Raw genomic sequence first — 230,686 nt, 5'->3', positions numbered from 1 at the left:
CACTGGCGAATCTGGCAGCGGTGCTGGAAGCGCAGCGGCGCAGCGAAGAAGCCTTCGTCACCTACGCGGCGCTGTTGCACACCTATCCGCAGTCCGCGCATGCGCATTACCTGCTCGGCCTGTTCCTGCGCAACAACGCGCAGGCCGCCGAGCATCTGCAGCAATCGGTGCAGTGCCTGCAGCAGGCCTGCACGCTGGCACCGGACCACCTGCACGCCCGCGAGGCGCTGGGCACCGGGCTCTACCTGTTGGGCGAGCATGCGCAGGCGCAAACGGTGTATCGCGACTGGCTCACGCTTGAGCCGGGCAACCCGGTGGCAACGCATATGCTGGCGGCCTGTGGCGGCGCCGAGCCGCCGCCGCGTGCCGGCGATACCTATGTGCGTGAACTGTTCGATGGCTTTGCCGACAGTTTCGACAAACAGTTGCTGCATCACCTGGAGTACCGCGCGCCGCAACGGCTGACCGAGGCACTGGCGGCCTGCCTTGCGCCACCGCATGCGGGCCTGCGCATGCTCGATGCCGGCTGCGGGACCGGGCTGTGTGCGCCGCTGTGGCGCCCGTATGCATGTCAACTGGTGGGCGTGGACCTGTCGCCTGGCATGGTCGCCAAGGCACGCCAACGCGGTGGCTACGATCGGCTCGACGTGGCCGAACTCACCGCATACCTGCACGCGCAGCACGCGCAGTGGGATGTGATCGGCTCGGCCGACACCTTGGTGTACTTCGGCGCGCTGCAGCCAGTGCTCGCTGCCGCTGCCGGCGCGCTCACGCCAGGGGGCGTGCTGGGGTTCACGGTCGAAGCGCTGGACGAGCCGGACGACCGGGTCGAACTCGATGCCAGCGGGCGCTATCGGCACAGCCATGCGCACGTGCGCGCCGCATTGCAAGGCGCCGGTTTGCAGCCGATCGCGTTGGAACTGGACGTGCTGCGCAGCGAACGTGGCCAGCCGGTGCACGGCTGGGTCGTGACCGCGCGCACGCCTGGGCCGGCCTGAGACGAAATGTCGGCTTTGCTGCACGCACGCATGTGAGCATGCGCGTGACAGTTGCCGTGCCTTTAGCCGTCTGCCGTTGCACGCGCGGGCGCAACGCGGCGCCGCCGGTCAGCGCAACGTGCGTTGCCCCATCACCTGTGGATGCTTCGATGCCGCGCACCATCACGCTGCACTCCGACCTTGGCGAGCGCCTGCTGCTGCATCGCATGCAGGCCAGCGAAGCGTTGGGGCAGCTGTTCGACTACCGCATCGATGCGTTGTGCACCGAACTGCAGCCCAACCTGCGTGATCTGCTTGGCACGCCAGTGGCGGTGCAACTGGCCGATGGCGAGGGCGAACAGCGCTGGTATCACGGCATGGTGGCCAGTTGCGCGCACAACGGCTACGCCGTGGTCGATACGCTCGATTACGCGGTGCTTGAACTGCAGGTGGTGCCCAAACCCTGGCTGCTGACCCAGCGCCGCGATTGCCGCATCTATCAGGACATGAGCGTGCCGGAGATCGTCACCAGCGTGCTGGGCGAGATCGGCTACGGCGATGTGCAGCAGCAGTTGAGCGCGCAGTACGCCAAGCGCACCTACTGCGTGCAATACCGCGAGGACGATTTCAGCTTCATCAGCCGGCTGCTGGAACGCGAAGGCATCTACTACTACTTCACCCATACCCGCAGTGCGCATACGTTGGTGCTGGCCGATGCACTGGGTGCGCATGCAACGAAAAACGGCGTGGACAGCCTGCCCTATGTGCCGCCGGGAACCGATGACCGGCGCCTGATGCGCTCGGTGGTGAGCCATTGGCGCAGTGCGCGCGGCGTACATTCCAGCCAGCATGGCAGCACCGACTACGACCCGCTGCAGCCGCGTGCATCGCTGGCCGCCGATGCCGATGCCGGCGGCGAACAGTTGCACACCGTCGATGGTCTGATCGCCTTCGACTACCCCGGCGCGCATACCGTTCAGGCCGACGGTCGTCGCTACATGCAGGTGCGCACCGAGGCGCACAACGTGCAGCGCGCCAGCCATGCAGCCACCACCAATGCCTGCGGCCTGATGGTCGGTGCCTTGTTTCGCTTGCGCGGGTTTCCGCGCGCCGAACTCAATCAGGAATATCTGGTGCTGTCGGCGCACACCACGCTGGCCGCGCCCGAACACAGCAGCGGCGAGCCGCCGTTTTCCAGCAGCGTGCAGGTGATGGAAAGCCGGCTGCCGTTCCGTAGCCTGCAACGCACCGCAACGCCGACCATTGCCGGCCTGCAGACGGCGGTGGTGACCGGCGACACCGACGAGGACATTGCGGTGGATGCGCATGGCCGCGTGCAGGTGACCTTTCACTGGGCCACTGCGGCACGCCCGCATGCCGCGCCGTCGTGCTGGGTGCGTGTGGCTTCGATGTGGGCGGGTAAGGGCTGGGGCGCAATGAGCCTGCCGCGCGTGGGGCAGGAAGTGGTGGTGAGCTTTCTGGAAGGCGACCCGGACCGCCCGTTGATCGTGGGCAGCGTCTACAACGGCGACCATGCGCCGCCGTTTGCCTTGCCCGATAACAAGACCCAAAGCGGCGTGCGCAGCCGCAGCCTGCTGGGCGGCGCTGCCGATTTCAACGAGTTGCGTTTCGACGACAAGGCCGGCGCGGAAGAACTCTACCTGCGCGCGCAGCGCGATTTGCGCGAAGAGGTGCAGCACGACCACACCAGTACCATCGACAACGATCGGGTACTGGCGGTCAAGCACGACCGTCGTGCGCGGATCGACAACAACGACAGCGTGGAGGTCGGCAAGAAGCTGCTGCTGAAAGCCGGCGAAGAGATCGAGTTGGTGACCGGCAGCGCGCGGCTGGTGATGAAACACAACGGCGAGATCGTGTTGAGCGGCATCAAGATCCTGGTCGATGCCAGCTCGGAAGCCAAGATCACCTCCACGGCCATCAAGCTGTTGGCCAATGCCCAGCTGCAGGCCAAATCGCCGGCCACCGAGGTGGCTGGCGATGCCACGCTCAAACTGACCTCCGGCGGCATGCTTAGCGCCGAAGCCGGTGCCTCGGCCACGCTCAAGGGCCCGTTGGTCAGCATCAAGGCCGACGCCTTGGTGCAGGTCGGCGGCGGCCTGATCATGATCGGATGAGCGCGCCCACGCTCTCGCTGGCGCAGGCCTGTCTGCAGATGCAGCTGTCTGCGCCGGCCTGCGCACAGCTTAGTACGCCGATCACGCCGCAGGCGGCGGTCAGCGCGCTGCTGGCCAGCGGTCATGGCGAAGATGCCATCAAGCTGCTCGCGCGCCTGCTGCCCAAGCGCTACGCGGTGGCTTGGCTGTGCCAATGCATGCGCGGCGAAACCCTGGACGAGGAAGACCGTGCCGGCGCGGCACTGGCCGAGAAGTGGGTGCGCGAGCCCAGCGAGGCGCATCGTCGCGCCGCGCAGGCATTTGCGCATGCCGGCGACTATGTCTCCCTGGGTGCGTGGCTGGCTGCGGCAGTGGCCTGGTCCGGCGGCAGCCTGGCGCCGCCGCAACAGACCACGCCGGTGCCGCCGGCCGACCATCTCACGGCGCGCGCGGTGGCCGCCGCCATCACCCTGCTGGCCGCGCGCGAGCCGGCGCAGCTGGAGGCGCGGCGCAGCGGCTATGCAGCGCATGCCATGGAGTTGCTGACCAGTGTGGGGGCGCCATGAAGTTGACTAATTGTCGAATTGGCGACCCGCGCGCGGTACATCGTGGGCACGGCATCGGCGCCAACTGCGCGAGACGCAGCTGGTGTTCCAAAGCATGGTTGGATGCGGCACACATGCCAAGCTGCAGCACCAGAAGAAGCCTCGGTGCCGAACCGACAGCGCGGGCGCGCACGGCGATCAGCATTTGCGACTGTGCTCCAGCGCAGGCGATATCCGTTTGCCGCATGCCCTCCACCGGCAATGACGCACGCAGCGGTTTCTGCCGACATACACGCATGCCAGTTGCACCTTCCGATCACCGTATGCAGGAGTCCATGGCGTGTCCAGTTCGCAGTTGATCCTCACCGTCAGCGGCGCGCAGGCCGCGCAGTTCGGTGCCAGCGCGCAGAAGCGCTTTGCCGGCACCGGCGGCAGCATCGGCCGCTCCGACGAAAGCGATTGGGTCCTGGCCGCGCCCGGTGTCTCGCGCACGCATGCGGTGGTGCGCTTCCTCAACGGGATGTATTTCATCGAAGACCGCAGCACCAACGGCATGTCGCTCAACGGCACTGCGCTGACGCGTGCGGACCCGTCCGCGCTCAGCGATGGCGACCGCCTGCAGCTGGACAGCTTCGAGATCCAGGTGCAGGTGCAGGCGTTGGCTGCAGCATCGCCGGCAACACCGGTGTTTGACCCGCTGCCAGATGCGATGGACGACCGCACCCAGGTTGCGCCACCGCCGTCGACGTTGCGTGCCCCCTCCGCCACAGCGGGCTTCGATCTGCTGGAGTTCGGCACGCCGCCTGCGGCGCGGCCTGCGGTGGACGCAGTGTTGGACGAATTGCTGCTGAGCGGCGCACCCCGCGAGCTGGATCCGTTGCGCCTGCTCGACCCGTTGCCTGCGCCGGCGCGCGATGCCAGCCCCAGCGCGTGGAATCAGAGCAACGCCCGCCACGACCATTTCCGTCCGCCGGCCAGTCCCGATGCACGTGCCACCTTGCCGGAAAACTGGGACATGACGCTTGGCGATTTTGCGCCACCCGCGCCATTGCCTGCGGTATCGCCCATGGCCGCGCCGGTGGCTTCGCCATTCACGCCGCCGGCGGCGCCGGTTGCAGCCGCAGCATCGGCGGCAACGACGGTGCCGCCGGAGCTGGATCGCATCTTCGCCATCGTGGTCGACGGCGTCATGGACGTGCTGCGTGCACGCGCAGAGATCAAGAACACTTTCCGGCTGCCGGTCACGGTGATCCAGCGCTCGGAGAACAATCCGCTCAAGTTCGCCGCCACCGCCGAAGATGCGCTGCAGAAGTTGCTCGCACCGCCAAGCGCGTCGTTTCTGTCCGGCGTGCCAGCGTTCGAAGATGCCTTCGACGATATCCGCTGCCATCAGATGGCGATGCTGGCCGGCATGCGCGCGGCCTTCGACGCCATGCTGTTCCACTTCAGCCCGGACCGCCTGGAGCAGGAAGCCGACGCCGGCGGCAAGCGCCTGAGTTTCGGTGGCAAGGGGCGTTACTGGGAGCGTTACCGCGACAACTTCGAGCAGCTACGCAGCGACCCGGACGAATGCTTCCGTCGCCTGTTCGGCGATGAGTTCGCGCGTGCCTACGAAGCGCAACTGGCGCGCCTGAAATCGGCACGGCGGCAGCCGGCGGGGCGCGGGACCTAGAACGCTTCATCCAATCGCATCCCGTCTGCACGGGCACACCGGCGGCGTTGCCAGCGCGCTAGTCAGGCAGAGTCTTGACGAACTCGATGAATGCGCGCAGCGCCGGCGGTGTGAGGGTGCGATTGGGGTAGTACAGGTACGGGCCCTGGAATGGCTGCCACCACGGGCGCAGGATGGGTTCAAGCGCACCTGCGTCGAACTGCGGCTGCAGCCATTGTTCGAACAGATGCAGGATGCCGCTTCCGGCGATCGCCGCCTGGATCGCCAGCTCGATCCCGCCGCCGATCTCCACCAGCAATTGCCCCTGTGGAACGATGGTGACCACTTCACCGTCGCGCTCGAACTCCCACTCTGCAATGACGCCGCTTGGGAAGCGCCCGCGGATGCAGTCGTGGGCAACGAGTTCCCGCGGGTGGGTGGGGCGTCCGCGCCGGTCCAGGTAGCCTGGCGCAGCCGCCGTTGCGATGCGTTGCACGCGCGGGCCGATCGGGATGGCCACCATGTCCTGCTGCAGCCGTTCGCCATAGCGGATACCGGCGTCGCAGCGTGCGGCGATCACGTCGACAAAACTTTCTTCGGTCAGGATCTCCAGCGTGATGTCCGGGTACGCCGCCATAAACGCCGGCAGGATCCTCGGCAGCACCAGGCGCGCGGCACTGACCGGCACGTTCAGCCGCAGCGTGCCGGTCGGCGTATCACGAAAGGCGCTGACCACCTCCCTGGCGTTCTCCAGTTCAAGCAAGGCGGGCGCGATGCGTGCCAACAACGCATTGCCTGCATCGGTGAGCACCACGCTGCGTGTGGTGCGGTTGAACAGCCGCACGCCGAGCGATGCCTCCATGCGCTTGATCGCATCGCTATAGGTCGATGCGCTCACACCCGCGCTCTTGGCGGCTTCTCGAAACCCTCCCGCGCGCGCCACGCGCACGAAAGCCTCCATGTCTGCCAGGTGACCGCTCATTGTTCGGCAATCCGTACGGCCCGTCCGCTTTGTACCGGATTGTCGCACAAGGGCGGCCTACGTACAGTTCCCTTGCGCCGCGGCAGCGGCCACGCAGTCGCCGCGGCGCACGTCCGGCGTTGCTTCTTGCTTCTTCAAGCCACGCGAAAGATCCCGTCGCAATCTCGGCGTGTCCCAACACACGCGGCGGTTTGGCACACACACCAAAAGGATTCCCATGAACAACGGCAAGCCCCTTGGCGGCACATTGACCCTGCCCGGCACCACCCTTGCCATCAAGCGGATGGGTTACGGAACCATGCAGTTGCCCGGACCGCATGTCTGGGGACCGCCGCGCGACAAGGCATCGGCCTTGTCGGTGTTGCGCGAAGCAATCGCCCTGGGCGCCAACCACATCGACACCGCGCAGTTCTACGGACCCGATGTGTCCAACGCACTCATCCGCGAAGCACTGCATCCCTATCGCAGCGATCTGGTCATCGTGACCAAGATCGGTTTCAGCCGCGGCCCCGATGCTTCGTGGAATATCGATGTGTCGCCTGCAAGTCTGAGGCGGCAGGTGCATGAAAACCTGCAGAGCCTCGGCCTGGAGACACTGGACGTGGTCAACGTGAGGCTGGGCACGGCAATGGACACCGACGAGCGTTCGATCGCCGAACCGGTCGCGTGCCTGGCCGAGCTGCAACGCGAGGGCCTCGTACGCCACATCGGCTTGAGCAACGTCACTGCGCGACAGTTCGAACAAGCGCAAACACTGGCCAGCATCGTTTGCGTTCAAAACCAGTACAACCTGGTCAAGCGCGACGACGACGCCTTCATCGAGATGCTCGCGCAACAGGGTGTGGCCTATGTTCCGTTCTTTCCGCTCGGCGGCTTTTCGCCCCTGCAGTCGGAGCTGCTGTCGGGCGTTGCCAGGCAGGTAGGCGCGACGCCGAAGCAGGTTGCACTTGCATGGCTGCTGCAGCGCTCGTCCAACATCCTGGTCATCGCGGGAACATCGTCGGTGCCGCACCTGCGCGAGAACTTCGCATCCGCCGAGCTAAGCCTGTCGGCCGAGCAGGTCGCAACGCTCGATGGCATCGCTGCCGAGGCCAGTGGCGCTCAATAGGAAGGTGAGCGGCAACATGCCGATGGTCGGCCAACCCGTCTCCGCGCAATCGCCAGGCCGGTGCCTACGCACCATCCAGGCCGACCAGACGACTCGCGAGGTCTTGTTGGCCGCTCCGCGATGCGCCTGCCGCATCGACACCGCAGGCCTGCTCTCACGGCCAGCGCCCCATAGCCCAACGTCTCGCCCAATGACCGCAACGTGACCGGCTGACGGCATCGGCGCAGGCGTTGGCGCCTGTCCGACAGGGCACGGTGCCTGAGACGTTTTGACGGGTGACCACCTTGGGTGCGCCGCAGAATCGCTCCACCGACACGCATCGGCGGTGCGGCGCTTGCGTCGGCAATGACCGCCGGGCGTGCCGCGTGCAACGCAGCTCAATGCACCCGACAACGCAGCGCGCAGGCGTTCCTGCAGGCATGCCTGGCAGTCGCATGCAACGCGGTGTGGACGCCTGTGCGCTGCATCGGTGGCCGACCTTTTCTCAGCGAGTGGATCATGCAGAACAACAAGGTCGTGTGGAGCGAAGGGCTGTTCCTGCGCCCGCAGCATCTGCAGCAGCAGGAACGCTACCTGGAGCGCTACGTCGACCTGCGTGCGGCGCGGTTGCGGCCGCATGCCTGGGGCGTGAGCGAGCTGGAATGGGAGACCGATCTGCTGGCGGTCGGCAAGCTGGGCCTGCGGCGTGCGCGTGGTGTCTTCGCCGATGGCACGCCCTTCGCCATGCCGGGCGACGACCCGCTGCCGGTGGCGCTGGAGGTCGAGCCCACTTGCCGCGACCAGATCGTCTATCTCACCGTGCCGCTGCGGGTGCCGGCGCAACCCGAACTGGGGCGCCCGGAATCGCCGGCCGATCAGCTGTTTCGCTACCGCGTGCGCGAGACCGAGAGCAACGACGCCTCCGGTAGCACCAGCGAAGCGGTGTTGATGGAAGTCGGCGGGTTGAGCACGCGGTTGTTGCCGCACTCGCAGCCGTTGGAAGGGCTGGACCGCATCGCGGTGGCGCGCATCATCGAGACGCGCGCCGACCGCCAGGTGGTGCTGGACCCGCATTTCATTCCCAGCGCGATGGTGTGCCAGGCGGCGCCGCGCTTGACCACGTTTCTCACCGAATTGCTCGGCCTGTTGCATCAGCGCGGGGAGGCGCTGGCATCGCGCGTGACGCTGACCGATCGCGGCGGTGCTGCCGATATCGCAGACTTTCTGTTGCTGCAGCTGGTCAACCGTTGGCAGCCGCAGATGGCGCATTGGGCCGCCGCGCCATTGGCGCATCCGGAAGAGCTGTTCCGTGCCCTGGTGGCGCTGGCCGGTGAATTGAGCACGTTCACCGCTGCCGGCAAGCGCCCCCCTGCATGGCCCGCCTATCGGCACGATTCGCAGCAGGACAGTTTCGAGCCGGTGATCGGCGCCCTGCGCAGCAGCCTGAGCGCAGTGCTGGAACAGACCGCCACGCCGCTGCCGATCCAGGCGCGCAAGTTCGGCGTGTGGGTGGCGATGGTGCCGGACCCGGGCCTGCTCGACAGCGCAGCGTTCGTGCTCGCGGCCAAGGCCGACATGCCCAGCGAAGAGTTGCGCCGGCAATTGCCCGCGCACGCCAAGATCGGGCCGGTGGAGCAGATTCGCGATCTGGTCAATCTGCAGTTGCCCGGCATCGTGGCCACGCCCATGCCGGTGGCGCCGCGACAGATTCCGTATCACGCCGGCTATCTGTATTTCGAATTCGACAAGAGCGCAGCGTTGTGGCGAACGCTGAAGACCTCCGGCGGTATCGCATTCCACTTCGGCAGCGAATTCGCCGGGCTGGACCTGCAACTGTGGGCGATCCGGAGCTGAGCATGAGCCGACCTGTTGCCGATCTGGCGCCTGCCTACGCCGCACCGCTGCCGGCCGCCGAGGGCAGCGGCGTGCCCAGCGAAGATACCGACATCAGCGAACTGCTGGGCCGCAGCGTCAACCCGTTGGTGCAGGCGGCCACGCCGCTGCTGCTGTTGGCGGTGCAGTTGCGCCACAGCGCGCAATCGCCCGATGTGGCCCGCCTGCGCGAGCAGGTGATGGCGCAGGTGCGCCGCTTCGAACAACGTGCACGCGATGGCGGCGCGCCGGTGGAGGCGGTCACCGCCGCGCGCTACGTGCTGTGCGCGCTGCTGGACGAAGCGGTGCTCAATGCGCCGTGGGGCGAGCGCAGCGGCTGGTCGCAGAAGACCTTGCTGGTGACTTTCCACAGCGAATCGTACGGCGGCGCCAAGTTCTTCCAGATCCTGGAGCGCTTGTGCGCCGATGTGCCACGGCATCTGGACTTGATCGAGCTGATGTACCTGTGCCTGGCGCTGGGGTTTGTCGGCCGCTACCAGATCGAGTCCGGCGGCATGGTGACGCTGGCGGCCATCCAGGACGATGTCTATCGCCGCATCCGTGCGGCGCGCGGCCCGGCGCCGGACAGCCTGGCCCCGCGTTGGCGCGGGGTGGAAGACCGCCGCCGGCTGGGCCGTTATCTGCCGGTGTGGGCGGCTGCGTTGCTGGGGGTGAGCGTGGTGGTGGTGACGTTCGTGTGGTTGCAGGCGCGTTTGAACAGCCTGTCCGCACCGATCAGTGCGCAGGCTGCCCAATGGGGCATTGCGCCGGCCACGCCGCCGGACGCTGCGCCCGTGCCGCCGCCGCCGGTGCGGCTCAAGCAGTTGCTCTCCGCGCAGGAACGCGCCGGCCTGCTGCGCGTGGACGAACAGGCCGACGGGCAGACGCGCGTGCGCCTGAGCAGCGCGGCGATGTTCGCCTCCGGCGGGGTGGAGGTGGAGCCGCAGCAGCGCGGCTTGATCGCGCAGATTGCAGCGGCCATCGAGCAATTGCCGGGGCGGGTGATCGTGGTCGGGCACACCGACGACGTGCCGGTGCGCTCGCTGCGCTTCCAGGACAACTACGCCTTGTCGGCCGCACGTGCGCAGGCGCTTGCGCAGGTGTTGCAGGCGCAGCTGAGTACGCCGGGGCGGGTGGACGCCATCGGCGCTGGCGATTCGCAACCGATCGCACGGCCAGTGCAATTGCCGGCCAACCGCGCGCGCAATCGCCGCGTGGAGATCCTGTTCCAGCCTGGGGAATGACGATGAAGACGCTGTTGTCCAAGCTGAGCGCAACGGTAGTGGTTGGCCTGCTGGCGCTGTGCCTGCTGTCGGTGCTGCTGTGGGTGGGTGGGCCGTATGTGGCGCTGGCCGGCTGGAGCCCGCTGAGCAGCGTGGCGGCGCGGCTGCTGGCGATCGTGTTGCTGGTGGTGGCGTGGGTGGGCGTGCTGGCGCTGCGCCGCTGGCGCACGCAGGCACGTGCGGCGAACTTGTCCAGCGCGCTGGCGGCGCCGGGCCGCGACGACGACCGCGAGCTGCGCAGCGGGCAGGAACGCGCGCAGCTGCAGGCGCGCTTCCAGCAGGCGATCCAGTTGCTACGCAAGCGGCGCGGCGGCGCCGATCTGTACACGCTGCCGTGGTATGCGCTGATCGGCCCGCCCGGTTCGGGCAAGAGCACCTTGCTGCAGCATTCGGGCCTGCAGTTTCCGCTGGCTGCGCGCATGGGCGATGCGGCGTTGCGCGGCGTCGGCGGCACCCGCGATTGCGAATGGTGGTTCACCGACGAAGCGGTGTTGCTGGACACCGCCGGGCGCTATACCACGCAGGATTCGGACCAGGCGGTGGATGCCGGCGCGTGGCGCGATTTCCTGCGCCTGCTGCGACGCTATCGCCCACGCCGCCCGCTCAACGGCGTGTTGGTGACGATGAGCATGTCGGACCTGTTGCTGCTCGACGATGCCGAGCGCGACACCCACATGCAGGCGATCCGCCGCCGCCTGGACGAACTGGCCGAGCAGTTGCAGGCCAGCGTGCCGGTGTATCTGATCTTCACCAAGTGCGATCTGATCGGCGGCTTTGGCGAGTTCTTCGACGATCTGACGCCGGCGCAGCGCAACCAGGTGTGGGGCATGACGTTTGCGCTGGCGCAGACCCTGGACGGGCAGGCGGCGCGCAGGTTCGCCGACGAGTTCGGCGTGCTGCAGCAGCAGCTGAGCGCGCGCCTGTTCGAACGCCTGCACCTGGAACGCGACCGTCTGCGGCGTGCGGCGATCCTGTCGTTTCCGCAACAGGTTGCCGCACTCGGCGAGCGTGCGCGGCAATTCGTCGAAGGCACCTTCGCCGGCAATGCGTATGGCCCGGCACCGTTGCTGCGCGGGGTGTATTTCACCTCTGGCACGCAGGACGGCACGCCGATCGACCGCATGATGGGCGCGGTGGCGCGCACCTTCGGCCTGGAAGAAGCACGCGTGCAGGCGCCGGGCGCGCAACGGCGCACCTTTTTCGTCGAGCGGCTGCTGCGCGAGGTGGTGCTGCGCGAATCCGGCCTGGCCAATACCCCGCCCACCCGGCAGCGCCGCAGGGCGTGGTTGCAGGCCGCCGCGTACGCGGGTGTGGCGCTGCTCACCGGCGCAGTGCTGGCCGGGCTGGGGCTCAGCTACGTGGGCAACCGTGCGTACCTGCATCAGGTACGCGCTGCACTGGACGCGCGGCCGGCAGTGCCCGATCCCAATGCCGCCACCGGCATGCCCGAGTACGTCGCGCGCACCCTGCAGCAAGCCGATGCCACGCAGGCGGTGGTGAAGGTGGCGCAGCAGTATCGCGCCGGCGCGCCGTGGTCGTTGCGCATGGGGTTGTTCCAGGGCCAGGCGGTGGGCGAGCAAGTGCAGGCCGGCTACCTGCGTCAGCTCAACGCCACCTTGTTGCCGGCCTTGGCGGTGCGCCTGCGCACCGGTCTGGTCGATAACGCACAGGCACCGCAGGCGCTGTACTACACGCTCAAGGGCTATCTGATGCTGGGCCAGCCGCAGCATCTGGACCCGGCGCAACTCAGCGCGCTGGCCGCCATCGAAGCGGCAAAATTGTTCCCGCGCGAGCCGGCATTGCAGCAGGCGCTGGGTGCGCATCTGCAGGCCGTGCTCGATTCGCCCACGCGCGTGCGTGCGCTGTCGCTGGACAATCAGCGCATCGCCCAGGCGCGCGCCAGCCTGCGCGCCGCCGACCTATCGACACTGATCTACGGCAACCTGTTGCTGACCCCGCCGGACGGCACGCCGTTGCGGCTGGATAAAGCGCTGGGCCTGCTGGCCGACACCTTCGTGCGCCGCAGTGGCACGGCGTTGTCCACCCCGGTGCCGGCGCTGTACACCCAGCCGGTATTCGCCGCGTTGCAACGCGATGGCATCGGCCAGGCGGTGGAACGCTTCGGCCGCGACGATTGGGTCTTCGGCGGTGCGGCGCTGGATGCGTCCGCCAAGGCCACGCTGGTGCGCGAAGTGGGGCAGCGCTACACGGCCGATTACATCCATTACTGGGATGCGTTGCTGGCCGATCTGCAACTGCGCCCGTCGGCCGATCTGGCCGGTGCCAGCGCCACGGCCGCCAAGCTGGCCGGGCCCAGTTCGCCACTGCGGCTGCTGCTGGGCGTGGTCGGCGAGCACACCCAGGCAATGGACCGCGCACCACCGGCAGACCCCGCGCAGCGCGCGCTGGCGGCTGCCGCCAACTCGGCAGGCACCAAGGTGACTGCCGCCGCGGCCAAACTCCCCGGCGGGGCGGCGATGAGCGCCGCGCTGGCCACGCCCGCCGAGGGTGGCGCAGCTGCAGTGCCAACACCGGGTGCGGCGATCAGCGAGCATTTTCTGGCGCTCAACGCCTTGGCCGCCGGCGCGCCTGGCAGCACCCCGCTGGACCATCTGCTGAGCGTGCTCGATCAGCTTGGCAGGCAATTGCTGGTGATTTCCCAGGGCGGCGGCGATGCCGCGGCGGCTAACGCGCAACTGGCATTGGCCCGGCAGGAAATGGCGCAACTGCCACCGCCGGTGACCGACTGGCTGCAGAGCCTGGCCGGCAGCAGCGCCACCTTGATGACCCAGGGCGCACGCGCCGCGCTGGATGCGCAGGTCAGGCAATCGGTGGGCGAGGTGTGCACGGATTTCGTGCGCGGCCGCTACCCGTTCGATCCGCAGGCGCAGGTGGAGATCCCGCTGCAGAATTTCGGCGAGTTGTTCGGTAGCGGCGGCCGTCTGGATGCGCTGTATACCGGCACCGTCAAACCGCTGCTGGACACCCAGTCCCCGCAATGGCGCTGGAAGGATGGCCCGGACGCGGTCACCGGCGCGCCCGGTCTGCCGGTGCAACTGCAACTGGCGCAGCGGATCCGGCAGAAATATTTTCGCGGCGGGCCCACGCCGCAGATCGGCTTTACCGTGCTGGCGCCCACGTTGGGCGAAGGCGTGACCCGGCTGACGCTGGATATCGAAGGCCAGCGCTACGACTACCAGCCCGGCGCGGCGCAAAGCATGCCGATGATCTGGCCCGGCCCGGTGCCGGGGCATGTGTCCATCGCCGCCTTCGGCGCCGATGGCGTGGCGCTGGGTACGCTGGACTACCAGGGCGATTGGGCGCTGTTCCGCGCGCTGCAGGCCGGGCACCTGGAAAACCCGTCGGACCTGCGCTTTGTCGCCCGCTTCGCGCTTGGCGGCCACGACGTGCAGGTGCCGCTGCGTGCCGGCAACCTGCGCCACCCGTTTCTGGACAGCGACGTCCAGCACTTCGCGTGCGGCCGATGAGCATGCCGGCGCACGAACCACTCGGTTTCCACGGCAAGTTGCCCGGCGTGGGCGACTTCGTGCAGCGGCGCCTGCCGGCCAGCTTCGTGCAGCCGTGGGACCTGCAGTTCGCCAACTGCCTGGACACGGCGCGCCAGCAACTCGGGCAGCACTGGCCTGGCGCGTATCGCAACAGCGGCCTGCGCGCGTTTGCGTTGGGGCCGGGCGTGTGCGGCGCGCAGGCCTGGGCCGGCCTGCTCGGCCCGGGCGAAGACCGCGTGGGGCGCTGTTTTCCGCTGACCGTGGCAATGCCGTTGCCGCACCTGTGCCTGCCGTCGGCGGCATGGTTCGGCGCGGTGGCTGCGTGCCTGGGCCGCAGCTTGCGCGCACGCACCGATGCGGCCGGATTCGATGCCGCGCTGCGCGCGCTCGGCGTGCCGGCCGCGCCTTCCAGCACGCATGTACCGGCGCCCGGCCAATCGCTGTGGTGGCGGTTGGGCGCGGCCGCGCAATCGATCGACGGGCTGCCCGCCGCCCAGATGTATCTGGAGTGGTTGCTGGCCGAGCAGGACATCACCGAGGTGACCCGATGAGCGCGCCCTACCAATCGGCCGGGCACACCGAGACCGGCAAGGTGCGCCGGCTCAACGAAGATGCCTTGCTGCTGCGCGAAGACGCCGGCCTCTGGGTGGTGGCCGATGGCCTGGGTGGCCACAGCGCCGGCGATTACGCCAGCCAGCTGCTGGTGCAGCGGCTGAGCGCATTGGTGCGCCCGGCCGACCTGTGCGATTTCCTGGATGCCATCGACGACACCCTGGCGCAGATCAATCGCGAGCTGCTGCAGGTTGCGCGCGAGCGCCGCGTGGACATGATCGCCACCACCGTGGTGGTGCTGGTGCACGACCCGGATTTCATGCTGTGCGGCTGGGTCGGCGACAGCCGCATCTACGCGCAGCATGGCGGCCCGCTGCGCCAGCTCACCCGCGACCACGTGCACGGCGTGCGCGACGATGTCACCCAGTTCGGCAGCGCACACGCCAGCGCCGCGGCGGCCGGCGTGCTCACGCGCGCGGTGGGTGCGCAAGAGCCGCTGTTCGTCGATTGGGTGCTGACGCCGAGCCTGCCGGGCACGCAGTTTCTGCTGTGCAGCGACGGCATCAACAAGGAAATCCCGGACCCGGAGCTGGATGCCGAATGCCATCGCTTCGGCGATCCACGCGCGCTGCTGGCGCGTCTGTTCGAATTGGCGATGGGGAGGGCGGCACGCGACAACGTCACCGCCGTCGTCGTCCGCCTGCAGGAGTAAGTGCATGCACGAAGACACCGCCACCCTGACCGAACTGGTCACCGCCATGCGCCGCGGCGCGCTCGACCTCAATGCCGTCCTGGCCGCGCTGGGCAAGCGCGCCGCGGTACCGGAGGCCGAATACCGTGCCGGGGTGGAAACGCTGTGGACGCTGCAACGCCAGCACCTGCTCGACGATGCCACCGTGACCACGCTGATGAGCCGGCTGGATGCGTTGCGCGATCGTGCGATTGCGCCTGCGCCTGCGCCAACGCAGCAGCCAACACCCACGCCAACGATGGTCGACGACGATGCCACCGTGGTGATGCCACGACCCGGCCCGGCGCGCGTGGTCGAAGACGACATCACCCGCGTGCAACCGGCGCAGCCCCTGCCCGGCGATGCGCCCAGCCTCACCAGCCTGGGGCTGGGCACGCCCACCCACCTCGGCACGCAGACCGGCACCGGCACCGGCACGGCCGGTACCGCCAGTCTGTCCAGCTGGCAGCACCTGGCCGAAGCCGCCGGTGGCGATCATGCCGGTGTCGGCAGCCTGCTCAAGGGCCGCTTCCAGCTCGAACGCGAACTCGGCCGCGGCGGCATGGGGGTGGTGTATCTGGCCCGCGACGAACGCAAGGTGGAAGCACGCGACCGCGACCCGTGGCTGGCGGTCAAGGTGCTCAGCGACGAATTCCGCCGCCATCCCGACGCACTGGTCGCCCTGCAGCGCGAAGCGCGCCGCTCGCAGAAGCTGGCCCACGACAACATCGTGCGCGTGTACGACTTCGACAAGGATCGCACCCTGGTCTTCATGACCATGGAATACATCGACGGCTGCGACCTGAAAACGCTGATCCGCGAACAGGCCTACAACGGCATGCCGCTCAAGCAGGCCTGGCCGCTGATCGAGGGCATGGGCCGGGCGCTGATGCGCGCGCACGCGGCCGGCATCGTGCATTCGGATTTCAAGCCCGGCAACGTCATGGTCACCCGCGATGGCGTGGCCAAGGTGTTCGATTTCGGCATCGCACGCGCCGGCAAGCATGCGGCCGATGTCGCCGGTGAACAGACCGTGTTCGATGCGGCCACGCTGGGTGCATTGACGCCGGCCTATGCCAGCCTGGAAATGATCCGCGGACAGGCGCCCACTCCGGCCGACGATCTGTACGCGCTGGGCTGCGTGTGTTTCGAATTGCTGACCGGCAAGCACCCATTCGACAAACTCAGTGCCGAAGTGGCGCTGCGCGAAGGCCGCCGCCCGCCGCCGGTGCCGGGCCTGACCCGTCGCCAGTACGCCACGTTGTGCGCGGCCGTGGCATTCCCTGCTGCGCAACGGCTCACGCGCGTGGACCAACTGCTCGACGGCCTGCGCCAGGTGCCGCTGCGCGAGCGCGCGCTGCCGTTGATCGGCTATGGCGCCACCGCGCTCGCGCTGGTCGGCGTGGGCGGGTGGGGCGCATCGCGTTATCTGCATCAGCGCCATCTGGATGAGGTCATCGCACGCTTCGGTGCGCAGGACCCGCAGCAGTACCGCGACGAAACCCAGGTCATGCAGGCGCTGTCCAGCCTGAGCGCAGACGACCGCCGGCGCGTGCTGATGGACCGCAGCGACCTCATCGAAGATTTCCTGCTGCGTCGCCTGGACGCGCTGTGGAATCCGGCCAACGGCCGCGACGATTACCGCGGCGCGTTGCAGGTGTTCGCCTTGCGCGACCGGTTGCGGCTGTATTCGCCCGCGCTGGATGCGCGTCGCCAGGCCATCGAGCGCGAAAAGAACCAACGCCTCAACGCGCTCGACACCACGCTCAATCGCCAGCTCGATGCCGGGCTGTTGTTCCGCACCCGGCCCGACAACGCACTGGCCACGCTCGACCAGGTGCGCCGCATCGATCCGGGCAGCAGCCTGCTGCGCCATTCCGCACTGGAAGTACGCCTGGACGCGGCCATCGCGCAGGCGGTGGCGGCCGGGCAACTCACCACCGCGCGGACCGAAGTAGAACAGGCGCGCGCAGCGTTTCCGGACTCGTTGCGCCTGCAATTGCGCAGCGCCGAGGTCGGCGTAGCCGAGCAGCAAGCCAAACGCACGCCGGTTGCCGCCGCGCCGCGCGATGCCGACAGCGCGCGCAAGGCACTGGCTGCCGATCTGGCCAACCCCAGCACCGACCCGGCCTGGCGCGCGCGTATCGACGCCGCACTGGCCGCACTGCCGGCGGCCGAGCGCAGCAGCCAGGGCAGCGCGCTGGCCGAGGCCATCAGCACGGCGGTTGCCGCACAAAGCGACCCCGCACAGCTGGCTGGCGCGCAGGCGCTGGTGGATGTCGGCCTGGGCGTGGCCCCGCAATCGGCCGGCCTGCTGGCCCAGCGCACACGCCTGCAGACGCTGGAGCACCAGCTCGAACAAGCGTTGGCACGCGAAAGCGCCGAGTCCGAACTGGCCGCGCGGATCGAGTCGCTGCGCCGCGCCGCCGCCGCCAACGATCTGGGCAAGACCCGCGATGCGCTGGCGCGCATCCGCACCCTGCAACCGGACCATCCGTTGTTGCGCAGCGAAGGCCCGCAACTGCTCTCGCAGGTGTATCGCAACACCGCCGGCGATGCGTTCGCACACGGGCGATACGCCCAGGCGGCCGACCTGCTGAGGCAAGGGCTGCAGACACTTGGCCAGCGCGACGAACTGCGCAGCGCGCAAACCCGTTATGCGGTGGCCGCCGCAGTGATGACCGCGGGCACGCTGGCGCCCGGCGAACGCCAGCAACTCGCCGGGCGCCTGCAAACGCTCTATCGCACCGACGCCACCGCGCTGGCGCAATTGGAAGCGCAGATGAAGGCGGCCGGCCAATTGCCGGAAGGCTCGTTGTCGGCCCGTCTGCAACGCGCGCCCGCCGCCGATGCGCCGGCCGACGCCAGCGTGCCGCCGGGCGGCGCCACCGAGACAGCTGCGCCGGCCGCCGGCGCAAGACCGGCGCGCGGCAAATCCGCTGCCAAGCCCGCCGCCACCCCAACGACTGCGCGCGACCCCGCCGCTGCGGCATTGCCCGCCAACGCGGACGATACCGACAGCCTGCCGCCGGTGCCCACCGGCCCGGATCCCTGCGCCGGCCTGGCCGGGCGTGCCGCGGCGTGCTTCGACACACTCGGGCAGACCCGCGGGCCGATGCTGGTGGTGATCCCGGCCATCGCTGGCGGCAAGCCGTACGCGTTGTCGCGCGGCGAAGTGGCGGTGGCCGATTTCAACCTGTTCTGCCAGGCCACCGGCCGCTGTACCGCCCAGGCCGCCGCCACCCCGGAGCTGGCGCGCGCGCCGGTGCGCAATATCAGCCTGACCCTGGCGCGCGCCTATCTGCGCTGGCTCACCATCGGCAGCGGCGGCTGGCGGTACCGGCTGCCCAGCGATGCCGAGTGGCTGCATGCCGCGCAGGCGGCCAGCAACTGGCGGCAGGCCGAAGACAGCAATTGCGTGCCGCCCAACGCCAGTGCCGGCGATGCCGCGCGCGCACCGGTGTCGGCACGCGGGCGCGATGCCAATCCCTGGGGCCTGATCAATCTCACCGGCAATGTCTGGGAATGGGTATCGACCGGAACAGGCGTGCAGGCGCGCGGCGGAAGTTTTTCCAGCTACTGGTCCGATTGCACGGTGCAGGCCAGCCGTGCCGACAACGGCTCGGCGCAACCGGACGTGGGCCTGCGCGTGCTGCGGGAGCTGCCGTGAGCGCCGCCCCGCCGTCGCCCACCGCTGCCGCTGCGCACCCGGCCAATGCGCAGCTGCAGGCGCTGGCGTTGGCGCATCAGCAGGGCCAACTCGACCGCGAGCAGTACCGCGCACGCCGTCGGCGCGTACTGGACGCCGCCCGCCAGACCCAGGGGGTGACCCTGCGCAACGCCTTGCCGAGTTCGCCTGATGCCCGGCCGGGCCCGCTGTCGGCGCATCCGGTCGCACGCAAACTGCGCAGTCAGGTGGCAGCGGTCTTCATAATCGTGATGCTCATCGCAATAATCTTGCTAACATTGCATAAATGTACGTCGGGGTTTGATCGACGTTCAGCAAGGGGCGAGGTCAGACACGCCGATCGCCGTGCAGTCGCCGCCGTGGCGCCTGCGTGTGCAGCGGGACACGTCGGCCATGCGCAACACCGGATGGTCTCAGGGGAAATGGACGTATGCGTATGACGTGTCTGGCCGCGGCGGTGTCCGCGTGCCTACTGCTGGCCGCACCTGGGTGGGCGCAGTCGCCGACCGATGCCACGGCTGCTGCGCAGTCGGCAGCGGCGGTGCCGGCCATGAGGGACCGGACCGAGGCGGTCACCGTGCAGGTGCGCGGCTTTCGCGTGCGCGATGTGGGCCACTACCCGGAAGCCGGCATCGACCCGGCCCGCATGCAGGCCGTGGCCGACGCTGCCTTCGCCGAGCTGGCCCAGGGCCAGCCGGTGGTGGCATTGCGCTTCGATCAACTGCAGGCGGTCGCCGATGCGGTCACCCGCGCTTACCGGCAGGCCGGCTTCATCGTCAGCACAGCCTATCTGCCGGCGCAGACGCCGGGCCCCGACCAACTGATCGAAATCCGCGTGCTGGAAGGGCGCATCGGCCAGATCAGCGTGCAGGGCGCCGCACGCTACCGCGGCAATGCGTTGTCGGCGCCGCTGCGCCAGCTGCAGGGCCGCCCGCTACGCAAGCAGGACGTGGACACCGCGCTGTTGTATGCGCGCGATCTGCCGGGCGTGTCGGTGTCGTCGGTGCTGCAGCCAGGCCAGAAGGAAGGCGAGACCGACGTGGTGCTGGTCGCCAGCGAGGCCGCCCGCCCGTACGTGATCACCCTGGGCGGCAACAACTACGGCACCGAGCTGACCGGCCGTTATCGCGCCCAGGCCGGCATCACCTGGAATAGCCCGCTTGGCCTGGGCGATGTGTTCGCCGCCAACTACGCCTATTCGCTGGCGCCGCGGCAGAGCCAGATCGGCGCGCTGTCCTATGGCCTGCCGATCGGCAGCGTGTCCGGCCTAAGCGCGGTGATCGGCGCCAGCCGCAGCGAACTGGAAGTGCGCAACGGCGTGTTCGCCCGGCTTGGCCTGAAGGGGCCGACCTCCATCGTCTACACCGGCGCCGACTGGAAATTCATCAACACCGAAACGCTGCAGCTGCAGGGCTCGGCGCGCTATCTGCGCGAGCAATCCAAGCTCAGCGCGCTGGGCATGCAGTTGTCCGACCAGCAGTTCGATGTCGCCGAACTGGGTCTGTCGTTGCGGCGCACCGACCTGCGCTGGCGCGGTGTGGATCTGCTGCAGGGGAGCGTGCGGCAATCCTTGCGCGACCGCTCGGCGCCGGTGGACCAGATCAGCCCCGGTCGCGACAGCTATTTCACCATCGCGCGGCTGGCCTACACGCGCCTGCAATACCTCACCCGCACGCAGCGGCTGTACTTCAAGTTCAACGGCCAATACAGCGACGACACGCTGACCCCGATGGAGCAGTTCGCTGTCGGTGGGCCCGACAGCGTGCGCGCCTATCCGGTCTCCGATGCATTGGGCGACCGCGGGTATTACACCGCGCTCGAATACCACATCGATGCCCACGGTTTTGCCGATGCCGCATCGCCGTTCAATGGCCGGCCCTGGCGCGAATTGCTGGAGCTGGATGTTTTCGCCGACCACGCCCGCGTGTTCGCCGCCAATGGCCGCCTGGCGCCGGCCAGTTTCGATGCCGCCGGCGTGGGCCTGACCTTCCGCTTGCCGCAGTACGCCAATTTCGAGTGGCGCATCAGCGCCGCGCTTCCGACCGGTGCGCGCGACGCCTCCGACGGACGCGACGACGCCCGCATCTACACGCGTTTCGGCTTCACTTTCTGAGGGATCTGCGCATGCACGCCACCATCCATACCGCGACCTCGCCGCGCACGCTCCCGTTGCGTCACTGCCCGCTGGCCGTTGCGCTGGCAGCTGCCCTGATGGCCATGCCGGTCAGCGGCCTGGCCCAGGTGGCGGCCAACCAGCTGCCGACCGGCGGCAGCATCGCCGGCGGCACCGGCACCATCAATGCCGTCAACGGCAGCAGCCGGACCGTCGACCAGACCTCCTCGCGCATGGCGCTGACCTGGTCGGCGTTCGACATCGGCTCGTCGGCGACGATGATCTTCAACCAGCCCAGCGCCAGTTCGGTGGTGCTCAACCTGGTGCAGAGCGGCAACCCGACGCAGATCTACGGCAACATCAACGCCAATGGGCAGGTGTTCCTGCTCAACAGCAACGGCGTATTGATCGGCAACACCGCCAACATCAATGTCGGCGGCCTGGTGGTCAGTACGCTGGGCACCACCGTGTCCAAGTTCATGAGCGGCGACTACAGCCTGGATGCCGGCGGCACGACCGTGGCGCAGGTCATCAACAGCGGCACCATCAACGCCGCTGCCGGGTCGGCCGTGTTGATCGGCGGCCGGGCGTCCAACAGCGGCACCATCACCGCCACCGCCGGCAACATCACGCTCGCCGGTGCCGACGCAGCCACGCTGACGTTCGAAAGCGGCGGCTTCGGCGTGCTGATCGACAAGCCGCTGCAGCTGAGTCTGGCGACCGAAGCGGTGGACAATTCCGGCACCCTGAGCGCGCCAGGCGGCGCGATCCAGCTGCAGGCGCGCGCGGCGCAAGGCATCTTCGATCGACTCATCAACAACAGCGGCACCATTCGTGCGGCGTCGCTGTCCAATGGCCCCGACGGCAGCGTGTCGCTCATCGCCTCCGGCGGTGGCAGCTTCGACGTCGCCGGCGGCGGCAGCATCGATGCCGGCACCGGGGCGATCACCCTGAGCACCGGTCGCGGCGTGCAACAGACCGGCATCTACACCGCCGGCAGCCTGGGTGGCTTTATCGGTGGCAGTGCCACCTTCAGCGGCGCCAACAAGATCAGCGGCCTCGGCAACCTGGATGTAGGCGGCAACCTCAGCCTGACCAACACGGTCGCGTTGTCCCAATCCGGTGCGCTGGCGGTGACGGGCACCAGCCAATTCCTGCAGTCCGGCAGTGCGCTTTCGCTGACCAACGGCGGCAACACCTTCGGTGGCCTGTTCAGCGCCAGCGGCAACGGCATTGCCGTGAACGCGGCAGGCAATCTCTCGATCGGCACGTTGAACCTCGACAGCAACAGTGCGCTGTCGTTGAGTGCCACCGGCGCATTGACCTTGCCGACAACGGCGATCAACACCGGCAGCGCCAACCTCACCCTGTCCAGCGGCGGCAGCCTCAGCACGCGCGCCACGCTGACCGGGACGAACGTGGACCTCACCGGTCGCGGCGGCATCGCGCTGGCGCATGACGTCACGGCAAGCGGCACGCTGAAGTTGACCGCCACCAACAACGCGGTCACCCAGACCGCCGGCAGCGTGGCCACCACCGGCACCAGCACCATCAATGCCGGAACCGGTGCCATCACGCTGGACGGCGCAGGCAACGACTTCCAGGGCGTGGTGGCGCTGACCGGCGGCAACACGCGCATCAGCGACAGCGGCGCGCTGACACTGGGTGCGGTGAACGTCAACGATCTCACCGCCATCAGCAACGGCGCGTTGAACCTGGGCAGCGGCCGGGTGGGCGGTGCCTTGCTCGCCACCAGCAACAACGGCGCGATCACCCAGTCGGCCGGTAACTTCCTGACCATCGTCGGCACCAGCAACCTCACTGCCGGCACCGGTGCGATCACCCTGAACAACAGCGGCAACGCCTTTGGCGATCTGGTCAGCGCCACCGGTCGCGGCATCTCGTTGAACGCTGCCGGCAATCTGGCCATCGGCACCCTGAATCTTGGCAACAACAGCGCGCTGTCGCTGCGTGCCAGCGGTGCATTGACCTTGCCGGCAACGGCGATCAACACCGGCAGCGCCAACCTCACCCTTTCCAGTGGCGGCAGCCTCACCACGCGCGCCGCGTTGGCCGGCACGAACGTGGACCTCACCGGCACTGCCGGCATGACTCTGGGGCATGACGTCACTGCAAGCGGCACGCTGGCATTGACCACCACCAACAGCGCGATCACCCAGGCCGCCGGCAGCGTGACCGCCACCGGCACCAGCACCGTCAATGCCGGAACCGGCGCCATCGAACTGGATGAAGCGACCAACGATTTCCAGGGCGTGGTGACGCTGACCGGCGGCGACACGCGCATCGCCGACACTGGCGCGCTGACGCTGGGTGCGCTGAATACCGGCAGCCTCACCGCCACCGGCAATGGTGCGTTGAACCTGGGCAGCGGCAGCGTCCGCGGCACCCTGAATGCAACCAGTGGCAATGGCGCCATCAGCCAGAGCGCCGGACTGATCGTCGATGGCAGCGCCACCCTCAACGCCGGCAACGGCGCCATCGCGCTGACCGACGGCAGCAACGATTTCCGCAGCAGCGTCAGCCTCACCGGCACCGGCATCAGCGTGGTCGATCGCGACGATCTAAGCGTCGCCTCGATCAGCAACGGCACCAATGGCGCCATCGCCCTGACAGCCGGCGGCGCGCTCACGCTGCCCACGCAGAATCTTTCCACCGGCACCGGCGCGCTCAGCCTGATCGCCAATGGCGGTGCCTTGAGTACGCTTGGCACCTTGAGCGGTGGCAACGTCAGCCTGAGCGCGCGCGATGGCGTGGCGCTCAATCACAACGTCACCGCCGGCGGCATCCTGGACCTGACTGCCACCAACGCCGCAATCACTCAGAACGCGGGCGTGCTCGACGTTGGCGGGCTGGCCACCGTCAATGCCGGCAACGGCGCCGTTTCGCTCACAGGCGATAACGACTTCAAGAACGGCATTGCATTGACCGGCCGCAATATCGCAGTGGCCGATGCGAACGATCTCAGCGTGGTCTCGCTCAACAACGGGGGCGCCGGCGCCATCGCACTCACCGCACGCAACTCGCTCACGCTGCCTGCCAGCGGATTGACCAGCACCGACAACCTGACGCTGCGCGCAGACAGCGGCACCCTCACATTGGGCGGCAATCTGGTCGGCAATGCGGTGTCACTGTTCAGCGCCAACGCACTGACGCTGGCGACCAGCATCGACAGCAGCACCTTGTCGGTGTCCACCAACAACGGCGCGATCAACCAGACCGCAGGCGCCTTGCGCATCGGTTCGACCTCCAGCTTCAACGCCGGCACCGGTGCGCTGGCACTGGGCAGCGCCGGCAATCACTTCGGCGGCGCAGTGAGCCTGACCGGCAACGGCGTGTCGATCAGCGACAGCGGTGCGCTGACGCTGGGCACGCTCAACACCGGCAACCTCACTGCCACCAGCAACGGCGGATTGAACCTGGGCAGCGGCCGCGTTGCCGGCACCCTGGCTGCGAGCAGCGGCAATGGCGCCATCGGCCAGGCTGGCGGACTGATCGTCGATGCCGCCACCACCCTCAATGCCGGCAGCGGCGCCATTGCGCTGACCGACGGCAGCAACGATTTCCGCAGCGGCGTCAGCCTCACCGGCACCGGCATCAGCGTGGTCGATCGTGACGATCTGCGCATCTCCTCGATCAGCAACGGCACCAATGGCGCCATCGCCCTGACAGCCGGCGGCGCGCTCACGCTGCCCACGCAAAACCTCAGCACCGGCACCGGCGCGCTCAGCCTGATCGCCAATGGCGGCGTAGTGAGCACGAACGGCAGCTTGAATGGCGGCAATGTGAGCCTGAGCGGCCGCGATGGCATCGTGCTCAATCACAACGTCACCGCCAGTGGCAGCCTGGGCCTGACTGCCACCACCAACGCGATCTTCCAGAATGCAGGGGTGCTCGACGTCGGCGGCCTTGCCACCGTCGATGCCGGCAACGGCGCCATTTCGCTCGCACGCAATAACGACTTCAGGAACGACCTTGCACTGACCGGACGCAATATCGCGGTGGTCGATGCGAACGATCTCAGCGTGGTGTCGCTCAACAACGGTGGCGCCGGCACCATCGCGCTCACCGCACGCAACTCGCTCACGCTGCCCGGCAGCGGATTGACCAGCAGCGATGACCTGACGCTGCGCGCAGAAAACGGCACGCTGACATTGGGCGGCGATCTCGCCGGCAATGCGGTCTCGCTGTTCAGCGCCAACGCACTGACGTTGGCGACCAGCATCGACAGCAGCACCTTGGTGGTGTCCACCAGCAACGGTGCGATCAATCAGACCGCAGGCGCCTTGCGCATCGGTTCGACCTCCAGCTTCAACACCGGCTCCGGCGCGATCGCGTTGGGCAGTGCCGGCAATCACTTCGGCGGTGCAGTGAGCCTGACCGGCAACGAGGTGTCGATCCGCGACAGCAGCACGTTGACGCTGGGAACGCTGAACATCGCCAACCTCACCGCCACCAGCAATGGCGCATTGAACCTGGGAAGCGGCCGCGTTGCCGGCACCCTTGCTGCGAGCAGCGGCAATGGCGCCATCGGCCAGGCCGGCGGGCTGATCGTCGATGGCAGCGCCACCCTCAACGCCGGCAGCGGCGCCATCGCGCTGATCGAGAGCAGCAACGATTTCCAGGGCAGCATGAGCCTGACCGGCGCCGGCATCGCGGTGCGCGACAGCAACGATCTCACGCTCTCGGCGTTGACCAGCAACAACGGCGGCACGATCGCGCTGACCGCCGGCGGCAATCTGATCCTGCCAGGCACGACGTTGAACAACGGCAGCGGCGATATCAACCTGATCGCCAACAGCCTGAGCCTGTCTGCCGCACTGCTTGGCGACGAAGTGAGCCTGCGCGCCAACAGCGGCTTGGCCTTGAGCCAGAACATCACCGCGCGCACGTTGTCGCTTGCCAGCAGCAATGCCGCCATTACGCAAAGCGGCGGCGCACTGCTGGTCAGCGGCGCCACCACGGTCGATGCGGGCACCGGTGCGATCTCGTTGCTGCAAGCCGGCAATAATTTGACCAGCGTCAGCCTGACCGGCAACGGCATTGGCGTGATCGATGGCGACAACCTCAGCCTCGCCGCATTGACCAGCACCGGCAACGGCAGTGTTGCAGTGACCGCCGGCGGTACCTTGAGCCTGCCGTCGCAGGCTATCGCGGTCGGCAACAGCAACCTGACCCTGGCATCGAACGGCGGCGCACTGAGCACGGCCGCAGCCCTGGGTGGCAACAACGTGACGCTGTTCGGACGCGACGGCCTGACTCTGGGCCACACCGTCACCGCCAACACGCTCGCCCTGCGCAGCACCAACGCCGCCATCGTGCAGAACGCCGGCGCACTCGACGTGGTGGGCACCAGCACCGTCGATGCCGGTAGCGCCAGCATCGCGCTCAACAACGGCAGCAACCGCTTTGGCGCCGGCATCCGTCTCACCGGCACCGGCATCACGGTGGCCGATCGCGGCAACCTCACCATCAATGCCTTGAACGCCGGTGCCAACGGCACCATCGCGTTGACCGCCGGCGGCGCACTGAACCTCTCCGCGCAGGACCTGGACACCGGCACCGCCGATCTTGCCCTGATCGCCAATGGCGGCAGCATGAGCACCGGCGGCGACTTGCGCGGCCGCAACGTCACCCTGTCCGCACGCGACGGTCTCACCATCGGCCACACCATCACCACCACAGGCGCGCTGTCGCTGAGCAGCAACAACACCGCGATCACGCAGACCGCCGCGGCACTCGACGTTGGCACCACCACCACCGTCAATGCAGGCAGTGGCAACGTCACGCTCAATACCGCGGGCAACACCTTCAACGGCGTGGTCAATCTCACGGCAGGCGACGTGCAGATCGCCGGCAACGCGCTCAGTTTCGGCACGCTGTCCACCAATGCACTCACCGCCAACAGCAGTGGCGCACTGCATCTCGGTAACGGGGTGGTGCGTGGCGCGTTGAACGGCACCAGCGGCAATGCAGCGATCACCCAGAGCGGCGGTTTGTCGGTCGGCGGTGCATCCAGCTTGAATGCCGGCAGCGGCGACATCGCCTTGACCGATGCCAACAACGACTTCGTCGGCGCGGTTGCGCTCACCGGCAATGCCATCGCCGTGCAGGATCGCAACGACCTCAGCATCGCTGCGGTGCGCAGCGGTGGCAACGCGGCGATCTCGCTGGTCGCCGGCGGTGACTTGAACCTGCCGGCCAGCCAGATCGATACCGGCACCGGCGCCCTGACGCTGACAGCCAACGGCGGTACCTTGCGCTCTGCCGGCGCCTTGCGCGGTGGCACGGTGCAACTGACCGGCGCCAATGGCATCGCGCTGAGCAACACGCTCACGGCAGGCAACGCGCTGCGCTTGAACAGCACCAACGCCGCCATCACCCAGACCGGTGGCGCGTTGCTCGTCGCAGGCGACACCACGGTCGATGCCGGCAGCGGCGCCATCACCCTGGAGGCGGCGGGCAACGACTTCCAGGGCCTGCTCACCCTGAGCGGCGGGGCCAGCAGCGTGCGCGATGCCAATGGCTTGACCCTGGGCACGCTCAACACCGGCAACCTGCAGGTCCGTAACAGCGGCGCGCTGAATCTGGGCGTTGGCCTGGTCAATGGCGATCTGGATGCGGCCAGCAATGGCGGCGCCGTCACCCAGAGCGGCGCGTTGACCGTGACCGGCAGTACCCGCATCAACAGCAGTGGCGCTGCCATTGCATTGACCGATGCCGACAACGATTTCCAGGCGGCGGTGAGCCTGAGCGGCGGCGCGGCCAGCGTGCGCGATCGCAATGCGCTGGTCTTGGGCAATCTGGAGGTCGATGCACTGGATGTCGCCAGCGGCGCCGGCCTGGATCTGGGCCAGGGGCGCGTCGGCGGTGCGCTGGTGGCACGCAGCGGGAGTGCAGCAACGGCCCAGGCCAACACGATCGTTGCCCAGGCGATCGCCGTGCCTGCGGCCACCGCTGCCGGCATTACCCAGCAAGGCGCGCTGACCGTGGCGGGCAACAGCGTGCTCGATGCCGGCACCGGTGCGATCGTGCTGGATGCGGCCGGTAACGATTTCCAGGGCACGGTGCAGGCGCGCGGCAGCAGCATCGCCATCGTCGATCGCAACGACCTGGCGGCGACTGCGCAAGCCAGCGATGCCCTGCGTCTGCAGGCCGGTGGCCAGCTCACCACCGCTGGCGCGCTCAGCGCCAACGCCATCGCCCTGCGCGGCGGCACCGGCGTGGCACTCGGTCACGACGTTGAAGGCGCCAGCGTGGCCTTGAGCAGCGGCGGGGCGATCACCCAGAACGCCGGCAACCTGCGCGCCGGTCAGCTCGGCGGCAATGCCGCCGGGGCGGTCACGCTCACCGGCAGTGGCAACGCCATCGACGCGCTCGGCGACTTCAGCGCGCAAGGCCTGAATCTGGTCAGCAATCGCTCGCTGCTGGTCAGCGGCCGCGTCGACGGCGGCCCCTCGCTGCGCCTGCGCAGCGGCGGCGAGCTGCAGCTGAGCGGCCAGCTCAGCGGCGCCACCAGCTGGTTGCAGGCCGCTGCCGGCATCCGCCAGCGCGCCGGCAGTTCGATCACCGCCGGCCTGCTCAGCGGTAGCGCAGGCGGCGCGGTGGTGCTGGGCGATGCGGCCGGTTTCGTCGACAACCGTGTCGTACGCCTGGGCGACTTCGTCGCCAGCAATGGGTTCAGCTTCACCAACGGCGGCGACCTGCTGCTGGTGCTGGCCAATGGCAGCAGCTACAGCGTGGATGCCGGCAACAGCGCGATGTTCCTGTCGGTCCGCGGCAATCTGTTCCAGGACGGCCGTGCGCCGCTGCGCAACGGCACCGGCACCTTTGCCGCCACCGGCCAGATCGGTACGCAGCAGAACCCGATCTATGTGATCGGCACCGGCACCCAGACCGTGGCGGCGATCGGCGCGCCGCCGGCGTATTTCAACGCCACGACGGTCGACGGCAGCCTGCTCGATCTGGCCGGCGGCTCCGGCTTCAATGTGCCGGCCTCGGCGTTTGCCGGCCGTGCGCAGAGTTCGGCCAGCCGCACCGTGGCCTTCGTGGACCTGTCGGCCAGCGGTACCCCGTACCGCGCCTTCGGCCTGGTCCGCCCCGGCCTGCGGTTGCCCGACGACCAGCAGCCGGCCTGCGACGCCGGCGACCCGGATGCCGTCTGCAATCCCGAGTGACCTGCCTGCCGCCGCTCACCGCGGCGGCTTCCCCGATGGAGGCCGTGCCATGCAAGACGACAGTTCCCTGGAGACCCTGCTGGCGCCGCTCGGCGACGACGCCCCGGCCGGACCGGATCTGGAATACGACCCGGAGTTCCTGCGCCTGGAGCGCGAATCGGCGGTCCGCGCCGAGCGCTCGCTGGGCGAGAGCGTCATCGCCGCCGAAGAACCGGACTGGGACAAGGTGCAGGCGCTGGCGCTGGAACTGAGCCGGCGCAGCCGCGACCTGCGCGTGGCCGGCAAGCTCGGCGCCGCCTGGCTGCGCCTGCGCGGCCTGCCGGGCTGGGCCGATGCGCTGGCGTTGATCCACGGCCTGCTCGAGCGTCATTGGGACAGCGTGCATCCGCAGCTGGATGCCGACGACGACAACGACCCCACCTCGCGCATCAATGCGCTGGTCGGCCTCAGCGACCCGATGGGCCTGCTCAGTGCGCTGCGCACCACCGCGTTCGTGCAGTCACCGCGGCTGGGTCGCTTCAGCCTGCGCGATCTGCGCGTGGCCAACGGCAGCATCAAGCTGCCCGACGGCCAGAGCGGCCCCAGCCTGGCCGAAATCGAAGCCTGCTGCCAGGACTGCGTGCCGGAAACGCTGGCCACCTCCGCCCAGGCCATTGCCGAGGCGCTGCGGCAGGCGCGCGCGATCGATGCGCTGCTGAGCGAGCGCGTCGGCACCGCTGCGCCGGACCTGCGGCCGCTGCTGACCGACCTGCGCGATCTGGAGCGCTTCGTACTGCCGCATTGGCAAGCGCGGCAGGGCGTCCTTGCGGTCACCGAAGATGGCGAGCAGGCTGCCGGCGAGGGCCACGCCGCCGCCACGGCAACCAGTGCCACCCGCCGCAACGACGAGATCGCCGGCCCCGAGGATGTGAAGCGGCGGCTGGAAGAGATCTGCGCCTATTACGCCCGGCACGAACCATCCAGCCCGGTGCCGATGCTGCTGCGCCGCGCCCAACGCCTGGTCGGCTGCGATTTCCTGGCGCTGATGAAGGAGCTGGCCCCGGCCGGCATCGACGAACTGCAACGCGTCACCGGCCCGCTGGAAGAAACCTGAGCCGCATCGCCAGGCAAGAAACCCGCGCACTTGGTGTCCCGCCGGGCAGGGAACGCCGAGCAGCGGTTGCGCTGGACAGGCAGGGCACCTGAGCGGTGCGCCCAGCAATCGTGAACACGGTTGAGTAGCGCCCAATCGTGTGAAAGAGCGCCGGGCACGGCTGCATGCCGGCAGCCCATCATCAGCGCTACCGCAAGCACACCACGCGGGTGTGCGGCACGCTGTGCGCAAGGGGACATCTCCAGGCACGGCGGGAATTCGGTCAAGGCAACGAAGCGCAGATCAAAAACGCAACGCCACCGGGCGTTTCAACGCCCGACGCATGCCCCACGAATCCCGCATCCCAACTCCCCAATCACCAGCTATAGAGCTGCCAATACACCTTGTTGACCTTGTCCTTTTCCGCGTCGGTATGCCCGTCATGGTCGCGGTCGTACAGGAAGTAGGGCGCCCCGCGCGCCGGCGTCACCCGCACCATCTCCAGCTGACCGTTGACGCGGTATTCGTCGACCTTGTCGCCGTTGCCCATGGTCTTGCTGGTGACATCGGCGCCAGCCGGGATATCGCCACCGGCGCGGTCGCCGCCGCCGGTGGCACAGCCGCCGAGCAGCAGTAACGGCAGCAGCAAAAGACGTGCTTTGTTCATTGTCGTTATCCGTGTTGATCGCCAGCCAGTATGCGCTGGCGCGGTGTGCCCTGGGCGTGCAGCGTAGAATCGCCCGATGAGCAGATTAGTCCTGATCGACGGGTCCAGTTACCTGTATCGCGCGTTCCACGCGCTTCCGCCGCTGACCAATGCCCAGGGCGAGCCCACCGGTGCGTTGTTCGGCGTGGTCAACATGCTGCGCGCCACCTTGAAGGAGCGCCCGGCCTATGTCGCGTTCGTGGTGGACGCGCCTGGCAAGACATTTCGCGATGACTTGTATGCCGACTACAAGGCCAACCGCCCCCCGATGCCCGAGGACCTGCGCGCGCAGGTGCAGCCGATGTGCGACATCGTGCATGCGTTGGGCATCGACATCCTGCGCATCGATGGCGTGGAAGCGGACGATGTGATCGGCACGCTGGCGCTGCAGGGCGCCGCCGATGGCTTGCAGGTCACCATCTCCACCGGCGACAAGGACTTCGCCCAGCTGGTGCGTCAGGGCATCGAACTGGTCAACACCATGAGCGGCAGCCGCATGGATTCGGACGCGGCGGTGATCGCCAAGTTCGGCGTGCGGCCCGATCAGATCGTCGACCTGCTGGCGTTGATGGGCGACACCGTCGACAACGTGCCCGGCGTGGAAAAGTGCGGCCCCAAGACCGCCGCCAAATGGCTGGCCGAATACGACTCGCTCGATGGCGTCATCGCCAACGCCGACAAGATCAAGGGCAAGATCGGCGACAACCTGCGCGCCGCATTGCCACGCCTGCCGCTCAACCGTGAGCTGGTGACCATCAAGACCGATGTCACCCTGGCCAGCGGCCCGCGCGCGCTGGACCTGCGCGAGCCCAACGCCGAGGCGCTGGCGGTGCTGTACGCCCGCTACGGCTTCACCCAGGCGCTGCGCGAACTCGGTGGTGCGGCCGCCCAGGCGGGCCTGCTGGCCGAGCCGGTGGCGCTGGGCGCTGCTGCTGCCACTGCGCGCACCGAGCCTGGCCGCGCGCGCGGCACCGGCTTCGTCTCCGGCCCCGTCAACGCCGCGGTGGATCTCGATCCGTCGCTGTCGGCGCCCGGCCAGTACGAGACCATCCTGACCCAGGAGCAGCTCGACAGCTGGATCGCGCGGCTGCGTGCCGCCGGGCAGTTCGCCTTCGATACCGAAACCGACAGCCTGGACCCGCTGCAAGCCGATTTGATCGGCCTGAGCGTGGCGGCCGAGCCCGGCCAGGCGGCGTACCTGCCGTTCGGTCATCACTTCCCCGGTGCGCCGGCCCAACTCGACCGCACCCAGGCATTGGCGCAACTGGCGCCACTGCTCACCGACCCGGCCGTGCGCAAGCTCGGCCAGCACGGCAAGTACGACCTGCACGTGATGCGCCGGCATGGCGTGGCGCTGGCCGGCTATGCCGACGACACCCTGCTGGAGAGCTTCGTGCTCAATTCCGGCAGTGCCCGCCACGACATGGACAGCCTGGCCAAGCGCTATCTCGGCTACGACACCGTCAAGTACGAAGACGTCTGCGGCAAGGGCGCCAAGCAGATCCCGTTCGCCCAGATCAGCCTGGAAGACGCCACCCGCTACGCCGCCGAGGACGCCGACATCACCTTGCGCCTGCATCGCGTGCTCGGCCCCCGGCTGGCCAGCGAACCGGGCCTGGAGCGCGTCTACCGCGACATCGAAATGCCGCTGGTGGACGTGCTGGCCCGCATCGAAGCCAACGGTGTGTGCGTGGATGCGGCCGAACTGCGCCGCCAGAGTGCGGACCTGTCCAAGCGCATGCTCGCTGCCCAGCAGAAAGCCACCGAGCTGGCCGGGCGCAGCTTCAACCTGGATTCGCCCAAGCAGCTGCAGGCCTTGCTGTTCGACGAACTCAAGCTCCCCGCCGTGGTCAAGACGCCCAAGGGCCAGCCCTCGACCAACGAAGAAGCACTGGAAGCCATCGCCGACCAGCACGAGCTGCCGCGGGTCATCCTGGAATACCGTGGCCTGGCCAAGCTGCGCAGCACCTACACCGACAAGCTGCCGGAGATGATCCACCCGCAGTCCGGGCGCGTGCACACCAGCTACCACCAGGCCGGCGCCGCCACCGGGCGGCTGTCCTCGTCCGATCCGAACCTGCAGAACATCCCGATCCGCACCGAAGACGGTCGTCGCATCCGCCGCGCCTTCGTCGCCCCGGCCGGACGCAAGCTGATCGCCTGCGACTATTCGCAGATCGAGCTGCGCATCATGGCGCACCTGTCCGGCGACCCCGGACTGGTGGGCGCGTTCGAATCCGGCGCCGACGTCCACCGCGCCACCGCCGCCGAAGTGTTCGGCCGCACCATCGACACCGTCAGCGGCGATGAGCGCCGCGCCGCCAAGGCCATCAACTTCGGCCTGATGTACGGCATGAGCGCCTTCGGCCTGGCCCGTCAGCTCGGTATCGGCCGCGGCGAGGCGCAGGACTACATCGCGCTGTACTTCAGCCGTTACCCGGGCGTGCGCGACTTCATGGAAACCACCCGCCAGCAGGCGCGCGACAAGGGCTACGTGGAAACGGTGTTCGGGCGCCGGCTGTATCTGGACTTCATCAATGCCGGCAGCCAGGGCCAGCGTGCCGGTGCCGAGCGCGCCGCCATCAACGCGCCGATGCAGGGCACCGCCGCAGATATCATCAAGCGCGCCATGGTCAACGTGGACGGCTGGATCGCCGACCACGCGCAACGCGCGAAGATGATCTTGCAGGTGCACGACGAACTGGTGTTCGAAGCCGATATTAATTTCGTCGATACGCTACTGAGCGAGGTCACCACGCGCATGGCGGGCGCAGCCGAATTACGCGTGCCGTTGGTGGTGGATTCGGGCGTTGGCGATAACTGGGACCAAGCGCATTGATGCGGTGAATGGCTGCGATATGCTGAATACGCAGATCAGCAATAATCCGTTCCAAACATAATGTGAATTCAGCTGAGTTAATGGAATGAATACCCCCTAAATTCTACATTTTTTTAACAGTTATCTTCACGATCCATCAATGTAGAAAATGTTGTTATATCCCTCGACGGGCGCAACGCCTGTCGGTAGATCTCTCCCATCCCCTGGAGCAGATCTCGGAGCGGAAACTCCTCCCCAAGTTTCCGTTCCCTGGCCCCGCCGACCTCCCCCTGGTCTGCGGGGCTTTTTATTTATGTGCTCCCACTATGCGCAAGCGCTACAGCGTTAACGGCGATGCTGCAGGTGCCTCCGGTATGCGCAGGCGCGTGGCGTGTAGCGACACCACTCCAAGCCCCCGCGCAGGCAACGCGTTCGCTTGGCGCCAAGCCCCAGTGCATGCCGCGTTGCAGCGTAAATGCCCGCTCAATCGTCGGGTGCGGCGATGCAGAGGGCGTGCTGCGACGGCGGTACGAGGCCATGCTGCTCATTCAGTTTATGGGCGGGCCGCGCGCGTATTCATCTATCGATTTACGGTTGTCGCGTTTGCGCGTGTTTGCCATGCACGCTACCGCTACCGGCGCTGGTGGGCGAGTTTCATTCTGCCAAGGACCAGGGCGCCGTCGCAGTCATGCGATCCGCGCCTGTGCGGCCTCTGTCTCCAGGCAGCGTGGCGCACCGGTGATGCACAGTGGATCGAGCCGTCAGCAGGCAACGCGCTTGCTCGCGACCCGCTGTAACGTGCCCGCCAATGCCACCGCCTGCGTGGACGTCCGCCAACACGCCACGCCTTACGGCGGCGTTTCGATCAACCCAGCCAGTCGCGTGGAATCAGGTAATCGGCCAGCCGCGCTTCGGCGCTGCCCGGCTCCGGCGTGAAGCCGTACTCCCAACGCACCCGCGGCGGCAAACTCATCAGGATGCTCTCGGCGCGCCCACCGCTCTGCAATCCAAAGAGGGTGCCGCGGTCGTAGACCAGATTGAATTCCACGTAGCGCCCACGACGGTACAGCTGAAACTCGCGTTCGCGCTCGCCGTAGGGTGTGTCCTTGCGCCGCTGCACGATTGATATGTACGCATCCAGAAAGCCATCGCCCACTGCGCGCTGGTAGGCGAAGTCGCGCTCGAAATCCTGACCCAGATCGTCGAAGAACAGCCCGCCCACGCCACGCGTTTCATTGCGGTGGCGCAGGAAAAAGTATTCGTCGCACCAACGCTTGTGCGCGGCATAGCGCTCTTGGCCAAACGGCTCGCACAGCGCCTGTGCAACGCGGTGCCAGTGTTGCACATCCTCATCGAAGGGATAGAACGGAGTCAGGTCGAAGCCACCGCCAAACCAGGCGGCCACCACCTCGCCATCGCGCTCGGCGCGGAAGTAGCGCACGTTCATGTGCGTGGTCGGGATATACGGGTTGTGCGGATGAAACACCAACGAGACGCCGCATGCACGCCAGGTCGCACCGGCAAGCTCGGGCCGGTGCGCACTGGCCGACGGCGGCAGGCGCGTACCGGACACATCCGAAAAACCGATGCCGGCCTGCTCGAACACCGCGCCGTCGCGGAGGATGCGGGTACGGCCACCGCCGCCTTCCTCGCGCTTCCAAAGGTCCTCGGCGAAGCGTGCCTTACCGTCGGCAGCTTCTACAGCGGCGCAGATGCGGTCCTGCAGGTCGGTCAGATAATCGCGTACACGGTCGAATTCGTTCATGTCCCAATTCTAAGCCGTGCACTCCGCGCGGTGCATCCCGCGCAAGCGCGCCCGTTTGTCGCATTGCGATGCGGGATGACGGCGCAGTGATCACCGCTGGGCAATGACCAGTCGAGATGGTCGTATGCCAGTGCTACCGAGGGGCGAGACTCGCTTGTTCTACAGCGCCGTTTCCGTATCAGGAGCTACTTCATAAACTGCCGACCAACGTGTGGTGCAGTGTCCTTGCCGCAAGGATGGGTTCACGGCGTGTGCCGCGAGCGATGCGGGCGCCGTGCATTCGAGCTGGGCTTGAAGACAGCCGGGCAACCGCACACGCACGCTCTCAGTTTTCGATGCGCAACTGGCGAGCGAGGCGTATTTCGTTGCAAGGCAGCTGAACTGCTGCAGGCTGCAGCGTCCTTACCGGCTATCAAGTCACTCAGCTTGCGAAAACTCCGCGCGGACAGCGGGCGTGCATAGCCGCCATGCCAATGCTGCGTGGACGCAGCCGATCGCCAGCGCACCCAGGCCGGTGAGGACCAGTGCCATTTGCTGGGTGGCCTGCAAACGTGCCTGCATCTGCGGCCACTCCGGGCTTTGCAGCACATCGGCGGGCAGCAGCGTCTGCACGCCGTCGAACAAGGGCCCGATCAACGCCAGTCCGCCGAAATTGAGCAGCCCGGTCACCAGCAACACCGCCACGAAGCCACGCCTTGCCCACTCGCGCCGCTGCAGCAGCGCCCAACTCAACCAGCAGAACGCAGCCGAGAGCACCACGCCGGCCACCAATAATGACAGCGCGTGATCGATCAGCCATTGCCAGGAGGGGGGCAGGGTGATGCCTTCGGACAGCCCTAGCGATGCCGCACCTGGCGCCAGTGCGATCATTGCGATCTGCATCAGATTGGCCAGCACGCTGACCGCCCCCAGCAACAGGGAAACCCCAGCCAGCGGAGTGACGAAACCACCGCGCTGGCGCGCCGATGCTGGCCGGACGGCGCTCATTGCAGCGATGCGATGTGGGCGGCCACCATCGCCTGCCCGGGCGGATCCAGCGCAGGTTGCAGGTGCGCGTACCACTCGGGCACTGCGTCGGCTGGCAGGCATTGGCGCAACAACGGCGTGCTGCGCTCAAGAAAGGCTTCGAGAAACGGCAGCCCGCGCACGTACAGGAAATGGCTGTCGGTAATGGACATGCCAGCGTATGCCTCGCGCAGCCATTCCAGGTGCGGCAGCGCGTGCGCCCCGTGGCCGGCGCGGGTGAGCGCGGTGAGGAAGCTGGTACGCGCGGTCGCCGGCGAGGTGGACCGCTCCTGCGCATTGAGATCGTCGAAGGTCAGCAACCACTGCTCGCCCTGGGCGATCTCGTTGCACATCACCGAGGTGGTTGCCAGCTGCAGTGCGTTGTGTGCGGTGGGCTCCAGCGCGTACAGCGCCAGCCAGTACGGGTAGGCCTCGCGATAGCGGTCCAGCGCGCTCAACGACAGCGCGCACAGGCGCTGCGCATCGGCACCAAGGTGGCGCTGCGTCTGCGCAGCGTTGTAGGCAGCCACATGGTCGCCGCGCTGAAACGCGCTCAGCGCCGGTTGCAGTGCGGGATCGATCTCGGCCGCCGCTTCCGACACGTCTGCGGCAGCGACAGGCGCAGCCGTCGGTGCCGTGCGCGGCGTGTTTGCCGCAGTGCTCTTGCGTCCAAACAAACGGTCCCACAGGCCCATCGCGTCTCCCTTCCCTGCGCCCGTGGTGAGTGGAAGCGCCATCATGCCGGCGGCGCACCGGTCATGTGGCGGACCGGTGCAGCAGCACGCGTGCAGCGATGGCGCGTTACCGGTCCTGCGCCAAGCTTAGAGCCACTGGCGTAGCAACAGGTGAGTGCGAAGCAACCCAGACGCCGGTGTTGGTTTTGCCCGCGCACGTGCCGCATCGTTGATCCTGATCGCAGCGTCGCTGCGATTGGCCGGATCGGTCACGTTCTGCGCGGTTGGTGAGGGCGCATCGTGACTGCGAGATGGCCTGACCCCGGCATCTGCATGCAAGAGGCGCGGCGCCCGCTCCGTGCCGCTGGCGGCCAACCCGTGGGCAAGGCGCACGCCCTGTCTCGACGCGCCACAGGACGCTTCGCACTCACCTTAAAGTACCTGACATGCTCTAAGGCTTCACCTGCTCATTGAACAGCTCGAGGATGCGCTTGTACTCGTCCAGCCACGAATCGGCGCGCGTAAAGCCGTGGCGCTCCAGCGGATACGGCGCCACCTGCCAGTTGTCCTTGTGCAGCTCGATCAACTTCTGCGTCATGTCCACCGAATCCTTGAAGAACACGTTGTCGTCGATCATGCCGTGGGCGATCAGCAGGTGGTCGCGCAAGCCCTCGGCGTAATTGATCGGCGAGGAGATCTTGTAGGCCTCCGGATCGAGCTCGGGCGTGTTGAGGATGTTGGAGGTGTACTCGTGGTTGTACTGCATCCAGTCGCCGACCGGGCGCAGCGCCGCCCCGGCCTTGAACGTGCCAGGGCTGCGGAACAGCGCCATGTAGGTCATGAAGCCGCCGTACGAGCCGCCATAGATGCCGGCGCGTGCGCGATCGCCCTGCTTGGTGGCGACCAGCCAGTCCAGGCCATCCAGATAATCTTCTAGCTCGGGGTGGCCCATGTTGCGATAGATCGCCGTGCGCCAATCGCGGCCGTAGCCTTCGGAGGCGCGATAGTCCAGGTCCAGCACGATGTAGCCCTGCTGCACCAGCAGGTTGTGGAACATCTGCTCGCGGAAATACGGGGTGTAGCGCTCGGAGACGTTCTGCAGATACCCGGCGCCGTGCACGAACATCACGATCGGATACTGCTTGCCCGGCTCGGGCGTCTTGGGGCCGTAATACTTGCCCCAGACCGTGCCGGCACCGTGTTTGGACGGGATTTGCACGTACTGCGGCGCAATCCACGGCTGCGCCTTGAAGGCTGCCGTGCGGGTATCGGTGAGCACGGTGGCCTGACCGCCTGTGGCCGGTACCACGGCCAGTTGGGTCGGCAGATAGCTGCCGGAGTAACGCACCAGCAACTGCTGCCCGTTGGGCGAGAGGCTGAAACCTTCCACACCGTTCAACGCCGTGATCTCGGTGAGCTGATCGTTGCGCAGATCGAGCTTGCAGACTTCGTAATCGCCCGGCCATTTCTGGTTGCACAGGAAGAACATGCCGCCGCCGTCGGCGCTGGGCACCGGCATCGACACTTCCCACTTGCCGCGCGTGCGTTGGCGCGGTTTGCCGTTGCCTTCCACGGTGTACAGCTGCGAATAGCCGGATTCTTCCGACAGCAGCCACAGCGTACGGTTGTCGGGCAGCCAGCCGAAATCGTTGAAGTCCCAGTTGATCCACGCGCTATCGCTCAAACGGTGACGCGGCTGCAGCCTGGCGTTGTCCAGGTCCACGCTGGCGATCCAGCGGTCCTTGTTGTCCACCGCGCGAATTTCCACCGCCACGTTGCGGCCGTCATCGCTCCAGTGCACGGCCGGCCCGCTGCCGTCGCCATCGCTTTCCACGCGCACCGCGCGGTTGCCCTTCAGGGGGTCGCGCTTGGCGGCTTTGCGCAAGGCCGCCAGCGGATCGGTGGCGATGCCGGGGAGTGGGTCGAACGACAGCGATCTGGCCGTGCCCGCGCCAACATCCACCAGCCACAGCGCATGCGCTGCCGGGGCGTTGCGGCCGACACGGGTGCGCACTTCCTGGAATTCTTCGTAACCGGATTCGGTCACGTATCTGGGCATCTTGCCGGCCTGACCTTCGTCGGCGTTCTTGGCCTGTGTGACCACCAACAGATGGCGGCCGTCCGGCGACAACGCGCTGTCGACGATCTCCACCTCATCGCCCAGATACACCGGCGCCGCCGCACGCGTGGCATCGGCGCGGCGCCAGGCGTCTTCCTGCGTGCGCAGCGCGTCGCGTTGCTCCTTGTCGCGGCGCAAGGTGGCCAGCGTCGCCAGTTGCTGCTCGCGCAGCACATCGGCCTTGGGAGCGGCGTTGGGGTCGCGCTCGGCCTTGACCACCGCCACCTGCGCAGTGCCGCCGTCGGCGCGCCAGTGGTACCAATTGTTGCCCGCGCGCCAGATCGCACCGCCGTCGCTGGCGAACTGCGGACGCGATTCGGTCTCGTTGCTGCGGGTCAGCTGGGTCAGCGCACCTGTGCGCAGATCGCGCAGGAAGATGTCGCCGTTACGTGCGAACAGCATGCGCTGGCGGGTGGCATCGTAACTGGGGTTTGCCGCATCCAGGCCGGCGCGCGCGGTATCGGCCACACGCTCGGCGGTGCCGCCGCCGGTGCCCTGGCGATAGGTGTCGCGCACCGGGCTGCCATCGCGCTTGAGCAGGTATTGCACCTGTTTGCCGTCCCATTGCCACCAGGCCTGGTCCACCGCCGGCCCGATCCAGTCCGGGTCGGCCATCGCTTGTTCGATGGTGAGCGGGGCGGCAGACTGCGCATGCGCAGTGGTGGCCAGCAGCAGAAGGGTCAACGGCAACAATCTAGGCATCGGACACGGCTGGACGCAAAGGAGAGCGCGCAAGCCTAGCAGTTCGCCTTCGCAGCAGGCTTGGGCCACAGGTCATGCGTGCGTGGCTGCATGCAGCGCCCGGTAGCACCTGTAAGCGCGCAATGAGCGGGCGCGACCATGGGCCGGCGCTGCGCAAGCATGCACTCGCAGATGAGAGCGGTGCGCGGCATCGGCGCTGCACGACACGACAGCGCAAATGAATCCTTCAACGCCACGGCACTGGTAACGCCACGCGCTCAACTGGCACACGCGCCGACGAACGCAACGAAAATCTCGTATGGAAGCGCACCTGCGCAGAGGCGCCGCACGAGTGCCCTGCACACCTGCAGCCCGTCGGCGTATCGCACTGCCCAGCGCAACCACGCACTGGTGAAGACTTGCCGCGTGCAGCGACGATGATGTGCCATGCCGCACAAGGCGCGCGTCGCACACCAACTGGCCCGGCCACCCGCATGCCACACCCCGGCGGCGATCCACTTCGCGCGTCGCAGAGGAAAACCCCTGACTTGCCAGCGGCGCAGGTGGCGGCCAAGCTAGCGCGCTTTTGCGACCGTCGGTTTCCATGTCCAGCCTGCCTGCCCCCGCTATTTCCCATCCGATGGCTGTTGGTGCGCCCGACCGGCCGCTGGCCTGGCGCGCGGGGCAGTCGGTCGATCTGGCGACCTTCATCGCGCACGTGCACGGCCTGGCGCAGCAGCTGCCCGCGGGCCGCCATGCGGTGAATCTGTGCGAGGACCGCTATCGTTTCATGGTGGCGTTCTATGCATGTGCGCTGCGCGGGCAGGTCTCGCTGCTGCCGTCCTCGCGCGCGCCGGCAGTCGTGGGCGAAGTGCAGGCGCGTTACGCCGATACGTATTGTCTGGGCGACCTGGCGCTGGAGCTGGCGCCGCCGCGGTACTGGCAGCTGCCGGCCGAGTTGCCGCAGGCTCAGGGCCCGATTCCGCAGCTGGCCGACGATGCGCTGGTGGCGATCGGTTTCACCTCCGGCAGCACGGGCAGCCCGCAACCCAACCCCAAGACATGGGGCAGTTTTTTGACCAGCACGCGCCAGGATCTGGTCGCGCTGCAAAGTCTGTGGACGCACACCGATGCCGTCCCGCACGTGGTCGCCACCGTGCCGCCGCAGCACATGTACGGCATGGAGTTGTCGGTGCTGCTGCCGATGGTGACCACGCTGGCGGTGCACGCCGGGCGCCCGTTCTTTCCGGATGACGTGGCACGTGCACTGGCCGATATTCCCGCGCCGCGTGTCTTGGTGACCACACCGGTGCATCTGCGTGCGTTGGTCGAATCCGGCGTGGCGCTGCCGCCGCTGGCCGGCATCGTGTCGGCCACCGCGCCGCTGGCGCCGGAGATCGCCGCTGCCGCCGAAGCGCGTTTTGGCGGTGAGGTGCGCGAGATGTTCGGCTCCACCGAAACCTGCGTGTTCGCCGTGCGCCGTACGGCGCTGGAAGCGGCGTGGACGCCTCTGCCCGGCGTGCGCCTGGAAACGCAGGCCTCTGGCACGCTGGTGCATGCGCCGCATCTGGCCACGCCGGTGCTGTTGGCCGACATGATGGACGTGGCCGACGACGGCCGCTTCCAGGTGCGCGGCCGCCAGGCCGACCTGCTGGAAATCGCCGGAAAGCGCGCATCGCTGGCCGATCTGACACGGCGCTTGCTCGCCATTCCCGGCGTCATCGACGGGACCATCGTGCAGCTCGCGCCCGACCCCGGCCAGGCGGTCGGCCGCATCGCCGCGCTGGTGGTCGCCCCCACCCTGGACGAAGCCCAGGTGCTGGCCGCGCTCCGCGTCAGCGTGGACCCGGTCTTCCTGCCGCGCCGCCTGCGCAAGGTCGCCGCCCTGCCACGCAACGAAACCGGCAAGCTGCCGCGCGATGTGGTGCTGGGATTGCTCAACGGCTGAGCGTGACCTGCCACGTGTGCGCAACGGCAGGCGTCATGGACGCGGCAGTCAGCGTGGCGATGAATGGCCGCAGACACAGCGCGAAGAACGCGCGGGCAGGCATGGTCGACGCAGGCCACAGAGCGTTGCCGCCTTGCTGGTCGTCATCTGTGCGGTGGTGTTGTCGGCGTTCATCGGCACCTGTGTGGCGCCTTCGATGCGGGGTCACAGATGCGCGGCACGAATGCTCGCATCAGGTCAGCCCGCATCGCGCCATCCGTGGGCGCTGCTCGATCGATCGCCGCAGATGGCCTCCGCGGCACGTGGCATCACCCATGCACCCCATCGATCTCCACCGCCAGCTCATCGCGGCAGATCACGGCGTGCAGCAGCAGGCGCGGGACCGCATCGCCGAAGCGGGCATCCAGTGCCTGCGCAACCCGGGGCAGGTCGTCGCGCTCGCGCACATAGACTTTCAGGCGGGTGCCGGCGCCGAACTGCGCCGGTAACGCCGGTGCATGCTGACGCGCGGCGCCGAGCAGGGCGTCGAAGTTGGCGAAGGTTTCTTCCAGCTGCGCCAGCAATTGGCCGGTATGCATCGAGGCGTGGCCCACCACCGCAGCGGTGCCTGACAGCAGCAGCGGCATGTCGCTGCCGGCCGGTGGCAGCATGGCACGGGCGAAACTGGGCGGCTGCGGGCCGTACTGGCGCGGGTAATGGTAGGCACTGACCTGGCGCGGGTTTTCCAGCGGCGTGCCGGCATTGGTGGCGGCCAGCCAGTAGATCTGGATGATGCGCTCGGCATCGCAACGGCCCACGGCGGTGGCCGCCGGCAACTGCGCGGTGTCGAATGCGCCCAACCCGCGTGCACGGCCCACGCAGAACTGCCGGTAACGTTCGCGATCGCCGCTGCCCAGGGTGATGGCGTCGAGGTAATTCCAGATCCGCAGCAACCGCGGCGTCTGGCCGTTGCTGACGAAGGCGGTGATTTCCGCATATGCCCTGGCAGCGGCTTCTTCGATATCGACATCCTGCTCGTCGATCTCGATCACGCCGAACTGCAGGTGCCCATCGCTGGACCAGGCGATGTTGCCATCGCGGCCGCTGCTCACCGGCGCATCGGTGCGCCACACTTCCAGCACGCTGGCCTGGTACGGCTGCAGCGGCACGCGCAGATAACGCGGGTCGTGCAGGCGCGGCGCCGCATCGCCGAAGCCGAACACGGCCAGCACCTGCGGGTCGGTCAGCAGCACGGCAGGGTCGGTCTGGTCGACATAGTCGACCTGCAGCCGGGGATGGCGCACGGCGTGCGCGGTCTGGGCCTGGGAAGCGGTCATTGAGCGTCTCGTTGTTGCGTGTCGCATTGCAAGGTGTCGCCGTCGAAGCCGAGCTTGGCCTGACGCCGGCGATGGCGCCACGACTGCCAGGCGCGCGGCATCATCGACAAGGTGGTGAGTGCGTACAGGGCGCGAAAGGCGCGCAGGCGGATGCGGACTTTGGGGGCGTCGAAGACATCGCCGGCCAGCATTGCCACCACCGCCTGTTCCACCTGCCAGGTGTTTTGCGGGTGCGCGAACAAGGCGCGCATGGTGGGCGAAGTGAAGCGGTAGATGAACCACTTGAATTCATCCACACCGCGCGTCAGTTCGCGCTGCAGGGCACGCTGCAGTTTCGCCTCCGACTGCGGTGCGCGCAGTGCCGCATCCACCATCGCCGCGCCACGTTCGGCGCTGTGCATGGCCAGGAACACGCCAGAGGAAAACATCGGGTCGACGAAAGTGTAGGCATCGCCCAGCATCAACCAGCGCGGCCCGGCCATGCGCGTGCATTCGTAGGCGTAATTGCCGGTGGCATGCACCGGCGCCACGCGCTCGGCGCCGAGCATGCGCGCGTTGAGCTCGGCATTGAGCGCCAGCGTGCGCATCAAGAAGCCCTCGCTGTCGCCCTTGCGGGTCTTCATGTACTCCGGGTAGCAGACCGCGCCCACGCTCATGATGTCGTCCGGCAGCGGAATCAGCCACATCCAGCCGTGCGCATGCCGGTAGATGCTGATGTTGCCGGCATCCTCGCCCGGGCGTCGCGTCACGCCGCGGAAATGGCTGAACACCGCGGCCGACTGATGCGTTGCATTGGCGCGTTTGAGCTTGAGGCGATTGCCCAGAAAGGTGTCGCGGCCGCTGGCATCGAGCAGATAGCGCGGGCGGAACTGCTGCACGCCACCGTCTGCCGTGCGTGCCTGCAGCACCGGTTGTTCGCCGTCGAATGCGACCTGCTCCACGCAGACCTGCTCGCGTGCATCCACGCCCACCACACGCGCACGCTGGAACAGCACGTGGTCGAATTGCGCACGTGGCACCTGAAAGGCGAAATCGGCCTTGGCATCGAGCGCGTGGGAGAAACGGAACGTGTTGTAGCCGCCGCTGTCGTTGGGAAAATCCGCCCCACGCTTCAGCACGCCGATGGCGCGCACGTCTTCCAGCACGCCGAGGCGTTCAAGAATCGGCATGTTCATCGGCAGCAAGGACTCGCCGATATGAAAGCGCGGGTGCTGCGCCTTCTCGAGCAGGGTCACGGACCAACCGAGCTCGGCAAGTGCGATGGCCGCGGTGCAGCCAGCCGGGCCGCCGCCGACGATCAGGACATCCGGACACTCCGGTCCGGGAGCCGGCCCGGCTGCCGGCATGGCGGTCGGGGTAAGGCGAACAACGGTGGAAGTCATCCTGGAACGAACCTGCGGCGGGCGAGCGTCATGCAGTCATGATAGCCTGACCGGCGGCCCGGCCAGCTTGCGGCCCGCCGATTCATATGTGAAGAACGACCGGCAGTCACGTGCAGGCACCGGCCAGCCGCGCGGCAGATGCTCGGATTGGCAGCGGCGGCAACGTACACTACGGCCCGGCGCGACGCTCATGCATGCCGATGCTCGTCCGCGCTGCTCCTGCTTGTTCTCACTCTTGTTGCCCGACCCTGACCTGTGGAAATCCTGGATGTCCTCGCAAACCGCTGCCGAACGTGAACTGGCCGAACTCCTGGTCGAAAGTCTGAACCTGGAAGACGTCCAACCCGCCGACATCGATCCGGAGGCGCCGCTGTTCAATACCGGGCTGGGGCTGGACTCGATCGACGCCCTGGAACTGGCGCTGGCGATCAGCAAGCGCTACGGCTTCCAGCTGCGCTCTGACAACGACGAAAACCGTCGCATCTTCGCGTCGCTGCGCGCACTGTCGGCGCATGTCCAAGCCAACAAGACCGTCTGATCTGCCAACTGCGCCATCCCCCGACGCACCCGCGTGGGTGCTGGGGCTGGGCGTTCTGCTGGCGGTGGCGTATTCGCCGTTGGCGCATTGGGCCAATGCCAGTCACCGCCCGGAATTGGCCGTCATCGCCGGTGGTTTGCTGGTGCTGATGGTGTTGATCGAACCGATGGTTGCGCGCCGGCCCTGGGCCTGGGCGTTGGCGCTGTTGCTGCTTGCCGGGCTGGGCGCGCTGTGGCATTCGCCGTATGCGATGTTGGTGCTGGCGGCGCCGCCGGTGGTATTTACCGGTTGGGTGGCCTGGTTTTTCGGGCGCAGCCTGCGGGCCGGACGCACGCCGCTGGTCACGCGCATCGTCGAGGGCCTGTACGGCCAGGCCGGCATGCTGATCACGCCCGAACAACGCCGCTATACGCGCCGCCTCACGCTGGCCTGGGCAGTGCTGCTGTGCGGTCTGACCCTGGCCAATCTGGTGCTGGGTCTGTGCGCCGAGCCCAGCGGCGTGCTCGCGCAGCTGGGTCATGCCTCGCCGCTGCCGATCAGCGACGCGCGCGCCTCGTTGTTCGCCAACCTGCTCGCCTATGGGGTGATTGGCGGCTTCTTCGTTGGGGAATATCTATTGCGTGGCCGCTGGTTTCCACAGCGCCCCTATCGTAATCTGCCAGACTTCTTGCGTCAGATGGCGCGGCTTGGGCCGGATTTCTGGCGCGATCTGCTGCGCTGAGTGCGTGGCCTGGGGCAGCGACGGACGTGCATATTTTCGGGGACAAGACAAAAATGCCGTTGGCAAGGATGCCGTCGCGCTTGGCGTGGGCTGTGTTCAACCTGTTGCAATTGGCGTTCACGCTGGCCTTTACCGCTGGCGGCATCGTCTACGCATTGGCATCGCTGGCGATCACGCGCGACGCCGACCGCCTGCTGCGCATGGGCAGCTGGATGTGGGCGCCGGTGCTGTTCCGCGGTGCGGGCGCCACCGTCATCGTGGAAGGGCGCGAGCGGGTGGATTGGTCCAAGAACTATCTGTTCGTGAGCAACCACCAGTCGATCATCGACATTTGCGCGCTGTTCCATGCCTTGCCGGTGCCGCTGCGTTTTTTACTCAAGGAAGAAATGCGCAAGGTGCCGTTCGTGAACTGGTATGCGCGCGCCGCCGGCATGCTGTTTTTGGACCGCGACAGCCGCAGGGCAGGGGCGCTGGTGCGGCGCCAGGCGGCCGCATTGCTGCGCGAGGGCAAACAGTTGTGTCTGTTTCCCGAAGGCACCCGCAGCCGTACCGGCGCATTATTGCCATTCAAGGCCGGGCTACTGCAGGCCGCTATCGATGCTGGCGTGCAGGTGGTGCCGGTGGCGCTGGATGGCTGCGGCAAGGTCTTGCCGGTCGATGGCCTGTTCAGGGTGAGGCCGGGCATCATCCGCGTGCGGATCGGTGCGCCGATCGCGGTGACCGGGCCGGATGCGCCGGATCGCCAACAATTGACCGAGCAGGCACACAAGGCCGTGGCTGCAATGCTTCAACCCAGGATCTGAGTTCTGCGCTTATGGATTTCGTTGTGCCGCATGATCATCCCTGCCTGCCCGGACATTTCCCGGGCCGTCCCGTGGTGCCTGGCGTAGTCGTGCTCGACCATGTGCTGCAGGCGGTGGAAGCCCTGCATGGTCCGCGCGCGGCCATGCGCCTGCCGCAGGTGAAATTCGTGCAGCCCTTGCTGCCCGGCCAGACTGCCTCGGTCACGCTGGAAGGCGATGGCCCGCGCTGGCGCTTCCGCGTGCAGCGCGCCGAGGCGTTGCTGGTCAGCGGCGAACTGGTGGCCGAGGCGGCGGCATGAGCAAGCACTGGAAACAGCGTCCGGAAGGTGGCGGGCGCTTTGCGTTGTGGCTGATCCGCGGCATTGCACGGCACGCCGGACGTGCGGTGGGGCGTGCGCTGCTGTATCCGATCACGCTGTACTTCCTGCTGGTGCGTGGCCCCGAGCGCGCCGCCTCGCGTGCCTATCTGGGGCGGGTGCTGGGCCACCCGGCCACGCTGCGCGATGTGGCGCGGCACATCCATACCTTCGCCTCGACCATCCTGGACCGGGTGTACATGCTGTGCGGGCAGATGCAGCGCTTCCGCGTGGACATCACCGGCCTGGATCAACTGCATACGCAAATGGACCGCGGCCGCGGCGTGCTGATCTTCGGCTCGCACCTGGGCAGCTTCGATGCGCTGCGCGTGCTGGCCACCGAGCGCCCGGACGTGCAGGTCAAGGTGGTGCTGGACAAGGCGCACAACCGCGCCATGACCGACCTGCTGGGGGCGCTCAACCCGCAGCTGGCCGCCAACATCATCGACGCCGGCATGGACGCGACCTCGATCGTCATGGCGATCAAGGAAGCCACCGATGCCGGTGCGCTGGTGGCGCTGCTGATCGATCGTCCGCGCGAAGGCGACCCGGCGCTGCCGGCGATGTTCCTGGGCCGCAATGCGATGTTCCCGACCTCGCCGTGGTTGATCGCCGCGGCGCTCAAGGTGCCGGTGGTGCTGGCGTTCGGCCTGTATCACGGCGGCAATCACTACGAGCTGGCGTTCGAAACCTTCAGCGAAGGCCTGGACGTGCCGCGTCGTCAGCGCGCCCCGGTGCTTGCGGTACTCATGCGCGATTACGCTGCCAGGCTGGAACATTACACCTGCTACGCGCCGTACAACTGGTTCAACTTCTACGATTTCTGGAACACCCACCATGCCGATGTGCCGCACCCTGCCGTGGATGCTGATACTGCTGTTCAGCGCCGCACCGCTATGCGCCGCACCGCCTGAGACGCTGGACGTCGGGCAGGTGCTGCAGCGCCTGGCGCGCCCCGCACCGGTCAGCACCGAATTCGTCGAATTGCGCGGCTCGGCCTTGCTGAAGACGCCGTTGCGCGTGGAAGGACACTACCGTCGCCCGGACGCGCAGACGCTGGTGCGCGAGGTCAGTGCGCCGTACCACGAAACCACCACGCTGACCGGCGACGAAGGCGTGCTAGAACGCGAAGGCAAATCGCAACGCCGTTTCTCGTTGAGCCGCGTGCCCGAGCTGGCCGGTTTGAAGTCCGGCTTCGGCGCGTTGCTGTCCGGCGACCGCGCGCTGCTGGAGCAGCACTATCGCGTCAGTGGGCAGGGCCAGCCGCAGGCCTGGCAGCTGACGCTGCAGCCCAAGGATGCTGCCGTGGCCAAGCAGGTGCACGAATTGCGCCTGTACGGAGGCAACGACGAACTGCGGTGTATCGAAAGCGTGCCCGCCAAGGGCGACATGCAGCGCACCCTGCTGGCCGGTGCCGCACGCGCGGCCGCCGGCGTGACCGATGCCGCCGCGCTGACCGCGCTCTGCCACGGTTCGGGCGCGTGACCGCGCGCGGGATGGTTGCGCCGGTCGTCTCTAAACACATCACACCCTTCGCAGCTGAAACCCGCACGTTGCCAATAACGACCGATGCCGCGCGTGCGGCCGGCGGGCGTTCGGCCGCTGCAGCAGGATATGCATGCCATGGCGCTTGAATTGAACGCAAACCGCCGCATCGGCCTGGCGCTGTTTTGGCTGGCCTTGCTGGCAGTGGCCGGATTCTGGTTGAGCGAGACGCTCAAGGTCACTGGCGATCTGCGCAAGTTCATGCCCGCCCTCAGGAAAAACAACGCGTCGTTGCAGCCCGATGCCGCGCGTGCGGCCGGCGGGCGTTCGGCCGCTGCAGCAGGATATGCATGCCATGGCGCTTGAATTGAACGCAAACCGCCGCATCGGCCTGGCGCTGTTTTGGCTGGCCCTGCTGGCGGTGGCCGGATTCTGGTTGAGCGAGACGCTCAAGGTCACTGGCGATCTGCGCAAGTTCATGCCCGCCCCGCGCACGCCGGCGCAAAAACTGCTGATCGAAGAACTCGGCGAAGGCCCTGGATCGCGGTTGCTGCTGATGGCGTTGTCCAACAACGATCCGGTCACCTTGGCCGAGCAGTCGCAGCAACTGCACCAGGCGCTGTCCGCGCAGCCGGCGTTGTTCGAACTGGTCAGCAATGGCGGCAATGCCGGGTTGGAGGCGATTCCCAAGCGCTTGCTGCCGTACCGCTATCTGCTCAGCGACAGCTTCGACAAGACCCCGCTCGACGCGCCGACGCTGGAAGCGGCGTTGCAGGCGCGCGTGCAGGATCTGGGCTCGCCGGCGGCGGCCATGGTGGAGCCATTGCTGCCGCGCGACCCCACGATGGAAATCCTGCATCTGGCCGAAACCCTGCGGCCGGCAGCGATGCCGCGCACGCGCAATGACGTGTGGTTCGATCGCGCCGGCACTTCGGCGCTGTTGATCGTGCAGACCCGCGCGGCCGGCTTCGACCCCACCGGCCAGCAACTGGCCTACGACGCCGTGCAAGCGGCGTTCGCGAAGGTCAGCAAGGGCACCGCCACCCGGCTGACGCTGACCGGGCCGGGCGCATTCGCCGTGGAAATCACCGCGCGCACGCAGGGCGAGGCGCAGTGGATCGGCACGCTGGATACGGTGGGCCTGGTGTTGCTGCTGCTGGTGGCCTACCGCAGCTGGAAGATTCCGGTGCTTGGCGTGTTGCCGCTGGCCAGCGCCGGTCTGGCCGGCCTGGGTGCGGTGGCGCTGCTGTTCGACGGCGTGCATGGCATCACCGTGGCATTCGGCTTCACGCTGATCGGCGTGGTGCAGGATTACCCGATCCACCTGTTCAGTCATCAGCGCCCCGGTCTGGATCCGCGCGAGAACGCACGGCACCTGTGGCCAACACTGGCCACCGGCGTGGTCTCTACCTGCATTGCCTATGTGACCTTCCTGTTTTCCGGCGTGGACGGCCTGCGGCAGTTGGCGGTGTTCACCATCGCCGGCCTTGCCACCGCCGCGGTCACCACGCGCTGGCTGTTGCCGGCCTTGATCGACCCGGCCCCGCGCGACTACGCGGACTCGCGCCTGCTGGCGGTGCTGTGGCGTGGCATTGCGCGCCTGCCGCGGCCACGCATCAGCCTGGCGGTGATGGCCGTGATCGGCATTGCGGTGATCGTGTTCGCGCCCGGGCAATTCTGGCAGAACGATCTGTCGAAGCTGACCCCGGTGCCACCCAAGGCCTTGGCGCAGGACACCCATCTGCGTCAGGAGCTGGGCGCGCCGGATGTGCGTTACGTGCTGGCGCTGCCGGCAGCCAGCGATGAAGCGGCATTGCAGGCCAGCGAGCAGTTGCGCCCGCGTCTGGATGCGCTGGTGCGCGATGGTGTGTTGCTCGGTTACGACATGGCGGCACGCTATCTGCCCAGTGCCAAGACCCAGCGTGCGCGACAGGCCGCATTGCCCGATGCCGCCCAGGCGCGCGCGCTGACCGAGCGCGCCGTGGCCACCACGCCATTCCGCAGCGATGCGTTTGCGCCGTTCCTGCAGGATCTGGACGCCGCCAAGCGCGCCGCACCGCTGCTGCCGAAGGATCTGAGCGGCTCGCCGCTGGCCACGTCGGTCGGTGGCCTGCTGCTCGGCCGTGGCGATCGCAGCACCGCTTTGGTGTCGTTGACCGGCCTGCGCGATCCGGCGGTGTTGGCGGCCGCCGTGCAGGGCAGCGGCGCGCAATTGCTGGATCTGAAGGACGCCTCCGAATCGCTGGTGGCCGCCTACCGCGGACGCGTGCTCGGTGCGCTGGTCCTGGCTGCCTTGTTGCTGGCGGTGACCGTGGCGATTGCATTGCGCAGCCCGCGCCGCATCGTGCGGGTGCTGCTACCGATGGCGCTGACCACGGTGCTGATCCTGGCGATCCTGCGCGGCACCGGGGTGGAGCTCAATCTGTTCCATCTGATCGCGCTGATCCTGGCCGCCGGTCTGGGCCTGGATTACGCGCTGTTCTTCGATCATGCCGGCGACGATCACGCCGACCAGCTGCGCACGCTGCACGCGTTGATCGTCTGCAGCCTGATGACACTGCTGGTGTTTGCGCTGTTGGCCGCTTCCAGTATCCCGGTCTTGCGTGCCATCGGCAGCACGGTGGCGCTGGGCGTGTTGTTCAATTTCATTCTGGCCTTGCTGGTGTCGCGCGAACCGGCGCTGGAACGCACCGCGAACGGAGAGCCGCATGCAGGGACGTGACGCAATCGCTGCGCTGATTCCGCACCAGGGCAGCATGTGCCTGTGGGAAGAAGTGATTGAGTGGGATGCACTGCGCATTGTGCTGCGCAGTCACGCACACCGCAGCGATACGCATCCGCTGCGGTGCAACGGGCGTTTGCGCGCGCTGCATCTGTGCGAGTACGGCGCGCAGGCCATGGCCGTGCATGGCGGATTGCTGGGTCGCCAATCCGGCATGCCGGTACGCCCGGGCATGCTGGTCGCGCTGCGTAGCGTGGAATTGCACCTCGCCTATCTGGACGACCTGCCCGATGCCATCGATTGCGAGGCGCAGGTGCTGATGCAGGGCGAGGACAGCCAGCAATACGGCTTCCGCCTGACCCATCGCGGGGAACTGCTCGCCGAAGGACGCGCCACCGTGATGCTGGGCGCCGCCTGAGGCCTGCGCTCAGGGATTGACGGGTGTCTTCGCCGCGATCAGCGCGCTCAGATTGCCGACGCCGGGCAGGCGATGCGCATACAGCCGCGCGATGTCGCCGCCGCTGTGCAGATGCTCGAAATGCTCCAGACCGATCGACAGGAATTCCGCACTGCCATCGTGCGGCGTCTTGATTTCGCCGACTTCGAGTGCCTTTAAGGCGCTGATCCAATGGAAGGACTGGCCAGCGTCTTCGCGATTGAAATAGGCGTACCAGACCGGAATGCGGAACAGCCGCTCAAACGCCACCGCGCGTCTGAGTTCATCCTCATAGGGCAGGCTGTAGCAGGTTTTCTTGTACCTGTTGCGGTTCTTGACGTCGATGGCGATCAAGCCGATCGACTCCAGCAGCAGCAGGAAATCCGGCCGTTTGACCGCTGTGCCGAACAACGGCGCGAAGGTGTCTGGCGCTTGGCAAATGGCCACATAGCTGAAGCCATGCAGCTGCAGCCATGCATTCATCGCGTCCTCGCCTTGCTTGCCAAGGCCCGCCAAGTTCACTGCATTCATCTCGTTTCGTTCATCGCCGCCCGTGTTCGAAAGCTACCAGCCGGATTCGAAAGCGCTCAAGCGGCAGCGATCGGATTTGCGGCATGGTCAGGCAAATACGCGAGAAGTACCAAGAGTCCGTCCTTCAACGGGCAGCTTGATCTACGATAACGCTCCTTCTCTGCTCATATGGTTCGTGGCTTATGAACTCAGCTGCAAGACGCGCACTTGTTACCGGCGGCAGCGGCGATCTTGGCGGTGCGATCTGCCGCCACCTGGCTGCGCAGGGCCGGCATGTCATCGTGCACGCCAACCGCCACCTGGTGCGTGCGGACGAGGTGGTTGCCGCGATCGTGGCCGATGGCGGCAGCGCACAGGCAGTGGCCTTCGATGTGGCCGACGCGCAGGCAAGTTCGGCGGCGCTGGAGAGCTTGCTGGACGCTGGCCCGATCCAGATCGTGGTCAACAACGCGGGCATCCATGACGACGCGCCGATGGCAGGCATGAATGCCGAGCAGTGGCACCGCGTCATCGACGTGTCGCTGCACGGTTTTTTCAATGTCACCCAGCCGTTGCTGCTGCCGATGGCGCGCACGCGTTGGGGCCGCATCGTCAGCGTGTCGTCGGTGGCGGCCGTGCTGGGTAACCGCGGGCAGACCAACTACGCCGCCGCCAAGGCGGCGTTGCACGGCGCCAGCAAGTCGCTCTCGCGCGAAATGGCCAGCCGCGGTATCGCAGTGAATGTGGTCGCGCCGGGTGTGATCGATAGCGACATGGTTGGCGACAGTTTCGCGCCGGAGGTGATCAAGCAATTGGTGCCGGCCGGCCGCGTCGGCAAGCCCGATGAAGTGGCCGCGCTGGTCGCCTTTTTGTGCTCGGACGCGGCCGGTTACATCAATGGCCAGGTGATCGGCGTCAATGGTGGGATGGGCTGAGGGCGACTACCAAAACTACTGCGCAGCCGCCAGGCGGGCGCGGCCGGTGCTCGGAATCCTCATGTACAACTCGTACACTCCGGTTCCTGTGCGCCGTCCACGCCCACCTGGCGACTGCTCGCTACGTTTTGGTAGCCGCCCTAAATTGCATCGAAGTTGATGTAGCGACATTCCCCGCGCATCACGGATGCCTTGGTAATGAGGACCTCATCACCAGCACGACTAAGCGTGTGGATGTATTCCAGCTTTCCTGAGGATGTCTTGAGAAAGGTGTAAACCTCGGCCGTCTTCCCTGGATAAACAACCAGAACGGATAACGAACTGATGCCTCGGCTCAGAAGCATTATCCGTGCTCCTTCCTCACGAGCTGACACTATCTCCTGGCGAACATCTACATAAATCAGATCGTAATCGTCCCCCTGCTTTGAGAGCTTGGTCAGACCGCCTGTGATCCTTTCATCGTTCCAGCCGCTGTCTTTTGCCGTGATGATGCCTGTTTCGGCGTAGTAGCCTTTTCCTGCGGGATTTGAGCATGAGGCAATCTCCGCAGCATAAGTCGGTGTGCTAAGCGCAATCGATATAGCGAAACAGGTAAGTTTCATGGCGCACACCTAATTCTGTAGGCCTCACGCCGCGTCGGCGTACCAGGTTGCGGTAAGAATAGCCTCGCCGTCGGCGCCGGCAGTCAACGCCTCCAGACCGTAGTCCGGCAGGTCGGCGTAGCGTTGACGTGCCTGTTGCAGGATCTCGCGCGCCAGGACCGCCATCTGCGCGACATTGCCGTGGATGCGTGCGACAAACGCATCATCGTCGCGTGTGTCGTTCAAGGCGCCATTGAGTTCGTTGAACCAGCCGATCAGGTATTGGTCCAGCAGTCGTCCGCTGCCGGCGGCGATGCCCTGGGCGGTATTGCGCACGCCCCATGCATGCAGCACCTGCTGCATTGCCATGTTCATGTCGCGCGCGTGCAGGAAGTCGTTCTTCATGCGCGAGAGCAGGCTGAGATGGGCGATGCGCCCGCTGCAGAACAGCGGTGCCAGCAACGACCAGTAATAGGTGTAATCCCAGATCACTTTGACCGGCATCACCTGCTCGTCGCCGAACAGCGCGTACTGATCCTGATACAGCGTCAGCGTGTTTTCGTAGAACGAGAAATACAGCTGCTGGTACAGCTCCACGTACGGGCTGAGCGACTTGCCGGCGCGGTCGCGGCCGATCAATTCGCAGATGTAGGTGTTGGAGATGGCGATGAAGTCGCTGCCCGGCGAATAGAACGGGTCCAGGAATACGCCCGCTTCGCCGGTCAGTGCCCAGCGCTGCGACGAGAACACCTGCTTGCAGCCATACGAGAAGTTGCGCAGGAACAGAAAGTCCTGCAACCGGTAATCGGCCTGGTCGAGCGTGGCGGCCACCTGCGGCTGATGCGTGCGCAGCCAGGTCATCGCCTTCTCGTGGGTGTTCATGCTCTCCAGCGGATGCAGGTCTGCATCGCAGACGATGCCCAGCGAATGCGCACCCGACGACAGTGGGATCAGCCAGAACCAGTAGCCGGGCCCGCACATGTGATTGGTCGAACGCCAGCGGTCCGGCGGCGTGCAGCGTTGCAGCCAGCTGCTGTCCTGCGACCAGCCGTTGGGGTCGATCAGGCCTTCCACGCGCCACCACACTGCATTGGCGTTGTGCTCGTTGTTCTGCGCCAGACCGAGCTTGCGCTTGAGCAGGCCGGCACGTCCGCTGGCATCCACCACCCAGCGCGCACCCAGCGTGCCTGGCGTGCCGTCGCGTTCGAAGCGCACGGCGTGGTCGCTGTCGTCTTCGGACAGGTCCACGCCCTTGACGCTGCAGCTGTCGATGAAGGCAATGCCCTGGGCACGCGCGCGTTCGCCCAGAAAATTTTCGAAGCGGCCGCGGTCGATCTGCCACGACGGCGTGGGCAGGATCTTGCTCACGCCCAGTTCGGTGCAGCGGTCGATGTCGTGGCGTTGGTCGGAGAAGAAGAACCGGAAACCGAACTTGCGGATCTGCTCGGTCTCCAGATGCTCGCGCAGGCCCAGTACGTCGGCAAAATAATGCGCGCCGATTTCCACCGTGGATTCGCCGACCTTGAACGCGGCCTCGCGGACCGGATGCGCGCGCCGTTCCAGCACGGTGATGGCAAGCTGCGGATCGCGCTGCTTCAGTTGCAGGGCCAGGCTCAGGCCAGCCAGGCCGCCCCCGGTGATCACGACATCGGCGCGCTGTGCATTCATGAGGAGTGATTGCTCTTGGTGACCGCGGGGACAGTAGCAAATTCGCCATCGGGATCGTCAACGATCACCGGGTTGGCGCGCACGCGGCGATATTCGCGCCACACATGGCCGTATGCCCAGACCTGTTTGACCACGTGCGAGGTGATATTCCACAGGTCGCGCACCAGCCGGAAATGGCTCTTGCGGAAGGTGCCAGGCGAGGTACCGGCGTAGCGGGTCTCGATCGGCACGGCGACCACGCGCGCGCCAGCCTGGCGCGCGGCCGAAATCAGCAGCTGCGCTTCGAACACGAAGCCCTCGCCGGGCACGTTGGGCAGGGTGAACACCGAGGCCGGATACAAGCGTTGGCCGCTTTGGCTGTCGATCAGGCCGAAGCCGCACCCCCAGGCAATGCCCCAGTCGCCGAAATCATTGCCGATGCGGCGGATGGTGGGCTGGGTGGCGCGCTTGCGCATGCGCGCACCGATGATCACGCAGCCTGGGTGGCGGTTGGCGGCGGCCAGCAGGCGCGGGAAATCGGCCGCCTTGTGCTGGCCATCGCCGTCCATGGTCATCACCGCGCGCATGCCAAGCCGCTGTGCTTCGGCAAAGCCACTGCGCAGTGCCGCGCCCTTGCCCATGCGCTGCGGGTGACGGATCAGCGTGACCGGCATGCCGGCGATGCACTCGGCGGTGCCGTCGTCGGAGCCGTCGTCGATCACGATGACGTGCGCGCAATAGGTCAGCGCGTCGGCGACCACTTCGCGGATGCGCAGCGCCTCGTTCAAGGCCGGCACCAGGATGGCGGTGTCCTCGCGGCTCAGCGGTTGCCGGCTCATTGCCGGACCTCCACGCGCAGCACCCGGCCCGGCGTGGCATACAGCGCCACGCTGCCGCCATTGCCGGCCAACAGGTCCAGCAGCGGCAGCATCGGCGCCATTGCATTGCCGGCGATGTGGCGCGCCAGCGCGCCATCGCCGGGCGAGGGAGCGCCGTCGTCCAGATGTGCGTGCAGTTGCGGCTTGCCGGCCTGGCCGGGGGCGCCCAGCACCAGCGCGCTACCCAGCAGCCCCTGGCTGGGGGCGACGCGCCCGAGCGGCCCGACCGAGCGGGCGTCGTAGCTGGCCAGCAGCACGGCCTGGGCGCCGGCAGCGCGTTGCACCAGCGCTTCCAGCAGGCCTTGCGCAAAGCTGCCCAGGCTGGCGCTCATCGCCGTGGCCGGGGTCATCGCACCGGCGCCGATGGTCCAGTAGCCGGCGGCGGCGTTGTGCACCGAGTTGTGGAACTTGGTTGGCGAAATCGCCAACGGATCGCTGGCCAGCGTGGTGCACATGTAGTCGGAGATGGCCAAGTCGCCGTAGGTCGAGGTAAAGATCGACGGCAGGCTGGCCGGGTCGCGGCCTGCGGCGTTACAGGCGGCCAGCGCGGCTTCCAGCGACACGGCCACCGTATCCGGCGCACGCCGGCGTTCGTTGGCGGCCAGCAGCTGCGGCGCCGGGCGGGCGGGGGTTTCCTGCAGGGCGCCGCCGCGCGCGAAGGCGCTGGCAGCGTCCCAGTTGGGCAGACCCTGGGTCCAGAAGCCGATCCCTTCGATGGTCGCGGTCAGCATCAGCGGGCCCGCCCGAACAGCAGCGAACAGTTGTTGCCGCCAAAGCCGAAGGAGTTGTTCATGGCGTAATCGATGCGGGCATGGGCGTTGTCGAAGCGGATTTGCGGGCCACAGGCCGGGTCGGGGATGTCGCTGTTGAGCGTGCCGGGCAGCACCTCGTCGCGCAGCGCGAGCAGTGCGATCACCGATTCGACGATGCCGGCCGCGCCCAGGGTGTGGCCGGTCCAGGCCTTGGTCGAACTGGCGTGCAAGGTGCCGGGGAAGATCGCTGCCACTGCGGCGGCTTCCACGCTGTCGTTGGCCGGCGTGGCGGTGCCGTGCAGATTCAGATAGCCCACTGCGGCCGGCTCCAGACCGGCGCGGTCGAGCGCACCGCGCATCGCCAGCTGCGCGCCCAGCCCTTGCGGATGCGGCGCCGACATATGGTGCGCGTCGCTGGATTCGCCGTAGCCGTACAGCCACAGCGCGGCATCCGGTGCGGCGGCCGGGCGTTCGAGCAGCGCAAAGCCGCCGGCCTCGCCCAGGCTCAGGCCGACCCGGCGCGCGTCGAACGGCTGGCACATCTCCGGCGCCACCACCTGCAACGAGTTGAAGCCGAACAGCACGCTGCCGCACAAGGTGTCCACGCCGCCGACCAGCGCCGCGTCGATCACGCCGGCCTCCATCAGCCGCGCCGCCTGGGCGAACACCTTGGCGCTGGACGAACAGGCCGTGGCCACGGTCACGCACGGGCCACGCAGGCCGGTGGCGTGCTGCACGAAGTCGCCCAGCGAATGCGGGGTGTGCACGATCGGGCGATTCAGATCCTCGGGGAAGCGCGCGCCGTCGGCGTCGTCGACCAGCCGCGTATACGCTTCTTCGCTGGCGCCGATGCTGGAGGTGGAGGTGCCGATGATCACCGCTACCCGCTCGGCGCCGTAGCGCTGCGCGGCGGCCTGCACGGCCTGCGCCATCCCGTCCTGCTGCAGGGCCAGCCAGGCCAGGCGGTTGTTGCGGCAATCCCACGCGTGCAGAGAATCGGGCAGCACAACCTCTTCAACGCCATCGACGCGCCCGACCCAGCAGGGCAGCAGCGGTTGCGGCCCGAAATCGTTGCGACGCAGGCCGCTGCGTCGGGCGGTCAACGCGGCGGCCTGGGCGGCAAGCCCGGCACCGAGTGCGGTGGTGGAAGTGAACGCGGTGACGGCAACCGGGGCCATCTGGGACGAATGCTGCGCTTGGCTCACGATGGTCTGGCTGGCAAAAAGTGCGGTCAGTATATCGATGGCGCGCGTGGGTCCCGTGGACGGCGCAACTGAACGTCACCGTCATGTCGCTGACGCGGCTGGGATTTTTCGCACAGGCCGCGCTTTCGCCGTCGCCGCAATTGCGACACAATCGGCGCGACACATCTCTCTTCCGAGCGCGACCACGCGCGCATGCACGCCTACGTCTATAAAAGCCAACGCAAGCAGGACACCTTCGTCTATCTCGCCACACGTGACGATTTCTCCGGTCTTCCTGCCGCCGTGCAGGCGCAGCTGGCGCCGTTGACGTTCGTGCTGGATGTGGCGTTGACGCCGGAGCGCCGGCTGGCGCAGGCCGACGCGGCCACGGTGCGCGAGGCGCTGGGCAAGCACGGCTTCTATCTGCAATTGCCCAAGACCATCGTGCTCGCAGGCGAGTGCGACCATGACTGAGCCTGTGCGTGGCGCACGGATGCGCGCCGCAACGCTGGCCGGTGCGGCTGGCGTGGTGCTCTGCCTGCTCGGTGGCATTGGCGGCGTGGTTGCTGCGCTGAGCTTGTGGCTGGCGCAGCCGGCGTTCGCGCTGGCGGTGTCGTGGGCACGTGGGACGCGCGCAGTTCCGGGCCAGCCGCGCGCGGTCGCGCAGGCGCTGCCGCCGTTGCTGGCCATCTGGGGCGTGGGCCTGCTGGCGCTGGCTGCGCTGATCAGCTGGCCGCTGACCGCCCTGCGCGACAGCGGCAGCCTGGCGGCCGCGCTGGCGCTGAGCGTCGCAGTCAGCGCGGCCTTGCTGGGGCTGTGGCGGACCTGGCCGTTGTGGGGCGAAGTGGAACGCGACGGCGGCGCGCTGGCGCCACGCTGGCAGGCGCTGGCCGCGCAGGAATTGCATGCCTGGCGCGGCCTGCTGGCGGCTGCACTGGTGCTGGCAGTGTGCACCCTGGCCGTGGTGCTGGCCTGGCCGGGCTGGTTGTCCGGCGGCCTGCGCTGGGGCTTGGCGGTGGCTGCCGGTGTGCTGCTGCCGGTGGCCCATCTGCTGCTGCAACGCACCGCCGCACCCATGCGCAGCGATGCGCCGCATACGCGCCAGGCCGCCGATTTCTTCTCCGAAGCCGCCGCCGAACCGCGCCCGCTGGAACCGGTGGCCCGGCATCAGCTGGTGCCCGAACTCTTCGAGGCCGCGCGCAGTGGCCGGGTGGACCGCGCGCTGCAATTGCTCGAGGCCGGTGCCGACCCGCAGGCGTTGCCGCTGCCGGAATGGCGCGATCAACGCAGCCTGCCGGCGCTGGCGGCCGTATTGCCGGATCTGCGCCTGCTGCGTGAGTTGATCGTGCGCCGCGTCGACGTCAATCAACCGCATCGCGGCATGACCCCCTTGCTGGCCGCCACCCGCGACAGCTGGCACGGCCGCCCGGATGCGGTGATGACCTTGCTGGCCAATGGCGCCGACCCGCGCGCCAGCGACAACGACGGCAACACCCCCTTGCATCACGCCGTGCGCAGTTCCGACCCGGGCGTGGCCGCGCTGTTGCGCGATGCCGCCGCCGAGCTCGACGCGCTCAACAACGAAGGCCATTCGCCGTTGGCGATGGCCTGTCAGGTCGGCAACTGGCGGCTGGCCAAATTCCTGCTGGAGCGCGGCGCGCAGTCCGAACCGGAGGGCGGCGCCCCGGTGCTGCTGGCGGCAGCCGGTACCGAAGAAGACGACCCGGCCGGCGTGCAGTTGCTGCTCAAGCACAAGGCGCGTGTGGATGCGCGCGATCGCCAGCGTCGCAGTGCGCTGCACGAAGCCGCGCTGGCCGGCCACGGCGACATCGTCGAGGCACTGTTGTCGGCCGGAGCAAATCTGGAAGCGCGCGATCTGCTGGGCCGCACGCCGTGGCTGGATGCCGCGCGCCAGGCACGCAGCGCCGTGCTCGAACGCCTGGTCGCGCGCAAGGCCGATGTGCTGGCCATCGATGGCGACGGCCGCAACGCGTTGATGCTGGCCTGCGCCGCCGACAATGTGTCGCCGGCGCTGATCCGCCGCCTGCTGGACCTGCAGGTACCTGCCGACAGCGTGGATGCGCACGGTCGCCGCGCGGTGGATGTGGCCGCCGAGGCCGGACGTTGGGCGATCGTGCAGCTGCTCGATCCCGCTTACCCGTTGCCGGCCGCGGTCAGCGACGCGCAGGGCGAGGCGCCTGGCGTTGCCGTGCTGCCCGATCGCCCGCCGCTGGTGCTGCTGCGCGAAGGCCTGCAGCTCGGGCAGCGCGACGGTCTGGTCGCGCTGGCGCGGCTATGCGCCCCGGAAGAACTAGGCGGCCTGCTGCACGATGCGCATCTGGCCTTGAACGCCGAGGCGGTCGACTGGCTGCTGCGCCATGGCGCCGATGCCGAAGTGCGCGACGCCTGCGGCGATGTCCCGATGTTTGCGCTGCTCTCGCGCGGCGTGGAGGCGGTACCGGCGCTGCAGGCGTTGCTGCGGCATGGCGTCTCGCCGGCAGGCGCCGGTGGCCTGACCCGGCTGCTGAGTGCCTGCGTGCAGCACGATGCGGCATCGCGCGGGCTGGAACAGTTCGCGCTGGAACTGCTCGAACGTGGCGCCGACCCCTTCGCTCCGTCGGCTGCCGGCGATCCGCCGTTGTCGCTGGCGGTGCGGCTGGGCTGGCTGCGCCTGCAGCAGTGGTTGCTGGAACATGGCGTGGACCGCGAAGCGCGCGACAGCCACGGCATGACCGCGCTGCATCTGGCCACCGCGCTGGGCCGCGATGCCTCGCTGAAACTGCTGGTCAAGCAGGGCGCCTCGCCGGAAGCGCGCGCTGCCGACGGGCAGACCCCGCTGGGCGTGGCGCTGTCGATCGGCCGCCGCGATCTGGCCGACTGGCTGGACTGGCGCATCTGGTCGCTGCCGCGCCGCACGCTGCGCGAAGCGGATGTGCCGGCCGCCGCGATGACCGGCGATACCGATGCGGTGCGTCGCCTGATCGATCTCGGCCTCGCCGTCGACGCCGTCGACGCGCAAGGCTGCACCGCACTGCTGCGTGCTGCCGGTGGTGGCCATCTTGGCGTGGTGACGCATCTGCTCGGCCGCGGCGCCGATCCGCAGCGCGCGGCCAACAGCGGCGCCACGCCGTTGTCGGCGGCCGTGAGCATGCGCCAGACCGAGATCGTGGCCGCCTTGCTGCAGGCCGGTGCGCAGATCGAACACCGCCTGCCGGGCGGGGTGACCGTGCTGATGCTGGCCTGCGCGTTGGGCCTGCCGGACATCGTGGCGCGCCTGCTCACCGCCGCGGCCGACGTGCACGCCACCGACAATCAGGGGCTGGCGCCGCTGCATTGCGCGGCGTTGTACGGCTTCACCGCGCGCGACAAGAACCGCCTGTTGGCCCTGCTGGATACCTTGCTGCTGGCCGGTGCCGACCCGGACTACCTGGCCGGTGGCCGGGTCAGCCCGTTGCTGCTGTTGCTGGGCGCGCGTGCCGAACCGGGTACCTCCTGCGACGAGCAGGTGGTGCTGGCCGGCGTCGAACGCCTGCTCGACGAAGATGTCTCGCTGGATGTGGCCGACCAGCGCGGCTTCGGCCCGCTGCATCTGGCTGCACTGCACGGCCTGCCGCTGCTGGTGCAGCGCCTGCTGCGGGCCGGTGCCGATGCCGACCGCCGCGATGCGCTCAACCGTACCCCGCGGGAAATCGCCATCATGCGCGGCTTCATCGACGTGGCCGGCCAGTTCGAACCCGCGCTGCCGGGCGTCTCTTCGATGGCGCGCTTCCTGCGCGAAGGCCGCTGAACCAGCGCGTCGGGTAACCGCTGCGGGTGCCGTTCGTGTGCAGCCGCACCCGCCTGCGCAGCCTCACCGCCGAGCGCGTCTTCGCCGCTGGCCCGGCGTGCAGGCGCAATCGGCCGGCTGGCGGCCGATGCGCAAGTGCAGGTCACCCCAGGGCTATTACAGGAGGCAGAGGTGGTGCTGGTCATGGAGCGTCGCCGCGCACCTACGCCACCGCCGGGTGATCTGCCTGCAGCGTCCCGACGAGGATGCGTCTATGCACCCGGCACTGGTACGCCGCCTGGAACACACGGTGCCACCGCTGCTGGGTTTACCGGCGCAGTCGTAACCTGATCCCGACACGGCCCATGCAAGACTGCGCGTTCTTTCGCCGGAAGGAAGCGCCCAACCAATGAGCGTGCGTATCGAGGACCACGCAATGCTGGGCAACTGCCACAGCGCGGCCCTGGTCGACCATCGCGGCACCATCGACTGGCTGTGCCTGCCACGCTTCGATTCCGATGCGGTGTTCGCTGCCTTGCTGGGCGAGGAACAACACGGGCAATGGGCGTTGTCGCCGGCTGCCGACTTCCGCAGCGAGCGCGCCTACCAGGACGATAGCCTGGTGCTGTGCACGCGCATGATCACCGACAGCGGCGCGGTGGAACTGATCGATTTCATGGTCGCCAGCGAAAACGGCGAAGTCCATCAGCATCTGGTGCGTATCGTGCGCTGCGTGCAGGGCAGCGTGCCGATGCACATGCGCCTGACCTTCCGCTTCAACTACGGCCGCACGGTGCCATGGGTGACGCGCATCGTCGATGGCATCCGCGCCATCGCCGGCCCCGACCAACTTGCATTGCGTTCGCCGCAAACGCTGCGCGGCCAGGACATGGGCACCGAAACCGACTTCACCCTGCGTGAGGGCGAAAGCACCTGGTTTCTGCTCAGCCACGGCGCCTCGCATCAAGCCACGCCGCCCTTGATCGACGCCGAACAGGCGCTGCAACGCACCACCGCGTTCTGGCACGGCTGGGCGCGCCGCTGTACCGATGTCGGGCCGTGGACCGAGCAGGTGCGCCGCTCGCTGGTGGTGTTGAAGGGGCTGAGTTATCTGCCCACCGGCGGCATTGTCGCCGCGCCCACTGCCTCGTTGCCCGAGCACCTGGGCGGTACCCGCAACTGGGACTACCGCTATTGCTGGCTGCGCGATTCGGTGTTCACGCTGATCGCGTTGTTGCAGGCCGGGTACCGCGACGAAGCGGCAGCCTTCCGCGATTGGGTCCAACGCACCATTGCCGGTTCGCCGGATCAATTGCAGGCGCTGTACGGCATTGCCGGTGAGCGCCGCTTGCAGGAATGGGAAGCGCACTGGCTGCCCGGCTATGAACATTCCGGCCCGGTGCGCATCGGCAACGGCGCGGTGGATCAGTTCCAGCTCGATGTGTATGGCGAGTTGATCGGCGCGTTCCATTACGCCCGCGAAAAGGGCGTGGGCCTGCCGTCCGACGACGACGGATCGTCTGCGTCGCTGCTGGAAAAGATTCTGGAAACGCTGGAAACCCTGTGGCGCGAACCCGATGAGGGCATCTGGGAAATCCGCGACGAGCGCCGCCACTTCGTGCATTCCAAGGTGATGGCCTGGCTGGCCTTCGACTGCGGCGCGCGCGATGGCATCACCAATGCAGACGCAGAAAAACGCGCGCACTGGAGCCGCATTGCCGAAGAGATTCGAGCCGAAGTCCTGGAAAAAGGCGTGCATCCGGACGGTCACTTCGTGCAGAGCTATGGCTCGGACCGGCTGGACGCTTCGCTGCTGCTGATCCCCATCGTGGGTTTTCTGCCGCCGGACGATCCGCGCATCGCCGCCACCGCCGATGCGATCGCGCGCGATCTGACCATCGACGGGTTGGTCGAGCGCTATCGCGCCGACGACAGCGCCGACGGTTTGCCGGCTGGCGAGGGCACCTTCCTGGCCTGTAGTTTCTGGCTGGTGGAAAACTATGCATTGCTCGGCCGCACCGACCAGGCGCGTGCGCTGCTCGAACGTCTGCTCGGGCTCTGCAACGACGTCGGTCTGCTCGCCGAAGAATACGATCCGCGCAGCAAACGCATGCTCGGCAACTTCCCGCAAGGGTATTCCCACGTGGCCCTGGTCAATGCGGCATTGCGCCTGCATGGACGCATGGGCGAAAAGGAAACGCATCCATGAGTGAGCAAGCAACCACACCGCCGTGCATCATCGTGGTGTTCGGCGCACGCGGCGATCTGACCAAGCGCCTGGTCATGCCGGCGCTGTACAACCTGCGCCGTTCCGGTGCGCTGGGCGATGAGTTCGCCATTGTCGGCATGGACCATGGCGACATCAGCGAACGCGTGTGGCGGACCAACATGGGGCAGTCGATGACGCAGCTGCTCAGCAGTCGCGATGCCGAATTCCAGACCGACGAATTCGATACCGCCACCTGGGACTGGTTGCGCGAGCGCATGCATTACCTGCGCGGCGACTTCACCGATCAGGGAGCCTACCGATCGCTGGGCGGCGTGCTGGACAAGTTGCACAAGCGCTACGGCACGCAGGGCAATGTGCTGTTCTATCTGGCCACCGCCGCGCGCTTCTTCGAGCCGGTATTGCTCAACCTGGGCGAGGCTGGCCTGGTCAGGCAACGCGAAGGCGAAGGCTGGCGCCGGGTGATCGTGGAAAAACCCTTCGGCCACGATCTGCCCAGCGCCCAGCATCTCAATGCCACGGTCGCCAAGGTGCTGCACGAAGATCAGGTGTTCCGCATCGATCATTTCCTGGGCAAGGAAACCGTGCAGAACATTCTCGCGTTCCGTTTCGCCAACGGCTTGTTCGAGCCGGTGTGGAATCGCGACCGCATCGACCATGTGCAGATCACCGCGGCCGAAACCATCGGCGTGGAAGGGCGCGGGCGGTTCTACGACGCTACCGGCTGCCTGCGCGACATGGTGCCGAACCATCTGTTCCAGTTGCTGGCGATGATTGCGATGGAACCGCCGGCGGCGTTCACGACCGAGGCGATGCATCGCCGTCGCGCCGAAGTGATCGAGGCGGTGCGCCCGATCAGGCCCGAAGATGTGGTGCGTGGGCAATATGCCTCCGGCGCGGTCAATCGCAATGCGGTGCCGGGCTATCGCGAAGAAGACACCGTGCCCGACGATTCGGACACCGAAACCTATGTGGCGATGAAACTGCAGGTAGACACCTGGCGCTGGGCCGGCGTGCCGTTCTACCTGCGCACTGGCAAACGCCTGCGCGAACGTACCACCGAGATCGCGATCCGCTTCAAGCCCGCGCCGCTGGCGCCGTTCCGCAGCACCGAGGTGGGCGGCTACGGTCCCGACTGGCTGGTGCTGCATATCCAGCCGGACGAGGGCATCTCGCTGCAGTTCGACGTCAAGCGCCCGGGCGCGCAGGTGGCGCTGGCACCGGTGCGCATGGACTTCCGCTACCGCGACTGGTTCCCCAAGGAATACACGGTGGGCTACGAGCGCCTGCTGCAGGACTGCATGAACGGCGAGGCCGGCCTGTTCCAGGATGCGGCGATGGTGGAAGGCGCATGGCGCATCGTGCAACCGATCCTGGATGCATGGAAACAACCGCCCAGCGACTTCCCTAACTACGCCGCCGGCAGCGCCGGCCCCTCGGCCGCCGACGCATTGCTGGCCATGAACGGCGGACACGCCTGGCGCGCCCTCACGCCCGGCCGCAAACCGCCGCCGCGCCGCCCCCCAGAAGCGCGTGCTGGTGCTGCGACGCCGGTGAAGAACGCCACCCGGAAGACGGCAAGCAAGGTCGGCAAGGCACCGGCCAAGAAAGTCACCAGGGCGTCTGCCAGACGCGCGTCCGCCGCTACAGCGAAGTCCTCGCAGGATGCGGCGACGTTGTCTGGCAGCGCGGCCAAGAAAGCGGTGCGCAAACGCGCCACCAGCAAGGTCGCAAAAACCGCCGCCAAGACGGTGAGCAAGACTGCGGCGGGCAACGGTGCAGCGAAGAAATCGGTGAGCAGAACCGCAGCGCGTACGCCACGCCGCTGAGGATGCGAGCGGCATGCACTCGCTGCAAATGTAGGAGCATGCCCGCGCGCGGCGGGCTTTCCGTTAACGCCTGTTCGCGCGCGGGCGCGTTCCTTCGGAAGAGCTCAGCGGTCCTGCGTGGTGGGTGCAGGTTCCCCATCCACATCCGCCTTGACGTCGGCTTCGAACAGGTTCATCAGGTCGGCACGTGCATCGCGCGAGGTCTGGATGACCTTGGCTTCGTCGTCGTAGACCAGGTGCTGGCGGCGTAGCAGGTCTTCGTCGTGCTGGCGGAAGCGTTTGACGTGATCGTGTGCGAGGGCTTCGCCCAGGCCGAGCGAGGTGAGGACGCGTTCGCTCAGCTCCAGGCTGGAGGCGAAGACCTCGCGGAACGGTTCTGCGCCCAGGTCCATCAGTTTCCAGGCATGTTGGCGGTTGCGCGCACGCGCCAGCACGGTGGCTTGCGGGTACAGGCGACGGATCAGCCGCACCGTCTTGATGTTGGTGTCCGGGTCGTCCACCGCGATCACGAACACCTTGATGCGCTCGGCACCGGCAGCGCGCAGCAGCTCGGGGCGGGTGGGGTCGCCGTAATACAGCTGGCTGCCGAACCGACGCAGGTCTTCCACCGTGTCCGGGTTGTGTTCCAGCGCGACGAACGGCACATGCCGTGCGGTGAGCAGGCGCGCGACCACCTGGCCGAAGCGGCCCATGCCGGCGACCAGCACCTTGGGGGTCTGTGCATCGATGGTGTCGTACGGGCGATCAGGCTTGGGCGCGCGCACGCGCAGCGGCCCGTTGAGGATGCGCTGCATGCCGAGCAGCAACAGCGGGGTCAGTGCCATCGACACGCCCACGATGGCCACCAGCCGGTCGTGATTGGCCGGCTCCAGCAGGCCCACGCGGTCGGCTTCGTTGAACACCACGAAGGCGAATTCGCCGCCCAGCCACAGCACGCTGCCCAGCATCAGGCTGCTGCGCAGCGGTAGCTTGGCCACGCTGCCGATACCCACCAGCAGCGAGAACTTCACCACCAGCAACATCGCCACGCCTGCTGCGATCAACCACGGCTCGGCCGCCACGCGCTGGAGATCGATCCCCATGCCCACCGAGATGAAGAACAGGCCCAGCAGCAAGCCTTCGAACGGTTCGATCTGCGATTCCAGTTCGTGGCGGAATTCCGAATCGGCCAGCAACACGCCGGCGATGAAGGCGCCCAGGCTGGCGCTCAATCCGGCCTCCTGCATGATCCAGGCGGTGCCCAGCACCACCAGCAAGGCGCTGGCGGTGAACACCTCCGGCATGCGCGTACGCGCCACCACGTTGAACAGGTGACGCAACACAAAGCGCCCGCACACGATCACCAGCGCCAGGGCCGCCATCGCCTTGGCCACGTCCTGCCATTGAAGCGTTGCATTCTTGCTGCCGCCGAGCAGCGGGATGGCCGCCAGCAACGGGATCGCAATCAGATCCTGGAACAGCAAGATGGCAAACGCCAGCCGCCCGTAGTCGCTGCTCAGCGCCTTGCGTTCGGCCAGCAATTGCAGCCCCACCGCGGTGGAGGAGAGCGCCAGCGCCACGCCGACGATCAACGCGCTCTTCCAGCCCAGCTGGGCTGCCATCAACAAACCGCCCAGGATCACCGCCGTCACCAGCACCTGGGTGGCGCCAGCGCCGAACACCGAATGGCGCATCACCTTCAGGCGCGCCGGCGACAGTTCCAGCCCGATCACGAACAGCAACATCACCACGCCGATCTCGGCCGCGCCGCTGATGCGTTCGGCATCCTGCACCACGCCCACGCCATCGGGCCCGAGCACCACGCCGGCGACCAGGTAGGCCAACACCGCACCCAGGCCGAAGCGCTTGAACACCGGCACTGCCACGATGGCGGCCAGCATCAGCACCAAGGCCAGTTCCAGACCACCGCTATGCATGCGTACTCTCCATTGAGGCACGCATTATGCCGCGCAGCCCCGTTGGCCTGCGCGCACGCGTGTGCCATCTGCACGGCGACGACGCGCGCTGCGCGATGCGGCCCGGCACCTATCTGCGGATGTGCGCGCGGATCAGTCCGGCACCGCCTGCGCCTGCACGGTCAGTGCGCATGCAGTGCATGGCACCGCACGCGGTCGACACTCCGTGCGAGCAATCAGCGGCTTTTAAGCAGAAAACGCCGATCCAGCGGCTGCAGCGGGCGCGCATTGAACGGGTACACGCGTTCGAACGCGTTGATCTGTGCCTCCGACACCTGCACCGGCTGGCTGAGCACCACCCAGTCCACCGTTTCGCTGCACGGCGGCGTGGTCAGCGAGCCTTCGTAGCGATAGAAGCTGCGTTGATTGCTCGGCGGAAGAAACGCCTCGGCACTCACCGTTGCGTTGGTGACCTGCCGGGTCTGGTCCTTGTCCTTGGGTATGGCGTCGAGCACCCGCTGGAACGCCGGGTTGGCCTTGCCGGTTTCGAAGAAGATCGCCAGCACGCCCAGCGTGCCGTCCGGGCCCTGGTGCACCAGATGCGCCTCCATCGGGAAACGCCGGCCGTTCAACAGGTGCTCGCTGGGGTGATGGAAGTGCAGTTGCAACGCTTGATACTGCTTGCCGCCGATCGCCATGGTGCCGCCGTCGTGCAGATCCAGCGGGATGGAATGGCCGGTGTTGCGCACGACCAGCGGCACCGCGCTGTAGCTCAACAGCAGCGTGCCCAGGTTGGCGTCGATGGCGCCTTTCAGGTCGATGGGGCTGTTCTGCTGGCCATTGCCGCACAGCGCATTTTCCTTGGCCAGCTCGGCCCAATGCTCGGCACCTTCCGGGCCGGTATAGCCCCATTCGTGCCCGCTGTGCGGCGCGGTCTCGTGCGCCTGCACCGGAGTGCTCTCGGGCAGTGCGGTTTGCGCCATGCCCACCGCGCCCCATCCGGCGGCGATGCACAGGCACAGCGGGCTGATGCGACGTAACAGAAGCGACCTTGAAACGGGCATGCACAAACTCCGGAAGGAAAACGCACTGCGTGGATGCGATGGCCGATGCCATCGCGTAAGAGCAACGCATCGGGCGCTGCGGGAAGCGGACTGTAGCAATGAACTGTGACGGTCAGCACGGCGCGGCGACAGGCGGTTGCGCGGCGCCATCTCGGCGGTGCATCGGCACCTGGCAACCCGCCTGCCCGGCACGCATTGGCGTATCGCCGCGCGAGCGTCCCAGCCTTTCCGCAACGCTGCGCAACCCCCTGCGCCGGCACGCCACAGGGCGCTTCCCGGAGGGTTGGCCGCCAGCGGCACGCAGCGGGCGCCGTGCCGCTGGCCTTGGCGGCAGTCAAGCCGGCCACGCAGCACCCGCTCCGCACCGCTGCCCGCCAACGCATCTCGTCTCAACGTGCATAACGCGCTTTAAGCGGCCTGCGCGCAGGGCATTGACCAAGCCGACTCAGGCGCGCAGACTGCGCCGCGCCATCGCCCGGATCACCGGTCGGTACGCACCTTTGGAGCCCTTCCCCATGTCCAGCGACAGTCACCCTAGACCCGGGTCGATGACCCAGCTGGCGCGCGCCTGAGGCCCAGGTTCGCCGGCTGTCATCGACGACGGTCGTCACCAGGCGAACCACCATGTACGACCAAACCCTGCGCCTTGCCGAAGGCGTCGATGCACTGACCGCACCCCTGGCCGAACTCAATACGGCCGATGCGGTGGAATATCTCAACACCCTCGACCGCGACGACGCGGCGCAGGTGCTGGCCGCATTGCCTTTGCTGCGCGCGGTGAAATTGCTCGAACAGCCGGAGTTGCGCGATGCCAGCATGCTGGTGGCGTCGCTGCCGGCCGAGCAGGCCGCCACGCTGCTTGGCCAGATGGCCGACGACCGCGCCACCGATATCTTCCATGGCCTGGATGCCGAGCAGCGCCAGCCGCTGCTGTGGCTGCTCAGTGCCGAGGCGCGGCTGTCGATCCAGGCGCTGATGCGCTACCCGCCCAACACCGCCGGCGCGCTGATGACCACCGAGTTCGTGGCCGTGCCGTCGGACTGGACGGTGGGCCGCACCCTGCAGCACATCCGCGAAGTGGAGCGCAGCCGCGAGACCGTCTACGCGATTTATCTGCTCGACCCGCACACCCGCGTGCTGCAGCAGGTGGTGACCATGCGCCGCCTGATCACCGGCGCGTCGGAGGCGCCGATCCTGGACGTGGCGCAGGTCAATCCCCCGGTCACCGTGGACCCGGCACTGGACCAGGAAGAAGTGGCACGGCTGATCCGTCGCCACGACCTGCTGGCGATCCCGGTGGTGGATGCGCGCGGCCACGTGCTCGGCATCGTCACCGTGGACGATGTGCTCGATGCGCTCATCGCCGAATCCACCGAAGACGTGCACAAGTTCGGCGGCATGGAAGCGCTGGACAAGCCGTACATGCAGATTGGCTTCGGCCAGATGATCAAGAAACGCGCCGGCTGGCTGAGCGTGCTGTTTCTGGGCGAAATGCTCACCGCCAGCGCGATGCAGCACTTCGAGGACGAGCTGTCCAAGGCGGTGGTGCTGACCTTGTTCATCCCGCTGATCATGAGCTCGGGCGGCAATTCCGGCTCGCAGGCCACCTCGCTGCTGATCCGCTCGCTGGCGCTGCGCGAAATCCGCCTGCGCGACTGGTGGAAAGTGGCGCTGCGCGAACTGCCCACCGGCCTGACCCTGGGCGCGATCCTGGGCGTGCTGGCGATCGTGCGCATCACCATCTGGCAGACCGCCGGCCTGTACGACTATGGCCCGCACTGGCAGATGGTGGCGCTGACCATCGGCGCGGCGCTGATCGGCATCCTCACCTTCGGTTCGCTGTCCGGCTCGATGCTGCCGTTCGTGTTGCAACGCTTCGGCTTCGACCCGGCCAGCGCCTCGGCGCCCTTCGTCGCCACGCTGGTGGATGTCACTGGCCTGGTGATCTATTTCAGCATCGCCGCGCTGATCTTGAGCGGCACGCTGTTGTAGAGGCCTCGCGCTCGGGTAATCACGGATGCATGCACGTGCGCATGCATCCGTCACCCCATGCCCTGAAACGCCAGTGCGTGTACCGTAGCGCGATGGCATTCGCGTCCCCCGTCCGATGAGTACGTACCACCTGCAGCAGGTCTTTCGTCCCAGCACCGTCGCGGTGGTGGGCGGCAGCCCGCGCGAGCGCTCGGCCGGGCGGGCGGTGGTGCGCAACCTGCGCGCGGCCGGGTTTCCCGGCCGGATCGGTTGGGTGAGCCCGCGCTATAGCGAGATCGATGGCGTGCGCACGGTGGCGCGGTTGACCGATCTGCCGTGGGTACCGGACCTGGTGGTGATTACAGCGCCGGCGCGCATCGTGCCGCGCATCGTCTCCATCGCCGCGCGGCGTGGTGTGGCGGCCGCCATCATCCTCACCGCCGGCCTGGGCAGCGGCCCCGGCTCGCCGGCCGCGCGCATGGAGTCGGCCGCGCGCGCCAAGGGCATGCGCATCCTCGGCCCACACTGCCTGGGCGTGATCGCCCCGCATGCGCGGCTCAATGCCAGCATCGCCGCGCATTGCCCGCAGGCCGGCGACCTGGCGTTGATTTCCGAATCCAGCGCCATTGCCGCCGCGCTGGTGGAGTGGGGTGTGGCGCGCTCGGTCGGGTTTTCGGCGGTGGTGTCGCTGGGCGATACGCTGGACGTGGATTTCGGCGATCTGCTCGACTACTTCGCCACCGACTACCGCACTCGCGCGATCCTGCTGTACGTCGAACGCATCGGCGATGCGCGCAAGTTCATGTCGGCCGCACGTGCCGCCGCGCGCGCCAAGCCCGTCGTGGTGGTCAAATCCGGCCGCCAGTACCGCATCAATCCCAATGCCGACACCCACGCGCAGGCGCTGGCCGGTTCGGACGCGGTGTACGGCGCGGCGTTCGCACGCGCCGGGCTGTTGCGGGTGGGCGCGCTGGACGAGCTGTTCGCCGCCGCCGAAACGCTGGGCCGGCTCGGCAGTTTCCCGGGCCGGCGCCTGGCCATTTTGAGCAACGGCGGCGGGGTGGGGCAGCTGGCGGTGGACCAGCTGGTGTTGCGTGGCGGCACCCTGGCCGAGTTGTCGCCCAAGACGCTGGAAAAACTCGATCAATCGCTGCCGGAAGGCTGGTCGCGCAGCAACCCGGTCGACATCATTGTCGACGCCGACGGCGCGCGCTATGCCGCAGCGATCGAAGCGCTGCTGGACGATCCGGAAAACGACGCGCTGCTGGTGGTCAATGTGCCCACCGCGTTCACCTCCTCGGCCGATGCGGCCAAGGCGTTGACCCGCGCGCTGGACCAGCGCAACCGCTACCAGCGCGACAAACCGGTGTTTGCGGTGTGGCTGGGCCAGGACGATGCGGCGATCGCCGCGCTCAACGCCGCACGCGTGCCCACCTATGCCACCGAATCGGATGCGGTGCGTGGCTTCACCCACCTGGTGCGCTACCGCGAGGCGCAGGCGGCGCTGATGGAAACCCCGCCCAGCCTGCCGGAAGACTTCGTCGTGGATGCCGGCATCGCGCGCACGCTGGTGGAAGAGGCGCTGGCGGCCGGCCGGCGCTGGCTGGACCCGGTCGCCACCAACCGCCTGCTGGCCGCCTACGGCATCCCGGTCGTACCGCTGCAGGTGGCCGCCAGCGCCAACGAGGCCGCATTGCTGGCCGACCCGTTGCTGGCCGTCGGCCGCACCGTGACATTGAAAGTGTTGTCCAGCGAGATCGCGCATAAGTCCGACGTGGATGGCGTGCGCCTGAACCTGTCCAGCGTGGCGGCGGTGCGCGAAGCGGCCACCGGCATCCTGGCGCGTGCGCGCGCCGCGCATCCCCATGCAGTGATCGAAGGGGTGATCGTGCAGCCCACGGTGCTGCGGCCCAAGGCGCGCGAACTGATCGCCGGCATCGCCGACGACCCGGTGTTCGGCCCGGCGATCGTGTTCGGGCGCGGCGGCACCGCAGTGGAAGTCATCAACGACCGCGAGCTGGCCCTGCCGCCGCTGGATCTGCGCCTGGCCCACGAACTGATCGGCCGCACCCGCGTCTCGCGCATCCTCAAGGCCTACCGCGACGTGCCGGCCGCCGACGAGCGTGCGGTGGCGCTGGTGCTGGTCAAGCTGGCGCAGCTGGCCGCCGACATCCCCGAAATCACCGAGCTGGACATCAACCCGCTGCTGGCCGACCGCGATGGGGTGATTGCGCTGGCCGCCCGCGTGGCGGTGGCGCCGGCGCGCAAGCTGCACAAGGGCCGCGGCCATCCGCGCTTTGCGATCTTCCCGTACCCCAAGGAATGGGAGCGCCAGATCGGCCTGGGCGATGGCACCCATGCGCTGGTGCGCCCGGTGCGCCCGGAAGACGACGCGCTGTTCCGCGCCTTCTTCGCCCGCGTCACCGACGAAGACCTGCGCCTGCGCTTCTTCCAGTCGGTCAAGCATTTCAGCCATGAATTCATTGCTCGGCTGACCCAGCTCGATTACGCCCGCTCCATCGCGCTGGTGGCCATCGACCCCAAGACCGGCGACATGCTCGGCGCGGTGCGCCTGCACGCCGATGCCGATTACCAGCGCGGCGAGTACGGCATCCTGATCCGCTCGGACCTCAAGGGCCACGGCATCGGCTGGCAGCTGATGCGCATCATGATCGAGTACGCGCGCTGGCTGGGCCTCAAACAGATCGAAGGCCAGGTGCTGCGCGAGAACCGCACCATGCTGGCGATGTGCCAGAGCCTGGGCTTTGGCGTGCGCCCGGATCCGGACGATGCGACCCTGATGGCGGTGACACTCCCTATAATAGGCGAGCCGCGCCCGGCCTGACGTTGCGTCACGCCGCGGTCCCCCATCCTCCACTGCACGCCGGGCTGCCAGGCCTCGATCTGGCCCATTGCTCCGGCTGTCGTCTCGGCCCGCCTGGGAGTGTCAATGTTTCGCGATTTCAGAATGTCGTTCGTGGTCACCGCCATCTGCCTGGGCCTGGCTGCGTGGTGGGGCCATACCTCATCGATGGGGATCTGGCAGGCGCTGTGGCTGTGCCTGGTGCTGAGCGTGCTGGAAGTGTCGTTGTCGTTCGACAACGCGGTGGTCAACGCCGGCGTGCTCAAGCACATGAACGCGTTCTGGCAGAAATTGTTTCTGACCGTGGGCATCCTGATCGCCGTGTTCGGCATGCGCCTGGTGTTCCCGATCGTGATCGTGTCGGTGGCCACCGGCATGGGCCTGGTGCCGGTGATGCAGATGGCGCTGAAGGAGCCGGACCGCTACAGCCAGGTGCTGACCGATAACTACCCTTCCATCGCCGCCTTCGGTGGCATGTTCCTGCTGCTGGTGTTCCTGAATTTCCTGTTCGACCAGGAACGCAAGCTGCACTGGCTGGGCCCGGTGGAGCGGCTGGTCGGCAAGCTGGGCAAGGCCGATGCGATGTCGGTGATCGTGGCGGTGTCGGTGCTGCTGGGCACCAAGCTGTTCCTGCCGGAGGCCATCTTCCAGAGCGTGCTGTTCGCAGGCCTGGGCGGCATCCTGCTGTATCTGCTGGTCGGCAGCGTGGATGCGTTGTTCGAGGCCGAAGAGAGCGAAGACGGCAGCATGGGCCCGGCCAAGCGTTCGGGCATCGCCGCGTTCCTGTATCTGGAAGTGCTGGATGCCTCGTTCTCGTTCGACGGTGTGATCGGCGCCTTCGCCATCACCCGCGACGTGGTGATCATCATGCTGGGCCTGGCGATCGGCGCGATGTTCGTGCGCTCGATGACCGTCTACCTGGTGCACAAGGGCACCCTGGACGAATTCGTGTTCCTGGAGCACGGCGCCCATTACGCCATCGGCGTGCTGGCGATCATCATGCTGGTGGGCACCGTCTACCACGTGCCGGAAGTGCTGACCGGCCTGATCGGCGTGGCCTTCATCGCCGCCTCGGTGTGGTCGTCGATCCGCTACCGCAAGCGCCACCATCTCGGGCCGACCGAGATCTGAGCGATCACCGGCGAGCTTGCGCGGTCGCTGAACGGCTGGTGGCGCGTGGGTCGCCCGGCGGGTAAAAAAACGCGACCGATAGCACGCCTGGTGTCGACGGCGGGTGAGTGCGGCGAGCGAATCAGGACCCTCCCGACTTGACCTGCGCAGTCGGATTCGTCCTCCCGCCGCGCGAGGCGACCGCTCGTCAGCGCAGCCCGTTGTGCCGCAACGCTCGGCGCAATTTGGGCACATTTGGTGTTGACCCCCTGGGGGTACCCCACTATCTTGGGGTTCGGTGGTGACCGCCCCCAAGTGGCACCGATCAGACGAAGGCGATGCGCAAGTGCGACATTGCCTGCGGCTCCCATCTCAGCGACCTGTACGCGCCCCGGCATTGCCGCGGTCGCTTCCGGCCCGATGACGGCAGCGCGTTGCCACCGAACACCATCATGCGACAGCACACCGCGTGATGGCGGCCGTGGGAGTTGAGGGAAATTGGTGGGTGATGCCGCCGCAGGCCATGGCCTGCGCGCTGTGCGTCCTGTGTCGCCAATGCACCCTGGACGCCGCTCGGTCGTTGCCTGCTCCGGCAGGTTCGTGTGCCTACGCATGGAGGACGCATGACCACCAACGACACCCTTTCCGCGATCGCCGCCGGTACCGCAACACCCACCAGCGTTCCCGCCAGCGTTGCCGCGCCCGCCTGCGGCGCGCCGGAAGTGACCGACCCGTCGGACATCGTGCCGCCTCCCCGCCAAGCCATTGCAATGCACGCACAGACCATCGAAGAACAAAACGTCTCCACCTGGATCACGAAAGAAGCGGGCAATCGCAAGATTCCGTTCGAGCCGGAGCGCCTGAATCGCGCCATCGACCAGATCCATGCCGAGTTCCCGCAGCTGGACGTGGCCGATTACAAGCGCTCGGTGTTCGGGTTTGTCGAGCGCAAGGACAGCGTCAACGCCGACGACCTGGTCGACCACCTGATCCGCGAGGCCGAAGCCCGCGTCGACCTGACCACCCCGGAGTGGGAGCATTTCGCTGCGCGTCTGTATCTGCGCCGCCTGTACAAGCGCGCCAGCCGCAACCGTTTCTACGACGCCAGCCAGAAGTACGGCTCGTTCGTCGGCCTGCAGGAGAGCCTGGCCGACCGCAATGTCTATTCCAACGACATCCTGCGCCGCTATTCCAAGGACGAGCTGATCGAAGCCGGCAAGATGATCGAGCCCGAGCGCGACAAGCTGTTCGCCTACAACGGCCTGTACCTGCTGGCCACGCGTTACCTGGCCACCGATAGCTCGCGTGGTGTGTTCGAACTGCCGCAGGAGCGCTGGCTGACGATCGCGCTGTACCTGATGCAGGACGAGATCGGCACCGGCAAGGGCAGCCGCGAGCGCCGCATGCAGCTGGTGGGCGAGGCCTACTGGGCGCTGTCCAACCTGTACATGACGGTGGCCACCCCGACCCTGGCCAATGCCGGCAAGGTCGGCGGCCAGCTGTCGAGCTGCTTCATCGACACCGTCGACGACAGCCTGCAGGGCATCTACGACTCCAATACTGACGTGGCGCGCGTGTCCAAGCACGGCGGCGGCGTCGGCGCCTACCTGGGCTATGTGCGTTCGTCGGGTTCGGCGATCCGCGGCGTGTCCAACTCGTCCGGCGGCGTGGTGCCGTGGATCAAGCAGCTCAACAACACCGCCGTGTCGGTGGACCAGCTGGGCCAGCGCAAGGGCGCCATCGCGGTCTACCTGGACATCTTCCACCGCGACATCGAAGCGTTCCTGGACCTGCGCCTGAACAACGGCGACCAGCGCCTGCGCGCGCATGACGTGTTCACCTCGGTGTGCATCCCCGACCTGTTCATGGAAGCGGTCGAGCGCCGCGGCGACTGGTACCTGTTCGACCCGCACGAAGTGAAGCGGATCAAGGGTTGGTACCTGCAGGACTTCTATGACGAGAAGAAGGGCGACGCCAACGGCAGCTTCCGTCGCAAGTACGAAGAAGTCGTCGCCGACGAGCGCATCACGCGCAAGACCGTCAAGGCGATCGAAATCTTCAAGCGCATCATGGTCAGCCAGCTGGAAACCGGCAACCCGTTCATGTTCTATCGCGATGAAGTCAATCGCAAGAACCCGAACAAGCACGAGGGCATGGTCTATTCGTCCAACCTGTGCACCGAGATCCTGCAGAACATGAGCCCGACGCGGATGATGCAGGAGATCATCAGCGGCAATCAGATCGTCACCACCAAGAAGGCGGGCGATTTCGTCGTGTGCAACCTGTCCTCGATCAACCTGGGCCGCGCGATCACCGTGCAGGCCGACCAGGCCGATCTGCTGGGCGCCGACGTGCTGGAGCGCCTGATCCCGATCCAGGTGCGCATGCTCGACAACGTGATCGATCTGAACCAGTTGCCGGTGCCGCAGGCCACCATCACCAACCAGAAGTACCGCGCGATCGGTCTTGGCACCTTCGGTTGGCATCATCTGCTGGCGCAGAAGTCCATCCACTGGAATGCCAAGGAAGCCGAGGACTACAGCGACGAGCTGTACGAGCGCATCAACTACCTGACCATCCAGGCGAGCATGGAGCTGGCCAAGGAAAAGGGCACCTACAGCGTGTTCCGCGGCAGCGACTGGCACAACGGCGAGTACTTCCGTGCACGCGACTACAATAGCCCGCAGTGGCTGGAGCTGTCGGCGCAGGTGGCGGTCAATGGTGTGCGCAATGCGTGGATGCTGGCGGTGGCGCCGAACATGAGCACCGCGCAGATCGCCGGTTCCACCGCCTCGATCGACCCGATCTACAGCGCGTTCTACTACGAAGAAAAGAAGGACTTCCGTCGCCCGGTTGCCGCGCCCGGCCTGTCGCTGGAGACCTGGCCGTACTACGAAAAGGGCGCCTACAAGGTCGATCAGTTCGCCAGCGTGCGCCAGAACGCGCGTCGCCAGCGTCACGTGGACCAGTCGATCAGCTTCAACTTCTACGTGCCCAGCACCATCCGTGCGAGCACGCTGCTGGACCTACACATGACCGCCTGGCGCGAAGGGTTGAAGACCACGTACTACGTGCGCTCCAACGACATCGACATCAGTGAGTGCGAGTGGTGTTCGAGCTAAAGCGCATGCAGTAGCTAAGCGCATTCGCGCTTCGCTTCCACGGTTCGCGTTGCGAACCGTGGACCCTGCTTCACAAGTATCCACACCCCGCGCCTTCGGCGCGCCCCCTGACTCAGGGGGCTTTCCTCCAGATTGATTTGTTGCGCCGCCGTTTTTGTTTGTACGCGCGGCGCCTGAAACACGAGTAGAAACCCATGTCCGCAACACCGCTCGACCGCATCAAGATCCTTGAGCCGCGCAACCCGAACCGTTCGACCGGCATCATCAACGGCCAGACCTCGGGCATCCTCAACTGGAACGATATTCCGTACCCGTCCTTCTATCGGGCCTACAAGGAGCTGTCGACCAACTTCTGGATCCCCGACGAGGTGGACATGAAGGGCGATGCGCGCCAGTACAACGAGCTGTCGGCGCGCGAAAAGAACGCCTACGACTCGATCATCGGCTTGCTGGCCACGCTGGATTCGCCGCAGACGCGCTTCATCTACAACGTCGCCGAATACATCACCGACCCGGCCGCGCATGCCAATGCCGCGATCATCGGCCAGCAGGAAGTGATCCATAACGAGAGCTACAGCTACGTGCTGGCCTCGATCACCGGCCTGGCCGACCAGAACCGCGTGTTCGAAATCGCGCGCACGCACCCGACCATCATCAAGCGCAACGCGCCGATCATGGGCGCCTACGAAGACTTCATGCGCGAGAAGACGGCCGAAACGCTGATCCGTTCGCTGATCCAGTCCTCGATCCTGGAAGGCATCAACTTCTATTCCGGCTTTGCGTATTTCTACAATCTGGTCCGCCAGAACCGCATGACCGGCACCGGCAAGATCATCAGCTTCATCAACCGCGACGAACTGGCGCATTCGAAGTTCATCAGCGAGCTGATCCGCGCCATCATCGGCGAGAACCAGGCGCTGCAGGGCGACGAGCTTACCGACTACGTGCACAAGGCCTTCGAGCACGCGATCGACCTGGAAACCCAGTGGACCGCCGAAGTGCTGGACGGCATCGACGGCATCGACGTGGACGAGATGATCCGCTACGTGAAGTACCGCGCCAACAAGATGGCCGGCATGCTCGGCATCGAGAAGCTGTACGAAGGCGCCAACGACAACGTGATGCCGTGGATCAAGGCCTACGCTGACAACTTCACCGAAACCAAGACCGACTTCTTCGAGATGCGCAATGCCTCGTACAAGAAGACCAATTCGGATAACGGCTTCGACGATCTGTGAGGAGCCGGGATTTGGGATTTGGGATTCGTTGAAGCGCCGGGATTAGGCATTGGAGATTTGGGATTCGTCACAGCAGCACTGCGCTAAGACACATCGATCAAGGACTTTCAATGACGTACCAGTTGCGGCTTTTGCGAATCCCCAATCCCGACTCCCCCATCCCCGCCCCATGAACATCCTGCTCGCCCTGGCATCGTTGAGCGGCAACACCCGCGATGTGGCGCGCAGTGTCGCGCGACAGTGCGAAGCGGCTGGGCATGCGGTGACCTGGGTGGAAACCGACATGCAGACCCTGGCCCAGGTGCCGCATGCGCCAGGACAGTACGCGTTGTTTCTGCTTGGTAGTTGGACCGACAACGGCGGCCGTACGCCGGCAGAGATGAAGCGTTTCATCGTCGAGCTGGTCGACACGCTGGGCAAGCCACCGCGCGTTGCCGTGTTCGGCACCGGCGAAACGCAGTGGGGCGAAGAGTATTTCTGCGGTGCGGTGCACCGAATCGCGCGCTTCTTCGACAGCCCGTTTCCCCGTTTGACCATCGAACAGATGCCCCACGGCCAGCGCGACGCGCAGGCCATCGCCGCCTGGACCGATACGGTTCTGGCCCAATGCAAGAACGATCCCAATGCAGACCATTACCGTCACGTCGCCTGAGCACTACACCCAGACCCTGGCTGCGCATCCGCGCGCGCTGGTGGATTTCTACAAAGATAACTGCCCCGGCTGCCGCATGCTCGACATGTCGCTGGACAAGTTCGCCACCAGCGATGCCGCCAATGGCGTGGCCTTGTTGAAGGTCAAGTTGGAAGTGGTGGGCGAGGACTTCTTCCGCGAGCTGGGCCTGCGCCAGACGCCGACCCTGGCGCTCTACCGCGACGGCAGTGAAGTGGCGCGTCTGCCCGGCTTTCAGTCGCCGGCGCAGGTGGAAGCGGCGGTCCGCAGCGGCCTGTGATGGCGACGGGCGCCCGGTCGATGCAAGGTGCCCGGCAATGAACACCACGGTCACCATCGTCGCCTGGAGCTTCCTGCTGGCGGGGTTGGGCTTGTTGACCGGTGCGGCGCTGCTGCCGGATCAGGCGCGCTGGATCTTGTTGCTGCTGGGCGTGACGTTCGGCGGTGTGGGTGGTGGCATCCTCGGCTATCGCGTCTGGCATGCGCGCCGTGCTGCGTGGTTGCGCCGGCATGGCACGGTGGTGGAGGCGCGTTTTGTGTGCGTTGAACGCAATGCGTCTTTGCAGGTTAACGGCGTGCACCCGTTCCGTATCCTGGCCCATCGCCACGACCGCACGCACGACACCTTGACCGAGTATCGCAGCGATAATCTGTGGACCGATCCGCAGCCGTTCCTGCGCGAGGGGCAGTCGCTGCGGGTGTTCGTCGATCCGCAGCGGCCAGTGCGCTACCACCTGGACCTGAGCTTCCTGCCGCCGCTGCGCAGATGATCGGGCTGGCTATCCTTCCTTCTTACGGCACTTCTTCATGACCAGTTCCACGCCCGTTGCACCGACCGAAGCCCGCATGGCCGAGATCGTGTTTCCCAATCACACCAACCATCTGGGCACGCTGTTCGGTGGGCAGGCGCTGGCGTGGATGGACAAGGCCGCGTTCCTGGCCGCCTCGCGCTATGCGCGCCGCACCGTGGTGACGGCGCGTTCGGATCAGGTGGATTTCAAGCTGCCGATCCGCCAGGGCCAGATGGTGGAAACCATCGCCCGCGTGGTGTTGGTGGGGCGTAGCTCGATCACGGTGGAAGTGGAACTGATCGCCGAAGACCTGCTCAGCGGCGCACGCGAGCTGTGCACGCGCGGGCAGTTCGTGATGATTGCGCTCGATGCCGATGGCAAGCCGACGGCGGTGCCGCCGCTGCCGGCAGCCGGCTAAGAGCAGCGAATAAGACGACTGCGTTGCCGCCATGTGAGCGCAGCCAGTGCTCGGTGCGGTATGTATCACGTGCACTGCGGTTGCTGCGCTTCATCCACACCCGCCTGACGACCGCTCGCGACGTGGTGCTCGCCGCCGTGAGCGCGCTTACTCCTGTACTTCGCGGTCTTCGCGCTTGGTTTCTTCCATCGCCTCCGGTTCCAGCTCTTCGGCGCTGCGATTGAGTTTGACGAACACACCCCAGGCAATCAGCAGCAGTGCCGCGCAGGAGCCGACGGCAGCCGCGTAAGGCAGCTTGGCCGGGTCGGCATGCATCAGTTCGAAGATCGACACCAGCGTTTCGATCGCCAGCGCGATCACGATGACGACGAAAAAGCGCGACAGATACCGCCGCACGCGCGTCGGGCCGCTGACCTTGACGTCGCGCAGGATCTCTTCTTCGAAGATGGTCTGGCCAAGTTCGAGCGTGACCAGCGCCACTGTCAGCAGGCCGATGGCTTCGAGCACGACGTTGAAACGGTCGCGCACCACCATGTCGCCGCCGGGTGTGAAGCCGTGCCACAACTCCAGCCCGGCCATCGTCACCAGGCCCGCCGCGCACAGCACGAAGAACGCCAGGATCACGAAATGACCGGCACGAAACAGGTGGCTGAGCGCTTTCATCAGGGGCGAAGTGGGCGATGGGAAGCAGAGCATCGTGTGCACCGCGTCGTTGCAGCGCGAAGGCTACGCCAACCCGGCGCACCCTCATCCGGCGCGTTGCGCCACCTTCTCCCGCGAGCGGGAGAAGTGACGTCCCAGAGCAACGCGGTGGAATGGATATGCAGGCCTTTGGCCCATTGCCGTGTAGCGACCCGCATCCTTTGTCCCGCGCTCTTCCCCCGCCTGCGGGGGAAGGTGCCCGAAGGGCGGATGGCGCAGACGGCTCACACGCGCAGGCGGCCCCAGTTGCCCGCCATGATCAACTATGCCGCAACACTTGATACGCCTGCAGGTGCACATTGGCCGCCATCAGCAGAGGCGCGTTGCGCCCGGTTTCGCGCACGCGCGCCAGCATGTCGCCGACGATCTGCGCCGCTTCCACGTCCTGGCCGGCTTCCAGGTCGCGCAGCATCGAGGCCTTGAGCGGCGAATCCACCTGCAGCAGCGTTTGCAACGCTTTGGCGCGTGCCGGCTCGGGAATCGATTGCCCGGCCGCATCGGCAGCCCACAGGCATTCGTTGTACAGGCCGTTGATCAACGCTCGGCCGTCGTCGGTGGCCACGATCGCGCCGACCGGCGCACGCATCAGGCACGTGGCCGCGGCCAGTGCGGTGAGGAAGCTGTACTTGTTCCACTGCTCCTGCGCGATCTGGGTGCTGGCCACGTGGTCGATGCTGGCCTGCGCGCAGGCGGCGGCAAATGCCTGCACCCGGGTCGAATGTGCGTCACCGCTACGCTCGCCGAAGGTGATCGCCGCCGGCTTGCCCAGGTGCACAATCTCGCCGTGCTCGCCCTTGGTCGCGCTGATGAAGCACAGCCCGCCCAGTACCCGCGCGGCGCCGAAGCGCTCGTCCAGGGCCGCGTAATGGCGCAGCCCGTTGAGGATGGGCAACACCGTGGTGTGCTCGCCCACCGCCGGCGCAATCGCCTCGATCGCGCTGTCCAGGTCGTAGGCCTTGCAGCTCAAGATCACCAGATCGAACGGCCGCTGCGCCACCAATGCCGGCAAGTCCTGCGCGGTGACATGCGCCACCTGCAGATCGGCATCGCCCAGCGGGCTGCGGATGCGCAAGCCGTCGGCCTGCAGCTGCGCCGCACGCGCTTCGCGCACCAGGAAGGTGGCATCCACGCCGGCCTGCGCCAGACGTCCGCCGAAATACCCGCCGGTGCCGCCGGCGCCCAGGATCAGGATGCGCATGGCCATCAGCTCCGCAGCCCCACACCCCGCCGCAGCAACCACAGCGCCAACGCGCTGAGCACGGCGACAAAGCCCAGCATCAATGCGTAGGCGACCCAGATCGGCACGTCCGAGCTACCGAGCAGGCCGTAGCGGAACGCGTTGACCATGTAGAAGATCGGGTTGGCGTGGGTGGCCGCTTCGGCCCAGCCGGGTAGCAGTTTTACCGAGTAGAAAACGCCACCCAGGTAGGTCAGCGGGGTCAGGATGAAGGTGGGCACGATCGCCACGTCGTCGAACTTCTTGGCGTAGACCGCGTTGACGAAGCCGGCCAGCGAGAAGATGGTCGCGCCCAGCAGCACCGTGGTCAGCGTGACCAATGGATGCGGGATCCGCACCGGGGTGAAGAACATCGCGATGATCAGCACGATCGCCCCGACCATCACCCCGCGCAGCACCGCGCCGGACACGTAGCCCCACAGGATCACCCAGTTGGGCATCGGGCTGACCAGCAGTTCCTCCACGTGGCGGCCGAACTTGGCGCCGAAGAAGCTCGAAGAGATGTTGCCGTAGCTGTTCTGGATCACGCTCATCATCACCAGGCCCGGCACGATGAATTGCATGTAGCTGTAGCCGCCCATCTCGCCCACGCGCGAGCCGATCAGCCCGCCGAAGATCAAAAAGTACAGCGTCATGGTGATGGCCGGCGGCACCAGGGTCTGGCCCCAGATGCGCAGTATGCGCTGCACTTCGCGGCGCACGATGGTGCCCAGCGCAATCCAGTTGCGTTGGCGGGGTGTGGCGGGCGTGGCGGACATCGACGGCTCCGAAGGACTCATGGGTGGCCTGCCGGGCGCACGGGCGCCGTTGCGGCAGGAGCCGGGGCGGCGACGGTCTCGCCAGGCCCGGTCAGACGAACGAACAATTCTTCCAGCCGGTTGCTCTTGGTACGCATCGAGCGCACGCGGATACCGGCGTCGCCCAGCGCGGCGAACACGCGGTTGAGGTCCATCGCGCGCGGCATGTCCAGATCCAGCGTGTGGCCGTCGATGGCGGTGAGCGTGGTGCCTTCGATCACCGGCAACTGCGTGGGCAGCTCACCGTCGATATCGAACAGGAAGCCTTCCACGTCGAGCTTGGCCAGCAGTTCGCGCATCGGCCCCTGGGTAACGATCTGGCCGTGATTGATGATGGCCAGGTTGCGGCACAGGTGCTCGGCCTCTTCCAGGTAATGCGTGGTCAGGATGATCGTGGTGCCGGCGGCGTTGATGTCCTTGAGCACGCGCCACATGTCGCGGCGGATTTCGATATCCACACCGGCGGTGGGTTCATCCATGATCAGCAGGCGCGGCTGGGTCATCATGGCGCGGGCAATCATCAGCCGGCGCTTCATGCCGCCGGAGAGCGTGCGGCTCATCACCTGGGCCTTCTCCCACAGGTGGGCGCGGCGTAGTTCCACTTCGGCCAGTGCCTGCGCCTGGCTGCGCGGCATGCCGTAAAAGCCGGCGTAATTGACCAGGATGTCGAACGGCTTTTCGAACAGGTTGAAGTTGATTTCCTGCGGCACCAGGCCGATCAGGCGCATCGCATCGCTGCGGTGGGCGACCAGGTCGGTGCCGAACACTTCCACCTGGCCGCCGGACAGGTTCACCAGCGAGCTGATGATGCCGATCAAGGTGGACTTGCCCGCCCCGTTGGGGCCGAGCAGGGCGAAGAAATCGCCTGGCGCCACGTCCAGCGAGACGCCCTTGAGCGCCTGGGTGCCGTTGTCGTAGGTCTTGCGCAGATCGCACACGCGCAGGGCGGGCGCACGGGGAGATGGGGAATTCAAGCCGGGTCCTTCGCGCCAGGGTGACGGCGCAGCGAGTTGCAGCCCGTTATTATAGAAGCCCGTTGGGGCTTGCCCCGATCACAGACTGTCCCAAATACGTTCGTGCCCGTTCAATTCCCCCTCAAGCTTGTCGACCGGCGCATGATTGCGCCCACCGTGGCCCACTGCCAGTTCGTCCGTGACGACGGCCAGCCGCTGGATTTCCAGCCCGGCCAGTTCATCCAGATCCATTTCGACCATGCCGATGGCACGCCGACCAAGCGCAGCTATTCGCTGGCGACCATCCACGATCATGCGCTGGGGCCGGGCGAGGCAGTGGAGATTGCGGTGAGCTTCGTGCCCGGCGGCTCGGCCACGGCCTTGTTCGAAGGCCTGGAGATTGGCGACCAGTTGCAGGCAAGCGGCCCCTACGGGCGCTTTTGCCTGCAGCCGGGCGATCACAACCAGCGTTACGTGCTGATCGCCACCGGCACCGGCGTCACCCCGTACCGCTCGATGCTGCCGCTGCTGGCCGAGGCAATCGCCACCCGCGGTGTGCAGGTGGTGTTGCTGCAGGGCGCACGCACCCCGACCGAGCTGCTGTACGGCGACGACTTCCGCGCGTTTGCCGATGCGCACCCGCAGTTCCGCTACGTGCCGTGCTTCTCGCGCGAAGTGCCCGAGCAGCCGCATGCCGATGTGCGGCACGGCTACGTGCAGCAGCACCTGGCCGAGTTCGCGCCCGATGCCGCGCACGACATCGCCTACCTGTGCGGCAACCCGGACATGGTGGACACCTGCCTGGACGCGCTCAAAGCCGCCGGCCTGCCGAGTGCGCAGATTCGCCGCGAGAAGTACGTCAGCTCCACGCCGCCCAAGGTCTGAGGTGGCATGCAGGCGGCGCGTCGATGCCGCCTGTGTCTGCAGGCGTGCTGTGGCCTGCAGCGTGTGACGCCAAGTTGCTGCGGTTTTAGCCGGCAGCGTCCAGAAGCGCCGGGCGCTGCAGCTCCACCGTGACATGCACCAGTTCTTCATGGATCTGCAGTGCGCGGCGCACCAGCTCCGCATCGATATCGGCTGCAGTGACCAGGCTGACGACGCAGGCATAACGCTCGCTGCCGACCCGCCAGACATGCAGGTCGGCGATGTCGATCGCATGCCCAAGCTCGGCGATGACCTGTTTCACTTCGGCCACCACCGGCGCGTCCATCTCCGCATCCAGCAACACGCTGCCGGTGCTGCGCAGCAGCCCCCAGGCCCAGGCGGTGACCAGCACCGCGCCGACGATGCCCATGAGCGGGTCCAGCCAGGTCACGCCCCAGTGCATGCCGGCCACCAGTGCCACGATGGCGAGCACCGAGGTCGCGGCATCGGCCACCACGTGCAGATACGCCGCGCGCAGATTCAGATCGCTGTGCGCCTCCTGGCCATGACCATGACCCTCGTGCGTGTGCGCATGTCCGTGACTGTCATGCGCGTGCACGTGACCATGGTGATGACCGTGCGCATGCCCATGCGAGTCGCGCAACCACCATGCGCAGATCAGATTGACCAGCAGGCCGATCAGCGCAATCACGGTGGCCTCCTGATACTGGATGGGCTTGGGCGTGAACAAGCGTTCCACCGACTGGAATGCCATCAGCGCGGCAACCCCCAGCAACAGGACCGCGCTGGTGTAACCGCGCAGCACCTCCACCTTCCAGGTGCCGAAGGTGAAGCGCACATCGCCGGCATGCTGCCGCGCAAAGCGGTAGGCGAACAACGCCAGTCCCAGCGCCAACGCGTGCGAGCTCATATGCCAGCCGTCGGCGAGCAGGGCCATGGAATTGAGCGTCCAACCGCCCACGATCTCCACCGCCATCATGAGCACGGTCAGGATCACCGCCTTGCGGGTGCTGCGCTCGGCGATCGGGTTGGCGCTGGCAAAGGTATGCGACTGCGCGCAATGCGGCGCAGCGTGCGTGGTCGACATCGGCGGTAGCTCTGGCTAAGGTACCCCCAGAGGGTATCCTAAATACCCCCAGGGGGTATATGGCATGGCACATCTCAATCAGGACAAATCGAAACTGATCGCGCGCGTGCGCAGGATCCGCGGGCAGGTGGAGGGGCTGGAAAAAGCCCTGGCGCAAGACGTGGACTGCACCGCGTTGCTGACCCAGGTGGCCGCATTTCGCGGCGCGGCGCAGGGCTTGATGGTCGAGTTGCTCAGCGAGCACCTGAAGCATCACGTGGCCGCGCCGGATGCATTGGGTGAGCGTGAGCTGGCAGTGGATGACATCACGGCCATCCTCAAGACCTATCTGAAGTAAGCGCGGCCGACACACCATTGCGCTCACTCTCGGCCGGTTATGGTCCAGGCGCGCGTGACGGCCTGCATGGGCGTGTCGCGCCCCGTCGTCCTGATGCGCGGCACCCTGGCGCTTGCAGTCAGTGCGCCGCCGGCTCCAGCGTCAGCAGCACCACATCGTTGCTGCGCATCGGTACCGCGATGGCAACCACGCCATCGGCGCCCACACGCACACGCCGGTCCTGTTCGGGCGCATCGCGCGTGGCCTGTTGCAACTGCGTCAACTGACGCGGCGCAAGCGCCTTGGGCATGCCCATGTCGATATACAGCGATAAGGGGTCGTTGCGCCGATAGCCGGTCCTGCGCACCTGCAACTGGTAGGTGCCGGCAGGCACGTGGGTCATGCGCATCTGCAACGGTGCGCTATCGGTGGCGGGCACCTGCTTGGTGTAGAACGGCGTATTGCTCACCGCCTGCACGGGCTGCTGCCAATCCCACACCAGCGCGGCGACACGCGTGCCGTCCACTGCGGCGAGGGAGTGTGCGTCGCTCAGCGGCACATCGCGGCCCTTGAGTGCATTCAAATATTTGTAGGCGAACCAGGCCGGCTTGCGAATGCCTTCGCGGTTCATCAGCCCAAATCCGCCGTGGAAGGGCGTGGGCGGTGGGCTGGGTTCTTCGAACAGATCGGTATAGGTCCAGTAACTCATGCCCTGCACCAGGCCTTGCACCTGCTTGAGCTTGGTCAGGATGTACGGCGCGCTGATGTAACTGTCGTGGACGAAATCGCGCGGCGTATAGCTGCTGCTCCACTCGGTGAAGTACAGCGGCAGATCCGGAAACGGCGAGGCCTGGATCTGTGCGCGCACGCGCCGCACATCGCCGACGATGGCATCCGGCGACGCAGACAGCTTGGTGTCCTGGTTGCCGTTTTCATCGAGAAACCCGCCATCCACGCCATAGGTATGTGTCGTGACGAAATCGATCGGCAGCTTGTTGGTGGCGATAAAGGCCAGTAACTCGGGCACCCAGGCGGCGCCTGCCGTGGATGGACCGCCGACGCGCAGTTGCGGGTCGATCGCCTTGATGGTGCGCGCCGTGTTCGCATACAGATCGAAGTACGCCTGCTGGTCGGCGTTCTCCCAGAAATCCTTCAGATTGGGCTCGTTCCACACTTCGAAATACCACCGGCGCACTTCCTCGGCACCGTAGCGCGCGCGGATGTGGCGCACATACGCATCGATCAACTGCCTCCACTTGGCAGGATCCGGATGCGAGGTGTTGCCCTTCCAGTAGAACAGCGTCTGCTCGGAGGTCTTCATCGCGCTTGGGGTAAAGCCCAGTTCGACGAAGGGGCGAATGCGCTTGGCCAGCAGTGCGTCGTACAACTGGTCCAGCTTGGTCCAGTCGTACACCAGTTTGCCGTCGACCTGTCTGACGGTGCCGAGCACATCATGGAAGACATCGTGGAAGCGGATGTAGCGAAACCCCAACTCTTGCACGGCAGGCAGCAGATGCGCCTGCGTGTCGCTGCGAATCAAGGTGCCGGGAAAATCCGAGCCAACCGACAGGTCGTAGAAACGATCGATCGGCGCAACCGCCGTGGCCAGATCCAGCTGGATCGTGCGCGGCGCTGCGTGCTGCGCCGGTGCAGAAGCCGTCACGCAGCACAGCGCCGCTGCCAACAAGACATGTGAACGCATCGCCGCTCCTGCTGAAGTGCCAGCCGGCAGCCTAACGCATATGCGGCAGACCACTGCCGACATGCGGAGTGATGTCGCGGGGCCAACAACATCGCTAGGCAGCCGCCATGCGAACGCGGCTGCTGCCGCGGCTTGGCATCGGATGTGCCGTGCGTACGCTGCGGCGGCTGTGTGTCGTCTGTCTTACCTGCCGACATCCCGCGACGGGTGTTCGCCGCTTGGGCCAGGCAATGACGGCGGACGCAAAAAAAAACCGCATTGGAATGTGTAAAGGGTGCTTGACAGCAAGCGCCAGTGGGCGCATCTTGCCTGTCAAGCGTACTTGACAGGCGACTGAGATGCGGCGGCAGCATAGGCACATGGATTGCAGGCATCACCGCGCAACGCGATGCGCTGTGCGCACGGTCGCCGGGCGTGCGCGCAGCGATCGGGCAGCGCGTCATGGCTTCGCCGAGGTCGTGCGATGACTAGCTGCAAGCGCAAGGCGCTGCTGGTGTTCTGCGTGGGGCTGGTCTTCCTCGGCATTGGGCTGCTGGGTCTGTGGCACGTGCTGCCGTTGAACAACTACCTAGCCGGGGTCAGTGCCGGTATTGGTGGCTCATGCATGCTGCTGTCGGTGCCGATGTGGCTGGCGCGCGGCAATCCGCGCGATAGCACCCGTCCGGCGTTGGCGCGGCGGTACTACCGCGAATTCGGCATCCCGATGCTGTTGTACGTGCTGGTGATGCTGTTCTGGCGCTATCTGCTCGGGCATGTCGGGCCGCACTGGGCGCGCGTATTGATCGCCCTGCTGCCGGCGGTGCTGGTGGTACTGGTTATTCGTGCGGTGGCGCGTTACGTGCGCGATTCGGACGAGATGCAACGACGGATCGAGCTGGAAGCGATCGCCATTGCCGCCGGCCTGGTCAGCGGTGCGTACATGACGGCCGGATTTCTGCAGGCCGCCGCGCTGATCGATGTTCCGGCGAGCGCGGCGATGCTGTGGGTGTTTCCGTTGCTGTGCGCCATCTACGGCATCACCAAAAGCATCCACGCGCGTCGTTTTGAATGAATAGCCGCGTGCGCGAATTGCGCGAGGCCAATGGGTGGTCGCAAGGAGAACTCGGCGAACGGCTGGGTGTGTCGCGGCAGACGATCAACGCGCTGGAAACAGGCAAGTACGATCCCAGCCTGCCGTTGGCGTTTCGGATCGCACGCCTGTTTGGGGAATCGATCGAGCACGTTTTTCTTTACGAAGACGGGCAGTAACGGTCACGTGTGGCCGCATGCAGCGTCGGGGGACAGGCAATGCCAGGAGACAGGATGACGATGGTCAAGCAATCCACGATGGTGGCGGCAGTGCTGATGGCGATGCTGGCTGCCGGATGCCAGCGCGCCGCAGCGCCGGCCGCAGCAAACGACGTTGCAGCAAAATCCACCGCGACAGCGCCGGGTACGACTGCGCAGCAGTCCGCCTCAAAAATGCCGCCCGGCACTGCCGCGGGCAATCGTTACGGCACGCTGCTGTTCACGCCGTGCACGCTGAGCGCTGGTGGTGCTGCCGGCAACATCGAAGCGCAATGCGCGAGCCTGCGCGTGCTTGAAAATCCGGCCGCGCCGAGCGGGCGCAGCATCGCGTTGAAGATTGCCTGGCTGGAAAGCGAAGCCGGCGCCGGCAGCACGCCGGACCCGGTGTTCTTCATCGCCGGTGGACCGGGGCAATCGGCCACTGAGGTCGCGGCGATCGTGGACATGGGCCTGCACGAAGTGCGCAAGCAGCGCGACATCTTTCTGGTCGATCAGCGCGGCACCGGCGGTTCGCATCCACTGGAGTGTCGCGACGCGGCGGGCAAGCCGCTGGCGCTGGAGAACAGCAGCCAGGCCTCCGCCGAGCAATTGACTGCGTATGCGGCCCGATGTGCCGACGGTTTGCGCAACGACGCCGACCCGCGCTACTACACCACCAGCGAGGCCATCGGCGATCTGGATGCGGTCCGCGTAGCGCTGGGCGTGCAGACGCTGAATCTGATCGGTGCCTCGTACGGCACGCGCGTGGCGCAGCACTACGCCGCGCGTTATCCGCAGCACACGCGCAGCGTGGTGATCGATGGCGTGGCGCCGAACGATCTGGTGATCGGCGGCGAGTTCGCGCGCACCTTCGAAGATGCGATCGCGCTGCAGTCTGCGCAATGCCGCCAGCAGCCAGCATGCGCCAGGCGCTTTCCGGTCGATACCGCCACGCAGTTGCGCCAGGTGGTCGAGCGGCTGCGGCAGGCGCCGGTGGCGGTGGACTACCGCGACCCGCGCACCGGTGGCTTACGCCACGAGCAGGTCACTGCCGACACCGTGGCCGGCCTGGCGTTCGGTTTCTCGTATGCGCCGGAAACCGCATCGTTGCTGCCGTTGGTGCTGGACGAAGCTGCCGCAGGCCGTTACGCCTCGTTGATGGCCTTGGCGCAGATGAGCGCATCGGGCATGTCCGATCAGATGAATCGCCTGATGCAATGGTCGGTGTTGTGCAGCGAAGATGCCGGGCGTTATCACCCACCCGCACACCAGGACACCACGTTGCTGGGCAACGAGGTCGCCGAGATGTTCTTCGCACCGTGCAAGGTGTGGCCGTCCAAGCCGGCGCCGGCCGCCGCAAGCGCGCCGTTCCGCTCCACCTTGCCGGTGTTGCTGCTCTCCGGCGCGCTCGACCCGGTCACGCCGCCACGCTACGCCGAGCGCGTGCTGCAGGGGCTGCCCAACGGCCGGCATGTGATCGCGCCCGGGCAGGGGCATGGCGTGTTCCGGCTGGGCTGCATGCCCAAGGTGCTGAGCCAGTTCATGCAGACCGCCGATGCCAAGGCGCTGGATACCACCTGCGTTGCCAGCCTCAACACCGTGCCTGCCTTCACCTCGTTCAACGGATGGGAACCATGAGTCGCATCGACCACGCCACGGAGGCGCTCGCATGATTGTCGTCGATACCCTGCATAAGTCGTTCAAGACCAAGACCGGTCTGGTGAAAGCCGTCGACGGGGTCAGCTTCAGCGCTGCCGACGGCCAGATCACCGGGCTGCTCGGCCCCAATGGCGCCGGCAAGACCACCACCTTGCGCATGCTCTACACGTTGATGACGCCCGACCAGGGCAGCGTCACGGTCGATGGCGTGGATGCCGCCCGCGACCCGGTGACGGTGCGCCGCGCACTCGGGGTGTTGCCGGACGCACGCGGCGTCTACAAGCGCCTGACCGCACGCGAGAACATCGCCTACTTCGGCCAGTTGCATGGCCTGTCGCGCAGCCAGATCGCACAGCGCACGCACCTGCTGGCCAGCGCGTTGGACATGGACGATATTCTCGACCGCCAGACCGAAGGCTTCAGCCAGGGCCAGCGCACCAAGACCGCGATTGCGCGCGCATTGGTGCACGATCCACGCAACGTGATCCTGGACGAGCCCACCAACGGACTGGACGTGATGACCACCCGCGCCATGCGCGGCTTCCTGCAACAACTGCGTGCGGAGGGGCGCTGCGTGATTTTTTCCAGCCACATCATGCAAGAGGTCGCCGCGCTGTGCGACCGCATCGTCATCATCGCCAAGGGCAAGGTGGTGGCGGCCGGCAGCGCCGACGAACTGCGCGCTGCCACCGGTGAACACAACCTGGAAGACGCCTTCGTCAAGGCGATCGGCTCGGACGAGGGACTGCACGCATGAGCACCACATCGTTGTTGTCCACGCTGTGGACCGTGCTGCGCAAGGAATTGCGCGACATCTCGCGCGACCGGCGCACCCTGGCATTGGCGTTGCTGTTGTCGCCGCTGCTGTACCCGATCCTGATCCTGGGCATGGGCGCGTTGAGCGAAAGCCGCGTGCGCACGCAGATCGACAAGCCGCTGGAGATCCCCACGCTCGGGCGCAGCAACGCACCGAATCTGGTGCGATTCCTGGCCGCGCAGGGGCTCAATGCCGTGGATGCGCCAGCCGATCTGACCGCGGCCATTCGCAACCAGGATGTGGATGTGGCACTGCGCATCAGCGACAGCTACGCCGAGGATTGGCGCGAAGGCCGGCCGGCGCTGGTGGAGATCATCAAGGACAGCACCCGCCGCGAGGCCGATGTGCCGAGCATGCGCCTGCAGGCCGCGCTCACCGGCTACAGCCAGCAGGTCGGCGCATTGCGGCTGCTGGCGCGCGGTATCGATGCGCAGGTGTCCAGGCCCCTGGAAGTGGCCGCGCAAGACCTGGCCACTGCCGAAGCCAAGCGCGGCCAGATGATGGCGATGCTGCTGCCGGTGTTGCTGGTGATCACCTCGTTTCTGGGCGGCGCCTCGTTGATTCTGGACGCCACTGCCGGCGAGCGCGAACGCCAGTCGCTGGAGCCGTTGCTGGCCACGCCGGCGCCGCGTAGCGCCATCGTCAGCGGCAAGATCGCTGCGGCCTGCGTGATCGGCATGGTGTCGCTGTTGCTCACCTTGCTGGCATTCAAGCTGAGCGCGCAGCTCTCCACATCCAACCTGGGCCGCCAGCTCAACGTCGGCTTCGTGCCGATGCTGCAGATGCTCTTCATCCTGGTACCGATGCTGTTTGTCGGCACTTCGCTGCTGACCTATCTGGCCGCCGCGGCCAAGAGCATGAAGGAAGCGCAGGCGCACATGACCTGGTTGCTGCTGCTGCCGATGCTGCCGGGCTACGCCTTGATGGCCTATCCGCTGAAGACGCAGCTGTGGCATTTTGCGGTGCCGTTTCTGGCGCAGAACCAGATGCTGTTGAAGGTGATCCGCCACGAGACCATCAACCTGCAGACCTGGGCGGTGTATCTGTTGGCCGGCTTCGGTGTGGCGGCACTGCTGTGGTATGCGGCAGTGCGCCGGTATCACCAGGAGCGTCTGGCGATTTCGGGCTGAGGGTGTTGGGTGGCGGCTGTTTGCGGCAAGTTCCGGCGGCACCCTGCAACGCTGCACCACCGCCACAACGCAAAAGCCCGCATCGCTGCGGGCTTTTGCGTTTCCATGTCATCAACGACGCGGGCATCAATCGCCCGGATTGAACGACAGCGTACGCCGCGTGGTCACCGGTGCGGCCACCGGTTCGAAGCGCCAGCGCTTGACCGCGTTGAGGGCTTCGCGGTCGAACACGCGCGGCGGGTTGGCGCGCAGCACGCGCGAGGCGGTGATCGAGCCGTCGGTACCGACCGTGAGTTCCACCAGCACTTCGCCCGAGGTCCCCGAGCGCAGGGCTTCGGCGGGGTAGCGCGGTGCCGGGGTGCTGATCGGACGCAGCGACTGCGCGGCCGGTGCGGCTGCAGCGGCGGCTGCCGGCGCCGGACGCGGTGCCGCCGGTGTGGGTGCCGGCGCTTCGGCCTGACGCCGCGCAGCGGCCTGGCGCTCGGCCTCGGCGGCCTGCTGGCGGGCCGCTTCCTGCTGGGCGGCAATCTGCTGGGCAGCGGCGGCCTCGCGGCTCTGCTGCTCGGCCAGACGCTTCTGCTCGGCCGCCTGCTTGGCCTTGTCCTCGACCTGCTTCTTGGCCAGCTCGGCATCCTGCTCGGAGCGGTTGGCAGCAGTCTTCATGCCCGTTTCCAGGCCGCTCTTCAGGCGCGGCAATGCCGGTGCCTGCGGGTCGACCTTCTCGATCAACGCGATCAAACGCTGCGCTTCGGGAAATTCTTCGCGGCTGATGCCTTGTTCGGCGGCGATCAGGGTATAGGGAAGCAGATCGGTCAGTGCGCTATTGACGGTGGCATCCTGCGGCTGCTTCTCGCGCAAGGCCAGGTAGTACTCCACCGCGTTGTCGCCGGCCGGGGCGTACATGCGGTTGTCCTGCAGCGCTTTGGTGGCCGATTCGCGCAATTGTTCGGCAGCCATCGACTGCACCTGCGGCGAGACCGCCGTGGCCGGCGTGGGTGCCGTTGCCGCCGGTGTGGCGCCGGTCGCCGGCGTGGTGGTGGCGGCCTTGTCTTCCTGCTTGGAGCAGGCGGCCAGGCCCACCAGCAAAATGACCGGCGCGATCCGGAGTGCCATACGGCCCTGTATCAGATCCAACATGCGTCCCCCTTACCCCGAGTGCGAAAGATAACGTTGCTGCGGCGAGCGCCGGCCATTGTTCCCGCAATGGACGGCAGTGCCGCAATCTAGCATTGCTGGGGCGGTCTAAGCCAAGGGTTGCGCTGCAGATCGCCGAAATTTATCCCGCCGGGGTCGCCATGACCGGCGGGGCCGGCACGCGCGCGGCCGGTTCGGGCAGCGGCGGGGCAGGGCAGTAGCGCTGCAGGAAGTCCGCGTGCGCAGGCAACCGCACCAGCGCCGCCTCCACCCGGGCGCGGATGGTCTCCAGAAAGCGGCCCAGCTCCGCATCGCCCATCAGGTCGGCCACCGGGTGGTGCTGTTGCGGCACCACGCCCTGGCCCAGCATCACCTGCACCCACGAGTTCTCGGCGAACAGCTCGTTGGCCTGATGGAAGACCCGCCCGCTCTGGCGGAACAACTCCACCCGGTGGCGCAGCGAATCGGGGATGTCCATGGCCGCGCAGTCGCGCCAGAACGGCGTGTCGCGGCGATCGGTGGTGTGGTAGTGCAGGATCACGAAATCCCGGATGTGGGTGATCTCCTGGGCCGCCTGACGGTTGTACTCGGCGATGTCGACAGCGTTGATGACCTGCGGAAAGGTCTGCAGCAGGCGGATGATGCCGCGCTGGATCAGATGGATGTTGGTCGATTCCAGCGGCTCCAGGAATCCGCTTGCCAGGCCCAGCGCCACGCAGTTCTTCTCCCACACGCGGTGGCGCTGGTTGGGCGTGAAGCGCAGCGGCCGCGGTTCGGTCAGCGCGCGCCCGGTGAGGTTGCGTTCCAGCACCGCGCGGGCGCCATCCTGGTCCATGTAGCGGCTGGAATACACGATGCCGTTCCCCACCCGGTGCTGCAGCGGAATGCGCCACATCCAGCCGGCCTGGTCGGCGCGCGAACGGGTGTAGGTCACCGGCGGACCCACCGATTCGGTCTGCACCGCCAGCGCGCTGTCGGCGAACAACCAGCGCGACCAATCGTCGCTGTCCACGCCCAGCGTCTTGCCGATCAGCAGGCCGGCAAAGCCGGTGCAATCCAGGAACAGGTCGCCTTCCACCCGCGTGCCGTCCTGCAGCGTCAGTGCGGTGAGAAAGCCGCTTTGCGCATCGGTCTCCACCTGGCCGATGCGGCCTTCGATGCGGGTGACGCCGAAGCCTTCGCTGAAGCGGCGCAGGAAGCGCGCGTACAGCCCGGCATCCAGATGGTAGGCGTAATTCATGCCGCCATTGGGTAGGTGCGCGAAGCGGCCTTCCTGCGCCGCACGCAGTTCCAGGCAGTAGTCGCCGAAGTCGCGCGCCACTCCGCGCTGGCGCCCCTTCAACCAGAAATGCTGGAACCCGGCGCTCCAGTGGTCGGTTCCGGCATGCCCGAAGGAATGGATGTAATGCTGGTCCACATCGCGCCAGTGTTCGAAGGCGATGCCGAGCTTGATGGTGGCCTGGGTGGCGGCCATGAAGGCGGCTTCGTCGATTTCCAGCAAGCGGTGGAAGGTGACCAGGCTGGGGATGGTGGCTTCGCCCACCCCCACCGTGCCGATCTCGTCGGACTCCACCAGGGTGATCTGCAGGTGCCGGCCCAGCAGTTTCGACAGCGCTGCAGCCGCCATCCAGCCGGCCGTGCCGCCACCGGCGATGACGACGCGGCGTACCGGGCGCTGTTGCGGGTCCGAAGGCGTGGTGTCGGGCATGGTCAAATCCTCAGCGATTCAAGCGTTGCAGCAGCCGCGCACGCAGGCTGCGCGCACTGGCGTCGTCCATCGGGGCCAGCACGCCGCGTGCGGCATCAGGCAGATGCGCGGCGGTGCTGTCGTCGGACTCGAAGACATAGTGGCGGAACACTTCCTGCCAGGTGGCGCGTTGTTCGGCCGGCAGGTCGCGGATGGTCAGCAGCGCCAGCATCAGCGCGTTCATCGGCGAATCCATGTAGGCCGGGCTCTGCCGCCACCAGAAATTCACCAACACGTTGAAGCTCTCCAGTGCCTCGACGTGATGCCACCACATGCTGGGAATGAACAGCGCATCGCCCGGCGCCAGCTCGGCGACCAGGGCGTGGTCCAGCGCCTGCGCATAGCGTGGGAAACGCTGCAGGTCCGGTGCGGCGATATCCACCAGGCTGACCGGCTGCCCGGCCGGGGTGAGATCCAGCGGGCCGATGTAGAGATTGGCCAGCTGATCGGGCGGGAACAGCGTAAAACGGCGGCGCCCGGCAACCACGCAGGCCAGGTTGTCGGGCAAGTCCTGATGGGCGGCGATCCGGGTGCGGTTGCCGATCCAGATGCTGGCCAGCGGCTCGCCCTGTGGCAGCGCGATCGGGTTGTGCGCGCGCAAGCCGGGCAGGTAGGTGTCCAGCGTGGTGGAGCCGACGTAGATGGCCGGTGGCTGCGCGTTATCCAGGTCGCGCAGCAAGGTGTCCAGCACCACGCCCAACGGCACGCGTTCGGGGCGGAAATTGAAGCCGCTCATGTCCGCGTTGTAGAAAAAGCGCCCACCGATCTCCGGTGGCCCAACCTGTGCCACCACCGCCTCGCCGCGGTCGAAACCACGCAGGTAGGCGGCAGCAGACTGCGCAGAACTGGCACCGGCGCGGGCCAGCGGCCAGTCGCGCACCAGCCCGCGCAGCACCAGCGGGCTGGTGGAGCGAAGGATGGCCGGGTCCAGCTGTTGCCGGTCCAGGCCGTGACGCTCTTGGATGGGGCGTGGCTCAGCCGGCATGACGGCGGTTCATGCGTTCGAGCAGATGGCGCAATTGCGCAATCGAGGCCACCGCCATGTACAGCGGTTCCAGATCGCCATGCCGGTGCAGTTCGAGCAGCGCCGCCTCATCGAGTGCGCGCAGGCGTTCTTCGTGCACGACATAGAGCCCGGCCAGGCGGCATTCCAGGCCGTTGTTCAAGGTGGCTTCGAACACGAAGGGTTCGAGCAGGTCGTAACGCAACGCACGTTCGACGAATGCCGTGCTGGCCGCCAGGCCATCGTGCAGCGTGCGCAGCACCTGGCTGATGTGGTCGAGAAATTCGGTGGTGCCGCCGTGTTCGCGAAACAGCAACTGGCCCTCGGTGGTGCTGACGCGTGGGCTGTCCAGGTCCACATGCACCATCGGCCCATCGGGCTGTTCGCCGATCAGGAACGGCTGGCGTTGAATCGCCAGCGGAACATAGGGCGCATCCCAACGCGCGCCATCCAGGAACAGGTTCTCGCCCAGGCGTAATCCCAGCAATGCCAGCGGCTGGAAACTGCGCTCGCCGCTGCGATGGAACACGATGGGGTATTGCGCCTGCAACTGGCGAAATTCCTGCGGAAAGGTCGCAGCCGACATCACGTCATCGCCGTAGGCGGCGCCGTGCGCGGTGATCACCCGCAGATCGCGGTGATCGAGATTGTTCAACAACACGGCATTGGTCATGGGGATTGGCACAGCACGCGGGGGCGCGTGGCCCATGCTTCAACGAATCGCCATTGCACGGCAAGCCCCGGATGCCTTCACGTCCCCGGGCGGTGCAACGGCCGTGTACGTTTCCCGGCAGCCAGGCTACCGGGAAACGTGTGGGTTGCTGTAGCGATGCAGTCAGTCCTGCATCGCCCAGCGGCATCACCAGAACTTGTAGCGCAGGCCCAGCATGTAGCGCGGGCCGGTCTGGGTGGCATAGATGATCTCGTTCTTCTGCCGGCCGTGCTGGCGCTGTATCTCGTTGGTGAGGTTGATCGCCTCCAGGCTCAGCGACAGGTTCTCGGTCCACTGGTAGCCAATGCTCAGATCCAGCTGGCCATAGGCTTCGGTGTAGACCGGGTTGGGCAGGCCACTGCCGTCAAAACGCGCGGCCAGGAACTCGTCGCGCCAGTTGTAGGCCGCACGGACCTGCCATTGTCCCTTGTCGTAGAAACCGACCAGGTTGGCCGAATCGCTCAAGCCTTCCAGCGCGAACTGCTCGCCGATCACGTAGTTGTTGTAGGTCAACCCGGAGTCGACCTTGGTGTAGTTGGCCGACACGCCGAAGCCGCTCTGGCCGAACATGTGCTGCACGTTGAATTCCCAACCATCCAGCGAGGCCGAGCGCTGGTTGGCCGGCGCGGTGATGGAGAAGTTGGCGACCGGGTCGCCTGGCTGACCGCTGATCGTACCGGTGGCATTGCCATTGGTGTCGTCGGTTCCGCGGACCACGCCCGGCTGGCCGGCGAAGTTGCGGAAGATGTAGTTGCGGATGCAGGTCAGGTCGGCGGTGGCGCAGCCATTGGCCAGCGCCTGATTCCAGTAGGCGCCGCCCACCGGCGTGTGCAGGCCGAGCGAGGTGTCGTTGCGGGTGGTGACGCCGACATAGTTGTCGATGTTCTTGCGGAAGAACCCCACCGAGGCGTAGCTCGCTTCGCCGTAATACCACTCCAGCGACAGGTCGATGTTGTGCGACAGCAATGGCTTCAGGCCCGGATTGCCTTCCTGGCCGGAGCCGCCTTCGATGCGGCCGATCTGGTTGAGCGTCTGCCCGCCCTGGATGTCGCCCCAGCCGGGCCGGCCGATGGTTTCGCCGTAGCTGCCGCGCAGCACCAGGTCTTCGCGCAGCTTGAAGCTCAGGTCCAGGCTGGGCAGCCAGTATTCGTACTTGCCGCTGCCACCGGAAAACGCCGAGTCGGCCAGCCGGATCGGCAGCTCGTTGTTGGCGACCCAGTCGATGCCCACGGCCACCGGCACCAGCGCCCGCGCTTCCACTTTGGTTTCTTCGTAACGCACGCCGGCCGCCAGGCTGATCGGCACGCGCAGATCGTCCCAGCTATTGCCCCATTGCAGGTAGGCGTTCTTGGATTTTTCGGTCACGCGGCGGTCGGTGGTGAACACCGGCGAGATGCGGTACAGCGACTCGTCGCCAGCGGCTTGCGCGGCGGCCTGGCGCGCGCGCTCGAAATCGAACAGGAACAGCTGGTTGAACTGCGCCGGATTGCCGCTGCCGTCGATCGCATCGAAGTACTGCGCGAACGAGCTGGGAATCCACAGGTCGTCCGGATAATCGGCCGCAGTGCCGTTGCCGCCCCAGGTGTCGCGCTGCACGTTGGAAAACGCCGAGCGGTTCTTGACCTCGGTGCTGCCGATGCCGAACTTCAACTGCGAATAGTTTTCGAAGGTGAAATCGCCGTTGACCTGCGCCTGATCGATTTCCGACTTCATGTAGCTGTTGCGGAACGCCGAGCCGGTGACCAGCGTGCGCGACGGGTCCAGGCCGTTCAGCCCGAAGCCCAGCTGCTGCTGCAGCACCGGGAAATCCTTGCTGAAATCCACCACCGAGGTGCCGCGGTAGAAGCCGGACACGCCCAGCGAGTTGCTCGACCCGTACGGGCTGTCCGCGCCGGCTTCGGCGGTGGAGCGGTGGATGTCGAAGTTGAGCTTGAACTGGTCGTTCACCGCCCAATCCACGTTGAAACCCAGCGACTTGTTCTGGTTGCGCGTGGCCGCATTGGACCCGGCGGTGGCCAGATCGCTGGTGGGCGGATTGACGATTTCCGAATAGGTGATCGGGCCTGCGACCGGTCCCTTGGTCCAGGCGCTGGCGGACGGTCCGTAGTTGAACCATACCGACATCTCGTTGCGCTGCTGCTGGATCTTGTTTTCCGAGTAGGTGTAATCCAGCGTGGTGGTGATGTTGTCCAGCGGCTTGTACTGCAGCACCAGCTGGCCGTTGGTGCGCTGGCGTTCGACGCCGACCACGCGGTAGTTGAGGTTCTGCGGCACCGAATAGATATCGTTCGGACCGGGGCGGTTGACGATGTTTTCCGAACCCGGTGCGCCCGGCTGCGGAATGGTGCCGTAGGCGGTGGAATCGCCGCGGAATGCGCGCCAGCCATTGGGGACGCCGACCTGGCTGTAGCCGAAGTCGCGTTCCTGGTAGCTGCCGCTCAGCGACACGCCGAAGCGTCCGTCGGCCGAGGTGTTGCTGAAGATGCCGGAGATTTCCGGCGTCAGCGAATCGCCCTGCAGGCGGCCGGGCAGGTTCTCGTTGGAGGAGTCGTGCACGCCCTTGAGGCCCACATTGGCATGCATGCCGGGGTTATCCAGCGGCCGGGCGGTCTTGATGTTAATGGTCGCGCCGATCCCGCCGGTGGGCGTGCTGGCACGGCTGGTCTTGAACACCTCGATGCCGGAGATCGACTCGGACGCCAGGTTGGCGAAGTCGAACGCACGCGAGTTGGAGGCATTGGATTCTTCGATGCTGGCGCCCGGCATCTGGCGGCCGTTCAACAGCACCAGGTTGAAGTCCGGGCCGACGCCGCGCACGGTGACGCGCGAGCCTTCGCCCAGCGAGCGGTCGATCGACACACCGCTGATGCGCTGCAACGACTCGGCCAGGTTGGTATCGGGGAATTTGCCGATGTCTTCGGCCACGATGCCGTCGACGATGCCTTGCGCATCGCGCTTGACGTTCATCGACGAGGTAAGGCTGCCGCGAATACCGCTGACCTGGACGGTATCGAGGGTGGCGGGGTCGGCCTGACTGGAACCTGGGACAGTGGATGCCGATTGCGGCGCCGGCGCGGTCTGCGCGGCCAGCGGAGTCGACAAGGCGAACAGCAGGGCAGACGTCAAGCGCCGCGTGCGCGGCAGGGTGCGAGTCTCTCTCACGGTGATTGCTTCCCCAAACAGAAGATAAGGCCGGCCCCACGGGGGCAGGCAAAGGTCGACGGAACAATCGAGCATTTGTTAGTGCAGCCTTAACAAAGTCAATTTGCACTGCAGCATCGGCCGCGACCCTGTCGCGTCACACATCGTTCCACCGAGCCAGGTGTGTCATGCCGCCATAGGCAAACGCTTGGCCTTACCATCGCGCTTGGATGGCAACCTCTCTCAAGATGCGATTGCACTGAGGTAGCGGGCACACGCCTTGGATGCGCACCTAGCAAGCGGATTCGTCAGGTGCGAGTGCGTTGCCGGCCCGACGCCTGCACGCAAGGCAGCCGCCCTTGAGTCAGGCCTGCCGCAACGACCACCTTTGACTGGAGCGCACGATGATCGATCTGTACTACTGGCCCACGCCCAACGGGCACAAAGTCACGCTGTTTCTGGAAGAGGCGGGGCTGCAGTACACCCTCAAGCCGGTCAACATCGGCAAGGGCGAGCAATTCGAACCGGCATTCCTGCAGATTTCGCCCAACAACAAGATGCCGGCCATTGTCGACCATGCACCGGCCGATGGCGGCGGTGCGCAGAGCGTGTTCGAGTCCGGCGCGATCCTGCTGTATCTGGCCGAGAAGACCGGCCGCTTCCTGCCGCGCGATGCCCGCGGCCGGATCGCTGCACTGGAATGGCTGTTCTGGCAGATGGGCGGGCTGGGCCCGATGAGCGGCCAGATGGGTCATTTCAACGTCTACGCACCGGAAAAGATTGCTTATGCGATCGAGCGCTACAACGCCGAGGTGCGTCGCCTGCATGGCGTGCTCGACAAGCGCCTGGCCGACCACGCCTTCCTGGCGGGCAACGACTACGGCATCGCCGACATGGCCAGCTATCCGTGGATCGAAGTGTATGGCGACCTCAAGCCGGACTATTCGGCCTTCCCGCATCTGAAACGCTGGCACGACGCCATCGCCGCCCGCCCCGCCACCCAGCGCGCCTACGCGCTCAAGGAGCAGGTCAATCCCAATGCGGGCCAGCCGCTCAGCGATGAAGAGCGCAAGCACCTGTTCGGCAAGCGTTGAAGCAACGTCTTGGGCGCGGATGCGTAACAGTACACGCGCATCAAACGCGCGCGGCACTTCAACGGGGCGGCATGCGCCCCTCTCCCACGGGAGAGGGGTTGGGGTGAGGGTACGGCATCGCCGGAGACTGACAGCGACCCCAATTGCGCTCCCTCGCCATACGTAGCGGCGCGTTAGTCCCCATCGTCCACAGACATCTCGCGATGCATGCGCATCCCCGGCCCCATCAATCCCAACGCGCGCACGCCTGAGCGGCCAACGCCCGCATTGCCGCGCTTCTCAAATCCACAACGCCGCCGCATCCTGTGCGCAGTCGTCAGACAGGATCATCGATGCGCGCCCTGTTCGTAGCCCTTGCCCTCATGCTCAGCACCGTTCCCATGGCCCACGCCGAAAAACTCACCCTGGAGGCCATCACCGGCCCATTGCCGCTTTCCGGTCCCACGTTGATCAAGCCCAAGGTGGCACCGGATGGCTCGCGCGTGACCTTCCTGCGTGGCAAGGACAGCGATCGCAATCAGCTGGATCTTTGGGAATACGACATCGCCAGCGGCCAGACGCGCCTGCTGGTCGATTCCAAGGTCGTGCTGCCCGGCACCGAGGTCTTGAGCGATGTCGAAAAGGCCCGCCGTGAACGCCAGCGCATCGCCGCGTTCACCGGCATCGTCGATTACCAATGGGCACCGGATGCGCACGCGCTGCTGTTCCCGCTTGGTGGCGAGTTGTATCTGTACGACCTGCGCAAGACCGGTGCGGCGGCAGTACGCCAGCTCACCCACGGCGAGGGATTTGCCACCGACGCCAAACTCTCGCCCAAGGGTGGATTCGTCAGCTTCGTGCGCGCGCGCAACGTGTGGGTCATCGAGTTGGCCAGCGGCAACGCGCTGCAGCTCACGCACGATGGTAGCGAGACCATCGGCAATGGCGTGGCCGAATTCGTCGCCGACGAAGAAATGGATCGCCATACCGGCTATTGGTGGGCGCCGGACGACTCGGCGATCGCCTTCGCGCGCATCGACGAATCGCAGGTGCCGGTGCAAAAGCGCCCCGAGGTGTATGCCGACCACACCGAAGTGATCAGCCAGCGCTATCCGCAGGCCGGCCAGCCGAATGTAGCGGTGCAGCTAGGTGTGATCGCGCCGCGCGCCAAGGCCACCCCGCGCTGGATCGACCTGGGCAAGAACCCGGACATCTATCTGGCGCGCGTGGATTGGCGCGATGCACAGCGGCTGACCTTCCAGCGGCAGTCGCGCGATCAGAAAACCCTTGAGCTGATCGAAACCACGCTGGCCAGCGGCGTGCAGCGCACGCTCATCACCGAAACCTCGCCCACCTGGGTGCCGCTCAGCAACGACCTGCGGTTTCTCAAGGACGGCCGCTTTCTCTGGAACTCCGAACGCAGCGGCTACGCGCATTTGTATCTTGCATCCGAAGACGGCCGCACGTTGACGCCACTGACTTCCGGCAACTGGGTAGTCGATGCCCTGCTCGCCGTCGACGAACAGGCCGGCAACGTGTATTTCGCCGCCAGCAAGGACGGGCCTACCCAAACCCATATTTACGCCGTCCCCCTGGCCGGCGGCGCGATCGAAAAGCGTTCCGTCACCAACGGCACGCACGCAGCCAGTTTTGCAAATAACGCCAGCGTGTACGTCGATACCTGGTCCAACACCACCACGCCGCCGCAGATCGAGTTGTTCCGCGCCAGTGGCGAAAAGATCGCCACGCTGCTGAAGAACGATCTGAGCGATCCGCAGCATCCGTACGCCAACTACCGCGATGCGCAGCGCCCGATCGCATTCGGCACGCTCACCGCTGCGGACGGCAAGACACCGCTGCATTACCGGCTGACCAAGCCCGACAAGTTCGACCCGGCCAAGCGCTACCCGGTCATCGTTTACGTGTACGGCGGCCCGGCGGCGCAGACCGTGCTCGATGCCTGGCCCAGCCGCGGCGATGCCTTGTTCGACCAATACCTGGCCCAGCGCGGGTACCTGGTGTTTTCGCTGGACAACCGTGGCACGCCGCGGCGCGGGCGCGCGTTCGGTGGCGCGCTGTACGGCAGGCAGGGCACGGTGGAAGTGGACGACCAGTTGCAAGGCGTGGCCTGGCTCAAGCAACAGCCCTGGGTGGATGCCAAGCGCATCGGCGTGCAGGGCTGGTCCAACGGCGGCTATATGACCTTGATGCTGCTGGCCAAGCACAGCGACGCCTATGCCTGCGGCGTAGCCGGCGCACCGGTCACCGATTGGGGCCTGTACGACACCCATTACACCGAGCGCTATATGGATCTGCCCGCTCGCAACGCCGCAGGCTACCGCGAGGCACGCATCGCCACGCATCTGGATGGCCTGCGCGCCAAGCTGCTGCTGATCCACGGCATGGCCGACGACAATGTGCTGTTCACCAATTCCACCGCGCTGATGAGCGCGCTGCAGCAACGCGGCACCCCATTCGAATTGATGACGTATCCCGGTGCGAAGCATGGGTTGTCGGGTGCCACGGCGCTGCATCGTTACAAGACTGCCGAAGCGTTCTTGCAGCGCTGCCTGATGCCGGTGCACGACTGAGCGCGCCCAGCAGGCGCAAGCAACAGGAGCCAGCTGGGTGGGGGCGGCGCACAGCAACCGAAGCGTACCTGTAGCGCGCCGCTTCTGAGCATCTCCTGCGCTCGCCGGCGGCTGTGCAGTCGTTGTCCACTGCTGTGCGTCGCTCACAATGGGCGGTACCGATCATTCGCGTTCTCAGCGTTTGCACAAGGAGTGCCATGTCCCGGCCACCGCCGCTTCCCCAAGCAGCACCGCAACGCCCGCGTGCTGCCGACCTTTGGAACCGGCACTGGAAGTGGGCCGTGCCTGGCATCGGTATTGCGCTGTCTGTGCTCCTGGCGTTGCTGATCGGTGGTGTGCTCTACGTGATCACTGCAGCGTTGAAATCCAGCGCCGTGTATCGCGACGCGCTGCAGATCGCCAAGACCGACGCGCAGGTCGTGCAACGGCTGGGCATGCCAATCAACGAAGACGTCTTGATCAACGGCAGCATTCGTTATTCCGGTCCTACTGGCGAAGCGCATTTCAGCGTCGGGCTGCACGGCCCGCGCGGCAAGGGCCGTGTGCAAGTGGATGCCACGCGCAGGCAGGGTCGCTGGACCTACCGGACATTGACCTTCGCCGGCGTCGATGGCGCCCGGATCGATGTGTTGCCTGTTGCCGCCTCGTCGCCGCCGCCCCGCCGGCCATGACCTAAGGCAGATTGCCGCGGCCGCTGCAGATGGGTAGGGTCGCGCTACTCAATTCGCGGATCTGCCTCATGAAGCCACTCGTTCTCGCCGTTGCGCTGGCGCTCGGTTCCTCGCTGCCGTTGCAGGCACAGACCGGCAAGACTGCGCCGACACAAACCGCCAGCCCGGCCTGGGTGCAGACCAGCAACGGCTATGCGCAGATCCTGCTCAATGCGCAGGCGCCGTTCCAGCCCGAATACGCCAGCTTCTTCGGTGTGCCCGGCTACGACGATCAGGTCGTCGACCTCGGCCCGGACAACGCCGCGCGCTATCGCGATGCCATGCGCAAGGCGCGCGCCACGCTGCAAACGAAGTTGACCACCGAGCGCGATGCCAACGTGCGCCAGGACCTGCAGATCATGATCGGCGCGGCCGAGCAGAACATCGAAGGCAGCGAGCTCAACGAACGGTATCTGTTGCCCTGGAGCGATGCTCCCGAGGCGGTTTTCAGTGGTCTCAACGGTCTGCTCTCCGACCAGACCGTGCCCGAGCGCCGCGCCAAGGCGCTGGATCGCCTCAAGCGTTACGTCGGCTTGGTACCGGGAAGCACGCCCACCACCACGCTGGCGCGCCAGCGCTACGAGGAAAAGCTGAGCAACAAGGCGTTGCTGCAGCCCACCCAGCGCGAAGTGGAGCAGGCGCTGGCCAATGTGGACACCTACGTCGCCGGTATTGGCGAGCTGTTCGCCAAGTACAAGATCGCCGGCGCCGACGAGGCGCTCAAGGCCATGTCCACGCAACTGAAGGACTACGCCGCGTGGACCCGCGCCACCGTGCTACCCAAGGCGCGCAAGGACACCCGCCTGCCCGAGCCGCTTTACGCTTTCCAGCTCAAGCAGGTCGGGATCGATATCGCGCCGCAGCAGCTGATCCAGCGCGCGCAACTGGAGTTCATGGAGACCCGTTCGGCCATGCGCCAACTGGCGCCGCTGGTGGCCAAGGCCAAGGGCGTGCAGGGCGGCGATTATGTGCAGGTGATCCGCGCCCTCAAGGGCAACAAGATCGCCGACGACCAGTTGGAAACCCACTACCGCGGCGTGATCGATCAGATCGACCCGATCATCCGCCAGCAGCGCATCGTCGATGTGCCTAACCGCCCGATGCAGATGCGCCTGGGCAGCGCCGCCGAAAGCGCCGCGCAACCGGCCCCGCACTTCCTGCCGGCCCCGTTGATCGGCAATACCGGCCAGCAGGGCCAGTTCGTGTTGCCGCTGGGCAACCCGACCGCCGATGGCGCCAAGAAAGAGCAATACGACGACTTCAACTTCGGCTCGGCCGCCTGGACGCTCAGCGCTCACGAAGGCCGCCCCGGCCACGAGCTGCAGTTCACCGCCATGGTCGAACGCGGCGTCTCGCTGGCGCGCAGCATGTTCGCCTTCAACTCGGTCAACGTCGAAGGCTGGGCGCTGTATGCCGAAGCAGAAATGGTGCCGTACGAACCGCTCGACGGCCAGCTGATCGCCCTGCAGTTCCGCCTGCTGCGCGCCGCCCGCGCCATGCTCGACCCGATGCTCAACCTGGGCCTGATCGACCGCGAACGCGCGCGCCAGGTACTGGAAGACGACGTCGGCCTCTCGCCGGCCATGACCCGCCAGGAACTGGACCGCTACACCGTCCGCGCCCCCGGCCAGGCCGGCAGCTACTTCTACGGCTACACCCGCATCCTCGAACTGCGCATGCGCACCGAACTGGCTCTGGGCAAAAAGTTCGACCGCCTGGCCTTCAACAACTTCCTGCTCGACCAGGGCCTGCTGCCACCGGATCAGCTGGCCAAGGCGGTGGAGACGCAGTTCATTCCGGCGCAACAGGCCAAGCGCTGACCAGCTCCGTGGAGTTCAAAAAAACAGGGCGCGATAAAAGGCCGCAAACAGCCTTCCGTCGCGCCCTGGCGCAGTGATGCGGGTGATTCTTTGCGGGCTTTACCGCGTCGCTGGGGAGACGTCCGGTGCAGGACGCTGCTGTGCCCCCGCCGGCACCCAGATCGCCACTCCGGCCGCGCGCTTTTGGGTGGTGGGGATGCCGATCCCCAAGCCGCCGCCGACGCGGCCGCCGTAGCTGCCACCGCCCACCGACAGGCCGCCGCCGGAGCGTTCGGAGCCTACGCCGACGATGACCACGCCGTTGGCGCCGAGCTTTGCGGCTTCGCGCTTGAGGCGTTGCACGGCAGCGTCGGTCTGGCCCTGGGTGCCGAAGCCGGCGGCGCTGGTCGATTCGAGCTGGGCGATTTCCACCGAGCCGACCGGGGCGTTGGAATACACCTGCACCTGCGCCGGGTCGATCGGCGCGCGCGCCTGGCCCAGCATCACCTTGGAGCTACTGGCGCAACCGGCCAGCAAGGCGGCGGTCGCCGCGGCGATGGCGACGTTCCTGATCAGCGATTGCTTGTGCATGGTGGACCCCCCTTGGGTGATGAAAGCTGGGTAACGAAATCCGCGTAGTGGCAGCGATGATCCGGCGCCTGGACTGAATCGCGCCGCACTTTGGCGCACCCTAGCCATGCCGGTGTGAGGCTGCCGCCAAACCGCCATTGGTCATGATGACCACCCGCCCACGGCGTGAGGACGGCCGCGCCGGTAAGCTCGTGCTTTCTTCAAGACGAGGTGGCACGTGGGACTGATCAGCCTGTTGTGGGGCATCGTGGCGCTGCTCTGGATGGTGTTGGCCTTCATTCCGCTGCTGGGTTGGGGCAACTGGTTCCTGATTCCGTTCGCGGCGGTGGGCGCGCTGATCGCCGCCATCGCGCTGTTGTTCACCTCGGCAGGCAACCGTGGCCGTGCCAAGACCGGCTTGGTGCTCAACGGCCTGGTGATCGTGGTCGGGGTGATGCGCCTGACCCTGGGCGGCGGCATTATCTAACGGGCTCTCGACAAGGCGGCGATGCGCACCTGCGTGTGCATGTGTCGGGTGCGCGCGTGTCCGGCAGGGTCTGCATCGCCAGACGTCGGCGCCTTGCTCGACCTGTGGCTGAGAGAAAGCGAGCAAGAACCCGCGTGCCGTTGCAGCGCTGCGACACTGCGTCGCAGCGCGTTCTGCGCATCATGGCGGGCGTAAACTGATGCGCTGTCTACAGGAGCCTTGTCATGGCCCACCCGCACTATCGCCCCCGCCGCATGCGCCACGATGGGTTTTCGCGTCGGTTGATGCGCGAGAACACGCTGACCACCGATGACCTGATCTGGCCAGTGTTCGTACACGAACTGCCTGGCCGCGCGCCGATCGCGTCGATGCCCGGCGTGGAACGCCTGTCGCTGGACGAGCTGCTGCGCGAGGCGGAAAACGCGCTGGAACTGGGCATCCCGGTGATCGACCTGTTCCCGGTGATCGACCCGGCCGGCAAGAGCCTGGACGCGGCCGAAGCCTGGAACCCGGACGGCCTGGCGCAGCGCGCGGTGCGGGCGTTGAAGTCGCGCTTCCCGGAGCTGGGCGTCATGACCGACGTGGCGCTGGACCCGTACACCACCCACGGCCAGGACGGCATCATCGACGCGAAGGGTTATGTGCTCAACGAGATCACGGTCGAGGCCTTGGTCAAGCAATCGTTGTCGCATGCGCAGGCGGGCGTGGACATCATTTCGCCTTCGGACATGATGGATGGCCGCATCGGTGCGATCCGCCGCGCGCTCGATGCCGACGATCATCTCAACGTGCGGATCATGGCGTATTCGGCCAAGTACGCCTCGGCGTTCTACGGTCCCTTCCGCGATGCGGTAGGCAGCGCCGGCAATCTGGGCAAGGCCGACAAGACCACCTACCAGATGGACCCGGCCAACGGCGATGAAGCCTTGCGCGAGATCGCACTGGATTTGGAAGAAGGCGCGGACATGGTGATAGTCAAGCCGGGCATGCCGTATCTGGATGTAGTGCGCCGGGTGAAGGATCAATTCCGCGTGCCGACCTTTGCGTATCAGGTCAGCGGCGAGTACGCGATGCTGAAGGCGGCGTCAGCCAACGGCTGGCTGGACGAGCGCAAGTGCGTGCTCGAAGCATTGATGGCCTTCAAGCGTGCCGGCGCCGATGGCGTGTTGACCTATTTCGCGCCGCAAGTGGCGCGCTGGTTGCGCGAAACACGCTGAGCGCGAGCACGGTGCGACGACGCTGCCACTCAGTTGCGCAAGAATGAGGGCCGCTCGCGTCGGCCAAGCAGTCGCCTGCGCGCAGTAGGATCCGGAGCGGGCGGCCTGGTTCGATGGGCAGGTCGTTAGCCTGACAGATGCACCAGCGCCCGCTGGATCGCGGGGATGTCGACGTGCCGCCTGCATCAGATGCAAGACGGCACGTCGCTCCCATGCACTAGCGTTCAAACCTTCTGATGGTATGGCTTGCGTACGCCGCAACAGGACCGGCGCGCTACGCTTGAAATTTCCGGGTCAGCCGCGCAACGCGCCTGGTGACGGCGTAGCGCCGAGCCAGCAACTGATAGTGGTGCAAATCCCAAATCCCGTCTCTCATCTCAGGGCAGCACCAACGCGATCGCCTGCGACTTCACGCTGGCGCTGAGCGAGGGGAACGGGTCGACGTTGGTCATCACGACCAGGTCGTCGATCGACACCACGTCGCAGTTGATGCTGCTGTCGTTGACGCACAGATACGCGCCCGCGCCCACGCCCGGTTCGTAGATGGCCTTCCACACATACGTCGGGACGGCGACGTTGTCGGTGCCGATCGTCGTTGCAGTGCCGCTGTCGAACGCCGGGCCGGTCACCACGTACAACTCGCCGTGCTGCTTGGCCAGCTGACGCACCTGCTCTTCGATGTGCGCCCACTCGCCGGTGTTGAGCTTGTGGTCCTGCGGGACGACATTGGCCATGGAAAATGTTTCTTTTTCCGAAATTTCGGTCGATGCATCGCCGGCCGGCGTCATGTGCCCGCGGTCGTAGCCGGTATTGGTGTAGTCGGAACTTTTCGAGCGATCAGCGGCGGGGATGCCGGTTTCGTCGTGGAAGGAGCCGACCCGGCCGATCGCCTCGGCGCCGGCAACCTGTTGGTCGGTGAGGTGCTCGGCCGAATACACCGGGTCCTTGGTCACGCCCGAGGCCAGCAACACGTATTCGGTGTGGCAGACCTCGGTGGCGCGGGTCGTGCTGCTGCCCACGCTCGGCGGGGTGCCATTCGCGTAGAGGCTGGGACAACGGGTGGCGGCCATCGCCACGGAGGTCGTGCACAACACTGCCAGGGCCACACAACCGCGCAGGAGGAAGGACATTGCAGAGCTCGCTTGCCAAGGGAAGTGAGGAAGGTGGCAAGGCGCGATGTCCAAACGATGACCGCGCCATGTGCGGCAGATGACGGCGCGGCAGCACGCGTCAGACCAGACAGACCGCTGCCGGGCGCGGCGTGCAGCGAGCCATAGAACGCCGTCGTTATCGATGCAGATCGGATGCGAGACTCATTCTCATCTACAATGGGCGGCCGTCCTGTTTCGTGTCCAGGTCTTGATCAAGACGCTCCTGTTCCAGCTGCATTGGCTGCTCGGCATCACTGCCGGGCTGGTGCTGTCGGTAATGGGGTTGACCGGCGCGGCGATGTCGTTCGAAAACGAGATCGTGCGCATGGCCAATCCGGCCATTGCGCAACTGGCGCAACGGCATGCGGCGGGCGAGCAGCCCTTGCCGGTGGATGTGTTGCTGCAACGGCTCGATCTGGCGCCAGCCGGTGCCGGGCAGAAACAGACGGTGACGCGCCTGTTGATCGATCCCACTGGTGCGCGCCCGTCTGCCGCGCGCCTCTCCGGCAAGGGCGCGGGCCGGGTGTATTTCGATCCCTATACGGGTGAGCGGGTCGCGCCGCCGCGGCTGAGTACTGCGTTTGCCTTCATCGAAGACCTGCACCGCAATCTGACGGCCGGCAAACGCGGGCAGGCGGTCACCGGTGCGAGCGCCTTCATCTTGCTGTTCTTCTGCGCATCTGGGCTGTATCTGCGCTGGCCGCGACGGTGGTGGAGCCCGCGCACCTGGTGGGTGGTGGAATGGCGGCGGCAGGGGCGCAGTTTTTTGTGGAGCCTGCACGCGGTGTTCGGCACCTGGTGCTTGCTGGTGTATTTTCTGGTCGCGCTGACCGGGCTGACCTGGTCCTACCCCTGGTATCGCGATGGCATGATGGCCTTGCTTGGCGGCCTGCCTGCGATACGCGGCGACAAAGGCGATAACCGCCCGGCCACCGTCGATCTTGCACGCGTGAAGCGCACGCTCGATGGCATTCCCGCCACGCGCAGCGCCGCCCTGGATCTGCGCATTCCCGCGCGCGCCGGGCAGCCGTTGAATGTGCGGTTCTTGCCCGACCATCCCGCTCACGATCGCGCCTACAACAGTCTTGATATCGCGCCGGACAGCGGAGCACTGCTGCAGCGCCTGGACTACGCGCTGCTGCCGCGCGGGCAGCAATTGGCGGCGAGCATGTTCCCGCTGCATTCGGGCAGTTTCTTCGGGTTGCCCGGGCGCATCGTGGTGATGCTCGCCAGCCTGGGCATGTCGGTGTTCTTCGTCACCGGCTGGATGCTGTATCTGGATCGGCGCCGCAAAAAACGCGAACTGCGCGCTGCGCGCAAGGTGTTGCAAGACGCAGCACCGGCCTCGCAAGCGGCGCCGTGGTTGATTGCGTTTGCCAGCCAGAGCGGTTTTGCCGAGCGCCTGGCGTGGCAGGCCGCCGGGCATCTGCAGGCCGCCGGCTTGCCGGTGCAGGTGTGCTCGCTGGCGCAGCTGGATGCGCAGGCGCTACAACGCACCGGGCATGCGCTGTTTGTGATCAGCACGTTTGGCGATGGCGAGCCACCGGATGCGGCACGCGGTTTCGAGCGTGGGCTGCTGCGGCAACGCCTGCAATTGCCGCACCTGACCTACGCGGTGCTGGCGCTGGGAGACCGCCAATATGCGCAGTTCTGCGGGTTCTCGCGGCGTGTCGAACAGTGGCTGGATGCGCAAGGTGCACGCGCGCTGTTTCCTGCGGTGGAACTGGATAACGTCGACCCGCAGGCGCTGGCGCAATGGCATACGCAGCTGGGCCAGATCGCCGGTGCACCCATGCGCGTGGCGCCGCTGGCACGGCCCAAATTGACCGAATGGACCCTGTCTTCGCGCATGCATCTGAATCCGCGCAGCGAGGGGGCGCCGATCTGGCGCGTCGATCTGCAGCCGCCTGCCGATGCGCAGTGGCAGGCCGGCGACATCCTCGAAGTGCAGCCTGCGCATGCCCAAGCACAGGTGCGCGCCTGTCTGGCGGCATGGGGCCTGGCGCCGGACGCACTGGTGCACGTGGATGCGCAGCTGCTGCCATTGCAGCAGGCTGCCGCCGAGCGCGTCCTGCCCGAGCCGCCCGCAACGCCGCTTGCCCATCGCCCTGATCCGCAGACCTGGCTGGATGCTTGCGCCTGGCTGCCCACACGCGATTATTCGCTCGCCAGCGTACCGGCTGACGGCACCGCGATGGTGGTGGTGCGGCTGACGGCGCGTGCCGATGGCAGTCCCGGTCTGGGTTCGGGGTGGTTGATCTGCCATGCGGCGATCGGCACGCCGGTGCGCGCACGGTTGCGCACCAATCCCGGGTTTCATCGGCTCGAAACAATGCCGATGGTCTTGATCGGTAACGGCACCGGCATTGCGGGCCTGCGCGCGCTGCTACGCGAGGCCGAGTTGGCCGGCGTGCATGGGCACTGGTTGTTGTTCGGCGAACGGCATGCGGCGCACGACCGCCTGTTCGCCGACGAGCTGCAGGCCTGGCAGGCGAGCGGGCATCTGCAGCAGCTGGAGTGGGTGTTCTCGCGCGATCAACCACAAAAACGCTATGTGCAACATCACTTGCGCGACGCCGGCGACACGCTGCGACACTGGATCGACCGCGGCGCGGTCATTTACGTCTGCGGCAGTCTGGACAGCATGGCGCGCGAGGTCGCTGCAACCTTGCGAGAACTGCTCGGCGACACGCGATTGGAATCGCTGACCGCGGCCGGCCGTTATCGACGCGATGTGTATTGAGCGCGGCGCTGATGGCGCCAGCCCCGCCTTACATCGGCTAGCAGAACCTGGCCAGTGAGCATTGTGCGGGTGCGCAGAGTAGAGAGCCGCAGACCACCGTGGACGACGGATACGCGCCCACTCCGAGTGGCTGGCGTTCTACGTTTGTATGGCATTGGTGCAGCGTTGTGTCGGCTGATGACCTGTTGGACCCATCAACAACGCCTCGACGGTCGAGCGTGCGCTGTCCTCGTCGCGCGCGGGACACGCCATGAACCCATTCATGTGGTTCAACGGCGGCAGCTATGCCGCCAACGGTCCCGCAAGCGGCGCAGGCACAACGCCAGTCAGTTCGCGGGCTGTTTATCGAAGAATGAGCACGTCGCGTCGCACGGTTTGCTTGTCCCCGCATTGGAAGTGATCAGCAGCTCTGCGGCGAATGCCCAGGCAACATCGTCTCGATCGGACCTATGCACCCATCCACCTCAACGGCAATTCGCATCGCCGTCGGCTGCCGGTGCCTTCATCCGGTAGATGTCCAACTGCCCTGCGCGCGGCGCACGGGCGCTGCCGGTCACCAGCAATTCGCCCGGCTTGGCGGTATCCACGACCGCGCCAAAAGTGCGCTCCTGCGGCCCGTTGAACGACAGTGGCAGCGGCAAGCCCTGGGCAAAACGACCGTCCTTGCAGATGGCCAGCAGCAACTGGCTGGGGCCATTGGTCTTCCCCCGGGCCCAGACCAACGCGCGCCCGTCGCCGAGCCAGGCTGCGTCCAGCTCGTCGGCTGCGCTATTGATGTCGACCGGGGCCACCGGCGTGGTGAACGCCTGCCCATCCCAGCGCGCGACGAACAGATCCATGCCGCCAGCACCGCCATGACCGTCGCTGGCGAACAACAGGCGTGTGCCGTCCAGCGACAGCGTCGGTGCGCGCTCGTTGCCGGCGCTGTTGATCGCCGCGCCCAGCGATTGCACCGGGCCCACGGCGCCTTGCGTATCCACCGGTGCACGGTACAGGTCGCTGCCGCCGGCGCCGCCGGGCCGGGTGGAGGCGAACAGCAGCCAGTGGCCGTCGGCACTGAACAATGGGGTGGTCTCGTCCTGCGCGGTATTGATCGGCAGCGGCTGCGCGTCCTGCCAACGCCCGCCGCGCAGCTGCGCCTGCCACAGATCCCAGCCGCCGGTGCCACCGGCCCGGTCGCTGGCCCAAACGATGCGCTGCCCGTCCGGGCTGAGCGTGGCGCGCGCCTCGTTGGCCGGCGTGGAGACCACACCCATGCCCTCGATACCGAATTCAGCAAGCCCCGAAGCAGACGGGACGCAGAGTAAACTTGCCGCCAGCGTAAGCAGCGTCCATCGATAGTGCATGCGGTGTTCCTGCCTCAAGAGCGGCTCCAAGTCGCGCACAGTCTAGTCAACCAGAGAGCGTTTCATGCCCGTATCCCGTTATGCCGTGTTCGGTCACCCCGTCGCCCATTCGCTGTCGCCGGCCATCCACACCGAGTTCGGGAAGCAGACCGGCATTGCGCTGGAGTACACCGCCATCGACGCGCCGCTAGAGGATTTCAGCGCCGCGTTGCAACGCTTCGCCGATGAGGGCGGCAAGGACGCCAACGTCACCCTGCCGTTGAAGGAAGCCGCCTATGCGCTGGCCAGCAGCCTGAGCGATCGCGCCCGGTTGGCCGGGGCGGTGAACACGTTGGTGCGCAACGACGGCCAGTGGCAGGGCGACAACACCGACGGCGCCGGCCTGGTGCGCGATCTCACCGAACGCCAGGGCCTGGATCTGCGTGGCCGCCGCGTGCTGCTGCTGGGCGCCGGTGGCGCTGCACGCGGTGTGGCGCCGGCGCTGCTGGAGGCGGGCATCACCGCAATGGTGGTGGTGAACCGCTCGCCCGAGCGCGCCGATGCCTTGTGCGATGCGCTGGGCGAGCCTGCGCGGGTGACGTCGCGTTACATCGAAGACCTGCGCGAGCTGGGCGACTTCGAACTGATCGTCAATGCCACTGCGGCCGGTCGCGACCGCGATGCCGGTGCGTTTGCATTGCCACTGGGTCTGGTCAACAGCCTGACGGCCGCGGTCGATCTGAATTACGGCGACACCGCCATTGCGTTTCTGGCCTGGGCGCGCGCGGCGCAATGCCGGTACGCCATCGATGGACTGGGCATGCTGGTGGAACAGGCTGCCGAGAGCTTCGCGCTGTGGCATGGCGTGCGCCCGGACACCGACCCGGTCTATGCCGCGCTGCGCGCGCGCGAGGCCGTGCTGGTCAGTGCCGACTGACGTGGGCAGCGCCGATGCCACCGCGATCCTGCTGACCCTGGTCACCAGCCTGCTGTCGCGCGTGCCGATGCTGATTGCGGTGCTGCTCGGGCTGGCTCTGTTGTGGCGCGTACCGCATAGCCCGCTGCGGCGCGCGGGGCTGGCCGCGCTCTGGCTGCTGCTGGGCTGCCTGTTCGCCGAGGTCGCCGTCCAGGCGATTCCGATGGTGTTGCTGCAGCAAGGCAACGTGCGCCAGATCAGCATGGTGGTCGGCATCGCCCACTTCGTGCTGATGGCCATGCAGGCCGTCGGCATCGGCGTACTGGTGTGGACGCTGGCGGCCAGCCTGCAGCGTTTGCCGGCTGGCACTGGTCCGCGCCCGTGATCCCGCTCAAAGCCATCTTGCTGGTGGTCGTTGGACTGGTCTGTGCCGGGCAGGGCGTGTGGACGCTGCTGCATCCGCAGGCGCTGGCGGCGGTCAATCGCGGCGGCCTGTTGTACGAACATTTCGGGCCCAATGGCGTCGGCGCCGGCATGCTGTTGATGGGCGTGGCCATGGCGGCCATCGGCCTGGTGTGGGCGCGCCATGCGTGGCCGGCACGCCGGCAGCGGAACTGAGCGCGCATCGATCCTGCCGACGCGTTAAAGACAACGGCGTTTCGTGCATCGGCATTCACTGCGCCGCCTTCCGGGGCGCGCCGGCGGCGAGCGCCTGCAGGCGGCCGGTGCTTGGCCACGATCGGAGAATCGAACCATGCCCTCGGCGGCGCAGCTGTCTGTCGCACCGGCGTGGGAATGGCCGGGTGGCCGCCGCAAGCAGGCAACCTGTTCAGCCGTGCGGCGCGCCGGTCGCAGTCACTGCGCCGGTCCGTGCGAAAATAGCGCGATGAGTGAAGTTGCCCCACCGGCCGCGCCGTCGGCGCCCGTTTCCACCCAGCGCAGCCTGACCGACCCGATCAAGGCCAGCATCCGCGACGCTTACGCCAAGCTGCAGGCCAATACGCCGGGCTTTGCCACGCGGCGCGCACAGAGCCAGATGATCGGCCTGGTCTCCCGTGCCCTGGCCACCTCCGGCGGCATCGGCATCGCCGAGGCGCCCACCGGCGTGGGCAAGAGCCTGGGCTATCTCACCGCCGGCGTGCCGATCGCACTGGCGACCAAGAAAAAACTGGTCATCAGCACCGGCACCGTGGCGCTGCAATCGCAGCTGGTGGAACGCGACATCCCGGCCTTCCTCAAGGCCACCGGACTGGAAGCGACCGTGGCGCTGGCCAAGGGCCGTACCCGCTATCTGTGCACCCGCAATGCCGCCGAACTGGAAGGCGACACCAGTCAGAACGCCATGTTCGAAGACGAGCAGGCGCTGTACGACCGCCCGCTCAGCCCCGTCGATGCGGATCTGGCCAAACGGTTGGCCAAGGCCTACGCCGCCCGCACCTGGAATGGCGATCTGGACGATGCGCCGGAACAGATCTCCGTGCCGCTGCGCATGCGCATCACCACGCCGGCCTCCGGCTGTGCGGGGCGCCGCTGCAGCTACGCGGCGCAATGTCCGGTACTCAAGGCGCGCACCGATGTACGCGAGGCGCAGATCGTGGTCACCAACCACGCCTTGCTGCTGTCGTCGCTGTCGCTGGGCGATGCCGAAAACGGCCAGCCGCTGATCGCCCCGCCAGCGGACATGCTGCTGGTACTCGACGAAGGCCACCACATCGCCGGCGTGGCGATCGACCAGGGCGCGGCGAACCTGCCGCTGGATGAGATGGCCAGGCGCACCGGGCGCCTGCAGCTCCTCATCGCGGCCGCTTATCGCGCAGTGGACAAGGACAAGCTGGGCAACTTGCTGCCCAACGAAGCCATCGAGGTGGCTGCGCGCGTGTCCAAACTGCTCAAGGCCTTCCACGCCGAGGTCGAACGCGTGTGGAAGCCCGAGCCCGGCGAGCGCGATCCGCTGTGGCGCGCGGCCAATGGCAAGTTGCCGCCGCAGTGGGGCCCGGCCATCGAAGAGCTTGGCGAAGAAACCCGCGCACTGTTCAACTGGGTGCATGCCGCACACAGCGCCATTGCCAAGGGAAAACAGGACGATTCCGCGCGCGAACGTCTGCAGCGCAGTCTCGGCCTGGCGCTGGAGATGGCCGAGCAGCAACACAATCTGTGGAGTGGCTGGCGCCGCGAAGACAAGGAAGGTCAGCCGCCGATGGCGCGCTGGATCACCCTCTCGCGCGATGGCGACCTGATCTGCCATTGCTCGCCGGTGTCGGCCGCGCAGGTGCTGCGCACGATGATCTGGAACGAGGTAGATTCGGTGGTGATGACCTCGGCCACGCTGACCGGTGGCGGCGATTTCCAATCCTTCGCCATCGACAATGGCTTGCCCGATCACGCCGAAATGGCATCGCTGGCCTCGCCGTTCGACCTGCCCAACCAGGCCGAATTGATCGTCCCCAATTTTCCGGTCACTCCCGACGACCGCGAAGGCCATCCCAAGGAAGTGGCCAAGTATCTGGTGCGCGAACTGGATTGGAACGCCAAGGGCAGCATCGTGTTGTTCACTTCGCGCTGGAAGATGGAAAAGGTGGCCGACCTGATGCCGTTGGCGCAACGCAATCGCGTGCTGGTGCAGGGCGAAGGCAACAAGTCGCAACTGATCACCGAACATTTGCGCCGCATCGGCGCCGGCGAAGGCTCGGTATTGTTCGGCCTCAATTCCTTCGGCGAAGGCCTGGATCTGCCCGGTGAAGCCTGCACCACCGTGGTCATCACCCAAGTGCCGTTCGCCGTGCCCACCGATCCGCAAACCTCCACCTTGAGCGAATGGCTGGAAAGCCGCGGGCACAACGCCTTCAACCTGATCGCCATCCCGCATGCGTTGCGCACGCTCACCCAATTCGCCGGCCGCCTGATCCGCAGCTCCAGCGACCACGGCCGCGTGATCATCCTCGACTCGCGCCTGCTCACCCGTCGCTACGGTAAACGCATCATCGATGCCTTGCCGCCGTTCAAGCGGGTGATCGGGCGTTGAAGATCGCCTGGCGATGCCAGTGCCATCATCATCGCAATGTGCAATCTCGCGTGCGACGGTGATGGCGCAGCCGATACGGATGTAGCGCGCCGGTTCGGATGTTGCGCGATGCAAGCCAGCGCCGCGCTGTGCAGCTACACAGGGAGCATGGCCAGTCGTACCGCATCGGCATACGCGCAATGGTGTAGCTGCAGCGTTGGAGGATCTCGTGCCGCGGCTCTGCATAATCGGCGCTGCAGACGTGGCCCAGTCCTGCATCGCGCGATGCGCAATGGGCCACTCGCGTCATCCACACTGCGCATGATCCTGCAGCGCAACATTGGCTGCGCGCGATTGAAACTCAGGTCTCGCAAAAAAACGCAATGACGCACGTAGCGCTTGATAATGCGGTTATTTGCTATGTACCGCTCGCGAGTTTGGCGATGCATATCACGCAACGCAGTCATCATCATCTTCCCCTATCGAAGCGATCATAACTAACGACTTCTCACGCTCCGGCCTGCTAGCGATGATTCAGCCTCCTCAAACGAGCTGACGCCATGCGCCCTGGACACCTCATGGTGCTAGCCCTGCTAGCCCCGACGTTGATCGCTCCGCCGGTCTTCGCCCAATCCGTTCTGACCCGCGACAATGGGGCCAAGGTCGGCGATAACCAGAATTCGCAGACAGCCGGTGCCACCGGCCCGACGCTGCTGCAGGACGTGCAGCTGATCCAGAAGCTGCAGCGTTTCGATCGCGAACGCATTCCCGAGCGCGTGGTGCATGCGCGCGGCACCGGCGTCAAAGGCGAGTTCACCGCCACTGCCGATCTCTCCAGCCTGACCAAGGCCAAGGTCTTCAGCGCCGGCGAAAAAACTCCGGTGTTCGTGCGCTTTTCTTCCGTGGTTCATGGCAACCATTCGCCGGAGACGCTGCGCGACCCGCATGGTTTCGCTACCAAGTTCTATACCAGCGAAGGCAATTGGGATCTGGTCGGCAACAACTTCCCCACCTTCTTCATTCGCGATGCGATCAAGTTCCCCGACATGGTGCACGCGTTCAAGCCGGACCCGCGCACCAATCTGGATGACGATTCGCGTCGCTTCGATTTCTTCTCGCACGTGCCAGAAGCCACGCGCACGCTGACCCTGCTGTACTCCAACGAGGGCACGCCGGCCGGCTATCGCTTCATGGACGGCAATGGCGTACACGCCTACAAGCTGGTCAACGCGCAGGGTGAAGTGCACTACGTCAAGTTCCATTGGAAGACGCTGCAGGGCATCAAGAACCTCGATCCCAAGCAGGTCGCCGCGGTGCAGGCCAAGGACTACAGCCACCTGACCAACGATCTGGTCGCTGCGATCAAGAAGGGTGATTACCCGAAATGGGATTTGTACGTGCAGGTGCTCAAGCCGGAAGACCTGGCCAAGTTCGATTTCGACCCGCTTGACGCCACCAAGATCTGGCCGGACGTGCCGGAGCAGAAGGTCGGCCAGATGGTGTTGAACAAGAACGTCGATAATTTCTTCCAGGAAACCGAGCAGGTGGCCATGGCGCCGGCCAATCTGGTGCCGGGTATCGAACCTTCGGAAGACCGCCTGTTGCAGGGCCGTATCTTTTCCTACGCCGACACCCAGCTGTATCGCATCGGTGCCAATGGGCTGAGCCTGCCGGTCAATCGCCCGCGTGTAGCGGTCAACAACGGCAATCAGGATGGGCAAGGCAACATCGGCCAGACCACCAGTGTGGTGAACTACGAGCCGAGCCGCCTGGAGCCGCGTCCGCAGGACACCGCTGCGCGCTACAGCGAGCTGCCGCTGTCGGGCACCACCCAGCAGGCCAAGATCACCCGCGAGCAGAACTTCAAGCAGGCCGGCGAGTTGTATCGCTCCTACAGCAAGAAGGACCGTGCCGATCTGGTGCAGAGCTTCGGTGAGTCGCTGGCCACCACCGACCCCGAAAGCAAGCACCTGATGCTGTCGTTCCTGTACAAGGCCGACCCCGAGTACGGTACCGGCGTCACCCGCGTGGCCAAGGGCGATTTGGCGCGGGTCAAGCAGTTGGCCTCCAGCCTGCAGGACTGATCCGCCCGACGACATCGCGGCCTGCGCCGCGGTGTCGTCTTTACTTCGGGAGATCCCTATGCGCACCCTGTTGTTTCTGATGCTTGGCAGCGTGTCTGCGATTGCCAACGCTGCGTCGCCTGCATCTGCATCTGCATCTGCTGCCAGCGCAACGGCCACTGCCACTGCCACGCCTGAGCAGATCAAGCTGCAACTGCGCGAGTATTTCTTCGACGCCGCGCGTGAGGGCCGCCAGGAGATGCTGGCCGAATTCATCCGTTCGCATTACGACCTCAATACCCGTGACGAGAAGGGCTATACGGCCCTGATCCTGGCCGCATACCACGGCCAGCGGCCGGCGGTGGAGCAATTGCTGAGCGCCGGCGCCGATCCCTGTGCGCAGGACAAGCGCGGCAACACCGCACTGATGGGCGCCATCTTCAAGGGCGAGCTGGGCATCGCCAAGCGCCTGATGCAGGCCGATTGCGCGCCGGACCAGCGCAACAACGCCGGCCAGACCGCTGCGATGTATGCCGCGTTGTTCCAGCGCACCGACGTGCTCAAGGACCTCGCCGCCAAGGGCGCGGATCTCAGCCTCAAGGACGGGCAGGGCAACGATGTGACCAAGCTACAACGCGGCGAATTTGCCACCGTGCCGGCGCGCTGAGCGCGCCAGTCTTGCCTGCCAGGCGCGCCCCTGACAGCGTGCCGCATCGGCCGCGATGCGTCCGTGGTTGCGCTTCACTCACTAGAAGCAACGGGCGGCTGCTCGTGGCCAACGGCCGTGCAGCAGGTTGTAGTCACACGCGCTCTTGTCGCAACGCCCCGGCTCTCGCGAAGACGCCACGCTTGTGGGTGCACGCTGCGCCCCCCGGTCGCTGCATATCCTCCAGCTCTTGCTGCACCTGCCATGTCGACGGCGTCGATCGGGATCGCCGCATCCATTGCAGCACTCAGAACCGCTGTCTGGTACCCCCAAACTGCGCCTTGCAGCGCCGTCGGTTTTCCGCCACGGCCGCGCTGGATCTCTGACAGTGGCGGTGAAATCTTCGCCATTGCGTCAGGATTTTTCTGACGCGCAAACCCTTGTGCGCCAAGGCTTTGACAGAAAACTGAGTACTTGCTGACTTGCTTTAAATCGCCTGGAAAAAATCGCAGAAAACAGTTCAAGAAAGCGCCGGGAACGCCGATGCTGCAGCTATCGCATCGCACCTTGGAACCCCCGGACCATGAAGCTCGATCCCTCCATTCCCTTCCTGATGTCGCTGCTGGCCATGGTGCTGTGCACTGCCGCTGCCGTGGTTGCGCTGGTGTTCGGCCAGGTGCATGTGCTGGCCAAGTCGTGGAGCTTCTACACGGTCATGGGCACTGCCCTGATCACGCTGGTTGCCTCCTACCATGCACTGGGCAAGCCGCTGAGCGCCGAAGAGCGTGTCGGTGTCCGTAACCCGTAAGTTCCGGGTTCGTCCGGGCGCAGCGGTCACCGCGGCACCGGACCTGGAAAGCTCCGCTCGTCACTGACGATGCAAGGCGTTCGCCGCAGAGGCGAACGCAGACAGGCACCGCGCATCCTGCAGCGCTGCCTCCGTTACCGCCCGCACTTGGCGAGCGAGGGAAACTAAAACAGCGTCAACGCGATCTTCGGCGCTGTTGCCGTTTCCGACAGTAAAACGCACCCGTGGTGCTGGCCGCCCAAGCGCGTCACCAGCGCCACTCGCAATCGCGCGTCATGCTCGTCGCCGGCCAGCTGATAGGGGGCGATCCCGTGGCGCAACGAGTAGGCGATCCTGCAGCTAAGTCCCAAAGCAGCCGCTCCAGCCGCCCACTCCGCACCGCCGCAGATTCATCGACGCCCGTGTAAGCTGTTGATCCTGCTTCGCATTCTAATGGCTGCTCGCTGCGGCCACTTCGTCGATGACCGCTTCCGCCGATCGCTACGCCGCCTCCCTGCGCCTGTCCGTCGCTCCGATGATGGATTGGACCGACCGCCATTGCCGGGTCTTCCACCGCCTGTTGGCGCCGTCCGCGCGCCTGTACACCGAGATGGTGCACGCCAACGCGGTGATCCACGGCGATCGCGCCCGCTTGATCGGCTTCGATGCGGTGGAACATCCGCTGGCGCTGCAGCTGGGCGGCAGCGATCCCGCCTTGCTCGCGCAGGCGGCGGCGATTGCGCAGGAGTGGGGCTTTGATGAGATCAATCTCAACTGCGGTTGCCCCTCCGACCGTGTGCAGGCCGGGCGTTTCGGCGCCTGCCTGATGCGCGAGCCGGCGCTGGTGGCCGAGTGCGTCGCGGCCATGTGCGCGGCCACCCACGTGCCGATCACCGTCAAGTGCCGCCTGGGCGTGGACGACGATGACGACTACACGCTGTTTGCCCGCTTTGTCGACCAGGTGGTCGCAGCCGGCGCGGCCATGGTGGTGGTGCATGCCCGGAACGCCTGGCTCAAGGGCTTGTCGCCGAAGGAAAACCGCGAAGTGCCGCCGCTGCGGTACGACTGGGCTTACCGGCTCAAGCAGGAGCGGCCCGGTCTGCCGGTCGTGCTCAACGGTGGCATCGTGGCCGTGGACACGGCCATGGCGCATCTGCAGCACGCCGACGGCGTCATGCTCGGCCGCGCCGCCTACCATGACCCGTACGTCCTGCATTGTCTGGATGCAGCCTTGAACCAGCGGCCCGAGCAATCGCGCGAGTCCTTGCTGCGCGCCTATCAGCCGTACGTGGAATCCCAACTGGCACAGGGTCTGGCCTTGAAGCACATGACCCGGCACGTCCTCGGTCTGTTTCATGGTCAGCCTGGAGGCAGGGCGTTCCGGCAGGTCCTGAGCGAGGGCGCCCATCGCCCGGGCGCCGGTTGGGAACTGGTCGAGCAGGCCCTGGAGCGCACCGACACCCGGTCCTGGCGCGTGGTTGCCTGACGTTGGCCCACCGCTTGCATTCCTGAACGGGCTGCCTGGATCTCCGAGCGTTTCGGTGGCTGCCGCAGCAGGCGCGTCCGTAATACCGCGTGCTCGCCGTGTCGGCCACTCTGATCGGCATTCATTTCACTGAATGCCGTTAACGTGAAGCTAAAAAGTTCAGATCGGATTCACCCCGAAAAATCAAGAATTTGGCTCGATTCCGACGCTCGACCCTCAGGTATGCGTGGTCGATTTCACGAATTTTGAATGTTTCTGAACAACCCGCTAGGATTTGTTTGTGACCCAAATGCACTGCCGCGCTCGCCAAGTCGCTCTGGTTGCCCTCTGGGTTGCCATGGCCGCGCCGTCGGCCTGGGGCCAGGGCTATCCGATGGTGCAGAGCGGACGCGAGGCGATGCCGCCCTCGGCACGCGGCAATAGCCGCACGCTGTCGGACACCATTCGGCATGTGCAGCGGTCTACCGGTGGACAGATCCTGGGTGCCGAGCGTGTGCCGTTCGATGGCGGCAATCTCAATCGGGTCAAGTACATGAAAGATGGGCGCGTGCACACCGTGTATGAGCCGGAGCAGACGCAGGCTGCGCCTGCGCGTAACTTGCCGCCGCCCGACGCGCCACCACGCGACGATAACCACTGAACGTAGATAGTTCTGCGTTCAGTCTTATAAATTCCCCGGCCGCTGGCCGACAACGTAACTAGGGAGAGTGCATGCGTATCCTTTTGGTCGAAGACGAAGCTCCGCTGCGCGAAACCCTTGCGGCGCGTCTGAAGCGCGAAGGCTTTGCGGTCGACGCTGCACAGGACGGCGAAGAAGGTCTCTACATGGGCCGCGAAGTGCCATTCGACGTCGGCATCATCGATCTTGGCTTGCCCAAGATGTCAGGGATGGAGCTGATCAAGGCCCTGCGCGATGAAGGCAAGAAGTTTCCGGTGCTGATCCTGACCGCGCGCTCGAGCTGGCAGGACAAGGTCGAAGGCCTCAAGCAGGGTGCCGACGATTATCTGGTCAAGCCGTTCCATGTCGAAGAGTTGCTGGCGCGCGTCAACGCGCTGCTGCGGCGTGCTGCTGGCTGGAGCAAGCCCACGCTGGAATGTGGCCCGGTCGCGCTGGACCTGGCGGCACAGACGGTAAGCGTCAACGGCGCCAACGTCGATCTGACCAGCTACGAGTACAAGGTGCTCGAGTACCTGATGATGCATGCCGGCGAACTGGTCTCCAAGGCCGATCTCACCGAGCACATCTACCAGCAGGACTTCGACCGCGATTCGAACGTGCTGGAAGTATTCATCGGTCGCCTGCGCAAGAAGCTCGACCCCGATGGCGAACTCAAGCCGATCGAGACCGTGCGTGGCCGCGGTTATCGCTTCGCCATTCCGCGTACCGAAGGCTGAGTCAGCGCGTCAGCGAGCAGGAAGACCAAGTGCCGGGCCGCTCCAAGTGGTATAGACGCTGGCGGCCGCGCTCATTGCAGGCCCGCCAGCTGCTGGCCGCCAGCCTCAGCCTGGTGGCGTTCCTGGCACTGGCGGGTTACGCGCTGGACGTGGCGTTTGCCGACACCGCTGAGAAGAACCTGCGTGAGCGGCTCAAGAACTACGCCTCCGCGTATGCGGCCAATATCGATTTCGTACGCGACGGGTCGCTGTACATCGGCGGGCAACCGCCCGATCCGCGCTTCGATGTGCCTGGCGGCGGGCTCTACGTTGAAGTTGTACGCCCGGACGAAAGCTGGACCTCGATGTCGGCCGAAGGCCCGAACATTCCGCATGGCCGCATGCTGGAGCCGCGCCAGGAAGAATTCATCGGCCCGCTGGAAATGACCCAGATCGACGGCAGCCTGGGCCAGCTGTATCGCTACGGGCTGGGCGTGAGCTATGTCGAACGCGAGCACGGCGGCGAGATTCCGTACACCATCTACGTGATGGAGGACGCGCGCTCGATGGGTGCGCAGCTGCGCGTGTTCCGTGGTGCAGTGTGGTTCTACCTTGGCAGCGCCGGTGTGGTGTTGCTGGTACTGCAAGCCTTCATTCTGCAATGGAGCCTGCGTCCGCTGCGGCGGGTCATCAACGAGTTGACCAAGGTGCAGCGCGGCGAGATCCAGCGCATGAGCGAGCAGCATCCACGCGAACTGGAGCCGCTGACCGACAGCATCAATGCCTTCATCGAAAGTGAGCGCGACAACCTGGAGCGTCAGCGCAACACGCTGGCCGATCTTGCGCATAGCCTCAAGACGCCCATTGCCGTCTTGCGCACACAACTCGATAGCGGTGCGTCCGAGCGCGACCTGCACGAAGAGATGGATGTGCAGCTGCGCCGCATGAACGATTTGGTGTCGTACCAGCTGGCGCGTGCGGCTTCCAGCGGGCACAAATTGTTCGCGGCACCATTGCCCATCGAACCGACCGCCGAAGAAATCGTGCGTGGCCTCGAGAAGGTGTATTCGGTCAAAGGCGTGTTGTGCGAATTCGATATTTCGCCCGAAGCACGCTTTCACGGCGAGCCGGGCGATTTGCAGGAACTGCTTGGAAATTTGCTGGAAAACGGCTTCAAGTGGGCGCGCAGCCGGGTGCTGCTGACCGCAAAACCGGGACCCACCACCGGTAGCCGTCGTGCCGGGCTGATTCTGTCGGTGGAAGACGATGGCCCCGGCATCGCGCCGGAAGACGTGGCCAAGATTCTGCAGCGCGGTGTGCGTGGCGACGAGCGTGTGCAAGGGCATGGCATCGGCATGTCGATCGTGCAGGACCTGATCAAGGGCTATCGCGGCGAGCTGCAGGTGGTGCGCTCGCAGGAACTGGGCGGTGCCCGCTTCGATGTGACCCTGCCGCCTGGATTGTGACCGCCGCAGGGCCGATGAACCCGTGGCCAATGTGCGCTGGCGTTCCGACAACCGTTTAACGCCTCACGCGTTGGCTTACCCATACTGGGCGGGCAAGCCGTTGCGATGGAGGGGCTGCATGTTCGAGCAAGTTGGCCAGGCCGTAGGCGTGGATGCGCGCGTCGCGCACGTGCGGCGCACGCGAGGATGGCGTGTGCTGCCGCTGTTGATCGGCAGCCTGTACGCGCTCACCTGCACGGCTGCCGAAACGCCGCTGACACCATCGCAGATGCGCTGGCTGCAGCGGGCCACCTATGGGGTTGATGCCAGCAGCGCGACGCAGCTGACACGGCTGGGCCCCAAGCGCTTTGGTGCGTTCTTGTTGCAGCCCAGCGACGACGCTGCGTTGCCCGCGGCGGTAGGCGCGCAGCTGCAGCGCTTCGACGCATTGCATACCCCGCTGGTGGCATTGCTGACCCAGTACGAAGCCGACAAGGTCCGCCTGCAATCCATGCCCGATGGCGATGAGAAGGTTGCCTTGCGCAAGGAATGGCAGGCGCGCGGTGGTCAGATGCTGGTGCAGGCGCGGCAGGCGCAACTGTTGCGCGCGGTGTACGCGCCGGATCAACTGCGCGAGCAACTGGTGTGGTTCTGGCTCAATCATTTCAGCGTGTATGCCGACAAGGCCCGGGTGAAGTGGATGGCGGCCGACTACATGGAAAATGCGATCCGCCCCAATGCCACCGGCAAGTTCGCCGACCTGGTGATGGCCACGCTGGAAAGCCCGGCGATGCTGGAATACCTGGACAACGCCAAGAACGCCAAGGGCAAGGTCAACGAAAACTACGCACGCGAGTTGATGGAACTGCATACGCTGGGCGTGCACGGCGGCTACGGCCAGCAGGATGTGCAGCAACTGGCGCTGATCCTCACCGGCGCGGGCCTGGTGCCGATCAAGGCCAATGGCGCGCCGCCGTTGCCGCCTGCAGCGCCAGGGCAGGCGCAGGTCGTGCGCAAGGGTCTGTTCGAATTCAATCCGGCGCGTCACCAACCCGGCGACAAGATACTGCTTGGCCAGCGCATTGCCAGCGGTGGGCTGGATGAGATCGAACACGCCGTGCAGGTGTTGGTGCGCCAGCCGGCCTGTGCGCATTTCATTTCGCAGCGTCTGGCCGAGTACTTCGTCAGCGACGCCCCGCCTGCGGCGCTGGTGACGCGCATGGCCAATACCTTCCAGCACAGCGATGGCGATATCGCCAAGGTCATGCAGACCATGCTGGCGTCGCCGGAGTTTGCGCAGGCGCAACCGCGCAAGTTCAAGGACCCGAACCGGTTCGTGGTGTCGGCGATGCGGGTGGCGTACGAGGGTCAACCGGTGATCAATGCCGCGCCAATGGCCAGTTGGGTGCAGCAGCTGGGTGAGCCGTTGTTTGGTCGCATCACGCCCGATGGTTGGTCGCTGCAGTCGCAGGCCTGGACCAGTTCCGGGCAGCTGGCACGCAGGTTCGAGGTGGCGCGTTCGATCGGCGGCGCACCGAAGCAGTTGTTTCGTCTGGAGGGCGACGACCAGACGCCGATTCCTGCGCCGGTGCAGATCGATACGCGCCCGTCGTACCGCTGGTTGGCGCCATCGCTGTCGGCCGCCACACGGCAGGCGCTGGAGCAGGCGCGCTCGCCTGCCGAATGGAATGGGTTCTTGCTGTCGTCGCCAGACTTCAATTATCGCTAAGGCCATGGCGCCGAGTCGGATCTGGCGATTCAAGGCCCACGCGTCACGTTCGCAGATGCAACAACAACCGATCCAGCGATCCAACGAATGCCAGGCGCTCAATGCCGCGGGAGTACACCATGCAACGACGTCAATTTCTGCTTGCCTCTGCCGCCGCTGCAAGCATGCCGTGGGCCGGCCGTCTGTTCGCTGCGCCACGCGATAGCGCGCGCATGCTGGTGGTGTTTTTGCGTGGCGGCTACGACAGCAATAATCTGCTGGTACCGCATGGCAGCGATTTTTATTACCAGTCGCGGCCGAGCCTGGCGATTGCGCGGCCAGATGCCGCCAATCCAAACAGTGCCCTGGCGCTGGATGCGCAGTGGGGTCTCAACCCGGTGGTAGGCCAGACGCTGCTGCCACTGTGGGAACGCAAGCAAGTGGCCTTCGTGCCGTTTGCCGGCACCGACGATCTATCGCGCAGCCACTTCGAAACCCAGGACGATATCGAATCCGGCCAGGCCGGCAAGCACCGCGATTACCGCTCCGGGTTCATGGCGCGCCTGTCTGGCGTGCTCAGTGGCGTGCCGGCCATCGCGTTCACCGATTCGTTGCCGCTGACGTTCCAGGGCGGTGGCGATTTACCCAACGTGTCGTTGCGGAGTATCGGCAAAGGCGGGCTGGATGCACGGCAGGCGCAGATCCTGTCGCAGATGTACGACAGCACGCCGCTGGCCGCCGCTGCGCGCGATGGTCTGGCATTGCGTCAGCAGGTCACCGCGCAGTTGCGCGAAGAGATGGAGCAAGCCGGCCGTGGCGCCGCCAGTGCACGCACGTTTGCCGATGAAACCCGGCGCATGGCGACCCTGATGCGCGAGCGCTATCGCCTGGGGTTCGTCGACGTCGGTGGCTGGGACACGCATGCCAACCAGGGCAGTGTGGAAGGTGGCCTGGCCAACAACCTGCGCAATCTCGGCGAAGGGCTGGCTGCCTATGCCGATGCGTTGGGCCCGGCCTGGAACGATACCGTGGTGGTGGTCATCTCCGAATTCGGCCGCACCTTCCGCGAGAATGGCAGCAAGGGCACCGATCATGGCCATGGCACAACGTACTGGGTGCTGGGCGGTGGCGTGCGCGGCGGCCGCATCGCTGGCGAGCAGGTGGCGGTCGAACAGGCGCAGCTGCTGCAAAACCGCGATTACCCGGTGCTCAACAACTACCGCAGCCTGTTCGGCGGAATGCTCGGCCGTCTGTGGGGGCTGTCGCCAGCGCAGTTGGAGCGGGTGTTCCCAGGTGCCAAGCCACGCGATCTTGGATTGGTGTGAGTGTGCATGGCGAGCGATCGCACCGTGCGTGGTATCGACAGCCGGCTTGTGTCGATCCCGCGGCGTCTGCTTCGGGCGACGGCTGCAGGTTGCTCCTGCCAAGTGCGATACCGCACGCCGCTCCGCGACGCGGCGCATCAACGTTGCATTGAATCTGCAAACGGTGAGCGCCCGTAAAACCGTTCCAGGTGCAAGGCGACCTGCGGCATCGTGCGCAAAAGCACGCGCGGTGCGGAGAAATGATATTCGCTGACCACTGCGAAGAATTCCTCCGGGGCTTCGGCGGCATACGGATCGATCTCGGTGTCCTGACCCGCATCGACGCGTTGGCAAAACAGATCGTAGGCATGCTGGAAATCGCGCGCCCAGGCGCGTTGCGCATCGCGCGGCAGGGGCGGTGTGCCGTCGAGCGCGCCATCCAGTGCATCGAGCTTGTGCGCCATCTCATGCACGAGCACGTTGAAGCCTGCCTGCGGGTCGTCCAGGTCGGCTTGCACATCGGCCCAGCTGACGATCAACGGACCTTGCTCCCAGGCTTCGCCGATCAGGGTGTCGTCCCAGGCATGCATCACCCCGGCCGCATCCATGTGGGTGCGCTGCACGCGAAACGCATCCGGGTACACGATCAGCTGCGACCAGCCGCGCCAACCGGCGGCGCCGATTTCCAGCAGCGGCAGGCAGCAGGTCGCGGCCAGCACGAGTTGATCGTTCGGTTGCAGCTGCAGCCCGTCGACAGGCGAAATGGTCTTCTGCTGCAGGAACTGCGCGGTCAATGCGCGCAGGCGTTGCTGGCGGAGTGGATCGAGCGCGGCGACCCAGGCGCAACTGCCGCACAGCCGCTGCCACAGCGCATCAGCAATGTCTGGAGGCGGCCGGCGCAGCCAGCGCATCAACCACTGGATCAGCGGAACATACCCGGCAGGAAACTGTGCCAGCGCGGCATCGTGCGCATGCGCGGGAATAACGAATCGCCATCGCTGCCACCGCCGCCGCCGGTGGACGGCGTGGCCTTGTGCGGGCTGTTGCGTGCCGGTGCGGCTTCGGGCGCCGGTGTCCTGCCGCGCGCGGCCGAGTTGGTGCTGATGCAGCTGTCATGATCGCCGTCGATCAGCTGGTCCGATGCCAGGGCGGCAAGCGGAGCCAACAACAGGAGCAGGCAAACCGTGATTCGGCGCATCGTCCACATCCAGGGCAAGCGGCGTGAGTCGCCGATCATAACGCGCTTTTCACTCCCTCACGCAAGCCGCGCTGGGCGCCCGGGAGGGCTTGGCGCATACTTTGGCGGATGGATTCGGGGACTTTGCGCGCAATGCACTGTGAGATGAAAGGCGCCGGCGGCCGGCAGTGCGGCGCCGGCGCTGCGGGAGATTGGTCGGGCGCGCGCGCCGGTCAGCCGCAGGGCGCATGCCCGGTGCGGTCGGTCACCGAGCCCACCGCACGCCTGGTCTGGGCTGTCGATGCTGCATCACACGCGTTGCCTCGGCGGCGCGCCGGCCGCGTCGCGCAGGCATTTCTTCCGGGTGCTGCAGCCCGCGCCGTTGCCACCTCACGCCGCATCGCCCGCCGCAGCCGTGGATGACCGTGCGTTGCTGGCCAAACTCGCCGGTGGCCGGTTGTCCGGCGATGCGTTGGCGCGCGATGCCGGGCTGACCCGCGCGGCGGTGTGGAAGCGCATCCAGAATCTGCGTGCGGCCGGCGTCGACATCGAAGGGCGGGCCGGTGACGGCTATCGCCTGGCCACGCCCTTGGATCTGCTGGACGCGGCGCGTATTCGCGCCGGCATGGCCCCCGGTGCGGCAGCTGGGCTGGCGGCGCTGGATGTGGCCTGGACGCTGGAATCCACCAACACCAGCCTGCTGGCGCAGCCGGCGCCCAAACAGGGCGTGGCGGTGCTGCTTGCCGAGCGTCAGACCGGCGGACGCGGCCGGCGCGGGCGTCAATGGACCTCGCCGCTGGGCGCGCACATTTATCTGTCGGCGTCGCGCCGTTTCAATGGCGGGCTGGGCCAACTCGCAGGCCTGAGCTTGGCCGTGGGGGTCGCAGTGGCCGAAGCCTTGCGTGGTTGCGGGTTTGCCGATGTCGGGCTGAAGTGGCCCAACGATCTGCTGGCGCGGCAGCGCAAGCTGGGCGGCCTGTTGATCGAAGGCGGCGGCGAGATGGCCGGCAACGCGCGTGCAGTGATCGGGCTGGGCTTGAACGTGCACATGCCGGCGACCGCAGCGGCCAGCATCGACCAGCCCTGGATCGACCTGGATACCCTGGCCGGCGGCCCGGTGTCGCGCGACCAGGTGACGGCAGCGGTGCTGTCCGGGTTGCTGCCGGCACTGGACCTGTTCGAGGCGCAGGGGCTGGCGCCGTTCCTGGGGCGTTATGCAGACCTGGATGTCTTGCACGGGCGTACGGTGCAAGTCGAGGAAGCCGGCACCCACCATCGTGGCGTCGCGCTCGGCCTGGCGGCCGACGGCGCGTTGCGGGTGCAACTGGGCGAGACAGTGCGCCTGTTCCACTCCGGAGAAGTGAGCGTGAGACCTGCATGAGCGAGTGGTTGTTCGACCTGGGAAATTCGCGCTTCAAGTACGCGCCACTGCACGGCAACCGTGCCGGCCAGGTGCAGGCGTGGGCGCATGGCGCCGAGGCGATGGACGCGGCGGCGCTGGCGGCGCTGCCGTCCGGGCGTATTGCGTATGTTGCCAGCGTGGCCGCGCCGGCATTGACGCAACGCATGATCGCCTGCCTGCAGGAGCGCTTTACGCAGGTGCGCATCGTGCGGACCACCGCCGAATGCGCCGGCGTCCGGATTGCTTATGCCGACCCGAGCCGCTTCGGCGTGGACCGCTTTCTGGCGTTGCTGGGTGCGCGGGGCGATGCGCCGGTGCTGGTGGCCGGCGTGGGCACCGCACTGACCATCGACGTGCTCGGCGCCGATGGCCTGCATCACGGCGGCCGCATCGCCGCCTCGCCGACCACCATGCGCGAAGCGCTGCATGCGCGCGCGGTGCAACTGCCGGCCAGCGGCGGCGATTACGTCGAGCTGGCCGTCGACACCGATGATGCCCTGACCTCCGGCTGCGATGGCGCGGCGGTGGCGCTGATCGAGCGCAGCCTGCAGCACGCCCAACGCAACCTGGGCGTTCCGGTGCGGCTGCTGGTGCATGGCGGTGGCGCGCCGCCGTTGCTGCCGCTGCTGCCCGATGCCTCGTTCCGCGCGGCCCTGGTGCTGGACGGTCTGGCGACGTGGGCGACCGCTGCGGCGTCCCCGTAGAATCGGCGCATGTATGTCCGCGCGCTCATCGTCGTCTTGATCGTCCTCAATGCCGGGGTGGCGTTGTGGTGGGCCTTGCAGCCGCCACCGGCACCACCGCCGGCGCCGCTGCAGCCGACCGGTGTGGCGCGGCTGGAACTACTGCCGACGGTGACCGGTGCTGGCGGGCCTGGGCTGCCGGCTGCAGCGCGCACGGGGTCGGGGTCTGCGGCAGAGAGTGCGTCGACAGCACCGGCGCCATCGCCATCGACAGCATCCGGGCCTGCATCGGTACCCACGCCGACCACGCCGGCAGTTGCCGGTCCCGCCGCGCCAACGTCTGCAGCGCCGACATCGGCCACCACTGCCGCAGCGCAAGCGCCGCGCGGTGCAGCTGAGACGTCGGCAGCGGCGAATGCCGCGGCGAAACCGGCCAAAGGCGTCGCCGCGACGGCGGCACAACCATCGCCCGCTCCATCCCCGCCTGCCGCGGAGCGCTGCGCCAGCCTGGGACCTTTTGCGGCACGCGCCGATGCCGAGGCCGCGCTGGCGCGCGTGCGTGGGCAGGCCAGCCGCGCCAGCGTGCGCGAGGACAAGGACGCCGGCATCAGCACGTTTCGGGTGATGTTGCCCAACGTGGGCGATCGCGCGGCCGCGCAGGCCCTGGTCAAGCGCATTGCCGCGGCCGGGATAGGCGACTACTACGTGATCGCGCAGGGCGAGGACAACACCGTGGCGCTGGGCCAGTACCAGAGCCGCGAGCGCGCCGAGCGGCGCCAGGCCAGCCTGGTCGGCGCAGGATTCCCGGCGCAATTGGTGCCCAGCGGCAACGGGCAATCGCGGTGGTGGATCGATGTCCGCACCAGTGCGGCCACCAACGCCCTGCAAGGGGCTGCCGGTGCCGCCCGTCAGCGTTCGCTAGATTGCGCCGCGCTGCGCTAGAATGCGCACCGGCGCGCAACGCGCCTGCCTTCGCCGGCATAGCTCAGTTGGTAGAGCAACCGCCTTGTAAGCGGTAGGTCCCCAGTTCGAATCCGGGTGTCGGCACCATCTTCGATCCACGCAGACGTGGCAATCACAGTTGACGTTGCTGCGGTTCGGGCACGCGACGCGGTGTGGAATCTTTGCATCAACTGGTTACCAGGCACGATGGCGCGTTGCCTGCCGCCATCTGTCCCAACGTACGTTAGCGTGCCTAGCGTTTTGTAAGCCGGAGGGTGCGTCGCGCTCCGGTTTTTGAGCGTGCTATCCACGCTCACTTTGAAGGCTGCTCGCCCCGTTCGGTCGCCGCTTCAAGTGGCGTGCACCATGGCACGCGCATCGCGCGATGTTGATCGCGCCATGCGAGGTGCAGCACTCAGGCCGGGCGGCCGGCCGAGAGCAGTTCCAGCGCGGCCTTGCCGGTGTCTGTGTGTGCATCGCCGCTCAGTCGGTCGGCCAATGCGGCCACGATGAGGCCGTGGGCCTGGCGCAGCACGCTGTCGGCATCGGCGCTGGCGTCCACCACGTGTTTGCCGGGCAAGTCCAGCGCGGCAAAAATCGTGCGGCAGCGTTCCAGGTTGTCCTGGGTTTCGAAGTGGTTGGGCGCATCGCCACGGGCGCGGATCCGGGCCAGGCCGGTGGGTGGGGGCAGGTCGAGCAGCAGCAGTACGTCCGGGCGCGGCGCGAAGGCGTTGCGCTCCAGGAGTTCGTCCAGCGGCAGACCGGCCGCGCCCTGGTAGGCCACCATCGAGGGAAAGTAGCGGTCCAGGATGACGATGTCGCCGCGTGCCAGCGCGGGCGCGATCAAGGTGTCCACGTGTTCGTGGCGGTCGCGGATGAGCAGCTCGGCTTCTTCCTCTGCACTCAGGCGGCCGGTGGCGGCGGACTGGCGCAACTGGGTGCCCCATGGGCCGTTGGTGGGCTCCTTGCTCAGCACGACACGCGCGCCGGCCGCGTCCAGGGTGGCGGCCAGGCGGCGGGCGAGCGTGGTCTTGCCGGCGCCGTCGATGCCTTCGATGGCGATCAGCAAGCCGCCGGGCTTCAGTTCGATTGTCATCGCGCTACTTTAGCTGATCGTGGCGATGAACCTAACCGGCAGCAGGGCGATGAAGAGCGTGCAGTCTGCGCGACACGCGCCTGGCAAAACTCAGCCGCAGGAGCACATGGCATACGCGACGATGCAGCGACAGCGTTGCGGTGACGCGCCCGGCGGCGCGCGACGGGAGGAAACAGAATGAGTTGACGTGCGCTGTGGCGGATATTGCCAAAGACTTATCGCCGGTATGTCCTGCGCGATGTCGGAAATGTCCCGATATCCTGGCTTCTGGCTGCGGGCCATACTGAACAAGTCAGACACACTGCACACGCGTCTCGCGACTGAGTCGTGTTTTTGGCTTCAAGGAAGACGGACGCGTCGCCGCCACCCTAGAGGCGGCATCCCCCGCGTGACGCCCGCTCAGGCACCGTCGTGACCAGATTCCTTGTCTTGCTGGCCGTACCCGGCGCCGGCGCCAGGCGCGCTTTCGATCAGCTGGTCGCCGAGGTGTAGCGATAGGACAGCAGCGACTTCACCAGGAAGGTGATCTGGGTGGCCGAGCGCGCATCCACGCGCATGACCGGTACGCGGAAGCCTTCGGCCACCAAGGCCTCGCGAAAGGGCGGCACCAGGAAATCCTCGACTTCATCGGTCATGGTGATGCCCACCGCCAGGCTGGCCTCGGGTGCGATCTGCGAAAACTCGCGCAACAACTCCAGCGTGGCTGTGAGCATCTGCGGATCGCGTGCGTTGGTCAGCACGATCACACCCAGCGCACCGTCGCACACCAGCGGCCACATGAAATCCAGGTATTTCTGGCCTGGCACACCGTAGACATGCAGCAGCTCGCCGTCTTCCAGCTCGATCGAACTGTAGTCCAGCGCGACGGTGGTGTAGGTCTTGTCGCCGTAGGCGTCCTGGCTGAGCGGCATTTCGGTGCTGACCGGCTCCACATCGGAGATGGAGCGCACTGCGGTGGTCTTGCCGGCGCCCATGCCGCCGACGAACACCAGCTTGTTGGCTGGAAGACTCATGACTGCGCCTGGAAGAGGGAAAGGCCGAACCGACGTGCGACCCAGGAAAAGAACCGCGTGTTGCCGCCATCTGGGCGGCGCTGCGTTGCAGGCACGGGAATCTCCGCAGTCTGGGCAAGGCCGCTGGCAAGTGCAGCGGCGAACAGGCATTCCACCGTTTGCAGCGGCAGCTTGCAAGCATTGGCCAGCGCCTGCGGGCGCCAGGGCCGTGCATGCAGGTGGGCGATGGCCAGCAACTGGGCTGGCGAGCTGGTCTCTGCAGTCAATTCCGGCCACTGGCGCAATTGCAGCGCATGGCCGGGTTCCACTGCCGGCAGCGCCTGGCGCAGATGCTCGGGCAGGGCGAAAAACAGCGCTTCGAAGGAAATGCGTTGGGGCAACGCGGTCGCGGCAAGGTCGGGCACGACGTGCCAGCCCGAGCGGTCCAGCGCGGCGATGACCTGCGCCAGCGCCACGCCAGCGGGCAACTGCACGCAGCCATTGCCCGGGTCCACACGCACCTGCAACTGCGCATGCTGCAGCGTCGCTGCGCCGGCACCGAATTCGCCACGGCAGTGCCGCAGCAGCAATGCCGGCTCCGCGACCGGGGTAGCGTGCGGCGAGGACAACAGCAGGCGCATGTGTTCGTTGAGTTCGCGCACGGTGGCGCCGTGCTTGATCCACGCGCCAGCCACGGGCGTGCGCGACACCACCAGCACCCGCACCGGTTGACCCTGCAATGCCTGCCAGGCGGCCAAGCCATCGGCGCTGTCCAGGCCCAGTACCACCACATCGGCCGCGTGCTGCGGCCATTGGCCCAACTGCACGTCGATGCGGTCGGCGAGCAGCAGCGAGCACGCCAGTTTCAGGCGTGTGGTGTGCAGCAGGTCCAGGCCGGCCGTGGCGACCCGCATGGCGTTGATGGGTGTGGTCATGAGCTGGCGCCGTAGCGGCGCATTGGATTACGAGATGCCTGCCGGTCTGCACCGGCAGGCTGGATCAGGCGATGCGCTGGCACCGCGCTGTCGGCATCAACCGAAATCGAGGGTCTTTTCGAAAGCCTTGAGCTCGTGACGGGCCATGGCCAGGTTGGCCTTGGCACGGTCCAGCACCACGTACAGGAACAGCGTGCTGTTGCTTTCCAGCGGGCGCAGCAGGTGGTACTGGCGTGCAAGCGTGATCAGGATGTCTTCGATGGTGTCGTTCAGGCCGAGCTGTTCGGCGATACGGCGCTTGGCGCGCACCACTTCGGTGTTGCCGGCCGCCGCCAATTCCAGGTTGAGCTCGGCACCGCCGGTCATGCCCAGCGCCATGCCGCTGTCGCTATCGACCAGCGCCGCGCCGACGAAGCCGGCCAGCGAATGCAGGTGTTCCAGATTGAGTTTTGACACGTGTGGTCCTTGGAAACGATGAGGAATGGGTGCCTTGCGGCATGCACGAACAGTGCCAGGTGCTCAGCCTTGCGGCGGGGTCAACACGGTGGCGAGGCGGCCGGCGCAATCGCGCGCATTGAACAACAGCGCAGCGGCATTGATGTCGCCACTGCCCACTGCGGTGAGCGTCAGCGGCTTGTCGGCGCGGATGCGGATCAGCACCAGCTGCCCGGCACGCGTGCTGACGGTGGCGTAATCGGCCTCTTTCAGGCTGGATTCGCGCGCCAGGGTCTCGCCCAGGGTCAGGAACGAATTGGCCATCGCGGCAAGCCGGCGACTGTCCACGTCCAGGCTGGAACGCTCGGTGATGGCGCGCCCGTCGGCCGTGGAAAGCATCAACAGGCGGATGCCCGGCTCACGTTCGATGGTCTGCGCAAACTCGTGACCGATGCGCTGCAGATCGTAGAAATGCAACGCCCGCGGGACTTCGCCTACGGCAGCCTTGACGACCTGGTTGACGGCGTTGTGCGGCATGAAAATCCCCCTGTTGCGTGATGGCCCGGGCGCGTACGTGCGTGGTGTGCCGCGCCGGGCGGCGCACCATACCACCCGGATCCGAGCAGGCTGTCACGCTCGCCCGTGGTGCTTAACTGGGCGGTCAGACAGGCAGAATCGGCAAAGTCCGGTGCGCCACAAAGTGCCTTGGTACGTCACGATAGCGGCGCGACGAGGCAGATCTAAACCTCGCGTTTGCTCGCACTGTTCAGTACAGGCGACATGCGTGCTGCGCTGCCGCGCGTCACTGTGCGGGCGGGCAACTAGACTGCACGGCTTTATCGATACTGGAGCAATGCATGGCAACGCAGTACGTGCCGGTTTCCTTGATTGGCGTTCCCACCGACATCGGCGCGGGCCACCGCGGCGCGCGCATGGGGCCGGAGGCGCTACGCATCGCCGGCCTGCAGGAGGCGCTGGTCGGCCGCGGCGTGGAGGTGCGCGATCTGGGCAATCTGGATGGTCCGCGCAATCCCTGGCAGGCGCCGCAGGCCGGCTACCGGCATCTGGACGAAGTGGTGGCGTGGAACCAGGCGCTGATGGACGCCAGCTACGCCGAACTGCGTGCCGGGCGCATGCCGATCATGCTCGGTGGCGACCATTGCCTGGGTATCGGCTCGATCACGGCGGTGGCCAAGTACTGCCGCGAGCAGGGCAGGCCGTTGCGGGTGCTGTGGCTGGATGCGCATTCGGATTTCAACACCAGCGAGGTGACTCCTTCGGGCAACGTGCACGGCATGCCGGTGGCCTGCCTGTGCGGGCTGGGGCCCGAGTCGCTGACCCACCTGGGCGGCAGTGCGCCGGCGTTGTTGCCCGAGCAGGTGCGGCAGATCGGCATCCGCTCGGTGGACCCGGAGGAAAAGCGGCTGATCAAGCAGCACCGCATCGATGTGTACGACATGCGCTACATCGACGAAGCCGGTATGAAGCGCACCATGGAAGCGGCGTTGCAGGGCATGAGCGCCGATACGCACCTGCACGTGAGTTTCGATGTGGACTTCCTCGACCCCAGCATCGCGCCGGGCGTGGGCACCACGGTGCCCGGTGGCCCCAACTACCGCGAGGCGCAACTGGTGATGGAAATGATTGCCGACACCGGGCGCATGGGCTCGTTGGATATCGTCGAACTCAACCCGGTGCTGGACAACCGCAATGCGACCGCCGAACTGGCGGTGGATCTGGTCGAGAGCCTGTTCGGCAAGTCGACGCTGATGCGGGATTGATCCGTACCGAGCGCACCGGGACGCGTTCACATCAAGTCCACGGCCGCGCAGTCAGATTTGGCGCCAAGCCAGGTGCGCTGGCGCCGTGACAGAACGAGGACAAGCGATGAAGCGACTGCTGACACTGATGGTGCTGGGCCTGTTTTCGGCCGGCGTGATGACGGGCTGCAACACCGTGGCCGGCGCCGGCAAGGACATGCAGGGTGCGGGCGACAAGGTCGAGAAAACGGCCGAAAAATGCAGCGACGGTAAGTGCTGATCCGTCACATCGCGTGGCCCTGTTGAATTGATCGATCTGCGGCAACGCGCCGCTTTACCCCTGAGGAGTGTGTTATGAAGCGTGCAATTGTGCTGCTGGTGCTGTCGATGTTGTCGGTGGGAATGCTGGCGGGTTGCAACACCGTCGCAGGCGCCGGCAAGGACGTGCAGGGCGCTGGCGAGAAGGTGGAAGACGCAGCGCGTAAGTAATCCGACGCCGCATGCAAAAAAACGGGCCGCAAGGCCCGTTTTTTGTGCGTGCTTTACGTACAAGGCGGCTTCTGTCGACGCATGCAACATGCAGTGCGACCAGCGGCGGGAGTAGGCAACGGTTCAGTGCGGTGATCGGCGGTTTGACACCTTTTGATCCCGGACCAACGCCCGCGTGGGCAGGCTGGCGCCACGGTCAATCGCGACCGCATCAGCGGAGTCATCGCATGAACAGTGACATCATTTCCGGCAAGTGGACCCAGTTGAAGGGCAAGGCCCAGGCGAAGTGGGGCGATCTTACCGACGACGATTTCAAGGTTGCCGAAGGCAATGCCGAATATCTGCAGGGCAAGCTCCAGGAGCGCTATGGCTGGGACCGCGATCGCGCCCAGACCGAAGTGCGCGCGTTCGAAAAGTCGTTGCGCGACGACACCTGAGGGTGCGCCGGTCTGCCGCCGTTGAGGCGAGCAGCTTGCAGACGACGGGCCGCCCGGTGCGGCCCGTTCTGCGTTCGAGCGTGGAGCCAACTCCCCGGCGCCTGCGGCGGTGGCAAAAGTGCGGAACCGCTAAACTTGGGGGCTACCCCACCCTGGCATGACGTAGATGACCACCCGTGTCCTTACCGGCATCACCACCTCCGGCACCCCGCACCTGGGCAATTATGTCGGTGCAATCCGCCCGGCCATTCAGGCCAGTGCAGGTGCCGATACGGAGAGCTTCTATTTCCTGGCCGATCTGCACAGCCTGATCAAGGCGCAGGACCCGGCGCGCACGCAGCGTTCGACACTGGAAATCGCCGCCACCTGGCTGGCCTGCGGCCTGGACCCGGACAAGGTGTGGTTCTACCGGCAGTCCGATGTGCCCGAGACCACCGAGTTGATGTGGTTGCTGACCTGCGTGGCCGGCAAGGGCATCCTCAATCGCGCGCATGCCTACAAGGCGGCGGTGGACAAGAACCGCGCCGATGGCGAGGACGAGGATGCCGGCGTCACCGCAGGCTTGTTCATGTATCCGGTGCTGATGGCGGCCGATATCCTGATCTTCAATGCGCACAAGGTGCCGGTGGGACGCGACCAGATCCAGCACATCGAAATGGCGCGCGATTTCGCGCAGCGTTTCAATCATGTCTACGGGCGCGACTTTTTCACCTTGCCCGAAGCGGTGATCGACGAGCAGGTGTCCACCTTGCCAGGCCTTGATGGCCGCAAGATGAGCAAGAGCTATAGCAACACCATTCCACTGTTTGCACCGCGCGAGGAATTGCGCAAGCTGGTGTTTTCCATCCTGACCGATTCGCGCGCCCCGGGCGAAGCCAAGGAGACGCAGGGGTCGGCGTTGTTTCAGCTGTACCAGGCGTTTGCCACACCGCAGGAATCTGCCGCCTTTGCGCAAGCGTTTGCCGACGGCATCGGCTGGGGCGATGCCAAGCAGCAGTTGTTCGAGCGGATCGATCAAGAGATTGCACCGCTGCGTATGCGCTACGAGGCGTTGATGGCAGAGCCGGCCAAGATCGAAGCGATCCTGCGCGCCGGTGGTGCACGTCTGCGCGCGCGCTATGCCACCCCCCTGCTGGCCGAGTTGCGCGACGCGGTGGGTTTGCGCGATCTGTCCAGCCAGGCCGCCACCGCGGCGGTGCAGGCCAGCGAAAAGGTCGCACTGCCGGTGTTCAAGCAATATCGTGAAAGCGATGGGCAGTTCTATTTCAAGTTGAACGATGGCGCGGGTGCATTGCTGCTGCAGAGCGATGGCTTCGCTTCGCCACGCGATGCCGGACAGGTGATCGCACGGTTGAAGCAGGCCACCCAAGCCAGCGATCTGCAGCTGCCGGGCGTGCATGCGCAGGTGGATGCCGACGTGATTGTTGCCGCGATGTATGCCTTGCGCGAGGCGTGAGCTGCGCGGCGCAACAGGCGTCGAGGTGGGTTGTTGCGGTTGCGTAGGTCGTGCCTGTGGCAACATGCGCGACAGTAACGCCAGGCTTGGGCCTACACTGCAGTTTCGACAACCGCCGCGGGGTGCGAATGACAGCGACAGCCGAGTTCAACATCCACACCATCGATACCGGCTTTGGCGGCGTGCAATTCGATGCAGCATATCTGGTGGTCCAAGCGCAGCAGGCCGCCTTGATCGATTGCGGTACCTCGCTGTCGGTCCCGCAGATGCTGGCCGCGGTGCAGGCGGCCGGCTTGGCGCCAGCGCAGGTGGAGTGGTTGATCCTGACCCATGTGCATCTGGATCATGCTGGCGGTGCAGGAGCCTTGTTGCGGCATTTGCCCAATGCGCAGGTGCTGGTGCATCCGCGCGGTGCACCGCACCTGATCGACCCTGCGCGGTTGATTGCCGGCGCCACCGCGGTGTATGGCGAGGCGGACATGGCGCGCCATTACGGCGTTATCGAGCCGGTGCCGGCCGAGCGTGTGGTCGCGGCCGGCGAGGGTCATACCGTGATGCTGGGCAAGCGCGCGCTGCGCACCGTCGAGACGCCTGGACATGCGCGCCATCATCTGTGCGTGTGGGATGCGCGCAGCCGCAGCTGGTTCACCGGCGACACCTTCGGCCTGTCGTACCGCCAGTTGGACAGTGCGCGTGGCGCTTTCATCGTGCCGACGTCCTCGCCGGTGCAATTCGAACCCGAGGCCATGCTGCAGTCGATCGCGCGCCTGATGGACGCCGCACCAGAGGCGATGTATCTGACCCATTACGGCCGTGTCACCTCGCCAGAACCGTTGGCGCGGGCGCTGGGCGAGCAGATTCATGCGATGACCGACATTGCGCTGGGCTGCGCGCAGCGTCCGGACCGGCATCGCTGCATGGTGGCGGCATTGACCGAACTGTATCTGGAACGCGCACGCCAACATGGATGTCGGTTGGACGATGCCGCCGTGGAGCAACTGCTGGCAACGGACATCGAGCTCAATGCACAGGGGCTGGGATGTTGGCTGGATCGTGCAGCGCGCATGCATTAGCGCTGGTTGAGGGGTGACACACCCTCTCGAACGCTGTAGTGCGTGGTCGCGTCGTTCTGGGGCAGCTAAGGCCGGATCAGTCGGGTGCGCGGTTGCCCTCACCGCTCGCGGGATACGCCGTGAACCCGTCCATGGGGGCTCGATGGCAGCCTCCATGCCGCCAACGATCCCGCAATCGGTGAGGACACCGCACCAGAACGTTGGCTGGTGGTGTTGTTGAAAGCAGTGCACATCGACCATCTTGATGGCGCACGCGCAAGCGCCTTGCAGCCACACCGGAGATCATCCGCGCTTGGCCATGCATGCGATCGACTGCATTCTCGTGTCATTGCGCTCCGGTGTTGGTCGCACGCTTGTAAACTATGTGTCATCTACCGTTGCAAGGCCTCACCGTGAATCCGATGCGCATCCTGCTGTTGTCTGCCTGCCTGTTTGTAGGAGGTGTGGCGCAGGCCGCCAACGATCTGCCGGGCGGTGGCATCGATGCCGAGGCATTGTCGCGTCACGTGCGCTTGCTGGCGTCGGACGAATTCGAAGGGCGCGCGCCGGCCAGCGCCGGTGAGCAGCGCACGGTCGATTACCTGGTCGAGCAATTCAAGGCGGCTGGCCTGGAGCCAGGCGGCGAGCAGGGCAGCTGGACCCAGGCCGTGCCGCTGGTGCGCGCGCAGGTGGATGGCCCGGTGCGCGCAAGCCTGCGCGTCGGGGGCAAGACCCAGGCGCTGGTCAATGGCAACGATGTGACCCTGCAAAGCCTGCGTCCGCAGCAGGCGGTCGCGTTGAAGAACGCGCCACTGGTCTTCGTCGGCTACGGCATCAGTGCGCCGGAGCGCCAATGGGACGACTACAAGGGCGTGGACCTGCGCGGCAAGATTGCGGTGGTACTGATCAACGATGCCGATTTCGAATCGCCGCAGCCGGGCGCATTCGACGGCAAGGCCGTGACCTATTACGGCCGATGGACCTACAAGTACGAAGAGGTGGCGCGGCGCGGTGCGGCCGGGGTATTGATCGTGCACGAGACGGCGCCGGCGGCGTATGGCTGGGCCACCGTGCAGAGCTCGGGCATGTCGCCGTTGTTCGACATCGAGCGCAGCGATGCCGATGCCCGCGCGCAGCACGTGCCGGTGCGCGGCTGGATGCAGCGTGCATTGGCGGTGTCGTTGTTCAAGCAGGCCGGCCTGGATTTCGAACAGGCCAAGGCGCGTGCGCAGCAGCGCGACTTCGCGCCCGTGGCACTGGGCGATGCGGCGTTGTCGGTGAATTTCAAGCTCAAGCGCGAGCGTGTGGTGACGCATAACGTGGTGGCCAAACTCACCGGCAGCCGGCATCCGGATGAGACGGTGATTTTCTCCGCGCACTGGGATGCATTCGGGATCGGCAAGGCCGATGCCGGTGGCGATACGATTCGACGCGGCGCCGTGGACAACGCCACCGGCGTGGCCAGCGTGCTGGAACTGGCGCGCGTGTTCGCAGCCGGCCCCAAGCCGCAGCGCTCGTTGTACTTCATTGCGTTGACTGCCGAAGAAAAAGGCCTGCTCGGCGCCAACTACTACGCCGCGCATCCGCTGGCGCCGCTGGACAAGACCGTGGCCGTGCTCAACATGGAAATGTTCAGCCCCGATGGCCCGACCCGCGACATCGCCTCGTGGGGACGTGGGCGGGTGTCGCTGGAAGGCGATCTGGAAACCGCCGCCAAGGCGCGTGGTCGCAGCTATTTGCCGGATCCGAATCTGGAAGCAGGCTTCTTCTACCGCGCCGATCATTTCGCGTTCGCGCGCATGGGTGTGCCGGCGATCACCGCCGGCCCCGGCCTGGACATGCTCGACGGCGGCGTCGCGGCAGGCAAGGCACTGCGCGAAAAGTATTTCGCCGATTGCTACCACCAGCCGTGCGATCGCTGGACCCCGCAATGGGATGCCAGCGGCCATGCCGCCGATACCACGCTGGTGTACGACGTGGGCGTGGCGCTGGCCAATGGCCGGCAGTGGCCGAGCTGGCAGGATGGCTCGGAATTCAAGGCGATCCGTGCCAAGAGCGATGCGGTGCGCAAGTAAGCGCGCAGGAGCGAGAGGGCGCCGTGCCCTCGAGCGAGGCCAAGCGCAGCGACCAAGACGACTGCGCTGATCGCCAGACGGGCGCAGCTGGATTCGATGCGGCATGTGCGCTCGTACATTCGGGGTCCTGCACGCTGTCCATGCGCATCGGATGACTGAGCGCGACGCCAAGCGAACGCAGCCGCTGCCCGGTGGCCTGCATTTGCTTGTGCGTGTGCGGATCCCGCGCGCCGTCCAATCTCATCAGACGGCCGCTCGGGACGTTTGTCGTTGCTCGGTGCACAGGCTGGCGTTGTGATCAATGCCATCGCATTGAACGACTGCGTATAGGCGTGCCTACGGCTTGGCGGCGTTGGGTGAGTTGCCGCCGCCGGCACGCGTGCTCTTGTCGCCGCCGCTGCACGGATAGCGCTTTGCCAGCACCTGAACGATCAAGTCAGGTGCGGCTTGGTCCTGGCGTGTATCGGGCAGCGCGCCGATATCGGCGATGACCGCCTGCAGATCGGGCGAGCCGGTGCTGCCCGCCGGCATGCACCAGCCGGTGCGATAGCTGGCGCTGGCGACGCCGAGCAGATACGCACCGGCGCGGCTGGCCGAAACAAGCACCTTGAACTCGCGTTGCTCCGGCGCGGTGATTTCTGGCGCAAGCGATCCGTCCAGTCCGGCGTCGATCAGCTTGCGGCCGCTGAGTTCCCACGGCTCGGGGGCACGCGCCGATGCCGTGGCGGACGTTGCGAACAAGGCGGCCAGGGCCAGCCAGCGAAGAGGGTGCTGCATCTGCACGCTCGGATGCGGTGGGAAGTGCACCATAGCGCGACCGGGGTGCGGCGTGGGCTTTGGCATGTGCTCTAGAATCGAAGGTTCCGCTGCACTGCCTGGCACTGTTCCGATGTCTTCCTCTCACGATGCTGCCGCGCCTGCGCGCAGCGGGTTAGTCGTTCTCGCCTTGTTGCTGGTCTACGTGGTGTGGGGCTCGACCTATCTGGCGATCCGCTTTGCGCTGGAAGGTGGCGCGCAGCCGCTGACGATGGTGTCCGGGGCACGTTTCATCGTCGCCGGTAGCGTGCTCTACAGCGTGCTGCGCTGGCGCGGCGTGGCGGCGCCAACGCGCGCGCAGTGGAAGAACGTGGCGCTGATGGGTGCGGCGTTGCTGCTGCTCGGCAACGGCATGGTGGTGCTGGCCGAGCGCAGCGTGTCGTCCGGGCTGGCCGCCACGGCGGTGGCGTCGGTGCCGTTGTGGATGGCCTTGTTCGGCGCATTGCGCGGGCAGCATGCCAGCGGCGGCGAATGGCTGGGCATCGTGATTGGCTTTGTGGGCGTGGTGTGGCTCAACGCCGGCAGCAGCCTGACCGCGACGCCGGTTGGCCTGGTGTTGCTGCTGATCGCACCGATCGGCTGGGCATTCGGGTCGGTGTGGTCGCGCGGGCGCGATCTGCCTTCGCCGTTCATGACCGCTGCCGGGCAGATGGTGTGCGGCGGCGTGCTGCTGGTCAGTACCGGCCTGCTGATCGGCGAGCGCCCGCAGGTGTGGCCGAGCCCGCAAGGACTGCTGGCGGTGGCGTACCTGTGCGGGTTCGGCTCGATCGTGGCGTTTACCGCCTACGTGTGGCTGCTGCATCACGTGCGGCCTGCGCTCGCCGGTAGCTACGCCTACGTCAACCCGGTGATTGCGGTCAGCCTGGGTGCCTGGCTCGGCCATGAGCGCTTCAGCGCGCAGGACATCGGTGCGATGGCGGTGATCCTGGCCGGCGTGCTGGTGGTCACCTTTGCCAAGGCGCGGCGATGAGCGCGGTGTCGTCCCAGGAAGCACGCCGCGGGTTGTTGATCACCGCCTCCACCTTCGTGCTGTGGGGGCTGGTGCCGGTGTACTGGCATCTGCTCAAGGCGGTGCCGTCGCTGCAGATCATCGCCCACCGCATCGTGTGGAGCACGGTGCTGGTGGTAGCCTGGCTGCTGGCGAGCTCGGGCCTGGGCTGGTGGCGCAGCATCGCGGCGCAGCCCCGCGCGCTGGGCATGCTGGCCGGCAGCAGCGTGGCGATCGCGTTCAATTGGGGCCTGTACATCTGGGCGATCAACGCCGGGCATGTGATCGAGGCCAGCCTGGGATACTTCATCAACCCGCTGCTGAGCGTCTTGCTGGGCGTGCTGGTGTTGAAAGAGCGCCTGCGTCGCATCCAGTGGGTGGCGGTGGCCTGCGCGGCAGCGGGCGTGCTGTGGCTGACCATCGATGCCGGCGCGCCGCCGTGGATTGCGTTGGGGCTGGCGGTGTCCTTCGGTATTTACGGGCTGCTGCGCAAATTGGTGGCGGTGGATCCGGTGGCCGGGCTGGGCGTGGAAAGCGTGTACCTGTTCGTGCCGGCGTTGCTGCTGGCGGCGTGGGGCGAGCAGGGCCACGGCGGCGCGTTCCTGAGCGGCTGGAGCCTGCGGACCGACGCGATGCTGATCTTCGGTGGCGTGGTGACGGCGCTGCCGTTGATCGGTTTCGCCTACGGTGTGCGGCGCATTCCGCTGTCGTTGGTGGGCATCCTGCAATACATCGCGCCGAGCCTGCAGTTGCTGCTGGGCGTGTGGTTCTTCCACGAGCCGTTCGATCAGGGGCGCGCGATGGGCTTTGCCGCGATCTGGGTGGGTTTGCTGTTATTTGTCGGCGACAGCGTGGTGCGGTCGCGGCAGCCGGTGCTGACGCGCTAAGTCAGCCACCCTGCACGCAGTGCGTGTGGCATTCATCAGTGCGATTGCTTCGCGTCAGCGTGCGCGATTGCCGCGCTCAACTCTGCGGCATCGCCAGGGGGTTGGCTACGGCCAGCGTGGACGCGGGCAGCGCCTGCGGTGCAGGGCAATGGCTGGGGTCTTGGTGCACCTGTGCCAGCCATTGGTCGATCGGCCCGCCGAGCACGTCCAGCCGTAGCGGCAGGCTCAAATGGTTTTCGCCCGGCAGTTCGAGGTAATGCGCACGCGCGCTGGCCAGGGCCAGTGCGCGGCCATGCGCCACCGGAATGTGCTGATCGGCATCGCCGTGCAACAGCAGCACGCAGCTGCGCGTGTCGGCCAGGGCGTGCGCGACATCGACACGGTCCAGGTCCAGCTTGAGCTGGGTGTCGGCCGCTGCAATCACCGCGTCGATATTCTGGTCGGCATAGCGCCAGCGTGCATACGCCGCCACCGCCCGCCCAGGCCACCCGTGCGGCTGGCTGGCGAGCAGGTGCGGCACCATGTCGCGGATGCCGCGCCCGGCATTGGCGAAGGATTCCATCGCCACCACGCCGGTTACGCGCGGGCCGAGTTTGTCGGCCGTAAACAGCGCGGTGGCCGCGCCGTAGGAAATGCCGAACAGATACAGCGGCCCGCGGATTTCGCCGCGTGGTTGCAGGGCGTCGAGCACATCGATGACGTCGTCGGACTCGCGCGTGCCGTAGCCGGACGGCCCGCCGCCGGAATGACCATGGTTGCGCAGATCGATGGTGACCACGCGGTAGCCGGCCTGCGCAAGCTGCAGCGACCAGGGCAGCAGCGAGTCGCCATCCATCATCCAGCCGTGCAGCAGCACCACCGTGCCGCGCGGCGCCGGCGGTTTGGCAGTCGGTGCCTTGAAACTGAAATCCACATCCAGCGCATGCGCCGGGTCACTGCGCTGCCCCGTGTAGCGATAGTGCATGGCGTACTGGCCGGGGTCGATCGCGCGCCAGAAGATCGGCACGCCATCGCGCGTCACCACATGCCCGCTGCGATTGGGCACCGTGGCGATGGTGGCGGCAATGCGTTCTTCGTCCAGCAGCGGCGAGGTACCACCGGGCGCAACCAGGCGCTCGCTGAGCGAGGTCGAAGAAGAGGAGCAGCCGGCCAGCCACAGGCAGGCGCAGACCAGCAGAAGCAGGCGCGTCATGGCGATCGATCGATGGAGCAAACGGCCGAGCAGGCTACGGCCTGCCCGGCTGGCGCATCTACCGCACTGCGGTGACAGAACCATGACAGCCTGCAATACGTTCAGCCGCCGCCGTGCGCTTTGCCGCGGCTGTCACCATTCCCGATTCCCGGCGGGCCAAGGCCCGCCTACACCTCACGCAGCGCCGTGGTAATCGGCAGACGCGCCGCACGCAGCGCGGGAAACAGTCCGCCCACCAGGCCGATGCCCAGCGCCCACTTCAGCCCGCTCCAGAGCAGCTCCGGCGAGACCTTGAACTGGAAGACCACCTGGCTGAAGTTGCTGCCCAGCGTGGAGACGGTGTAGCCGTTGAACACCGCCCAGGCGATCGCGCCGCCCAGCAGCCCGCCCAGCAATGCCAGCAGCATGGTTTCCAGCATCAGCGCCATGATCACCGGCGTGCCGCGAAAGCCGATCGCACGCATGGTGGCGATCTCGCGCGCGCGCGTGGCCACCGCCGCATACATGGTGTTGAGCGCGCCGAATACCGCGCCCACTGCCATGATCGCCCCGATCACCGTGCCCAGGATGTTGATCAGCTTGTTCAGGCCGCCGCCCTGTTTGCCGTAGTAGGCGCGTGTGGTTTCCACATCCAGCTTGAGCCGCGGATCGGCAGCCATGGCGGTCTTGAACGCGCTGAAGCCTGCCTTGCCGTTGGTGCGCACGCTGATCGACTGATAGGCACTGCGGTTGTAGGTGGTGGCCAGCGTCTGCGCGTCGGTCCACAACTCCGAATCGTGCGCATCGCCGGAGGCGAACACGCCCACCACCGTCCACTGCTGGCTGCCAAGCGTGAGGGTCTTGCCCAGCTCCAGTCCGCGGAACTGGTTCAACGCGCCCTTGCCCACCACCATTTCGCGCAGGCCGGTGTTGAAGCGGCGGCCCTGCACGATCTTGACCTTGTCATGCACGGCCCAGGCCTGTTCGCCCACGCCACGCAGTTGTGCGTTGACGTCGGTGCCGTCGGAGCGGGAGGCGATGTTCACCACTTGCGACAATTCCGGCGACAGCATCGGGCGGCCATTGGCATCGGCGGCAATGCCGGGAAGGCTGCCGATCAGCGGCACCAGGTCGCGGGTAATCACCGAGTTGGTTTCCGCCTGCGAACCGCCGCGCAGGACGATCGCGGTGGTGTCGTCGCCGGTGCTGTTGAGCGTGGCCTGAAAGCCCTGGCCCATTGCCAGCATCGCCACCAGCACGCCGACCACGCCGGCAATGCCGACCACGATCACCGAGCTGGACCCCCAGCGCTGCGGCAGCGTGGCGATGCCGATGCGTGCGGCCGCCAGCGAAAGCCTGCCGCTGCGTGTGGCCACCAGCCACACCGCCAGCAATCCACCGATCGGCAGCAGCACCATCCACGGCAGTGCGATCCAGGCCGCCAGCCCGATTGCCAGCAGCACGACCGACAGCGCGTTGACCCCACGATCTTTCCATTTGCGTTGCATGTGCATGCTCCTGTCAGCGGCCGGCGAGTGCATCGACGATCTTCAAGCGCTGCGCGCGTAATGCCGGCAGCACACCCACCACGATGCCGATGCCGGCCATCAGCCCGACCGCGACAAGCCAGGTCTGCAGCGGCACGGTCTGGGTCGGCATCAGGCCGCCGCTGCGCGCTGCAACCGCCGGGATCACCAGCGCCGCCAGCCCCATGCCGATCAGCCCGCCCAGGCCGATCAGCAACATCGACTCCACCATCACCAGGCTCAGCACGGTGCGGTCCTGAAAGCCCAGCGTCTTGAGCGTGGCCAGCTCCGGAATCCGCTCGCGCACGGCCTGTGCCATGGTGTTGCCGGTCAGCAGCAGCAAGGTGAAAAACACCGCGGCCATGATCGAGGTGACGATCAAGCCGATATCGGCAAACTGCTTGACGAAGGCTTGCTGAAATGCCGATTCGGTCTGCGACTTGGTTTCATGGTCGGAGTTGGCCGACAACGCATCGATGGCCTGCGCCACGCGCGATGCCTGGTCGGCGTTGCGCAGCGTCACCGTGTACCAACTCACCCTGCTTTTGATGTAGTCGTTGGACTCGTCGAAGTACTTCCAGTTCATCATCAACTGGCGTTCCTGGTTGGCGGCCACGGTGCGGTCTTTCATGCGGAAGATGCCGACCAATTGCAGCGGCCAGTCGTTGCTGCCGCCGCGCGGAAAGATGGTGGCCTGCAGCGGAATGGTGTCGCCGATCTTCCAGCCATTTTCCTTGGCCAGGCTTTCGCCAACGATCGCGCCGGTGCGTGTGGTCTGGAACGCCTTGAGCTGGTCCTTGGGCAACTGATATTCGCTGTAGACATCGAAGAAATTGGGCGCCACCGAAAAATTCGGGAAGAAGTTCTTCGGGTCGCGGTAGATGCCGCCGAACCACATTGCCGAGGTCACATCGCGCACGCCCGGCACGCTGCGGATCTGGTTTTCCAGATTGATCGGCAGCGATTGGGTGATCGACAAGCGCGATGCCACCACCAGCCGGTCCACGCCGCTGACGCTGCCGCCGGAGGTAAAGGCCACGCGCACCGAATCGAGCATGCCGAACAATAAGAACGCCGCGACCACCGAGAGCAAGGTCAGCAAGGTGCGGGTCTTGCTGCGGAACAACTGCGCCCATACCAGCGAGAGATACTTCATGGCAGCGCTCCCTTACAGTGCAAGCGGCGCGTCGGCCAGCTCGCCCTTGTCCAGATGGATGGTGTGGGTGGCGTATTCGGCGGCCTTGGGGTCGTGGGTGACCATCACGATGGTCTTGCCGTGTTCGCGATTGAGCTCCTGCAGCAGGCGCAGGATTTCTTCGGCATTGTGGCGGTCCAGATCGCCGGTGGGTTCGTCGCAAATCAGGAAGGTGGGATCGGAGACGATCGCGCGCGCGATCGCCACGCGTTGCTGCTGGCCGCCGGACAATTCGCTGGGCTTGTGGTTGCGACGCTCCTGCAGGCCGACCAGGGTCAATGCGATCTCGGCATTGCGCTTGCGTTGGGCGGCATTGAGCGAGGTGAGCAGCAACGGCAGCTCCACGTTCTTCTGCGCGGTGAGCATCGGCATCAGGTTGTAGAACTGGAACACGAAACCGACGTGGTGACTGCGCCAGGTCGCCAGCTGCCCGCCGCTCATGCGATCGATGCGCTCGCCTTCGATCTCGATCTCGCCGCCGCTGGGGCTGTCCAGCCCGCCGATCAGGTTCAGCAAGGTGGTCTTGCCGGAGCCAGACGGCCCCATCAGTGCGACGAAGTCGCCGCTGGCAATGTCCAGATCGATGCCGTGCAGCACCTGCACCTGCTCGGGGCCGCGTTGGTAGGTCTTGGTGATGTTGCGCAAACTGACGAGAGCGGACATGGCAACTCCTGGCGGTGCGATGGAAGAGGTGACAGCAGTGCGCAGAGCGACTGCGGATGTGGTGCGGCACTGCAGTAACACGATGAGCTGAAATGCGATGAAGCGATGGGGCGAGTGCAGGCAAGGCATCGACTGCTGTGGCGACACCTGTGCGGCACACGCTGCCGATGCCTGAAACGTGCCTGCGACGACAACGGCTGAGATATCGACGAACATCGCAACTGCAGATACGCAAGCACAGCCGATGCCGCGTTACTGGATTTCACCGGCGTTCCCTCGCAGCGCGATGCAGGCGCCTGCGTCGCTGCCGTTTCCATCAAACGCGCTTTCCGTATTCCCCTGAGTGGTGACCGCCTGCGCTGTGTTGGTTGTGCGTTATTCGGCAGCGTCCGGCGCTGCTTCGGTCACCTTGTCGCCATCCTTCAAGGTTTGCGGCGGATTGAGTACCACGCTGTCGCCTGCGGCCAGGCCGGAGAGCACCTGCCTGTCTTCGCCCATCACCATGCCGGTGGTGACGGCATGCGCGCTGACGGTGTTGTGCTCGCCGACCACGAACGCGACCGTGCGCGTGTCGCGCTCCACCAGTGCGGCGACCGGGACGCGCACGCCCTGCGGCTTGGCTGCTTGCTGCGGTTTGGCCTGCTCCAGAAAGCTGACCCGGACACCCATCTCCGGCACGATGCGCGGATCCTTGACCTTGAGCGCCACGCGCACTTTCACCGTGGCCTTGCCGCGGTCGGCGGTGGGGATGATGGCGATGACCTCGCCTGGAATCTTCCATTCCGGGTAGGCGTTGAGCACCGCTTCCACCGGCATCTTGGGTTGCACGCGGCCGATGTAGGACTCGCCCACTTCCACCTCGATTTCCAGCGATTCCATGTCCACGATGGTGCCGATACCGGTGCGGGTGAACCCGCCGCCGGCCGACAACGGAGAGACGATTTCGCCCGGCTGCGCCGCCTTGGCCGTCACCACGCCGGCAAACGGCGCGCGCACTACGTTGAAGTCAGAGCGGATACCGGCAATGGCCAGTTGGTCGGAGGCGACCTGCACATTGCGCTGCGCGTTCTGCAGCTGGGCGCGCAAGGCATCGCGCTGCGCAATGGCCTGGTCGTATTGCGAGCGCGACACCAGCTGCGCACCCACCAACGACTGCAGGCGCGTGGCATCGGCGTTGGCTACCGCCAGTTGCGCCTGCATGTTGTCGACCTGGCTGCGTGCGGCCGACAACTGCGAGGCCGACAAGCTGCGCTGCGCATCGGCATCGAGCGGGTCGAGTGTGGCCATCACCTGGCCCTGTTCGACGCGCATGCCTTCTTCGATCATCACCTCGCGCACCTTGCCGGTGACTTGCGCCGACACCGTGGCCATGCGTCGTGCCACCACATAGCCGGAGGCGTCCAGCACCGATGCGCTGCTGCTGCCGGCGCTGATCGCCACCACCGGCGCGGTCTGCATCTGCACCACCGGGCGGCGCGTGAACCACCACGCGGCGGCGGCCAGCACGATGACGAGGATCACTGCGGCGAGGATCCAGCCGGTACGGCGGGCGGGCGGCGGCGTGGCAGGGCGCTGGCGGTCGATGCGGAGTTGCTTGAGCAGATCGGCGGAAGTGTTCATCGATGACCAAGACGGAAGGCTGCGCGAAATGTGACGGTCTACAGGCGATGCCGCAAGCTGCCGGAAGTCACCAACTGCGGTGCGGCGACAAACGGTCGATGCGCCGATGCCACCGCCAGCTGGTGCGCAGCATGCAGTCAGCACGGCGCGCTCACCAGTGACAGCTGTCATCTGCACGCCATGACACCGGCAACTGGTGCACCAGCGCTGCGGCAGGCCATGCTGGCGGCTCCTCCGGCAATCCGCTAACGGCATGCTTTCCTTCGCATTTGCAGACTGCACGTATCTGGCTTGCGCTTGCGCAGGCCAATCGCAACCCCGGTGGGCGATCGCATCGCAGCAAGCACCGGGAGCATGCATGAGGCCGCTCACCCGTATCGTCCTGCACGCAGCCGCACGCAGGCGGGCCCGGCAGTGGCAGAATCCGCTCATCCACACGGACCTTCGCTGATGCGCCCCCGGTTTCCCGCATGGCTTCGCCCCGCCGCCAGTTCGCAGGTTGCCGCGCGGCTGGCGCAGGGCCAATCGCCGTGGATGGACAGCGTGCACCTGCTGTGGTCGGCCTGGGTATTCGTGGTGCCGGTGTTTTCTGCGCGGGGCTACGACAGGACCTGGCTGTTGTGCACGCTGCTCTCGTATCCGGTTTTTCTGCTGCTGTACGCACGCATGTTGCTGGCGCCACGCGGCACCTTGTATCGCTACGCCTGGGCGATGGCGGTGATGAGTGCCGCCTTGTTGCCGGTGTATTCGTCGGGCATCAGCTACTTCATCTTTGCCTGCCTGAGCTTGCGTCCCTCCACGCGGCCTGGGTTGTGGCGGCACTTTGCGATGTTGCTGCTGATGAACGCGTTGTACCTGAGCTGGGCGCACTGGCTCGGGTTGAGCATGCAGGCACTGGTGTGGATGCCGGTGACGGTGCTGGGCATGGCGGCCGTGGGCGCGGTGTACAGCATCAACGAACGCAAGGACGCGTTGCTGCGCTTGTCGCAGGACGAAGTTCGTCGTCTGGCGGCCACTGCCGAACGCGAGCGTATCGGCCGCGACCTGCACGATCTGCTTGGCCATACCTTGTCGCTGGTGGCGCTCAAATCCGATCTGGCTGCGCGTCTGATCGAGCGCGACCCGCAGGCCGCACGCAACGAGATCGACGCGGTGGCGCAGGTCTCGCGCGAGGCCTTGGCGCAGGTACGGCGCGCGGTCACCGGCATCCGTGCTGCCGGCCTGGTTGCCGAACTGGCATCGGCGCGGGTACTGCTGGACCTGGACGGCATTGCGCTGGAGCAACACCTGGAGCCGCTGGCCTTGCCGCCCGAGCACGAAACCGCGCTTGCGCTGGTGATGCGCGAGGCGGCCACCAATGTGCAGCGCCACGCGCAGGCAAGACGCGTGCGTGTGCAACTGCGCGCGCACGGCGATCAGGCCGTGCTGGAGATCACCGACGACGGCCGCGGCGGCGTGATCGTGCCGGGCAACGGCCTGGACGGCATGCGTGCACGCCTGCACGGCCTGGGTGGCGCGCTGGATGTGCAGGCCTTGCCGCGCGGCATGCGATTGCGCGCCAGTGTGCCGTTGCCGTTGCCGCGGCCTGCGGTTGTCCCCGCAACGCCGCCGGTGATGCCGCAGCCGCTCTAACGCGCCCCGGTTGCGCTGCCAAGTGCACGGCATGCGTCGGCGCTGTTATCGTGCGCAACCGTTGCATGCATGCGAGCGCGACCGATGATCCGGGTGTTGTTGGCGGAAGACCAAGCCTTGCTGCGTGGCGCGCTGGTGGCCTTGCTCGGACTGGAGGACGATATTGCGGTGGTCGGCAGCGCCGGCGATGGCGAAAGCGCGTGGCGCGAACTGCAGCGCCTGCAGCCGGACGTGCTGGTCACCGATATCGAGATGCCTGGCCTGACCGGGCTGGAACTGGCGCAGCGGATCCAGCGCCAGGCGTTGCCGGTACGGGTCATGATCGTCACCACGTTCGCGCGTCCGGGATTTTTGCGCCGTGCCCTGGATGCCGGCGTGGCCGGGTATCTGCTCAAGGATGCGCCGGCCGAACAGCTGGTCGATGCGTTGCGGCAGGTGCACCGCGGCGGGCGGGTGATCGACCCGCAGCTGGCCCTCGATGCGTGGGTGGAAGCAGACCCCTTGAGCGAACGCGAACGGACTGTGCTGCGGCTGGCCGGCGAAGGCCGCTCCGCCAGCGAGATCGCCCAGCAGTTGCAGCTCTCGCACGGCACGGTGCGCAATTACCTGTCCGAATGCATCGGCAAACTGGGCGTGGCCAATCGCATCGAAGCCTACCGCCTGGCGCGGCAGAAGGGCTGGTTGTAGTGCAGCCAGTCGATGGTTTGCGTGCGCGGGAAGCTGACGTTTTCGGGGTGCGGGATTGCATGCAGGTGCGCCGCGCCTAATCGACGCGAGCGCACCACAAAGCCGCCATCGACGACGGTGCATCGGTTGCTTCATCCGCCAATCTGCAGCTATTCCAAACGCGTGCGAAGGCATGCGATTTGCACCCAGGTACACTGCACAGCATCGAAAAACACGGCGAGCGATGCATGAAATCTCTGTGGCTGTCGGGCCTGCTGTGGATATGCGCCTTCAACGCGTCCGCCGAGCAATTCAAGATATTGGTGGCTGCCATTCCCAACCAGTATCACCACGACTATATCCCCGTGGCCAAGCCGCAATTCGAAGCGATGGCGCGCAAGCATTATGTCCAGATGGTGTGGGCGTGGAATGCCAAGGCGTTCGATGGCGACCTGTCGCAATACGCGGCCATCGTGTTGCTCAATACGCCGGCCACCGATCTCGACCCAGCGCAGCGGGCCAACTTCCAAAAATACGTGCGTAACGGCGGCGGCGTGGTCGCGGTGCACAAGGCCTTTGCGATCAAGCGCGGTGAATGGGAGTGGTACGACCACATGATCGGCCGCTCGTTCCGCACCCATCCGTACATGCAAACGGCGATGGTGGATGTGGCCGACGCCAATTTCCCGGCCACTGCCGGCCTGCCCAAGCGCTGGGTATGGAGCGACGAATGGTACGAATACGATCCGCCCTACAGCGACGACTTGGTCACGCTACTCACCGTCGACGAACGCAGTTATGACCCCACCTTGATCTGGCCAGGGCAGGTCGCCAAGGGCATGGGCCAACAGCACCCGGTGGCGTGGTACCACCACTTCGAAGGTGGCCGCGTGTTCGCCACTGCGCTGGGCCATCTGGCCGAAGCCTACAACGACCCACGCTATCTGGAACACTTGTACGGTGGGATCTATTGGGCGGCCACCGGCAAGGGCATCGAATCATCGGCGCCAGCGGCCAAAACAAAACGCCAGCGTTAGGCACCAGCCCCTCTTCCCGGCGGGAGAGGGGTGGGTAAGGCGACGGGCGAGGCCAGCCGCGTGGGCCTACTTCAATCGGCTGCACCCGCATCCTCGTCCGCCCCTGCGTGGCACCTCCTTCCCCATGAAGGGCAGACGATGTCCCAGGGAGAAGGAACTGCGTGCTGCCACTGTGTGCCGATCATCTGCCGAGCCGCGTCAGCCCACCATCAACCGCGACCCCATCACCGCGCAGACCGCTCTCCACGCGCCATGCTGGCAAACACCCCGTCGCGGCGTACCCAGGCGTGAAACAACGCCGCGCTCAGATGCCCCAGCACGGTGGCAAATAACAGATACGCCAGCCAGCCATGCGCGCTGCGCAGCCAGGCATACAGTGCAGGATCGTGCGGTGCGATCGCCGGCAGGTTCGCGCCTGGCCACAGCACGATCGGGTAGGCGCCGGCCGACAGCATCGCCCAGCCGATCAACGGCATGCCCAGCATCAATGCATACAGCAGCCAATGCGAGGCAATCGCGGCAGCCCTTTGCCATGCCGGCAGATCGGCCGGCAGCGGCGGCGGGCGATGGCGCAAGCGGTTGATCAGGCGCAGCACCGCCAGGATCAGAATCGCGATGCCCAGCGGGCGATGCAGATCGATCAACCACGGCCGCTGCGTCACCGAGGCCACCATGCCCACGCCGACGAACAGCATGGTCAGGATCATCGCGGCCATCAGCCAGTGCAGCACGCGCGCTGGCAGATTGAAGTGGGTACGGCGGCTCATTGGCGTGCTCCCTGGCCGGTGGCGGCGCTGCCCGTGCCGTTGGCGATCTCGCGCTCGCGGCGGTTGAACGATTGCGAATACACCGACGAGCGCGCTGCCAGAATCGGGTCATTCGATGCGGCAAGGCCCTTGGGCAAAATCAACGGGTCGTAATTGAGATCGCGACACGGGCCGGTGGCCTGCGGCTGCGCACGCTCGATCGAGAGCGTGCCGGCCACGATCTGCTTGCGGCGTTCCGGCCACGGTTGCGACGGGTCGTCCACCGCATCGCCGGGCTCGGCGATGGTCAGCACCATGTCCCAACGCAGCGGCCCGTGCGCCAGCCGCGCGTCCAGGTCGGTGGCGAGAAAATCGCCATCGGCCTGCTTGCGTTGCGCGGCGCTCAGTTCCTTGAATGGCGTATGCGGGCGCATCGACCAGCGGATGTAGCGTTCGCGTCCGTCGGCGGCAATCGCGCGGAACGCATTGACGCCGTTGTATTGCGTATTGGCCCAGCTGTCCGACCACGGCGCAGTCTTGGCCCACTGCTGGAACTTGGCCGCTTCCGGATACTGCTTGCCGAACGCCGCCAGTTTTTCGGGGTCCGGCTTGCCGGTGGCCGGGTCTGGCTTGGAGGCCACGTTGAGCGCCTGAAAGCCGGCCGGCGTGGCGACCACGAAGAACGGGAAGCTGTTCATCGCCGTGCGCCATTCCTGCCCATCGTCGCTGCGCAACAGCAGCGCCATGCTGCGTACGCGCGCCTGCCCGTCCGGCCCGTGCGGGTCGCCGCCGCCGATCGACATGCGCCCCAGCACCGGCGTGCTGGGCTGGCTGAAGATGCGTGCCGACGACAGCCAGGTGGCCTTGCCGCTGGACTGGAATTGCCCGCTCACGCACACCCCTTTGGTATGCGCGCGGCGAAAGCCCGGATGCGGCGGCCCGCTGGATTCGATGGTGTCGGTCATGCGCGCGGCAGTGAGCCGGTCGCCACCGATCCAGCCGGCCGTCCAGGCAAACGCAAGCGCAACGCCGCCGGCAATGGCGGCAATCCCCAACAATGGCAGCACGGGGCGGCGCGCGCGCGGGGGCGAGGGAGGTGGCAACGTCATGGCTGGCTCCGGTGGTCGATACTGTGAGTGGTTGATACGAGTGAGACGACATGCGAGCCGCGTTATTCCCTCGTCCACCAACGACGGCGGCACGCACCGATCGCGGGAATAATCCACGCTCCAGTGCGTCTACCGTGTGATGCCACCACCACGCGCGCCAATGGATGCTCTGGACGATGACCAACTGCGCGCCGTGCTGCCGGCGCTGCGCCGCTTCGCACGCTCGTTGAGCGGCGAGCCCGCCAGCGCCGACGATCTGGTGCAAGCCACACTGGAGCGCGCGCTGCGGCGGTGGCACACCCGGCATACCGCCGAAGCCCTGCAGCCCTGGCTGTTCGCCATCCTGTACCGGCAGTTTCTGGATGGGCAGCGGCGTGCCGCGCGCTGGCAGCGGGTCGTGGGCCTGTTCGCGCCGCAGCAGCCCAGCCAATCCGCGTCCGCTGAGCAGGTGCACGACGGCCGTGCCATGCTGGCCAGCCTTGCATCATTGCCGGCCGAACAACGCGCGTTGTTGCTCTTGGTCAGCGTGGACGGTTTCAGTTATCGCGAAGTGGCCGATACCCTCGGCATCCCGATCGGCACCGTGATGTCGCGCCTGTCGCGTGCGCGCGAACGCCTGCGTGCCGTGAACGAAGGCCAGGTGAATCACGCACCTGCATTGAGGATCCTGAAATGACCACCATACCGCCCGACGAACACGCGCTGCACGCCTACGTCGATGGCCGCCTGACGCCGGAGCAACATGCAGCAGTGGCAGCCTGGCTGCAGGCACATCCCGCCCAGGCCGCGCGCGTGGCGGGCTGGAAGCGCGATGCCGAAGCGCTGCGTGCCGCACACGCCGGCCTGATGGCGGAGACTGGCGCCGTCGCCTTCACGCCTGCGGCGATTCGCCGTGGCCTGCAACAGCGCCGTCGTGCCGCGTTTGCCGTGGCCGCCAGTTGCGTGCTGGCACTTGGCCTGGGTACCGGGCTGGGCTGGCAGCTGCATGCGAGCCGGATCGCCAGCCAACGCGTGCCGATGGCCGATGCAGTGGCCGCCTACCGCCTGTTCGCCGATGCCGACGCGCATCGGGGCGTTGGGTTGGACGTGCAGCGCCGTGCCGAGTTGGAACCGTGGTTGCGCACGCATTTCGGCAGCGTAGGCGTGGTGCCGGATCTGCGTGCGCAGGGGTATACGTTGCGCGGTGGGCAATTGCTGTCCACACTGGAAGGCGCGGCCGCGATGCTGGTCTACAGCGATGCCGACGGCGCACGCATTGGCCTGTATCTGCGTCCACGCAGCGGCCCGATGCCGACCGGCGAGCGCCGCGATGGCCGGCTGTTGGCGCAGTACTGGGCCGAAGGCGACACCGCATTCGCGCTGGTCGGCCCGGCGACGCATACACGCATGCGCACGATCGCGCCGTTGTTGCGTCGCCAGGGCTGACCAGCGCAGCGCAAGCGTTGTGCTGGCCTCAGCCTGATTGCAGCGCTGCCCGCGCTCAGCCGCCGTAGCGTTGTTGCAGCATGGCGAACGCCGAGCGCAGTGCCAGCGCTTCGCCGCCGGCGGGGCGGCCGGGGCGGTCGCTGTCATTCCAGGCGTAGACGTCCAGATGCGCCCACGGCCGGCCGGGTGCCACGAAGCGTTCCAGATACAGCGCGGCGGTGACGGCGCCGGCCATGCGCGAGCCGGCGTTGGCCATGTCGGCTACATGGCTGTTGAGATAACGCAGGTATGGGCGCCATAGCGGCATGCGCCACACCGGGTCGCGGGTCTGTTCTCCGGCACTGATCCAGGCCTGCGCCAGCGCATCGTCGTTGGCAAAGAGCGCCGGCAGGTCCGGGCCCAGCGCGATGCGTGCCGCGCCGGTAAGCGTGGCGAAATCCAGGATCAGATCCGGGTGCTGCTCGGTGGCATAGCTCAGCGCATCGCACAGCACCAGGCGGCCTTCGGCATCGGTGTTGTCCACTTCCACCGTCACGCCGGCGCGGGTGGTGATCACTTCACCAGGGCGGAATGCATCCGGGCCCACCGCGTTCTCCACTGCCGCAATCAGCAGCGTCAGCCGCACCGGCAACTGCTGCGCCATTACCAGACCGGCCAGCGCCAACGCATGCGCCGCGCCGCCCATGTCCTTTTTCATGTTGCGCATGCCATCGGCCGGCTTCAGATCCAGCCCGCCGGTGTCAAAGCACACACCTTTGCCGACCAGCACCAGATGCGGATGCGCCGTGTCACCCCACTGCAACTGGATCAGTCGCGGCGCGCGATGCGAGGCGCGCCCCACGGCATGGATGGTGGGGAAGTTCTGCGCCAGCAACGCGTCGCCGACGATCGCATCGACTTGTGCGCCATGCGCCTGTCCCAGCGTGCGTGTGGCCTCTTCCAGATGCTGCGGGCCCATGTCTTCGGTGGGCGCGTTGACCCAGTCGCGCACGCGCAGGCACGCCTCGATCAGTGCATGCGTCTGTGCCGAGGGCGTTGCAGCCAGTTCGGCCGGCGCGCGCGGCACCTTGCGATAACGTGAAAAGCGATAAGCGCCCAATCCCCAGCCCAGATGCAGCAATGCCTGCTCGGCATCGCTCAGCGGGTTGGCCAGCGTCCAGCGGCTGGCCGGCGGTAGGGCCATCGGCGCATGCGCGTAGGCGTAGGCATCGGCCCGGTCACCGATCCCCAGGACCGCACCGGCCAGCCCGTTGTCGCCCGGCAACAACAGCACGCTGCCCGGCGCGGCATCGAAACGCTGTGCCTGCGCCCACGACAGCACACCGGTGGGCTGCTCCGCGCACCAGCGCGTAAAGTTCTCGCGGTCGAGCACATACAGCGGCAAGGCTGCGGCATGGGGATCGGTGAAACCGGTGAGGTGCGACATGGAAATCCTCGAGTGCAGCGCCGTGCGCCGCGCAGAGTGGCTCAGGCGGGAAGGGTGATGCCGGCGTTCATCGGGCCTGGATGCGGCTGCTGCGCGTCCAGCCAATCGGCCAGCCCGGTCATGCTGTCGAATTCCAGATCCGGCTGCTGGGTGGGATGCGACCACACCGCGCCCTCGCGATTGATCCAGCAGGCGCGCAGGCCGGCATCCAGCGCGCCCAGCACGTCCATGCGCACGTGGTCACCCACATGCAGCACTTCCGAAGGCGGCACCTCGAGCCGGGCACAGGCGGCCAGGAAGATGCTCGGGTCGGGTTTTGCGCTGCCGTGTTCGCGCGAGCCCAGTTGAAACGCAAAGTGGTGCATCAGCCCGATGCGCTGCAAATCGGCATTGCCGTTGCTGAGCGCGGCCACCGGCACATGGGCGGCAATGCGCGCCAGCGCGTCGAGCGCATCCGGGTAGCATTCCACCTGGTTACGCGCCGCATAGAACACCTCGTAGGCCGGCTCCAGCAACGCCAGATCGCCGCCGCTCTCGCGCAACGCCATTTCCAACGTCAATCGGCGCAGCGCGCTGAGGTCGTGATGCAGGTGCGGGTTGTCGGCAAAGCTGCGCTCACGCAACTGGCGCATCGCCTCCACCGGAAAGCGCTCGGCAGTCACCGGGCTGTGCTCGCGCATCCAGTCGTACAGCACCTGATCGATCCGCGCCCCGATCGGCGCAAAGGGCCACAACGTATCGTCGAGGTCGAGGGTGATGGCGCGGATGTGGAAGCTCATCGCACGATTGTAATGCCGGGAATGGAGAGTCGGGAATCGAGAATGGGCAGAGCACCGCCTCTGCGCTTGCGATTCCCAACTCCCGATTCCCCATTCGCGGCTACTCAAGCAACCGCGCCCAGCGCTGCATCCCGTCCACCCGGCTCAGCACCATCTTGATGCAGACCAGCAACGGCACCGCCAGCAGCAGGCCGACCATGCCCCACAGCCAGCCGAACAGCATCAGCGCCAGGATCAGCATCAGCGGCGAGATCGCCATGCGTCGGCCCAGCACGATCGGCGTCACCACCTGGCCTTCGATCGTGTGCAGGGCCAGGTACAGGATCGCCGGCAGCAGCGAGGACAAGGTGGTGCGAAATTCCACAAAACCCATCAGCAGCATCAGCATCACGCCGATCAACGGGCCGACATACGGTGCGAAATTCAGCAATGCGACCACCGTTCCCCACAGGATCGCTTCGGGCAGCGGAATCTGCAGCACAGACAAAATGCCGGCAAATACCAGCCCGACCAGGGTGTTGATCACGCTGATGGTGAGCACGTAGCGCGAGACCTCGCGCTCGATGTCCAGCATGATCTCGGTGGTGAACCGTTGCTGCTGCCGGTTCGGTAGCAAGGCGATCGCATGCCGTTGCAGGCTTTCGCCATACACCATGAAGAAGAACGTCAGCAGCACCACCGCCAGCACCGAAGCCGCCAGCTTGGGCGTGCGGACCAGCGCCTTGTAAGGGTCGTCCATCTGCGTGCGAACGATCTGCACGCCGCGCTGGCCTTCGCCACCGGCCGCGCGTGCAAAGTTTTCCGCTGCCTGGTTGGCTTGCATCACCGGCTTGGTGAGATCGCGCACATCGCGCGCAATCTGGCGCATCTGCCGTGGTGCCTGTTGCACCCATTCGGCGGCAGGGCCGGCCAATTGCGTGGCCAACGTGACGGTGCCGGCCAGGCCTAGGCACAGGATGAGCAAGGCGCCGAGAAACCGCGGGATGTACAGCTTGCGCAGACCCCGCAGGATGGGGTTGCCGATCAGCGCGAAAAACGCGGCCAGCATGATCGGCAGGATGATCGTCTGCGCTGCCCAGAGGGTGTAACCAACGGCGAGCGTGGCCAGCACCACCAGCGAGGCCGGCGCGCGCGGGCGGGGCGCCGGTGCGGGCGGAAGCGAATCTGCCGCGGTAACGGCATCCGGTGAGTCGACGGGAAGAGACATGCGCGCCCTGGCAGCAGACTGGCGTGCTGCCAGCGGTGCGCCATTATCGGCGCAATGCGTCAACGGCGCGCACAGAGCCTGTGGGCAGGATGTCAGCTAGCGAAAGATTGTGTGGCGAACTCGGCAGCAGCGCCCTTGTGCAGGTCGCGGGGCGCCGAGTTGGTTGTCGATGTGGGATTGCCATTGACCGCAGGATCCTGCCGCATGCTGCTGACTGCGGCAGCACACATGCCGTGCGGAATTGGCCGTCAGGCGTCAGAGCTCTTGGCGAGGAAAGGACCATTCGTCGCACGATTCCCGCATTTCAGCGCTGATATCCGTCAGCCTTCGCAGCGAGCAGTTATCCAGCGGAAATAGACAACGCGGATGCCAGCATTGCGGGCCCGTCGTGCAGCGGTCTTTCAAGCAGTCACCCAGCGCGGCACGCGCGGACTGCATGCAGCGCCGGGATCAGAACGCAGCGCCAGGACCAGACATGGCCACGCGGCGGTCGGACCTCTTCAAAGCGGCACTGGGCACTGGTATGTCGATGCCTTGCACAGGCAATCCGCTGCTGTCGACGGCGGCCTGGCAAAGCGCTAGCCGCCGTGAATACCGTCCGCGCTCAGGCGGCGCGATCTGCAGGGACCTGCACCACGGTCACCGGCGGGTCGGCTGCAACTTCCTCGGCATTGTCTGCCGCACGTTCGGCCTGCTCGGAAGCTTCCTGCGCACGGTGCGCAGTGAACAGCGCAGAGATGGTACTGATCATCTGCAGAAGCTTGGGAATACCGCCAAGCTTGCTGGCGATGCTGCCCAATGCCGCCTGCGGTTCGTTGCGGCCGGTGACAAAGCCGAGCCCGAAGCCCACCGTCACGATCCGCAGTGGCGACCACCCGGCACGCCAGGTCTGGCGGAGTTCGCTCCAGTGCAGACGCGTTTCTTGCGCGCGTCCTTCGACCAGAAACTCGGCGCGTTCGACGCGTTGACGCAAGGTTCCAAACTTCATGGGCGTGCTCCACTGGCAGAGGTTGCCGCGTCATCGTCCTTGCTCGGGTCGTCGAAAATTCCCAGTTTGATGAGCTGACGGCGCGTTGCATTCATGCCGGTGTGGTCGAAGTAGAAAAACACGCGCCATGCCGCGATGCCGGTCACCAACAGACTCGCCAACGCAGTGAAAAACATCGCCTGGAACCACGACAACCCGGCACGTTGCAGCAGGGCGATGATGGCACCGGCCAGCAGCAACCACGACGAGGCGCCGAACACCACGGCCACGCAGGCCCAGGCCAGGCCACGCCCGAATGCGCTGCGTGCCAGTTGCAGATCGGCCGACACCAGCCGGCGCAAGGCGCGGCTGGTGTCCTTGGCCGAGCCCAGCGTTGCACGGCCGGCTGCGCCGACCGCACGTACGCTTTCGTCCAGTCCTGGCGTCTGCGCGCTTGCGTCTGGCGCGTCGGTTCCGGCAGCGGGAGAGGCCTGATCGCTCACGACTTAGTTGTCGTTGCTGCGTGCCAGCTTGGCGATGACCCAGCCAGCGGCGAAGGCAACGCCGAAGGCAGCCAGCGGACGCTCGCGAATCAGATCGGTGGCGCTTTCCAGCAGATCGTTGCCCTTGGCAACCAGGACATCCATCTGCTCCTTGGCAGCGGCACCGCCGAACTCGGCAGCGGCCATGCCGGCCAGCGCGGTGTCGGACAGCTCGGCCTTGACGTTGGCGCGACCGAGCTTGAGCTCATCGCCAGCGGCGCTGGTGGCGCCCCTGACCGCTTCGCCAGCGGCGCTCGCTGCCGACTTCAGGTGGGTGCCGGCTTCGCTCAGGTTTTCCTTCAGCTGATCGGTATTGGTGGGGCTCATGCGATATCTCCTTCGGTCATTGATGGCAGCCGCCACTCACGTGCGGTCGAGCGGTAGCAATAGCATCGGGGGGGTGTAGGAGGCGTTAGTGGAAGCAACGCCCGGTACACATCGCGTCAACGCATCAGCGCGTCGTACTGCGCGTTGCCACGCAGGATGCGCACGACAAGCTGCTGCGGTTTACGCTGGAAATTGGCCCGCCAGCTGGCAAGGTCGGCGAACTCGCCCACGCTGCTGGCCACGATCACATCGCCAGCGACCAGGCCGTTGGCGGCAGCGCGACCGCCGCGTTTGACCTCGCTCACCATCACCCCGGTGATGCCTGACTGACGCAGCGATTCGGGGAGATCGACGAAGGTCGCGCCGGTCAGGCGCGGGTCCAGCATGTCGCCGGTGACGGCGCGGTCCTGCTCTTTCAGCGTGGCCTTGAGCTTGAGCGGCTTGCCATCGCGACGGATGTCCAGGGTCACCGCACTGCCAACCGCCTGCAGGCCTTCGTAATTGTGGAGCGCCTCGGCGCTGTCCACGCGCTGGTCGTTGGCCGCTACCACGACATCGCCCGGTTGCACGCCTGCCGCCGCCGCTGCGGAGCCCGGCAACACCCGTGTCACCAAGGCGCCGCGCAATGAATCCACGCCAAGGCCCTGCAACATCTGCTGGGTGAGGTTCTGGGTTTCCAGGCCGAGCGTGCCGCGCACCACCACGCCCTTGGTCACCAATTGCTCGACGACATTGCGCGCCAGGTTGGACGGAATCGCCAGCCCAAGGCCGATATTGCCGGCCATGCTGCCCTGTGGATTGAAGCTGGCGGTATTGATGCCCACCAACTGGCCTTGCAGGTTGACCAGCGCGCCGCCCGAGTTGCCGGGGTTGATCGAGGCGTCGGTCTGGATGAAGTTCTGATAGCCCAAGCCGCGAATTCCGCTACGCCCTACCGCCGAGACGATGCCGGAGGTGACGGTCTGGGTGAAGCCGAACGGGTTGCCGATGGCCACCACGAAATCGCCCACGCGTAGCGCGTTGCTGTCGGCCAGTTTGATATCGGTGAGGTTGTCGGCCTTGATGCGGATCAGCGCAATATCGGTATCGGCATCGGAGCCGATGAACTCGGCCTTGACCGTGCGTCCGTCGCCGAGCGTCACCTGCACGTCGTCGGCGTTTTCGATGACGTGGTGATTGGTCAGTACGTACCCTTTTTGCGCATCGATGATCACGCCCGAACCCAGCGATTCGTTGATGCGGTCCTGCGGCACCTGCGGAAACAGCCGGCGCAGGATCGGGTCATTGAAGAACGGATTGCGGACGCGCACCACCTGTTTGGTGTTCACGCTCACCACCGCGGGCATGGCCTGCTGCAGCATCGGCGCCAGCGATGGCACTGGCTGGCCGGCCACCGCAGCCGGCAATGCGGCGGCCGTCGGCAGGGTAAAGGCGGCATTGCTGGGGGGCGTGGCTTCGGCGCGATTGTCCAGCCAGGCGTTGATGCCGGTGGCGGCAAATCCGCCGAAGGCAGCAGCCAGCGAAAGAGTCAGCAGGGTAGGCAGCGGTCGCATGGAACGGATTCCGGGTTACGCGGTGGATGAGGAATAGGGCGTTTGACTGCGTAAATCAAGCTGAACGAGAGTGCCTGCGCGCAATTTAACTGCCGGTGAAAGTGCCGCACATCCCTTGCCCTGATTGCGTTGACAGCCCGACGGGCCGGGCGTAGCGTCCGCTTGATCCGATGCCTGTTCAGCATGTTGCGTGCGGTCGCGCATCGCCTGAGTTTCCCGCACTGACGCCCTTAAGGAGGGTCTATGAGCAACGGCAATGGCGTAACGGCAACCCTGTCCGACGCCGTCGATAGCGTAAAAAGCACCGCCACCGAATTGACCGAGACCATCGCCAGCACCGCCAGCGAGGCGGTCGCCAGCGTGCAGGAGGTCGCAGGCACGGCGGTGGAAGAGGTCAAGACGCAGGTGGCCAAAGCGCGCAAGGCGGTGGTCAAGGTCGAAAAGAACGTGGCCAAGAACGCCGGCACTGCGGCCACCGCAGTGAAACGCAGCGTGGCCAAGACCAAACGCTCGCTGGCGGCCACCAAGGACGCTGCCAAGGACAAGCTGGTCGCCACCAGGGAAGCCGCCAAGCAGAAGCTCGCCGCCACCAAGGACGCGGCCAAGCAAACGTTGACCTCGACCACGCAGGCCGCCAAGCAGAAGTTGAGCAGCACCAGTGCCGCGGCCAGGAAGAAGATTACCGACACCAAGGCCACTACCAGGCGCAAGCTGGAAACCGCCAAGGCCAATGCCAAGGCCGAAGCGGCCGCATTGAGTGCCAAGACGGCTGCCAAGAGCGCCGCACGCAAGACCGCCGTCGCAACGGTGAACGCACGCACGGCGGCGAAGAAGGCAGCGAAGAAGGCAGTGGCCAAGCCGGCGGCAGCGACGAAGACGTTGCTCAAGCCTGCAGCGAAGAAGGCGCCGGTGGCCAAGCAAACCGCGACCAGGCAGGCCGCAGTGAAGAAGGCCCCGCTCAAGAAGGCCGCGACCAAGACCGCGTTGAAGAAAGCCGCCAAGGTGACCAAGACCCCGGCCACGCGTGCCGTGGCAAAGACCACCGCCGCGCGCAAGGCAGTGGGCAAGAAAGCGGCAAAGCGCGTCACGCGCTGAGGTTGTCACGCTGCGGCGCAGGGTGCGATGTGCGGGTCGCCAGGTAGCGTGGAAGGCGTGCAACGCACGCGATAGGTGTCACCGAACCTGTGCAATGGTGAAGACGCCGGCGCTGTTCCATAGCGTCGGCGTTTTTGCTGCAGCGGCTTTGGCCAGCGCTCCCCGTCTGCAGCCAACACGCTGATGACCCTGCACTGCGCGGGAGGATTGCCCGAACGTATCGCGTGCGCGCACTTCGATACGTACAGGCATCACGCATGCAATAAAAGGAGCAGGGCCTAGCGCATGCCATCGACCAACTGTTGCGCATCCAGGCCGATCCCTGCCTTGGCCGCGTCATAAGCACCAAGGCTGGCCTTGATGTTCATTGCATTGGGGTACTGCTTTTCGACATAGGCCGCCAGCAAGCGATCGCTTGACGCGTCGAAGATTTCCACCGCATAGCTGACCGAACCGGAGAATGCGCCCTCCTTGCCACGCGCGGCCTGCACGGCATTGTAGGCACCGCCACCGATATCGACCTTCATGAAGGTGCCGAGCACCCGCTTGCTGGGTTTGGCGCCGGTCAAGGTGAGCCGCACACGCAAGGTGTCGGGCCCGATGGCGGTGGTGGGCTGCCAGCGCTGGCCAATCGCGTCGCCGAACTCGCGTTGCATGAGATCGGCGAGCATGCGTTTGTCCTGCTCGGGTACCCCTTCGAATTGCGCGTCCGCGCCGCGGTAAATGCGCACCGGCTCGACCAATGCGGTGCGATACCGCGACCAATCGACCTGGCCGTGATACGCGTACGGCATGCGGCCGCCGCGGCTGCCATCGTGCGGGCGCAGGTAGCTCGAAGATGGCAGTTGGCGATAGGGCGTGGGGCGGGTGCTGGCGCAGCCGATCAGGCTGACGCTGACGACGGCGAGTGCGCAGTATCCAACGAAGCAAGAAGTCGACATGGAGAACTACCTGGTGGAAGAAGGCGAGTGGGCGCAGTTCCAGCGCGCTGGCGTGACCTGATGTTCAGTGCAGTAGAACGCTGGCAGCGGCCAAGGCCAGAACGGCCGTTGCGGCAGTGAACAACACGCCGCGCCTGGCCAGGTGCTGCAGGCGGCGGGCAGCGCGCGCGCTGCGGATATCCGGCAACGCGCACCAGATGTCGCGGTTGCGCGTGCCGGCAGAGCCGCAGCGAAATTCCGGCTCGAGAGGCAGTGGCAGCGGATGCGCAGCGACGGGGTCATTGGCAGCGCACTGCCCGACCGGCAGCGATGGCGCGGTGGGGAGGTGCTGGGTGAAACGGATCGAATGAGGCATCACCAGGCATCCTTGATGCGTGCGGTGAGTGCACTGTAGGCAAGCGATTTTGGGAACTTATTGGATCAACGCGACGACTGCACCGCTTGGCGAAGGCGTGAAATTTCTTTGCAGCACGCAATGGTGTCGGCATTAGAGCGACCACCAAAATGTAGCGAGCAGGTGGTGTGGACGGCGCTCGGGAGCCGCGATGTACGCGTCAGATGGGCCGTCTCGCGCTGCGCGCTGGGCGCTGGGTGTGTGCGTGCGCAGTCGCGCATTTCACGTACCCCTGCTGGTCCATCGCGCACCGCGCACTCGCCGCGCCAGCCTGTGGTTGCGCCGTCGTTTGGTTGGCCGCATATCGTAGTGCTCTCGCGCTGCAGCGCAGGCGGCTTCAGGCCGCGCCGGCAGGGCGGTTGCCGGCAAACACCACGCGCACGCAGAGGCCGCGTCCATCGTTGCCGTCGCCGGCTTCGATCGTTGCTCCGTGCAGGCGCGCAATGCCGGCGACCAGCGACAATCCGATGCCACTGCCCTGTACCGCGCTGCCGGGCACGCGATAAAACCGCTCGAAAATAGAAGCCTGCGCGCTTTCGGGCACGCCGGGGCCGTCATCGCTGACCTGCAGGAACGGGTGCAGTACGTCAGCGCGCACACAATAGCCGCAGCTCACTTCCACCTTGCCATGCAGGCGGCCATAGCGGATGGCGTTGTCGACCAGGTTGCGGATCAGAATGCCCACTGCATCCACATCGCAACGCAGCAGGCAGGGCGATGCCTCAACCTGTAACTGCAGCTGGCGTGCGTCGGCCTGCACGCTGAATTCGTCCAGCACATGCGAGATCAGCTCGCCCATTTCGACTTGATGATAGGCGGCTGAACTGATGCCGGCATCCAGTCGCGCCAGATCCAGCAATTGTTCGGCCAGCCGGTTGCTGCGCCGCGCGGTTTCCAGCAGTTGGCCCAGCGCGGCGTCCTTGGCCTCCGGTGTGGACGCGCGCAATGCGACCTCGGCGTAGGCATGCAGTGCCGAGAGCGGGGTGCGCAGTTCGTGCGCGGCATCGGCGACGAAATCGCGCTCGGCCTGGACGGCTTGTTCCACCCGCGCCAGCAAGGTGTTGAACGAGGCGATCAACGGGCGGACTTCGTCGGGCGCCTGTGCCAGCGGCACCGGCTCGGTATCCAGGCCGGTACGTTGCGCGATGGCGCCGGACAGGGCGCGTAGCGGCCCCAGCGAGGTCCGCACGGCCCACCACATCAATAGCCCCAGGATGCCCAATTGCACGGTGTTGAGCACCACGGCAATCAGGGTCTGCTTGACGCTCATGCGCGAGGATGGGTTGCCGATCGGGGTCGACGTGGCTGCCGCGCCGGGCGTCTCTGTCTGCGTATCGAAGCGGTGCTGGAGCGCGTCGGGCAAGGTGGCGATCAGTCGATCGCCGAGAAGGTTGAGTTCCTGCTCGAACACGCTGTGATGACCCTGGGTGACCAGTGCGACCAGGATCCATAGAGAGGTGGACCAGCTCAGCAGAACGATCGCGGCCAGCGCCGCCAGCATGCGTGCCTGCAGCGACTTCATTCCGGGGTCTTTCCGACCATGTAGCCCTGGCCGTAGACGGTGGAGATCAGCGCATCGCCCAGCTTGCGCCGCAACTGGTGCACATACACCGCGATCATGTTGCTGCCGCCTTCGGACGGGCCGCCATAGACGCCTTCTTCCAGCTGATCCTTGGTGACCACGCGTCCGGCACGTTCCATCAACGCCAGCAGCAGGCGATATTCGTGTGCGCTCAGCGCCACCCATTTACCGTCCTTGGTGACCTTGCGGCTGCCCGGATCCATGCAGACGTCGCCGTGGCTGAGCAGGGGCACCACGCGGCCCTGGCTGCGCCGGGTGACCGCGCGCAGCCGTGCCATCAGCTCGTCGAACTGAAACGGCTTGACTAGATAATCGTCGGCGCCGGCATCCAGGCCGCGGATGCGGTCGGTGAGCTGGCCACGCGCGGTCAGCGCGATCACCGGGGTGGCATCGTAGTGGCTGCGCATGAAACGGATCACGCTCAGCCCGGACTCGCCCGGCAGGCCGATATCCAGCAATACCGCACTGTAGCGGTGGTCCACCAGCACCGTCTTGGCGGCATTGGCATGACCGACATGATCGATGGTCCATGACTGCTGACGCACACCCTCGCAGATGGCGCTGGCCAGCATGGTGTCGTCTTCGACGAGGAGCAGATGCATAGGTGTTCTGCCGTGCGCAGGGCCAGTCCGAGATCCGCAGCACTGTCGGTGATGAAGTTTGGGCAAATATTAGGGCATGGCCAAACCGCATGCAGGCCAGGCCATGCATGCCGTTCGATCCCGTCTGGTCAGGCCCTGGCCGCCGCTCAGCGCTGCAGAATGGCGCGCAGCGCAGCGTCCAGGTGCAGGTACTGGAAGCGGAAGCCGGCATCGAGCGCGCGTTGCGGCAGCACGCGCTGGCTGATCAGCAGCAGGTCGGCCATCTCGCCGAAGCCCAGCCGCAGCACGCCGGCCGGCAGCGCCAGCAGGGCAGGGCGGTGCAGCACCTTCGCCAGCGTGCGCGCGAAGTCGGCATTGGTCACCGGATTGGGCGCGGTGGCGTTGTAGGCGCCGGGTTGGCCGTGCTGCAGCAGCCACAGCAGGAGCGCAGCCATATCGGCGCGGTGGATCCAGCTCATCCAGTGCCGGCCATCGCCGAACGGCCCACCGCCGCCGAATCGAAATGCCGGCAGCATGCGGGCCAGTGCGCCGCCATCGCGATCCAGCACGATCCCGGTGCGCACCCAGCTCACCCGCGGGCCGAGTGCGGCGATGGTGTTGGCTTCGGCTTCCCAGTCGCGGCACAGCACGGCAGAGAAGTCATCGCCGGCGGGCTCGGCCTCGGTCAACGCCGTATCGCCACGTTCGCCGTAGTAGCCCACGGCCGAGCCGGAAATCAGCACCGAGGGGCGTTGTGCGGCCGGCTGCTGCGCAATCCAGTCATGCAATTGGCGCGTGATGCCCAGGCGCGATTGGCGGAAGCGCTGCTTGCGGGCATCGGTCCAGCGGCCGGCGGCCAGCGGCTCGCCAGCCAGGTTGATGACCGCATCGGCCTGCACTCCATCCAGCGTATGCACGGCGGCCGTGCCGGGCAGGATGCGCTTGGCGCGGTGCGGGTCGCGGGTCAGCACGCTGACCTGATGGCCGGCCTGCAGCAATGCCGGGCACAGGGCCTGGCCAATGAAGCCGGTGCCGCCGGTGATGAGCAGATGCATGGAGGGCTCCTGGCCGAATCGATGCGGCACGATAGGCCAGGATCACGCCAAGCGAGGTGAAGCTAGCGCGCGCATGCGGCCGTGCGCTGCAGGGTCAGCCTGCGGCGTGGCCCAACGACCTCGACGACAGCCGCATGTGCTGTCCACCCAACGCAAACGCGCCGGACTGGCCGGCGCGTTTGCAGGGCGAGCGCTCGATCGGCTGCTTACTTGGACGAAGACACCGCGTGGGCGCGTTCGAAATGCGCCGAGACCACGCGACGCGTTTCTTCCAGATGTTGCTTGACCGGCGCGCTTTCGGCGGCGGGCAGCAGTTCCGAATCGATGATCTTGATGGTGTCGCCATGGTCGATGACCATGTTGCGCATGAATGCATTGCGGTAGGCATCCTTGCCGTCAGGCAGGGTCAGCGTCTTGGACAGCGCTTCCACTGCCGCCTTGCCCTTGGCACGTATGGCCTGCGCGCGCGGGCTCTCGGTTGCGCCAAGCGACTTGGTCTTTTCAAGGTTGGCCTCGTGGTCGTGCAGCATCTGCTGCGCGAACTCGCCGGTGGCACCGCCCAGATCCTGTTCGATGGCCTGCTTGGCGAGTGCGATCTCGTTGTCGTCGATCGCAGCCAGCACGCCCAGCACCGCGCCATCGCCCTTGGCCAGCTCGGTCGCGCCGCTTCCGCTGACGGGCGCAGCCGTCGGCTCGGGCGACACCGCTGGCGCGGTGCGCGAAGCATCGCCGCCGGGGCGGTCGCAGGCAGTCAGAGAGAGCATGGCCAACAGCGAAGCGGTGAGAAGCGTGACTTTCATGAAGATCCTGGAATGATCGGCAATTGCCGGGGGTGGAATGCAAAGGAGCCGCTAGGCGGCTCCGGGGAGGTCGGTCAGGCCCACTGCGGCTGGGCGACGGGCGCCATGCCCAATGGCCTGGCGGGCGCCTTGGGTGCGCGCACGGCCTCCTGCGCACTGCGGCAGGTACGTGCCATGCGAGCGGTACGTTCGCGAATCAACGCGTGTTCGCTGATCGGCGCGCTACCCAACAGACTGGCCACGTGGAAGCCAAGGATTTCCTCCGCGCGGTCGCCCTGGTCGCTGACGATGTGCGGCACCAACCGCTCCAGTCGTTCCAGCTCCTGCTGCACTTGATACGGGGTTTTCATGACGATCTCCAATGAAAAACAGATGTTGCTCGATACTGCGGACTCAACTATTGCGCGCGCCCAAGCGCTGCCAGCAATCGGTTGCCAACTGTTCGTAGTTGGACTGCGTGCTGGATGAAATGAAGTGGTGCTCCAAGCGGTCCCGAAATAGGCGCAGACGTTCCTGGTCGCTCGAGCGCGGGGCTTGCAGGTAGATATCGCAGGCCATTTTCACCACCGGGGACAACTCGCTGAACTTGCCTGCGCCGAGGTTGCCCTGGGCATGCCGCGCCTGCCAATGCGCGATTTCGGCCTGTACATCGATGACGGATGGATCTCTGCTCATGACTTGGGGTGTTCCGGTATAAACAAACTTGACCTGCAGAGTAACTGCGGGTATGTCAACGATTGATCATCGAACCCGACCATTGCAGCACTTCGGTGCATTGCACGCTTAACTGGTCAGATTGTTCGAGTGCATCTACACGCAATGCATGCAGATGCGTGCATGTGGTCAATGCGTACCAAGTGACGCGTTTGAACCCGTGTGGTCGAAGCGACGCTTTGGTCTCGCATGCGTTTCGATGTCACGACTGCAACGTGGCCTGATCACACCAGGCAGGTGATCGCCGATCGGGCAAAATCGCTTTCGCAATGCCGCATTTCACGGAAGATTCTGAACCGCTCCACACCTGTGTAACGTCTGATCATTAAGGTAGGCGGCGACGTAATGGAGCGAGAGTACCCAGGATGCAGGACAGCGAGACCCGTAGCCGTAAGCCGCATCATGCAAGCGGCACACCTGAAGCGCGCGTGTGGTGGCATGCCTTGTTGGAGTTGCGCGGTGGGCGTATTGCCATCAGTTTGATCGTGGTGTTCCTGATTGTGCTTGGCCTGTATTTGGCACTGAAGTAAGGCTCCGGCGACACCCACTGCCACTCGTCCCTCAGCTGCGACCGGGGCCAGCAACGACGCGCGATCACGCCGCACGGGGAGATGTCATGGCACAGACACACTATCGGCAGGTGCTTGGGCATGCCACGCGCATGGTGCCCGAGCATGGTCACGAGCGTGCAACGCATGCATGGGTCTGTCGCGAGATCGCGCATCTGCTGGGCGTGCCCGATGCCGGCGTCGCTGGCGATGGCGTGATCGAAGTTGGAACATTCCACGTACCCGACGACACGCTCACTACCGCGCAAGCACGCGGGCTGGGCATCCACGGCGTCGGCGACTTGCTCGGCGGTATCGTGCCGCATGCGTTTCTGGCCACCAAGGTCATCGGTCACCCACTGGTTTCTGACGACGCGGCAAGCACCGCGGGCTGGGACCAGGCGCTGGCCATGTCGCTGATTCCCGCAACGCTGCCGGGCTACACCGCGTTTTCTCGCCCGGATGCGATGCATGCGTTCGAGGCGCTGTCTGGTGGTGGAGACGTGCGTCTGAAGCTGCCCACCGGCGTGGGCGGCAACGACCAATGGCGCATTGCCGACACATCGCAGCTGGCGCAGGTACTGGATAGCCTGCCCGATACCTATCTAGGCACGCATGGCGGCGTGCTGGAACGCAATATCTTGCAGCCAACGACGCACAGCGTAGGCGAGTTGTGTCTTGCCGGCGTCCAGATTGCGTATTACGGCACGCAATGCAGCGTGCCCGATGCGGACGGCAGCGACGTGTATGGCGGCTCGTCGCTGTGCGTGTACCGCGGGTCGTTGGAGGCACTGATGGCGACAGCTTTACCTTCGCTGGAGCGACGGGTGGTCGAGCAGGCGTGCAGGTACGATCGATGCGTCACCGCCGCTTATCCTGAGCTGCAGATTTCCCGCCGCAACTACGATGTGGTCAGCGGTCAGGATGCTGGCGATGTCCCGGTATGCGGCGTGCTGGAACAATCCTGGCGAATCGGTGGCGCAACCCCGGCAGAACTCGCTGCAATCGCCGCCTTTCAGCAAGATCCCGCATTGCAGTGGGTAAGGGCGTCCACACACGAAATCTATCAGGGCCAGCCGCCGGCCGATGCGCAGGTCTACTATCGCGCAACCCAATCCGGTCCAGGGCCGCGCTACAAATACAGGAGGATCTCTGCGACGTAATGGAAGCCAAACTTTCCAGCATCGACATTCCGGTCGGCCAGGACGCACTCAGCGGCACCTTGCTCACGCCCTCAGGCATGCCTGCAGTGTTGTTCGTGCACGGCTGGGGCGGCAGCCAGCACCACAGCCTGGTACGTGCGCGCGAGGCAGCAGGCCTGGGCTGCATCTGCATGACCTTCGATCTGCGTGGGCATGAGGGTTACGCATCGATGCGCCAGACCGTGACACGCGCGCAGAACCTGGACGACATCAAGGCTGCGTACGATCAACTGGCAGGTCTGCCCTACGTGGATGCGCAGTCGATCGCGGTGGTCGGCCTGAGCTACGGTGGGTATCTATCCGCATTGCTGACGCGCGAGCGCTCGGTGGAATGGCTGGCGTTGCGTTCGCCTGCGCTCTACAAGGATGCCCACTGGGACCAACCCAAGGTCAGCCTCAACGCCGACCCGGACCTGATGGCATACCGGCAGCAGCGCCTGCGTCCGGCAGACAACATCGCCTTGGCCGCCTGCGCCGAGTACAAGGGCGATGTGCTGTTGGTGGAAGCCGAGCACGATGCGATCGTGCCGCAGCCGGTGCTGCACAATTATGCGCACGCGTTCGTGCAGGCGCGTTCGCTCACATCGCGTGTCATCGCTGGCGCGGACCATGCGCTCAGCATCAAGGAACACCAGCAGCAATACACGCGTGCCCTGATCGACTGGCTGACCGAAATGGTCGTCGGCCGGCGCATTGCATTGGCCAAGGAGGTGGTGGCCACGCGCAAGCAGCTGCTCAAGGATCAGCAGGGCGCTGCTGCGACCCCGTCGGAACAGACCACTGCGGTATTTCGCGGCGACATCCGTGCGGTGGAGAAGACCGCAGGGTAGTGATCCGGGAAAACGTGGCGTGCAAAGCCATGGGGTCGCGCACGCGTCGCTCTTTTCTTTCTGCGTGTTGAAGACCCGGTGGGCCCGCGGATTGCCTTGTGGATTCGTCAGCCTGAGATCATCTCGGTACTGCTTTTTTCTGAGCGCCGCCGAGTGAGCAGGAACCCGCATTACTCCATAACGCAGAACGGGCCCGAGTGGGCCCGTTCTGGTTCAACGTCGTGCGCTGGCCGCGGCACTTGTGACCGCGCCGCTGCGATCACGCGTTAGACGCGCGTGTCGGTCGGGTGACGGCGCGCCGCTGCATCGTGATGATCCGAGTCGAATGCCTCACGTACCGCATGCTTGGCCTTTTCCCAGCTCAGGCGCGAATTGGCCTTGAAGCGGTCCCAGCCATCGCCCAGATCGCGTTCCAGGTGGTCGTCCCACTGGCGGCCGGCGTGCTGCTGCCGTGCCTGCATGCCATAGCGATAGGCCGGGCGATAGTCGTCGTACGAATAGTCGACATCGCGGTAGCTGGCGCTGTCGAAGCGGCCTGCGTAATGCGTGTCGCTGTCGCGATAGACAGTGTGGGTACGGTCCGCACGCTCCCATGCATCGCGTGCTGCAAGCCGGGCTTCATCCCATTCCAGGCGCGATTGCCCGCGGTTACGCGGCCATTCGCCGGCCAGCGTGGCTTCGGTTTCTTCCCAGGTGCTGGTCGGGCGGGTTTCGCGTGCCTGCAAACCGAATCCGTAGACGGTGGCGTAGTCGCGATCGTAGTCGGTGCCTTCCTTGTAGTAGGGGCGGTTGCGATGCTCCTGGCGCCAGTATTCGGTCTCCACAGTGGGGTCGAGCCGTTCGGCCACGCCCTTGCCAGCCGCTGCGCCAGCAACCACGCCGGCCGCTGCACCAATCAAGGTGCCGAGCGGCCCGAACACCGTGCCTGCAAGCGCCCCTGCCGCCGCACCGCCGGCGATGCCGCCCACACCGACGCCAACCGGATGCGAACCAGGCGCACCGGAGATCGGGTCGCGGTTCAAGTCCTTTGCTTCTTCCTTGCGTTCCTGCTTGTCAAGATTGCTCATACCGCCTCCGGATTATCTGATGGATGCGCCCTGTAGATCAGACCGCGAACGAGGCGCAACGATGGCGTCGCAAGAGTGAAACGTGCGTGCTTTGATGTGAGCGCGATCGCGACATGACTGAACTGTGCATTGCATTGCGGATGAGGTTGCTCACTCGCACTTGCAACGTGTCTGTAGCGAAGAGGGCCGCTGGTGCGGCCCTTTTCTATCCCTTGATGCACACCACCTGGCGCAAGGTGTGCAGCACCTCGACCAGGTCCTGCTGCGCCGCCATCACTGCATCGATGGACTTGTACGCTGCAGGCGACTCGTCGAGCACCGCCGCGTCCTTGCGGCATTCCACATGTGCGGTGGCCTGGCGATGCTGTGCCAGGGTGATCTGCGCGCGTGCAGCGGTCCTGCTCATCACACGCCCCGCGCCGTGGCTGCAGCTGTGGAAACTGTCGGCGTTGCCCAACCCACGCACGATGTAGCTACGCGTGCCCATGCTGCCCGGAATGATGCCCAGCTCGCCGACACGAGCGCTCACTGCGCCCTTGCGGGTGATCAACAATTCCTCACCAGCGTGCGTTTCCATCTGCACGTAGTTGTGGTGGCAATTGACTGCGAGCTTTTCCAGCTGGAATTTTGGCAAGCGGTGACGCATCTCGGCCAGCACGCGCGCCATCATCGCCTCGCGATTTTCGCTGGCGTAATCCTGCGCCCACGACACCGCTTCGACGTACTCGTCGAACAACGGCTCGCCCTGCATGAAGAAGGCCAGGTCCTTGTCGGGCAGATGGAAACCCAACACGCGATGCGCCAGTTGTTCGCGCGCGCGCTCGATGAAGTACGTGCCGATCAGGTTGCCGGTGCCGCGCGAACCGCTGTGCAGCATCACCCATACCGCATCGGTTTCGTCCAGGCAGATCTCGATGAAGTGGTTGCCGCCGCCCAGCGTGCCGATCTGGCAGTCCAGCTTGTCGGTACGGATGCGCTTGTGCTGCTGCTTGATCGCATCCAGACGCTGCACCAGCCCGGACTGCGCAATGCGGGTCTCAATGCTGTCCGGCAGCTTGCGATGCTCGCCGCCACGTCCATTGCCCACCGGCACGCTGCGCTCGATGCTGGAGCGCAATTGCGCCAGATTGTCGGGCAGGTCGTTGGCGCGCAGCGTGGTGCGCACCGCAGCCATGCCGCAGCCGATATCCACGCCGACCGCCGCCGGGATGATCGCGCCACGGGTTGGAATGACCGAGCCCACGGTTGCGCCTTTACCCAGGTGTACGTCGGGCATCACCGCTACCCACGGACCGACAAACGGTACCGCCGCGATATTGCGCAGCTGCGTATGCGCCTGCTCTTCCAGGGGCACGCCGCGCACCCAGCCCTTGATCGGGGTGGTGCTGCCCTCGGCATGCAGAAATTCAAAGTGCTGTGATGTACTCATTGTTGTCATTGCCTTGCGGCAGTGCGTGGCAGATCCTTCCGCCACGCGCAGCCTTCATTGCCTGATCGTCACCAATTGCTTCAGCACGCCATCCAGGCCGCCGAACACGGTGAGCTTGTCGATCTTTTCGGTGACCTTTTCCAGCGCCTCCAGTTCCTTCAAACGCATCAGCACCGGGCTGTCTTCGATCAACTTGGCAGTGTTGAGCAACGAGCGCGTGGCATTGGCCTCTTCGCGCCGACGGATGACGTTGGCTTGCGCCTGCTTCTCCGCCTGCACGACCGCGTTGAGGATCTCGCGCATCTCGCCCGGCAGGATCACGTCCTTGACGCCGACGCCCAGCACCTCGATGCCGAAGCCGCTCACGCTGCCGCGCACATACCCGAAGATATCCGCATCCAGGCAGGCCTTGTCGCCCAACAACTCGTCCAGCGTCTTGGACGAGACCGCGCGCCGCAAGCCGTACTGCAACTCGCGATACAGGTAATCGCCGGCCTTCGCCACGCGCGTGCGCATTGCCACCGCATCGGTGACGCGCATGCTGGCGGCCAGGTTGACGCGCAACGACACCTTGTCGCGCGTCAACAGCTCCTGCCCGGACACTTCGACCGACTGCACGCGCAGATCGATCACGTCGGTGGTGATGTTCTTCTGGAAATTCCAGAACGCATACGCCCCCGGCCCGAACGGTGCAAACAGCTTGCCGTCGACGAACACCAGCCCTTGCGACTCGGCTGGCACGTCCATGCAGACCGCCAGACGCGACAGCGTGCCGAGCTGACGCAGCCTGCGCTGCACATCGGTGGGCACCTGCAGCCCATCGCCCAATGGCAGGGTCTGCACCTCGATTGCCGCCGGACCACGCCAGTACAGCGTGCGTGTGCCCGGTGGCAGCACGTCCTCGAGCTTGCCGTTGCGGATCAGCAAGCCGACCTGCGCGGTGCCGATGTCGGCCAGCACGAAGTGTTGCGGCAGGGTGCTGCCGAGCGTATCGATCAGCATCTCCGCATCGCGGCCCATATAGGCGCCTTGCGTGATGGCGTGGACGATGACCTCGCTGCGACCCAACGGGTCGAACAGGCGATAGACGCCGGGGACGAGCACCCGCTCGAACCGACGATTGCGATACACCAGGCCGCGCTCGCCGTCACCGATCACGACCCTCTTGGTCCAGAACATGGCACTTCTCCTTAGGTTTGGCTCTGGTGGTCCGATCCGGGAATGCAAGCGTTCCGCCGCCCGGATCGGACTGCTGGCGGAACGTGTGCCGATGCAACGCGGCGTTGAAGGGTGGAAACGCCCGTGACGGCGGCCGTGCGGGGCGCAATGCGCTGTTGGCGCCTGCAAGTGCGTGGCTGATGCGGTGCGATGTCTTGCATAACGGCAGCGAACGGCGCAGCACGCGCGTTCAGGACAAAGGCCCGGCAGGGGCGCCGCTGCTGCAGGCAGTCAGGCGATGGCTTGCCTGTTTGCCTGCGGCATGGGCGTTTCCGTAAAGGGACTTGCGTCCCGAGGAATGACCGAAAAGGTCATGCATGGAGCGGGATTCGAACCCGCGACTAACAGATTACAAATCTGCTGCTCTACCAATTGAGCTATCCAGTGGTGGGTATTCCGGAATTGAACCAGGCCTACGGCTTGCGCCGCCGCTCCACCAGGAGCCGATACCCGTAACGAGAAACATGAAAAAGAGTTCGGTATACGCCACGGCATTGCCGCGCGCACCAGCTGGAATAAACTCCAGGCCGCTGAATATCTTTCGCAATGTTTCTGATTACCGTTTTATTCAAACGGCAATTCTTGTATGCGCATGACCACGCGCCACCCGTGCCCGGCACATAGCGCTTTGACGCCTGTTCGCGTGCAACGTCCGTGTTGTCGGGAAATCCATGCCCGGGTACCTGGAGGGTCATCCACAAGAGTCGGTGCGAACGCATACGAAAACGCCCCCGGATGCTGCATCCGAGGGCGTTCGCTTGCCTCGGAGATCGGGTGACCGATCTCCTTGTCAGGACATCAGTCGAAGAGGGTGATGCGCACGTCTGCTTTCTTCGTGCGCACACACGATGCCGCGCGGTGGGCGCTGGGCAGTCGGTTGAGTGTGGCGGAGTTGAGCAGGGACATGAGGCCGATTGGGTAAAAGTGCAGACGTGGCTGCCGAGGGCGCGAACATTACCCGTGTCTTTTTAGCGATGCAAGCACTTTATGCAATTATGTTCTGGATTATCTCTCTGGTGGTCGGAGTCGGTCGTCGGAAACAGAATCAAAATCGCGTCGCGGCAGCAGGCGAGAGCCATTGCGTGGAATGGTCGGCACAAGCGATGCCACGATTTCGAAATTCAGGACCAGGCGAGCCGACGCTGCGCGCGGCGAGCAATCGACATGCAATTCAAGCGGCGCGCTGTTGGCCGGTGCAGCCCGCGCCCCATGTCCACGCGGACACTGGACGCGCTCACGCGGCCTGCAGCCTTGTGGATTTGTAGGCCATGTAAGCCTTCGCCTGCAGCGCTTCCATCGCTTCGAGAGAATGGGGCGGCAGCTAGAGTTTTTGCCCAGATGCCGCATGCGTCGCATTGGGCGAGGCATCGCTCGTCGCGCATCGATGCTGCGGGCCGTTTCGCCTCTGTGCCGATGACAGAGGGACGACACGTCACCGCGCGTTGTGTGCGCCCGCATGTCGCCAGTCACGCAGGATGGCCTGAAGTGTTGGATCAGAGTGGCTCGCAAGAGCGATGCCGCGCCCGCCACGTCTTTGAAGATCCGTGATTCGGCACGACGCTGACCGCCTGCGGTGCTCCTTCCGCCCGCACGCCAGCGCGCGCGCCAACGTCAGTGCAGACAATCAGCCTGCGTGGGTGCCCAGCGTGCGCGCGCCGGTCAGGATCATGCGCAGCATCTGCGAGATCTGCTCGATCAGCTCGGGATCTTTTTCCGGTGGCGAATCCATTGCCACCGCGCCCATCGCAAATACCAGCCGGGTGATCGCCTTGGACACCAGGGCAGGCGCGTGCAGCTTGGCGTTGTCGGCCGCGGCCAGGCGAATCAGGTCCACGCGCAGCTCGTCTTCGAAATAGGTGAGTTCGCGCTCCACCGCTTGCTTGAAGGCGTCCGAGCCCACCGCGCCTTCGCGCAGCAGTACGTGCAGCAGCTTGTCGTCGGCGCGCAGCTGTTCCATGAAGGCTTCGACCGAGACACGGATGACGCTGCGGTCGGTGGAGGTCGCGCGCTGGCGCGCTTGGCCGATGATGGTGCGTAGCGAACGCCCGGCCCGATCGATCAAGGCCACGGCGAGCTCGTCCATGTCGCGGAACTGGCGATAGAAGCTGTTCGGCGCGATGCCTGCCTCGCGTGCCACTTCGCGCAGGCTCAGCGTGGACAGGCTACGGTGCGGGCCAATCAAGGACAGCGCTGCAGCGATGAGATCCTCCCGTGAAATCGCCGGCTTGCGGGACGGCGGCGCGTCGTGGGAAGGCAGGGCGATAGAGGTCATGGGGCTGCAGCCGGGCGTGGGCCTGAATCATAGCCCCTCTGGCAATATACAAGTGTATACACGGGTGTGCATGCATGCGTATAGTGCGGCCCATGAACCTGGCATCTCCTCGTAAGTCCAAGTCCCCGCTGCCGGCACGCCTGGCGCGCCGACTGGTGTCGCCGCAACTGTTCGATTTCTGGGCAACCCGGCTCAACCCGTTGTGGACGCTGGAACAGCCGATGGCGCGGCTGGTCCAGCGCACCCCGGCCAGCCGGGACGCGGTGACCCTGGTGTTGCAGCCCAACGGCCACTGGCGCGGCCTGCAGGCCGGCCAGCACGTGAGCCTGGGCGTGGAGATCGACGGCCGCCGGCTGTTGCGTAGCTACAGCCCCACGGTGCAGGCCGACGGCCGGCTGGCGATCACCGTCAAGGCGATCGAGGGTGGGCTGGTGAGCCGCTTCCTGGCGCACGATGCGGCCTTGGGCACGGTGGTCTCGCTGGCCCCGGCCTTCGGCGACATGCTGCTGCCGACCACGCCTACCCCGCTCCTGCTGCTGGCCGCCGGCTCCGGCATCACGCCGATGCGTGCGTTGCTGCAGGCCGCCGCGCAAGCCGGCATGCCGATGGACGTGGACCTGCTGTATTGGGTGCGCCAGCGCGACGAAGCCTGCTTCGTCGACGAATTCGCCGCGCTGGCCGCGGCGCATCCGCGCCTGCGTGTGCAACTGCTGACCACCCGCGAAGGCGAGACTCCTGCAGAACGCGTGGACACCTATTCGTTGGACCACATTGCCGCGCTGGAGCAGCGCCATGTGATGGCCTGCGGGCCGGGTGGTTTTGTGCAGGCCGCGCGCGAACGGCTGCAGGGACGCGTGGCTGCATTTCAGGCCGAAGCCTTCAGCGTGCCGGCACTGGACCAGGCCGAGACCGGCCAGGTGCAGGTCCAACTGTCACGCAGCGGCCGTACCCTGACCCTGCCGCGCGGCCAGTCGCTGCTGGAAGGGCTGGAAGCGCAAGGCCTGCGGCCCAAACATGGCTGCCGCATGGGCATCTGCAACACCTGCGCCTGCCCGCGCCAATCCGGCACCACCCGGCACCTGCTCACCGGTGAACGCAGTAACGAACCCACCGCACAGGTGCGCCTGTGCATTAGTGCGCCAAGCACTGACCTGATCCTGGATCTGTAAGGAATCTTCATGAGCCGAGTCCATAACCGTGCCCTGTCCGCTGCCGAACTGCAGTCTTTCGGCGACGAACTCGATGCCATCCGCGCGCGCGTGCTGAGCCAGGTGGGCGCCGCCGATGCGCGCTACATCCGCCGCATCGTGGCCGCCGTGCGCTGGACCGGCGTGGCCGGTCGTGCGCTGCTGTTCCTGGGTGCGTTCGTGCACAGCGTGCTGGTTCCGGCATGGATCGCCGGCGTGCTGCTGCTGGCGTTGTCCAAGATCCTGGAGAACATGGAGCTGGGCCATAACGTCATGCACGGCCAGTACGACTGGATGGGCGACCCGCAGCTCAACGGCAACACCTACGAGTGGGACATCGTTGCCACCGGCGACAACTGGCGCAAGACGCACAACTTCAAGCACCACACCTACACCAACGTGCGCGGCATGGACGACGACATCGGCTACGGCCTGCTGCGCATCTTCCCCGAGCAGCGCTGGCGCCCGTTCTACCTGCTGCAGCCCTTCATTGCGGTGGTGTTCGCGCTGCTGTTCGAATGGGGCGTGGCGATCCAGGACCTGCGCCTGGGCCGTTGGTTCGCCGGCAAGATGAGGGCGGCCGAACTGCGTGCCTCGTTCCTGCCGGTCGGCCGCAAGATGGGCCGCCAGATGCTCAAGGACTACATCGTATTTCCGCTACTGGCCGGCCCGTTCTTCCTGACCGTGCTGCTGGGCAATCTGACGGCCAACGTGCTGCGTAGCATCTGGACCTTCGTGATCATCTTCTGCGGCCACTTCACGGCCGATGCGGAAGTGTTTCCGAAGGAATCCATCCGCAACGAATCGCGTGGCCACTGGTATCTGCGTCAGCTGCGTGGTTCGTCCAACCTGACCGGCGGCAAGCTGATGAACGTGCTGTCGGGTAACCTGAGCCACCAGATCGAGCATCACTTCTATCCGGACCTGCCGGCCAACCGCTATGCGCAGATCGCTGTCGAAGTGAAGCAGGTCTGTGCGCGCTACGGCCAGCACTACAACACCGGCTCGCTGCCGCGCCAGTTCGGCCAGGTGATGTGGCGAATCGTGCGCCACGCCTTCCCGAGCCGGCCCAAGCCGGTGCGGCAGAGCAGCGCTGCATTGCAGGGCGCTTGATCGGATTGCGCAACGCATGATCGACATCGAAAGGCCGCCGATGGCGGCCTTTTTGTTGCCGGTTCACTGCGTCGCGCTGCGTGCCTGTGCGTAGTAGGCGATGAAACCAGTGGCCGGCAATGCGCGCGAGAACAGCCAGCCCTGCGCCAGATCCACGCCATGGGCGCGCAGATAATCGAGCTGTTCCTGCCGCTCGACTCCTTCGGCGATGGTGCGCAACCGTAGCGTCTTGGCCATCTCGATGATGTGCGCGGTCACGGCGCTGGTGGCCGAGTGGGTGCCGATGGTATCCACGAACGACTTGTCGATCTTCAACGCGTCCAGCGGCAGGCCCTGCAGATACTGCAGGCTCGAATAGCCGGTGCCGAAATCGTCGATGGAGACCGTGTGGCCGGCACCGCGCAGATGGGTGATGGTGGTGCGTGCCGCATCGATGTCCATCAGGCTGCGTTCGGTCGCCTCCACCCACAGTTGGCCGCTGTCTACGCCGGTGCCCCGCAACGCTTGCGCCAGCACGCCCTGCACGCGGCCGCTCTTGATGTCGTCGGCGGAGACATTGATGGCCACGTGCAGCGCTGGATCGGCGGCCAGGGTGGGGCCGAGTTCGCGGATGACTTCGGCCACCACCAGATCGGTGATCGGCAGGATCAGCCCGCTTTGTTCGGCCAGCGGGATGAAGGCGTCCGGCGGCACCAGCACGCCGTCGGGCTGCTGCCAGCGCACCAGCGCTTCGGCACCGACGCAGGCACCGCTGTCGAGCGCGATGATCGGTTGGTAGTGCACGATGAACTCGCCACGCTGCACGGCGATCTCCAGCCGCGCCAGTGGCGACAGCCGCCGCCGCGAGACCCACAGCACTGCACCGACCAGCAGCAGCGCCACTGCAATGCCGACCGGTACCAGCTGCAACCGTGCCGCCGCCAGCGGCCCGCGCAGATAGGCCACCGGTTCGGTGACCACCGCGGCCCAGTCGCCACGACGGTCGCGCCCGAACAACACCTGCGACAGCAAGAGCTCGCCCGGCTCACGCGTGGCTGGGGGGTCGGTCAGCAAGCGTTCGGCGGCGGTACCGGTGCTGCTGAGGATCTGCCCGTCCGGCGTGCCGATCGCCAGTTGCAGGCCAGGCGGAATATTGATGTCGGCCAGCGTGTCGGGGTTGATCAGGGCGTTGTAGTCGCCCAGTTGCAGCGCCATCAGCGGACGCTGCGGATTGGCCAACGGCAGCAGCCGCGTGGTCACCGCGATGCCGCGCTTGACCACGAAATCGGCGGTGCGCTGCGGAATGGTATTGCGCAGTTGGCCCCATGAGGTGCAGCTGAGGCGACCTTGTTGAAACCGTCCCAGCTCGACGATGTAGTGGCTGGTCAGCACCAGGGCGCGCATCTGTGCCAGGTGCGGAGGCGAGCACGGTGGCAACCGCGAGGCGGCCATGCTCAACAATGCCCCATGCGCCTCGTCGAAGGCGGTTTCAGTGCGCCGGATCGACAGCGCAGCCAGCTGGCTCAGCCTGCCCTCTTCGCGCGCCAAGGCCAGCCGCCAGGCCAGGTAGTAGGACAGGCCGATCGGCAGCGTTGCGCTCAGCAACACCAGCAGCACGGTGACACTGATGATGCGTTGGCGCTTCACCTCACCACCTGCGACGGCTGTGCTGCCGGTTCACGCATGGCTCCTCGAGAAATGCCGCCAGCGCAGGCTTGGGCAGATGGAAGGTGCACGCCAACCGGGTACGCGCGAACGGCGCACGTAGCGATTGGTGACGCACGGCATTGATTGATGAGGCTGCACGTCGCGAATGTACGACACACGCGTGCATTGCGCGCGTTTGCGGAGCGAAGCGGCTGTGATTTTTTTCCGATCGTCCTGCGTCGCATCCTGGCAGTCGGGGCCGCCTGCGGATTCACGCCACTGCACGCACTACCGCGCTACGGTCGGATCGTCTGCGCTCCCGCCCGGGAGCGGCGGGACACCGGTCCCACGCAAGGCGCTTTCACTGGAGGAATCACGCATGACAACGCAGAAAGAACGCGTCGGCGGCACCGATGCGGTGCCGATCTTCAAGATGCAGGAAACAACACGCGACGGCGAGCTGATCAAGTACGTGGTCGGCGATACCGGCGTGGCCTTCGACAGCCTGGAAGGTGCACAGGCCGCTGCCAGGGATCTCGGCACGCTCGACGATTGAGAGGACGAGCGCTGGCCTGCGCGATGGAACGGCTAGGCCAGTGCGCTGGGTCGCCATGGCCGTGGACATGGCGATTGCGTCGGTGGGCGACTGTCGTCTGGCTGGTCGTTGAGAGCATCGCGTGCCTGTCGTCCCTTGGTCGGTGCCTCGATGCGACCGGGGTCGCAGGCGCGACGGTGCTGCCGTTGCCGGTTTGACCAGTTCCCCAACCAGCCGGGGTCGCCTACGGAAGCGGTTGCTCGGTCAGCCGCCCGGTATGCGGGGTGTGGATCAGTGGCGCCAGGTCGAAGCCCTGTTCGCGCGCATGCGCCAGATAGGCCTGGGCGATGTTTTCGTCCAGCTGCGGCAAGCGTGCCAGTAGCCAGAGGTACTTGCGATCCGGGCTGCCGACCAGTGCAGCGGTGTAATCGGCATCGATGCGCATCACCCAATAGTCACCCTTGGTGAAAGGGATCCAGCGCAGACCTTCGGGCAAGAAGGGCACTTCCAGGCGGCTGTGCGTGTCGTCGATGGCGCGCGCCTGGCCGATCGCTTCTTCCAGCTCGCCTTCCGCGGTGAAGCAGCGATTTTGGACGCGCACGCTGCCGTCCTCTTCCAGGGTGTAGTGCGCCGACACATCGGTGCAGTCGGCATCCTCGAAGCGGGTCGGCAGGCGGGCGATTTCGTACCACGTGCCCAGGTAGCGATTCAGATCCAGCGAAGGGACCGTGGCGAGTTCGGGATGGTGGCTCATACAGGCCTCTGCACAATGGAGTGGCGCCTGTTGTACGTGTAGCGCCATGAAATGCATGTTGGGATGTGGCGCCAGCGGTCGTGCAGCGAGGGCGGGCGTCCGCGAGGGCACCGGCTCGGTGCGCACGGCCGGTTGGCACGATGTCGCTCGTGGGCCGATGCCGCGCGAGCGATCAATTGGCTGCATCCGATGAACTCCGTGGCGGCGAATGAGGTTGCGCACCGACATCGACACCGAAACCGAAACGATGCCCTGACAATGCGGGCGCTTTGCGGTACCAAGGTGTCACGCCAGCGGATGGCGTGCGAATCGCGCGCGCCTGTCGACCTGCCGAGCACGCTACGCCGCGCTGGCGGTGCCAAGCGCACGATCCAGTTTGCGGTAGCCGATCGCTTCGGTGAGATGGGGTGTGGCGATGTCTGGGCTGTCGTCGAGATCGGCGATGGTGCGCGCAACGCGCAGGATGCGATGCATCGAGCGTGCGGACAGCTGCAGGTGTTCGATGGCGCGCTCCAGCAGCACCTGATCGTCGTGTTGCAGGCGGCAATGGCGGTCGGTGTCGGCCTGGTCCAGTTGCGCATTGGGCAGCGCACCGCGTGCAAGCTGTCGCTGTCGCGCGGCGACCACGCGGGCACGCACGCTGGCGCTGTCTTCACCGAGGTTGCCGCTGCGCAGCGCCTGCGGAGGGAGGCGCGGCACTTCGACATGCAGATCGATACGGTCCAGCAACGGGCCGGAGATGCGGCTGCGGTAGCGACGGATGCTGTCGCTGCTGCAGCGGCAGCGCCCGCTGCCATCGCCTGCCCAGCCGCACGGGCAGGGATTCATGGCGGCGACCAATTGAAAGCGCGCCGGAAAATCCACGCTGCGTGCCGCGCGCGCGATCGTGACCACGCCCGACTCCAAGGGCTCGCGCAACACTTCCAGGGTTTGCCGTTGCCACTCGGGCAATTCGTCCAGGAACAGCACGCCGTTGTGAGACAGCGAGATCTCGCCGGGGCGCGGGTGCGTGCCGCCGCCGACCAGGGCCACTGCGCTGGCGGTGTGGTGCGGGGCGCGGTAGGGGCGTTGCCGCCAGCGGGCCAGATCCAGCCCACGGCCGCTGATCGAGGTGATCGCAGCGGTTTCCAGTGCTTCTGCTTCGCTGGCTTCGGGCAATAGACCGGGCAGGCGCGAGGCCAGCAGGGTCTTGCCGCAGCCAGGGCTGCCGACCAGCAACAGGTGGTGCCCACCGGCAGCGGCGATCTCCAGCGCGCGGCGGGCGTGCGGTTGCCCGCGCACGTCGGCCATGTCGGGCAGGGCGCGGGCGCCGAGCGCCTGCACTGCCAGCTCGGCGGCGGGCGCTTTCTGGCTGCCGTTGAGCGTCGCGCAGACATCCAGCAGGGTACGCGCGGTGAAGGCTTCGACGTGTCCGGCGATGGCCGCTTCGGCACCGTTGGCGAGCGGGACGATCAGCCGTCGTCCGGCCTGCGCGGCCGCCAGCGCCGCGGGCAGCACGCCGTCGACGCCGCGCAGCTCGCCGGTCAGCGCAAGCTCGCCGAGGAATTCGTAATCGGCCAGGGCCTGGCGGTCGATTTGCCCGCTGGCAGCCAGGATACCGAGGGCGATCGGCAGATCGAACCGGCCGCCTTCTTTCGGTAAATCGGCCGGTGCCAGGTTGATGGTGATGCGCCGGGCGGGAAATTCGAACTGTGCGCACAGCAGGGCGGCACGCACGCGTTCGCGCGATTCGCGCACTGCCGCTTCGGGCAGGCCCACGATCTGGGTGGAAGGAAGGCCGCCGGAGAGATGCACTTCCACCCGAACCTCAGGCGCATGCACCCCTACGCGGGCACGGCTGTGCACCAGCGCCAGACTCATGGTGGTGGCCTTCGGTCAGGGGATGGTGGGCGGTGCAGCGGGTGGCGTGCCGGGCGCGCGCGCCTCCAGTGCGGCGACGGTCTGCTCCAGCGCGTCGAGTTTTTCGCGGGTGCGCAGCAAGACCGCGCGCTGCACGTCGAACTCTTCGCGGGTGACCAGGTCCAGCTTGCCAAGGCCGGCCTGCAGCGCGCCCTTGAAGGTGCTTTGCAGTTCTTCGCGCGATTGGCGCAGGCCCGGCGGCACCAGGTCGCTGAGGCGGCGGGCAAGGTCGTCGAGCTGGTTGAAATCGATCATGGTGTTCTCCGCAGGTCCGTAGGAAGCCTAGTGCAGGCCGGGACACGCGGGACATCGGCAAGGCAGTCGGCAGGCGGTAAGGATAGTCCCATTCGGCTGTCGTCCGCGGTGATGGCGGCGCGCGGTTGGATGAGTGTTGCGCCCGTCCACGGTATGCTGCGCGGCCGTCATGCCCTGGGACCTGCACCGATGAAAATGATCATGGCCATCGTCAAACCGTTCAAGCTCGACGATGTGCGCAAAGCGCTCGCCGGCTGCGGGGTGGCGGGCATCACGGTGACCGAGGTCAAGGGCTTCGGCCGGCAGAAAGGCCATACCGAGCTCTATCGCGGCGCCGAATACGTGGTCGATTTCCTGCCCAAGGTGAAGATCGAAGTGGCGGTGACCGACGACCAGGCCGAGCGGGTGGTCGAGGCGATCGTCGCGGCGGCCGGTACCGGCAAGATCGGCGACGGCAAGGTGTTCGTGTACGACCTGGGCACGGTGGTACGCATCCGTACCGGCGAGCTGGATAGCGACGCGCTGTAGGTTCGCAACGCGGCGCCCGCTGCTTGCCGGATGTGCGGTGGGTGGTGAGGGGTTTGCTGCCCTCTGCCGGCGCAACGACGATGCCCGGGCCACGTATTGCTGAGCCAGCACCGCAGCTAGTGGCGCTGGATCAGGCGCATTGCAGGCATTGCACGACTCACAGGAACCCGACCGTCCAAGTTCTGCGGCGCGCAACGTGCGCTGACTGCGTCGGCTGTGGCGCGCATCACCGCGGCTGATGCACGGCTGGGTGCATCCGCGCCAGGCCTATCTCAGGCGCAAACGCCCCACTTTTCATACCATTTCAATACCGCCATGTATCGCTGCCGCACCTTTCTGGATTGCGATGCAGAAACAGGCTGAAGTCACCGCGCGGCAGCCTAGCGCTGGCCAGAATGGAAATCCCGGCCGCGCTTGTCGCCGCCGCCCGACTTGCCTACTCTAGGGCGTAATACCATTCCAATACCGGAGTTCGAGATGAAGCCACGCAACAGTACGCCGGGCGTGCGCCTGCTTTCGGTATTGGTGGCGTTGGGCCTGGCTGCTCCGGCGTTGGCACAGGCCGTGACCGAACCGGTCACCCAGCCGGCGATCTATCCGACGCCGGTCTCGATCACGCTGGATGGCGCAACCGTGACCTTGGGCCGCTCGGTGGTGCTGGTGGTCGCCCCTGGCGCGGACAAGGCCACGGTGGCGCTGGTGCGCCGCATTCTCGACAGCGCCGGCGTCACCAAGATTGCGACCGCCACACGCCTGCCTGCCGCGCTGGACCGCCCGCACATCGTGCTCGGCACCGGCGATGCGGCAGTGGTGCGCGATGCGCTGACGCGCAGCAAGGCGACCCAGGACACCCATAAGGAAGGCTACACGTTGGCCAGCGTTGCGCTCGATCGCGGCAGCCTGATCACGCTGGCCGGCCACGACGACGATGGCCTGTTCCATGCGGCGCAGACGCTGCGGCAGCTGGTCGAGCGGCCGGCCATCCCGACGCTGACGATCCAGGACTACCCGGCCATGCCGATCCGCGGCACCATCGAAGGCTTCTACGGCGCGCCGTGGTCGATGAGCGATCGCAGCAAGCACATCGATTTCCTCGCCCGTACCAAGGCCAACACCTTTATCTATAGCCCCAAGGACGACCCTTACGCGCGCGATCGCTGGCGCGAGCCGTACCCGAGGGCGACCTTGAAGGCGCTTGGCCAGCTGGCCGCTACCGCCAAGCGCAATCACGTCGATTTCGTCTATGCGATTTCGCCTGGCCCCACCGTGTGCTTCTCCGATCCGGCCGATGCCAAGGCCTTGTTGCGCAAGTTCGATGCGTTCCGTGCGCTGGGCGTGCGCAGCTTCTACGTGGCGCTGGACGATATCGAATACACCAAGTGGAATTGCGAACGCGACAAGACCACCTTCGGCGAGTCCGGCGCGCAGGCGGCCGGTATCGCGCAGTCGCATCTGCTCAATCTGGTGCAGGCCGATCTGGTCGCGCGCCACGATGCGGCCGCTGAACTCATCATGGTGCCGACCGAGTACTACGACGCCAAAGAGAGCCCGTACAAGGAAGCCTTGCGCAAGCATCTCGACCCGAAGATCGTGGTGCAGTGGACCGGCACCGATGTGGTGCCGCCGGCCATTTCCATTCCCGATGCGCGCGCGGCCACCAAGGCGTTCGGTCGCAAGACGCTGTTGTGGGACAACTACCCGGTCAACGATTTCGAAACGTCGGCCGGGCGCCTGCTGATGGCGCCGTATGCGCGGCGCGAGGCGGGTCTGTCGGCCGAGTTGTCGGGCATCGTCTCCAACCCGATGAACCAGGAAGCGCCCAGCCGCGTCGCGGTGATGGGTGTGACCGCGTTCGCCTGGAACGACAAAGACTACGACGCGCAACGCACCTGGCATGCGGCGGCGCGCGATCTGGCCGGCGGCGATGCGCGCGTGGCTGCGGCCCTGCTGACCTTCTTCGACACCCAGCATCTGGCGCCAACCTTTGGCAGCCAGCCGTGGCAGGAACAGGCTCCACGCTTGAAGGCCGTGCTCGATCATGTGCGCGAGGCAATCGCGCTTGGCGATGCGGCAACGCGCGCGCAGGCGATTGCCGAACTGGCACGCGCTGCCGACGAACTGGCTGCCGCACCGCGGATCATCCGCGACGGCGTCGCCGACAAGGGCTTTGCCGAGCAATCGCGCCCCTGGCTGGAGGCAATGGAAGATTGGGGCCAGGCCCTGCGGAAGACGGCAGCCGGGCTGGATGCGGCAAATCGCGGCCACACGCAGGCGCCGGCCTTGTTTGCCGAGGCGGCTGCGATCGCGCGTCGCGAGCCAGATCCCAACGATTCCCGGCGCCACGCGCTTCGGCGGTCCGGTCAAGCTCGCTGACGGCGTGCTCGACCGCTTCATCGCGCAAGCGCCGCGCTTGATCGCCTATCGCGTGCCGGCGGTTGCCGACTCGGCAGCAGCAAAGTGATGGGGGAGTGCAATAACACAGCGACGCGCATCGGGAATTGCTCGCGTCGCTGTGCCTGCAAATGGGGGAGCGCCATTGCCACTGCATCGCAGCACCCGGCATGGCGCGCTCGAAGGACGTCTGTGCTGCAGATCAAACCGACGACATCAGCGCAGTAGCTGGGCGTAACGGTGTGCCCAGCCGCCGTTAGCCAGCAGCGCTGATCACGCCTTGCCTTTCAAACGCCGATATAGCCGCTTCCAGCCGCTGCGAATCGCATGCACCCAGCGCGGTTCGGCACTGCGGGCCGATTCGTCGGCAGTCGGTGCGATGCCGGCAAGGCGCTGGCGCATTTTCTGAAAATTGGCCACGTCGCTGCGCTGCAGCTGACGCGCCAGCGTGCCGCGCCGCAGCCAGCGCGGAAATCGCCACGCGGAGGTGAAATCGATCAGCACCGGCACGCCGGCACTGACCACCACATTGGTGCCGTGCAGATCGTTATGGGTGATGCCGAACGCATGCAGCCGGCGCAGCGCCTGCTGCAATTGCTGGAAGACCTCCTGGCCCACGACGGTGCTGGCGCTGAGCGTGTCGCCTGGAATGAATTCCATGCCCAGCGCCAGCCCGCCCAGCGTGCCGAGCAAGGCCGGTGCATGCCGCCAACCCTGCAACTGCCGCAGCATCCTGGCCTCGTGGCGCACCATGAGCCGGGCGATCGGCGACAACAGCGTGCGGCGATAGCGGCCGTAGTCCTTGACCACTGCCGGTTGCCCGTTCACATGGGTGCGGTAGACGTCCGGCTCGAGCAGCCGGGTGCCCTGCTTGAGCAGAACGGGAGTGACGAGGTGCAGGCTGGACACGTCCAGCGGCTGGTAGTGCATGGCAGTTCTCCAGACCTTGGCGGCGCGGAGCTGTCACGCGTTGCGCAGGTTCACGGTGATCGCGAGGATCGGTCTGCCCAATTTTAGAACTTGTGAGTATGGAAATTATATTTATCTAACAAATGAAATGTTCCGGGAGTGGAACAGCTTTTGGAATCAGGTGTTTGGCGGACCCCATCAGAATCGGCATGTGCCAGCGAATGCATGCAGACCTGCCACTCCAGGCCATGGTGTCGTCCCGCCAGCGTTGCGTCCTGCCTCAAGACAGGCACTATCAGCGCAACCCGAGTGCGGTAGCGGTCACGCCGCTTCTTAACAGCGATTGAGACTCCAGACACTGTGCCGGCTGCAGTCAGGGGGCTGCAGCACGCGTTAACACAGGCACGCTCTTCGAGCGTCGCCTGCATCGATGTCGTACGACATCCGGTGATGCCGGGTGCGCCTCCGAATGCGACCGCAACTGCGCCACTTCCAGACGCCGTCAGGTGCCACCTGCGTGCGCAAGGATGCGGAAACGATGGAGTACGACTCATTGGGGATGCAATGAAAAGGACCGCAACAGTGCTGTTGGCTTGCACGGCGTTCGGCGTCACGGCTCAGGCCTCGGCGCAGTCGTTGTCGCGCGGCTGGGACAGCTACCGTCAACAGCAAAAGCAGCAGACCGGCACCCAGGGCGCCACCGCGCCTGCAGCGCCATCCTCGCGCCCGGCGCAAGCGGGCGTTGGCCGAGCGCCGGCCGCCGTCGGTGGAAGCGGCGGCCAACCTGGTGCGTCCGGCGGGTTTACTACGGTGACCGAGCAGACTGAGGCGGTGGCAGTTCAGCCTGCCGCTGCTTACCCTGCAGCGCCTGTCCCCGCAGCGCGCTACACACGGGTGGAGGAATCGCGCATTGAAAGGGGCGCGTTCATCGGCGTGCAGCGTGGTCGAGGTGAGGTTTTCAGTGGCTATAAGCAAGACATGCTTGGCCTCAGCGCCGGCTATCGCTGGCGTGCTGGCTCGGTCACGTTGATCGGACTTGAGGGATCGATTGGACGCCTGGAACGCGGCGATACAACCGACGATGTCTTTATCCCCGCAGTGAAATTTGGCGGCATCGGGGGTACGGCACGTTTCAATTTTGGTGACACTCCGCTGTTCGCGGTAGTCCGCCTCGGCTCATGGTATGCCGAGGTCGCAGACATGAGCGACGAAATCTTTGGTGGTTACGCAAGCCTCGGCCTGGGCGTCGATATCGGCAAGCATGCGAGCGTGAGCGCGATGTACACCAACTACGTCTACGCCAATGACTACTACGACTATGCCCAAGACACCACCATCAACCGTGCAGAGGTACTGAACGCAGTAGTGGAAGTCCGCTTTTAACTAGCGATGTCGAAGGGCGGGCAGCAGCGCTCACCCTTCCCCGTCACGCGGCATGCAGCGCGATGCCGCGGACGGCAATCCATTTGAAGCTGCACCGCAAACGGTCATCGGCATTGCACAGCCATCCATGCGGCTTGCTGTAGTGTCTTGGTCAACGCACTGATTCAGCCATGGGCGAGGGCAGATGGACGCATTGGCGCAGTTCTTGACAGACGAACAGGACCCGGTGGCGGTGGGCAAGATCCTGCCCAAGATCACCGAGTTGCTGACCCGCGACGAGCAGGTCGAGTACATCGCCGTGCAGAAGAAGATGGTGATGAACCTGTCGCCGGATGCGGTGGTGCTGACCAACCGCCGCTTCATCGTAGTCTACCCAAAGCTGCTCGGCATGACCTTCCGCGATTTCCCCTGGCGCGAGGTGCTCGATGTGCACATGAGCGAACAGATGCTCGGAGCCACCATCATGTGCCGCACCACGCAGGGTGCCTACGCATCCATCGACAGCCTGCCCAAGAAACAGGCGCGACGCGTGTACGCCTATGCGCAGCAGGTGGAAGAATCCGCCTACGAACAGCGCCAGCAGCTGGAGATCGACAAGTTGCGCGCGGCGGCCGGTGGCGTGGTGGTGCATGCGCCTGGTGCGCACGGCGCAGCAGTGCCCTTGCAAGCCAGTGCCGTTCCTGCAATCGACGATCCGGTGCAGGTGCTGAGCAAGCTCAAGCAATTGCTGGATGCGGGGCTGATCACGCGGGACGAATTCGACGCCAAGAAGACAGAGGTGCTGGCGCGCTTATAGCGTGCGCAGGACATCCGCGCATCGGTCGGCTTCAACTACGTCGGCCCATGGATCGCAGTGACGCAGCAACTGACGCGTCCATCGCACGGCGGCGCTGTCGGTGGATCGCCGCGCCAGAAGGCTGCTGGCCGCGCACTGGCCTCACGCTCCAGCAGCGCCGCGCGACCACGGCAGCCTGATCGGTGCGAATGCATCAGCCCGCGCGCTGTAAGCACGCAGGCCATGTCACGCGAAAAAACCAGCAAACCGGCCGGGCTTATCGCCAAGCGGGCGCGGCCGGCTGCCGTAACCCGCCACGTCCATCCAAGCGCCACGATTCAACGAATGTCGTCTGCGCTTTTTGCCGGCGATGCTCGGCCAACCGCGATTACTCGCCCAGCGCCTTGGCCACGAACGGAGGGGCAACCAGCACGCCGGTGTGCAAGTGGGCGGTGTAGTACAAGGTGTCGAAGCCCTTGGCCTGCGCGTCCGCTTGGCGGAAGGCGAAATCGGCGTTGGCCTGCTTGCTGGCCATGGTCACGCTCCACCAGCCGGTGGGGTAGCACGGCTGCGGGAACGGCAGGGTCTTGAACGACTGGAAGCCGGCCTTGCCCATTTCGGTGCGCATTTCGTTGATCAGGTCCAGCAGCGCCAGCGGCGATTCGGACTGCTGCACCAGGATGCCGTCGTCCTTCAAGGCCTTGAAGCAGCTTTCGTAGAAGGCCTTGTTGAACAGGCCCTCGGCCGGGCCGACCGGGTCGGTGGAATCGACGATCACGATGTCCACGCTGCCGGCCGGGCAATTGGCCATATAGGCCACGCCGTCGTCGAACAGCAGTTCGGCGCGCGTGTCGTGGTTGGAATCGCACAGCTCGGGGAAATACTTCTCCGACATGCGGGTGACCTGCTCATCGATATCGCATTGGGTGGCGCTTTCCACGCCCGGGTGCTTGAGCACCTCGCGCAGCGTGCCGCAGTCGCCGCCGCCGATGATCACCACGCGCTTGGGCGCGGGGTGGGTGAACAGCGCCGGGTGGCTGATCATCTCGTGGTAGAAGAAATTGTCGCGGCTGGTGAGCATCACCGCGCCATCGATCAGCATCAGCTTGCCCCAATCGGTGGTCTGGTAGATCTCGATCTTCTGGAACGGGGACTGCACCTCGTCCAGCTTGCCGCTGACGCGGAAGCCGATCGCCGAGCCGGTCGGCTGGAAGTGTTCGATGTACCAGTTGTCGTTGGTGCTCATGCGGACGTCCTAATCGAAAAGAAGCGGGCAGTTCCTTCTCCCGGCGGGAGAAGGTGGCGCAAAGCGCCGGATGAGGGTCGGGTGCAGCCCCGTGCAGTCAAACTGCACGGCGGCTGACCCTTGCTCGGCCCCGCTCCAACCAGGAGCGGGGCGTGAAGTCGGCGCGGATTGTAACGGACCCTGCGCATGCCAGGCGTTACACTTCACGCCCTTTTTTATTCCAGCCGAGACAGCGAAATGAGCGATTGGTCCCTCGACCAAGCCCGCAAGACCTATTCGATCCCGCATTGGGCCGACGGGTATTTCGATGTGAACGCTGCCGGACACGTGGTGGTCACCCCGACCGCCGATGGCCCGGCGGTGTCGCTGCCCGAGGTGGTGGATGCCGCGCGCGCAGCCGGTGCCAAGCTGCCGCTACTGGTGCGCTTCCCGGACATCCTGGGCCAGCGCCTGGGCAAGCTGCAGGCAGCGTTTGCGCAGGCGCAGTCGGAGTGGGACTACGCCGGCGGCTATACGGCGGTGTATCCGATCAAGGTCAACCAGCATCGTGGCGTGGCCGGCACCCTGGCCGGTCACCACGGTGAGGGCTTCGGGCTGGAAGCGGGCAGCAAGCCCGAGCTGATGGCGGTGCTGGCGCTGTCGCGTCCGGGCGGGCTGATCGTGTGCAACGGCTACAAGGACCGCGAATACATCCGCCTGGCGCTGATCGGCCGCAAACTCGGCCTGCAGACCTTCATCGTCATCGAAAAGCCCTCCGAACTGACCCTGGTGCTGGAAGAAGCACGCGCGCTGGACGTCAAGCCCGGCCTGGGCGTGCGCATGCGCCTGGCCTCGCTGGGCGCGGGCAAGTGGCAGAACAGCGGTGGCGACAAGGCCAAGTTCGGTCTCTCGCCGCGCCAGGTGCTGGACCTGTGGAAGACGCTGCGCGACACCGAGTACGCCGACAGCCTGAACCTGCTGCATTTCCATATGGGCTCGCAGATTTCCAACGTGCGCGACATCGCCAACGGCATGCGCGAGGCCACGCGCTATTTCGTGGAGCTCTCGCGCCTGGGCGCAAAGATCAGCCATGTGGACGTGGGCGGCGGCCTGGGCATCGATTACGAAGGCACTCGCTCGCGCAGCTATTGCTCGATCAACTACGGCCTGCACTCGTATGCCAGCAACATCGTGCAGCCGTTGGCCAGCGCTTGCGAAGAGCATGGCCTGGCCCCGCCGCGCATCGTCACCGAGTGCGGGCGCGCAATGACGGCGCACCATGCGGTGCTGATCGCCAACGTGTCGGAAGTGGAGCAGGCGCCGGAAGGCCGAGTGCCGGTTGCGCACGACGATGAGCCGGCCGCGATCCGCCACCTGCGCGAGATCCATGACGAGCTCGATGTGCGCCCGGCGGTGGAGCTGTTCCAGGAAGCCCAGCATTTCCATGCCGAAGGTTTGAGCGCGTATGCGCTGGGCCAGATCGACCTACCGCAGCGCGCGCGCATCGACGATCTGTTCTACGCCATCGCACATGGCGTGCGCGCACGCCTGAGCTTCGATGAAAAGAGCCATCGCCCGGTGCTGGATGAGCTCAACGAGCGGCTGGTGGACAAGTACTTCGTCAACTTCAGTGTCTTCGAATCGATCCCGGACGTGTGGGCGATCGATCAGGTGTTCCCGATCGTGCCGATCGAGCGCTTGAACGAAGCGCCGCAGCGGCGCGGCATCATCGCCGACATGACCTGCGATTCCGACGGCATGGTCAAGACCTATGTCGAGAACGAAAGCCTGGACAGCTCGCTGCCGCTGCATGGTTTGAATGCCGGCGAGAGCTATCGCATCGGTTTCTTCCTGGTGGGCGCCTACCAGGAAATCCTGGGTGATATCCATAACCTATTCGGCGATACCGATGCGGTGGAAGTCGTGGTGAATCGCGATGGCTATCGCATCGCACAGCAGCGCCGCGGCGATACCACCGACGTGATGCTGGACTACGTGGGCTATCAGCTGGACACGCTGCGTGCCACCTATGCCGAGCGCATTGCTGCCGCAAATCTGTCGCCCGAGCGGGCGCAGGAACTCGGCGCTGCGTTGGAAGCGGGGCTGACCGGCTACACCTATCTGTCCGACGAGCCGCTGAGCTGATCCGCAGTGCGCTGCGGCTGGGCCGCAGCGCTGGCTGTGCGCGACATGGCCCATCTTGCACGCGCTCCTGCCGCGAGCGCCGCTTGCAGCAGCAGGGACATCACCGGCATGGACGCTGCAGGTTCTGCAACACGTCGATGCGCCATCGCGCCGACGTCGGGTGCGATCTCGCACTTCAAGTCGACCTGCTTCGTCGCATCGAGCAAGAGCGCCTGCGCTTACCTTGCGCGACGCCGTCGATCGGTTCGACTCACGCTTTTCGCGCGTTTGTGCTGCATGCCGATGACAATCAGGCGACCATCGCGTGATCGTGCGCTTGTCGAGGCAGACGCGTTGAACGCGTCTTTTTTCTCCTGAAGTGATTTGCCGAATACCCTAATTCCGGCAACGCTGATTTGGAATTGGTCTTATTCAATGCGGCTTTTTATCTGCCGTGGTGCGCGCATATTCGCCTTGAAGCCCATGCGTATCGTCGGCCATGCCCTACGCCGGATGCGGCGCGGAAATTGATCGGATGTATGCATGCAGAACACTAGTTCAAATCACACTTCAGTGAAAAAATTTTAGGTATCACGCGATTTCCGTGATTTTTTGCACGGTTTCGGCCCCGCGCGAATTGTTAGTGTTCGTTTAACTTGTCGGGATACAAGTGCTTCAACGAGTCACCCGCACACCGGGGTTCGATTGTGCGAGTCGCTGTGCTGTGCGTCTTCATCATGCGTTTCCATCGCGTATTACCGGCAATTGTCGGTGGTCGGCGGTGTTTCTTACCCCTCGTTTTCTTAGGCCAGGTGCTGATTCGGCGTCCATCGACCGCATAACGGTTGAGGGGTGTCGACGGACTGCGCGCCACACCAGAAGGATGCACGCAATGCACGCTGACGCCTCTCCCGTTTTTCCCCTGACCAAGGCGCAACGTGGCCTTTGGGTGGCCAACAAGTTGCATACCGACAACACCTTGATGTTGGCCGAAGTATTGGAAATGTTCGGCCCGCTCAATCCCCAGGTGCTGATCCGCGCCAGCATGCAGCTGACGCACGAGTTCGATACGCTGCGCCTGTGTATCGTCGAGCGCGAGGGCGTGCCTTCGCAGGTGGTCTTGCCCGCGTACAACGGCACGATTCCATACTTCGACGTCAGCTCAGATCCTGCTCCGCGTAATGCCGCCGAACATTGGATCGACGAAGAAATCCGCAAGCCGGAAGATCTGCAGAACGGGCCGTTATGGCATTGCGCGGTGTTCCGTCTTGGCGAGGATCATCATCTGTGGGTGCAATGCGTGAGTCATCTGGTGATGGACGGCTATTGCGCGTCGATCATGATGCAGCGCATGGCCGTGCTCTATAACGCCTACCTGGCCGACGTGGAGCCTGCGCCTGCGCAGTACGGCAGTGCACTGTCGCTGCTCGAAATGGAACAGCACTATCGCAACTCCGATCGGTTCCAGCGCGATCGCGAGTACTGGATGCAGCAGTTGGCCGATCTGCCGCCGCCGGCGACGCTGGCGCGGCCGGGCAATCAGCTGTCCACCGGGTTGTTGCGCGGCACCGGGCAGTTCTCGCCGCAGCAGGTGGTGCGTCTGCGCGCGCTGGGCAAGGAGTACGGCGCCAGCCTGCCGCAGATGCTGATTTCGCTGATTGCCGCGTACTACTACCGCTGCACCGGTGCCGAGGATCTGGTGCTGGCGATGCCGGTGACCGGCCGCATCAATGCGCGCTACCGGCAAACCGCAGGCCTGGTGGCCAACGTGATTTCGCTGCGTCTGAAGATGGATCCGCAGCAGCCCATCCATACCTTGTTCGCGCAGGTGTCGTCGGTGGTGCGGCATGCATTGCGCCATCAGCAATATCGCTTCGAGGACGTGCGCCGCGATCTGGGCATGTTCGGGATGGAGCAGAAGTTCGCACGCCTGGCGGTGAACATCGAGGCCTTCGACTACACCTTGCGCTTCGGCGAGGCGTACGCGGTGCCGCATAACCTTTCCAACGGCCCGGCCGACGACCTCACCATCTTCTGCTACGAACGCGGCGATGGGGCAGCGCTGCGTTTCGATCTGGATGCCAACCCGGCGCTGTACGACAGCGAGGAGCTGGCCGAACACTGCCGTCGTTTGACCCATCTGGCCGACGCGGTATTGGCCGATCCGGAATGCGCGCTGGGCCAGGTCGATGTGCTCGGCGATAGCGAGCGCCGGCGTTTGCTGCATACCTGGAACAACACCGCAGCGCCGCTGCCGGAACCGGCCACGCTGTTGCACGGCATGCTGCAACGCGCCGAGTTGATGCCTGCGGCCGTGGTTGCGCAATACGACAACCGCACGCTCGACTACGCCACGCTGTGCGAGCTTGCCTCGCGCATCGCTGCGCAATGGGTGGCCGATGGCGTGCGCCCTGGCGATGTGGTCGCGGTGGCATTGCCGCGCAGCGAACACTTGCTGGTGGCGTTGCTGGCGGTGATGTGGAGCGGGGCGGCGTATCTGCCGCTGGATCCGGAGAGCCCGGCTGCACGCAACCGTCAGATGCTCAACGATTCCGGTGCCATTGGCCTGGTCTGCGAGCCAGCGCTGTGCGAGCGCTACCTGCTCGGTGGCATGGTCTGGCTGGATCCGCGCCCGGCCGTGTTGCCGGAGGCAATCGCACCGCTGGCGACGCCCGACGGCACCGCGTACGTGCTGTACACCTCCGGCTCCACCGGTGCGCCCAAGGGCGTGGAGATCAGCCATCGCAACCTGTTCAATTTCCTGCATGCGATGGAGCACGAGCTGGCATTGCGCCCACGCGACCGTGTGCTGGCCGTCACCACCATCACCTTCGATATCGCCGGGCTGGAGTTGTACCTGCCGTTGCTGGTGGGGGCGCGCGTGGTCATTGCACCGGCCGGTATCAGCCACGACCCGCGCGGCCTGTCGCGGTTGATCGCCGACGAACACATCAGCGTGGTGCAGGCCACGCCATCGCTGTGGCGCATCCTGCTGGCCAATGAGGATCTGGTGCTGGATCGCATCCATGCGTTGATCGGCGGCGAGGCGTTGGTGCCGGAACTGGCCACCCAACTGCTCAGCCGGGTGGGGCGCCTGACCCAGTTGTACGGGCCTACCGAAACCACGATCTGGTCGACCATCATGCCGTTGCAGCTGACCGATGCCGCTGCACCGCCGATCGGCAGGCCACTGCTCAATACGCGCGTCTATGTGCTGGATGCGCAGCGGCAACCGCTGCCGACCGGTGCGATCGGCGAGCTGTATATCGGTGGCGCAGGCGTGGCCAAGGGCTATCGCGGCAAGCGCCAGCTGACCAGCGAGCGCTTCATGCGCGACCCGTTCGCCGACGACGGCAGCAGCATGTACCGCACCGGCGACCGCGTGCGTCAACGCAGCGATGGCCTGCTGGAATTCATCGGGCGCGCCGATGCGCAGCTGAAGATCCGCGGACATCGGGTGGAGCCGGCCGAAATCGAAAGCGCCCTGCTGTTGCATTCGCAGGTGGCGCAGGCGGTGGTGGTGGGCCACGGCGATGGCGAGCATGCCTTGCAACTGCTGGCCTATGTGGTGGGCAAGCACGGCAATGCGCCGTCGATCGAGTTGTTGCGCGCGCATCTGCAGCAGCGCCTGCCGGCATCGATGATTCCCACCTTGTGGGTGCCGCTGGAGGCGTTGCCGCTGACCCCCAACGGCAAGCTGGACCGGCGCGCGTTGCCGGCGCCTGGCGCATTGCCGCAACGCGCGCATCTGGCGCCGCGCGATGCGCTCGAACGCCAGCTGGCAACGATGCTGCAGGAGGTGCTGGGCATCGAAGTGGTGGGCGTGGACGACAATTTCTTCGAGCTTGGCGGCGATTCGCTGCGTGCGGCGGAAATGGCCGCGCGTTTCCCGCAGATGTTCGGGGTGGAACTGCCGCTGGGCACATTGTTCCATGCGCCGACGGTCGCCGGCCTGGCCGAGGTGATCAAGCGCAGCGCACACACGCCCAACGACCCGTTGAGCGTGCTGCTGCCGCTACGTGCAGGCACCGCCGGCAGCACGCCGCTGTTCTGCATCCATCCGGTCATCGGTCTGGGCTGGTCGTATCTCACCTTGCTGGGTCAGCTGGATCCGCAGTGGCCGGTGTATGCGCTGCAATCGCCGGGCTTGAGCGACCCGCAGCACCGTCCGGAGAGCATCGAGGCGATCGCGCGCGATTACCTGGCGCGTCTGCGCAGCGTGCAGCCGAGGGGGCCGTACCGTCTGCTGGGCTGGTCGCTGGGCGGTTTGATCGCGCACGCCATCACCGCCGAATTGCATGCGCTGGGCGAAGAGGTCGAGGTGCTGGCCATGCTCGACAGTTACCCGCATCTGGAACAGGCCGCAGCGTTGTCGGAATCGGAGAACGTGCGCGCCTCGGTGCACGCGTTGGCCTTGCATCTGGCGCCGGGCCAGCCGATGCCGACCACGGTCGCCGAGCTGGCGAGCCTGTTGTGCGATCACTACGGGCTGAACGAATTGCCTGCGGTGCGCCAGTTGCTGGAGCAACGTCCCACCTTGCTGGACGATCTGGGCGCCCTCACCCAGCATCACCTGCAGCTGGCGCGGCGTCATCGGCCCAGGCAGCTGGACCAGGATGTGGTCTTTGTCGAAGCGAGCGTGCGCATGAGCTCCGGCGGCGACGATGCGCTGTGGGTGGATTACCGTCCCCAGGCGTGGCACCCGTACGTGCGCAACCTGCAGCTGCACGTTCTGGACAGTGACCACCATTCAATGCTCTCGCCGACGCATGCGGCCACGCTCAGCACCTTGCTGCACGCGGCCGCCGCAGAGTCCACCCGGGCTGTGCGGCCGGTGGGACAGGCCGGCCGTGGCGAGGTCGCCGGCGACGGAGTGACCGAATATGCCTGAGTCCAGCGCCGATCCGTCACGCCAGCGCCCGGTGGTGATCGCCACCCTTGGCACGCATGGGGACGTGCGCCCGATCATTGCGCTGGCCCTTGGCCTGCAGCGGCGCGGTTATCCGGCGCGGGTGCTGACCAGTTCCAACTTCGAGTCGTTGATCCGTGCGCACGGCCTGGAATTCTTCCCGCTCAGCGGCGATCTCCAGCAACTGTTGCACGACCATCCGGACGTTGCCGAGATGCGCGGTGCCCCTGGCATCTTGCGCAAGAAGTTGCTGGAGTGGGCGCGCGATTGGCCCGCGCAGGGCCGCGCGGCGTGTGCCGATGCCGGCTTGATCCTGGGCGTGGGCAGTGCCAGTTTCCTCGTCCATAGCCTGGGCGAGGCGTATGGCGTGCCGGTGGCGTTTGCGCAGTTGCAGCCGCTCACCGAGTCGCGCCACCTGCCGTTGATGCTGATGCCCAACCTGCGTCTGCCGGGACGTGTCAACGTGGCATTGCATCGCCTGATGCGCTTTGTCGGCTGGCAGCTGATGCGGCCGGCCTTCAACGATATCGTGCGTCCGGCGTTGGGGCTGCCGGGATATCCGTGGAGCGGTCCGGATCGCAGCGCACTACGCGTGATCTACGGCTATAGCGCGCACGTGTGTCCGCGCCCGCCGGACTGGCCGGAGAGCGCGCAGGTGTGCGGCTTCTGGCAGCTGCCGCCGTCGCAGTGGCAACCGCCGGCCGCGCTGCAGGCGTTTTTGCAGGCCGGGCCGCCGCCGCTGTATATCGGCTTCGGCAGCATGACCAGTAGCGCGGTCGTGCAGCTCACTGCCACGGTCAAGGCAGCGGTGCGACTGACCGGGCAGCGCGCGTTGCTGGCCAGCGGCTGGGGCGGTCTGGGGGCCGGGGACGCCGCTGTCGCCGATGATGCCGAGCGCTTCTTCCATCTGGAACAGGCACCGCACGATTGGCTGTTCCCGCGCGTGGCGGTGGCCGTGCATCACGGTGGCGCCGGCACCAGCGGTGCCGCGTTGGCGGCGGGCATTCCCTCGGTGGTGCTGCCCTTTGGCTACGACCAGTCGTTCTGGGCTCATTGCCTGGCCCAGCGCGGCGTTGCGCCGCCAGCGCTGGCGCGTGCCGGGCTGCAGCCCGAAGCCCTGGCCGCTGCCATCCGGCAGGCGGGCACGCCGGCCATGCGTGCGGCTGCGCGCGCACTCGGTCAACGGATCGGCCAGGAAGACGGCGTCCGCAATGCGGTCGATCAGCTGGAAGCCTGGCAATTGCTTGAACCCGCGGCAGTGATGCCCGCGGCGGCCGCACGGACCACACAGCACGCCATTGCATAAGCATGGCGATGCTGCTCCACCGCGCCGCAGCGCTGATGCGCGCACTGCGGCGCGGTGGAGCAGTGCGTGGTTGGTGGCGACGCCCTGCGCGCTGCCGGCATGCGGCACAATCGGGCTCCCTCGGTTGATCTGGCCCGCATGCGCTATCCCGCTTTGGACCTGTTGCGTGGCATCGCCATCGTCTGGGTGATGCTGTTCCATTCGTTCGTGGTCGGCGGGTTGGGTTCGGACTGGGAATGGCTGTCGCGCTACGGCTGGATGGGGGTAGACCTGTTCTTCGTGCTGAGCGGCTTTTTGATCGGCACCCAGGTGCTGACCCCGCTGTCGCGCGTCAAGCCGCTGGACTTCGGCGATTTCTACCTGCGCCGCGCATTCCGCATCCTGCCGGCGTTTTTGGTGGTGTTGGCGATCTACATGGCATGGCCGGGTTTTCGCGAATCGCCCGGGCTGGCGCCATGGTGGATGTTCCTCACCTTCACCTTGAATCTGTTCGTCGATTACGCCGAGCAGGCGGCGTTCTCGCACGCATGGTCGCTCTGTGTGGAAGAGCATTTCTATCTGGTGTTTCCGTTGCTGTCCACGTTGTTGTTGCGGCGTCCATCGGCGGCACGCGTGGGCGCGGTGTGCGTGGCGGTGGTGGTCGCCGGCATCGCGTTGCGCACTAGCGTGTGGCTGCACAACACGGCGCTGGATCAGATCGGCAGCGGCCAGCAGCGCAACTGGTTTGTCGAAGATCTCTATTACCCCACCTGGAACCGGCTGGACGGTTTGCTGGCCGGTGTCGTGCTGGCAATGACGAAGGTCTTCCGCCCCCGCACATGGCAATGGCTGCAGCAGCGCGGCAACACCTGGGCGCTGGCCGGTGTGGCCATGTTGGCACTGGCGATGTGGTTGTTCCGCGAGCGCACCGGTTTGATCGGCAACGCGGTGGGCTGGCCGGTGCTTTCGCTGGGGCTGGCCTTGCTGGTATTGGCAGGCACCGCGACCGACAGCGCACTGGGCCGGCTACGCGTGCCGGGTGCCGCCTGGTTGGCCGCCATTTCCTACAGCGTGTATCTGACCCACAAGGCGATGTTCCATGTGACCCAGGGCTGGCTCGGCGCCACGCTGGACGGCCGTGGTGTCCTGGCCTTTGCAGTGTATGGCGTGGTGGCGCTGGCGGCGGGTGCGCTGCTGCATTACGTGGTGGAACGTCCGTTCCTGCAGCTGCGCGGCGCGTTGCTGCGGCGGCGCGCAGCCGTGCGCCGCGATGCCGAACTTGCGTGATGCGATGGTTGCGGAGAACGGCGAGCGTGCACGGGTGGCGGCGTGGCGGCCGCCGCTGCAGCACCTGGTGTCGGGCAACCGGTCTGCGCAGTTGCTGCGACCATGCAGCGCTGATGTAACGAAAAGCCGCGCAGTACGCGGCTTTTCGATGCTTCGTTCGATGCTCGGTAGGGCTTGCGCGGCGCAGCGGGGGGTGCGGCTGGCGCACTGCACGCTCACCGCCTAAGCCCTTGCTTCGGTGCACGCCTCACTGCGCGTCGCGGGCCACCTGGAACCCCGCAAAAGACTGCGTCACCGGCATGATTTCCAGGCGGTTGATGTTCAAATGCGCCGGCAGGCTGGCGACATAGAAGATCTGTTCGGCGATGTCTTCGGCCGTCATCGGGGTGGCGCCACGGTACAGCGTGTCGGACGCGGCCTGGTTGCCGCCGGTGCGCACCAGGGTGAATTCGGTCTCGGCCATGCCCGGTTCGATCGAGGTCACGCGCACGCCGGTGCCGTGCAGGTCAGAGCGCAGGCCCAGCGAAAACTGCTGCACGAAGGCCTTGGTACCGCCGTAGACGTTGCCGCCGGTGTATGGGTAGGTTGCCGCCACCGAGGCGATATTGATGATGGCGCCGCGGCGCGCAATCAACGCCGGCAGCAGGCGGTGGGTGAGGGTGACCAGGGCGGTGACATTGGTGTCGATCATCTGCTGCCACTGCGCCAGGTCGGCCTGCTGCGCCGGCGCGGTGCCCAGCGCCAGGCCGGCGTTGTTGACCAGTACGTCGATGTCGGCGAAGGCCGGCGGCAGCGCGTCGATCGCATCCGACAAGGCGTGTGCATCGCGCATGTCGAACGCGGCGGTGTGGACCTGCCCGGCCGGCAGATCAGCGGCCAGCGCCTGCAGGCGTTCGGCGCGCCGGCCGGTGGCGATGACCTTCCAGCCGGCTGCAGCGAAGCGGCGCACGGCGGCGCTGCCGAATCCGGAGGTGGCACCAGTGATCAGGACGGTCTTGGACATGGGGAACTCCAGGGGGACAGGGGGCGGGAACCAGATTCAGTGAGCAGGCCGCGGCTTCGCCGTTGCGGCATGCCGCGCACGCAGCCGCTCTTCGGTCAGGGTCTGGCGTGCGACGACCTGGCCACGCCGCAGCTGCAGCACCACGTACGGGGCCGGTGCGTGCGCAGCGCTCGTCGCGGTGGCGGGCAGCGCGACGAGCAATTCGCCATCCACCCAGACGGCGGGCACGGGCGCTGCCTGGCCGGGGAACAGCACATCCAGCGGCAGCGTGGGCGGCGCGTCGTTACAGGCGCCCAGGACCACGCGGTCGAGCACCAGCTGTTGCCCGTCCAGGCGCCAGTGGGCGCGGTAGCCGCGCCAGTTGGCGCTGCAGCTGCCCAGCGCGCTGCCTGCGTGCGCCACAAAACGCTTCCAGGTGGCCGGGTCGTCCAGTGGGCCGGACAAGGGTTCGGCCAGCAACGTCGCCTGCTGACCGTCGATCTGGATCAGGTCGGGAAGTTGATCGGTGGCCTGCGCCGGGCCGGCCCACGCCAGCACGCCCAGCAACACGCCAGCGCTACGTCGCAACACGGGCGTTTACTGCGCCTTGATCGCAATGGCGGACAGGCCACTGCCGGTGAGCTTCTGCTTGGCCTCGGCCAGTTCGCTGGCACTGCCATAGGGCCCCATGCGCACGCGGTAGACCGTCTTGCCGCTGATGTCGGCCGATTCCACGCGTGCGGCCAGGCCCATCATCGCCAGCTTGGCCTTGGTGGATTCGGCATCGCCGGAGGCGCCGAACGAGCCGGCCTGCAGGATGTAGCGGGTGTTGTCGGCGACCGCCGGCGCTGCAGCCGCGGGCGCTGTTGCAGCGGCGGCGGTTGCAGCGGGCTTGGGCGCGGCAGCGGCCGGTGTGGTGAGTGCGGCGGTGCTGGCCGGAGCCGGCGTGGCGGCCGGGCGTGCCGGTGCGGTTTCCGGCAGCGGCTTGGGTGCGCTGGCGGCGGTTTCCTTCAACGGCGTCGGGACGCTGGCCGCCGGTGTGGCGGCTGCCACGCTGGCGCCGGGTGCGGGGGGCACGGGTTTGCCTTCCAGCGCCGCACGCGCACGCGCGGCCTCTTCGGCGCGCGCGCTGGCCGCCAGTTCGGCATCGGACATCTGCACTTCCTTGCCGGGCAGCAAGGTGTAGAAGTCGTACTGGGTCTGCGCATCGCCGGGTTTGGCCTGCGGCTTGGGCGGCTGCGCGCTGGGCTTGGGCAGTTCGGCCGGCGTGTCCACGTCGGCATCGGCCACCGGCTCGGGCTGCGCATCCGGATTGGCACGCGGGCCCACGCGCAGGAAACCGTCGCCGTCCTTCTTGAACAGGTTGGGTGCGGCCAGGAAGATCACTGCCGCAATCGCGGCGCCAGCCACCAGCCACACCCAACCGGGGGTGCCATTGCTGGTGTTGCGCCGGGCCTGACTCTTACCGCGTCGTGCTGCCATCTACCACTTCTCCGAATCGTGTCGTTGCGGGCCCGCTGGCCCGGCTTGCTGTGGCAATGCGCGCCGCTGCGCTGATTGCCCGGTGAGCGCCATCGGCGCCCGAGGTGGCAGGCCGGCGCCTGCCGCAGTGCCACGCGCTGCGCCGCTGCCTGCGCCGGCACCCGGGAGCTGCCGCCTGTCTACATCTTTTCCGGAGCGCTGACGCCGAGCAGTTCCAGGCCATTGGCCAGCACCTGTTGGGTGGCGACCGCCAGGGTGAGCTTGGCGTCGCGCTCGGCGGCATCGTCCACCAGCACCTTGCTGTTGTGATACCACGTGTGGAAGGCGTGCGCCAATTCACGCAGGTATTGCGCGATCTGGTACGGCTCCAGCGCCTGGCCGGCGATTTCCACCACTTCCGGGTAACGCGACAGCTCCAGCATCACCGCCAGCGAGTGTTCGTCGTCCAGGCATGCGAGCTCGGCCAGGCCGTGGGCCTGGTCGTACTTGTAGCCCTTTTCCTGCGCCTGGCGCAGCACGCTGCACACCCGCGCATGCGCGTACTGCACGTAGAACACGGGGTTGTCGTTGCTTTGCGCGCGCGCCAGGTCGATATCGAAGGTCAGCTGCGAATCGGGCTTGCGCGCGATCAGGAACCAGCGCACCGCATCGGCGCTGGTTTCTTCGATCAGGTCGCGCAGGGTGACGTAGCTGCCGGCGCGCTTGGACAGCTTCACTTCCTCGCCGCCGCGCATCACCGTGACCATCTGGTGCAGCACGTATTCCGGCCAGCCTTGCGGGATGCCCAGTTCCATCGCCTGCAGGCCGGCGCGCACGCGCGTCAGCGAGCCGTGGTGGTCGGCGCCCAGTTCGGTGATGGCGCGCTCGTAGCCGCGTTGCCACTTGGTCAGGTGATAGGCCACGTCCGGCACGAAGTAGGTGTAGGTGCCGTCGGACTTGCGCATGACGCGGTCCTTGTCGTCGCCGAAGTCGGTGGACTTCAGCCACAGCGCGCCGCCTTCTTCGTAGGTATGGCCGGAGGCGATCAGCTTCTGCACCGCTTCTTCGACCTTGCCGTCCTTGTACAGCGAGCTTTCCAGGAAGTAGATGTCGAAATCGACCCGGAACGCGGCCAGGTCGTGGTTTTGCTCGTTACGCAGGTACGCCACCGCGAAGCGACGGATCGATTCGAGATCGGCTGGGTCTTTGGTGCCGGTGACCAGATGGCCTTCCAGGTCGACGGTGTCGCCGGCCAGGTAGGCACTGGCCACATCGGCGATGTAGTCGCCGCGGTAGCCGTTTTCCGGCCAGCCGTCGCTGTCGGGGGTGAGCCCCTGCGCGCGTGCCTGGACCGACAGCGCCAGGTTCTCGATCTGCACGCCGGCATCGTTGTAGTAGAACTCGCGCTTGACGTTCCAGCCGTTGGCGTCGAGCACGCGCGCCAGGCTGTCGCCGATCGCCGCGGCGCGGCCGTGGCCGACATGCAGCGGGCCGGTCGGGTTGGCCGAGACGTATTCCACGCCCACCGAACGGCCGTTGCCGGCCAGCCCGCGGCCGTAGTCGTGGCCTTGCTTGATCACATGCGCCACTTCGCGCTGATACGCGGTGGGGGCCAGATGGAAATTGATGAAGCCCGGACCGGCGATATCCACCTTGGCTACGTCGTCGCTGGCCGGCAGCGCGGCAACCAGCGCCTGCGCCAGTGCGCGCGGATTGCTGCGCGCAGCCTTGGCCAGCAGCATCGCGGCATTGGTGGCGAAGTCGCCGTGCTCGCGGGTCTTGGGTCGCTCGACCACAAAATCCGGCGGCAGGGTGTCGGCGGGCAGGGTGCCATTGGCGCGCAAGGCTTCAATGCCTTGGCCGATCAGTGCGCGGAGTAGGGCTTTCACGTGGGATCTGCTTGGAACCAAACCAGCGATTTTACCCGACCGCGCGGCGCAGGGTCCGACCGATGGTTCAGGTCAGCGCACCACTGCTCATTCCAGCCAGCCGCGCTCGGCGAACGACACCGGTCGACCATCGCCGATGACGAAATGGTCCAGCAGGCGGATATCCACCAGCTCCAGGCTGTCCAGCAGCCGCTTGGTGACCGCGCGGTCGGCCTCGGAGGGCTCCGGATTACCCGACGGGTGGTTGTGCCCGACGATCACCGCCGCGGCGTTGTGCAGCAGCGCCCGCCGGACCACTTCGCGCGGGTGGATGTCGGCCCCGTCGATGGTGCCGGTGAACAGTTCCTCGAAGGCGATGGCGCGGTGGCGGTTGTCCAGGAACAGCGCGGCGAACACTTCATAGGCCCGCGCGCGCAGCCGCTGCGAGAAATAGCGGCCCACGCTGGGCGGGTCGCTGAGCGCCTCGCCGCGCTCCAGCGCGCTCATCAGGTGCCGCTGGGCCAGCTCCATCGCGGCGGCAAGCTTGCAGGCCGAGGCCGGGCCCAGCCCGGGCAGGCGCGCCAGCGTCTTGGCCGGGCGGTCCAGCAACAGACGCAGCGGGCCGTGCCGGTGCAGCAGATCGCGCGCGGTCTGCACCGCATCCTGGCCGCGCAGGCCGGAGCCGACGAAGATTGCCAGCAGCTCGGCATCGGACAAGGCAGTGGCCCCGCGCGCCAGAAGTTTCTCGCGCGGGCGTTCGTGGGTGGGCCAGTCGTGTATGTGCATATGGCGAGATTGCCGGTGCTCATCGCCGACGCCCATCAGGCCAAGCAGAGGCATCGGCTAATCTAGTTGTCCTTGTAACCGTAGGACGACCCCGACGTGATCGGCTCCACTCAGGCCCGCCCCCTGGACGGACAGCGTTTGCTGCTGTGCGTCGGCGGAGGCATCGCCGCTTACAAATCGCTCGAACTGGTCCGTCGCCTGCGCGACGCCGGTGCGCAGGTGCAGGTCGCCATGACCGGCGGTGCGCAACAATTCGTCACCCCGCTGAGCTTCCAGGCATTGTCCGGGCAGCCCACCCGCACCACGCTGTGGGACAGCGCCGCCGAGCAGGCGATGGGCCACATCGAACTGGCGCGCTGGGCCGACCGGGTGATCGTTGCCCCGGCGACCGCCGACCTGCTGGCGCGTCTGGCGCATGGTCTGGCCGACGATCTGGTCACTACGCTGTGCCTGGCCACGACCGCGCCGCTGACCGTGGCGCCGGCCATGAACCACCGCATGTGGCTGCATCCGGCCACCCAGGCCAACATCGCCACCCTGCGCGCGCGCGGGGTGGCGGTGGTAGGCCCTGACGACGGCCCGCTGGCCGAGGGCGAATCCGGCCCCGGCCGGCTGGCCGAACCGGCCGCGATCCTTGCGGCGCTGGCCGGCGGCGCGGCGGTCGCCAGCGCAGCCCCGGAGGGCGCCAAGAGCGTCGCCGCGCCCGTGTTCATCCCCAGCAGTGCCCAGCTGGAAGGCCTGCGCATCGTGATCAGCGCCGGCCCCACCTTCGAGGACCTGGACCCGGTGCGCTACGTCGGCAACCGCAGCAGCGGCAAGATGGGCTACGCCCTGGCCGCCGCCGCTGCCAGGCAGGGTGCCGATGTGGTGCTGGTCAGCGGGCCGGTGCACCAGACCACCCCGGAGGGCGTGCAGCGCATCGACGTGCGCTCGGCCGCGCAGATGCGCGACGCAGTGCTGGGTGCATTCCCGGCCGACATCTACATCGGCGCTGCCGCCGTGGCCGACTACACCCCCAAGCGGGTGGTGTCGCAGAAGATCAAGAAGACCGGCGAAACGTTGACCCTGGAGCTGGTACGCACCCCGGACATCCTGTCCGAGGTCGCCGCACAGACCGGGGCGCTGAAACTGGTGGTCGGTTTTGCTGCCGAAACGCACGATGTGGAGCATTACGCCCGTGGCAAGCTGGCGGCCAAGCGGCTGGACCTGATCATCGCCAACCAGGTGGGGATCGAAGGCGGCGGATTCGAAAGCGACAACAACGCAGCCACGGCCTATTGGCAGGGCGGCGAGCGTGTGTTCCCCAGCAGCAGCAAGACCGAGTTGGCAGACCAACTGCTGGCCCTGATCGCGGAGAGATTGCAGGCATGAGCCCCCCAACCCAGTCCTTGCAGGTGAAGTTGCTCGACCCGCGCTTCGGCGATCTATGGCCGCTGCCGGCCTACGCCACCGAATCCAGCGCCGGCATGGACCTGCGCGCCGCGCTGGAGGCGCCGATGACGCTGCAGCCGGGCGATGCGGCGCTGATCCCCAGCGGTATCGCGATCCATCTGGCCGACCCGCAGCTGTGCGCGGTGATCCTGCCGCGCTCGGGGTTGGGCCATCGCCACGGCATCGTGCTCGGCAACGGCACCGGTTTGATCGATGCCGATTACCAGGGGCCGCTGCTGATCAGCACCTGGAATCGCGGCCGAGAGGCCTTCACCATCGAGCCGGGCGACCGCATCGCGCAGCTGGTGATCCTGCCGATCGTGCGTATGGGCTTGCAAGTGGTGGATACTTTCGTCGACAGCGCGCGGGGAGCGGGTGGATTCGGCCACACCGGCGTGCGCTGACAGGGGAAATTACATGAGCAAGGCGAACGAGCGCAGGCAGGGGATGTCCAGCGTGCGTACGAGTGGTCCGGTGTTGGGAGGCATATTGCTGCTGCTGGCTGCCTGGTTCGGCTGGAACAGTTATGCGCAATGGCGCCAGGACGCGGTGGCGCAAGGGCTGGAGCAGGCGCGCGACCGCGCGGTGCAGGACGTGGGCCAGGCCATGGCCACCCAGGCCAGCCAGCTCGACGCGGTGCTCAAGCAGCCGCCGGTCATCGCTGCGTTGGCCGGTGGCGACGCGCTGGCGGCCGCATCGGCCATCCGCGAGCGCTTCAAGGGCGCCGAGGATGTGCAGGTGCTGCCTGGCGACCTTGCCGCGGCCTATGCCAACCCCAAGGATTTCGGTTACGCGCGTCTGAGCCTGCTCGAATCGGCGCAGGTGGCCGACCGGGCGCAGGTCCGGGTGGTACGCGAGGCCAAACAAGTCCGCCTGGGCGTGGCTGCCGCGGTGCGCCTTGGCGGGCAGCCGGCGGTGGCGTATGCGCGGTTGCCGTTACTGCGCCTGACCGGCCCGCTGGATGCAATCGCGGCACCGGACAGCGCCTACCTGGCCGTGCGCCAGGGCAGCTACAACGTGGCCCAGCAGGGCGATATGGCACTGGCCGATGCGGCCGAAACGCTGGCCAGGCCGCTTGGGACCAGCGGCTTGCGCGTGGCTGCGGCGGTGCCGCAAGGCGACAGCGGCCCACTGGGCCTGGGCGCCGTCGGTTGCGCCATCGTGGCGGCATTGCTGCTGATCATTGCGGTACTGCTGGTGCTGGCCAGCCGGGGTCAGGTGGCCTTGCCACGGCGCCGGGTTGCCGACCAATCCGGCGCCGATGAACCCACCTTCAGTCAGAGCCTGCAGCACGACGCCAGCGTTGCCAGCGAGGCACGCGCGCTGGACGCCGAGGCACCGCCGGCACCGCCAGCGCTGGTGCCGGCGGTGCAGGTCGCCACCGAGATGTTCCGTGCCTACGACATCCGCGGCGTGGTTGGTAAGGACCTCAACCCCGGCGTTGCCGCCTTGGTCGGCCAGGCCATCGGCAGCGTGATGCAGGCACAGGGACTGCGCGATGTGGTGGTCGGTCGCGACGGCCGGCTGTCCGGGCCGGAGCTGAGCAACGGCCTGATCGAAGGCCTGCGCCGCGCCGGCTGCAACGTCACCGACATCGGCCTGGCACCGACGCCGGTGGTGTACTTCGGCGCCTACGAGCTGCGTGCCGGCAGCTGCGTGGCGGTCACCGGCAGCCACAATCCGCCGGACTACAACGGTTTCAAGATCGTGATCGGCGGCGAGACCTTGTCCGGCGCCGCCATCGCCGAACTGCACCAGCGCATCAACGAAGGTCGCCTGCATACCGCCGCCACGCCTGGCGAACTGGAACAGCGCGACATCAGCGATGCCTACATCCAGCGTATCGCCGATGACGTCCAGCTCGATCGCCCGATCAAGGTGGTGGTGGACGCCGGCAACGGCGTGGCCGGTGAGATCGCACCGCGCCTGCTGGAAGCGATCGGCGCCGAAGTGGTGCCGTTGTACTGCGACATCGATGGCACCTTCCCCAACCATCACCCTGATCCGAGCGAGCCGCACAACCTCAACGATCTGGTGAAGATGGTGCAGCGTTTCGATGCGGATATCGGCGTGGCGTTCGATGGCGATGCCGATCGCCTGGGCGTGGTGACCAAGGAAGGCGCGATGGTGTTCCCCGACCGCCTGCTGATGCTGTTCGCCGCCGATGTCCTGCAGCGCAACCCTGGCGCATTGGTCATCTACGACGTGAAGTGCACCGGCAAGCTGTCCGACTACGTGTTGCGCAACGGCGGTAGTCCGCTGATGTGGAAGACCGGGCATTCGCTGATCAAATCCAAGATGCGCGAGACCGATGCCGAACTGGCCGGCGAGATGAGCGGCCACTTCTTCTTCAAGGAGCGCTGGTACGGCTTTGACGACGGCATCTACGCCGCCGCACGCCTGCTGGAAATCCTGGCCCAGCGCGAGGAAACCCCTTCCGACGTGCTGGACGCCCTGCCCGAGAGCGTCTCCACGCCGGAGATCAAGGTGCCGGTGGAAGGCGATGCGCATGCGCTGGTGGCGCGCTTTGTCGCGCGTGCGCAGACCGGCGAAGAATCGCCGTTCGAATCGGCGCGGCTGTCGACCATCGACGGGCTGCGCGCGGACTTCATCGACGGCTGGGGGCTGGTACGCGCCTCCAATACAACGCCGATCCTGGTGCTGCGGTTCGAAGCCGACAGCGAGGCCGCATTGCAGCGGATTCGCACGCTGTTCCGCAACGAACTGCAGACGTTGTTGCCGGAGCATCCATTGGCGTTTTGATCGCCGGATGCGCGGACCGTCCGCTGCGTTGCCTGGGCAGGGGCAGCGCAGCTGGGCCGGCGGGCGACGCGGCGGGCCGTTATCCGGCTCGCTTCGGTGTACGCGATCAACCGTGTGTTGCGCCTGTTCCGGTTGGCTCGGCACGATCGCAGTGCGTGGTGATCGACGCGGCGTCGTGACCGTCCGTCAATAGCCAGACTGCGTCCCAGTACGGATACTCGCCCACCTGCTCGGCCAGGCCCGCCCGCAGGGGCAATGCGACCAGCGTGCGCGCGAACTGTCGATGATCGCTTTGCTGCGGGAGCGCCGAGACCTGCATCTGCGGCTGCCACACCGTTCCGCCACGCCCGCGTGCGCGATTGACTGCAGCGGCGGTCCTCAGTCGCGCCGTCTCCGCCAATTGCAGCAACAACGCCTTGCTCGGTGCCTGCAGCAACCCGCACCACGCCTCAGGCAACAGCACCCAGCACAGCAACTGCGCACCTTGCCAATGGCGTGGCAGCGCCAGGCTGGCCGCCGCGGCGCGAGCGCAGCGCCAATCGGCGAATAGCGGCACGCGCTGATGCGTGGGCAGCCGCAGATGCCAATACGTGGCTTCAAGCGTCGGCGTGGACAGGAGGCGATGACGGAGCGCAGTGGACATGGTCACAGGTTGCCCGCGGCGCGAGAGCGGCAACATCGGCGGGCAGTCCATCATCGCGTCGGCCGCGCGCGCAATGGCGTGTCCGAAAAGCGGGCATCAGCGGTCAGCGCTATCGCCACGCCTCCGGCAAGCTGCGCTGCATGGGGTGGATGCCGCAGGTGGCGTCAAGGCGCGTAGGCGCACATCAATCACGCTGCATCGCACCCCAAAACCTTGTCAGTGAGATGCAGTGCAGCCGTATCGCTTGCGTACGCTGAGGCATCGCCAACCACGATGGATCACCGAACATCGGATGCAGCAACGCGCTTTGCAGCGCACCGGGATCATCTCGATCCGCCGCGGATCACCGAGAGCGTTAGATCACCAGCAACCATCCGGACCAGGCAATGCGAATCCCGAATCCCCGCCTCAATGACCGGCCCGGTCGCGTTTCCACCCGCGATGCTTCACATCCAGATACAGGCTGTAAAACGCGGTAAACGCCGGGAACAGGTTCTGCAGCACACCGACCGAATCCTGCTTGGCCGAAAACACGAAATAGCTCAGCGTCATCAGGCTGCCGACCACGCTCATGTACCAGAACAGGCGCGGAATCACCGGCTTGCCGGCGCGCTTGGAGGCAACGAACTGCACCAGCCAGCGGCCACCGAACATCAGTGCGCCGACATAGCCGATCAGCTTCCACCCGGTCACATGGATGCCGGTCCAGTACAGCCAGGTCAGTTGTTGGTCGAGCAAGGACGGGTCCATCAGCGTTCCTGCACCACGGTGCGCTTGCTGCGGGTGATCAGCCAGGCCACGCCGCGCAGGTCGCGGATGCCGACCAGGGCGCGATTGAGATTGTTGTACTTGGACACGCCGGCGGTGCGGTGGCGGTGGTTGACCGGCACGCTCACCGTGCGCCAGCCGGCGCGCTGCATCAACGCCGGCAAATAGCGATGCATGTGGTCGAAGTACGGCAGGTCCAGGAACGCCTCGCGCTCGAACAACTTGATGCCGCAGCCGGTGTCGGGCGTGTTGTCGCGGAGCATGCGCGAGCGGATCGCGTTGGCCCATTTGCTGGCCCAGCGCTTGGAGCCGGAATCCTGGCGGTTGACCCGCCAGCCGGCGAACAGCTTCACCTGCGGCTCGGCCTGGCTGCGCGCGATGAGCAGCTTTGGGATGTCGGCCGGGTCGTTCTGGCCGTCGCCATCGAGCGTGGCGATCCAGCTGGCGCGCGCGGCCTTCACCCCGCTGCGCACCGCCGTGCTCTGGCCGCTCTGGGTCACATGATGCAGCACGCGCAGTTCCGGCGTGGTGCTCTTCAGGTCTTGCAGCACCGCGAGCGTGTCGTCGCGCGAATGGTCGTCGACATACACGATTTCGAAGGCCACCACGCCGCGCAGGGCGCGGACGATTTCGCCCACCAGCGTGGCGACGTTATCGCGCTCGTTGAATACCGGGACGACGACGGACAGCTGAGGTTGGCTCATGGATGCGGGGTAGCCGGATGAAGGCTGAGCGAAAAAGATCGGGCATTGTGCCCTGACTCTCTGAGTCAGGCATGAAGCATGCACGCGTTATGCGCATTGGACCGGTTGGAAGCAGCCTGTAGCGTACGGTGGGAACGTGGCAGGGCTGCGAAGGCGTGGGCCAGCGGGCCGATCACGCGTCCTCTTCCGGTGCATCAGCTGGCACATCGCCATGCATTGCGTGGCTGCCATGCGGTCGTACGCCCGGGCGGCTGCTGGAAGGTAGGCCCTGCATCTGGCTCGCATGGCAGCCTCGGCGCTCCGCGCTCCGTGCGCCCATCGAGCCTTCGCACCTCCCCCCGTAAATCCCGCCAAGCGCTAGGTGCGCTCGCCGAAATACTGCCGGCACCACTCCACGACCTGCGGCAAACCACGCTCGACCGGGGTCGCCGGATCGAACCCGAAGGCCGCCTGCGCACGCTGCGTATCGGCCATGGTGCGGATCATGTCGCCCGGCTGCATCGGCCGGTAGACCTTCTCGGCTGCACGGCCTGCGGCCTGCGCAATCACGTCGATGAAGGTCTCCAGCTCCACCGGCGTGTGGTTGCCCAGGTTGAACACCCGGTGCGGCACCGGCGCGGTGCTGGGCGTGTCCAGCGCGCCCAGCACACCGGCCACGATATCGTCGACGAAAGTGAAATCGCGCTGCATCTTGCCGTGGTTGAACACCTCGATCGGCCGCCCCGCCAGCACCGCACGGCTGAAGATCAGCGGCGCCATGTCCGGCCGGCCCCACGGCCCGTACACCGTGAAAAAGCGCAGCCCGGTCGCGCGCAGGCCATACAGCTGCGCATAGGTGTAGCCCATCAATTCGTTGGCGGCCTTGGTTGCCGCATACAACGAACGCGGTTGGTCCACGCGCTGGTCTTCGGAAAACGGCGGGGTGGCCGAATCGCCGTAGACCGAACTGCTCGAGGCATACACCAGGTGCTGCACACCGCGGTGCCGGCACAGCTCGAGCATGTTGACGAAGCCAACCAGGTTGCTGTCCACGTAGGCGTGGGGGTTTTCCAGCGAATACCGCACGCCCGCCTGCGCAGCCAGATGCACCACGCGGGTCGGCTGGATCTCATCGAACAATGCGGCCAGACCCTCGCGATCGGTCAGGTCCAGCGTGCGGATATCGATGCCGGGGCACAGCGCCGCCACCCGGTCGTGCTTGAGCTGCGGGTCGTAGTAGCTGTTGTAGTTGTCCAGCCCCACCACCGTCTCGCCGCGGGCCGCCAGCGCGCGGCAGGTGTAGGCACCGATGAAACCGGCAGCGCCGGTGACGAGAATGGTCATGGCTGTGATCCTGGGAAATGCTGAAACAAAAGGCTGGCGCTCCGGATGCGCATGCGCGGCGCATTGCAGGCGCCGCTGCGAGCGGGTTCGGCATCTCTATGCTGCCAACGCGCCTGCCGTGCGCAGCGTGCCAGGCGCGATCTGCCGCGGTCGCCGCGCATGCGGCGCTCGAAATCAAGGCTGCAGCGCGCCACGCGTCTTCGTTCACCGCAGCGCGAGCGGCGCTTCGCTGGCAAGCTTGGCCTTGCGCTCGGCGCTGAACTTCCACCACGGCTGCGCCGCCTCGCCGTCCATGAAGCGCACGATCGACAGGAACACATCGATCACGCAGGGGTCGTGCAGCACGCCGGTGCGCAGGCACAGCTGTGCGTGCATGTCGTAGGCATCGCGACCGCGCAGCTGCGCAGGCACGCGGATGCCGATCAGGCGCAGGTCCTTTTCGCAGGCCGGCCCGACGTTGGGCAGGTCGGTCAGCTGCAGCAGATGCTGGCGGTCCACCTTGGCGGGATTCATGGCCGACGAGGATCCTGTTGGATGTGCAAGCGATCAGCTGCGCTGCATGCGCAGGCGTTCGAGCACGCCGTCCAGCGTGTCCAGATCGGTGTAATGGATCACCAGCTTGCCCTTGCCGCCGCGGCCATGATTGAACACCACCTTGGTGCCCAGCGACTCGGACAGTTCGGTTTCCAGCGAGGCGATATCGGCCTGTGGGGCCACCGGCGCCGGCTTGCCCTTGCGCAGCGAGCCGGGCACCTTGCCGGCGGCAAACTGCTGCGCGCGGTGTTCGACCTCGCGCACCGACCAGCCCTGGTCGGCCGCTTCCTGCGCCAGCTTGCTGGCCAGCTCCGGCGCCAGGGTGAGCAGCGCGCGCGCGTGGCCCATTTCCAGCCGGCGGGTTTCCAGCAACACGCGAATGGCCACCGGCAATTCCAGCAACCGCAGCAGATTGGAGACCGACGCACGCGAGCGTCCCACCGCGCCGGCGGCCTCGGCATGGGTCAGCGAAAATTCGTCGATCAGCCGCTGCAACGCCTGCGCTTCTTCCAGCGGGTTGAGGTCTTCGCGCTGGATGTTTTCGATCAGCGCCATCGCGATGACGGTGCGGTCGTCCAGCTCGCGCACCACCACCGGCACTTCGGTCAGCCCAGCCAGCTGCGAAGCGCGCCAGCGGCGTTCGCCGGCCACGATCTCGAACTGCCCCGGCGCCAGCTCGCGCGCCACGATGGGCTGGATCACGCCTTGCGCCTTGATCGACTCGGCCAGCTCGGCCAGCTTGACCTCGTCCATCTCCCGGCGCGGCTGATACTTGCCCGGCTGCAGCTGGGTCACCGCCAAGGTGCGCAGGGTATCGCCGGGCTGCAAGGCCTGTTCGTCGGCACCGGCCGGTGCGGCGGCGGCGGCCGCGCCCTTGGGCCCCAGCAGCGCTTCCAGGCCACGGCCCAGGCCACGCTTCTTTGCCAGCGGCGGCTTGCTCATCAGACGGTCTCCACGGGCCGGACGGCCTTGTTGCGGTCGTTCTGGCGGCGCACGATCTCACCGGCCAGGCCCAGGTAGGCCACCCCGCCGCGCGAGGTGCGGTCGTAACCGACGATGCTCTGGCCATGGCTGGGCGCCTCGGCCAGGCGCACGTTGCGCGGCACGATGGTGCGAAACACCTTGTCGCCGAAATGCTCGGTCAGCTCGGCCGATACCGCATTGGCCAGGTTGTTGCGGATGTCGAACATGGTGCGCAGCACGCCTTCGATTTCCAGCGTCGGGTTGAGGTTGGCGCGCAACGCTTCGATGGTTTCCAGCAGCGCGGTCAGCCCTTCCAGCGCGTAGTACTCGCACTGCATCGGCACGATGATCGAATCGGCCGCGGTCAGCGCATTGAGCGTGAGCAGCGACAATGCCGGCGGGCAATCGATCAGGATGAAGTCGTACTCGTCGCGGATCGGCGCCAGGGCGCGCTTGAGCCGCTGTTCGCGTTCGCCCTGGTCCATCAGCTGGATCTCGGCAGCGGTCAGGTCGATGTTGCCTGGCAGCAGGTCGAAGCCTTCCGGCGCGGTCACCCGGATCTGCGCGGCGGTGTTTTCGCCCAGCAACAGGTCGCAGGTGGAGGCGGCCACATCGCGCTTGTCGATGCCGCTGCCCATGGTGGCGTTGCCCTGCGAGTCCAGATCCACCAGCAACACACGCTTGGGCGCGCGCGCCAGGCCGGCCGCCAGATTGACCGCGGTCGTGGTCTTGCCGACGCCGCCTTTCTGGTTGGCAATGGCGATGATCCGGGCCATGCGGGAGAGCCTCGTGGGCAAAGAGTAAGACCGGCCATTATGCGGGCAGGGCGTCGGATCGGGAAATGCCGCCCGCGGCGGTGCGCCGCACGGCCGGAATGACGCAGGCGCCGGTCAGCCGGCGGGCGGGGTGCCGGCGGGTGGCTCCTTCATGGCCCGGTAGCGCTGCAGGATGTCGGCGATCTCGCCATCCAGCGCCACCCGTTGCTGCTCGAAGCTGATCTGCAGACGCAACTGCGCCATCAGATCGCGATGGCGCTGCTGGATGTCGCCGGCCAGCTTGTCAGCCACTGCCTGGCCGGCCAGCTCGCGGTCGCCGGCGCTGCGCAGCAGGCTGGCCAACCCCTCGCGCAGGCTGGTCACGTTGAAGCGCGCGGTATGGATGTTGTTGTCCACGATGGCGATGCGCTCCTTGAACACCCGGCGCAGGTCGTCCTCGCTCTGATAGGACATCAGCATCGCCTGGTCGGTGCGCTGGCGCATCTGCTCGGCGGCCAGATCGGCCTGGCGTTGCTGCTCGCTGGCCGCAGCGGCAGCGCGCTCGTCGCTGCTCATGGCGCGCTGCACCTCGGCGCTGCGCATCCCGCTCTTGACGTTGAATTCGTCGCGCGCCTGGTTCACCGCCTCCGGGGGCAGCGTATCGCTGCACACGCGGGCGCCGTTCTGGTTCCAGCAATACAGCTTCTTGCCGGCCGGCTTGTCTTGCGCGCCGGCCGGCGCCGCCATGACCAAGGTCGCAGCGACAGCCGCCGCAACGGCGAACAATGCCGAACGTGTATGTATTGGCATCATCGCAGCCCCCTGTCGCCTGCCGTCAGCCTGTGGTGTCGGTCCCGTAGCGGCCACGATAGGCCAGCAGCGGTTCCTGGAAGCCCACAAGGTCGGCGTTTCCTGCCGCAAAAGCAAGCAGGTCGCCCAGGTTGGCCACCGCGATCACCGGTATGCCGGCCTCGGCCGCCACCGCCTGGGCGGCGGAACGGCGGTCCTGATCGGACGCGATCTCCTGCCGGTCCAGCGCCACCACGATTCCCGACGGCATGCCGCCGGCGGCGCGGATGATGGCCAGCGCCTCGCGGATCGCGGTGCCGGCGGTGATCACGTCATCGACGATCAATACCTTACGGCCGGCCAGCGGCGCGCCGATCAGGGTGCCGCCTTCGCCATGGTCCTTGGCTTCCTTGCGGTTGAACGCCAGCGGCAAGTCGCGTCCGCGCCCCGCGTAGGCGCAGGCCAGCGCGGTTGCCAACGGAATGCCCTTGTAGGCCGGCCCGAACAACAGGTCGAAGTCCAGCCCGGCCGCATCGATCGCATCGGCATAGCACTGCGCCAACTGCGCGGTCTTGGCTCCCGAATCGAAGCGCCCGGCATTGAAGAAGTACGGGCTGAGCCGCCCGGACTTGAGCGTGAACTCGCCAAAGCGCAGGGCATCGGCGTCCAGGGCCAGCTGCAGGAAACGGGTGCGGTGGTCGGTCATGTGACGAGATTGGGGAGTAGGGATTCGGGATTGGAAAGCATAGCCGGTCGCGCCTTGCGGCATCCGCTGATGCGGTACGCTTTCACGAATCTCCAATCCCCATTCCCGAATCCCGGCTCTTCATCCATGCGCATCATCAGTTTCAACGCCAACGGCCTGCGCTCGGCCGCCAGCAAGGGTTTCTTCGCGTGGTTCGCCGCCCAGGACGCCGACGTGCTGTGCGTGCAGGAAACCAAGGCCCAGGAGCATCAGCTGGCCGGGCCAGACTTCCTGCCCACCGGCTACAAGGCCTGGTTTCGCGACGCCAGCACCAAGAAGGGCTATAGCGGCGTGGCGATCTACAGCCGGCACGAGCCCGACGAGGTGCGCACCGCGCTGGGCTGGCCGGAGTTCGACGAAGAGGGGCGCTATATCGAAGCGCGCTTCGGCAACCTCAGCGTGGTGTCCTTCTACATCCCCTCCGGTTCCTCGGGCGAGTTGCGCCAGGACTACAAGTTCCAGGTGATGCAATGGCTACGGCCGATCCTGGAGCAGTGGCTGGCCAGTGGCCGCCAGTACGTGCTGTGCGGCGACTGGAACATCGTGCGCACGGCGCTGGACATCAAGAACTGGAAATCCAACCAGAAGAACTCCGGCTGCCTGCCGCCCGAGCGCGATTGGCTCAACGGCCTGTGCGCCGACGCGCCAGAAGACGCCAACCCCGCCGAAGGCCGCGGCTGGGTCGACAGCTACCGCGTACTGCATCCGCAGGGCCAGGACTACACCTGGTGGAGCAACCGTGGCGCGGCGCGCGCCAACAATGTCGGTTGGCGCATCGACTACCAACTGGTCACCCCCGGCCTGCGCGACACCTTGAAGGCCTGCTCGATCTACCGCGAAGAGCGCTTCTCCGACCACGCGCCGTACATCGTGGATTACGCGCAGTGAGGCAGGCCAAGGCTATGGTTTCGGTCATAGCGCGCCGGCATGTTGCAGAACGGGGCCAAGACTTCGCCGGCAACATCGCCATCCGGCGGCAGCTCGGCCACTGCAGCACGCGCGGCGGCTCTCATTGGCCCTTACGCAGTCGGCCGATGCCTTTCGCAACGTTCTGCTTCGGCACGGGAGTGCGTCGTTACGGTCCTGCACAGACCGCTCAAGACAGGACGCGTGACGCCATGACGGCCCTCCGCGGCGGGCTGCATGCAGCGGTGCCGTGGGCCGCGCCGGCCACGACCACTGGCGTTCGTGCTCGCCGGAGTGACGCATGACCACGTCTGCACCGGGCTATAAGGGCTGGCGTGGTATCCAGCGCGCCTTCGCCACGCCATCGGCGGCGACCATGGCACTGCTGGGCTTCGGCAGCGGCTTGCCGTTCCTGCTGATCGCCTCGCAGACCTTGTCGACCCGCTTGCGCGATGTGGGGCTGGACCTGGGCAGCATCGGCTTGATCAGCCTGGCCAGCTTCTTCTATCTGCTCAAGTTCCTGTGGGCGCCGCTGATCGACCGCTATGCGTTTCCGCTCACCGCGTTTCTGGGGCGCCGTCGCTCCTGGCTGCTGGTGGCGCAGATCGGCGTCACCATCGGCCTGTTCGCGCTGGCATTTTCGCGCCCGGACCTGAGCGTTACGGGATTGGTGGGCTGGGTGTTGTTCGCCTCGTTCTGGGGCGCGACCCAGGACTCGGTGGTGGATGCCTACCGCATCGAAATCGCTCCGGATGCCGCGCAGGCCGCGTTGGCGGCGACCTACACGCTGGGCTACCGCATCGGCCTGATCCTGGGCGGTGCCGGTGCGTTGTACATGGCCCAATACCTCGGCTGGACGTGGGCGTACGTCGGCATGGCCGCACTGATGCTGGTGCCTATCGTCACCACCTTGCTATGCCGCGAGCCCGACCGGCCCGAGGCGACGGTCGTGCGCCGCGTGGACGTCGCCGGTGCGTTCTGGCAACCGATTTCCAGCTTCTTTTCCAGCAATGGGCTGGCGCTGGGCATCGTGCTGCTGCTGTTCGTGGGCCTGTACAAGTTTCCCGACCAGGTGATCGGCGTCATGGCCGGTCCGTTCTATCTGGATTCGGGCTTCACCAAGGCCGATATCGCCACCGTCTCCAAGCTGTTCGGCGTCTGGATGGGCATTGTCGGCGCCTTCGCTGGCGGCGCGGCAATTGCCGCGTTCGGGTTCCGGCGCATGTTGCTGGTGGCCGCGCTGGGGGTGGCCTTGTCCAACCTGGCGTTCCTGCTGATGGCGCACAACCCCGGCAAGCTGTGGGCGTTCTATGCCGCGCTCAGTGCCGATAATCTCTTCCAGGGGTTCGCCGCCACGGTGCTGGTGGCTTTCATGTCCTCGCTGACCGACCGCAACTTCACCGCAACCCAGTATGCGTTGCTGGTCTCGCTGGCCAACCTGCCGGGCAAGTTTGCCGGTGGCGTGTCCGGGTTCGTCGTCCAGGCGACCTCCTACAGCACCTTCTTCATCCTCAGCGCCCTGACCGTCATTCCCACGTTAATGCTGCTGGCCTGGCTATGGCCGCGGCTATTGGCGCACGACAGGCGGCCGGATTGAAACGTCCGCCAAGGTTGCCGATGATGCGCGCGGAGCAGCGCATTGCACGAGGCAGGGCATGACCGATCTGGTATTGCGTGACATCGACCCGGTGCTGGTGGACCGTATTCGCCGCATTTCCGTCGCACGGGGCTGGACCCAGCACCAGACCGTCATGCATCTGCTCGAACAAGGCCTGTTCGCCAGCGAATACGAAGTCACCGGCGGCCTGCAGCACCCGGAGGTCGATGCCCTGGCCGAGGCGATTGCCGCGCTCAAGGCGCTGCCGGCGGGAAATAATCCCTAGCGCTGCCGCAGCTTCATCCCGGCCAGCACAGGCCAACGGGCTCACGCCGGATAGATCGCCCCCAACAGCCGAGGTCCGGCGGCCCCGGTCACCGCGGGCAGGTTGGCCGCGCGTCCGGCCAGCAGCTCGGCCGCCAGCCAGGCAAAGCCCATCGCCTCCAGGTAATCCGGGTCCAGTCCGTATCGCGCGCTGGATTCCACCACCATGCCCGGCAGCCGCGCCGCCAGTCGCGCCAACAGCACCGGGTTGCGCACGCCGCCGCCGCAGACCAGGACCCGTCGCGTGGTTGGCTGCAGCCGCAACAAGGCATCGGCCACGCTGGCAGCGGTGAGTTCGAGCAAGGTCGCCTGCACATCGGCAGCATCCAACCGCGCGCTGCCCATCGCCTGCACGGCCCAGTCCAGATGGAATTGCTCGCGGCCGGTACTCTTGGGCGGCGGCAACGCAAACCACGGATCGGCCAACAGCGCCTGCAGCAAAACCGCATCCACGCGCCCACTGGCGGCAAACGCACCCTCGGCATCGAACGGCGTGCCGTGATGGCGTTGGCACCAGCTGTCCAGCAACGCATTGGCCGGGCCGGTATCGAATCCCAGCACCGCGCCGTCGCGCGGAATCAAGGTCAGGTTGCCGATGCCGCCCAGATTGAGCACCGCGCGGTCTTCATCGCCTGCGCCCAGCATGGCCAGATGGAAGGCCGGCATCAGTGGCGCGCCTTGGCCACCGGCGGCCACATCGCGGCGGCGGAAATCGGCCACCGTGGTAATGCCGGTGTGCTCTGCAATCCGGCTGGCATCGCCGATCTGCCAGGTGAACGCTGGATTGGCGTTGGGCCGGTGGCGGATGGTCTGCCCATGCGAGCCGATCGCACGAATCTGCCGGCGCTCCACGCCACTGTCGCCGATCAATCGATTGGCCGCCGCCGCGAATGCCAGCCCCACCTGCGCGTCCAGCTGGCCCAGCGCATCGATGGCCACCGTCTCGGCGCCCTGGCCGAGCGCCACCAAGGTCTCGCGCAGTTGCGGCTCCCACGCCACCGTCGTCCCGGCCACCAATTCGCAGCGGCGGTGGGTGGCATCAGCAAAGCGCACCAGCGCGGCATCGATGCCATCGGCGCTGGTTCCCGACATCAGGCCCAGATACAAGGGGGAGTCAACGTGTTCCAAGACAGACATGCCGAAGCCAGAAAGACACGGCCGGCCAGCTTGTGCAGCCGGGCCGGGTCCGTCAACCGGTCTTACCCCGGTGGCAGCCGTGCAGTGGGCGCGTCATCGTCGGGCCACGTGCTGCAATCGCTGCCGCGAGAATGACCCACGCCTCGAGATTCCCCGCCCACTTCAGGCATCGTCAAGGTCTGCAGTCGCCTCAGAAGCTGTCGGTCGACAGCCAAGACCAGGTGCCGCATGGGGACATCGCAGCGTTCAGCACCTGCAGTGCACCGCAACCCGTAGCTGCACGGCAACTACCAGGCGACACGGCTGGAGGCAGCGCCGAACCCGCCCGCCACCCACCTGCGCAGCCGCAACGCAGCTGAGGCAGTGACCAGCCGCAGGCCTCAACTGCGCGACTTGCCCTTGGCCGGCTTGCCGGCGTCGGCGTAGATCAGCTTCTCCATGCCCTCGATACGGGCCATGGCCGGCGCCGTCTGCGCGCGGAACGCCGCCAGTTCGGCGCCCTGCAGCGGCTCCGGCGGCGGCATCGTCACCGACATCGGGTTGCGCTGCTGCCCGCCCACGCGGAATTCGTAATGCAGATGCGGGCCGGTCGCCAGGCCGGTCATGCCGACATAGCCGATCACCGTGCCCTGGTTGATGCGTTGCCCGGCCTTGATCTTGCCAAAGCGCGACATGTGCCCGTACAGCGTGCTGTAGTTCTTGCCGTGATCCAGGATCACCACGTTGCCGTAACCGCGCTGGGTCCCGACAAACACCACCCGCGCATCGCCGGCTGCCATGATCGGCGTGCCCGAGGCGGCCGCATAGTCCACACCCTTGTGCATGCGCATGGTGCCCAGCACCGGATGCTTGCGCGCACCGAAGGTGGAGCTGATCCGGCTATAGGCCACCGGCATGCGGATGAAGCTCTTCTTGAGCGGGCGCCCAGTGATGTCGAAGTACTCGGCCGGTTTGCCGGCGCGCTCGAAGCGGAACCCCGTATAGGTCTTGCCGCCAGTGGTGAACGTCGCCGCCAGGATGTCGCCGGTGCTGATCCGCTCGCCTTCGCGCCAGGTCTCATCCATGACCACGCTGAACCGGTCGCCGGGCTGCAGATCCTTGTCGAAGTCGATGTCGTACTTGAAGATCTCGTCGGTCATGATCGCCACCGCCGCCGGCGACAGTCCGGATTTGCCGGCCGAGGCATACAACGAACTGCTGATCTCCCCGCTGGCCACTACCGTGCGCGTGGTCGTCGCCCGCTCGGTCACGTTCTCGCGCACGGCGTCACCCAGCAGGCGCAGTTCCACCCGATGACTGTCGTCGCGATCAAAACGCAGTGCGCGCAGCTGCCCCGGCGTCGGCATGTCGAAGGCGATCTCGGTACCCGGACGCAGCTTGGTCAGCGCCTCCTTGGTCCCCGGGTGCGCCAATACCTGGTACATCACCGTGGTCGGGATCCCCAGCTCGCTGAACAAGGTACTCAGGGTCTGGCCCGGCTTGACCTGCAGAATTTCCCAATCGGTGCTCGGTGCCAGCTGCTTGCGGCTGGGAACCAGCGGCGGCAATGGCAATGCCAGCGTGGAATGGCTGGAAAGCGGTGCGTCGATGGCGTTGGAAAAACCCGGCACGATCGTGGCGACCAGCGCACCGATGGTGGCGAACAGGCTGGCGTGAATCCAGTGACGGCGGGTCCAGCGGTCATTGAATGCCGCCGGCAGATGCGCCTTGAGCTTGCGATGCAGTGCAGTATCGTGGAGGACGTGGAGGCGTTCGTGAAAGCGCCGCTTGCGTGCACGGCCCTGCTCTGAGTTCTGCATCGTTCAAATTCCTCGCTGGCTCGAAGTGCGAGCCCAATCGCCGGTACCATAGACAGCCTGTAACAGCGCGTCAAACCATTGAGCCTGTTCATTATTTTCACTTGGCGCGGAATTAACCCGCGTTTAACATCATTCACGTTTTTGACGGCAAGCGCCGCTGGAGTCTGTGGTTGGCCACTATCGAAGAATCCCTCGCACTCATCGGCCGTGGTGCCGAAGAGATCCTCAAGCTCGATCAGCTGCAGGCGCGGCTCGCCACCGGTAAGCCGCTGCGGGTGAAGGCCGGCTTCGATCCCACCGCGCCGGATCTGCATCTGGGCCATACCGTGCTGCTCAACAAGATGCGGCAGTTCCAGCAGCTTGGCCATCAGGTGATCTTCCTGATTGGCGACTTCACCGGAATGATCGGCGACCCGAGCGGCAAGAACGCCACCCGCAAGCCGCTCAGCCGCGAGGATGTGCTGGCCAACGCACGGACCTACGAAGAGCAGGTCTTCAAGATCCTGGACCGCGAACGCACCGAGGTGCGCTTCAACTCCGAATGGTTCGGCCAGATGAGCGCGGCCGACATGATCAAGCTCTCTGCCCAGCACACCGTCGCGCGCATGCTCGAACGCGACGATTTCGCCAAGCGCTTCGGCAGCCAGCAGCCGATCGCCATCCACGAATTCCTCTACCCGTTGGTGCAAGGCTACGATTCGGTCGCCCTGAAGGCGGACGTCGAGCTGGGCGGCACCGATCAGAAGTTCAACCTGTTGATGGGGCGCGGCTTGCAGGAGCATTACGGTCAGGCGCCGCAAATCGTGCTGACCATGCCGCTGCTGGAAGGCCTGGACGGCGTAGCCAAGATGTCCAAGTCGTTGGGCAACTACATCGGCATCAACGAGCCGGCCATCGACATCGTCACCAAGACGATGAAGATCGGCGACGAGCTGACCTGGCGCTGGATCGACTTGCTGTCCTTCGATATCAGCCTGGCCGAAGCGGCGCGCCTGAAAGAGCAGGTCGCTGCGGGAGAGCTGCATCCGCGCGAGGTCAAATTGCGCCTGGCACGCGAGCTGGCCACCCGGTTTCACGATGCCGCAACCGCAGAGCAGGCCATTGCCGGCTGGCACGCGGTGGTAACGGGGCAGGGCGACACCAGCCTGCTATCGCTGCAGGAAGTGGTGGTTCCCGATGAGGGCCTGCGCCTTGCCGGGCTCCTGACCGCCGCCGGCCTGACGCCCAGCAACTCCGAAGCCACCCGCAAGCTCAAGGAACGCGCGGTCAGGATCGACGGCGAAGTAGTGGAGGATCCCA

The 230,686-nt window shown here is 66.3% G+C and carries 191 protein-coding genes, 1 tRNA gene, 1 other RNA gene and 3 pseudogenes (2 of these 196 cut by a window edge); 110 read left to right on the top strand and 86 right to left on the bottom strand.

Features of this window, described 5'->3' with window-relative positions; genetic code table 11:
• The 4 genes from ACCQ15_RS20335 to tagH form a co-directional block, all read left to right on the top strand.
• On the top strand, positions 1–998 hold the 3' portion of the coding sequence (locus tag ACCQ15_RS20335; RefSeq protein WP_372380995.1) for a tetratricopeptide repeat protein. The gene continues 334 nt to the left of window position 1, outside the view; the window shows 998 of its 1,332 coding nt (coding positions 335–1,332); the start codon falls outside the window, past its left edge; it ends in the stop codon at positions 996–998.
• Positions 999–1,147: 149 nt separating this feature from the next.
• Entirely contained in the window at positions 1,148–3,115 is a 1,968-nt protein-coding gene (locus tag ACCQ15_RS20330) for a type VI secretion system Vgr family protein (RefSeq protein ID WP_372380994.1), read from the top strand.
• Positions 3,112–3,660, top strand: a complete 549-nt coding sequence (locus ACCQ15_RS20325; RefSeq protein WP_372380993.1) for a DUF6931 family protein — start codon at positions 3,112–3,114, stop codon at positions 3,658–3,660. Before ACCQ15_RS20330 ends, ACCQ15_RS20325 begins: the two co-directional genes overlap by 4 nt.
• Before the next feature lie 319 nt (positions 3,661–3,979).
• Positions 3,980–5,311, top strand: coding sequence for a type VI secretion system-associated FHA domain protein TagH (tagH, locus tag ACCQ15_RS20320; RefSeq protein WP_372380992.1), 1,332 nt, complete (start codon positions 3,980–3,982; stop codon positions 5,309–5,311).
• Positions 5,312–5,369: 58 nt separating this feature from the next.
• On the opposite strand, the gene ACCQ15_RS20315 is transcribed toward tagH, so the two are convergent.
• Complete coding sequence (locus ACCQ15_RS20315) at positions 5,370–6,251, bottom strand: LysR family transcriptional regulator (RefSeq protein WP_039417629.1); 882 nt, start codon at positions 6,249–6,251, stop codon at positions 5,370–5,372.
• Positions 6,252–6,489: 238 nt separating this feature from the next.
• Here ACCQ15_RS20315 and ACCQ15_RS20310 point away from each other — a divergent pair, with 238 nt between their 5' ends.
• The 12 genes and pseudogenes from ACCQ15_RS20310 (at position 6,490) to tssA (ending at position 30,394) form a co-directional block, all read left to right on the top strand.
• The gene (locus ACCQ15_RS20310) at positions 6,490–7,380 is read left to right on the top strand and encodes an aldo/keto reductase family oxidoreductase (protein ID WP_372380990.1); all 891 of its coding nucleotides are present in this window, start codon (positions 6,490–6,492) and stop codon (positions 7,378–7,380) included.
• Between the two features lie 498 nt (positions 7,381–7,878).
• Positions 7,879–9,213 (top strand): type VI secretion system baseplate subunit TssK, encoded by a 1,335-nt coding sequence (gene tssK, locus ACCQ15_RS20305; protein WP_031424809.1) that lies wholly within the window; start codon positions 7,879–7,881, stop codon positions 9,211–9,213.
• Positions 9,195–10,475, top strand: coding sequence for a type IVB secretion system protein IcmH/DotU (icmH, locus tag ACCQ15_RS20300; protein ID WP_372380989.1), 1,281 nt, complete (start codon positions 9,195–9,197; stop codon positions 10,473–10,475). Before tssK ends, icmH begins: the two co-directional genes overlap by 19 nt.
• On the top strand, positions 10,472–14,002 hold the full coding sequence (tssM, locus tag ACCQ15_RS20295) for a type VI secretion system membrane subunit TssM (protein WP_372380988.1): 3,531 nt from the start codon (positions 10,472–10,474) through the stop codon (positions 14,000–14,002). Before icmH ends, tssM begins: the two co-directional genes overlap by 4 nt.
• Positions 13,999–14,574 (top strand): type VI secretion system-associated protein TagF, encoded by a 576-nt coding sequence (gene tagF / locus ACCQ15_RS20290; RefSeq protein WP_136732968.1) that lies wholly within the window; start codon positions 13,999–14,001, stop codon positions 14,572–14,574. Before tssM ends, tagF begins: the two co-directional genes overlap by 4 nt.
• Positions 14,571–15,287, top strand: coding sequence for a PP2C family protein-serine/threonine phosphatase (locus ACCQ15_RS20285; protein ID WP_011348989.1), 717 nt, complete (start codon positions 14,571–14,573; stop codon positions 15,285–15,287). The genes tagF and ACCQ15_RS20285 overlap by 4 nt, the downstream gene beginning before the upstream one ends.
• 4 nt (positions 15,288–15,291) lie before the next feature.
• A complete protein-coding gene (locus ACCQ15_RS20280; RefSeq protein WP_372380986.1) occupies positions 15,292–18,975 on the top strand; it encodes a protein kinase domain-containing protein in 3,684 nt (1,227 codons plus the stop codon).
• On the top strand, positions 18,972–19,433 hold the full coding sequence (locus ACCQ15_RS20275) for a hypothetical protein (protein WP_011348987.1): 462 nt from the start codon (positions 18,972–18,974) through the stop codon (positions 19,431–19,433). Before ACCQ15_RS20280 ends, ACCQ15_RS20275 begins: the two co-directional genes overlap by 4 nt.
• Complete coding sequence (locus ACCQ15_RS20270) at positions 19,430–21,106, top strand: ShlB/FhaC/HecB family hemolysin secretion/activation protein (protein WP_372381591.1); 1,677 nt, start codon at positions 19,430–19,432, stop codon at positions 21,104–21,106. The genes ACCQ15_RS20275 and ACCQ15_RS20270 overlap by 4 nt, the downstream gene beginning before the upstream one ends.
• An 11-nt stretch (positions 21,107–21,117) precedes the next feature.
• Positions 21,118–22,935 (top strand): annotated as a pseudogene (locus ACCQ15_RS20265) (beta strand repeat-containing protein); the annotation flags it as partial.
• Between the two features lie 279 nt (positions 22,936–23,214).
• Positions 23,215–29,301: a beta strand repeat-containing protein gene (locus ACCQ15_RS20260; RefSeq protein ID WP_496561808.1), complete on the top strand. Its 6,087-nt coding sequence runs from the start codon at positions 23,215–23,217 to the stop codon at positions 29,299–29,301.
• Between the two features lie 49 nt (positions 29,302–29,350).
• Positions 29,351–30,394, top strand: a complete 1,044-nt coding sequence (gene tssA, locus ACCQ15_RS20255; protein WP_372380985.1) for a type VI secretion system protein TssA — start codon at positions 29,351–29,353, stop codon at positions 30,392–30,394.
• Positions 30,395–30,749: 355 nt separating this feature from the next.
• Here tssA and ACCQ15_RS20250 read toward each other — a convergent pair whose 3' ends face one another.
• The gene (locus tag ACCQ15_RS20250) at positions 30,750–31,040 is read right to left on the bottom strand and encodes a DUF2782 domain-containing protein (RefSeq protein WP_008571145.1); all 291 of its coding nucleotides are present in this window, start codon (positions 31,038–31,040) and stop codon (positions 30,750–30,752) included.
• Positions 31,041–31,116: 76 nt separating this feature from the next.
• On the opposite strand from ACCQ15_RS20250, the gene polA reads away from it, so the two are divergent.
• Entirely contained in the window at positions 31,117–33,918 is a 2,802-nt protein-coding gene (polA, locus tag ACCQ15_RS20245) for a DNA polymerase I (protein ID WP_372380984.1), read from the top strand.
• Between the two features lie 844 nt (positions 33,919–34,762).
• On the opposite strand, the gene hemF is transcribed toward polA, so the two are convergent.
• From hemF to ACCQ15_RS20225, 4 genes are all read right to left on the bottom strand, one after another.
• Entirely contained in the window at positions 34,763–35,662 is a 900-nt protein-coding gene (gene hemF, locus ACCQ15_RS20240; protein WP_372380983.1) for an oxygen-dependent coproporphyrinogen oxidase, read from the bottom strand.
• A gap of 417 nt (positions 35,663–36,079) precedes the next feature.
• Entirely contained in the window at positions 36,080–36,649 is a 570-nt protein-coding gene (locus ACCQ15_RS20235; protein WP_372380982.1) for a hypothetical protein, read from the bottom strand.
• Entirely contained in the window at positions 36,646–37,362 is a 717-nt protein-coding gene (locus tag ACCQ15_RS20230; RefSeq protein ID WP_057681220.1) for a hypothetical protein, read from the bottom strand. Before ACCQ15_RS20230 ends, ACCQ15_RS20235 begins: the two co-directional genes overlap by 4 nt.
• A 430-nt stretch (positions 37,363–37,792) precedes the next feature.
• The gene (locus ACCQ15_RS20225) at positions 37,793–40,153 is read right to left on the bottom strand and encodes a S9 family peptidase (protein ID WP_218555084.1); all 2,361 of its coding nucleotides are present in this window, start codon (positions 40,151–40,153) and stop codon (positions 37,793–37,795) included.
• A 592-nt stretch (positions 40,154–40,745) separates the two neighbouring features.
• Here ACCQ15_RS20225 and ACCQ15_RS20220 point away from each other — a divergent pair.
• Positions 40,746–42,089 carry an AMP-binding protein gene (locus tag ACCQ15_RS20220; RefSeq protein WP_206212841.1) on the top strand — a complete coding sequence of 448 codons (1,344 nt, stop codon included), beginning with the start codon at positions 40,746–40,748 and terminating at the stop codon, positions 42,087–42,089.
• A gap of 308 nt (positions 42,090–42,397) precedes the next feature.
• Here the strand turns inward: ACCQ15_RS20220 and ACCQ15_RS20215 are convergent, their stop codons facing one another.
• A complete protein-coding gene (locus ACCQ15_RS20215) occupies positions 42,398–43,405 on the bottom strand; it encodes a chorismate transformation FkbO/Hyg5 family protein (RefSeq protein ID WP_164738772.1) in 1,008 nt (335 codons plus the stop codon).
• Complete coding sequence (locus ACCQ15_RS20210) at positions 43,402–44,751, bottom strand: NAD(P)/FAD-dependent oxidoreductase (protein WP_338339914.1); 1,350 nt, start codon at positions 44,749–44,751, stop codon at positions 43,402–43,404. The genes ACCQ15_RS20215 and ACCQ15_RS20210 overlap by 4 nt, the downstream gene beginning before the upstream one ends.
• Before the next feature lie 304 nt (positions 44,752–45,055).
• On the opposite strand from ACCQ15_RS20210, the gene xanC reads away from it, so the two are divergent.
• The 9 genes from xanC to ACCQ15_RS20165 all read left to right on the top strand — a co-directional run bounded on the left by xanC (position 45,056) and on the right by ACCQ15_RS20165 (position 51,830).
• A complete protein-coding gene (gene xanC, locus ACCQ15_RS20205; protein ID WP_005914783.1) occupies positions 45,056–45,325 on the top strand; it encodes a xanthomonadin biosynthesis acyl carrier protein XanC in 270 nt (89 codons plus the stop codon).
• A gap of 37 nt (positions 45,326–45,362) precedes the next feature.
• Complete coding sequence (locus tag ACCQ15_RS20200; RefSeq protein ID WP_372381589.1) at positions 45,363–46,046, top strand: COG4648 family protein; 684 nt, start codon at positions 45,363–45,365, stop codon at positions 46,044–46,046.
• A 53-nt stretch (positions 46,047–46,099) separates the two neighbouring features.
• Positions 46,100–46,849 carry a lysophospholipid acyltransferase family protein gene (locus ACCQ15_RS20195; protein WP_008571158.1) on the top strand — a complete coding sequence of 250 codons (750 nt, stop codon included), beginning with the start codon at positions 46,100–46,102 and terminating at the stop codon, positions 46,847–46,849.
• Between the two features lie 11 nt (positions 46,850–46,860).
• Entirely contained in the window at positions 46,861–47,148 is a 288-nt protein-coding gene (locus ACCQ15_RS20190; RefSeq protein WP_011348971.1) for an ApeI family dehydratase, read from the top strand.
• Complete coding sequence (locus ACCQ15_RS20185) at positions 47,145–48,119, top strand: lysophospholipid acyltransferase family protein (protein WP_122272172.1); 975 nt, start codon at positions 47,145–47,147, stop codon at positions 48,117–48,119. The genes ACCQ15_RS20190 and ACCQ15_RS20185 overlap by 4 nt, the downstream gene beginning before the upstream one ends.
• Positions 48,043–48,690: a LolA-related protein gene (locus ACCQ15_RS20180; RefSeq protein WP_122273490.1), complete on the top strand. Its 648-nt coding sequence runs from the start codon at positions 48,043–48,045 to the stop codon at positions 48,688–48,690. Before ACCQ15_RS20185 ends, ACCQ15_RS20180 begins: the two co-directional genes overlap by 77 nt.
• A gap of 84 nt (positions 48,691–48,774) precedes the next feature.
• Entirely contained in the window at positions 48,775–49,056 is a 282-nt protein-coding gene (locus tag ACCQ15_RS20175; RefSeq protein ID WP_031424767.1) for a hypothetical protein, read from the top strand.
• Positions 49,046–51,412, top strand: a complete 2,367-nt coding sequence (locus ACCQ15_RS20170; RefSeq protein ID WP_372380981.1) for an MMPL family transporter — start codon at positions 49,046–49,048, stop codon at positions 51,410–51,412. The genes ACCQ15_RS20175 and ACCQ15_RS20170 overlap by 11 nt, the downstream gene beginning before the upstream one ends.
• On the top strand, positions 51,399–51,830 hold the full coding sequence (locus tag ACCQ15_RS20165; protein WP_277569174.1) for a hotdog family protein: 432 nt from the start codon (positions 51,399–51,401) through the stop codon (positions 51,828–51,830). Before ACCQ15_RS20170 ends, ACCQ15_RS20165 begins: the two co-directional genes overlap by 14 nt.
• A 9-nt stretch (positions 51,831–51,839) precedes the next feature.
• On the opposite strand, the gene ACCQ15_RS20160 is transcribed toward ACCQ15_RS20165, so the two are convergent.
• The gene (locus tag ACCQ15_RS20160) at positions 51,840–52,379 is read right to left on the bottom strand and encodes a hypothetical protein (protein ID WP_277569175.1); all 540 of its coding nucleotides are present in this window, start codon (positions 52,377–52,379) and stop codon (positions 51,840–51,842) included.
• A gap of 182 nt (positions 52,380–52,561) precedes the next feature.
• Between ACCQ15_RS20160 and fabG the strand changes: the two genes are divergently transcribed.
• A complete protein-coding gene (gene fabG, locus ACCQ15_RS20155; RefSeq protein ID WP_372359209.1) occupies positions 52,562–53,293 on the top strand; it encodes a 3-oxoacyl-ACP reductase FabG in 732 nt (243 codons plus the stop codon).
• A 61-nt stretch (positions 53,294–53,354) separates the two neighbouring features.
• Positions 53,355–53,430, top strand: a non-coding RNA gene (locus ACCQ15_RS20150) — sX9 sRNA.
• A 3-nt stretch (positions 53,431–53,433) separates the two neighbouring features.
• Here ACCQ15_RS20150 and ACCQ15_RS20145 read toward each other — a convergent pair.
• Genes ACCQ15_RS20145 through ACCQ15_RS20125 form a run of 5 tightly spaced genes read right to left on the bottom strand, consistent with a single transcriptional unit; the run spans position 53,434 to position 58,329 of the window.
• Positions 53,434–53,895 carry a hypothetical protein gene (locus ACCQ15_RS20145; RefSeq protein WP_031424760.1) on the bottom strand — a complete coding sequence of 154 codons (462 nt, stop codon included), beginning with the start codon at positions 53,893–53,895 and terminating at the stop codon, positions 53,434–53,436.
• Between the two features lie 24 nt (positions 53,896–53,919).
• Positions 53,920–55,542, bottom strand: coding sequence for an NAD(P)/FAD-dependent oxidoreductase (locus ACCQ15_RS20140; protein WP_372380980.1), 1,623 nt, complete (start codon positions 55,540–55,542; stop codon positions 53,920–53,922).
• Positions 55,539–56,360, bottom strand: coding sequence for a glycosyltransferase family 2 protein (locus tag ACCQ15_RS20135; RefSeq protein WP_005914798.1), 822 nt, complete (start codon positions 56,358–56,360; stop codon positions 55,539–55,541). Before ACCQ15_RS20135 ends, ACCQ15_RS20140 begins: the two co-directional genes overlap by 4 nt.
• A complete protein-coding gene (locus tag ACCQ15_RS20130) occupies positions 56,357–57,130 on the bottom strand; it encodes a beta-ketoacyl synthase chain length factor (RefSeq protein ID WP_014091382.1) in 774 nt (257 codons plus the stop codon). Before ACCQ15_RS20130 ends, ACCQ15_RS20135 begins: the two co-directional genes overlap by 4 nt.
• Positions 57,130–58,329: a beta-ketoacyl-[acyl-carrier-protein] synthase family protein gene (locus ACCQ15_RS20125; protein ID WP_014091381.1), complete on the bottom strand. Its 1,200-nt coding sequence runs from the start codon at positions 58,327–58,329 to the stop codon at positions 57,130–57,132. The genes ACCQ15_RS20130 and ACCQ15_RS20125 overlap by 1 nt, the downstream gene beginning before the upstream one ends.
• Before the next feature lie 219 nt (positions 58,330–58,548).
• Between ACCQ15_RS20125 and ACCQ15_RS20120 the strand changes: the two genes are divergently transcribed.
• The 5 genes and pseudogenes from ACCQ15_RS20120 (at position 58,549) to zwf (ending at position 66,157) form a co-directional block, all read left to right on the top strand.
• Positions 58,549–58,809 carry a YcgL domain-containing protein gene (locus ACCQ15_RS20120; protein ID WP_005914803.1) on the top strand — a complete coding sequence of 87 codons (261 nt, stop codon included), beginning with the start codon at positions 58,549–58,551 and terminating at the stop codon, positions 58,807–58,809.
• Positions 58,802–62,122 (top strand): ankyrin repeat domain-containing protein, encoded by a 3,321-nt coding sequence (locus ACCQ15_RS20115; RefSeq protein WP_014091380.1) that lies wholly within the window; start codon positions 58,802–58,804, stop codon positions 62,120–62,122. The genes ACCQ15_RS20120 and ACCQ15_RS20115 overlap by 8 nt, the downstream gene beginning before the upstream one ends.
• Positions 62,123–62,148: 26 nt before the next feature.
• A pseudogene (locus tag ACCQ15_RS20110) lies at positions 62,149–62,447 on the top strand (phosphotyrosine protein phosphatase).
• A gap of 63 nt (positions 62,448–62,510) precedes the next feature.
• Positions 62,511–64,310 carry a glycoside hydrolase family 15 protein gene (locus tag ACCQ15_RS20105; protein WP_136732955.1) on the top strand — a complete coding sequence of 600 codons (1,800 nt, stop codon included), beginning with the start codon at positions 62,511–62,513 and terminating at the stop codon, positions 64,308–64,310.
• Positions 64,307–66,157 (top strand): glucose-6-phosphate dehydrogenase, encoded by a 1,851-nt coding sequence (gene zwf / locus ACCQ15_RS20100; protein ID WP_372168286.1) that lies wholly within the window; start codon positions 64,307–64,309, stop codon positions 66,155–66,157. Before ACCQ15_RS20105 ends, zwf begins: the two co-directional genes overlap by 4 nt.
• A gap of 104 nt (positions 66,158–66,261) precedes the next feature.
• On the opposite strand, the gene ACCQ15_RS20095 is transcribed toward zwf, so the two are convergent.
• Positions 66,262–68,073 (bottom strand): monovalent cation:proton antiporter-2 (CPA2) family protein, encoded by a 1,812-nt coding sequence (locus tag ACCQ15_RS20095; RefSeq protein ID WP_277575371.1) that lies wholly within the window; start codon positions 68,071–68,073, stop codon positions 66,262–66,264.
• Between the two features lie 215 nt (positions 68,074–68,288).
• A complete protein-coding gene (locus ACCQ15_RS20090; protein WP_372380979.1) occupies positions 68,289–69,116 on the bottom strand; it encodes a carbonic anhydrase in 828 nt (275 codons plus the stop codon).
• A 624-nt stretch (positions 69,117–69,740) separates the two neighbouring features.
• Between ACCQ15_RS20090 and mgtE the strand changes: the two genes are divergently transcribed.
• The 9 genes from mgtE to ACCQ15_RS20045 all read left to right on the top strand — a co-directional run bounded on the left by mgtE (position 69,741) and on the right by ACCQ15_RS20045 (position 81,299).
• The gene (gene mgtE, locus ACCQ15_RS20085) at positions 69,741–71,108 is read left to right on the top strand and encodes a magnesium transporter (protein WP_372380978.1); all 1,368 of its coding nucleotides are present in this window, start codon (positions 69,741–69,743) and stop codon (positions 71,106–71,108) included.
• Between the two features lie 115 nt (positions 71,109–71,223).
• Positions 71,224–73,932, top strand: a complete 2,709-nt coding sequence (locus ACCQ15_RS20080) for a bifunctional acetate--CoA ligase family protein/GNAT family N-acetyltransferase (protein ID WP_372380977.1) — start codon at positions 71,224–71,226, stop codon at positions 73,930–73,932.
• Between the two features lie 105 nt (positions 73,933–74,037).
• Positions 74,038–75,081, top strand: a complete 1,044-nt coding sequence (locus tag ACCQ15_RS20075) for a DUF475 domain-containing protein (RefSeq protein ID WP_008575120.1) — start codon at positions 74,038–74,040, stop codon at positions 75,079–75,081.
• A gap of 602 nt (positions 75,082–75,683) precedes the next feature.
• Positions 75,684–78,182 (top strand): ribonucleoside-diphosphate reductase subunit alpha, encoded by a 2,499-nt coding sequence (locus ACCQ15_RS20070; RefSeq protein WP_218502721.1) that lies wholly within the window; start codon positions 75,684–75,686, stop codon positions 78,180–78,182.
• Between the two features lie 194 nt (positions 78,183–78,376).
• Positions 78,377–79,420 carry a ribonucleotide-diphosphate reductase subunit beta gene (locus ACCQ15_RS20065; protein ID WP_005914812.1) on the top strand — a complete coding sequence of 348 codons (1,044 nt, stop codon included), beginning with the start codon at positions 78,377–78,379 and terminating at the stop codon, positions 79,418–79,420.
• A 169-nt stretch (positions 79,421–79,589) separates the two neighbouring features.
• Positions 79,590–80,072, top strand: a complete 483-nt coding sequence (locus tag ACCQ15_RS20060; protein WP_109290469.1) for a flavodoxin — start codon at positions 79,590–79,592, stop codon at positions 80,070–80,072.
• Positions 80,044–80,370, top strand: coding sequence for a thioredoxin family protein (locus tag ACCQ15_RS20055; RefSeq protein ID WP_005914813.1), 327 nt, complete (start codon positions 80,044–80,046; stop codon positions 80,368–80,370). The genes ACCQ15_RS20060 and ACCQ15_RS20055 overlap by 29 nt, the downstream gene beginning before the upstream one ends.
• Positions 80,371–80,407: 37 nt before the next feature.
• A complete protein-coding gene (locus tag ACCQ15_RS20050; RefSeq protein ID WP_029820669.1) occupies positions 80,408–80,860 on the top strand; it encodes a DUF3592 domain-containing protein in 453 nt (150 codons plus the stop codon).
• Positions 80,861–80,897: 37 nt separating this feature from the next.
• Positions 80,898–81,299 carry an acyl-CoA thioesterase gene (locus ACCQ15_RS20045; protein WP_011348953.1) on the top strand — a complete coding sequence of 134 codons (402 nt, stop codon included), beginning with the start codon at positions 80,898–80,900 and terminating at the stop codon, positions 81,297–81,299.
• Between the two features lie 147 nt (positions 81,300–81,446).
• On the opposite strand, the gene ACCQ15_RS20040 is transcribed toward ACCQ15_RS20045, so the two are convergent.
• The 4 genes from ACCQ15_RS20040 to ACCQ15_RS20025 form a co-directional block, all read right to left on the bottom strand.
• Positions 81,447–81,962 carry a hypothetical protein gene (locus ACCQ15_RS20040; protein WP_029820668.1) on the bottom strand — a complete coding sequence of 172 codons (516 nt, stop codon included), beginning with the start codon at positions 81,960–81,962 and terminating at the stop codon, positions 81,447–81,449.
• A 298-nt stretch (positions 81,963–82,260) separates the two neighbouring features.
• Complete coding sequence (panE, locus tag ACCQ15_RS20035; protein ID WP_173363331.1) at positions 82,261–83,205, bottom strand: 2-dehydropantoate 2-reductase; 945 nt, start codon at positions 83,203–83,205, stop codon at positions 82,261–82,263.
• The gene (locus tag ACCQ15_RS20030; RefSeq protein WP_029820666.1) at positions 83,205–84,017 is read right to left on the bottom strand and encodes an ABC transporter permease; all 813 of its coding nucleotides are present in this window, start codon (positions 84,015–84,017) and stop codon (positions 83,205–83,207) included. Before ACCQ15_RS20030 ends, panE begins: the two co-directional genes overlap by 1 nt.
• Complete coding sequence (locus tag ACCQ15_RS20025; RefSeq protein ID WP_372380976.1) at positions 84,014–85,009, bottom strand: ABC transporter ATP-binding protein; 996 nt, start codon at positions 85,007–85,009, stop codon at positions 84,014–84,016. The genes ACCQ15_RS20030 and ACCQ15_RS20025 overlap by 4 nt, the downstream gene beginning before the upstream one ends.
• A 36-nt stretch (positions 85,010–85,045) precedes the next feature.
• Between ACCQ15_RS20025 and ACCQ15_RS20020 the strand changes: the two genes are divergently transcribed.
• Positions 85,046–85,873 (top strand): ferredoxin--NADP reductase, encoded by an 828-nt coding sequence (locus ACCQ15_RS20020; RefSeq protein WP_372380975.1) that lies wholly within the window; start codon positions 85,046–85,048, stop codon positions 85,871–85,873.
• Between the two features lie 85 nt (positions 85,874–85,958).
• Here ACCQ15_RS20020 and dmeF read toward each other — a convergent pair whose 3' ends face one another.
• A complete protein-coding gene (dmeF, locus tag ACCQ15_RS20015; protein WP_372380974.1) occupies positions 85,959–86,960 on the bottom strand; it encodes a CDF family Co(II)/Ni(II) efflux transporter DmeF in 1,002 nt (333 codons plus the stop codon).
• 64 nt (positions 86,961–87,024) lie between these two features.
• On the opposite strand from dmeF, the gene ACCQ15_RS20010 reads away from it, so the two are divergent.
• Positions 87,025–87,297 carry a metal/formaldehyde-sensitive transcriptional repressor gene (locus ACCQ15_RS20010; protein WP_031424722.1) on the top strand — a complete coding sequence of 91 codons (273 nt, stop codon included), beginning with the start codon at positions 87,025–87,027 and terminating at the stop codon, positions 87,295–87,297.
• 118 nt (positions 87,298–87,415) lie between these two features.
• Here the strand turns inward: ACCQ15_RS20010 and ACCQ15_RS20005 are convergent, their stop codons facing one another.
• Positions 87,416–88,978 carry a GH39 family glycosyl hydrolase gene (locus ACCQ15_RS20005; RefSeq protein ID WP_372380973.1) on the bottom strand — a complete coding sequence of 521 codons (1,563 nt, stop codon included), beginning with the start codon at positions 88,976–88,978 and terminating at the stop codon, positions 87,416–87,418.
• Between the two features lie 463 nt (positions 88,979–89,441).
• On the opposite strand from ACCQ15_RS20005, the gene ACCQ15_RS20000 reads away from it, so the two are divergent.
• Genes ACCQ15_RS20000 through ACCQ15_RS19980 form a run of 5 tightly spaced genes read left to right on the top strand, consistent with a single transcriptional unit; the run spans position 89,442 to position 93,850 of the window.
• Positions 89,442–90,029, top strand: a complete 588-nt coding sequence (locus ACCQ15_RS20000; protein WP_011348946.1) for a hypothetical protein — start codon at positions 89,442–89,444, stop codon at positions 90,027–90,029.
• Entirely contained in the window at positions 90,026–90,226 is a 201-nt protein-coding gene (locus tag ACCQ15_RS19995; protein WP_008575151.1) for a helix-turn-helix transcriptional regulator, read from the top strand. The genes ACCQ15_RS20000 and ACCQ15_RS19995 overlap by 4 nt, the downstream gene beginning before the upstream one ends.
• 54 nt (positions 90,227–90,280) lie before the next feature.
• Positions 90,281–91,882 carry an alpha/beta hydrolase gene (locus tag ACCQ15_RS19990; RefSeq protein ID WP_136732945.1) on the top strand — a complete coding sequence of 534 codons (1,602 nt, stop codon included), beginning with the start codon at positions 90,281–90,283 and terminating at the stop codon, positions 91,880–91,882.
• 31 nt (positions 91,883–91,913) lie between these two features.
• Entirely contained in the window at positions 91,914–92,660 is a 747-nt protein-coding gene (locus ACCQ15_RS19985; protein ID WP_008571231.1) for an ABC transporter ATP-binding protein, read from the top strand.
• A complete protein-coding gene (locus ACCQ15_RS19980; protein ID WP_008571232.1) occupies positions 92,657–93,850 on the top strand; it encodes an ABC transporter permease in 1,194 nt (397 codons plus the stop codon). Before ACCQ15_RS19985 ends, ACCQ15_RS19980 begins: the two co-directional genes overlap by 4 nt.
• Before the next feature lie 126 nt (positions 93,851–93,976).
• On the opposite strand, the gene ACCQ15_RS19975 is transcribed toward ACCQ15_RS19980, so the two are convergent.
• The 5 genes from ACCQ15_RS19975 to ACCQ15_RS19955 all read right to left on the bottom strand — a co-directional run bounded on the left by ACCQ15_RS19975 (position 93,977) and on the right by ACCQ15_RS19955 (position 101,608).
• The gene (locus tag ACCQ15_RS19975) at positions 93,977–94,987 is read right to left on the bottom strand and encodes an energy transducer TonB (protein ID WP_372380972.1); all 1,011 of its coding nucleotides are present in this window, start codon (positions 94,985–94,987) and stop codon (positions 93,977–93,979) included.
• Positions 94,988–95,126: 139 nt separating this feature from the next.
• Positions 95,127–96,692, bottom strand: a complete 1,566-nt coding sequence (locus ACCQ15_RS19970; protein ID WP_372380971.1) for a tryptophan halogenase family protein — start codon at positions 96,690–96,692, stop codon at positions 95,127–95,129.
• A 10-nt stretch (positions 96,693–96,702) separates the two neighbouring features.
• Positions 96,703–97,716, bottom strand: coding sequence for a cupin-like domain-containing protein (locus ACCQ15_RS19965; protein ID WP_127170874.1), 1,014 nt, complete (start codon positions 97,714–97,716; stop codon positions 96,703–96,705).
• A complete protein-coding gene (locus ACCQ15_RS19960) occupies positions 97,706–98,407 on the bottom strand; it encodes a SapC family protein (RefSeq protein WP_008576490.1) in 702 nt (233 codons plus the stop codon). Before ACCQ15_RS19960 ends, ACCQ15_RS19965 begins: the two co-directional genes overlap by 11 nt.
• Before the next feature lie 186 nt (positions 98,408–98,593).
• Positions 98,594–101,608 carry a TonB-dependent receptor gene (locus ACCQ15_RS19955; RefSeq protein WP_218499330.1) on the bottom strand — a complete coding sequence of 1,005 codons (3,015 nt, stop codon included), beginning with the start codon at positions 101,606–101,608 and terminating at the stop codon, positions 98,594–98,596.
• Between the two features lie 383 nt (positions 101,609–101,991).
• Between ACCQ15_RS19955 and ACCQ15_RS19950 the strand changes: the two genes are divergently transcribed.
• The 4 genes from ACCQ15_RS19950 (at position 101,992) to ACCQ15_RS19935 (ending at position 107,781) form a co-directional block, all read left to right on the top strand.
• The gene (locus ACCQ15_RS19950; protein ID WP_008576488.1) at positions 101,992–102,681 is read left to right on the top strand and encodes a glutathione binding-like protein; all 690 of its coding nucleotides are present in this window, start codon (positions 101,992–101,994) and stop codon (positions 102,679–102,681) included.
• A 332-nt stretch (positions 102,682–103,013) separates the two neighbouring features.
• The gene (locus ACCQ15_RS19945) at positions 103,014–105,251 is read left to right on the top strand and encodes a S9 family peptidase (protein WP_280303159.1); all 2,238 of its coding nucleotides are present in this window, start codon (positions 103,014–103,016) and stop codon (positions 105,249–105,251) included.
• 197 nt (positions 105,252–105,448) lie between these two features.
• Positions 105,449–105,922 (top strand): cytochrome c oxidase assembly factor Coa1 family protein, encoded by a 474-nt coding sequence (locus ACCQ15_RS19940; RefSeq protein WP_280303157.1) that lies wholly within the window; start codon positions 105,449–105,451, stop codon positions 105,920–105,922.
• Positions 105,923–105,990: 68 nt separating this feature from the next.
• On the top strand, positions 105,991–107,781 hold the full coding sequence (locus tag ACCQ15_RS19935) for a DUF885 domain-containing protein (protein WP_372168277.1): 1,791 nt from the start codon (positions 105,991–105,993) through the stop codon (positions 107,779–107,781).
• 99 nt (positions 107,782–107,880) lie between these two features.
• Here the strand turns inward: ACCQ15_RS19935 and ACCQ15_RS19930 are convergent, their stop codons facing one another.
• Positions 107,881–108,351: a hypothetical protein gene (locus tag ACCQ15_RS19930; RefSeq protein WP_008576484.1), complete on the bottom strand. Its 471-nt coding sequence runs from the start codon at positions 108,349–108,351 to the stop codon at positions 107,881–107,883.
• Positions 108,352–108,574: 223 nt separating this feature from the next.
• Here ACCQ15_RS19930 and ACCQ15_RS19925 point away from each other — a divergent pair, with 223 nt between their 5' ends.
• Both ACCQ15_RS19925 and hemB read left to right on the top strand, forming a co-directional pair.
• Complete coding sequence (locus ACCQ15_RS19925; protein ID WP_017156266.1) at positions 108,575–108,817, top strand: hypothetical protein; 243 nt, start codon at positions 108,575–108,577, stop codon at positions 108,815–108,817.
• Between the two features lie 224 nt (positions 108,818–109,041).
• Positions 109,042–110,034 carry a porphobilinogen synthase gene (hemB, locus tag ACCQ15_RS19920; protein WP_372380970.1) on the top strand — a complete coding sequence of 331 codons (993 nt, stop codon included), beginning with the start codon at positions 109,042–109,044 and terminating at the stop codon, positions 110,032–110,034.
• 377 nt (positions 110,035–110,411) lie between these two features.
• Here the strand turns inward: hemB and ACCQ15_RS19915 are convergent, their stop codons facing one another.
• A complete protein-coding gene (locus ACCQ15_RS19915) occupies positions 110,412–111,164 on the bottom strand; it encodes a DNA/RNA non-specific endonuclease (protein ID WP_122273174.1) in 753 nt (250 codons plus the stop codon).
• A gap of 229 nt (positions 111,165–111,393) precedes the next feature.
• Between ACCQ15_RS19915 and ACCQ15_RS19910 the strand changes: the two genes are divergently transcribed.
• Positions 111,394–113,928: a PepSY domain-containing protein gene (locus ACCQ15_RS19910; protein ID WP_372380969.1), complete on the top strand. Its 2,535-nt coding sequence runs from the start codon at positions 111,394–111,396 to the stop codon at positions 113,926–113,928.
• Positions 113,929–114,392: 464 nt separating this feature from the next.
• On the opposite strand, the gene ACCQ15_RS19905 is transcribed toward ACCQ15_RS19910, so the two are convergent.
• Entirely contained in the window at positions 114,393–115,274 is an 882-nt protein-coding gene (locus ACCQ15_RS19905) for a TolB family protein (RefSeq protein ID WP_136732941.1), read from the bottom strand.
• A 64-nt stretch (positions 115,275–115,338) separates the two neighbouring features.
• On the opposite strand from ACCQ15_RS19905, the gene aroE reads away from it, so the two are divergent.
• The 13 genes from aroE to ACCQ15_RS19840 all read left to right on the top strand — a co-directional run bounded on the left by aroE (position 115,339) and on the right by ACCQ15_RS19840 (position 130,004).
• Complete coding sequence (gene aroE, locus ACCQ15_RS19900) at positions 115,339–116,190, top strand: shikimate dehydrogenase (protein WP_372380968.1); 852 nt, start codon at positions 115,339–115,341, stop codon at positions 116,188–116,190.
• Complete coding sequence (locus ACCQ15_RS19895; protein ID WP_031424702.1) at positions 116,180–116,554, top strand: hypothetical protein; 375 nt, start codon at positions 116,180–116,182, stop codon at positions 116,552–116,554. The genes aroE and ACCQ15_RS19895 overlap by 11 nt, the downstream gene beginning before the upstream one ends.
• Positions 116,551–116,787: a hypothetical protein gene (locus ACCQ15_RS19890; RefSeq protein WP_031424700.1), complete on the top strand. Its 237-nt coding sequence runs from the start codon at positions 116,551–116,553 to the stop codon at positions 116,785–116,787. The genes ACCQ15_RS19895 and ACCQ15_RS19890 overlap by 4 nt, the downstream gene beginning before the upstream one ends.
• Positions 116,788–117,055: 268 nt before the next feature.
• Entirely contained in the window at positions 117,056–119,191 is a 2,136-nt protein-coding gene (dinG, locus tag ACCQ15_RS19885) for an ATP-dependent DNA helicase DinG (RefSeq protein ID WP_057681239.1), read from the top strand.
• 557 nt (positions 119,192–119,748) lie between these two features.
• Positions 119,749–121,254, top strand: a complete 1,506-nt coding sequence (katB, locus tag ACCQ15_RS19880; RefSeq protein ID WP_372380967.1) for a catalase KatB — start codon at positions 119,749–119,751, stop codon at positions 121,252–121,254.
• Positions 121,255–121,312: 58 nt separating this feature from the next.
• Entirely contained in the window at positions 121,313–121,900 is a 588-nt protein-coding gene (locus ACCQ15_RS19875; RefSeq protein WP_011348925.1) for an ankyrin repeat domain-containing protein, read from the top strand.
• A gap of 562 nt (positions 121,901–122,462) precedes the next feature.
• Positions 122,463–122,687 (top strand): hypothetical protein, encoded by a 225-nt coding sequence (locus ACCQ15_RS19870; RefSeq protein WP_008576462.1) that lies wholly within the window; start codon positions 122,463–122,465, stop codon positions 122,685–122,687.
• Positions 122,688–123,147: 460 nt separating this feature from the next.
• Positions 123,148–124,152: a tRNA dihydrouridine(20/20a) synthase DusA gene (dusA, locus tag ACCQ15_RS19865; protein ID WP_008576458.1), complete on the top strand. Its 1,005-nt coding sequence runs from the start codon at positions 123,148–123,150 to the stop codon at positions 124,150–124,152.
• A 274-nt stretch (positions 124,153–124,426) separates the two neighbouring features.
• Positions 124,427–124,792, top strand: coding sequence for a hypothetical protein (locus ACCQ15_RS19860; protein ID WP_029820643.1), 366 nt, complete (start codon positions 124,427–124,429; stop codon positions 124,790–124,792).
• A 71-nt stretch (positions 124,793–124,863) separates the two neighbouring features.
• Positions 124,864–125,547, top strand: a complete 684-nt coding sequence (locus ACCQ15_RS19855; protein ID WP_002808458.1) for a response regulator transcription factor — start codon at positions 124,864–124,866, stop codon at positions 125,545–125,547.
• A 74-nt stretch (positions 125,548–125,621) separates the two neighbouring features.
• Complete coding sequence (locus ACCQ15_RS19850) at positions 125,622–126,992, top strand: ATP-binding protein (protein WP_008576455.1); 1,371 nt, start codon at positions 125,622–125,624, stop codon at positions 126,990–126,992.
• 118 nt (positions 126,993–127,110) lie between these two features.
• Complete coding sequence (locus tag ACCQ15_RS19845; protein ID WP_372157501.1) at positions 127,111–128,700, top strand: DUF1800 domain-containing protein; 1,590 nt, start codon at positions 127,111–127,113, stop codon at positions 128,698–128,700.
• A 119-nt stretch (positions 128,701–128,819) separates the two neighbouring features.
• On the top strand, positions 128,820–130,004 hold the full coding sequence (locus ACCQ15_RS19840) for a DUF1501 domain-containing protein (protein WP_029820642.1): 1,185 nt from the start codon (positions 128,820–128,822) through the stop codon (positions 130,002–130,004).
• A 137-nt stretch (positions 130,005–130,141) separates the two neighbouring features.
• On the opposite strand, the gene ACCQ15_RS19835 is transcribed toward ACCQ15_RS19840, so the two are convergent.
• Together ACCQ15_RS19835 and ACCQ15_RS19830 are read right to left on the bottom strand one after the other, a co-directional pair.
• Positions 130,142–130,897 carry a M90 family metallopeptidase gene (locus tag ACCQ15_RS19835; RefSeq protein ID WP_031424684.1) on the bottom strand — a complete coding sequence of 252 codons (756 nt, stop codon included), beginning with the start codon at positions 130,895–130,897 and terminating at the stop codon, positions 130,142–130,144.
• 8 nt (positions 130,898–130,905) lie between these two features.
• Complete coding sequence (locus ACCQ15_RS19830; protein WP_008576447.1) at positions 130,906–131,220, bottom strand: hypothetical protein; 315 nt, start codon at positions 131,218–131,220, stop codon at positions 130,906–130,908.
• 355 nt (positions 131,221–131,575) lie between these two features.
• Here ACCQ15_RS19830 and birA point away from each other — a divergent pair, with 355 nt between their 5' ends.
• From birA to ACCQ15_RS19810, 4 genes are all read left to right on the top strand, one after another.
• Positions 131,576–132,541, top strand: coding sequence for a bifunctional biotin--[acetyl-CoA-carboxylase] ligase/biotin operon repressor BirA (gene birA, locus ACCQ15_RS19825; protein ID WP_506187846.1), 966 nt, complete (start codon positions 131,576–131,578; stop codon positions 132,539–132,541).
• Positions 132,538–133,266, top strand: coding sequence for a type III pantothenate kinase (locus ACCQ15_RS19820; protein WP_031424679.1), 729 nt, complete (start codon positions 132,538–132,540; stop codon positions 133,264–133,266). The genes birA and ACCQ15_RS19820 overlap by 4 nt, the downstream gene beginning before the upstream one ends.
• A 9-nt stretch (positions 133,267–133,275) precedes the next feature.
• Entirely contained in the window at positions 133,276–134,187 is a 912-nt protein-coding gene (locus tag ACCQ15_RS19815; protein WP_074053317.1) for an SPOR domain-containing protein, read from the top strand.
• 32 nt (positions 134,188–134,219) lie between these two features.
• A tRNA-Thr gene (locus tag ACCQ15_RS19810) sits at positions 134,220–134,295 on the top strand.
• 307 nt (positions 134,296–134,602) lie between these two features.
• Here ACCQ15_RS19810 and tmk read toward each other — a convergent pair.
• The 5 genes from tmk to ACCQ15_RS19785 all read right to left on the bottom strand — a co-directional run bounded on the left by tmk (position 134,603) and on the right by ACCQ15_RS19785 (position 138,182).
• Positions 134,603–135,283, bottom strand: coding sequence for a dTMP kinase (gene tmk, locus ACCQ15_RS19805; RefSeq protein WP_218556011.1), 681 nt, complete (start codon positions 135,281–135,283; stop codon positions 134,603–134,605).
• Positions 135,284–135,753: 470 nt separating this feature from the next.
• Positions 135,754–136,296 carry a GTP-binding protein gene (locus ACCQ15_RS19800; RefSeq protein ID WP_003486615.1) on the bottom strand — a complete coding sequence of 181 codons (543 nt, stop codon included), beginning with the start codon at positions 136,294–136,296 and terminating at the stop codon, positions 135,754–135,756.
• Positions 136,293–137,210, bottom strand: coding sequence for a hypothetical protein (locus ACCQ15_RS19795; protein ID WP_008576439.1), 918 nt, complete (start codon positions 137,208–137,210; stop codon positions 136,293–136,295). Before ACCQ15_RS19795 ends, ACCQ15_RS19800 begins: the two co-directional genes overlap by 4 nt.
• A 96-nt stretch (positions 137,211–137,306) precedes the next feature.
• Entirely contained in the window at positions 137,307–137,666 is a 360-nt protein-coding gene (locus ACCQ15_RS19790; RefSeq protein WP_003486613.1) for a roadblock/LC7 domain-containing protein, read from the bottom strand.
• Positions 137,667–137,729: 63 nt separating this feature from the next.
• On the bottom strand, positions 137,730–138,182 hold the full coding sequence (locus tag ACCQ15_RS19785; protein WP_008576438.1) for a roadblock/LC7 domain-containing protein: 453 nt from the start codon (positions 138,180–138,182) through the stop codon (positions 137,730–137,732).
• Positions 138,183–138,502: 320 nt separating this feature from the next.
• Between ACCQ15_RS19785 and rocF the strand changes: the two genes are divergently transcribed.
• The 7 genes from rocF (at position 138,503) to ACCQ15_RS19750 (ending at position 144,914) form a co-directional block, all read left to right on the top strand.
• Entirely contained in the window at positions 138,503–139,426 is a 924-nt protein-coding gene (gene rocF / locus ACCQ15_RS19780; protein WP_008576436.1) for an arginase, read from the top strand.
• A 106-nt stretch (positions 139,427–139,532) separates the two neighbouring features.
• On the top strand, positions 139,533–139,685 hold the full coding sequence (locus tag ACCQ15_RS19775; RefSeq protein ID WP_011348912.1) for an entericidin A/B family lipoprotein: 153 nt from the start codon (positions 139,533–139,535) through the stop codon (positions 139,683–139,685).
• Between the two features lie 74 nt (positions 139,686–139,759).
• Positions 139,760–139,894 (top strand): entericidin A/B family lipoprotein, encoded by a 135-nt coding sequence (locus ACCQ15_RS19770; RefSeq protein WP_005914328.1) that lies wholly within the window; start codon positions 139,760–139,762, stop codon positions 139,892–139,894.
• A 227-nt stretch (positions 139,895–140,121) separates the two neighbouring features.
• Entirely contained in the window at positions 140,122–140,331 is a 210-nt protein-coding gene (locus tag ACCQ15_RS19765; protein ID WP_003486601.1) for a CsbD family protein, read from the top strand.
• A 166-nt stretch (positions 140,332–140,497) separates the two neighbouring features.
• Positions 140,498–141,787, top strand: a complete 1,290-nt coding sequence (locus ACCQ15_RS19760) for a tryptophan--tRNA ligase (RefSeq protein ID WP_136732932.1) — start codon at positions 140,498–140,500, stop codon at positions 141,785–141,787.
• 128 nt (positions 141,788–141,915) lie between these two features.
• Complete coding sequence (locus ACCQ15_RS19755) at positions 141,916–142,860, top strand: MBL fold metallo-hydrolase (protein ID WP_218556010.1); 945 nt, start codon at positions 141,916–141,918, stop codon at positions 142,858–142,860.
• 401 nt (positions 142,861–143,261) lie between these two features.
• Positions 143,262–144,914, top strand: coding sequence for a M28 family metallopeptidase (locus ACCQ15_RS19750; protein ID WP_407078521.1), 1,653 nt, complete (start codon positions 143,262–143,264; stop codon positions 144,912–144,914).
• 336 nt (positions 144,915–145,250) lie between these two features.
• Here ACCQ15_RS19750 and ACCQ15_RS19745 read toward each other — a convergent pair whose 3' ends face one another.
• A complete protein-coding gene (locus ACCQ15_RS19745; protein WP_031424670.1) occupies positions 145,251–145,724 on the bottom strand; it encodes a Rap1a/Tai family immunity protein in 474 nt (157 codons plus the stop codon).
• Positions 145,725–145,755: 31 nt separating this feature from the next.
• On the opposite strand from ACCQ15_RS19745, the gene yedA reads away from it, so the two are divergent.
• Together yedA and rarD are read left to right on the top strand one after the other, a co-directional pair.
• Positions 145,756–146,700, top strand: coding sequence for a drug/metabolite exporter YedA (gene yedA / locus ACCQ15_RS19740; protein ID WP_029820633.1), 945 nt, complete (start codon positions 145,756–145,758; stop codon positions 146,698–146,700).
• On the top strand, positions 146,697–147,605 hold the full coding sequence (gene rarD / locus ACCQ15_RS19735) for an EamA family transporter RarD (protein ID WP_008574767.1): 909 nt from the start codon (positions 146,697–146,699) through the stop codon (positions 147,603–147,605). The genes yedA and rarD overlap by 4 nt, the downstream gene beginning before the upstream one ends.
• 76 nt (positions 147,606–147,681) lie before the next feature.
• On the opposite strand, the gene ACCQ15_RS19730 is transcribed toward rarD, so the two are convergent.
• The 5 genes from ACCQ15_RS19730 to ACCQ15_RS19710 form a co-directional block, all read right to left on the bottom strand.
• Positions 147,682–148,797, bottom strand: a complete 1,116-nt coding sequence (locus ACCQ15_RS19730; RefSeq protein ID WP_372380965.1) for an alpha/beta hydrolase family protein — start codon at positions 148,795–148,797, stop codon at positions 147,682–147,684.
• 167 nt (positions 148,798–148,964) lie between these two features.
• Positions 148,965–150,290, bottom strand: coding sequence for an ABC transporter permease (locus ACCQ15_RS19725; RefSeq protein ID WP_029820629.1), 1,326 nt, complete (start codon positions 150,288–150,290; stop codon positions 148,965–148,967).
• 7 nt (positions 150,291–150,297) lie between these two features.
• Positions 150,298–151,458 (bottom strand): ABC transporter permease, encoded by a 1,161-nt coding sequence (locus tag ACCQ15_RS19720; RefSeq protein WP_014091324.1) that lies wholly within the window; start codon positions 151,456–151,458, stop codon positions 150,298–150,300.
• Positions 151,459–151,470: 12 nt separating this feature from the next.
• Positions 151,471–152,160: an ABC transporter ATP-binding protein gene (locus ACCQ15_RS19715; RefSeq protein WP_014091323.1), complete on the bottom strand. Its 690-nt coding sequence runs from the start codon at positions 152,158–152,160 to the stop codon at positions 151,471–151,473.
• Positions 152,161–152,535: 375 nt separating this feature from the next.
• Positions 152,536–153,780, bottom strand: coding sequence for an efflux RND transporter periplasmic adaptor subunit (locus tag ACCQ15_RS19710; RefSeq protein ID WP_372380964.1), 1,245 nt, complete (start codon positions 153,778–153,780; stop codon positions 152,536–152,538).
• Between the two features lie 450 nt (positions 153,781–154,230).
• Between ACCQ15_RS19710 and ACCQ15_RS19705 the strand changes: the two genes are divergently transcribed.
• The 3 genes from ACCQ15_RS19705 to ACCQ15_RS19695 all read left to right on the top strand — a co-directional run bounded on the left by ACCQ15_RS19705 (position 154,231) and on the right by ACCQ15_RS19695 (position 157,115).
• Positions 154,231–155,412, top strand: coding sequence for a sensor histidine kinase (locus tag ACCQ15_RS19705; protein ID WP_218497570.1), 1,182 nt, complete (start codon positions 154,231–154,233; stop codon positions 155,410–155,412).
• An 84-nt stretch (positions 155,413–155,496) separates the two neighbouring features.
• On the top strand, positions 155,497–156,099 hold the full coding sequence (locus tag ACCQ15_RS19700; protein WP_008574779.1) for a response regulator transcription factor: 603 nt from the start codon (positions 155,497–155,499) through the stop codon (positions 156,097–156,099).
• A 227-nt stretch (positions 156,100–156,326) separates the two neighbouring features.
• Positions 156,327–157,115, top strand: coding sequence for a ThuA domain-containing protein (locus tag ACCQ15_RS19695; RefSeq protein ID WP_008574780.1), 789 nt, complete (start codon positions 156,327–156,329; stop codon positions 157,113–157,115).
• Positions 157,116–157,339: 224 nt separating this feature from the next.
• Here the strand turns inward: ACCQ15_RS19695 and ACCQ15_RS19690 are convergent, their stop codons facing one another.
• Together ACCQ15_RS19690 and ACCQ15_RS19685 are read right to left on the bottom strand one after the other, a co-directional pair.
• Positions 157,340–157,882, bottom strand: coding sequence for a cytochrome b (locus ACCQ15_RS19690; RefSeq protein ID WP_218490398.1), 543 nt, complete (start codon positions 157,880–157,882; stop codon positions 157,340–157,342).
• Positions 157,879–158,970: a catalase family peroxidase gene (locus ACCQ15_RS19685; RefSeq protein WP_011348897.1), complete on the bottom strand. Its 1,092-nt coding sequence runs from the start codon at positions 158,968–158,970 to the stop codon at positions 157,879–157,881. Before ACCQ15_RS19685 ends, ACCQ15_RS19690 begins: the two co-directional genes overlap by 4 nt.
• A gap of 160 nt (positions 158,971–159,130) precedes the next feature.
• Between ACCQ15_RS19685 and ACCQ15_RS19680 the strand changes: the two genes are divergently transcribed.
• Complete coding sequence (locus ACCQ15_RS19680; protein ID WP_008574784.1) at positions 159,131–159,646, top strand: RNA polymerase sigma factor; 516 nt, start codon at positions 159,131–159,133, stop codon at positions 159,644–159,646.
• Positions 159,643–160,395, top strand: a complete 753-nt coding sequence (locus tag ACCQ15_RS19675) for an anti-sigma factor family protein (RefSeq protein WP_372380963.1) — start codon at positions 159,643–159,645, stop codon at positions 160,393–160,395. Before ACCQ15_RS19680 ends, ACCQ15_RS19675 begins: the two co-directional genes overlap by 4 nt.
• 55 nt (positions 160,396–160,450) lie before the next feature.
• Here ACCQ15_RS19675 and ACCQ15_RS19670 read toward each other — a convergent pair whose 3' ends face one another.
• The 7 genes from ACCQ15_RS19670 to ACCQ15_RS19640 all read right to left on the bottom strand — a co-directional run bounded on the left by ACCQ15_RS19670 (position 160,451) and on the right by ACCQ15_RS19640 (position 167,196).
• A complete protein-coding gene (locus ACCQ15_RS19670) occupies positions 160,451–161,821 on the bottom strand; it encodes a leucyl aminopeptidase family protein (protein WP_372380962.1) in 1,371 nt (456 codons plus the stop codon).
• Between the two features lie 41 nt (positions 161,822–161,862).
• Entirely contained in the window at positions 161,863–162,600 is a 738-nt protein-coding gene (locus ACCQ15_RS19665; RefSeq protein WP_008574788.1) for an HAD family hydrolase, read from the bottom strand.
• A 100-nt stretch (positions 162,601–162,700) separates the two neighbouring features.
• Positions 162,701–163,807: an AI-2E family transporter gene (locus ACCQ15_RS19660; protein WP_029820624.1), complete on the bottom strand. Its 1,107-nt coding sequence runs from the start codon at positions 163,805–163,807 to the stop codon at positions 162,701–162,703.
• A 604-nt stretch (positions 163,808–164,411) separates the two neighbouring features.
• Positions 164,412–164,795, bottom strand: a complete 384-nt coding sequence (locus ACCQ15_RS19655) for a hypothetical protein (protein ID WP_011348892.1) — start codon at positions 164,793–164,795, stop codon at positions 164,412–164,414.
• Positions 164,792–165,277, bottom strand: a complete 486-nt coding sequence (locus tag ACCQ15_RS19650; RefSeq protein ID WP_029820623.1) for a phage holin family protein — start codon at positions 165,275–165,277, stop codon at positions 164,792–164,794. The genes ACCQ15_RS19655 and ACCQ15_RS19650 overlap by 4 nt, the downstream gene beginning before the upstream one ends.
• A gap of 3 nt (positions 165,278–165,280) precedes the next feature.
• Positions 165,281–165,643, bottom strand: coding sequence for a hypothetical protein (locus ACCQ15_RS19645; RefSeq protein ID WP_008574792.1), 363 nt, complete (start codon positions 165,641–165,643; stop codon positions 165,281–165,283).
• A gap of 116 nt (positions 165,644–165,759) precedes the next feature.
• Entirely contained in the window at positions 165,760–167,196 is a 1,437-nt protein-coding gene (locus ACCQ15_RS19640) for a Do family serine endopeptidase (protein WP_005914355.1), read from the bottom strand.
• A gap of 243 nt (positions 167,197–167,439) precedes the next feature.
• On the opposite strand from ACCQ15_RS19640, the gene ACCQ15_RS19635 reads away from it, so the two are divergent.
• Complete coding sequence (locus tag ACCQ15_RS19635; protein ID WP_029820622.1) at positions 167,440–168,291, top strand: hypothetical protein; 852 nt, start codon at positions 167,440–167,442, stop codon at positions 168,289–168,291.
• A gap of 278 nt (positions 168,292–168,569) precedes the next feature.
• Here ACCQ15_RS19635 and ACCQ15_RS19630 read toward each other — a convergent pair whose 3' ends face one another.
• From ACCQ15_RS19630 to ACCQ15_RS19595, 8 genes are all read right to left on the bottom strand, one after another.
• A complete protein-coding gene (locus ACCQ15_RS19630; protein ID WP_372380961.1) occupies positions 168,570–169,232 on the bottom strand; it encodes a DUF3313 domain-containing protein in 663 nt (220 codons plus the stop codon).
• 64 nt (positions 169,233–169,296) lie between these two features.
• Positions 169,297–169,587: a hypothetical protein gene (locus ACCQ15_RS19625; protein ID WP_372356710.1), complete on the bottom strand. Its 291-nt coding sequence runs from the start codon at positions 169,585–169,587 to the stop codon at positions 169,297–169,299.
• Between the two features lie 376 nt (positions 169,588–169,963).
• Positions 169,964–171,148, bottom strand: coding sequence for an ATP-binding protein (locus ACCQ15_RS19620; RefSeq protein ID WP_184421577.1), 1,185 nt, complete (start codon positions 171,146–171,148; stop codon positions 169,964–169,966).
• Positions 171,145–171,810 (bottom strand): response regulator transcription factor, encoded by a 666-nt coding sequence (locus ACCQ15_RS19615; RefSeq protein WP_008574802.1) that lies wholly within the window; start codon positions 171,808–171,810, stop codon positions 171,145–171,147. The genes ACCQ15_RS19620 and ACCQ15_RS19615 overlap by 4 nt, the downstream gene beginning before the upstream one ends.
• A gap of 146 nt (positions 171,811–171,956) precedes the next feature.
• Positions 171,957–172,844 (bottom strand): TIGR01777 family oxidoreductase, encoded by an 888-nt coding sequence (locus ACCQ15_RS19610; protein ID WP_057681257.1) that lies wholly within the window; start codon positions 172,842–172,844, stop codon positions 171,957–171,959.
• 206 nt (positions 172,845–173,050) lie between these two features.
• A complete protein-coding gene (locus ACCQ15_RS19605) occupies positions 173,051–173,644 on the bottom strand; it encodes a DUF4142 domain-containing protein (protein ID WP_011348885.1) in 594 nt (197 codons plus the stop codon).
• Between the two features lie 74 nt (positions 173,645–173,718).
• The gene (locus tag ACCQ15_RS19600) at positions 173,719–173,994 is read right to left on the bottom strand and encodes a hypothetical protein (RefSeq protein ID WP_029820617.1); all 276 of its coding nucleotides are present in this window, start codon (positions 173,992–173,994) and stop codon (positions 173,719–173,721) included.
• A 43-nt stretch (positions 173,995–174,037) separates the two neighbouring features.
• Positions 174,038–174,319 carry a hypothetical protein gene (locus tag ACCQ15_RS19595; protein ID WP_003486531.1) on the bottom strand — a complete coding sequence of 94 codons (282 nt, stop codon included), beginning with the start codon at positions 174,317–174,319 and terminating at the stop codon, positions 174,038–174,040.
• A gap of 655 nt (positions 174,320–174,974) precedes the next feature.
• Here ACCQ15_RS19595 and ACCQ15_RS19590 point away from each other — a divergent pair.
• The gene (locus ACCQ15_RS19590; RefSeq protein ID WP_014091306.1) at positions 174,975–176,069 is read left to right on the top strand and encodes a DUF3182 family protein; all 1,095 of its coding nucleotides are present in this window, start codon (positions 174,975–174,977) and stop codon (positions 176,067–176,069) included.
• Complete coding sequence (locus ACCQ15_RS19585; RefSeq protein WP_057681258.1) at positions 176,069–176,938, top strand: alpha/beta hydrolase family protein; 870 nt, start codon at positions 176,069–176,071, stop codon at positions 176,936–176,938. The genes ACCQ15_RS19590 and ACCQ15_RS19585 overlap by 1 nt, the downstream gene beginning before the upstream one ends.
• A gap of 266 nt (positions 176,939–177,204) precedes the next feature.
• Here the strand turns inward: ACCQ15_RS19585 and ACCQ15_RS19580 are convergent, their stop codons facing one another.
• The 4 genes from ACCQ15_RS19580 to fabR form a co-directional block, all read right to left on the bottom strand.
• Positions 177,205–178,005, bottom strand: coding sequence for a hypothetical protein (locus ACCQ15_RS19580; protein WP_372380960.1), 801 nt, complete (start codon positions 178,003–178,005; stop codon positions 177,205–177,207).
• Between the two features lie 205 nt (positions 178,006–178,210).
• Positions 178,211–179,434 (bottom strand): RtcB family protein, encoded by a 1,224-nt coding sequence (locus tag ACCQ15_RS19575; protein WP_372380959.1) that lies wholly within the window; start codon positions 179,432–179,434, stop codon positions 178,211–178,213.
• Between the two features lie 54 nt (positions 179,435–179,488).
• A complete protein-coding gene (locus ACCQ15_RS19570) occupies positions 179,489–180,613 on the bottom strand; it encodes a slipin family protein (protein WP_303401452.1) in 1,125 nt (374 codons plus the stop codon).
• 1,663 nt (positions 180,614–182,276) lie between these two features.
• Positions 182,277–182,924 carry an HTH-type transcriptional repressor FabR gene (gene fabR / locus ACCQ15_RS19565; RefSeq protein ID WP_008574825.1) on the bottom strand — a complete coding sequence of 216 codons (648 nt, stop codon included), beginning with the start codon at positions 182,922–182,924 and terminating at the stop codon, positions 182,277–182,279.
• A gap of 92 nt (positions 182,925–183,016) precedes the next feature.
• On the opposite strand from fabR, the gene ACCQ15_RS19560 reads away from it, so the two are divergent.
• Together ACCQ15_RS19560 and ACCQ15_RS19555 are read left to right on the top strand one after the other, a co-directional pair.
• On the top strand, positions 183,017–184,093 hold the full coding sequence (locus ACCQ15_RS19560; protein ID WP_014091301.1) for a ferredoxin reductase: 1,077 nt from the start codon (positions 183,017–183,019) through the stop codon (positions 184,091–184,093).
• Between the two features lie 9 nt (positions 184,094–184,102).
• Complete coding sequence (locus ACCQ15_RS19555) at positions 184,103–185,224, top strand: fatty acid desaturase family protein (protein WP_136732922.1); 1,122 nt, start codon at positions 184,103–184,105, stop codon at positions 185,222–185,224.
• Between the two features lie 63 nt (positions 185,225–185,287).
• On the opposite strand, the gene ACCQ15_RS19550 is transcribed toward ACCQ15_RS19555, so the two are convergent.
• Positions 185,288–186,850: an EAL domain-containing protein gene (locus tag ACCQ15_RS19550; RefSeq protein ID WP_136732921.1), complete on the bottom strand. Its 1,563-nt coding sequence runs from the start codon at positions 186,848–186,850 to the stop codon at positions 185,288–185,290.
• A 379-nt stretch (positions 186,851–187,229) separates the two neighbouring features.
• Between ACCQ15_RS19550 and ACCQ15_RS19545 the strand changes: the two genes are divergently transcribed.
• Positions 187,230–187,406 (top strand): hypothetical protein, encoded by a 177-nt coding sequence (locus ACCQ15_RS19545; protein WP_372380958.1) that lies wholly within the window; start codon positions 187,230–187,232, stop codon positions 187,404–187,406.
• A gap of 223 nt (positions 187,407–187,629) precedes the next feature.
• On the opposite strand, the gene ACCQ15_RS19540 is transcribed toward ACCQ15_RS19545, so the two are convergent.
• The 3 genes from ACCQ15_RS19540 to ubiK form a co-directional block, all read right to left on the bottom strand.
• Positions 187,630–188,139: a lipocalin family protein gene (locus ACCQ15_RS19540; RefSeq protein WP_372380957.1), complete on the bottom strand. Its 510-nt coding sequence runs from the start codon at positions 188,137–188,139 to the stop codon at positions 187,630–187,632.
• Between the two features lie 339 nt (positions 188,140–188,478).
• On the bottom strand, positions 188,479–189,999 hold the full coding sequence (locus ACCQ15_RS19535; protein WP_008574838.1) for a YifB family Mg chelatase-like AAA ATPase: 1,521 nt from the start codon (positions 189,997–189,999) through the stop codon (positions 188,479–188,481).
• A gap of 15 nt (positions 190,000–190,014) precedes the next feature.
• On the bottom strand, positions 190,015–190,293 hold the full coding sequence (ubiK, locus tag ACCQ15_RS19530) for a ubiquinone biosynthesis accessory factor UbiK (RefSeq protein WP_008574840.1): 279 nt from the start codon (positions 190,291–190,293) through the stop codon (positions 190,015–190,017).
• A 153-nt stretch (positions 190,294–190,446) separates the two neighbouring features.
• Here ubiK and ACCQ15_RS19525 point away from each other — a divergent pair, with 153 nt between their 5' ends.
• Both ACCQ15_RS19525 and ACCQ15_RS19520 read left to right on the top strand, forming a co-directional pair.
• Complete coding sequence (locus tag ACCQ15_RS19525; protein WP_280304390.1) at positions 190,447–190,821, top strand: P-II family nitrogen regulator; 375 nt, start codon at positions 190,447–190,449, stop codon at positions 190,819–190,821.
• Positions 190,822–191,298: 477 nt separating this feature from the next.
• A pseudogene (locus ACCQ15_RS19520) lies at positions 191,299–193,282 on the top strand (glycoside hydrolase family 84 protein).
• A gap of 203 nt (positions 193,283–193,485) precedes the next feature.
• Here ACCQ15_RS19520 and ACCQ15_RS19515 read toward each other — a convergent pair.
• Positions 193,486–194,142 (bottom strand): RIO1 family regulatory kinase/ATPase domain-containing protein, encoded by a 657-nt coding sequence (locus tag ACCQ15_RS19515; protein WP_008574844.1) that lies wholly within the window; start codon positions 194,140–194,142, stop codon positions 193,486–193,488.
• A gap of 543 nt (positions 194,143–194,685) precedes the next feature.
• On the opposite strand from ACCQ15_RS19515, the gene ACCQ15_RS19510 reads away from it, so the two are divergent.
• Positions 194,686–195,504 carry a hypothetical protein gene (locus ACCQ15_RS19510; protein ID WP_372168254.1) on the top strand — a complete coding sequence of 273 codons (819 nt, stop codon included), beginning with the start codon at positions 194,686–194,688 and terminating at the stop codon, positions 195,502–195,504.
• A gap of 184 nt (positions 195,505–195,688) precedes the next feature.
• Entirely contained in the window at positions 195,689–196,300 is a 612-nt protein-coding gene (locus tag ACCQ15_RS19505) for a PH domain-containing protein (RefSeq protein WP_218557977.1), read from the top strand.
• Between the two features lie 367 nt (positions 196,301–196,667).
• Here the strand turns inward: ACCQ15_RS19505 and speE are convergent, their stop codons facing one another.
• Entirely contained in the window at positions 196,668–197,525 is an 858-nt protein-coding gene (gene speE / locus ACCQ15_RS19500; protein WP_071118209.1) for a polyamine aminopropyltransferase, read from the bottom strand.
• A gap of 237 nt (positions 197,526–197,762) precedes the next feature.
• On the opposite strand from speE, the gene speA reads away from it, so the two are divergent.
• The 5 genes from speA to ACCQ15_RS19475 all read left to right on the top strand — a co-directional run bounded on the left by speA (position 197,763) and on the right by ACCQ15_RS19475 (position 207,109).
• Complete coding sequence (gene speA, locus ACCQ15_RS19495) at positions 197,763–199,649, top strand: arginine decarboxylase (RefSeq protein ID WP_039417250.1); 1,887 nt, start codon at positions 197,763–197,765, stop codon at positions 199,647–199,649.
• Positions 199,650–199,786: 137 nt separating this feature from the next.
• Positions 199,787–199,957, top strand: coding sequence for a hypothetical protein (locus ACCQ15_RS19490; RefSeq protein WP_008574856.1), 171 nt, complete (start codon positions 199,787–199,789; stop codon positions 199,955–199,957).
• Positions 199,958–200,577: 620 nt separating this feature from the next.
• The gene (locus ACCQ15_RS19485; protein WP_372381588.1) at positions 200,578–204,519 is read left to right on the top strand and encodes a non-ribosomal peptide synthetase; all 3,942 of its coding nucleotides are present in this window, start codon (positions 200,578–200,580) and stop codon (positions 204,517–204,519) included.
• Positions 204,512–205,843, top strand: coding sequence for a glycosyltransferase (locus ACCQ15_RS19480; RefSeq protein ID WP_372380955.1), 1,332 nt, complete (start codon positions 204,512–204,514; stop codon positions 205,841–205,843). The genes ACCQ15_RS19485 and ACCQ15_RS19480 overlap by 8 nt, the downstream gene beginning before the upstream one ends.
• A gap of 138 nt (positions 205,844–205,981) precedes the next feature.
• Positions 205,982–207,109, top strand: a complete 1,128-nt coding sequence (locus ACCQ15_RS19475; RefSeq protein ID WP_372380954.1) for an acyltransferase family protein — start codon at positions 205,982–205,984, stop codon at positions 207,107–207,109.
• Positions 207,110–207,356: 247 nt separating this feature from the next.
• Here ACCQ15_RS19475 and ACCQ15_RS19470 read toward each other — a convergent pair whose 3' ends face one another.
• The 5 genes from ACCQ15_RS19470 to radC form a co-directional block, all read right to left on the bottom strand.
• A complete protein-coding gene (locus ACCQ15_RS19470; protein WP_008572040.1) occupies positions 207,357–208,112 on the bottom strand; it encodes an SDR family NAD(P)-dependent oxidoreductase in 756 nt (251 codons plus the stop codon).
• Between the two features lie 36 nt (positions 208,113–208,148).
• Positions 208,149–208,682 (bottom strand): hypothetical protein, encoded by a 534-nt coding sequence (locus tag ACCQ15_RS19465; protein WP_011348860.1) that lies wholly within the window; start codon positions 208,680–208,682, stop codon positions 208,149–208,151.
• 6 nt (positions 208,683–208,688) lie between these two features.
• A complete protein-coding gene (locus ACCQ15_RS19460; protein ID WP_011348859.1) occupies positions 208,689–209,573 on the bottom strand; it encodes an SPOR domain-containing protein in 885 nt (294 codons plus the stop codon).
• 179 nt (positions 209,574–209,752) lie between these two features.
• The gene (gene argS / locus ACCQ15_RS19455) at positions 209,753–211,441 is read right to left on the bottom strand and encodes an arginine--tRNA ligase (RefSeq protein ID WP_008576503.1); all 1,689 of its coding nucleotides are present in this window, start codon (positions 211,439–211,441) and stop codon (positions 209,753–209,755) included.
• 87 nt (positions 211,442–211,528) lie between these two features.
• The gene (gene radC, locus ACCQ15_RS19450) at positions 211,529–212,206 is read right to left on the bottom strand and encodes a RadC family protein (RefSeq protein WP_011348857.1); all 678 of its coding nucleotides are present in this window, start codon (positions 212,204–212,206) and stop codon (positions 211,529–211,531) included.
• A 96-nt stretch (positions 212,207–212,302) separates the two neighbouring features.
• Here radC and coaBC point away from each other — a divergent pair, with 96 nt between their 5' ends.
• From coaBC to ACCQ15_RS19435, 3 genes are read left to right on the top strand one after another with little or no spacing between them, the layout of a single operon-like run.
• Positions 212,303–213,577, top strand: coding sequence for a bifunctional phosphopantothenoylcysteine decarboxylase/phosphopantothenate--cysteine ligase CoaBC (coaBC, locus tag ACCQ15_RS19445; RefSeq protein WP_029820818.1), 1,275 nt, complete (start codon positions 212,303–212,305; stop codon positions 213,575–213,577).
• Complete coding sequence (gene dut / locus ACCQ15_RS19440; protein ID WP_007964142.1) at positions 213,574–214,041, top strand: dUTP diphosphatase; 468 nt, start codon at positions 213,574–213,576, stop codon at positions 214,039–214,041. The genes coaBC and dut overlap by 4 nt, the downstream gene beginning before the upstream one ends.
• Before the next feature lie 13 nt (positions 214,042–214,054).
• Positions 214,055–216,400, top strand: a complete 2,346-nt coding sequence (locus tag ACCQ15_RS19435) for a phosphomannomutase/phosphoglucomutase (protein ID WP_029820817.1) — start codon at positions 214,055–214,057, stop codon at positions 216,398–216,400.
• Between the two features lie 106 nt (positions 216,401–216,506).
• On the opposite strand, the gene ACCQ15_RS19430 is transcribed toward ACCQ15_RS19435, so the two are convergent.
• From ACCQ15_RS19430 to pyrE, 9 genes are all read right to left on the bottom strand, one after another.
• On the bottom strand, positions 216,507–217,079 hold the full coding sequence (locus ACCQ15_RS19430) for a hypothetical protein (RefSeq protein ID WP_372380953.1): 573 nt from the start codon (positions 217,077–217,079) through the stop codon (positions 216,507–216,509).
• A gap of 372 nt (positions 217,080–217,451) precedes the next feature.
• Positions 217,452–217,793: a lipid-A-disaccharide synthase N-terminal domain-containing protein gene (locus ACCQ15_RS19425; RefSeq protein ID WP_008571195.1), complete on the bottom strand. Its 342-nt coding sequence runs from the start codon at positions 217,791–217,793 to the stop codon at positions 217,452–217,454.
• Positions 217,793–218,515 (bottom strand): glycosyltransferase family 2 protein, encoded by a 723-nt coding sequence (locus tag ACCQ15_RS19420; protein WP_008571194.1) that lies wholly within the window; start codon positions 218,513–218,515, stop codon positions 217,793–217,795. The genes ACCQ15_RS19425 and ACCQ15_RS19420 overlap by 1 nt, the downstream gene beginning before the upstream one ends.
• 357 nt (positions 218,516–218,872) lie before the next feature.
• Complete coding sequence (locus tag ACCQ15_RS19415) at positions 218,873–219,838, bottom strand: SDR family NAD(P)-dependent oxidoreductase (protein ID WP_008571193.1); 966 nt, start codon at positions 219,836–219,838, stop codon at positions 218,873–218,875.
• A gap of 204 nt (positions 219,839–220,042) precedes the next feature.
• Positions 220,043–220,351 (bottom strand): helix-hairpin-helix domain-containing protein, encoded by a 309-nt coding sequence (locus ACCQ15_RS19410; RefSeq protein WP_008571192.1) that lies wholly within the window; start codon positions 220,349–220,351, stop codon positions 220,043–220,045.
• A gap of 33 nt (positions 220,352–220,384) precedes the next feature.
• On the bottom strand, positions 220,385–221,314 hold the full coding sequence (locus ACCQ15_RS19405; RefSeq protein WP_029820814.1) for a ParB/RepB/Spo0J family partition protein: 930 nt from the start codon (positions 221,312–221,314) through the stop codon (positions 220,385–220,387).
• Positions 221,314–222,111: a ParA family protein gene (locus ACCQ15_RS19400; RefSeq protein WP_029820813.1), complete on the bottom strand. Its 798-nt coding sequence runs from the start codon at positions 222,109–222,111 to the stop codon at positions 221,314–221,316. Before ACCQ15_RS19400 ends, ACCQ15_RS19405 begins: the two co-directional genes overlap by 1 nt.
• A gap of 114 nt (positions 222,112–222,225) precedes the next feature.
• Complete coding sequence (locus ACCQ15_RS19395; RefSeq protein ID WP_031424609.1) at positions 222,226–222,876, bottom strand: hypothetical protein; 651 nt, start codon at positions 222,874–222,876, stop codon at positions 222,226–222,228.
• Between the two features lie 49 nt (positions 222,877–222,925).
• Positions 222,926–223,585 (bottom strand): orotate phosphoribosyltransferase, encoded by a 660-nt coding sequence (gene pyrE, locus ACCQ15_RS19390; RefSeq protein WP_011348851.1) that lies wholly within the window; start codon positions 223,583–223,585, stop codon positions 222,926–222,928.
• Positions 223,586–223,711: 126 nt separating this feature from the next.
• Between pyrE and ACCQ15_RS19385 the strand changes: the two genes are divergently transcribed.
• The 3 genes from ACCQ15_RS19385 (at position 223,712) to ACCQ15_RS19375 (ending at position 226,413) form a co-directional block, all read left to right on the top strand.
• Positions 223,712–224,512 (top strand): exodeoxyribonuclease III, encoded by an 801-nt coding sequence (locus ACCQ15_RS19385; RefSeq protein ID WP_014091280.1) that lies wholly within the window; start codon positions 223,712–223,714, stop codon positions 224,510–224,512.
• Positions 224,513–224,831: 319 nt separating this feature from the next.
• Positions 224,832–226,127, top strand: a complete 1,296-nt coding sequence (locus ACCQ15_RS19380) for an AmpG family muropeptide MFS transporter (RefSeq protein WP_011348849.1) — start codon at positions 224,832–224,834, stop codon at positions 226,125–226,127.
• Between the two features lie 58 nt (positions 226,128–226,185).
• Positions 226,186–226,413, top strand: coding sequence for a hypothetical protein (locus tag ACCQ15_RS19375; protein ID WP_003489057.1), 228 nt, complete (start codon positions 226,186–226,188; stop codon positions 226,411–226,413).
• 41 nt (positions 226,414–226,454) lie between these two features.
• On the opposite strand, the gene ACCQ15_RS19370 is transcribed toward ACCQ15_RS19375, so the two are convergent.
• Together ACCQ15_RS19370 and ACCQ15_RS19365 are read right to left on the bottom strand one after the other, a co-directional pair.
• Complete coding sequence (locus tag ACCQ15_RS19370) at positions 226,455–227,588, bottom strand: anhydro-N-acetylmuramic acid kinase (protein ID WP_029820812.1); 1,134 nt, start codon at positions 227,586–227,588, stop codon at positions 226,455–226,457.
• A gap of 380 nt (positions 227,589–227,968) precedes the next feature.
• Positions 227,969–229,387 (bottom strand): M23 family metallopeptidase, encoded by a 1,419-nt coding sequence (locus ACCQ15_RS19365; protein WP_071118582.1) that lies wholly within the window; start codon positions 229,385–229,387, stop codon positions 227,969–227,971.
• 170 nt (positions 229,388–229,557) lie between these two features.
• Here ACCQ15_RS19365 and tyrS point away from each other — a divergent pair, with 170 nt between their 5' ends.
• A protein-coding gene (gene tyrS, locus ACCQ15_RS19360) for a tyrosine--tRNA ligase (protein ID WP_122272238.1) crosses the window boundary here: on the top strand, positions 229,558–230,686 show its 5' portion. The gene runs 83 nt beyond the window's last position; only the first 1,129 of its 1,212 coding nucleotides appear in the window; its start codon is at positions 229,558–229,560; the stop codon falls past the right edge of the window.

It is taken from the genome of Xanthomonas sp. NCPPB 1754 (assembly GCF_041475725.2).
GTDB lineage: Bacteria > Pseudomonadota > Gammaproteobacteria > Xanthomonadales > Xanthomonadaceae > Xanthomonas > Xanthomonas euvesicatoria.
The sequence above is the reverse complement of the archived record's forward strand: the minus strand, read 5'-3'. Positions and strand labels throughout refer to the sequence as shown.

Excerpts from the sequence above, each read along its gene's own strand:
- ACCQ15_RS19425 (WP_008571195.1), bottom strand. The coding sequence starts at position 217,793 with ATGGACCCGTCCTTGCTCGACCAACAACTGACCTGGCTGTACTGGACC.
- ACCQ15_RS20270 (WP_372381591.1), top strand. The coding sequence starts at position 19,430 with ATGACGTGTCTGGCCGCGGCGGTGTCCGCGTGCCTACTGCTGGCCGCA.
- ACCQ15_RS19385 (WP_014091280.1), top strand. The coding sequence starts at position 223,712 with ATGCGCATCATCAGTTTCAACGCCAACGGCCTGCGCTCGGCCGCCAGC.
- ACCQ15_RS20315 (WP_039417629.1), bottom strand. The coding sequence starts at position 6,251 with ATGGAGGCTTTCGTGCGCGTGGCGCGCGCGGGAGGGTTTCGAGAAGCC.
- dmeF (WP_372380974.1), bottom strand. The coding sequence starts at position 86,960 with ATGTCGACCACGCACGCTGCGCCGCATTGCGCGCAGTCGCATACCTTT.
- ACCQ15_RS20040 (WP_029820668.1), bottom strand. The coding sequence starts at position 81,962 with ATGAAAGCGCTCAGCCACCTGTTTCGTGCCGGTCATTTCGTGATCCTG.
- ACCQ15_RS20325 (WP_372380993.1), top strand. The coding sequence starts at position 3,112 with ATGAGCGCGCCCACGCTCTCGCTGGCGCAGGCCTGTCTGCAGATGCAG.
- ACCQ15_RS20190 (WP_011348971.1), top strand. The coding sequence starts at position 46,861 with ATGGATTTCGTTGTGCCGCATGATCATCCCTGCCTGCCCGGACATTTC.
- ACCQ15_RS19575 (WP_372380959.1), bottom strand. The coding sequence starts at position 179,434 with ATGAGTACATCACAGCACTTTGAATTTCTGCATGCCGAGGGCAGCACC.
- ACCQ15_RS19845 (WP_372157501.1), top strand. The coding sequence starts at position 127,111 with ATGTTCGAGCAAGTTGGCCAGGCCGTAGGCGTGGATGCGCGCGTCGCG.
- ACCQ15_RS19915 (WP_122273174.1), bottom strand. The coding sequence starts at position 111,164 with ATGTCCTTCCTCCTGCGCGGTTGTGTGGCCCTGGCAGTGTTGTGCACG.
- ACCQ15_RS20175 (WP_031424767.1), top strand. The coding sequence starts at position 48,775 with ATGCCGCGCGTGCGGCCGGCGGGCGTTCGGCCGCTGCAGCAGGATATG.
- ACCQ15_RS19620 (WP_184421577.1), bottom strand. The coding sequence starts at position 171,148 with ATGAAGTCGCTGCAGGCACGCATGCTGGCGGCGCTGGCCGCGATCGTT.
- ACCQ15_RS19965 (WP_127170874.1), bottom strand. The coding sequence starts at position 97,716 with ATGCCGGCTGAGCCACGCCCCATCCAAGAGCGTCACGGCCTGGACCGG.
- pyrE (WP_011348851.1), bottom strand. The coding sequence starts at position 223,585 with ATGACCGACCACCGCACCCGTTTCCTGCAGCTGGCCCTGGACGCCGAT.
- ACCQ15_RS20135 (WP_005914798.1), bottom strand. The coding sequence starts at position 56,360 with ATGAGCCGGCAACCGCTGAGCCGCGAGGACACCGCCATCCTGGTGCCG.
- ACCQ15_RS19870 (WP_008576462.1), top strand. The coding sequence starts at position 122,463 with ATGAAGCTCGATCCCTCCATTCCCTTCCTGATGTCGCTGCTGGCCATG.
- speA (WP_039417250.1), top strand. The coding sequence starts at position 197,763 with ATGAGCGATTGGTCCCTCGACCAAGCCCGCAAGACCTATTCGATCCCG.
- ACCQ15_RS19625 (WP_372356710.1), bottom strand. The coding sequence starts at position 169,587 with ATGCCTCATTCGATCCGTTTCACCCAGCACCTCCCCACCGCGCCATCG.
- ACCQ15_RS20075 (WP_008575120.1), top strand. The coding sequence starts at position 74,038 with ATGTTTCGCGATTTCAGAATGTCGTTCGTGGTCACCGCCATCTGCCTG.
- ACCQ15_RS19995 (WP_008575151.1), top strand. The coding sequence starts at position 90,026 with ATGAATAGCCGCGTGCGCGAATTGCGCGAGGCCAATGGGTGGTCGCAA.
- ACCQ15_RS19670 (WP_372380962.1), bottom strand. The coding sequence starts at position 161,821 with ATGTCGCACCTCACCGGTTTCACCGATCCCCATGCCGCAGCCTTGCCG.
- ACCQ15_RS19410 (WP_008571192.1), bottom strand. The coding sequence starts at position 220,351 with ATGAATCCCGCCAAGGTGGACCGCCAGCATCTGCTGCAGCTGACCGAC.
- xanC (WP_005914783.1), top strand. The coding sequence starts at position 45,056 with ATGTCCTCGCAAACCGCTGCCGAACGTGAACTGGCCGAACTCCTGGTC.
- ACCQ15_RS19540 (WP_372380957.1), bottom strand. The coding sequence starts at position 188,139 with ATGAGCCACCATCCCGAACTCGCCACGGTCCCTTCGCTGGATCTGAAT.
- ACCQ15_RS19950 (WP_008576488.1), top strand. The coding sequence starts at position 101,992 with ATGATCGATCTGTACTACTGGCCCACGCCCAACGGGCACAAAGTCACG.
- ACCQ15_RS20235 (WP_372380982.1), bottom strand. The coding sequence starts at position 36,649 with ATGAGCGCCGTCCGGCCAGCATCGGCGCGCCAGCGCGGTGGTTTCGTC.
- ACCQ15_RS19750 (WP_407078521.1), top strand. The coding sequence starts at position 143,262 with ATGCGCATCCTGCTGTTGTCTGCCTGCCTGTTTGTAGGAGGTGTGGCG.
- ACCQ15_RS19930 (WP_008576484.1), bottom strand. The coding sequence starts at position 108,351 with ATGCACAAGCAATCGCTGATCAGGAACGTCGCCATCGCCGCGGCGACC.
- ACCQ15_RS20090 (WP_372380979.1), bottom strand. The coding sequence starts at position 69,116 with ATGCCCGTTTCAAGGTCGCTTCTGTTACGTCGCATCAGCCCGCTGTGC.
- ACCQ15_RS20280 (WP_372380986.1), top strand. The coding sequence starts at position 15,292 with ATGCACGAAGACACCGCCACCCTGACCGAACTGGTCACCGCCATGCGC.
- ACCQ15_RS19715 (WP_014091323.1), bottom strand. The coding sequence starts at position 152,160 with ATGTCCGCTCTCGTCAGTTTGCGCAACATCACCAAGACCTACCAACGC.
- ACCQ15_RS19480 (WP_372380955.1), top strand. The coding sequence starts at position 204,512 with ATGCCTGAGTCCAGCGCCGATCCGTCACGCCAGCGCCCGGTGGTGATC.
- ACCQ15_RS19760 (WP_136732932.1), top strand. The coding sequence starts at position 140,498 with ATGACCACCCGTGTCCTTACCGGCATCACCACCTCCGGCACCCCGCAC.
- ACCQ15_RS20050 (WP_029820669.1), top strand. The coding sequence starts at position 80,408 with ATGAACACCACGGTCACCATCGTCGCCTGGAGCTTCCTGCTGGCGGGG.
- ACCQ15_RS19875 (WP_011348925.1), top strand. The coding sequence starts at position 121,313 with ATGCGCACCCTGTTGTTTCTGATGCTTGGCAGCGTGTCTGCGATTGCC.
- ACCQ15_RS19785 (WP_008576438.1), bottom strand. The coding sequence starts at position 138,182 with ATGCCGCACAACGCCGTCAACCAGGTCGTCAAGGCTGCCGTAGGCGAA.
- ACCQ15_RS19725 (WP_029820629.1), bottom strand. The coding sequence starts at position 150,290 with ATGCACATGCAACGCAAATGGAAAGATCGTGGGGTCAACGCGCTGTCG.
- ACCQ15_RS19945 (WP_280303159.1), top strand. The coding sequence starts at position 103,014 with ATGCGCGCCCTGTTCGTAGCCCTTGCCCTCATGCTCAGCACCGTTCCC.
- ACCQ15_RS19380 (WP_011348849.1), top strand. The coding sequence starts at position 224,832 with ATGACCACGTCTGCACCGGGCTATAAGGGCTGGCGTGGTATCCAGCGC.
- ACCQ15_RS20330 (WP_372380994.1), top strand. The coding sequence starts at position 1,148 with ATGCCGCGCACCATCACGCTGCACTCCGACCTTGGCGAGCGCCTGCTG.
- ACCQ15_RS19430 (WP_372380953.1), bottom strand. The coding sequence starts at position 217,079 with ATGTTGCCGCTCTCGCGCCGCGGGCAACCTGTGACCATGTCCACTGCG.
- rocF (WP_008576436.1), top strand. The coding sequence starts at position 138,503 with ATGGCAACGCAGTACGTGCCGGTTTCCTTGATTGGCGTTCCCACCGAC.
- ACCQ15_RS19675 (WP_372380963.1), top strand. The coding sequence starts at position 159,643 with ATGACCACCATACCGCCCGACGAACACGCGCTGCACGCCTACGTCGAT.
- zwf (WP_372168286.1), top strand. The coding sequence starts at position 64,307 with ATGAGTGAGCAAGCAACCACACCGCCGTGCATCATCGTGGTGTTCGGC.
- ACCQ15_RS20185 (WP_122272172.1), top strand. The coding sequence starts at position 47,145 with ATGAGCAAGCACTGGAAACAGCGTCCGGAAGGTGGCGGGCGCTTTGCG.
- ACCQ15_RS19830 (WP_008576447.1), bottom strand. The coding sequence starts at position 131,220 with ATGATCGGCGACTCACGCCGCTTGCCCTGGATGTGGACGATGCGCCGA.
- panE (WP_173363331.1), bottom strand. The coding sequence starts at position 83,205 with ATGGCCATGCGCATCCTGATCCTGGGCGCCGGCGGCACCGGCGGGTAT.
- ACCQ15_RS19685 (WP_011348897.1), bottom strand. The coding sequence starts at position 158,970 with ATGACGTTGCCACCTCCCTCGCCCCCGCGCGCGCGCCGCCCCGTGCTG.
- ACCQ15_RS20165 (WP_277569174.1), top strand. The coding sequence starts at position 51,399 with ATGCAGGGACGTGACGCAATCGCTGCGCTGATTCCGCACCAGGGCAGC.
- ACCQ15_RS19615 (WP_008574802.1), bottom strand. The coding sequence starts at position 171,810 with ATGCATCTGCTCCTCGTCGAAGACGACACCATGCTGGCCAGCGCCATC.
- ACCQ15_RS19745 (WP_031424670.1), bottom strand. The coding sequence starts at position 145,724 with ATGGTGCACTTCCCACCGCATCCGAGCGTGCAGATGCAGCACCCTCTT.
- ACCQ15_RS19490 (WP_008574856.1), top strand. The coding sequence starts at position 199,787 with ATGCGCCATCGCGCCGACGTCGGGTGCGATCTCGCACTTCAAGTCGAC.
- ACCQ15_RS19775 (WP_011348912.1), top strand. The coding sequence starts at position 139,533 with ATGAAGCGACTGCTGACACTGATGGTGCTGGGCCTGTTTTCGGCCGGC.
- ACCQ15_RS19365 (WP_071118582.1), bottom strand. The coding sequence starts at position 229,387 with ATGCAGAACTCAGAGCAGGGCCGTGCACGCAAGCGGCGCTTTCACGAA.
- ACCQ15_RS19610 (WP_057681257.1), bottom strand. The coding sequence starts at position 172,844 with ATGCATCTGCTCATCACCGGCGGCACCGGCTTCATTGGCCAGGCCCTG.
- ACCQ15_RS19980 (WP_008571232.1), top strand. The coding sequence starts at position 92,657 with ATGAGCACCACATCGTTGTTGTCCACGCTGTGGACCGTGCTGCGCAAG.
- ACCQ15_RS20125 (WP_014091381.1), bottom strand. The coding sequence starts at position 58,329 with ATGGCCCCGGTTGCCGTCACCGCGTTCACTTCCACCACCGCACTCGGT.
- ACCQ15_RS19800 (WP_003486615.1), bottom strand. The coding sequence starts at position 136,296 with ATGAGTCTTCCAGCCAACAAGCTGGTGTTCGTCGGCGGCATGGGCGCC.
- yedA (WP_029820633.1), top strand. The coding sequence starts at position 145,756 with ATGTGCTCTAGAATCGAAGGTTCCGCTGCACTGCCTGGCACTGTTCCG.
- ACCQ15_RS20260 (WP_496561808.1), top strand. The coding sequence starts at position 23,215 with ATGACTCTGGGGCATGACGTCACTGCAAGCGGCACGCTGGCATTGACC.
- ACCQ15_RS20095 (WP_277575371.1), bottom strand. The coding sequence starts at position 68,073 with ATGCATAGCGGTGGTCTGGAACTGGCCTTGGTGCTGATGCTGGCCGCC.
- ACCQ15_RS19990 (WP_136732945.1), top strand. The coding sequence starts at position 90,281 with ATGACGATGGTCAAGCAATCCACGATGGTGGCGGCAGTGCTGATGGCG.
- ACCQ15_RS19510 (WP_372168254.1), top strand. The coding sequence starts at position 194,686 with ATGAAAAGGACCGCAACAGTGCTGTTGGCTTGCACGGCGTTCGGCGTC.
- ACCQ15_RS19515 (WP_008574844.1), bottom strand. The coding sequence starts at position 194,142 with ATGCACTACCAGCCGCTGGACGTGTCCAGCCTGCACCTCGTCACTCCC.
- ACCQ15_RS20105 (WP_136732955.1), top strand. The coding sequence starts at position 62,511 with ATGAGCGTGCGTATCGAGGACCACGCAATGCTGGGCAACTGCCACAGC.
- polA (WP_372380984.1), top strand. The coding sequence starts at position 31,117 with ATGAGCAGATTAGTCCTGATCGACGGGTCCAGTTACCTGTATCGCGCG.
- ACCQ15_RS19720 (WP_014091324.1), bottom strand. The coding sequence starts at position 151,458 with ATGAAGTATCTCTCGCTGGTATGGGCGCAGTTGTTCCGCAGCAAGACC.
- ACCQ15_RS20005 (WP_372380973.1), bottom strand. The coding sequence starts at position 88,978 with ATGCGTTCACATGTCTTGTTGGCAGCGGCGCTGTGCTGCGTGACGGCT.
- fabR (WP_008574825.1), bottom strand. The coding sequence starts at position 182,924 with ATGACCTCTATCGCCCTGCCTTCCCACGACGCGCCGCCGTCCCGCAAG.
- ACCQ15_RS19905 (WP_136732941.1), bottom strand. The coding sequence starts at position 115,274 with ATGCACTATCGATGGACGCTGCTTACGCTGGCGGCAAGTTTACTCTGC.
- ACCQ15_RS20180 (WP_122273490.1), top strand. The coding sequence starts at position 48,043 with ATGCCGATGTGCCGCACCCTGCCGTGGATGCTGATACTGCTGTTCAGC.
- ACCQ15_RS20080 (WP_372380977.1), top strand. The coding sequence starts at position 71,224 with ATGAGTACGTACCACCTGCAGCAGGTCTTTCGTCCCAGCACCGTCGCG.
- ACCQ15_RS19795 (WP_008576439.1), bottom strand. The coding sequence starts at position 137,210 with ATGACCACACCCATCAACGCCATGCGGGTCGCCACGGCCGGCCTGGAC.
- ACCQ15_RS19660 (WP_029820624.1), bottom strand. The coding sequence starts at position 163,807 with ATGTCTCTTCCCGTCGACTCACCGGATGCCGTTACCGCGGCAGATTCG.
- ACCQ15_RS20055 (WP_005914813.1), top strand. The coding sequence starts at position 80,044 with ATGCAGACCATTACCGTCACGTCGCCTGAGCACTACACCCAGACCCTG.
- ACCQ15_RS19370 (WP_029820812.1), bottom strand. The coding sequence starts at position 227,588 with ATGTCTGTCTTGGAACACGTTGACTCCCCCTTGTATCTGGGCCTGATG.
- ACCQ15_RS19690 (WP_218490398.1), bottom strand. The coding sequence starts at position 157,882 with ATGAGCCGCCGTACCCACTTCAATCTGCCAGCGCGCGTGCTGCACTGG.
- ACCQ15_RS19765 (WP_003486601.1), top strand. The coding sequence starts at position 140,122 with ATGAACAGTGACATCATTTCCGGCAAGTGGACCCAGTTGAAGGGCAAG.
- dinG (WP_057681239.1), top strand. The coding sequence starts at position 117,056 with ATGAGTGAAGTTGCCCCACCGGCCGCGCCGTCGGCGCCCGTTTCCACC.
- ACCQ15_RS19535 (WP_008574838.1), bottom strand. The coding sequence starts at position 189,999 with ATGAGTCTGGCGCTGGTGCACAGCCGTGCCCGCGTAGGGGTGCATGCG.
- ACCQ15_RS19710 (WP_372380964.1), bottom strand. The coding sequence starts at position 153,780 with ATGAACACTTCCGCCGATCTGCTCAAGCAACTCCGCATCGACCGCCAG.
- ACCQ15_RS19605 (WP_011348885.1), bottom strand. The coding sequence starts at position 173,644 with ATGAAAGTCACGCTTCTCACCGCTTCGCTGTTGGCCATGCTCTCTCTG.
- ACCQ15_RS19695 (WP_008574780.1), top strand. The coding sequence starts at position 156,327 with ATGAAATCTCTGTGGCTGTCGGGCCTGCTGTGGATATGCGCCTTCAAC.
- ACCQ15_RS19460 (WP_011348859.1), bottom strand. The coding sequence starts at position 209,573 with ATGGCAGCACGACGCGGTAAGAGTCAGGCCCGGCGCAACACCAGCAAT.
- tmk (WP_218556011.1), bottom strand. The coding sequence starts at position 135,283 with ATGACAATCGAACTGAAGCCCGGCGGCTTGCTGATCGCCATCGAAGGC.
- ACCQ15_RS19415 (WP_008571193.1), bottom strand. The coding sequence starts at position 219,838 with ATGACCATTCTCGTCACCGGCGCTGCCGGTTTCATCGGTGCCTACACC.
- ACCQ15_RS19555 (WP_136732922.1), top strand. The coding sequence starts at position 184,103 with ATGAGCCGAGTCCATAACCGTGCCCTGTCCGCTGCCGAACTGCAGTCT.
- ACCQ15_RS20310 (WP_372380990.1), top strand. The coding sequence starts at position 6,490 with ATGAACAACGGCAAGCCCCTTGGCGGCACATTGACCCTGCCCGGCACC.
- ACCQ15_RS19700 (WP_008574779.1), top strand. The coding sequence starts at position 155,497 with ATGATCCGGGTGTTGTTGGCGGAAGACCAAGCCTTGCTGCGTGGCGCG.
- ACCQ15_RS19375 (WP_003489057.1), top strand. The coding sequence starts at position 226,186 with ATGACCGATCTGGTATTGCGTGACATCGACCCGGTGCTGGTGGACCGT.
- ACCQ15_RS20145 (WP_031424760.1), bottom strand. The coding sequence starts at position 53,895 with ATGAAACTTACCTGTTTCGCTATATCGATTGCGCTTAGCACACCGACT.
- ACCQ15_RS19400 (WP_029820813.1), bottom strand. The coding sequence starts at position 222,111 with ATGGCCCGGATCATCGCCATTGCCAACCAGAAAGGCGGCGTCGGCAAG.
- ACCQ15_RS20130 (WP_014091382.1), bottom strand. The coding sequence starts at position 57,130 with ATGCTGACCGCGACCATCGAAGGGATCGGCTTCTGGACCCAGGGTCTG.
- ACCQ15_RS19580 (WP_372380960.1), bottom strand. The coding sequence starts at position 178,005 with ATGAGCAATCTTGACAAGCAGGAACGCAAGGAAGAAGCAAAGGACTTG.
- ACCQ15_RS19840 (WP_029820642.1), top strand. The coding sequence starts at position 128,820 with ATGCAACGACGTCAATTTCTGCTTGCCTCTGCCGCCGCTGCAAGCATG.
- ACCQ15_RS19560 (WP_014091301.1), top strand. The coding sequence starts at position 183,017 with ATGAACCTGGCATCTCCTCGTAAGTCCAAGTCCCCGCTGCCGGCACGC.
- dut (WP_007964142.1), top strand. The coding sequence starts at position 213,574 with ATGAGCCCCCCAACCCAGTCCTTGCAGGTGAAGTTGCTCGACCCGCGC.
- ACCQ15_RS19960 (WP_008576490.1), bottom strand. The coding sequence starts at position 98,407 with ATGACCAATGCCGTGTTGTTGAACAATCTCGATCACCGCGATCTGCGG.
- ACCQ15_RS19505 (WP_218557977.1), top strand. The coding sequence starts at position 195,689 with ATGGACGCATTGGCGCAGTTCTTGACAGACGAACAGGACCCGGTGGCG.
- ACCQ15_RS19420 (WP_008571194.1), bottom strand. The coding sequence starts at position 218,515 with ATGAGCCAACCTCAGCTGTCCGTCGTCGTCCCGGTATTCAACGAGCGC.
- ACCQ15_RS20195 (WP_008571158.1), top strand. The coding sequence starts at position 46,100 with ATGCCGTTGGCAAGGATGCCGTCGCGCTTGGCGTGGGCTGTGTTCAAC.
- ACCQ15_RS19645 (WP_008574792.1), bottom strand. The coding sequence starts at position 165,643 with ATGAGCCCCACCAATACCGATCAGCTGAAGGAAAACCTGAGCGAAGCC.
- ACCQ15_RS19940 (WP_280303157.1), top strand. The coding sequence starts at position 105,449 with ATGTCCCGGCCACCGCCGCTTCCCCAAGCAGCACCGCAACGCCCGCGT.
- tssM (WP_372380988.1), top strand. The coding sequence starts at position 10,472 with ATGACGATGAAGACGCTGTTGTCCAAGCTGAGCGCAACGGTAGTGGTT.
- ACCQ15_RS19590 (WP_014091306.1), top strand. The coding sequence starts at position 174,975 with ATGGCACAGACACACTATCGGCAGGTGCTTGGGCATGCCACGCGCATG.
- ACCQ15_RS20160 (WP_277569175.1), bottom strand. The coding sequence starts at position 52,379 with ATGAATGCAGTGAACTTGGCGGGCCTTGGCAAGCAAGGCGAGGACGCG.
- hemB (WP_372380970.1), top strand. The coding sequence starts at position 109,042 with ATGGCCCACCCGCACTATCGCCCCCGCCGCATGCGCCACGATGGGTTT.
- ACCQ15_RS19570 (WP_303401452.1), bottom strand. The coding sequence starts at position 180,613 with ATGTTCTGGACCAAGAGGGTCGTGATCGGTGACGGCGAGCGCGGCCTG.
- mgtE (WP_372380978.1), top strand. The coding sequence starts at position 69,741 with ATGTACGACCAAACCCTGCGCCTTGCCGAAGGCGTCGATGCACTGACC.
- radC (WP_011348857.1), bottom strand. The coding sequence starts at position 212,206 with ATGCACATACACGACTGGCCCACCCACGAACGCCCGCGCGAGAAACTT.
- aroE (WP_372380968.1), top strand. The coding sequence starts at position 115,339 with ATGCCCGTATCCCGTTATGCCGTGTTCGGTCACCCCGTCGCCCATTCG.
- ACCQ15_RS19525 (WP_280304390.1), top strand. The coding sequence starts at position 190,447 with ATGCTGCGCGGCCGTCATGCCCTGGGACCTGCACCGATGAAAATGATC.
- tagF (WP_136732968.1), top strand. The coding sequence starts at position 13,999 with ATGAGCATGCCGGCGCACGAACCACTCGGTTTCCACGGCAAGTTGCCC.
- ACCQ15_RS20045 (WP_011348953.1), top strand. The coding sequence starts at position 80,898 with ATGACCAGTTCCACGCCCGTTGCACCGACCGAAGCCCGCATGGCCGAG.
- ACCQ15_RS20120 (WP_005914803.1), top strand. The coding sequence starts at position 58,549 with ATGCACGCCTACGTCTATAAAAGCCAACGCAAGCAGGACACCTTCGTC.
- rarD (WP_008574767.1), top strand. The coding sequence starts at position 146,697 with ATGAGCGCGGTGTCGTCCCAGGAAGCACGCCGCGGGTTGTTGATCACC.
- ACCQ15_RS19975 (WP_372380972.1), bottom strand. The coding sequence starts at position 94,987 with ATGTTGGATCTGATACAGGGCCGTATGGCACTCCGGATCGCGCCGGTC.
- ACCQ15_RS19985 (WP_008571231.1), top strand. The coding sequence starts at position 91,914 with ATGATTGTCGTCGATACCCTGCATAAGTCGTTCAAGACCAAGACCGGT.
- ACCQ15_RS19935 (WP_372168277.1), top strand. The coding sequence starts at position 105,991 with ATGAAGCCACTCGTTCTCGCCGTTGCGCTGGCGCTCGGTTCCTCGCTG.
- ACCQ15_RS20010 (WP_031424722.1), top strand. The coding sequence starts at position 87,025 with ATGGCACATCTCAATCAGGACAAATCGAAACTGATCGCGCGCGTGCGC.
- ACCQ15_RS19475 (WP_372380954.1), top strand. The coding sequence starts at position 205,982 with ATGCGCTATCCCGCTTTGGACCTGTTGCGTGGCATCGCCATCGTCTGG.
- ACCQ15_RS19730 (WP_372380965.1), bottom strand. The coding sequence starts at position 148,797 with ATGACGCGCCTGCTTCTGCTGGTCTGCGCCTGCCTGTGGCTGGCCGGC.
- ACCQ15_RS19770 (WP_005914328.1), top strand. The coding sequence starts at position 139,760 with ATGAAGCGTGCAATTGTGCTGCTGGTGCTGTCGATGTTGTCGGTGGGA.
- ACCQ15_RS19855 (WP_002808458.1), top strand. The coding sequence starts at position 124,864 with ATGCGTATCCTTTTGGTCGAAGACGAAGCTCCGCTGCGCGAAACCCTT.
- ACCQ15_RS20000 (WP_011348946.1), top strand. The coding sequence starts at position 89,442 with ATGACTAGCTGCAAGCGCAAGGCGCTGCTGGTGTTCTGCGTGGGGCTG.
- ACCQ15_RS19630 (WP_372380961.1), bottom strand. The coding sequence starts at position 169,232 with ATGTCGACTTCTTGCTTCGTTGGATACTGCGCACTCGCCGTCGTCAGC.
- ACCQ15_RS20030 (WP_029820666.1), bottom strand. The coding sequence starts at position 84,017 with ATGAGTCCTTCGGAGCCGTCGATGTCCGCCACGCCCGCCACACCCCGC.
- ACCQ15_RS19470 (WP_008572040.1), bottom strand. The coding sequence starts at position 208,112 with ATGTCCAAGACCGTCCTGATCACTGGTGCCACCTCCGGATTCGGCAGC.
- dusA (WP_008576458.1), top strand. The coding sequence starts at position 123,148 with ATGACCGCTTCCGCCGATCGCTACGCCGCCTCCCTGCGCCTGTCCGTC.
- ACCQ15_RS19435 (WP_029820817.1), top strand. The coding sequence starts at position 214,055 with ATGAGCAAGGCGAACGAGCGCAGGCAGGGGATGTCCAGCGTGCGTACG.
- fabG (WP_372359209.1), top strand. The coding sequence starts at position 52,562 with ATGAACTCAGCTGCAAGACGCGCACTTGTTACCGGCGGCAGCGGCGAT.
- ACCQ15_RS20115 (WP_014091380.1), top strand. The coding sequence starts at position 58,802 with ATGACTGAGCCTGTGCGTGGCGCACGGATGCGCGCCGCAACGCTGGCC.
- ACCQ15_RS19405 (WP_029820814.1), bottom strand. The coding sequence starts at position 221,314 with ATGAGCAAGCCGCCGCTGGCAAAGAAGCGTGGCCTGGGCCGTGGCCTG.
- katB (WP_372380967.1), top strand. The coding sequence starts at position 119,749 with ATGGTGCTAGCCCTGCTAGCCCCGACGTTGATCGCTCCGCCGGTCTTC.
- ACCQ15_RS19595 (WP_003486531.1), bottom strand. The coding sequence starts at position 174,319 with ATGAGCAGAGATCCATCCGTCATCGATGTACAGGCCGAAATCGCGCAT.
- speE (WP_071118209.1), bottom strand. The coding sequence starts at position 197,525 with ATGAGCACCAACGACAACTGGTACATCGAACACTTCCAGCCGACCGGC.
- ACCQ15_RS19635 (WP_029820622.1), top strand. The coding sequence starts at position 167,440 with ATGAGCAACGGCAATGGCGTAACGGCAACCCTGTCCGACGCCGTCGAT.
- ACCQ15_RS20065 (WP_005914812.1), top strand. The coding sequence starts at position 78,377 with ATGTCCGCAACACCGCTCGACCGCATCAAGATCCTTGAGCCGCGCAAC.
- ACCQ15_RS20230 (WP_057681220.1), bottom strand. The coding sequence starts at position 37,362 with ATGGGCCTGTGGGACCGTTTGTTTGGACGCAAGAGCACTGCGGCAAAC.
- ACCQ15_RS20220 (WP_206212841.1), top strand. The coding sequence starts at position 40,746 with ATGTCCAGCCTGCCTGCCCCCGCTATTTCCCATCCGATGGCTGTTGGT.
- ACCQ15_RS20250 (WP_008571145.1), bottom strand. The coding sequence starts at position 31,040 with ATGAACAAAGCACGTCTTTTGCTGCTGCCGTTACTGCTGCTCGGCGGC.
- ACCQ15_RS19705 (WP_218497570.1), top strand. The coding sequence starts at position 154,231 with ATGCGCCCCCGGTTTCCCGCATGGCTTCGCCCCGCCGCCAGTTCGCAG.
- ACCQ15_RS19545 (WP_372380958.1), top strand. The coding sequence starts at position 187,230 with ATGACAACGCAGAAAGAACGCGTCGGCGGCACCGATGCGGTGCCGATC.
- ACCQ15_RS20060 (WP_109290469.1), top strand. The coding sequence starts at position 79,590 with ATGAACATCCTGCTCGCCCTGGCATCGTTGAGCGGCAACACCCGCGAT.
- ACCQ15_RS20140 (WP_372380980.1), bottom strand. The coding sequence starts at position 55,542 with ATGAATGCACAGCGCGCCGATGTCGTGATCACCGGGGGCGGCCTGGCT.
- ACCQ15_RS20070 (WP_218502721.1), top strand. The coding sequence starts at position 75,684 with ATGACCACCAACGACACCCTTTCCGCGATCGCCGCCGGTACCGCAACA.
- ACCQ15_RS19600 (WP_029820617.1), bottom strand. The coding sequence starts at position 173,994 with ATGAAAACCCCGTATCAAGTGCAGCAGGAGCTGGAACGACTGGAGCGG.
- ACCQ15_RS20215 (WP_164738772.1), bottom strand. The coding sequence starts at position 43,405 with ATGACCGCTTCCCAGGCCCAGACCGCGCACGCCGTGCGCCATCCCCGG.
- ACCQ15_RS19640 (WP_005914355.1), bottom strand. The coding sequence starts at position 167,196 with ATGCGACCGCTGCCTACCCTGCTGACTCTTTCGCTGGCTGCTGCCTTC.
- ACCQ15_RS19820 (WP_031424679.1), top strand. The coding sequence starts at position 132,538 with ATGAGCGAGTGGTTGTTCGACCTGGGAAATTCGCGCTTCAAGTACGCG.
- hemF (WP_372380983.1), bottom strand. The coding sequence starts at position 35,662 with ATGAACGAATTCGACCGTGTACGCGATTATCTGACCGACCTGCAGGAC.
- ACCQ15_RS19585 (WP_057681258.1), top strand. The coding sequence starts at position 176,069 with ATGGAAGCCAAACTTTCCAGCATCGACATTCCGGTCGGCCAGGACGCA.
- ACCQ15_RS19665 (WP_008574788.1), bottom strand. The coding sequence starts at position 162,600 with ATGAGCTTCCACATCCGCGCCATCACCCTCGACCTCGACGATACGTTG.
- ACCQ15_RS19755 (WP_218556010.1), top strand. The coding sequence starts at position 141,916 with ATGACAGCGACAGCCGAGTTCAACATCCACACCATCGATACCGGCTTT.
- tssK (WP_031424809.1), top strand. The coding sequence starts at position 7,879 with ATGCAGAACAACAAGGTCGTGTGGAGCGAAGGGCTGTTCCTGCGCCCG.
- tssA (WP_372380985.1), top strand. The coding sequence starts at position 29,351 with ATGCAAGACGACAGTTCCCTGGAGACCCTGCTGGCGCCGCTCGGCGAC.
- ACCQ15_RS20285 (WP_011348989.1), top strand. The coding sequence starts at position 14,571 with ATGAGCGCGCCCTACCAATCGGCCGGGCACACCGAGACCGGCAAGGTG.
- ACCQ15_RS19970 (WP_372380971.1), bottom strand. The coding sequence starts at position 96,692 with ATGCCCGACACCACGCCTTCGGACCCGCAACAGCGCCCGGTACGCCGC.
- ACCQ15_RS19815 (WP_074053317.1), top strand. The coding sequence starts at position 133,276 with ATGTATGTCCGCGCGCTCATCGTCGTCTTGATCGTCCTCAATGCCGGG.
- ACCQ15_RS19680 (WP_008574784.1), top strand. The coding sequence starts at position 159,131 with ATGGATGCTCTGGACGATGACCAACTGCGCGCCGTGCTGCCGGCGCTG.
- ACCQ15_RS20170 (WP_372380981.1), top strand. The coding sequence starts at position 49,046 with ATGGCGCTTGAATTGAACGCAAACCGCCGCATCGGCCTGGCGCTGTTT.
- ubiK (WP_008574840.1), bottom strand. The coding sequence starts at position 190,293 with ATGATCGATTTCAACCAGCTCGACGACCTTGCCCGCCGCCTCAGCGAC.
- ACCQ15_RS19655 (WP_011348892.1), bottom strand. The coding sequence starts at position 164,795 with ATGAAGTTTGGAACCTTGCGTCAACGCGTCGAACGCGCCGAGTTTCTG.
- ACCQ15_RS20210 (WP_338339914.1), bottom strand. The coding sequence starts at position 44,751 with ATGCCGGCAGCCGGGCCGGCTCCCGGACCGGAGTGTCCGGATGTCCTG.